This is a genomic window from Sphingomonas sp. BK036 (assembly GCF_004216825.1).
GTDB lineage: Bacteria > Pseudomonadota > Alphaproteobacteria > Sphingomonadales > Sphingomonadaceae > Sphingomonas.
Map to the genome: position 1 here is coordinate 115,343 of NZ_SGXR01000004.1, position 225,132 is coordinate 340,474.

Here is a 225,132-nt window from a genome sequence, read left to right on the forward strand (position 1 = left end):
GCGGCGTCAGCGCCGCGGTGCCCGCCGTGAACTGCGCCGGCGTCGACGCGGCGATCAACCGGGCGGCGAACGGAAGCCACCGCGCCACCATCGACGGCGGCAAAGCGAGCGCACCGCCCGCGCTGAACAGCCGCGCTGGCACCGACCGCAGCGCGGCAGGCGAGGCGAGCGGTTCGACCTGCTCGACCGCGATGTGCCCGGCATTGCCCCAGGATGCGGCGTTGTAATCGGCATCAGGTTCGAACACACTCACGTCATGCCCGCGATCGAGCAGCGCGACCGCACAGCACAAGCCGACCACGCCGCCGCCGACTATACCGATCGCGCGCCTGTTCGCCGTCACGTCATTCTCCTGTTGCACCGCGTTATCCGCTTTCGTATACGGTATATATATTGAAACGCAGGAAGGTCGATACCCAATGTCTGTCGAATGGAAAGGCGTATTTCCGGCCGTAACGACGCAGATCCGCGAGGATATGAGCGTCGATCTTGCCGATACCCAACGCGTCGTCGACGACCTGATCCGCGACGGCGTGACCGGGGTAATCGCGCTCGGCACGGTCGGCGAGAACAACTCGTTCGAGTATGATGAAAAGGTCGCGGTGCTGACCGCGATCGTCGAGGCGGTCGCAGGGCGCGTCCCCGTCATCACCGGCGTCTCCGAATATGATACGCGCCGCGCGGTGCGCTATGCGCAGGCCGCGGAAAAGGTCGGCGCGGACGGCCTGATGCTGTTGCCGCCGATGGTCTATGTGCCCAAGCCTCACGAGCTGGTGGCGCATTTCAAGGGCGTGGCGGAGCAGGTCGGGCTGCCGATCATGCTCTACAACAACCCGCCCGCCTATCGCACGCTGATCGACAACGACGTGCTGGCCGCGCTGGTCGACGTCGCGAACATCGTCGCGGTCAAGGAATCGGCGCCCGACACGCGGCGTTTCACCGACGTGAAGACCGCGTTCGGCGACCGGTACGTGCTGTTCGCCGGGCTCGACGACGTCGCGCTCGAGGGGCTGTATCTGGGCGCGCAAGGGTGGGTCTCGGGGCTCACCAACGCATTCCCGCGCGAGTCGGTCGAGCTGGTCAACGCGTTCGCGCGCGGCGATCATGCCAAGGCGATGGAGATCTATCGCTGGTTCATGCCGCTGCTCCACCTCGATGCCGAGCATGATCTGGTGCAGTCGATCAAGCTCGCCGAGCAGGTCATGGGCCGCGGGTCCGAGCGCGTCCTGCCGCCGCGCTATCCGCTGGTCGGCGCACGCCGTGCCGAGGTGATCGCGATGGTCGAGCACGCAGCCGCGACGCGCCCGGTGCTCTCGAACTGATGCGCCACACCTTCTTCTGCATCGACGGCCACACCGCGGGCAACCCGGTCCGCCTCGTCGCGGGCGGGGCGCCGTTGCTTAAAGGCGCTTCGATGTCGGAGCGGCGGCAGGATTTCCTCGCGCGGTTCGACTGGATCCGCACCGGGCTCTGCTTCGAACCGCGCGGGCACGACATGATGTCGGGCGGGTTCCTCTACCCGCCGACGCGCGACGATACCGATATCGGCATCCTGTTCATCGAGACGAGCGGGTGCCTGCCGATGTGCGGCCACGGCACGATCGGCATGGTGACGTTCGGCCTCGAACACGGGCTGATCCAGCCCGCGCTTCCCGGTCGGTTGCGGATCGAGGTGCCCGCGGGCGTGATCGACGTCGCCTATGAGACCGAGGGCCCGAAGGTGACGGCGGTCCGGATCACCAACGTCCCCGCCTATGTCGCCGCGCGCGATATCCGCGTGGACGTCGAGGGGATCGGGCCGCTCGGCATCGATGTCGCCTATGGCGGCAATTATTACGCGATCGTCGAGCCGCAGGGGCGGTACACCGGGCTCGACGACCTCGGCGCGGCGGAGATCATCGCGCTCAGCGGCCGCGTTCGCGAGGCGGTGCGCGCGCAGTTCGAGCCCGTCCACCCGCTCGATCCGACGATCCGCGGCGTCAGCCACGTGTTGTGGGCCGACGTGGCAAAAAGCGACGGTGCCGATGGCCGCAACGCCGTCTTCTACGGCGACAAGGCGATCGACCGCAGCCCGTGCGGCACCGGCACCTCCGCGCGGCTCGCGCATCTGGCCGACCAGGGCCGGTTGTCGGTCGGCGACCGGTTCGTCCACGAAAGCTATATCGGCAGCCGCTTCATCGGCCGTGTCGAGGCCGAGACCGCGCTCGGCGACACCCCCGCGATCATCCCGTCGATCGAGGGATCGGCGGTCGCAACTGGGTTCAATACGATCTGGATCGACCGCGAGGACCGTTTCTGGGAGGGGTTCCAAGTTTCGTGAACCGTTTTCCATGAATATTGGGCTATGCTGGCGCTGCACTTCTGCCCCCGGAGCCTTCTTCCTATGAGTATCGTCGTCCGCACGCTGTCCGAACAGGTGTTCGAGATCGTCCGCGAACAGATCGTCACGGGCAAGCTCGCGGGTCATACCGCGATCCGCCAGGACGCGCTGGCGACCGAACTCGGGGTCAGCAAGATCCCGCTGCGCGAGGCACTTGCGCGGCTCGAGCAGGAGGGCCTGCTGACCAGCCACGCCAATCGCGGCTATTCGGTCCAGCCGATGTCGGCGGACGAGGCGGACGACATCTTCGCGCTGCGCCTCAGCATCGAGCCGCAGGCGGCGGCTTACGCCTCGACCGTCGCCAACGACTCGGATCGCGCGATCGCCATCCTCGCGTTCGAGGAACTCGACAGCGCGGCGTGCGAACGCCTCGCCGAGGTCGCGATCCGCAACCGCGTGTTCCACACCGCGCTGGTCCGTCCGGGCCGGCGCCTGCTCACGACGCAGATGGTCGAGCGGCTGGCGATCCTCGCCGAGCGCTACGTCGTCGCGCATCTGCGCCCCGCGGGGCGTGAGGATCGCGCGCATCTCGAACATCGGCAGCTGCTCGACGCGTGGCTCGCGCGCGACGACGATCGCATGCTGACTCTGCTGACCAGCCATATTCAATCGACGCTGACCGATCTGCGCGCGCAGTTCGACGCAGTCCGAGACTAGGGAGCATAACCGGGGATGGGCATGTTTGGACCGCGTAAATCGTTCGAAGCGTCTGCCCATGGCCAGGATCACAGCTTGGCGAAAACGCTGAGCTGGCCGCATCTGATCGCGCTCGGGGTGGGGGCGATCGTCGGCACCGGGATCTACACTTTGGTCGGCGTCGGCGCGGAGCGCGCGGGGCCGGGCGTGATCCTCGCCTTCGTGATCTGCGGCGCGATCTGCGCCTGCGCCGCGCTCGCCTATACCGAACTCGCGACGTTGATCCCCGCCGCGGGCAGCGCGTACACCTTCAGCTACACCGCACTCGGCGAGACCGTCGCCTGGGTGGTCGGCTGGAGCCTGATCCTCGAATATTCGCTGGCCTGTTCGACCGTCGCGGTCGGCTGGTCGGGCTATCTGGTCGGCTGGATCGAGGCGGCGGGGGTGCATCTGCCGCACGCGCTGCTGGTCGGGCCGCATGGCGGCGGCCTCGTCAACCTGCCCGCGGTGCTGGTCTCGCTTGGCGTGATGGGGATGCTCATCCTCGGCACGCGGCAGAGCGCGACGCTCAACATCGTGCTCGTACTTATCAAGCTGGTCGCGCTGACGATCTTCGTCGTTTACGCGGCGCCCGCGTTCAAGGCGGACAATCTCCACCCGTTCATGCCCTACGGCTTTGGTTCGACCGAACTCGGCGGGCACAAGCGCGGCGTGATGGCGGCGGCGGCGATCGTGTTCTTCGCCTTTTACGGCTTCGACGCGGTCGCGACGTCGGCGGAGGAAACCAAGAACCCCAAGCGTGACCTGACGATCGGGATCGTCGGCTCGATGCTGGTGTGCACCGTGATCTACATGGCGGTCGCGGTCAGCGCGATCGGTGCGCTGCCGTTCACACAGCTCGCCAACTCGCCCGAGCCGCTCGCGCTGGTGCTGCGCCAGCTGAGCCAGCCATTCGCGGCACAGCTGATCGCGCTCGCCGCGGTGATCGCGTTGCCCTCGGTCATCCTGGTGATGATGTACGGGCAGAGCCGCATCTTCTTTGTGATGGCACGCGACGGCCTGTTGCCCCGCGGTCTCGCCAAGGTCAGCAAGCGGACCGGGTCGCCGACGCTCATCACGCTGCTCACCGGCCTGTCGATCGCCGCGGTCGCGGGGTTCTTCCGCCTCGACGAGATCGCCGAACTCGCCAATGCAGGGACGCTGATCGCGTTCATCTCGGTCGGGATTTGCCTGATGGTCCTGCGCCGCACCGCGCCACACCTGCCCCGACTGTTCCGCTGCCCCGCGGCCTATGTCGTCGGCAGCGTGACCGTCGTCGGCTGCCTGTACCTGCTGGCGAGCCTGCCCTCGTCGACGCTCGCCCGGTTCGTGATCTGGAACGCCGCCGGGCTGGCGCTCTACTTCGCCTATGGCCGGCGCAAGAGCGACGTCGGCAAACCGGTGGCCCGCACGGCGTGACGCGTCACCGTTTCTTGCGGCACGCGTCCGAGCAATAGATCACATTGTCCCAGTCGCGCGCCCATTTCTTGCGCCAGGTAAACGGGCGCTCGCACGCCGGACACACCTTGGTCGGCAGGTTCTGCTTGGCGACACCGTTGGGCATCAGCGGGCCTGCGCGTCAAGGAACGCCGCGACATCGGTGAGGTCGACGGTCTTGTCGAGATAGGTCCCGCCGATCCCGCGCGCGAGCAGGAACGGCAGCGTTCCCGCCGCCATCTTCTTGTCGTGCCGCATATGATCGACGAGCCGGGCGCCGCTCGCGTCGACCCCCGCCGCCGCCAGCCCGTCGGGCAGCCCCGCGTCGCGCCAATGCGCCGCAACGCGCTGCGCGTCTGCTTCCGAACACAGACCCTGCGCCGCCGAAAAGCCGAACGCCAGCGAACAGCCCGCCGCCACGCCCTCACCATGGATAAGCGCCTGCGAGAACCCGGTCTCCGCCTCCAGCGCATGCCCGAACGTGTGGCCGAGGTTGAGCAACGCGCGCGTCCCGTTGGTTTCGTGCTCGTCCGCCGCGACGATCCGCGCCTTCGCCGACACGCTGTGCGCGATCGCATATTCGCGCAAACCCAAATCGCCCGCGAGCAACGCCGCGCCATTGGCCTCGCACCATTCGAAGAACGCGACATCGTCGATCAGCCCGTATTTCACGACCTCGGCATAGCCCGCACGCAACTCGCGGATCGGCAGCGTGTCGAGTACCTTCGGGTCGATCAGCACCATCGCCGGCTGATGGAACGCGCCGATCAGGTTCTTGCCCGCGCGCGTATTGATCGCGGTCTTGCCGCCGACCGAGCTGTCGACCTGCGCGAGCAGGCTCGTCGGGATCTGCACGAACTGGCATCCACGCTTGAGGATCGCGCAGGCGAACCCGACGAGATCGCCGATCACGCCGCCGCCCAGCGCGACGACATGATCGCCACGCTCGATCCCGAGTTCGAGCAGCCGGTCGCACAGCATCTCGAGCGTCGCCCAGCTCTTGCTGCCCTCGCCGGGCGCCAGCACGATCGCCTCGGATTCGAGCCCCGCGGCGCTCAGCGAAGCCTGGAGGGTGGCCAGATGCGTCGCCAGGTTCGCATCGGTGACGATCGCGATGCGCCGGCCCTTTGCCAGCGGCGCGATGAATTCGCCGGCGCGGCCAAGCAGTCCCGCCTCGATATGGATCGGGTAGGTCCGCGCGCCCAGTTCGACGGTAATGGTCTTCATCGGCCTAACGCTCTCAGGATTGCAGCGACGGTCGCTTCGTGCGGCGTCTTGTTGCTGACGATATGGATATGCGCCTGCGCGTAGATCGGGTTGCGGACGCGCGCCAGTTCGGCGAGCACCTTGCCCGGATCCCGGTTGCGCAGCAAAGGGCGGGTGTCACGCCGCCCGACACGCTCGACGAGAATGTCGGGATGCGCGCTCAACCACACCGACACCGCGTCGCGCAGGATCAGCGCGCGCGTGTCGTCGTTGATGAACGCGCCGCCGCCGGTCGCGATGATCTTGGGCGTACCGTCGATCAGCCTGGCGATCACGCGGCGTTCGCCGTCGCGGAAATACTCCTCGCCATATTTGGCGAAGATCTCGGCGACGGTCATGCCCGACGCCGCCTCGATCTCGTGATCGGCATCGACGAACGGCAGGTTCATGCGCAGCGCGAGGCGGCGGCCGACGGTAGTCTTGCCGACGCCCATCAGCCCGACGAGCACGATCGGGCGATCGATCGGGGCAGCGCGGCGACTGCCGGCAGGGCCGCCTGGAGGCCCACCTGAAGGGTTGTGGCTTTGCAACATCGTGAGCCGCGCTATACAGCGGCACCGCGCAAGGGCAAAAGCTCTTGGCGCCTGTTTGTCCACTACAAGGTTACGTCGCATGTCCCGTTTCATCGTCTCGGTCGTCGTCGTTCTTGTGGTCGTGGTCGGCGGCCTGTTCCTGCTGGCGGGCCGCGCGACCGAGCGTCCGCAGAGCCGCGTCGAGAAGGCCGTGACGCTTGCGAACCTCTCTTAAGGCGACACTGGCGGCGGCGGTTGCCGCCGGGGCTCTCGTCGCGCTGGCACCGGCGATCGGGCAGGATCGCCCCGAATCGATCCTGCCGCCCGGGTTCGGCGATCCGACCCCGACGCCCGCGCCGCGGCCTGCGCCACCTGCGGGCACGCCCACGCGGCCGTCCGGCACGCCGCAGCCGACCGCCCCGCAGCCGGCGCCCGCCACGCCGTCACCCGGCGCGATGATTCAGCCGCTGCCGCCGACGACGCCGACCGGCATTCCCCCGGTGGCGCCCGCCGCGACGCCCGCGACCATCGATCCCGCCGTGCTCGCGCGGTACGAGATGCCCGAATCGGCACGGCGCTCGCTAGCGACGGTCGGGCCGGTGGCATCGCGTGAGGGTGGGCTGGAGACCGATGCGTTCGGCGAGGCCGACGGCCATTATGTCGAGACGCTGATGCGCCGGCTGACCGCACCCTTGCCATCGCGCTGGATGTCGATCCTGCTGCGCCGCGCGCTGGTCTCGCGCGTCGATACGCCTGCGCGCATCAACGGCGCGGACTTCGCGGCGGAACGCGCCTGGCTGTTGCTGCGGATGGGCGAATCGGTCGCCGCGCGTGCGGTCACGCAGAGCGTCGACACCGACAACTACACGCCCAAACTGTATCAGGTCGCGATGAACACGGCGCTGGCGACGGGCGATCCCGCGGGCTTCTGCCCGCTCGTCCCCGGCGCGATGCGTCTTGCACCGGCGCGTGGCTGGACGATGGCGCAGGCGATGTGTGCCGGCCTGTCGGGCAACCCCGCACAGGCGACACCGCTGATCGCGACCGCCAAGCGTCGCAACGTCGCGAGCGGAGTCGACATGCTGCTCGCGCAGAAAGTCGTGGGGGCCGGCGCGCAAGGCCGTCAGGCGGTCACGATCGAATGGGACGGCGTCGACCAGCTGACCGCGTGGCGTTTCGGTCTGGCGATGGCGACCGGCGTCGCGGTGCCCGACGCGCTTTATGCAAGCGCAGGGCCGCAGGTGCGCTACTGGCAGGCGCTGTCGCCGTCGGTGCCGCTGGCGGCCCGGCTCGCGCCCGCCGAATCGGCGGCGGGGCAGGGGGTGCTCTCCAGCGCCGCGCTGGTCGATCTCTACGCCGCCGCCTCGACCGACGACGATACGCAGAGCGTCGCGGCTGCGGCCGCCAACGATCTGCGCACCGCCTATGCCGATCGCAGCTTCGAGACGCGGCTGAACGCTCTGCGCCAACTCTGGGGCAGCGCGGAGACACGGCCGTCCTATGCGCGGCTCGTACTCACCGCACGTGCGGCGGCACGAATGAACCCGGCGCTGGCCAAGGCCGAGGCGGATCATCTTGTCGCGTCGATGCTGTCGGCGGGGCTCGACCGCACCGCCGCACGCTGGCTCGGCAGCGTACCCGCGGGCGGCGACGCCTGGGCGATGATCATGCTCAGCGATCCCGACGCCTATCGCCGGCTGAGCTATGCCGATCTCGCCTCCTATTCGGGCGGCGAAGGCGATTCGGCGCTCAAGCAGCGGATGCTGTTTGCGGGGCTCGCCGGGCTCGGGCGGCTCAACACGGGTGATATCGAGCGTGCCGCCCAGTCGCTGGGCGTACCGATCGGCGCGGACAATGCCTGGACGCGCGCGCTCGATCGTGCCGCGCGCGCCGGCCAGTCGAGTACGGTCGTGGTTCTCGCGGCGATCGGCATGCAGGCCGCCGGCTGGAAGGATATCCCGCCCGAGGCGCTGTACCGGATCGTCGGCGCGTTGCGGGCCGTCGGGCTCGACGGCGAAGCACGGATGATCGCCGCCGAGGCGATTGCACGGGCGTGACCCGCGGTACCGACCGTGCGCTGATCGACCGGTTCCTGGAGATGATGGCGGCGGAGGCGGGGGCGGCACCGAACACGCTCGCCGCCTACCGCAGCGATCTGATGCTCGCGTCGCAGGCGCTCGAAGGCAACTTGGTCGACGCGGATGCCGCCGCGCTCGCGACCGTGTCGGGCGGGTGGTCGGCGCTCTCTCGCGCGACCGTCGGCCGAAAGTCCGCCTCGCTCCGCCGCTTCTTCGCGTTCCTCGCCGAAGAGGGCCACCGCGCCGACGATCCCGGCAAGGCGCTGCCAAGGCCCGGCCCTGCCCGCGCGCTCCCCAAGGTGCTGAGCCACGCCGATATCGACCGGTTGTTCGCCGCGATCGCCGAGCGTGCCGCGCGTGACCCGCTCGACCCCAACGACCTGCGGCTCTCCGCGCTGTTCGAACTCCTCTACGGTTCCGGCCTGCGCGCGACCGAACTTGTCAGCCTGCCGCGCAACGCGGTCCACCCCGATCGCCCGTTCCTGATCCTGCGCGGCAAGGGTGGACGCGAGCGCATGGTGCCGATCTCCGACCGCGCGCGCGCCGCGGTGGCGCTCTGGCGCACGCATGTCGCCGCGGACCGTCTCTGGCTGTTCCCCTCGGGCAAGGGCCACCTCTCGCGCATCCGCCTGTACCAGATCGTCAAGGCGCTCGCCGCCGAGGCGGGGATCCCGCCCGACCGGGTCAGCCCGCACGTCCTGCGCCATGCATTCGCGACTCACCTGCTCGCGGGGGGCGCCGATCTGCGCGCGCTGCAATCGATGCTCGGCCACGCCGATATCGCCACCACAGAGATCTATACGCATGTCGATTCGAGCCGCCTGGTCGAGCTGGTCAACACGCGTCATCCGCTGGCGGATATGCCGCCGCGTTGACGCGGACGGCGCCGCACCGTAACCGCCGCGGATGCCAAGCTTCCTCGACTTCGAGAAACCGATCGCCGAGCTCCAGGGCCGGATCGACGAACTCCGCGACACCGCTGCCGAAGGCAGCGTCGACCTGGCCGCGGATATCGCGCGTCTCCAGGCCAAATCCGACAAGCTGCTGAAGGATACCTTCGCGCGGCTGACGCCGTGGCAGAAGGCGCAGGTCGCGCGCCATCCCGAGCGTCCGCACTTCAAGGACTATGTCGCCGCGCTGTTCGACGAGTTCGTGCCGCTCGCCGGCGACCGCGCGTTCGGTGACGACCAGGCGATCCTCGGCGGCTTCGCGACGTTCCGCGGGCGCAAGATCATGGTGCTCGGCCATGAGAAGGGCGACGATACCGCGAGCCGCCTCCGCCACAATTTCGGCATGGGCAAGCCCGAGGGCTATCGCAAGGCGATCCGCCTCGTCGAACTCGCCAACCGATTCGGCCTGCCGATCGTGACCCTGGTCGACACCTCGGGCGCGTTCCCAGGGATTCAGGCCGAGGAGCGCGGTCAGGCCGAGGCGATCGCGCGCTCGACCGAAGCCTGCCTCAACGCGGGCGTCCCGATCGTCGCGGCGATCGTCGGCGAGGGCGGTTCGGGCGGCGCGGTCGCACTCGCTGCGGGGAACCGGGTGCTGATGTTCGAACACGCGATCTATTCGGTGATCAGCCCCGAGGGCTGCGCCTCGATCCTGTGGCGCACCGCCGACAAGGCCCCCGAGGCCGCCGAAGCGATGCGGATCACCGCGCAGGACCTGAAAGCGTTCGGCGTCATCGACGATATCGTCGCCGAACCGCTTGGCGGCGCGCACCGCGACCGCGCGACGGCGATCGAATCGCTTGGCGATGCGCTGGCGTCGGCGCTTGCCGACCTTGCCGCGCTGGCGCCTGCCGATCTGCGCAAGGATCGCCAGGCCAAGTTCCTGAAGATGGGTAGGCTTTAACCGCGCATCGACCCGCGTCGGAGCACAAGAAAAGGGCGGCGGAACCGGAGTTCCGCCGCCCTTCTTCGTAGCGCATCGTGCAGGCGGGAGACTCGTCGCCGAATCGCCCGCCCGCTCTGCGGCTTACGTGGTCGAGCTGTTGAGCTTGGTCGAAACGTTGTTGAACGTCTTGTTCAGGCTGTTGCCCAGGCCCTGCATCGCAGCGATGGCGGCGACGGCGATCAGCGCGGCGATCAGGCCGTACTCGATTGCGGTTGCGCCCTTGTTGTTCTTGAAAAACTTGCGGATCGTCTTCATTCCGGTCTCCATGGTTGGATTGCTTCAGTGTCACCCGGCTGGACCGGACAGGCCGGATCAGCACAGACACGATTAGAAGTGGTGGGTTGAGAAAGGCTTAAGGTCGGCAGTTTTCGTTGAGCGATGTACAAAACCGCCGCGCGCGGTCAGCGTGCCCCGGCGACCTTCGTCTCGACCTTGCCCCACATGCCCGTCGTTGAATCGGCGAGCGCGGTCAGGCCGGCGATCATCGCGATGACGACGAACGCCAGGATCAGGCCATATTCGATCGCGGTCGCGCCGCGGGTGGTGCGCAGGGCACGCAGCAGCGTCCGGCCGGCGATCGTGGCTAGGGAAACGACAGACTTCATAAGCCCCAGTGTACGCAAAGGAAAATTAAGGAATGACCAACGATCGGCCCGTTTCGGGCGTGTCGTCCTTGTTGCCGGTCGTTGCCGCGGCGATGGTCGATCTCGAAGGGCGCGTGCTGCTCCAGCAGCGGCCCGAGGGGAAGTCGCTTGCCGGGCTCTGGGAGTTTCCCGGTGGCAAGGTCGAGCCCGGCGAGACCCCCGAGGCCGCGCTGATCCGGGAGTTGGAAGAGGAACTCGGCATCGCGGTGCCGCACGCCTGCCTCGCCCCCGCGGCCTTCGCCAGCGCGCCGCTCGGCGACCGTCATCTTGTCCTGCTTCTATACATCACCCGAAAATGGACCGGCGTCCCCCGCGCGCTGGAGGCGACGGCACTCCGCTGGGTGCGGCCGAGCGAGATGCACGCGCTGCCGATGCCGCCCGCGGATCGCCCCTTGATCGGTCTGCTCGATGCGCTGATCTGACCGAACCGCGTACAGAAACGGGACGGTTTCCGCTCGGCGCCGCCGCATACTTCGCGTTCGAAAATATGCACTTGATCTGGTGTCGGCGGTGTCGCAAAGCAGCGTTTCCGGCGTGCGTCCCCAAGACCGCACGCAGGCGTTGGACCGCGGCTCGCGCGAGTTATTCCCTTTTCTCGAGCGAGCCGTTTCCGGTCTTGCCGCCGCCCGACGCGCTGCGATCATGTGCGGTCTCTGCCGCCTGAGCGCTGCGCAGTCTTTCGACCGTCGTTCCGATGATGTAGCGATTGGAGGCCCGACCGGGAATCGAACCCGGGTGCGAGGATTTGCAGTCCTCTACGTCACCACTCCGCCATCGGGCCTCGATGCGGACGGCGCAAATGCTTCCTTTTGTCCGCGCGGTCAACCGCGACGTGCAACGCTGCGCGAATTATCCTTGTCCGGCACGTTGCAGGGGAGTCCGGGCGTGCAGCCTGACGCACTCCAAACGGGGTGTCTGGGAGGTGCCAAAAGCCACCCATGTCCCATTTTGGGCGACGCGGCCGGCATTCGCTGCTAGGAATCATCGCAGAGGTAGTGCCGTGGTCTTCCGCATGCGCCCTCGACGTCCCGCCCGCGACATCTTCGGTGTCACACGGGCGGGCGGGGCGTCTACACCGCAAAATCGGTCCATCTCGTACCCGCCGTGCACAACTCCGGCTTGGCGCGGCCGATGCCGCACGATACACATCGTCGCGACAACTAGTGTATTGCATGGCTAAAACAGTTGTGCGACAGGATGGGTTATGACGACGATGAGCCTCGAGACCGAGACCCCTGCTTTGGCCCCCGCCGCGGCATTCGATACGATGCGTCACGCGATGGTCGCGAGCCAGCTTCGCACCAATGCTGTCAGCGACCAGCGCGTCGTCGCGGCGATGGCGCGCGTACCCCGCGAGACGTTCATGCCAGAGGGCGTCCGGTCGATCGCCTATCGCGACGCCGCGATCCCGCTGGGTGGCGGTCGCTACGCCAATCTGCCGATGGCGACCGGCCGGTTGCTGACCGAGGCCTATCTCACCCCAACCGATCGCGTTCTGCTGATCGGTGCCGCGTCGGGTTATACCGCCGCCGTACTTAGCGAGATCGTCGGTTCGGTGGTCGCGGTCGAAAGCGATCCCGCATTGCTCGCCACCGCGCGCGCTGCACTCGCCGGGGTTGGCAACGTCGAGATCGTCGCCGCGCCGCTGCATGAGGGTCACGCTGCCGGCGCGCCCTATGACGTTCTGATCGTCGACGGCGCGATCGAGGCAATTCCCGATGCGCTGATCGCCCAGGTCCGCTCGGGCGGCCGCGTCGTGTCCGGAATCGCCGAGCATGGGCTGACCCGTCTGGCGTCGGGCCGAAAGACCGATGGCGGGTTCGCGCTGGCGGCGTTCGTCGATGTCGAATGCGTCGTGCTCCCAGGTTTCGACACCCCCAAACCCTTCAGGTTCTAAGCCTTATGATCACGCGCACCGCTCGTATCCGCTGCTTGCTCGCAAGTGTTGCGCTGATCTATAACGCTGCACCAGTCGGTGCGGAGACGCTGCGCGAGGCGCTAGCCAAGGCGTACACGACCAATCCGATCATCACCGGCCAGCGCGCGACGCTGCGCGCGACCGACGAGAATGTTCCGATCGCGCGCGCCTCGGGGCTGCCCTCGGCCAATGCGACGGGCGATTATACCGAGTTCGTCGTGACTGCGGCGAACAGCTTCATCGCCCTGCCGCGCCAGGCGGTGGCGCGCGCCAACGTGTCGGTGCCGCTCTATCAGGGCGGGCAGGTGCGCAATTCGGTCGCTGCGGCGAAGACCCGGGTCGAGGCTGGCCGCGCGACGCTGCGCGGGACCGAGGCGGATTTGTTCACCAACGTCGTCGCCGCCTATATGGATGTGATCCGCGACGAGGCGATCGTCGGCCTGAACACGCAGAACGTCCGCGTGCTCGACGTCAATCTGCAGGCGAGCCGCGACCGGTTCCAGGTCGGCGATCTGACCCGCACCGACGTCGCCCAGTCGGAGGCACGCCTCGCGCTCGCCCGCGCGCAGCTCCAGTCCGCAGAGGCGCAGCTGATCTCGAGCCGGGAAAACTATATCCGCTATGTCGGCACGCCCGCCGGCACGCTCGAAACGCCCCCGACGCTCCCGCATCTTCCCGACAGCCCCGCCTCGGCGGTGACCGTCGCGATCGAGAACAACCCGGTCCTCATCGCCGCGGCCAAGGAGCGCGATGCGACCCGCTACGATGTCGGGGTCGCCCGCGCGAGCCGCCTGCCGCAGGTCAGCGCGACCGGTTCGGCCAGCTATACCAACTATCTCGGTTCGGCGTCGACGACGGACGGCAGCGTCAACACGTTTCCCAACGCCAACAAGGCGGTGCAGGCGGGCCTCTCGCTGACCCTGCCGCTGTTCCAGGGCGGTCGCCCCGCCGCGCAGGTCCGCCAGGCCGAAGCCTTTCAGAGCCGCGCGATCGAGAACGTCACCGCGACCGAACGCAACGTGATCTCGCAAGCGCGCTCCGCCTTCGCCGTCTGGCAGTCGTCGGAGCAGGTGATCCAGTCGTCCGAAACCGCGGTCAATGCCAACAAGCTGAGCCTCGAAGGCGTCCGTGCCGAGAACAGCGTCGGCACGCGAACCATCCTCGACATCCTCAATGCTGAGCAGGAACTGCTGAACAGTCAGGTGACGCTCGTTACCGCGCGGCGCGATGCGTATGTCGCCGGCTTCGCGTTGCTCGCGGCGATGGGGCAGGCCGAGGCGCGCGATCTGGGGCTCGATGGCGGGGTGCTCTACGATCCGGTCGCCAATTATCAGCGCGTCCACCACAAGATCTGGGATTTCGGCGGCGATGGCGAGCCGGTGCCGGTCGGCACGCGGACCGTGCAATCGCCCGCGCAGGATGCGCATGTCCAGCCGCAACGCGACCCGTTGCTCGATACGCCGGTTGACAGGAACCCCGCCTTAACCACAGGTAAGGACGCGCCGAGCCGCCAATAGGGGTGTTGCGCGGCTACGGGGTTTGGGATGGTCCGGATGGGGGACGTGAACGGCGAGCCGTCGATGGAGGAGATTCTGTCGTCGATCAAACGCATCATCGCGGAGGAGGGCGACACGCCCGGCCGGTCGCGGCGTCCCGCGCGGACGAACACGGCGCCCGCCGATCGCGATTCGGCCTATCATGAGCCCGCCTATCGCGACGCCGCCTATCTCGACGACGAGATCGACGACGATGAAGTTCTCGAATTGAGCGATCCCATGCCGATGGTCGACCGTACGCCCCGCCCGCCAAAATCCCCGGTCCTGACATCGGTCGATGCCGCGCCCGAACCGCGCCAGGCAGCGCCCAAGCCGCAGCCCCAGTCGCACGCGCAGCACCCGCCGCATGCTGCGCCGGAGCCCACGTCCGAATCGATCGTCTCGCGTGAGACCGCCGCGGCAACGCGCGCGCCACTCGAGGCGTTGACTCGGATGATGATCAAGCCCGACACCAACAGCGACGGCACGCTCGAGGGGCTCGTGCGCGAAATGTTGCGACCGATGCTGCGCGAATGGATCGACGCGAACCTGCCCAACATGGTCGAGGACATGGTCGCGCGCGAGATCGCCAAGATCATGAACCAGCAGCCTTAATTTCGAGCGTAACCCCGGCGGAACCAGCACGGTTCCGCCGGGGTTACGCTCTCCATGTCTGATCCGAGCGCGCAGCAACCAGTGGCCGGGATGGACCCGGCTAAAGCCCCCATACAGGGCGAGGAATGGCGCGGCTCGAACGAGGCCATCGTCCCGGCTAAGGCGGGCAGCGATATCTTCTTTGCGGCGGTGAAAACCACGCGGATGCCGATGGTCGTCACCGACCCGCATCGCCCTGACAACCCGATCATCTTCTGCAACGAGGCGTTCTCGTTCATGACGGGCTACTCGCAGGACGAGATTCTCGGCTATAATTGCCGCTTCCTGCAAGGCCCCGAGACCGACCAGACCGCGATCGACGAGGTTCGCGCCGCCATCGCGAAGCGCGAGGAAGTCGCCGTCGAGGTCCTCAACTATCGCAAGAACGGTTCGACCTTCTGGAACGCGCTGTTCGTGTCGCCCGTGTTCGGCGACGATGGCGAGCTCCGCTATTTCTTCGCCAGCCAGCTCGATATTTCCCGCCGTCGCGAAGCCGAGGAAGCGCTGCACGAGGCGCAGCGCATGGAAGCGGTCGGCAAGCTGACCGGCGGCATCGCGCATGATTTCAACAATCTGCTGCAAGTCATCCAGGGCTATGCCGACATTCTCGACGCACGGATCGGCCCCGACGACCGGTCGGCGCGACGCGCGGTCGATGCCATCTCCACCTCCGCGGCGCGCGCGGCGACGCTGACGCAGCAACTGCTCGCGTTCGCGCGCAAGCAGGAGTTGCGCGACCGGCTGATGAACCTGAACCAGCTGGTCGGCGATTTCCGGCCGATCCTCGAACGCAGTGTCGGCGCCGGGATCACGCTGAAACGCGACCTCGCATCCGATCTGTGGAATTGCCGCGTCGACCCCGTCCAGACCGAGATGGCGCTGCTCAACATCATTGCCAACGCGCGCGATGCGACCGGCGGTGCGGGCACCGTCACGATCACCACGCGCAACGCGGTGCTGCCCGAGGATGCCAGCGTCGCCAAGCTCGAGCCCGGCGAATATGTCGTCGCCACGATACGCGACGATGGCCCGGGGATCGATCCGACGGTCGCCGACAAGATCTTCGAACCCTTCTACACGACCAAGGAGATGGGGAAGGGCGCCGGGCTCGGCCTCGCAATGGTCTATGGCTTCATGCGCCAGTCGGGTGGGATCGCCACCGTTCAGAACGTACCCGGCGGCGGTGCTGCGTTCTCGCTCTATTTCCCGCGCGCGAGCGGCGCGGTCGAGCGCAAGCCCACAGGCCCGGTCGCACCGCGCGCAGGCGGTGCCGAACGCGTGCTCATGGTCGAGGACCAGATCGAGGTCGGCGAGCTCGGCAAGACCATCCTCGAGGATCTCGGCTACGAAGTCGTGCTGGTCGACAGCGCGCGCGCCGCGCTCGACACGCTGCACGGTGATTCGGATTTCCGGCTGTTGTTTACCGACATACTGATGCCCGGCGGCATGAACGGCGTCGCGCTCGCGCAGGCCGTGCGGCGCGACTATCCGCACACCGCGGTGCTGCTGACCACCGGGTTCGCGGACGAGGCGATCGACGCGGGCAGCCGCTCGTTCGAGCTGATCCGCAAGCCCTATCGCCGCAACGAACTCAACGAACGGATCCGTGCGGTGCTCGACAAGCCCGGCGCGCGGACGTGACGCTGGCCTAGCCCGGACACGCTCGCTAAGGCTTCCGCCATGAGCGAGCTTCCCAAAACCTTCGACCCGGCCTCCATCGAATCGCGCTGGTATGCGCATTGGGAGGCCAGCGGCCAGTTCCGCCCCGACCGCCCGAATGCGGAGCCGTGGACGATCGTCAACCCGCCGCCCAACGTCACGGGCAGCCTGCATATCGGCCATGCGCTCGACAACACGCTGCAGGACATCCTGACGCGTCACGCGCGGCTGAAGGGCAAGGACGCGTTGTGGGTGGTCGGCACCGATCACGCTGGCATCGCGACGCAGATGGTGGTCGAGCGCCAGATGAGCGCGCTGTCCCCGCCGCAGAAGCGCACCGACCTCTCGCGCGAGGACTTCATCGCCAAGGTCTGGGCGTGGAAGGAAGAGAGCGGCGGCGAGATCACGCAGCAGCTCCGCCGGCTCGGCTGCTCGATGGACTGGGCGAACGAGCGCTTCACGATGGACGAGGGCTTTTCGAAGGCCGTCCTCAAAGTGTTCGTCGACCTGCACAAGCAGGGGCTGCTCTATCGCGACAAGCGGCTGGTGAACTGGGATCCGGGCCTCGGCACCGCGATCAGCGACCTCGAGGTCGAGACGCGCGAGATCAAGGGCAGCTTCTGGCACCTGCGCTATCCACTCGAGGACGGATCGGGCTTTATCGAGGTCGCGACAACGCGCCCCGAGACGATGCTCGCCGATATGGCGGTGGCGGTCAACGGCGCGGACGAACGCTACACCGCGCTGATCGGCAAGCAGGTGAAGCTGCCGATCACCGGCCGGCTGATCCCGATCATCGCCGACGACCATGCCGATCCCGAGTTGGGATCCGGTGCTGTCAAAATCACGCCGGGGCATGACTTCAACGATTTCGAGGTCGGCAAGCGGGCAGGGATGGCCGCGGGCACGATGCTCAACATGCTCGATGCCAAGGCGCGCGTCGTGCAGGTGTCCGACGGGCTGATCCCCGCCGACCTGCTCGGCCTGACGACCGCGGAGGCGCGGAAAGCCGTTGTCGCGCAGCTGAAGGCCGAGGGCTTCCTGATCGCGCATGTCGACAAGGACGGCGTCGAGCACGACGCCGAGCCGCGCACGATCCAGACGCCGTACGGCGATCGCTCGGGCGTAGTGATCGAGCCGTGGCTGACCGACCAATGGTATGTCGACGCCAAGACGCTCGCGCAGCCCGCGATCGAAGCGGTGCGCGTCGGCGCGATCGATATCGTGCCCAAGACCTGGGAGAAGACGTTCTTCAACTGGATGGAGAACATCCAGCCCTGGTGCGTGTCGCGCCAGCTGTGGTGGGGGCATCAGATCCCGGCCTGGTTCGGGCCGGATGGCACGCCGTACGTCGCCGAGACGGAGGCCGAAGCGCAGGCACTGGCCGGCGCTGGGGTGATGTTGGTGCGCGATCCCGACGTGCTCGACACGTGGTTCTCGTCTGCGCTCTGGCCGTTTGCGACCATGGGCTGGCCCGAGGAGTCCGACCCGACGCTCAACGGGCGCTATCCCAACGACGTGCTCATCTCCGGCTTCGACATCCTGTTTTTCTGGAACGCGCGGATGATGATGCAGGGGCTACACTTCATGAAGGACGTGCCGTTCCGCACGCTCTACCTGCACGGCCTCGTCCGCGCCGCCGATGGCGCGAAGATGTCCAAGTCGAAGGGCAATGTCGTCAACCCGCTCGGGCTGATCGACCAGTACGGCGCCGATGCGCTGCGCTTCTTCATGGCGGCGATGGAGAGCCAGGGCCGCGACATCAAGATGGATGAGAAGCGCGTCGAGGGCTATCGCAACTTCGCGACCAAGCTGTGGAACGCGGCGCGGTTCGCGCAGGCCAACGGCATCGTCGCGAGCACCATGCTCGAAGCCCCGCGTGCCGAGCTCGCGGTCAACAAGTGGATCATCGCCGAGACGATCGCGACCGTGCACTCGGTCGACCTCGCGCTCGCCGACTACCGCTTCGACGGCGCCGCCAACGCGATCTACCAGTTCGCGTGGAGCCGGTTCTGCGACTGGTATCTCGAACTCATTAAGCCGCAGATGGTCGGTGACGAGCGCGGCCAGATCGACGATGAGTCGAAGGCGGTCGCGGGCTGGGTGCTCGACCAGATCCTGGTGCTGCTCCATCCGTTCATGCCGTTCATCACCGAAGAGCTCTGGCATGCGATGGGCCCGCGCGATCACGACCTGATCGTCGCGCAGTGGCCGATGGCGGATGCGCGCTCGATGGATCCCGAGGCGAGCAGGGAGGTCGACTGGCTGATCCGGCTGGTGCAGGAAATCCGCACCGCGCGCAACGAGCTGAACGTGCCGCCGGGAGCGCGTCTGCCGCTCCACGTCCGTGACGCCAACGCGGCGACCTTGGCGCGGCTCGAACGCCAGGCCCCCGCGCTCGCCCGTCTCGCGCGCGTCACGCATGCCGAGGGCGAAGCCACCGGCGGCGCCGCGCAGGTCGTCGTCGACGAGGCGACCTTCGTCCTGCCGCTCGAAGGCGTGATCGATCTCGATTCGGAACGCACGCGCCTGACCAAGGCGATCGCGGCGGCGGAAAAGGAGCGCGACGCGCTGTCCGGCCGCCTGGGCAATGCGAGCTTCGTCGAACGCGCCAAGCCCGAAGCGGTGGAGAAGGCAAAGGCCGACCACGCCGACAAAGCCGCCGAAGCCACGCGGTTGCAGGCGGCGCTGGGCCGCCTCGGATGACCTGCTCCCCTCCCGCGTGCGGGAGGGGTCGGGGGAGGGGCGTGCCTCAAAAGCCGGACGCCGGTACGTACGTCGCACCCTCCCCTGACCCCTCCCGCGAGCGGGAGGGGAGGGCGGCGTTGGAAACCCCTGCGCTCTGATAATATCCCCCCCGGCGAAGGCCGGGGCCCAATTGGGCAACGTCGCGAACTTCGGCGGCGCTCCGTTACTAAGACCTTTCCAATTGGACCCCGGCCTCCGCCGGGGGGGGCTTAGGTGTTCGGAGCAGCGGACCTACCAGCTTGTCCGCACGTTCATTCCGCGGCTAGGCTGGCCCAACACGGCGCCCGACCATCCGCCGGTCGATACCGGAAAACCGGTCTGACGGAGTAAGTGTGTGAGCGACCTGCAATCCGACCTGCGCCCGGGGCGCGACAGCGACGGCGCCACCCCCAGACCCAAACCCGGCGGCAAACCCGGCCAGCGCGACCTGACCACGGGCCATATCGGCCGCACGCTGCTCGCCTTCGCGCTCCCGACATTGGGTTCGAACATCCTGCAATCGCTCAACGGCTCGATCAACGCGATCTGGGTCGGGCGCTATCTCGGCGAGGGCGCGCTGGCCGCGACCTCGAACGCCAACATCATCATGTTCCTGACGTTCGGCGCGGTGTTCGGGTTCGGGATGGCGGCGACGATCCTCGTCGGCCAGAGCTTCGGCCGCCACGATATCGATGGTGCGCGCCGCGCATTCGGGTCGGCAGTGGGGCTGGTGCTCGGCGGGGCGATCGTCATCGCCGCGCTCGGCTGGGTGTTCGCGCCCGAGATCCTGCAGCTGCTCGCGACGCCCGGCGACGCGATGCCGCTCGCGCTCGCCTATCTGCGCGTGATCTTTCTCGGGCTGCCAGCCTCGATGATGATGGTGCTGCTGATGATGGGCCTGCGCGGCACGGGCGATTCGATGACGCCGCTCTGGTTCATGCTCCTCAGCGCGATCCTCGACAGCGGGTTCAACCCGCTGCTGATCGCCGGGATCGGCCCGTTCCCGCAGATGGGGATCGCCGGGTCGGCGATGGCGACGCTGATCGCCAGCCATGTCTCGCTGCTCGGGCTGGTGCTCTATATCTACCGGCGCGACCTGCCGCTGCGGCTGCGTGGGCCTGAGCTGCGCTACCTGATCCCCGAGCGCGCGTTGACCGGCACGATCGTGCGCAAGGGCCTGCCGATGGGTGCGCAGATGCTCGTCATGTCGACCGCGGGGCTCGCGATGGTCGGGCTGGTCAACCGGCTCGGCGTCGATACCGCGGCGGCCTATGCGGTGTCGCAGCAGCTCTGGACCTATATCCAGATGCCCGCGCTCGCGATCGGCGCGGCGGTCAGTTCGATGGCGGCGCAGAATATCGGCGCAGGGCGGTGGGACCGGGTTGGCGACATCACCAAATACGGCCTGCTCTTCAACATCGCGCTGACCGGCGCGATGGTCGGCGTGGTGATCCTGTTCGATCGGCCGGTGATGACGCTGTTCATCGGCGGCGACAGCCCGGCCTTGCCGATCGCGCGGCATATCCAGCTGATCGCGAGCTGGAATTTCATCCTGTTCGGCATGACGATGGTGCTGTTCTCGACGGTGCGCGCGAACGGCGCGGTGATCGCGCCGCTGATCGCGCTGATCATCGCGTTGTATCCGGTTCGGATCGGCTTTGCGCTGCTGGCGAAGCCGTGGCTTGGGCCGGACGCGCTGTGGTGGAGCTTCCCGCTGGGTTCGGCGGCGACGCTGGCGATCGCGATCGGCTATTACCGCTACGGAAATTGGCGGAAAGGCGCGCTGGTCGTGCGAGAGGATTGCGAGGAGGGCGCCCACGCGATGACCGAGCCGGGTGGACGGTTGCAGCCTACGGGGTGAGGTACCACCCCGGCGAAGGCCGGGGCCCAATTGGGAAGGCCGCAGTAACGAAGCGCCGCTCTTCGTCATCGACGTCCCCCAATTGGGCCCCGGCCTCCGCCGGGGTGGGGCATTGCTGTTGGAGTGTCGGAGTACCTACCGCAGCCGCTTCACGAACGACCGGCCACCTTCACGGCGCTCGTGCTGGAAGTTCGGGATCGTCTCGATCAAATCGGACAGCCGGTTGAACCCGTAATTCCGCGCATCGAAGCTCGATCGGTTGCCCGCCAGCTGGCCGAGCTCCGCGACGCTCGCATAGCCCTTCTCGTCGCGCTTCACCGCGTTGTACGCGTCGATCAGCAGCTTGATCACCTGTTCGTCGATCGGTTGCGCGGTCTTGGGGCGGGGGGCCGGGGCAGGCGCCGCCGCCTTCTCGCCCGCGACGGGCGCTGGGGCGGGCGCGGGCATCGGCTGCGACGTCTCGTTCAGCGCGCCTACGTCGATGAACCGCGTGCAGGCCTGGCGGAAACCCTCGGGCGTGCGGCTCGTGCCGAAGCCGTAGACGGGGATGCCGTCCTGCCGGATGCGCGTCGCCAGCGGCATGAAATCGCTGTCCGACGACATGATCCCGAACCCGTCGATCCGCCCGCGGAACAGCAGGTCCATCGCGTCGATCGTCATCTTCATGTCGGTGGCGTTCTTGCCCTTGGTCAGGTCGAACTGCTGCTGCGGCTCGATGCCGTGCTTGATCGACATGTCGCTCCACGCCTTGAGCGCGGGCTTGGACCAGTTGCCATAGACGCGCCGGACGTTGACCGTGCCGAGCTCGGCAAGGACGGTCAGCACCGGGTCTAGCGTGGCGGCGGACGCGTTGTCCGCGTCGATCAGGAGGGCGACGTTGCGCGTTGTGGTATCGATCATGCGCGCAGGATTAGACGCGCCCGCGCCCCGCGTCCACGCTCCACGCGCCGCCGCCCGCCGCGGCGAGGTACAGGAACACGAAGCAGTACAGCACCGCCGCCTCGCCGCCATTGGCGATCGGGAAGGGGCCCTGCGGCATATGCGCCATGAAATAGGCGACCGCGGACATCCCCGACAGCACGAACGCCACCGGCCGCGTGAACAGCCCGACGATCAGCAGCCCGCCGCCGACGACCTCGAGCACGCCCGCGGCGGTCAGCAGCGGGGTCATCGGCATCGGGAACGGCGGTAGGCCGAAGAACTTCGAGATGCCGTGGCTGAAGAACACGAGCGCGACGACGACCCGCATGGCGCTGAGCAGGCGGGCGGACCAGGTGGCGGGTATCGGCATGGGGGGTTTCCTCGAGTGTCGTTGCGAGCCCGAAATGTCTCACGCGGCACGCCCGGTCAATTTACGTAAATCGAAACCTATCGTCGACGAAGGCCCCAATCCTCGCCCTGGCGGGGGAGGATTCAGGGATAGGCGATCGCGATCACCTCATATTCGCGCTCGCCCGCGGGGAGGTCCACGCGCCGCACATCGCCGATCGCCGCCCCGCGCAGCGCTCGCGCGAACGGCGAGTTCCAGCCGATGCGGCCGTTGCTCGCGTCGGTCTCGTCGTCGCCGACCAGCGTCAGAATGCGCTCAACATCATCCTCGTCCGCGACCGTCACGCACGCCCCGAACCACACGCGCGTGCGATCCTCTTGCGCGGCGGGATCGACGACCTTGGCCGCCTTCATCCGCTTAGACAGCCAGCCAAGCCGCCGGTCGATCTCGCGCAACCGCTTTCGCCCGTAGATGTAATCCCCATTCTCGGACCGGTCGCCATTACCCGCCGCCCAAGAGATCGTCTCGACGAGCTTGGGCCGCTCGCCGACGAGGAGGTGTTCATATTCCTCGCGCAGCACGGTGTAGCCGGCGGGGGTGATGTAGTTCGGGCGATCCATGTGCGTTCGTATCATACTCTGCGCGACCGTCATCCTGACGAAAGTTAGGATCCAGAGCCACGAAGGACCATCGTGCGTTACCCTGGATCCTGACTTTCGTCAGGATGACGCAAGGGCCTCACCCCGGCCGGTTCTTCCCCAGATACCACGACAACCGCGCCGCGCCCCGGCTCTTCGCCCGCGCGGGGTTCATCAGGTCGTACACCACCGCATTCTCCAGCACGCGCTGCACATAGTTGCGCGTCTCCTGGTACGGGATCGCCTCGACCCAATCGACCATGTCGACCGCCCCCGTGCGCGGATCGCCGTTCGCGCGGAGCCATTTGTTCACGTTGCCGCCGCCCGCATTATACGCCGCTACTGCAAGCGGATAGCTGCCGTAATTGGCGTAGACGCGCTGGAAATAGCTCGATCCCAGCATGATCGACATGTTCGGATCGGTCGTCAGTGCGGCCTGGTTGTACGCCAGCCCGATCTTCCCCGACTGTTCGCGCGCGGTGGCGGGCATCAGCTGCATCAGTCCGCGCGCGCCGGCGTGGCTGACCGCGGCGCGGTCGAACTGGCTTTCCTGGCGCGAGATCGCGTGGATGATCGTCCAATTGTCCTCATAGCCCGCGGGCACCGCGACCATCGGGAAGCCGACCGCGGAATAATCGCTGAGCCCGTTCGCCAGCGCGCTGCGCCCGACCATCACGCCGAGATCGGGGCGGTTGATGCTCTTCGACAGCTCGGCGGCGAGCAGGTGATCGGAGTCGGTCGTCGCGTCAGCGGCGATCTGGCGGACGAATGCGGTCTGGTCCTGCCAGTCGCCGATCTGACCAAGGAACTTCACCGCGCGCACCGTCTCGCGCCGGTCGAACGCGGCGCGTGTCGCCGGATCGATCGCGACCGACGCGACCGACGGCGGCGCGACCAGCGCCCGCCCGGTGCGCTCGTTCGCGAGCTGCCCGTAATATTGATCGCGGTACCCGGCCGCCTGACCGTAGAAGGCCGCCGCCTGCGGTGCGAGCCCGGCAGCCTCCGCCGCACGCCCCGCCCAGTAATAGCCCTTCGACCGCACCTGCGGCGAGCGCGAGCCGCGCGCATAGCGGTCGAACAGAGTCATCGCATCGGCCGGGCGGCCGAGCTGCTTCATCGCCACGCGTCCGCCGAGCCAGGCGAGATTGGTATATTCGTCGCGCTCGGCATAGGATTTGGTCGAGACGTCGGCGCCATAGGGATAGGCGTCGTCGATCTGCCGCGCGATGTCATAGGCGAGCTGATACTGGCTGTCGTTCGCCGCGCCGTTCGCGTTGGTGACCAGCACCTCATACCATTCCGCCGCATTCCCCGGCCGCGTCGTCAGCGACCGCGGCTGTGCCAGCCACGCGCGCGCCGAGGGGCTCGCGCCCGAATTGCGCAACCACTGCGCCCGGTCCGCGACATAGCCAGCGTCGTTGGCATACAAGGTCTGCGTCGACGCCGAGATGTCCGACGCATTTGGCGCATTCGTCCGGAACGCGAGCCGCGCCGCGAACACCGGCCGCCGCGCCGCGCTGGTCCACACCAGTTGCCGCTGTGCCGCGCCGGTCTGGCCCGCCCACAACAGCGCATCCATCCGCGCGTCCTGGTCGTCCGGCGTCAGCGCACCCGGAAAGCCCGACAGCACCATCGCCTCGTCGGTCGGCGTCAGCCCGCTGCTCCGCCACGCGGTCCGCACCGCGGCATAGGCTTGATCGCGCGCGCCCGTCGCCATCAGAGCCCGCGCATAAGCGACACCGCCCGACGCCGACTGCGGCGGATAGCGGCGGAAGAACGCGGCGACGCTGGCGGGAGACCCGGTGGCGGCCTTGCGCTCGGCCGCACGCCGGTTGGCTGCCTCGTTCGGCCAGCCCGGATGCGCCATCAGGAAGCCCGCATAGCTGTCGAACGGCAGCGCGTCGGTCTGCTGCAACGCGCGCCACTGCGCGATCGTCGCGGCGATCGCGCCGTCGCTCATCGCCGGCGACGCCATCGGCTGCGCGTTCGGCCCCATATTGGCAAGTTGCGTGCTGTAGCGATCCAGCGTCTGCTGCCCGCCTCCGGACGCGGCGACCGTCCCCGCCACGACTGCAAGAAGAAGGCTCGTTTTCAACATCGATGCTACCATGTGGACAGCATACGCCTCGAACCCGTATCTGTCCTGAACGAAATCCGGATTCCACCCGGTATTTGGCGCAACAGGCCAGACTTTTCTTCTCGCAGGGACGCAAGGCTACCGCATGTTTTCAGGATCGATTCCGGCACTCGTCACGCCGTTCGCCGCCGATGGCAGCTTCGACGAACCCGCCTATCGCGACTTCATCGAGTGGCAGATCGCGGAGGGCTCGTCGGGTCTCGTCGCGTGCGGCACCACCGGCGAAGCGGCGACCTTGTCGTATGACGAGCATTTTCACGTCGTCCGCGTCTGCGTCGACCAGGCGAAGGGCCGCGTCCCCGTGATCGCCGGCGCGGGCTCGAACGATACGCGCGTCGCCTCCGCCAATTTGCGCGCCGCGAAGGACGCCGGTGCCGACGCCGCGCTGATGGTCCCGCCCTATTACAACCGGCCGGGGCAGGAGGGTATCTTCCGCCATTTCGAGGCGCTCGCCGCGACGACGCCGCTGCCGATCATCCTCTACAACGTGCCCGCACGCACCGTGACCGACATCCAGCCGGCGACGCTCGCGCGGATCGTCACCGCGTTCCCCGACGTATTCGTCGGCGTGAAGGACGCCAGCGGCGTGCTCGCCCGCGTGTCGCAGCACCGCGCGGCGTGCGGCCCCGATTTCTGCCAGTTGTCCGGCAATGACGACCTTGCGCTCGCGTTCAACGTCATGGGCGGCACCGGCTGCATCTCGGTGACGGCGAACGTCGCGCCCAAGCTCTGCGCCGAGTTCCAGGCGGCGTGCCAGTCAGGCGATTTCGTCAAGGCGCTGGCCTATCAGGACACGCTCTATCCGCTCCACGAAGCACTCTTCACCGACGCCTCGCCGGGCCCGGTAAAATACGCGATGACCAAGGTCCGCGCAGGCTTCCCCGAAACCCTGCGCCTGCCGATGACCCCCGCCGGCGAGCCGTCGCGCGCCGCGGTCGACGCCGCCCTGGCGCACGCTGGTCTCGCCTGATCCCACGCCGTCATCCTGACGAAAGTCAGGATCCAGAGCCAAGCAGCGAGACGCACCGTAACTCTGGGTCCTGACTTTCGTCAGGATGACGCGCGGTGGGGGAATAAACGCACACCTGCGCCCCGCCACCGCTTCCCCTAAGCCCCGCGACCTCCTACATCGCGCGTCCCATGGCACGTCCCAAACCCCCCACCTTCGAGAAGACCAAGATCGTCGCCGAGAACCGGCGCGCGCGGTATGATTATTATATCGAGCAGGTGTTCGAGGCGGGCATCGCGTTGACCGGCACCGAGGTGAAGGCATTGCGCGGCGGCGAGGGTTCGATCGCCGAGGCCTATGCCGAGGTGAAGGGCAAGAACGTCGTCCTGGTGAATTCGAACATCCCCGAATTCAGCCACGGCAACCGCTTCAACCATGAGCCAAAGCGGCCGCGCAAGCTGTTGCTGCACGAGCGCGAGATCAACAAGATGTTCGGCGCGGTCGCGCGCCAGGGCATGACGCTCGTGCCGCTGATGATCTACTTCAATTCGAAGGGCCGCGCGAAGATCGAGCTGGCGCTCGCCAAGGGCAAGCAGAACCACGACAAGCGCGATTCGGTGAAGGAACAGGACTGGAAGCGCGAGCAGGGCCGGATCATGCGGGATCGCGGATAGCCTGTGTCCAAGGCGCCGGGCAGTATATTCTCGCGTCTCGCGGCGTGGTCGCATCGTAACCTGCCGACCCGCGAATCGATGGAGAAGAACCGTCTTCTCCGCCCCGTCGCGCACCGCGTGCTCGCGCCCGAACTCTGGCGCTTCACCCGCCGATCGGTCCCGCGCGGCGTCGCGCTCGGGATGGTCGCGGGCATCCTGATCCCGGTCGCGCAGACGCCCGTTGCCGCGGTCTTCGCGCTGCCGTTCCGCGCCAACGTGCCGACCGCGGCGCTGACCACGTTCATCACCAACCCGCTGACGACGCCGCCGCTGTGGATCGCAGCCTATTGGATCGGCTCGTCGCTGCTGCGGCTCGACGAGCATGTGCCGGGCCAGCCCGTCGCCGAGGCCGCCGCGCGGACCGAATGGATCCCGTGGCTGATGCAGGCGGGGCCCGCCACCGCGCTGGGCCTGCTCGTCATCACGATCGTCTGCTCGATCGGCGGCTATGCGCTCAGCGCGCTGGGCTGGCGGTTGTGGATCGCGCGCAAATGGCGGAACCGGCACGATAATCGCGGCGGCAACGTTTCGTAACATTTGACACCGGTTGGAATTGACGGACCGTCTTATCGGCGTAGAACACAGCGTATCCAGACGGTCTTTTTTCCGAGGTTCTTGATGCGCAAGTCGATTGTTACCGTGATCCTGCTCGCGTCCGCCGCATCGGCGATCGCGCAAACCGCGCCGCGCGCCGCGACCCCAGCGTCCTCCACGCCTGCGCCCGCGACCAAGGACGCGAACAAGCCGCAGATCGGCGATTTCGGGTTCGACATGGCGGGCCGGGATACCAGCGTGACGCCGGGCACGGACTTTTTCGACTACACCAATGGCGGCTGGGTGAAAGCGACGCCGATCCCCGCCGATCGCTCGTCCTACGGCATGTTCCACGTCCTACAGGACCTGTCGCTCGCGCGCACCCGCACGATCCTCGATGCCGCCGCCACCAAGCCCGGCGACAAGGTCGGCGATTTCTACACCAGCTTCATGGACGAGGCCGCGGTCAACGCGAAGGGCGCCGCGCCCGTCAAACCGATGCTCGCCGCGCTGCGCGCCACCAAGGACAAGACCGCGCTCGTCACCGAGATCGCCAGGCTCCAGCGTCAGGGCGTCGGCGGCCTTGTCGGCGTCGGCGTGCAGCAGGACGACAAGGACCCGACCACCTATGTCGTCGGCCTCGGCCAGAGCGGCCTCGGGCTGCCCGATCGCGATTACTACCTCAAGGACGACGCGAAGCTCGCGACTATCCGCACGGCCTACCAGGCGTATCTCACGCGGATGCTGACGCTGGCGGGCGAGCCCAACGCCGCCGCGCGCGCCGCCGCCGTGTTCAACATGGAGAAGGGCCTCGCCACCGCGCACTGGACGCGGATCGAGAGCCGCGACGCGGACAAGACCTACAACAAATGGACCGCCGCCGACTTCGCGGCAAAGGCGCCGGGCTTCCCCTGGGCGCAGTACATGACCGCGATGGGCGTCGCGGGCCGTCCGTTCTACCTCGTCGCACAGCCGACCGCGTTCACCGGCGAGGCCAAGGTGTTCGCGGACACGCCGCTGGCCGTGGTGCAGGACTATGCGATGCTCAAGGTGCTGCGCGCCTACGCGCCGTATCTCTCGAGCGATTTCGACAAGACGAACTTTGGCTTCTACGGCACCACGCTGTCGGGCACACCCGAGCAGCAGGTCCGCTGGAAGCGCGGCGTCTCGACCGTATCGGGCGCGATGGGCGAGGCGATCGGCCAGCAGTACGTCGCGAAATACTTCCCGCCCGCGTCGAAGGCGGCGGCGGACGATCTCGTCAAGAACGTGATCGCGGCAATGGGCGAGCGGCTCAAGAACCTCGAATGGATGGCGCCCGAGACCAAGACCAAGGCGCTCGCCAAACTGGCCGCGTTCACCCCCAAGATCGGCTATCCGGACAAATGGCGCGATTATTCCGCGCTCCAGATCCAGCGGGGCGATCTCGTCGGCAATGTCTCACGCGCCAATGCGTTCGAATATGACCGCGATCTCAAGAAGCTGGGCCAGCCGATCGACCGGGCCGAGTGGTTCATGACGCCAATGACGATCAACGCGTACGCCAACCCGACGATGAACGAGGTCGTCTTCCCCGCCGCGATCCTCCAGCCGCCCTTCTTCGATCCGAAGGCGGACCCTGCGGTCAACTACGGCGGCATCGGCGCGGTGATCGGTCACGAGATCAGCCATCACTTCGATGACCAGGGCCGCAAATACGATCTCAACGGCAAGCTCACCGACTGGTGGACGGCGCAGGACGTCGCGCGCTTCAAGGTGTTCACCGATGCGCTGGTGAAGCAGTATGACGCGTATGAGCCGCTGCCCGGCCAGCACATCCAGGGCGGTCTGACGCTCGGCGAGAACATCGCCGATCTGGCAGGGCTGACGGTGGCGTACGACGCATATCACAAGTCGCTCGGCGGCAAGCCGGCGCCGATCATCGACGGCACGACCGGCGACCAGCGCTTCTACTACGGCTGGGCGGGCGTGTGGCGCACCAAGTTCCGCGACGCGGCGCTCCAGCAGGCGCTGCTCTCGGATCCGCATTCGCCCGGCCATCAGCGCGTGCTGACCGTCCGCAACCTCGATCCCTGGTACGCAGCGTTCGGCGCCAAGCCCGGCGAGGCAAGCTACCTCGCCCCCGCCAACCGCGTCCGTATCTGGTAACCCGAATCGCCACAAAGAGCCCCGTCATCCTGGGCTCGACCCAGGATCCAGAGCCACACGCGCAGACGGCCGTGGCTCTGGATCCTGACTTTCGTCAGGATGACGCAGTTTGGAGAGAAACATGAAGTCCTTCCTCGTCGCCGGCCTGCTCGCGGCCACCGCCATCACCGGCGTCACCGCCGCCATCTCGCAAACGGCTGAGCCGACCCCGCCAGCGCAAGCCTCGACCGGCGCTCAATACGGCAGTTTCGGTTTCGACGAGAAGGGCATGGACAAGACCGTCCAGCCCGGCGACGACTTCTACACCTTCGCCAACGGCAACTGGTCGAAGGCCAACCCGATCCCCGCCGACAAGTCGAATTACGGCTCGTTCAACCTCCTGTCCGACCTGTCCGAGACGCGCACCCGCGGCATCCTCGACACCGCCGCGAAGGACAAGGGCTCGAAGATCGGCCGCGCCTATGCGACCTTCCTCGACACCGGCACGATCGAGGGCAAGGGCCTCGCGCCGATCAAGCCTTGGCTCGGCAAGATCGCCGCGCTGAAGGACCGCGCGGGCTACCCGGCACTGCTCGCCGAAGCCGACCGCGCCGGCATTGGCGGCCCGTTCGGGGGCGGCGTCGGGCAAGACGACAAGCTGCCTGAGCAATATGCGCTCTCGCTCGGCCAGTCCGGTCTCGGCCTCCCCGACCGCGATTATTACCTCTCGGCCGACGCGAAGCTGGTCGAGGCACGCACCGCCTACCGCGCGCACATCGCCAAGATGCTGACGCTCGCGGGCGAACCCAATGCCGAGGCGCGCGCCGCCGCGCTGCTCGCGTTCGAGACCGAGATCGCCAAGGTCAGCTGGACCCGCGTCGACAGCCGCGACGCCACCAAGACCTATAACAAGATGACCGTCGCCGAGCTCGCCAAGCGCGCGCCCGGCTTCGACTTCGCAGGCTATTTCAAGGGCATCGGCACGCCCGTCGCGACCGTCATCGTTGCCCAGCCCTCGGCGATCACCGGCATCGCCAAGCTCGTCTCGACCGCGCCGCTCGGCGTGCTCAAGGACCAGCTGATGCTGCGTTCGCTCGACGGCTATGCGGACGTACTGCCCAAGGCGTTCGACGCCGAGCAGTTCGCGTTCTACGGCACCGTCCTCGGCGGCACGCCTGAGCAGGAGGCCCGCTGGAAGCGCGGCGTGCAGTTCACGAGCGGCGCGCTCGATGACGAGGTCAGCAAGCTTTACGTCGCGCAATATTTCCCGCCCGAGACGAAGGCTGCGGCTGACAAGCTCGTCAAGAACGTCCTCGCCGCGATGGGCCGCCGGATCGACAAGCTCGAATGGATGGCGCCCGAGACGAAGGTCAAGGCACACGCCAAGCTCGCCGCGTTCACGCCCAAGATCGGCTATCCCAGCCAGTGGAAGGATTTCTCCGCGCTGACGATCACCTCGGGCGACGCGTTCGGCAACGAATGGCGCGCCAACGAATGGCAGCACCAGGACAATATTTCGAAGCTCGGCAAGCCTTTGCAGCGCTGGGAATGGGGCATGACGCCGATGACGGTGAACGCCTATGCCAATTTCGGCATGGTCGAGATCGTCTTCCCCGCCGCAATCCTGCAGCCCCCGTTCTTCGATCCCAAGGCCGACGATGCGGTCAATTACGGCGGCATCGGCGCAGTGATCGGCCACGAGCTGAGCCATCATTTCGACGACCAGGGCTCGAAATACGATGCCAAGGGTCAGCTCACCGACTGGTGGACGCCCAAGGACATCGCCGGCTTCAACGCGCTCACCGGCAAGCTCGGCGCGCAATATGACGCGTACGAGCCGCTGCCCGGCATGCACGTGAAGGGCCAGCTGACGATGGGCGAGAACATCGCCGATCTCGCCGGGCTCACGGTCGCCTACGATGCGTACCACACCGCACTCGGCGGCAAGGCCGCGCCGGTGCTCGACGGCTTCACCGGCGACCAGCGCTTCTATCTCGGCTGGGCGCAGGTCTGGCGGCGCAACTACCGCGAAGCAAATCTGCGCAACCGCCTGCTGACCGATCCGCACTCGCCGTCGCAGCAGCGCGCCTGGGTCGTCCGCAACCTCGACCCCTGGTACGCGGCGTACAAGCCGACCGCGGGGCAGAAGCTGTACCTGACGCCCGAGCAGCGCGTCCGGATCTGGTAAGCGGCGCCCCGCCTCCGCGGGGAACGGTTTCTGAGGCTCCGACGGCGGGCAGGAGCCACACCGCCCGTCGCGGATCGCACCCGAGTTAACGTCACCCCAGCGAAAGCTGGGGTCTCCCCCGGGGCATGCGACGCGCGCCAATCAGGAAGATCCCAGCTTTCGCTGGGATGACGTGTGGTGTGAAGCTGACGGGTCCTACCGGAAGGACGACCTTTGCCGAGGTGACGCGTCTGGCGCATGGCGCCGTGCGCGCTCTTCCCCCGGAAACCCACCAACGCGCTTGACGCCTAACCCCGCTCCGGCGGAAGACCGTCCCGATGGCATCGATCGCTTTACCCACTCCCGTCCGCAACGCAGCGCTCGTCGCCGCCGCCTCGGGCATCGCTGCCGCCGCGATCATATTGCTGCTGGTCGGCAGCTGGATCGTCGCCGCCGGTTTCTTCGCCGCCGCGATCATCGTCATCGGCGCGCTGATCGCCTGGCGCCTGCTCAATCCGGTCACGAACGACGCGTCGCGCCCGGTCGACTGGGACCTGACCCGGACGGTCGCCGAAGCCGGCACCGACGCGCTCGCGATCACCGACCGCGCCGGACGGCTCGTCTGCGCGAACGACGCGTATGAAGCGCTGTTCGCAGGCTTTCCGACACCCCCCGGCCTCCCGCTCGACGACGCCGGCACCGCGGCGCTCGCTGATGCCGGCCGCGCCGCCTGGCGCGACGGCAGCGCGCATGTCGACCGGCTCGCCGCGCGCGACATCGCCCTGTCCGCGCAGATCGCGCGCGCCGGCGACGATGCGGACATGCTCGTCTGGCGCTTCGTCACCGCGCAGGAGCACGACCTCGCGGAAACGCTCGCCGCCTTGCTCGCGGGCCCGACCGGAGACCGGCTCGGCGGCAGCGGCATCATGGCCGCCTTGCTCTCGCCCGACGGCCGGGTCCGCACCGCCAACCGCGTGCTCAGGGCGCGAGCGTGCGGCGACGAATATGACGCGATCGAAGGCCGCGACTTCGCCCGCTTCCTCATCACCGACAGCCGCGGCCTCGTCCGCTTCGAACGCGAAGGGCTCGAGGGCACCCCGCTCCGCGTCCTCCAGATCCCGTTCCTCGACGGCGACGACGCGCCCGTGCTGGTCGCATTGCTCGACGACGAGGAGGACGCACCCGCGCTCGGCGCCAGTGCCTCCGCGCATGTCCGCAGCCTGGTCAGCATGATGCCGTTCGGCATGGCGCTGGTCGATCGCGACGGCCGATTCCTCCAGATGAACGACTCGTTCCTGCGTGCGGCCGGCGTCAATGCGGTCGCACCGCCGCTCTACCCCGGCGATCTCGTCGTCCGTGAGGACAAGGCCGCGGTCGCCGACGCGATCCGCAAATTCGCCGGCGGCGCGACGCACTCGACCGACATGGCGGTCCGTCTCAAGGATCACCCCGACGAGCCGGTCGCACTCACCATCGCCGGCGCGCGTGGCCTTGGCGATGCGGCGGTGCTGCTCAGCCTCAAGGACAATAGCGAGGAAAGCCGTCTCAAGCGCGAAGTCGCCCAGGCCACCAAGATGCAGGCGGTCGGCCAGCTCGCGGGCGGCGTCGCACATGATTTCAACAACATCCTCACCGCGATCATCGGGCATTGCGACCTGATGCTGATGCGCCATTCGCCCGGCGACAGCGATTATGACGACATCCAGCAGGTCCGCACCAACTCGAACCGCGCCGCCAGCCTGACACGCCAGCTGCTCGCCTTCTCGCGCCAGCAGACGCTGCGCCCACAAATCCTCCAGCTCCCCGACGTCGTCTCCGAAGTCTCGAACCTGTTGAAGCGCCTGATGGGCGAGACCGTCCGCCTCGACATGACTCACGGCCGCAACCTCGGCCCCGTCCGCGCCGATCCCGGCCAGCTCGAACAGGTCGTCGTCAACCTCGCAGTCAACGCACGCGACGCGATCGTTTCGGCGAATGCGCGGGGCGGCGGCGTGCTCACCATCACCACGCGCGCGGTGGCCGCGTCCGAAGTGCGCGAGATGGCGTCGGATATCCTGCCGGTCGCCGATTATACCGCGCTGATCGTCCAGGACACCGGCACCGGCATCCCGCCCGACGTGCTGCCCAAGATCTTCGAACCGTTCTTCACCACCAAGGAATTCGGCAAGGGCACCGGGCTCGGCCTCTCGACCGTCTACGGCATCGTCAAACAGTCCGGCGGTTACATCTTCGCCGAGAGCAAGCCGGGGCAGGGCGCGACCTTCTCGATGTACCTGCCGGTGCACTCCGCGCCTGCCGCCACGCGCCCGGCGGTTCTCAAGCCGACACCCAAGCCCGTCGATCTGTGGGGCACCGGCACGATCCTGCTGGTCGAGGACGAGGACATGGTCCGCGCGGTCGCCGAACGCGCGCTGGTGCGGCAGGGCTATACCGTGCTCACCGCCGAGAATGGCGAAGTCGCGCTCGAGGTGCTCGCCAAGCACGGCCGTCCCGACCTGCTGATCAGCGACGTCGTCATGCCGCAGATGGATGGCCCGACGATGGTGCGGCATGCGCGCGAGAGCTATCCCGACCTGCCGATCCTGTTCATGTCGGGTTATGCGGAGGAGCAATTGCGCCGCTCGATCGATCTCGACAACGTCGCATTCCTGCCCAAGCCCTTCTCGGTGCAGGAACTCGCCGAAGCGGCACGAGACGTGCTCGCGACGCGCCGACACGAACAAGATGTTGGCAAGTCGTAACAATCCCGACTATGGCAGGGGATGACCGTTTCCCAGCAGATCCTCATCGTCGAGGACGAACCGTTGATCGCCATGATGCTTGAGGATTTCCTGGAGGTGCTCGACAAGGGCGTCGCCGGGTCCGTCGACACCGTCGCGGACGCGCTCAAGCGGATCGAGGAAGGCGGCGTCGACGGCGCGATCCTCGACGTGAACCTGCGCGGCGGCGAAAAGAGCACCGCAGTCGCCGAGGCCCTCGCGGCCAAGGGCGTCCCCTTCGTGTTCGCCACCGGCGGCGGCGACGACGGCGTCGCCCCCGAATTCCGCGATCGCCCGCGGCTGCAAAAGCCCTTCACGATGGACGGCGTGGCAAAGGCGCTCGAGGCGCTCTGACCGCCGTCTCGCGCCGGGAGTAAGCGGGGCCTCGCTCCGCCGCGGTGGGACAAGGGCGGACGATAAATCCGGTCCGTCATCCTGACGAACGTCGAGATCACAATCCCAGTCCGTCGTCCTGACGCAGTCAGGATCGCAAACCGAGCCCGTCATCCTGACGAAAGTCAGGATCCAGGGTAACGCACGGTGCGCTGCTTGGCTCTGGATCCTGACTTTCGTCAGGATGACAGACGATTGGCTATCCGCGCGAGGACGGAGCCTCTGCGGACTTTTTCCAGCTACCAGACCTGCGCGCACCACGAGCTAACCGACAGACGCGTTCGTGAGCATGGCCCGCAACACCAGACGCAAAAATCGACGCAACTCTCTTGCGCAAATACCCCCTCCCGCGACATAGGCGGTCGCCATGACCCGCACATTCGATAAATCACGCCTGCCGAGCCGCCATGTCTCCGTCGGTCCAGAACGCGCCCCGCACCGCAGCTATTACTACGCGATGGGCCTCGATGAGGAGCAGATCGCGCGCCCGTTCGTCGCGCTCGCCTCCGCGGGCAACAACTCCGCACCCTGCAACACCACGCTCGACGCGCAGGCCGATGCCGCGCAGGCGGGCGTCATCCAGGGCGGCGGCATGCCGCGCCGGTTCAACACGATCACCGTCACCGACGGCATCGCGATGGGCCATCAGGGGATGAAGGCATCCCTGGTCAGCCGTGAAGTCATCGCCGATTCGGTCGAACTCTCGGTCCGCGGCCATTGCTATGATGCGCTCGTCGGCTTTGCCGGCTGCGACAAGTCGCTGCCGGGGATGATGATGGCGATGCTCCGCCTCAACATCCCGTCGGTGTTCGTCTATGGCGGCTCGATCCTGCCCGGCCGCTATCAGGAGCGTGATGTCACCGTCGTCGACGTCTTCGAGATCGTGGGTAAATATGCCGCGGGTGCGTGCCCGCTGTCCGAGGTCCACGCGATCGAGAAAGTCGCGTGCCCCGGCCACGGCGCGTGCGGTGGCCAGTACACCGCCAATACGATGGCCTGCGTCGCCGAGGCGATCGGTTTGTCGATCCCGAACAGCAACATGGTGCCCGCACCGTACACGACGCGCGAACAGATCGCGGTTGCGGCCGGCGCGCAGGTGATGGATTGCCTCGCCGACAATATCCGCCCGCGCGACATCTGCACGCGCGAGGCGTTCATCAACGCCGCGCGCGTCGTCGCCGCGACCGGTGGCTCGACCAACGCCGCGCTGCATCTCCCCGCGATGGCGTCCGAAGCCGGCATCGAGTTCGACCTGTTCGACGTCGCCGAGATCTTCAAGACGACCCCGTATATCGCCGACCTGAAGCCCGGCGGGAAATATGTCGCCAAGGACATGTACGAGGCCGGCGGCGTCTACATGCTGATGAAGACGATGCTCGCGGGCGGCTTCCTCGACGGCAGCTGCATGACCGTCACCGGCAAGACGCTGGGCGAGAACATCGACCAGGTGACGTGGAATCCCGACCAGAAGGTCATTTACGACATCAAGACCCCGCTGACGCCCACCGGCGGCGTCGTCGGCCTGCGCGGCAGCCTCGCGCCCGACGGCGCGATCGTGAAGGTCGCGGGCATGCACCGCCTCCAGTTTTCCGGGCCGGCGCGCGTGTTCGACTGTGAGGAGGACACCTTCGCCGCGGTCGAAAATCGCGAGATCAACGAAGGCGAAGTCATCGTCATCCGCTACGAAGGGCCCAAGGGCGGCCCCGGCATGCGCGAGATGCTGTCGACCACCGCCGCGCTCTACGGCCTCGGCATGGGCGAGAGCGTCGCGTTGATCACCGACGGGCGCTTCTCGGGCGGCACGCGCGGCTTCTGCATCGGCCATGTCGGCCCCGAAGCTGCGGACGGCGGCCCGATCGCGCTCGTCGAGAATGGCGACATCATCCACATCGACGCCGAGGCCGGCACGATCGATCTCGACGTGCCCGAGGACGTCATGGCGGCGCGCCGTGCGGCCTGGGTGCCGCGCACCAACGATTACGGCTCGGGTGCACTCTGGCGCTATGCGAAGACCGTCGGCCCCGCGTACAAGGGCGCGGTCACGCACCCAGGAGCCGCAGCCGAAACCCATGTTTACGCGGATATCTAAGCCGATACTCGGCCTCGCACTGCTCTCGCTCGCGCTTTCGGGATGCGGGCGAGCGCCGTCCAGCGCGGATGTCGCGGCGAAGCAGCAGGCCGAGATCGCCGGCGACCGCCGGATCCCTTGCGCGCACGGGAGCGCGGCGCTGGCGCCGACCTGCACCGTCGAACAGGCGCTGGGCAAGGACGGCCTGATCCTGACCGTGCGCCACGCCGATGGCGCGTTTCGCCGTCTGCTCGTCACGCAGGATGGTCGCGGCGTGATCGCGGCGGATGGCGCGGAGGTCGCTACCGTTACCGTCGTGGGGCGCGACGGTATCGATGTCGCGCTCGGCAATGATCGCTACCGCTTGCCCGCCACGGTCCGAGGCGTGACGTCGCCGTCATGATCGGGATCGAAGGCCAGCCGATCCTGACCGCCGCCGAAATGCGCGCGGCGGAAGCGGCGGTGATAGCGACCGGCGTCTCGGTCGAAACGCTGATGGAGCGTGCGGGGACCGCGATCGCGGGCGCCGTCCGCCGGTTGGCGGGATCGAACGACGTGCTGATCCTCTGCGGCCCCGGGAACAACGGCGGCGACGGCTATGTCGCCGCGCGGGTGCTGGCGGAGATGGGGGTGGCGGTGCGCGTCGCGGCGTTGTCCGAGCCCAGGGCGGAGGCGGCGAAGGCGGCGAGAGCAAGGTGGCGCGGCCCGGTGGATCCGCTCGCGGACGTAAAGCCCGCGCCCATCCTTGTCGATGCGCTGTTCGGCACCGGCCTGACGCGTGCCCTTGGTGTAATCGAGACCCAAACCCCAAGCTCCCCCCCGGCGGAGGCCGGGGCCCAATTGGGCAACGCCATCGATGAACCGCCCGGTTCGCCCAATTGGACCCCGGCCTCCGCCGGGGGGGGATTCGTGGTGGAGAAGCTCCACACCCTCGCCACCGCCGCCCACCTCACCATCGCGATCGACCTCCCCAGCGGCCTCGCCACCGACTCCGGGCAAGCCCTCAGCACACCCCCCGTCTTCGACCTCACGCTAGCCCTCGGCGCGGTGAAGCCCGCGCATCTTCTCCAACCCGCGGCGCGCTACTGCGGCCAGATCCGCCTGCTCGACATCGGCGTCCCCGCCACCAGCCAGGCCGAAGTCCTGACAGCCCCAATCCTCCCAACCCCCGGCCCCGACTCGCACAAATACACCCGAGGCATGGTCGCCATCGTCGCCGGCACCATGTCAGGCGCCGCCGACCTCGCAGCCCTCGCCGCGATGCGCGCAGGCGCGGGCTACATCACGCTGCTCGGCGACAGCCACGGCCCGCCGCACGCACTCGTCCGCGCGCCGTTCTCCGAGCACGCGCTCGCCAACGACCGGATCGGCGCGCTCGTCATCGGCCCCGGCCTCGGTCGCGACGACACCGCCAGGACCCGCCTCGACGCCGCACTAAGCGCGGGTCACCCGATGATCATCGACGGCGACGCGCTCCGCCTGATCGATCCCGAGCGGATCAAGGCGCTGAAGGTCTCCGTCATCCTCACCCCGCACGCAGGCGAGTTCGACGCACTCTTCGGCAAGTCCGATGCCGACAAGATCACCCGCGCCCGCGACGCCGCCGCCCGCGCGAACGCGGTCGTCGTCTTCAAGGGCGCCGACACCGTCATCGCCGCGCCCGACGGCCGCGTCCGCATCGCGCAGGGCGCCAGCGACTGGCTCTCCACTGCGGGCACCGGCGACGTGCTCGCCGGTGCGATCGGCGCCATGTTAGCGTTGGGGCTCGATCCGCTCGCCGCCGCCGGCGCCGGCGTGTGGTTCCACGGTGACGCCGCCCGCCGATTGGGCGCAGCATTTATCGCCGACGACTTGGCGGACGCGCTGCGGTACGCCAGAGCGGCGCTATGACTTCTGAATCCACGATCGACACCATCATCCGCATCGCGGCGCGCGGCGACGGGATCACCGCCGACGGACGCCACGCGCCGCTCTCGGCGCCCGGCGACACGCTCGCCGCAGACGGCACCGTCACCCCCGGGCCCCACCACCAGACGCCGCCCTGCGTCCATTTCCCGACCTGCGGCGGCTGCCAGCTCCAGCATCTCGACGACGAGAGCTATGCCGCGTTCGTCACCGACCGGATCGCCTCCGCGCTCGACGGGCAGGACCTGTCCGCACCGATCCGCACCCCGCACATCTCGCCCGTTCGCAGCCGCCGCCGCGCGACGCTCCATGCCGAGGGCAAGGGTGGCAAGATCTCGCTCGGCTTCACCGCCGAGAAGGCGCACACGATCGTCGACATCAAGGAATGCTGGATTCTCGATCCGCGGCTGTTCGCGCTCGTCCAGCCCTTGCGCCAGCTGCTCCGGCGCCTGAACTTCCGCCGCCGCGCCGACATCCACCTGACGCTCGCGGATCAGGGCGCGGACATCCTGATCACTGGTTTCGCCCCCGAAGGCCTCCCCGCCGCCGAAGCGCTCACCAAATTCTGCGAAGACCACAAGATCGCGCGCGTCGCGTTCGACGACGGTCTCGGCCCCGAGACTCGCTGGGAGCCCGACGCGGTCACGATCACGCTTGGCGGCGTCCCCGTGCCGCTGCCCCCCGCCTCGTTCCTGCAGGCCACGCCCGACGGCGAGGCGGCGCTGACCGCCGCGGTGCTCGAAGCGATCGGCAAGGCCACCACCGTGGCCGACCTGTTCGCCGGGCTCGGCACCTTCACGATGGCGATCCCCGCCAAGGTCTACGCCGCCGAAGGGGCGCGCGACGCGCTCGCCTCGCTGAAGGCCGCCGCGCACCGCACGCAGCGCCCCGTCTACCCAGAGCACCGCGACCTGTATCGCCGCCCGCTGACGGCGACCGAACTCGATCGCTTCGACGCGGTCGTGATCGATCCACCGCGCTCGGGCGCGCGCGAGCAGGCGACGGCGCTGGCGGACTGCAAGACGCCCGTGATCGCCTATGTCTCGTGCAATCCGGCCACCTTCGCGCGCGATGCGAAGGAGCTGTGCGACGCGGGGTGGCGGATCGACTGGGTCCAGCCGGTCGGCCAGTTCCGCTGGTCGACGCATGTCGAGCTGGCGGCGAAATTTACGCGCCCCGCACCCCCATCGGCATCCTGACGAAAGTCAGGACCCAGAGCCACGAACGCTGCGTCGCGTAACCCTGGGTCCCGGATCAAGTCCGGGATGACGGGGGCGGGTACACGGCACTCACGAAGAACAACCCATCGGGCGGTGCATTCAGCCCCAGCATCGCCCGATCCTTCGCCGCCAGCGCGTCCGCGACATCGCCGACCGCCCAACGCCCCATCCCGACCAACGCCAGGCACCCGACCATCGACCGCACCTGGTGATGCAGGAACGATCGCGCCGCCGCGTAGATGAACAGACGCTCCCCCTCGCGCACGACATCAAGCCGGTCGAGAGTCCGCACCGGACTGTCCGCCTGGCAATGCGCCGACCGAAACGTCGTGAAATCATGCCGCCCGACCAGCGCCTGCGCCGCTTCCGCCATCGCGCCCGCATCGAGCGGCTGCGGCACCTGCCAGGCCAGCCCCGCCTCGAAACTCAGCGGAGCCCGCCGGTTGACGATTCTGTACTCATACGACCGTCCGACACACGAAAACCGCGCATGCCAATCGTCGTCGACCGCCTCGCACGCCAGCACCGAAACCGGCGCCGGCTTAACCAGAGCGTTCAGTCCCTCCATCAACCGGAACGCCGCGAGCGGCTTCTCGATATCGACATGCGCGCGCATCGCGATCCCGTGCACGCCCGCATCGGTCCGCCCCGCCGCCTGCACCGATGCCGTCTCGCCGGTCATCTTCAGCACAGCCGCCTCGAGCGCCGCCTGCACGCTCGGCCCATGCTTCTGCCGCTGCCAGCCCATGAACGGCCGGCCATCGAATTCCACCGTCAACGCGAACCGCGTCAAAGCTGCGTCCCCGAGCGGATCGCAAACCCGCGCAGCAGCTCCTCCGCCGACGTTACGCCGCGCCCCGCCCGCTGCACCAGAGTCGGCCGGATCGCACCGTCGCAACACCCGATCGTCAGCGCGTCGTTGACCGTCAGCCCCTCGCACCCCAGAAAACTGAACGGCAATACGTCCGCCGCCAGCACTTTCACGCGCTCGCCGGCGACCTCGAACCACGCGCCGGGCGCCGGGTTCATCGCGCGCACCAGCCGCTCGACCTCGACCGCCGAGCGCTCGAAGTCGATCCGCGCCTCCGCCTTGTCGATCTTGGCGGCATAGGTGACGCCCTCTTCGGGCTGCGGTCGGGCAGGGTAAGCGTCGAGATCGCCCAGCACCTGGACCATCAACTGCGCGCCCATCGCCGACAGCTCGGCGGTAAGATCGCCCGCCGTCTTCCCCGCAACGTCGGTCCGCCCCTCGAGCCGAACCGCCCCGGTATCCAGCCCGGCCTCCATCTGCATGATCCCGACGCCGGTCTCGGCATCGCCGGCCAGGATCGCGCGCTGCACCGGCGCCGCCCCGCGCCACCGCGGCAACAAAGACCCATGCACGTTGAGACACCCGAACCGCGGCGCATCGAGAACCGCACGCGGCAGGATCAGGCCATACGCCGCGACGACCGCGACATCCGCCCCCAAGGCCGCAAACGCCTCCCGAGCCGCAACCCCCTCGGGCAGCGACGCCTTGAACGACACCGGCGTCCGCACCTCGATCCCCAGCGCCTCCGCCCGCATCTGCACCGGCGAGGGCACCAGCTCGCGCCCGCGCCGCCCGCCCGGTCGCGCCGGCTGGCAATACGCCGCCACCAATTCATGCCCCGCCGCGACGAGGGCTTCCAGCACCGGCACGGCGAAGTCCGGCGTTCCCATGAAGATGATCCGCATACCCCTCTCGAACACGCTGGCGGGGAGCCGCGCAACCCCCTATCTGTTCCAGATGGCATCCCCCGAGATCGAGGCGCTGACGCAGGCGCTGGCCCGGCTCCCCGGCCTCGGCCCCCGGTCCGCACGTCGCGCCGTGCTGCATCTGCTCAAGAAGCGCGACGCCGCGCTGGGCCCCTTGCGCGAGGCGCTGACCGCGGTCGACGAGCGGCTCGAGAATTGCACCACCTGCGGCAACGTCGACACCACCAACCCGTGCGCGATCTGCGCCGACCCGCGCCGCGACCAGCGATCGCTGTGCGTGGTCGAGGAAGTGGCCGATCTCTGGGCGCTCGATCGCTCGCGGCTGTTCCCCGGTCGCTTCCACGTGCTGGGCGGCCGGCTGTCCGCGCTCGAAGGCATCCGCCCCGAGGATCTCAGCATCGACAGCCTCGTCCGCCGGATCGAGGCGGGGGGCATCGACGAGGTCGTGCTCGCGATGAACGCCACGCTCGAGGGGCAGACGACCGCGCATTACATCGCCGAGCGGATCGAACGCTTCCCGGTCCGCGTCACGCAGCTCGCGCACGGCCTGCCAGTCGGCGGCGAACTCGACTATCTCGACGAGGGGACGCTCGCGCAGGCGTTGCGCGCGCGCCGCCCCATGGCGTGATCTTGTCGACTTGACCCAAATGCTTGACGGCCCCCCGCGCGGAACCTAGCTGCGCGGTATGACCGTAATGACCGTTCTCGAAGTCCCCGATCCCCGCCTGCGCCTCGTCGCCGAGCCGGTGGACACGGTCGACGACTCCATCCGCACGCTCGTCGCCGACATGATCGAGACGATGTACGACTTCAACGGCATCGGCCTGGCCGCGACTCAGGTCGGCGTGCAGAAGCGTGTCCTCGTCATCGACCTTCAGGAAGAGAAGGACGAGGAGGACAAGCCGATCAAGGCACCCAAGGCGTATATCAACGCCGAGATCCTGTCGGTCAGCGACGAGATGTCGACGTACAACGAAGGCTGCCTCTCGATCCCCGAGCAATATGCCGAGGTCGCCCGCCCGTCGCGCTGCGTCGTCAAGTGGCTCGACGAGACCGGCGCGGCGTTCGAGGAAGAACTCGACGGCCTGCTCTCGACCTGCATGCAGCACGAGATCGACCATCTCGACGGCGTGCTGTTCATTGACCACATCAGCCGGTTGAAGCGCGACATGGTGCTGAAGAAGCTGGCAAAGGCCCGCAAGCTGGGGTGAGGGACTGAGCACACGCACGACGGTGACTGCTTGGGTATGGCCGCAGGTGTAAGCCCGCGCATGTGATCGCTTAATAGGCGCGTCCGCTTACCCAACACGCCACCACCCCGGCGAAGGCCGGGGCCCAGTTGGAAAGGTCGCAGTAACGACGCGATGCGCCAAGTTGGCGACGTCCCCCAACTGGACCCCGGCCTCCGCCGGGGTGGTACCCATATACTGCGGCGAGTACCCCACCCCCCCTAGTTCTCCCGCGAAGGCGGGAGCCCAGAACCACAAACGCCACCGCTCGCGACCTAAGCCTCCCGCCTCCGCTCGACAGCACGATATTCACACTGTCCTACCCCACGCGTTCGACGTATGTTCCACGCATGACGTCCCCACACCCCTCCCAAACCCGCTCGACACCCCTCGCATCTTCGCCCGAAACGATGCTGCACGTGCGTCTATACTTCCTATACTTCACTCCGGTCTCGGCCGCGCAAAATGGCTGAGTTCGCCATCATCGCCGTCCTCGCGCTCGCCGCGGGCGTCCTCCTGGGCTGGCTGCTGGCCTCCCGCCGCGCCACGACCCTGGCCAGCGACCTCGCCGTTGCCAGGACCAAGGCCGCCGACGCCGACCTCCTCCGCACTGCGCGCGACGCGGTCGAACGCGAGCGCAACGACGCGCAGCGCGATCTCGCCCGCCTCCAGGCGCAGAGCGAGGAGCGCCAGGCCGCGCACCTCGTCACTTTGCGCCAGTTGAAGGACGCCAACGACGCGATGACCGCGCAGTTCGGCGCCGCCGCCGCCAAGGCGCTCGAGGCCGCGCAGGTGCAATTCCTCGACCGCGCCGACGCGCGCTTCCGCCAGTCCGAGGAAACTGCGGGTCAGAATCTCAAGTCGATGCTCCAGCCGGTCAGCGATCGTCTGCAACGCTATGAAGAGGGCGTCGCCAAGGTCGAGGCCGAGCGCCGCGACGCATTCGGCGACCTCAAGGGCCAGATCGAGCAGATGCGGCTCGGCCAGGAAAAGGTATCGACCGAGGCCGCCAAGCTGGTCAATTCCTTGCGCAATGCCCCCAAGTCGCGCGGCCGCTGGGGCGAGCAGCAGCTCAAGAACGTCCTCGAAACCTGCGGCCTCAGCGAACACACCGACTTCCAGACCGAAGTTAGCGTCGCGGTAGGCGATGACGGCGCCAGGTTGCGCCCAGATGCGATCATCCGAGTCCCCGGCGGCCGCGCACTGGTCATAGACGCGAAGGTGTCGCTCAACGCCTATCAGGACGCGTTCGGCGCGGTCGACGATGCCGAGCGGCTGATCGGTCTCGCGGCGCATGCGGCGTCGATGCGCGCGCACGTCAACGGCCTCGGCAACAAGGCCTATTGGAGCCAGTTCGCCGACACGCCCGACTATGTGATCATGTTCGTCCCCGGCGAGCATTTCCTCTCGGCGGCACTCGAGCACGACCCGACGCTGTGGGATTTCGCGTTCGAAAAGCGCGTGTTGCTCGCAACGCCGACCAACCTGATCGCGATCGCGCGCACGGTGGCCGCGGTCTGGCGGCAGGAAAAGCTCGCCAACGAAGCGCGCAAGATTGGCGAGCTCGGCAAGGAGATGCACGACCGCCTCGCCAAGGTCGCGGACGACCTGCGCAAGGTCGGCGTCGGTCTCAACAGCGCGGTGAAGAATTTCAACGGCTTCACCAACTCGTTCAACGGCCGCCTGATGGTAACCGGCCGCAAGTTCCGCGACCTCAATATCGAGACGGGCGCCCGCGATCTGGAGGACGTGTCCTCGGTCGATGCACTCGCGCTAGGCGAGGGGCCTGCGTTGATCGAGAAGCCTGAAGACGCGCAAACCTGACACGACGAACCACCCCGGCGAAGGCCGGGGCCCAATTGGGGGACGCGAATGATGGACGCTGCGCCCCGTTACCCCGGCCTTGCCAACTGGGCCCAGCCTCCGCCGGGGTGGTGGAAAAGTAATCCTGTTCTCGACCAGAAAACCGATCGGTACAAAATTCGTTCACCTCCCGGAAACCTTTATCGAAGCCACGCATTATCCCGGCAACACCCCTCAGAGTGACCCTGCCATGAAGCATCTCGTCCCCATCTTCTGCGCGCTCATCCCCTTCGCCGCCGTGATCGGCGCCTGCGTAACCTGCCCCTGATCCGCATCTCGAATGCGCAAAGAAAAAGGCCCGCCCGGATCGCTCCGGGCGGGCCTTTTCGTAGCGGCCGGATAAGGCGAGGGGGTTAGCCCTGCGCCTCGTCCTCCTGGTCGCGCGGTGCTTCGGCGGTGGCGCCGGGCTCTGCGTTCGGATCGTAATCCTCGACGAAGCCAGCCTCGTCACGCTCGAACATCGACGACATCACGTCGACGCCCGAAGCCTGCATCTCGGCCTCTTCCGGCGAGCGGGCGACGTTGACCTTGACGGCCACCGACACCTCGGGGTGGAGTGCAACCTTGACGGTGTACACGCCGATCGCCTTGATCGGCTTGTCGAGCACGATCGCCGACTTGGCGACCTTGTGACCATCGGCCACCAGCGCGTCGACCAGATCGCGAACCGCGACCGAACCGTAGAGCTGACCGGTGTTCGACGCCTGACGGATCAGGGTGATGGTCGTGTCGTTGAAGGTCTTCGCTTCGGTCTCGGCATCGCTGCGACGCGATGCGTTGTCCGATTCGATCCGCGCACGGTTCGCTTCGAACACCTTGCGGTTGGCTTCGTTCGAACGAAGCGCCTTCTTGTTCGGGAGAAGGAAGTTACGGGCGTAGCCGTCCTTTACCTTCACCACGTCGCCGATGGCGCCGAGCTTTTCGACGCGCTCAAGCAGAATGACGTCCATGTGGGCGCTCCTTACTTAACGATGTAGGGCAGCAGGCCCAGATGACGCGCACGCTTGATGGCCTGGGCCAGTTCGCGCTGCTTCTTTGCGGCCACCGAAGTGATACGCGACGGGACGATCTTGCCACGCTCGGACACGAAGCCCTGCAGCAACCGGACGTCCTTATAGTCAATCCGGGGAGCGTCTTTGGCGGAGAACGGGCAGCTCTTGCGGCGGCGGAAGAATGGACGTGCCATGATTATTCAGCTCCCTCTTCGCGGTCACGACGGGGACCACGGTCCGGACGATCGCCGCGGTCAGGACGGCCACCCTCGCGGCCACCTTCGCGGTCGCCACGACGCTCACGGTCGCGGTCCGACTTGCGCATCATCACGGTCGGGCCCTCTTCGAGCGTGTCGACCTTGACCGTCATGTAACGGATGATGTCTTCGTTGATCTGCGTCTGGCGCTCCAGCTCTGCGATCACGCTGCCCGGGGCATCGATCTCGAGCATCACATAGTGCGCCTTGCGGTTCTTGGCGATCTTGTATGCCAGCGAACGCAAGCCCCAGTTCTCGGTCTTTACGACCCGACCTTCGTTGTCGTTCACGATCTTGGTGGCGATTTCCGCCAGAGCGTCCACCTGCGCTTGTGCCAGATCCTGGCGCGCAAGGAACACGTGCTCGTAAAGAGCCATGTCTTGTCCTTCGTCTTGGCCGATCGCTGATACACGCCCCATGCGTGCACCCCTCCGGCTGTCGTCTAGAATGCAAACAGGGGCGAGAGACGCGAATCTCTCACCCCGGTTGCAAAGGCCCTTACCCGATTATCGGGGAAAGGCAAGGTGGGCGACAACCTTACCGGAACGCGCCGCCACGCACCTGGACCACGTTGCCGCGGCCGTTGATCAGGATCGCATCATTGCCCGACCGGACCCACTGGCTGCCACGCGGCGGGGCGGCGAGGCGATAGTTGCGGTAGGTCGTGATCACGCGATAGTTCTGCGCCTGGCGACGATCGAAGCGCTGGCCGGCGCGCCAGTTGCGCTGCTGCGGTGCGCGGACGACCGTCTTCTTGGTGACGACGGTGCGGCCGTTGTCGTTGTGGCGCACGGTGGTCACTTCGCGGCGCTGCTGCGCGTCGGCCGGGGCGGCGGCGAGCAGCGGGCTCGCGACGAGGGTGGCGGCAAGCGCGCTGAGGATGAACTTCTTCATGGTAATCTCCCGTTGAAACACGGCGCCGTTGCTGCGGCGTCCTCCATAATCTGGGGGCCGGTTGTCGCAGGTGCTTGTCGCAAGGGGAGCGAAATGGTCGCAGTTTGTCGCAAACCCGGCGGGCTCGTTCAGGTTCGCGCGGTTGCAACTCGGCCCGCACCTTTCTAGTCCGCCCGCTTCAAAGAGGAGAGGTCATGCGCGCGTTCATCTTCCCCGGCCAGGGGAGCCAGTCTGTCGGCATGGGCAAGGCACTCGCCGACGCCAGCGCCACCGCCCGCGAGGTCTTTGCGGAAGTCGACGAGGCGCTCGGGCAGCACCTGTTCCGGCTGATGAGCGAAGGTCCGGCGGACGACCTGCTCCTCACCGAGAATGCGCAGCCCGCGATCATGGCGAACGCGATCGCCACGTTGCGCGTCGCCGAGAAGGAGGGCGGTCTCCGCCTTGCCGACAAGGCCGACTATGTCGCCGGGCACAGCCTCGGCGAATATACAGCCTTGTGTGCCGCGGGCGCGCTCGACCTGTCGACCACCGCGCGGCTGCTCAAGCTGCGTGGCCGGGCGATGCAGGCGGCGGTACCGGTCGGCGAGGGGGCGATGGCGGCGTTGCTCGGCGCCGATCTGGAAAAGGCGCAGCTGATCGCGGGCGCCGCGGTCGATTCGATCCTGGCCGAGGGCGGGCCCGAGCTCGTGTGCACGGTCGCCAACGACAATGATCCGTCGCAGGTGGTCATCTCGGGCCACCGCCTCGCGATCGAGAAGGCGATCACGCTCGCCAAGGACCTGGGCGCCAAGCGCGCGGTCCTGCTCCCCGTTTCCGCGCCGTTCCACTGCCCGCTGATGCAGCCCGCCGCCGACGCGATGGAGGCGGCGTTGCTCGAGGCGGACCTGCGCGCGCCGCTGGTCCCCGTCTTCGCCAATGTCGACGCGGTCGCCGTCGCAGAGCCGGGCGCGATCCGGCATCTGCTGGTGCAGCAGGTGACCGGCATGGTCCGCTGGCGCGAATCGGTGCTGGCAATGCACGCGGCGGGTGTTGGCCAGTTCGTCGAATTCGGCGGCAAGGTGCTCGGCCCGATGGTCAAGCGCATCGCCCCCGACGCCGAGACGCTCAGCGTCATCACGATGGACGACATCGAGGCATTGGTTAAGGTGCTTTAGATTTCGCGCAGAGGCGCAGAGGACGCAGAGGTTATGAAAGATATCGATGCGGTCAGTGGCGACGTCCTCGATGTCGCACTGCGCCTGCATCGGGATCTGGGGCCGGGGCTTCTCGAAAGCGTCTACGAAGCGGTTCTTGCCGGTCGGTTGGTGGCGATGGGCTACAGCGTTGCGCGACAACGGGCGATCGATATCGAGTTTGAAGGCTTACGCTTCGAGGCGGCTTTCCGGATCGATCTGCTGGTTGACGACCGATTGGTCGTCGAGATCAAGTCGGTCGAGCGCCTTCTGCCGGTCCACGCGAAGCAACTGTTGACCTATCTCAGATTGACCAAACAGCCCGTCGGTTTGCTCATCAACTTCGGCGGGGACACACTGAAAGAGGGTGTCCGTCGTCTCGTCAACAACTACCGCCCCTCTGCGTCCTCCGCGCCTCTGCGCGAACAAATTTCTTGAATCTGGAGATTAGAATGTTCGACCTCACAGGCATGACTGCCCTCGTCACCGGCGCATCGGGCGGGATCGGGTCCGAGATCGCCAAGGCGCTCGCAGCGCAAGGCGCGCGGCTGGCGGTATCCGGGTCCAACGCCGATAAACTGGAGGCGTTTCGCGCCAGCCTTGGTGGCGATCACGTCGCACTGCCATGCAACCTGTCCGATGGCGCCGCGGTCGATGCACTCGTGCCGCAGGCGGTCGAGGCGCTCGGGAAGATCGACATCCTCGTCAACAATGCCGGCGTCACGCGCGACAATCTCGCGATGCGGATGAAGGACGAGGAGTGGGACAGCGTCATTCGCGTCAATCTCGAAGCCGCGTTCCGCCTCATGCGCGCCGCCGCCAAGCCGATGATGAAGGCGCGCTTCGGCCGCATGATCTCGGTCACGTCGATCGTCGGCGTCACCGGCAATCCGGGGCAGGCGAACTATGCCGCGTCGAAGGCGGGGCTGATCGGTATGTCGAAATCGATGGCGCAGGAACTCGCCAGCCGCGGCATCACCGTCAATTGCGTCGCGCCCGGTTTCATCACCTCGCCGATGACCGACGCGCTGCCCGAGGCGCAGAAGACCGCGCTGACGACGAAGATTCCGGCGGGTCGCCTCGGTGAAGGCGCAGACATCGGCGCCGCCGTCGTGTATCTCGCAAGCCGCGAAGCCGGCTACGTCACGGGACAAACCGTGCACGTGAACGGCGGGATGGCGATGATCTGAACTTGCGCGCTGAACTGCCGCGTTCTAGGTGCGTTCAGGAAATACCGAAAACCCCCAGATTTGAAGAGGGAACTACCATGAGCGAGACCGCTGACCGCGTGAAGAAAATCGTCGTCGAGCATCTCGGCGTCGAAGCCGACAAGGTGACCGAGGACGCGAGCTTCATCGACGACCTGGGCGCAGACAGCCTCGACATCGTCGAACTCGTCATGGCGTTCGAGGAAGAATTCGGCGTCGAGATCCCCGATGATGCCGCTGAGAAGATTGCGACCGTCAAGGATGCGATCACGTATATCGACGAGCACAAGGCCTGATCAGGGTTTAAGGTCCATCACCTTGGACCTGCCCCGATGGGTATGATTTGAACGGCTCCCCGTCCTTGGGCAAAGAGGGCGGGGAGCCGTTTCGTTTTGAGAGCAGACGGAGTTTGAGGTCATGCGGCGTGTCGTCGTAACCGGGCTAGGCCTGGTCACCCCCCTGGGGGCCGATGTTGAAACGGCTTGGGCGAATATCCTCGCCGGCAAGTCGGGTGCGGGCCCGATCACGCGCTTCGACGCGTCCGATCAGGTATGCCGCATCGCCTGTGAGGTGAAACCGGCCGACCATGAGTATGGCTTCGATCCCGGCAAGCGGGTGGATCACAAGGTCCAGCGCCAGGTCGATCCGTTCATCATTTACGGCATCGACGCGGCTGGCCAGGCTCTGGAAGACGCCGGGCTGACCGAGATGACGCTCGAAGAGAGCTGGCGTGCCGGCGTCTCGATCGGCTCGGGCATCGGTGGCCTGCCGGGCATCGAGAGCGAATCGATCGTTCTGCACACCAAGGGCCCGCGCCGGGTGTCGCCGCACTTCGTGCATGGTCGGCTGATCAACCTGATTTCCGGTCAGGTCTCGATTAAATACGGCCTGCGCGGCCCGAATCATGCGGTCGTCACCGCCTGCTCGACCGGTGCGCATGCGATCGGCGACGCCGCGCGGATGATCGCGATGGACGACGCCGACGTGATGCTCGCGGGCGGCGCGGAGGGCACCGTCTGCCCGCTCGGCATCGCCGGGTTCGCGCAGGCACGTGCGCTGTCGACCAACTTCAACGATTCGCCCGAAAAGGCCTCGCGTCCGTACGACAAGGACCGCGACGGCTTCGTGATGGGCGAGGGCGCCGGCGTGCTGGTCCTCGAGGAATATGAACACGCCAAGGCACGCGGCGCGAAGATGTATGCCGAAGTCATCGGCTATGGTCTGTCGGGCGACGCGTATCACGTCACCGCGCCGCATCCTGAAGGCGACGGCGCGTTCCGCTCGATGCAGATGGCAATCAAGAAGTCGGGCCTGAAGCTCGAGGACATCGATTACATCAACGCGCACGGCACCTCGACGCCTCTGGGTGACGAGCTCGAGCTCGGCGCGGTGCGTCGTCTGTTCGGCGATGCGATCGCGGGTCTGTCGATGTCGTCGACCAAGTCGGCGATCGGGCATCTGCTCGGCGGTGCCGGTGCGGTCGAGAGCATCTTCTGCATCCTCGCGCTGCGCGACCAGATCGTCCCGCCGACGCTGAATCTCGACAATCCGAGCGACAGCTGTGTGGGTGTCGACCTCGTCCCGCACGTCGCCAAGAAGCGCGAAGTCCGCGCGGTGCTGAACAACTCGTTCGGCTTCGGTGGTACGAATGCGTCGTTGGTGATGACGAAGGTTTAGTAATCCTGTTCCCCGGCGAACGCCGGGGTCCAGTTGGGTAAGTGGTGCGATTTATCGGAGGGCCTGCCCAACTGGGCCCCGGCCTCCGCCGGGGAACTATAGTGCGCAAGGTCGGCTGTTTCGGACTCGTCTTAGGCCTCGCAGCGGTAGTAGCGCTGTTCCTGGTCGTGCAAGGCTGGGGCGGCGCCGGCCCGGCCTCCCGCACGCTGACCGTGCAGATCGGCGAAGGCAGCACGCTCGCCGGTGCTGCCACCGAACTCGAAAAGGCCGGTGCGATACCCTCGGCCCGGCGCTTCCGCCTGTATGCGCGCGTGTTCGGATCAGGCGACCCGATCAAGGCCGGCGAATACCGCATTGCGCCGCACGCAAGCCAGTCCGACATCCTCAAGCTGATGCAGGGCGGCAAGGTCGTCCAGCGGCTGGTGGCGGTTCCCGAGGGCTATCCCTCGGTCCTCGTCCACGATGCGCTGATGAAGGCGGACGGCCTCACCGGTGACGTGCCGGTCCCCGCGGAAGGTTCGATCCTGCCCGACAGCTATGCGTTCCAGGCGGGCGATACGCGCGCGTCGGTCGTCACGCGCATGCAGTCGGCGATGAAGACCTACCTCGCCAAGGCATGGGCCGCACGCAAACCGGGCATTGCCGTGACGACCCCCGAACAGGCGATCATCCTCGCCTCGATCGTCGAGAAGGAAACCGGCAAGCCGTCCGAGCGCGGCACCGTCGCCGCGGTCTATGGCAATCGCCTGCGCAACGGCATGCCGCTCCAGGCCGATCCGACGGTGATCTATCCGATCACCAAGGGCCGTCCGCTCGGCCGCCGCATCCTGCGGTCGGAGCTGCACGCCAAGAACGGCTACAACACCTATGCGAGCGCCGGGCTGCCGGTCGGGCCGATCGCCAACCCCGGCCGTGCGTCGATCGATGCGGTGCTCGACCCGGCGCAGACCCAGGCGCTGTATTTCGTCGCGGATGGCACTGGCGGCCATGTGTTCGCGGACACGCTGGCCGAGCACAACGCCAACGTGAAGAAATGGTACGCCATCCGCAAAGCCCGCGGCGAGATGTGATCCTCCCCGGAACGGGGAGGGGGACCATCCGCAGGATGGTGGAGGGGGCTCACCGCGAGCGTACCAGCATTGGCGACTACGGCAGGCGGTACGCTCGTGGCGCTCCCCCCTCCACCCCGCCGCTGCGCGTCGCGGTCCCCCTCCCCGTGCCGGGGAGGATTTACCCCCGGAGTGCGTTTGCAGCGCGCGCCTTGATCTCGATCTCCGCCATCGTGCCGCCGGTCACCCAGCTACCACCAACGCAGAGCACCGGCTTGAACGCGAGCCACTCAGGCGCGCTCGCCTCGGTGATGCCGCCGGTCGGGCAGAAGCTGCACTGATAGAACGGCGCGGCCAGAGCCTTCAGCGCCTTCAACCCGCCATTCGCTTCAGCCGGGAAGAATTTGAAGTGAGTCAGACCAAGGTCGAGCCCGGTCATGATGTCCGCCGCATTGGCGATCCCCGGCAGGAACGGGATCCCGCTCTCGATGATCGGCATCGCGAGCCGTTCAGTCAGCCCCGGCGAGACGATGAACTCGGCGCCTGCATCGCGGACCTGCGCGAATTGCTGCGTGTTGACGACGGTGCCGGCACCGACGATCGCGCCCGGCACCTTCTTCATCTCGGCGATCGCCTCGAGCGCCGCACCGGTGCGCAACGTCACCTCGAGCACGCGCAGACCGCCGGCGACGAGCGCCTCGGCGAGCGGGCGCGCGAGCGCTGCATCCTCGATCACCAGCACCGGGATGACGGCGCTCGTCTGCATGATGTCTGCGATAGTCACGGTCATTGGGTGTGTTCCTGTGCGAAGGCGGCCGCGGCGCCGAACAGGCCGGGCTGGGGATGAGTGATGAGCTTGACGGGCATTGCCGCCATCATGCCCTGGAAGCGACCCTTGGCGACGAAGCGCTGGTCGAAGCCCGAGCGAATCAGGCGATCCTTGATCCGGAAGCCCAGCCCGCCGGCGATCACGACCGCTTTTGCGCCCTGCGCGAGCGCGAGGTCGCCAGAGACCGCGCCGAGTGCGAGGCAGAAGCGGTCGAGCGCGGCGAGCGCGATCGAATCGGTGCCGTCGATCGCCTCGGTCCAGATCGTCTTGTCGTCATGGCTGGGGACCGCGCGACCTTCGAGCGCGGCGAGCGTCTCGTAGATCGCGACGATTCCGGGGCCGGCGACGACGCGTTCAGCCGAGACGCGTGTGAACGTCTTGCGCAGGCGCTTGAGCAACGCATCCTCGATGCCGTCGAGCGGCGCGAAATCCATGTGGCCGCCCTCGGTTTCGAGGACCTGATAGCCGGTCTTGCGCCGCAGCAGTTGCGCGACGCCGAGCCCGGTACCGGGACCGCAGATCGTCGTGATGCCCTCGGATGGCAGCGGCGTGTCGGGGCCGCAAAGGTGGATGAAGTCGCTGCTCGGCACCTGCGCGACCGCGTGGCCGACCGCGCCGAAATCGTTGACGACCACCCACTGGTCTGCCTTCAGCCGCTCGGTGATCAGCGACTTGCGGATGATCCACGGGTTGTTGGTGAGGCGGATGACGTCGTTCGCCACGGGCGAGGCGACCGCGATTGCCAGCGCGCGGGGCAGGGGGCGACCAAGGCCTGCCTCGAACGCCTGGTAGGCGGTCTGCAGCGACGCGTGATCCGCGGTCTTCATCGTCGCCGGCTCGCCGAGCGCGACGACGCGGCCATTCTCGACCTCGGCGATCGCGAACCGCGCGTGCGTTCCGCCGATATCTGCCGCTACGATTTCCATCTCGTCTCTCCTGATTCTTGCCGTTCGTCCCGAGTAGCCATCGAGCTTGTCGAGATGGCATATCGACGGACAGGCCGCGGGGGGTGTCCGTCGATACGGGCTCTCGGCTTCGCTCGATCCCTACTCGGGACGAACGGATTTATTAAAGCCCGGCGCCTGCCAGCATCGCCGACGCGCCCTTCTCGGCTTCGTCGGCGAGCCCACGAAACATCCCGAACAGTTCGCGGCCCATGCCGCTGACCGGCGGCGGTGTCGCGACCATCTCGCGCGTTGCCCAGACGTCCGCGTCGACCAGTGCCTCCAGCGTGCCGTTCACCGCATCGACGCGAATCATGTCGCCGTCGCGGATCAGGCCGATTGCGCCGTCGAGCAGCGCCTCGGGCGAGCAATGGATCGCGCACGGCACCTTGCCGCTCGCACCCGACATCCGGCCATCGGTGACGAGCGCCACCTTGAACCCGCGGTTCTGCAGCACGCCGAGCGGCGGGGTCAGCTTGTGCAACTCGGGCATGCCGTTCGCGCGCGGCCCCTGGAAACGGACGACAACCACGACGTCCTTCTCCAACTCGCCGCGCTTGAACGCTTCGATGACGTCGAGCTGGTCGTCGAACACCATCGCGGGCGCCTCGACGATCCAGCGCTCACGCTCGACCGCGGAGACCTTGATGCACGCGCGGCCGATATTGCCCGCGAGGATCCGCATCCCACCATCGGCGGAGAAGGGCGCAGTCGCGGGACGGAGGATCGTCTCGTCGCCGCTGTCGGGGGTGTCGCGCCATTCAAGCGTGCCGTCCTCGACGACCGAGGTCTTCGCATAGGCCGACAGATCCTGCCCGCCGATCGTCATGATGTCGCAGTGGAGCAGGCCTTCGCTCAGTAGTTCGCGAATCACATAGGGCATCCCGCCCGCCGCCTCGAACGCGTTCACGTCGGCCGAGCCGTTGGGATAGACGCGCGCGATCAGCGGCACCGCAGCGGACAGGCGGTCGAAATCCTCCCAGTCGATGATGATCCCCGCCGCGCGCGCGATCGCGGGGACGTGGAGCAGGTGGTTGGTCGACCCGCCGGTCGCGAGCAGGCCGACGGCCGCATTGACGATCGCCTTCTCGTCGACGCAGTGGCCGAGCGGCCGGTAATCGTCGCCGCGCGCGCCGATCTTCGCGAGTCGGTGGACGGCTGCGCGTGTGAGTTCCTGTCGTAGTTTCGTGCCCGGATTGACGAACGCCGCACCCGGCATGTGGAGGCCCATGACCTCCATCATCATCTGGTTGGTGTTGGCGGTGCCGTAGAAGGTGCAGGTGCCCTTCGAATGATAGGCGCCGATCTCGGCCTCGAGCAGTTCCTCACGGCCGACGAGACCCTCGGCGAACTTCTCGCGCACCGCGGCCTTCGCCTTGTTGGGCAGGCCCGTCGGCATCGGCCCACCCGGGATCAGCACCATCGGCAGATGGCCGAAGCGCAGCGCGCCCATCAGCAGCCCCGGCACGATCTTGTCGCAGATACCGAGCAGCGCCGCGCCCTCGAAGGTGCCGTGGCTCAGCGCGATCGCGGTGCTCAGCGCGATCGTGTCGCGGCTGAACAGCGACAGCTCCATCCCCGGATACCCTTGCGTCACGCCGTCGCACATCGCCGGCACGCCGCCCGCGACCTGCGCGGTGGCACCGGCCTCGCGTGCCCAGACCTTCATCAGCTCGGGGTAGCGGTAATAGACCGCGTGCGCCGACAGCATGTCGTTATACGCCGTCACGATGCCGATGTTCATGCCGGCATCGGCCTTCATCGCATCGCGATCCTCCTCGGTCCCGGCATAGGCGTGCGCGAGGTTCGCGCAGCCGAGACCCGGACGCCGGACCTGCGAGGCCGCCTCGCGCTCGATCAGCGCGAGATACGCGGCGCGGCTGTCGCGCGAGCGGTCCATGATCCGGTCGGTGACCGCGGCGACGACGGCGTTCAGCATGGTCAGGCGGCCCAGTGGACGTCTACGGGCAGCTCGACCTCGGCCAGCACGCGGCCGATCGGGTAGGACGAGGATGGACCCTGCTCGATCGCCTGTTCGAGGACCTTCTTCTTCTCGTCGCCGGTGATCATGATCATCAGCGCCTTCGACGAGGCAATCGCCGCCGCCGACAGCGTCACGCGCGCCAGCGGCGCCTCGGGCGGCAGCGGATCGGGCATCACGCCGAGCGCGCGGCGTTCCTTGGGACCGCTCAGCGCCTCGTCATAATCGGGGCCGGGGAAGATCGACGCGGTATGCCCGTCGCCGCCCATGCCGAGCAGGCAGAAGTCGAGCGGCCAGTGCAGGTCCTGCATCAGCGCATCTGCCGAACGGCCCGCCGCCTTGTAATCGGACATCGCCTCGGGGACGATCGGCTTCACGCGCGCGCCCTTGGGCAGGAAGATCTTCGCCAGTGCGGTGACGTTCGACAGCGGATCGCCGAGCTTCACGATACGCTCGTCGCCAGGGATGATCGTGACCTTCTTCCAGTCGAGCTTGGCCTGGGCGAGCTTTTCATACGCGGCCATCGGCGTCTTGCCGCCGGCCAGCGCGATCACCGCCGAGCCGCGCGCGTCGAGCGCGCTCTCGATGACGAACTGGATGTCACCCGCGACGGCGTTGGCGAGCTCGTCCGCGTCCTCGTAATCCCACCATTCGATCTCGGTCATATGCTCAAACTCACTCAGAAAATTGCTGTCAAAAATGCCGTTCGTGCCGAGTAGGGATCGAGCGAAGCCGAGAGCCCGTATCGAGGTACAATGCCACAATCGGGCCTATCCCTCGATACGCCTTCTCGACTTCGCTCGAAGGCTACTCGGGACGAACGGAAAGAAACAAACTCAGTCGTCCTGCCAGGTCACCCCGTCGCGCTCGGTGAGCGCGATCGCGGCGGAGGGCCCCCAGCTACCCGATGCATAGCTTTTGGGCTTCATCGCGTTCGCCTTCCACCCCTCGCGGATCGCATCGATCCAGGTCCACTGCGCCTCGACCTCGTCGCGGCGCACGAACAACGTCTGGTCGCCCTCGATAAGGTCAAGCAGCAGGCGTTCATAGGCGATGCGGCGCCGCGAGCCGGCAAACTCGGCATCGAGGCTGAGGTTCAGCGGCACCTCGCGCAGGCGGACGCCTTCGCGGTCGAGCCCCGGCTCCTTCGCCATCACGAGCAACTGGACATACTCCTCCGGCTGAAGGCGGATGATCAGCATGTTGGGCTGCAACAGCCCGCCACGGCCCGCGAACATCGAATGCGGCACGGCCTTGAACTGGATCGCGATCTCGCTCTGGCGAGTCGCCATGCGCTTGCCGGTGCGCAGGTAGAACGGCACGCCCTGCCAGCGCCAATTGTCGACATGCGCCTTGATCGCGACGAACGTCTCGGTCGTCGAGGGCTTGCCGAGTTCGTCGGAATAGCTCTTGACGATCTTCCCATTCACCGCGCCTTCGCCATATTGGCCGGTCACCGTGACATGCGGCGCCTCCTCTGGCTTGATCATTCGCAACGAGCGGAACACCTTCGACTTCTCGTCGCGAACGTCGGTGCCTTCGAACCGCGCAGGCGGCTCCATCGCGATCAGCGCGAGCAGCTGGAGCATGTGGTTCGCGACCATGTCACGCAGCGCACCCGCCGTCTCGTAATAGCCCGCACGCTCCTCGAGCCCGACCGTCTCGGAGATCGTGATCTGGACGTTGTCGATCCCCTGCGCATTCCAGACGGGCTCGAAGAACGAGTTGCCGAAGCGCAGCGCGAGGATGTTCTGGACGGTTTCCTTGCCGAGATAATGATCGATCCGATAGGTCCGGTCCTCGGGGAAGGCCTTCGCGACCGCGTCGTTGATCTCGCGGCTGGTTGCCAGATCGTACCCGAGCGGCTTTTCGAGGCCGACGCGTACGGTCTCGCCAGCGAGGCCGACCTTGCCAAGCCCCTCGATCGCGGACTCGAACAGCGACGGCGCAGTCGACAGGTAGATGGCCAGGCCGCCCGAAATGTCGCCGATCTTGTCCGCGAGCGGCTGGAAGCTCGCCGGATCGGACAGGTCGGTCGGCTGGTAATGGATCCGGTCGAGAAACGATCCGATCGCGGCCTCGTCCTTGCGATCGTCCGACAGGAACTCGTCGAGCGCCTTCTTGGCGAACGCCCGATACTGCGTGTCGTCATAGTCGTGACGCGCCGCGCCCGTGATCGTCAGTTCGTAGGGCAGCAAACCGTCGGCGTGCAGGCCATAAAGCGACGGCAGCAGCATGCGCTGTGCGAGATCGCCGGTCGCGCCGAACAGGAGCAGCTTGGCTACGGGGTTACGGTGCATGAAAGCTCCTGGAACTAGACGGTTTTGACGCCGGTCTTAGAAAACGAGGCCGGCTACGGGATCGACCCCGGCCATGATGTTGAGGTTCTGGACCGCAGCGCCGCCGGCGCCCTTGCCCAGATTGTCCAGCGTGGCGACCAGCCGTGCATGGCCGACGGCGTCGTTGCCGCACACCCGCAGTGTCAGACGGTCGGTGCCGGCATTCTCCTCGATATCGATCGCGCCGATATCGCCAGCCGCGACCGAGACGAGCGTCGAGCCGTCGAACGCTGCGCGCAAGGCGTCCTCGATCGCTGCCAGACTTGGGCGGCCGGGCAGCGCGTGAAGATGCAGCGGTACTTCGACGACCATGCCGCGATAGGCGTTGGCCACCGCCGGCGCGAAGATCGGCGCGTGGACGAGGCCTGCATGCTGGGTCATCTCGGCAATATGCTTGTGCGCAAGGCCCAGCGCGTAGGCGCGGAACACCGTCGCCGTGCTGCCAGCTTCGAACTCGGCGATCATCGCCTTGCCGCCGCCGGAATAGCCCGACGTCGCATTGACGCTGAGCGGCAGGTCGGCGGGAAGGAGCTTGGCGGCAACGAGTGGCGCGACGAGCGCGAGGAAGCCGGTCGGATAGCAGCCGGGGTTTGCGACGCGCATCGCGGTCGCGACGATCTCGGCCTGGCCCGGCAGCTCGGGAAAGCCGTAGGTCCAGCCTGCCGCGACACGGTGCGCGCTGGAGGCGTCGATCACGCGGGTGCGGGGATTGTCGATCAGCGCGACCGCTTCGCGCGCGGCGTCGTCGGGCAGGCAGAGGATGACGAAGTCGGCATCGTTCAGCGCTTCGCGCCGAGCGGCGGGATCCTTGCGCAGGTCTTCGGCGAGCAGCGCGATCGAAATGTCATCGCGCCCGGCGAGCCGTTCGCGGATTTCGAGACCGGTGGTGCCGACCGCGCCATCGATGAAGACGCTGGTCATGCGGAGGCGTCCGGCGCCAGATCGAGCGCTTCGGCCTCGACATAACCGACAAGGCCGCTGGGACGTGCGACGCCCCAGGCGGAAACGCCAGCAATCTCTAACACTTCGAAACTGTCGCCGGGATTGAGGTCGACCATCGTATCGCTCGCTTCATCTCGTCCGCTGCGCAACAAAGCTGTGCGCGCGACGGGCCGTATCATCGGCACAGCATAGTGTGGAGCGAATACGTATTCGGCGAGGCGAATGTCGGCGATATCGCGGCGAACCGCGTGCGTGCGCGGGTCGAGCTGGACCGAACGGCCCGTCAGCGCGAAGCTGGCACGGGCCTTGTCGTCGAACGGCTCAAGCGTGAGCGGCGGTGTGGCCGTTTGCGCCGGCTGGGGCGGGGCCGTCGCCGATGAATTGCCCGAACTCTTCAAGAAAATCTGCCCCTTCGGTCGTGCGCGCGACGAAGATATTGCGCTTGTCGCTGTCGTCGCGTTGCCGGCGCAGATAGCCGAGGGCACCCAATCTGTTCAAGGCGCGCGTGACGACCGGCTTCGATACATTGAGCGCACGGGCCAGCCCGCGCACAGTATGTGGCCCCGGTTTGAGGTAGACGAGCAGAAGCAGGGCCATCTGACGATTGGTCAGATCGGGTTCGCCCGAGCGGACATAATCCACCAGAGCGGTCATCCAGGTCGATAAGGTATTGGCTGCCATTGATGCCACAGCGTTGATCCGCCATCTGAATTTATATGCACGATACCCAGTCATGAGCGTCATTACGGGTTCATAACGCCCGCCTGCGCGGCTTGTTTCCGTAGTTTTGAGGGGCGCATGCGATATGCGGTGTCCGGGTTGCGGTTGATCGTAGCCGCAGCCTCGACTATGTGCGCGCCTTCGCAAAAGTTCCGGGGTTTTCCGCGCAATGTTCGCCTTCCTGCTCGTCATCCACGCGATCATCGCGGCCGCCCTCGTCACGGTGATCCTCATGCAGCGGTCGGAAGGCGGCGGTCTGGGCATGGGCGGCAGCCCGTCCGGCCTTATGTCGGCCCGCGGTGCCGCCGATTTCCTGACCCGCGCGACCGGCGTTCTTGCAACGATGTTCGTGCTGTTCTCGATCCTGCTCGCCGTCCTCGCAGCGAATCACCGCACCACGACGATCGACACCTCGCTCGCCCGTACCCCGGCAGCGGCCGCGACGACCGTCCCGACCGCACAGCCCAAGGGTGATGCGGCACCGTTCGCCGGTGGCGCAGAAAACGCCGGCGCTCCGGCGGCGGCAACGGCACCTGCCGACAACGGCGCGGTCCCACTCGCCCGATAAACACTCCATTCGCCGATAATTAGCCCCTGCGTGAACCGCGGGGCTCTTGTCGTTCGTCCCCAACACACGCTACGAGACTCTTCCCATGGCTCGGTACATTTTCATCACCGGGGGCGTGGTTTCGTCGCTCGGTAAAGGTCTCATGGCGGCATCGCTTGCCGCTCTCCTCCAGGCACGCGGCTACAGCGTCAGGATCCGGAAGTTCGATCCGTATCTGAACGTCGATCCCGGCACGATGTCGCCCTATCAGCATGGCGAGGTCTACGTCACTGACGACGGCGCGGAGACGGATCTCGATCTCGGCCATTACGAGCGCTTCACCGGCGTTCCGTCGCGTCAGTCGGACAACGTCACCTCGGGGCGCATCTATCAGCAGATCATCGCCCGCGAGCGCCGCGGCGACTATCTCGGCGCGACCGTGCAGGTCATCCCGCACGTCACCGACGCGATCAAGGCGTTCGCGCGCGCCGAGACCGACGATCTCGATTTCGTGCTGTGCGAGATCGGCGGCACCGTCGGCGATATCGAATCGCTGCCGTTCATCGAGGCGATTCGCCAGCTGAAGAACGAGGAAGGTCGCGGCAAGGCGATCAGCATCCACGTGACCCTGGTCCCCTACATCGCCGCCGCTGGCGAGCTGAAGACCAAGCCGACCCAGCATTCGGTCCGCGAGCTCGCAGCACTCGGCGTCCAGCCAGACGTGCTGGTCTGCCGTTGCGAGCACCCGCTGCCGCCGTCGGAGCGCGCCAAGATCGCGCTGTTCTGCAACGTGCCCGCCAGCGCGGTCATCCCCGCGCTCGACGCTAAGAGCATCTATGCGGTTCCACTCCAGTATCACGGCGAAGGCCTCGACATTGAAGTGCTGCGCGCGTTCGGGATTGAACCCGCCGAGGCGCCCGATCTGTCGCGCTGGACCGAGATCATGGACCGGCTCACCAATCCGCAGGGCGAGGTCACGATCGGCGTGGTCGGCAAATATGTCGGCCTGCAGGACGCGTACAAGTCGCTCAACGAGGCGCTGGTGCATGGTGGCATCGCCAACCGCGTGAAGGTCAACGTGCGCTGGATCGACGCCGAGCTGTTCGAGAATGCCGAAAGCGACATCGCCGGCCAGCTTGAGCCGTGCGACGCGATCCTCGTGCCGGGCGCGTTCGGCGAGCGTGGCGCAGAGGGCAAGATCGCATCGGTCAAGTTCGCGCGCGAGCGGAAAATTCCGTATTTCGGGATCTGCTTCGGGATGCAGATGGCGTGCGTCGAGGGCGCGCGTCATCTCGGCGGCGTCGCCGATGCCTCGTCGACCGAGTTCGGCCCGACCGAGCAGCCGGTGGTCGGCATGATCACCGAGTGGATGGGCCGCGAAGGCCTCGAAACACGCGCGGCCGAGGGCGACATGGGCGGCACGATGCGACTCGGTGCGTATGACGCGACGCTCGACGGCAACAGCGTCGTCGCGTCGATCTATGGCGGGACCGATATTTCGGAGCGTCATCGTCACCGCTACGAAGTGAACACCGGGTACAAGGAAGCGCTCGAACAGGGCGGCCTCGTCTTCTCGGGCATGTCGCCCGACGGCACGCTGCCCGAGATCGTCGAGCGTCCCGATCATCCCTGGTTCGTCGGCGTCCAGTTCCACCCGGAGCTGAAGTCGAAACCGTTCGATCCGCACCCGCTGTTCGCCAGCTTCATCGAGGCTGCAGTCAAGCAGAGCCGCCTGGTCTGATTTCCCTCTCCCGGCGGGAGAGGGGGCGTAGACGATTGCTCGCAATCGTTATTCCCGCGGAGGCGGGAACTCATAATGGCTGACCTTTGCGTCTTTGGATCCCCGCCTCCGCGGGGATGACGGACCACCGGTCAAGGCAGCCGGCGTTCGAGTCGACGAAGCCGAGAAGTCCGGCTTTGCCGGACCCAAGACAACGCCACATTGAATCCCCCCTGAATTACTGGACATTACGCGCCAGGGTTCAGGGGAAATACTCGATGTCGCTTACGCTCGCGCTGCTGTTGGCCGGTCAGGCCGCCACCGTTCCATCGCCCGCTACTCCGCCTACTGCGCAGCAAGCCCCTGTCGACGAGCAGGCGCGCGGGCGGCTCGGCAACCAGCAGCAGGGTGGGGGCGATGTCGTCGTCACCGCGCGCCGTCGCGCCGAAACGATCCAGACGGTGCCGATCGCGATGTCGGTGATCGGCGGCACCGCGCTCGCGGAGACGGGGGCGTACAATGTCAGCCGGCTCACGCAGCTTCAGCCGACGCTGCAATTCTATTCCACCAATCCGCGCAACTCGGCCGCGAACATCCGCGGGCTCGGCGCGCCGTTCGGCCTGACCAATGACGGGATCGAGCAGGGCGTCGGCATCTATGTCGACCAGGTCTATTACAGCCGCATCGCCTCAGCGACGTTCGACTTCACCGATACCGAGCGGATCGAAGTGTTGCGCGGCCCCCAGGGAACGCTGTACGGCAAGAACACCACCGCGGGCGCGATCAACATCACCACGCGCAAACCCAGCTTCACCCCCGAGGCGCGGATCGAACTGACCGGGGGCAATTATGATTTCTTTCAGGGTAAGGCGTCGGTGTCGGGCCCGCTGGTCGACGACAAGGTCGCGATCCGGCTGTCGACGTCGATCACGACTCGGCGCGGGACGATCTACAACGTCCGCACCGGCGAGCATCTCAACAGCCAGGACAATCTCGGTTTCCGGGGCTCAATGCTGTGGCAGGCGGCCCCCAATCTCGATCTGACGTTGTACGCCGATTACAGCCGCCAGAATCCCGATTGCTGCGTCCAATATTACGTCCGCACGGGCGCGACGCAGCGGCCGACCAACCGGCAATATGCCGCACTCGCCGCCGCACAGGGCTATGTCGTCCCGTCGACCAACGCGTTCGACCGCGTGACCGACGTCGACACCCCGCTTCAGGCCAAGCAGGAGTTGGGCGGCCTGTCGCTGCTCGCCAATTGGGATATCGGCGCGTCGACGATCACGTCGGTCAGCGCGTTCCGGTTCTGGCATTGGGATCCCTCGAACGATCGCGACTTTACCGGGCTGCCGATCACCACCGTGTCCGCCAATCCGTCGCAGCAGAGCCAGTATAGCCAGGAGCTGCGGATCGCCTCGAACGGGAAGCACACGCTCGATTACGTGCTCGGCGCGTTTTATTTCTACCAGACGATCGATACGCAGGGCCTGCAGGTCCAGGGGTCGGCCGCGAGCGCGTTCCTGCTCAACCCGACCAGCGCGGGCGGGCGTAATCCGGCGACGTTGAACGGGCTGACCGCGCGCAACACGATCGGCTTCACCAACACGAGCGCCGCGCTGTTCGGCAAGCTGACTTGGAACGTCAGCGACCGGCTCCAGATCGTGCCGGGGCTGCGGTTGAACTACGACAAGAAGAAGGGCGATTACGTCTCGGTCGTCACCAACGGGACCGGCACTGCGCTGACCGCGGATCAGCGCGGCGTGCTGGCGCCGCAGAGCTATCAGCCCGATTTCGACAACTGGAACCTGTCGGGCGATGTCACCGCGGCCTACACGGTGACCTCCGACGTCCACGCCTATGCGACCTATGCGCGCAACTACAAATCGGGCGGGATCAACCTGTCGGGCCTACCGCTCGACGGCGCCAGTAACCCGATCCTGTCCGCGGCGACCGTGAAGCCCGAAACGGTCAATCATTACGAGCTGGGCCTGAAGACGCAGCTCGCCGACCGTCGCATCACGCTCAATCTCGCGGCGTTCTGGACCGAGATCAGTGATTACCAGGCGACCGTCACCAACGGCCAGCTCGGCGTGTTGCGCGGCTATCTCGCCAATGCCGGCAAGGTCCGGACGCGCGGGCTCGAATTCGATTCGGCCTTCCGCCCGTCGTCGCGCTTCACCGTCTATGCCAACGGCGCCTATACCGATGCGAAATACGTCAAGTTCATCGACGCGCCATGCCCGCCAGAGCTGTCCGGCGGCACCACCGCGACCGCCAGCCAGACGCCCAGCGCGCCCGGTACTGCCGGCGGGATCAGCCCGCAGAACTGCGACATTTCCGGGCAGCGCCTGCCCGGCGTGTCGAAATGGGCGTTTTCCTATGGCGCAGAATATGATCTCCCCGCGCGGATCGCCGGGCTAGAGGGGCAGGTCTATCTCGGCTATGACGGCAGCTACCGGTCGACCTTCTCGTCCAATCCGTCGCGCTCGGCCTATACCGATATCAACGGCTATGCGCTCAGCAACTTCCGCCTCGGGTTCAAGGCGAAGGACAGCTGGAACGTGTTCGGCTGGCTGCGCAACGCGTTCGACGAGCATTATTACGAGGTGCTCGCGCTCCAGTCCGGCAGCACCGGGCTCGTCGTCGGCCAGCCGGGTGATCCGCGGACCTATGGCCTGACCGTCTCGCGATCATTCTGATCGTCACGACGTATTCAGGTTTGACGGTCTATAAAGCAGGATACGGCCCGGAGAGGCATCGCAGTCGGAAGCTCCCGATGTCTCTCCGGTTCGCGTCGCGCGAAGGCCGCAAGATGCCTCCCAAGCCATCCCCTTGCGCGCACCCGCTGCGAAGCGCAGTCTGCTGATCCAAGGCAAACACGCCGGGACAGCAGGGGTGGCCGCATGTTCTTCGTACGACAGGGGCCCTTGTGGTTTCGGTTGACCACCGGCGTCCTCGTCGCCTGGGGTCTTATCGGCTGCTTCATGTGCCTCCAGCCGGTCCGGCTCGGTGCCGACGCGATGGGCCATGCGACCAGCTACGACCGTGCGCTCTACGCCGCGCTGCCGGGCTGGTATGATCCGCTGTTCGCGGTTGTGGTCCTGACCGGCCTGATCGGCGCGGTCCTGTTGTTCTTGCGCCGTGCCAGCGCCCGCCCTTTTTTGATCGCATCGCTGGTCGCGATGATCGTGCAGTTCGGCTGGCTGTTCGCCTCGACCGACATCGTCGCGCACAAGGGCGCCAGCGAGACGCTCGTCTTCCCGATCGTGATCATCGGTATCGCCGCCTTTACGCTGTGGCTCGTTGGCCACGCCCGGCAAAAGGGCTGGGCGGTTTGATCCGCGTTAGACTGAACCGGGTTAGGCTGGGCGAGACGCGGCACTGGCGCTACTAGCGGTCGCATGTCCACGACCTACACCCTCGACACCGCGACGAGTCGCGCGAACCCGACGCCGGCGCCTCTCAAGCGCCTGACGATCCCCGCGATCCGACGGCAGAAGGGCAAGACGCCGCTCGTCATGCTCACCGCCTACACCGTGCGGACCGCGCAGCTGCTCGATCCGCACTGCGACATGCTGCTCGTCGGCGACAGCCTGGGCCAGGTGGTCTACGGCCTGCCGTCGACCGTCCCCGTCACGCTCGAGATGATGGCCGCGCACGGCGCGGCGGTGGTGCGCGGCAGCTATCACGCGGTGGTCGTCATCGACATGCCGTTCGGCAGCTACGAGGCGTCGCCCGAAAAGGCGTTCGAGAGCGCGGCGTGGCTGCTGAAACAGACCGGCGCGGCGGCGGTAAAGCTCGAGGGCGGCACCGCGATGGCGCCGACCGTCAAGTTCCTCACCGAGCGCGGAATTCCGGTGATGGGGCATGTCGGTCTCACCCCGCAGGCGGTGAACGTGCTCGGCGGCTACGGCGCGCGTGGTCGCACGCCCGAGGAAGCGGCCAAGATCGTCGCCGACGCGCAGAGCATCGCCGAAGCCGGCGCCTTCGCGCTGGTGATCGAGGGCGTGGTCGAGCCGATCGCGATCGAGATCACCACCACGATCGCCTGCCCGACGATTGGCATCGGTGCGTCGGCGCAGTGCGACGGGCAGGTGCTCGTTGCCGAAGACATGCTCGGGATGTTCGAGCGTACCGCCAAGTTCGTGAAGCGCTTTGCCGATATCGCCGACACGATCGCGTCGGCGGCGCAGACCTATGCCGAGGACGTCCGCACCCGCGCATTTCCGGGGCCTGAGCAGGTCTACGCCCCCAAGGATTGATCCGCTTCCGTTTCGGTCCCGGCGCGGCTAAGGTCCGCGCCGTCCATCCCCCAATATTCCGGAGCTGTCCTTGGCCCTCCCGCCGAAAACCGATGAAGCATTCCTGCGCGAGGTCGACGAAGAACTCCGTCGCGACAAACTCGCCGGATTCTGGACGAACTGGGGTATCTGGGTCGCGATCGGCGTCGTCGCCGCGCTCGCCGCACTTGCCGGCTTCCTGTATTGGCAGCATCACAATGGCGAGGCCGCTGGCGTTGAGGGTGAACAGCTCCAGGCTGCCTACGACTCGCTCGGCGCGAACAACGCCGCTGCCGCGTCCAAGCCGCTCGCCGAGCTCGCGAAGTCGAACCGCGACGGCTACCGCGCGCTCGCGATGTTCACGCAAGCCGACATCCTTCTCCAGAAGGACGATCTGAAGGGCGCCGCCGCCAAGCTCGGTGCGATCGCGGCGGACAGCTCGCTCGCCAAGCCGTTCCGCGATCTCGCGCTCGTCCGCCAGACGTCGGCCGAGTTCGATACTCTGAAGCCGCAAGTCATCGTCGAGCGCCTCCGTCCGCTTGCGGTCCCCGGCGGTCCGTGGCTCGGCAGCGCAGGCGAGATGGTCGCGATCTCCTATCTTCGCATGAACCAGCGTCAGCAGGCGGGCACGCTGTTCGGCCAGATCGCGCGCGATACCGGCGTGCCGGAGACGATTCGTCAACGTGCCGTTCAGATGGCGGGCGTACTGGGCGTGGACGCTGTTGCCAGTACCGGGCCTACCGCCGGGACACCGACCCCGGTCGCATCAAACGAGGATACCAAGGCGCAATGATGAAGACATATCGGGTGACGGTCGCCGTCGCCGCGCTGATGGCGCTCAGCGGTTGTGGGATCTTCAAGGGCGGCGTGAAAAAGACGCCGACGGTCGGCGACCGCGTCTCGATCCTGGTCTCGGAGAATGAGGTCGAGGCCGACAAGACGATCGCCGACGTCCAGGTCCTGTTGCCGGCCCCCGCGGTCAACGACGCCTGGGCACAGCCCGGCGGCAACCCCGCCAAGTCGATGGGTCAGCTCGCGCTCGGCGACCAGCCCAAGCGCGCATGGCAGGCGTCGATCGACGGCGGCTCCAACCGCGAGCGTCTCGGCGCCGCACCGGTGGTTGCCGACAACAAGCTGTTCGTGACCGACGTCACCGCGACCATCCACGCTTTTGCCGCCGACACCGGCGCGGCGCTGTGGAGCGCGGGAATCACCGAGGGCAAGCTCAACAAGGCCGCTCGGTTCGGTGGCGGCGTCAGCTATGACGACGGCAAGCTCTATGCGACCGATGGCGTCGGCGACGTCGTTGCGATGAACGCCGCCGACGGCGCGATCCTGTGGCGCGCCAAGCCCGGTGCGCCGCTGCGTGGATCGCCGACGGTCGCCAATGGCGCGGTCTATGTCCTGACGCAGGACAACCAGGTCTTCTCGCTCAACCAGACCGACGGCAAGGTCCAGTGGGTTCAGTCGGGGACTCTCGAAACGCAGGGCGTGTTCGGCGTCGCGGCACCCGCGGTCAGCCAGGGCACCGTCGTGGCGGGCTTCTCGAGCGGCGAGCTCAGCGCCTATCGCTACGAGAATGGCCGTATCCTGTGGCAGGACGCACTGTCGCGCACGTCGGTGACCACCTCGGTTTCCAGCCTGTCGGACATCGATGCCGCACCGGTGATCGATGGCGGCCGCGTCTACGCGGTCGGGCAGGGTGGCCGCATGGTCGCGCTCGAACTGTCGACCGGGCAGCGTCTTTGGGAGCAGAATTTCGCCGGGATCTCGACCCCGTGGATTGCGGGCGAATGGCTGTTCGTCGTCACCGACGATGCCCGCCTGGTCTGTCTGTCGCGCTCGAACGGCAAGGCCCGTTGGATCGCGCAGCTGAAGCGGTTCCAGAACGAGAAGAAGCGCAGCAACGCGATCACCTGGTTCGGCCCGATCCTGGCCGGCAACCGCCTCGTCCTGACCAACTCGCGTGGTGAGATCAACTTCGTCTCACCGACCGATGGCACGGTCAGCTCGACGATCGAGACGAAGACGCCGTTCTCGCTGCCGCCGATCGTCGCCAACTCGACGCTCTATACGCTCGACCAGAAGGGGAAGGTCACCGCGTACCGCTGACCCAAATGCCCTCTCCCCACCGGGGAGAGGGAAGGGGCCCGCACGGCAAAGCCGGGTGGGAAGGGTGAGGGGAATGAGGCACGCATCGCCCGCTGCAACGTCTCCTTGCCCGACATCCCCCTCGCTCTCCCATAAGCGGAGAGGGACTAGGTGACCTTTGCCGCGACACGCGCTAAGGGCCTGACATGTCCAAACTCCCCGTGGTCGCGATCGTCGGCCGCCCAAATGTCGGCAAGTCGACCCTGTTCAACCGCCTCGTCGGCAAGAAGCTCGCGCTGGTCGACGACCGGCCTGGCGTCACGCGTGATCGGCGCGAGGGCGATGCGTCGCTGATCGGGCTCGAATTCCGCATCATCGACACCGCCGGTTACGAAGACCATGACGCGCAGACGCTGCCCGGCCGCATGCGCCAGCAGACCGAGGCCGCGGTCGAGCAGGCCGATGTCGCGCTGTTCCTGTTCGACGCACGCGCCGGGATCGTGCCGCTCGACGAAGAGATTGCGCGCTGGCTCCGCACCGCCGACGTCCCCGTCATCCTCGTCGCGAACAAGGCCGAGGGTCGCGCGGGTGAAGACGGCATCCTCGAGTCGCTCGCACTCGGCTTCGGCGATCCCGTCCAGCTGTCGGCCGAGCACGGCGAAGGCCTGGGCGACCTGTTCGAAGGCCTGCTCCCGCTGCTCGAAGACAAGGAAGAGGTTCCCGAGGAACAACCTGACAACGAATATGAGGGGCCGCTGAAGCTCGCGATCGTCGGCCGCCCGAATGCGGGCAAGTCGACGCTCGTCAATCGCATCCTCGGCGAGGACCGCATGATCACCGGCCCCGAGGCTGGCATTACGCGCGATTCGATCAGCGTTGACTACGACTGGCACCCGACCGGCGGCGAAGCGCGCAAGGTGCGGCTGATCGACACCGCGGGCATGCGCAAGCGTGCCAAGGTGCAGGACAAGCTCGAGAAGATGTCGGTCGAGGACGCGCTCCACGCGGTCGACTTCGCCGAGGTCGTCGTGCTGCTGCTCGATGCCACGCTCGGGCTCGAGGCGCAGGATCTGCGCATCGCCGACAAGGTGCTGCAGGAGGGCCGCGCGCTCGTCATCGCACTCAACAAATGGGATATCGCCGAGAGCGCGTCGTCGCTGTTCAACGGCGTCAAGCGCGCGCTTGAGGACGGCCTGAGCCAGGTCAAGGGCGTCACCGTGATGACGGTGTCGGGCGCGACCGGCAAGGGCATCGACCAATTGCTGCAAGCCTGTTTCGATACGCGCGATGCTTGGTCGAAGCGCGTCGGCACCGGCGAACTCAACCGCTGGTTCGAGCGTGCGATCGAGGCGACCCCGCCGCCGGCCCCGGGCGGCAAGCGGATCAAGATGCGCTACGTCACGCAGGTCAAGACTCGTCCGCCGAGCTTCGTGATCTTCGGCACGCGCGTCGATCAGCTGCCGGCGAGCTATGAGCGCTATCTGGTCAATTCGATGCGCAAGGACCTCGGCTTCGGCGCGGTCCCGGTTCGTCTCATGTTCCGCGCGCCGAAGAACCCCTATGACGACAACGGCAAGGGCGGCGGCGGCAGCTAGGCGCTAGTGTCCGGGGTGGTCCGCATCGACGCCCGGGGGATGCGCTGCCCTTGGCCGGCCGTGCGACTGTCGCGCGCGTTGCGTGACGGTGCGCGCAGCGTCGAGGTGCTCGCGGACGACCCCCAGGCTCCGGCCGAGCTGGCGGCAGTCGCCAAGGCGTCGAATGCCACGCTAGAGATCATTTTGGACGATTTTTACCGGATGTTTGTCGTAACTTGTCGGTAGTATGACAACATTGTATTTACACGAACCGGATAGGATGCGGTTCTGAGTTTCGTGGCGCTATTGCTTAACGGGAGAAGGCGACAGTGTCGTTCGAAGGAAGCACCTTGGTCGACTGGCCGGCATTCTCGCAGGCGCGGGCTGAGCTGGGTGCGGGGTTTGTCCGGATCCTCGGCTATTTCCGCGAGGACGGCGTGAAGTCGGTCGCGTTGATCGAGGCGGCGATGCGGTCGCTCAACGCGGCGGCGATGGTGATCCCGGCGCATACGCTCAAGGGCGAAGCGCGGCAGTTTGGTGCCGAGCCGCTGGCTGATCTTGCCGAGGCGATCGAGACGATCGCGCGCGACTGTCTTGAAATGCAGGATACCCCCGAAGAGGCGCTGGAGCATATCGTCAATTTGCGGCCGCTGTTCGACCAGACTCTGACGTTGCTCGAGCGTGAGGCCAACCCGATCATCGCGCGCAAGCCCGCGGCGGGTGGCTTCGGCCGTCGCGCCGTGCCGACGGGCTTCGGCGAAGACTAGGATCGGGACGGGCTGCATCTCCCCCCGGCTGGCGGAGGATGCAGCCCGTTAGGGTCCGGCGATACCCGGGAGGGCATCGCCTGGCGATTACCCCTTCAGATACGGTGCCGCGCCAGCCTTGGGCGAATCATGCTCGGAGATCGAGTTCAGCTGGATGTAGTTGTGGATGCCCATCCGCGCGATCATCTCGAACTGGCGCTCGAGCGTGTCGACATGCTCTTCCTCGCTGGCGAGGATGCGCGCGAACAGGTCGCGGCTGATGTAATCCTTGACCTCTTCGCAGTAAGAGATCGCACCCTTGAGCTGGACGGTCGCCTCGACCTCGAGCGCGAGATCCGACTTCAGGACTTCCTCGACGGTCTCGCCGATGCGCAGCCGGCCGAGCAGCTGAAAGTTTGGCAGGCCGTCGAGAAACAGGATGCGCTCCGACAACCAGTCGGCATGCTTCATCTCGTCGATCGATTCCATCCGCTCATATTGGGCGAGTTTGTAGACGCCCCAATGCTCGAGCATCCGGTAATGGAGCCAATATTGGTTGACCGCGGTCAGCTCGTTCTTGAGCGCCTCGTTCAGATAGTCGATTACTTGGGGGTCGCCGCGCATGGCCATATCTCCGTCACCTCTGCGCAGTATGTAGCGGGCTAACCTGGATCACGGCAACCCCGAAAACTCGAGGATTTCTGCGGGTTTCAGCGCTTGCGAGCGCTACGCAGCAGCGCGTTCCTCGTTGATAATCGCACGCGCTACCGATGTGCACTGGCCGCATTTGGGCTGGCGACCGAGCGAGCGGAACGCCTGGCACGGCGTGGTGCACCCGCCGCGCGCACAGCTGCGGACATCGGATTCTCGTATGGCATTGCAAACGCAGACGACCATGGAAGCTCCTTCGTGTTGGAGCCCAGATACGTATAATGCGAACCAGTCGCAAGCTGTTTTGCGTCTTATTCGCAACAACCCGAACGACTCGCCGCGCTTGGGGAACCGCGCATCGGTTGCCATGCGAATCGCGACAGGCTCCGCCACAGCCATTCGAGCGGACCGTATCGGAACCGATCGAGCCACGGCTTCGACCAGGCGAGCATCAGCAGCCAGATCGGAACGACGACGAGGTACAGTTGCGCGCGGGAAAGCTCGCCGTACAGACCGAGCCCGTAGCCGTAGAATATGGTGGTGCAGATCACGGTCGTGCCGAGATAGTTGGAGAACGCCATGCGCCCCGCCGCCGACACGCGCGTCGTCAGCCAGCCGCCGGGACGCGCCAGCATGATGATTGCCGCGGCATAGCCCATGATCGTGATCGGCCTGAGCGGCGTGGCGAGCGCGAGCCACGACAGCGCGACATAGCGGGCGTCGAACCCGTGGCCGATGTCGAAGGCGACGATCCCCGCATAGCCGACCCACCCGATCGCGATCCCTGTGACGGCGACGATAATGTAGCGTCGCCGCGGCCAGTCGCCGGTGAGGAACCCCGAGCGCAGGCCTGCCATGCCGAGCAGCATGAAGCCGAGCGTTTCGGGGCCCCCGACCGTCAGGAACGTGATCGGCCCGACCGCGTGCGTCCAGCGCCACCCGACCAGATCGCTCCACGTGCCGCGCCCGATCGCGAGTTCGCGTGCCACGGCGGCTGGGGAGGGCTGGCCGAACTGATCCGCCAGCGACTGCCAGTTCGCGATCGTGCGTGCCGTCGCGCCGGCCCGGTGCGCGGCCGCGTGCAGGTCGAACGCGTAGGCGGTCAGCGTGCCGAGTTCGAGCGTCTGTACCGCGATACAGGCAAGGCCGAGCCCGACCAGCCAGCGGACCGGTAGCCTTGCGAACATATAGGCGATCGCCCCGACCAGCGCGTAATGCGCGAGGATGTCGCCCCACCACAGCAGGTAGAGATGCGCGACGCCGAACACGAACAGCCACGCCATCCGGTGCAGGTGGATGGTTGCGGGGTCTTCGCCGTTCGCTGCCGCGCGGTCGAGGACCAGCAGCATCGACGCGCCGAACAGGAACGAGAACAGCCCGCGCATCTTGCCGTCGATGACGATGAACGTGGCGGTCCATGCGATCAGGTCGGGCGTGCTCGGCGAGCCCATCGAGGCGGGCGTCATATAGGCGAATTCGGGAAAGCCGAATGCGGCGATGTTGGCGGCAAGGATGCCCATGACGGCGACACCACGGATGACATCCAGGGTGGCGATTCTGGTGGGGGCGGGGGTCATGCCGGCCGAGTGAAGTATAGGAAGTAGAGACGCTCGCGCGTGTCTCGATGACGGACCGGTGTGGCGTCGTGCGACGGGGTTGGAGTGGGTGAGGAGAGCGGCGGTGGCATTCCGAACTGCTCGCATAGGCGAACCGCGTAGGACAGCGCGATTTTGGATTGCAGGGGCGTGCGGTCGCTGTGCGCACAGTTAGGACGGGTTCTGGGGCTACGGTCTTCTTGTTCTCCCGCGAAGGCGGGAGCCAAGTCTGGGCCCCCGCCTTCGCGGGGGAACATTGCGCCGTTTCAGCCGGCCGCCTCGCCCCAACTAGTCCACCACCCCGGCGAAGGCCGGGGTCCAGTTGGGAAAGCAGCGGTAAAGGATCGCCGCCGCTCGCAATCGCCGTCCCCCAACTGGACCCCGGCCTTCGCCGGGGTGGTGTGGTTTAAAGCCAGATTGGCCTGTTCGGCAGGATCATCACGCCAGCGCGGCGTCGACGCCCATCAGCTTGGGAAAGAAGCCTTCGTGTGCGGTGCGGAGCGTTTCCAGCGCGATGACGTCGTCGCGGTCGGGGCGTTCGAAGATCAGGCGCTTGCCGCCGGTGCGACCGAGCGGCTCGGCCTCGACGTCCGCGGCGTGTGCCGCACCCAGGAAGTCGAGCAGCGCATGGTCCTCGACGGTGACGATGTAGACGCCCTGATCCTCCGCGAAGAACGCGCGTGCGCAGTCGAACGGCTGCTTGCGGTCGATCATCGCGCCGATGTCGCCCGCGAGCGCCATCTCGGCGAGCGTCACCGCGATGCCGCCGTCGGAGACGTCATGGACCGCGGTCAGCTGGCCGAGGCTGATCGCTTCACGGATCAGGTCGCCGACGCGGCGTTCGGCGGCGAGATCGACCGGCGGCGGCGGGCCGGCGTCCAGCTGTTCGCGGCCATGACATTCGCGCAGCCAGAGCGACTGGCCGAGATGCCCGCCGCGCGTGCCGACCGCGAGGATGATGTCGCCCGAGCCCTTGAACGCGATCGTCGCGTTCTTCTGCCAGTCGGCGAGCAGTCCGATCGCGCCGATCGCGGGCGTCGGCAGGATCGCCGAGCCGCCGCCGGTAGCCTTCGATTCATTGTAGAGCGAGACGTTGCCCGAGACGATCGGGAAGTCGAGCGCGATGCACGCGTCGCTCATCCCCTCGAGGCAGCCGACGATTTGGCCCATGATCTCGGGCCGCTGCGGGTTGGCGAAGTTGAGGCAGTTCGTCACCGCCAGCGGCAGCGCGCCGACCGCGGTGAGGTTACGCCATGCTTCGGCGACCGCCTGCTTGCCGCCCTCGACGGGGTCTGCAAAGCAGTAGCGCGGCGTGCAGTCGGTGGTCATCGCCAGCGCCTTCTGCGTGCCGTGGACGCGCACCACCGCGGCGTCGCCACCGGGACGCTGGACGGTGTCGGCGCCGACCATGTGGTCGTACTGCTCCCAGATCCAGCGGCGTGAGGCGATGTCGGGCGAGCCCATCAGCGTCACCAGATCGGCTGCGATGTCGTTGCTGTGCGGCGCGTTCGCGAGCGGCGCGGGCTTGGGCGTCGGCACGTGCGGGCGATCGTAGAGCGGCGCTTCGTCGGCAAGGGGCCCGAGCGGGATGTCGCAGACCGTCTCGCCCTTGAACGTCAGCACCATGCGGCCGGTGTCGGTCACGCGGCCGATGACGGCGAAATCGAGCTCCCACTTCCTGAAGATCGCCTCGGCCTCGGCCTCGCGGCCGGGCTTCAGGACCATGAGCATGCGCTCCTGCGATTCCGAGAGCATCATCTCGTACGGCGTCATGCCGGTTTCGCGCTGCGGCACGTCGTCCATCGTCAGTTCGATGCCGACGCCGCCCTTCGACGCCATTTCGACCGCCGACGACGTGAGGCCGGCGGCGCCCATGTCCTGGATCGCGACGATGACGTCGGTCGCCATGAGTTCGAGGCAGGCCTCGATCAGCAGCTTCTCGGTGAAGGGATCGCCGACCTGGACGGTCGGGCGCTTGGCATCCGAATCCTCGCCGAAGTCCGCGCTCGCCATCGTCGCGCCGTGGATGCCGTCGCGGCCGGTCTTGGAGCCGACATAGACGATCGGATTGCCGATGCCCGAGGCTGCCGAATAGAAGATCTTGTCCTGATCGGCGATCCCGACGGTCATCGCGTTGACCAGGATGTTGCCGTCATAGGCCGAGTGGAAGTTCACTTCGCCGCCGACGGTCGGGACGCCGACGCAATTGCCGTAGCCGCCGATGCCGTGGACGACGCCCGAGATCAGGTGGCGCATCTTGGGGTGATCGGGCCGGCCGAAGCGCAGCGCGTTCAGATTGGCGATCGGCCGCGCGCCCATCGTGAAGACGTCGCGCAGGATGCCGCCGACGCCGGTCGCCGCGCCCTGATACGGCTCGATATAGGACGGGTGGTTGTGGCTCTCCATCTTGAAGATCGCCGCCTGGTTGTCGCCGATATCGACGACGCCGGCATTCTCACCCGGACCGCAGATGACGCGGGGGCCCTTGGTGGGCAGCTTCATCAGGTGGATCTTGCTCGACTTGTAGCTGCAATGCTCGGACCACATCACCGAGAAGATGCCGAGCTCGACGAGATTGGGCTCGCGGCCGATCGCGTGCAGGACGCGCTCATATTCTTCGGGGGACAGGCCGTGGTCGGCGACGATCTGGGGCGTGATCTCGGTCATGGGGCGGGCTTTAGCGGGGTAGGGGCCGCCCGTCACCTGTGCGCACCCCGACAAATTGCGCGCGGGGGGTATTTATCGTGGCTGTGGCGGCTCTCCAAAACCCCGTCATCCTGACGAAAGTCAGGATCCAGGGTAACTGGGTGCGGCGCTCTGGGCTCTGGATCCTGACTTTCGTCAGGATGACGGGGGGGGGGGCGATTGCCCGCACCCCCGGCCTAATCACCCGTACGGCGGCTGCGTGTAGCCCTTGGGGCTCAGCGTGAAGATCTCGCAGCCGCTCTCGGTGATGCCGATCGAATGCTCGAACTGCGCCGACAGCGAGCGGTCGCGCGTGACCGCCGTCCAGCCGTCGTCGAGCAGCTTCACGTCGGGCCGGCCGATGTTGATCATCGGTTCGATCGTGAAGATCATGCCGGGGCGCAACTCGGGGCCAGTGCCGGGCTTGCCGACATGGACGACCTCGGGGGCGTCGTGGAACAGCCGGCCGACGCCGTGGCCGCAGAAATCGCGGACCACGCCGTAGCGGTGCTTCTCGGCATGGCGCTGGATCGCGTTGGCGACGTCGCCCATGCGGTTGCCGGGCTTGGCCTGCTCGATGCCGAGCATCAGGCATTCATAGGTCACCTCGACGAGGCGGCGCGCCTTGATCGGCACGTCGCCAATCAGGTACATCCGGCTCGTGTCACCGTGCCAGCCGTCGAGAAGCGGGGTGACGTCGACATTGACGATATCGCCCGATTTCAGCGTCTTCTCGCTGGGGATGCCGTGGCAGACGACATGGTTGATCGAGATGCAGACGCTGTGCGTATAGCCACGATAGCCGAGCGTCGCGGGCACGCCGCCGCCGGCGATGATGAAGTCGTAGATCAGCCGGTCGATCTCGGCGGTAGTGACGCCGGGCACCATGTGGGGCACGATCATGTCGAGCGTCTCGGCGGCGAGCCGGCCAGCCTTCATCATGCCTTCGAACGCGGCGGGGCCGTGCAGCTTGATCGCGCCGGTACGCGCGTCGGGCTGGTCGGAGGTGACGGTTACATATTCGGTCATGCCGCGCGATATAGCGTAGCGACGGGTCTTTTGCGAGGCTATGCGGGGGCATGGCACAAGAACGCATCTGGACCGCCGCGCTGACGATCATCGGCGACGAAATCCTGTCGGGCCGCACGCAGGACAAGAACGTCGCGCAGATCGCGGCCTGGCTCAACGTGCAGGGCATCCGCCTCGCCGAAGTGCGCGTCGTCGCCGACAGGACCGAGGCGATCGTCGAGGCGGTCAATACGCTGCGCGCGCGGAACGATTACCTGTTCACGACCGGCGGGATCGGGCCGACTCACGACGACATCACGGTGGATGCGATCGCCGAGGCGCTGGGCGTCGCGGTCGAGCATCATCCGCGCGCGATGGCGGTGCTGGAGGCCTATTACGCGACTCGTGGCGGGCTGACCGAGACGCGGGCGAGGATGGCGCGCGTGCCGGTCGGCGCGGACCTGATCGACAACAAGGTGTCGGGCGCGCCGGGGATCCGGATCGGCAATATCTTCATCATGGCGGGGGTGCCGCACATCACCGCGGGGATGCTCGACGCGCTGACGGGGACGCTCGAGGGCGGGCGCCCGGTGGTGTCGAAGACGATCGGCTGCTGGGTCGCGGAGAGCGAGGTCGCCGACCTGCTGCGCGATGCCGAGAAGACGCATGAAGGCGTGGCGATCGGCAGCTATCCGTTCTTTCGCGACGGGCGGACGGGCGCGAACTTCGTCGTGCGGAGTTCGGACGAGGCGCTGGTCGATCGCTGCCTGGCGGACCTGACCCGCGATCTCGAGGCGACCGGTCGGGTCGTCACCGCGCAGGGCATCTAGCGCGGCGCGCGGATCAGGCTCCCCATTCGGGTCCTTCAGGATCGGGATAGAAGGCATCCGGATCGAAGGTCGCGGTGCGGTTGGGCGCGGGTGTTTCCGCGTAGCCCGGATCGGGCAGGGTCGGCGTGCCGCCGCCGAAGCGGATGCGGACATAGCCCATGCTCCCGGTCAGCGCCTGGAACACCGCGAGATGCTCCTCCTGCTGCATCCGCCGGCCGATCAGCAACGCGCGCTCGGCGGGGAGATACCCCATCTGCACGCCGCGGCCGCTGAAGACCGCCACGGCATTGGCATCATGCGGGTTCTTCGGCTCGCGCCGGAGCTCGACCGGTTCGCCCGGCGCGCAGAGCATCAGCTCCATCCGCCGGTTGCTCTTGCTCTTGTCCGCGTTGGGAAAGTCGATTCCGACGACGGCGAGGGTCAGTTCGTCCATGCCGTGTCCTTCGATCCCACCGCAGCGTCTGGCACTGCGATGCAGCGACGATAATGCGCTCCGCATCATGCACGCTTCGCTCTGCAAAGCCCATGCGGCGCTGCCAGCGAGCGACGGACGATAGACAAAAAAATAGCGGCCCGAAGACCGCTATTTCCTTCAACCAAGTCGTTAGACTTAGTTGCTGTCCGAGTTGTCGTCGTTGTCTGCAACGATGACGATCCCGGCTACGACTGCTGCCGCTGCCAGAACGGCAACGATGATGCCGCCGCCAGCAAGCTCGTTCTTCTTTGCCGAAGCCGAGCCGGTGCGAACCGACTTCGAAACCGACAGGTTGGCTGCTGGATTTGCTGCCATGGCCGGAGCAACTGCCATCGTGGCTGCTGCTGCGGTCAGGATGTACTTCCCAAGACGCATGTTGAACTCCCTTTGTGCTCGTCGCCACGCAATTGGCACGAAACCAGTCGCAAGGCAACCGAGGTAACGGGTACGGAACGGAAGCGTTCCGTACTGTTGCGGCAGTGCAACACGCATCTGCCTCGACGGCGTATAGCGTTTGGCAGGCATCGGAGAAGGGGCGTATCGCCGTCCCGAGATATATTCCTGCCAAAAAACTGTAGGCGATTTACCGGGTGTTAGGCCGCCGGGCCAGAATCAGGCGACCCGGTGGTCTGCACCTGCCAGACATCGCTGCCTTCCAGCCCCAGCGCGGTCAGCTTGCCAGACGCATAGGCCCCGGTATCTACACCGATCCGATGACCGCGGTGCTCGACCTCGTCCGTCATCGTATGGCCATGGACGATCGTCTTATCGAGCTTGGCGCGATGATCGAGGAACGGATCGCGGATCCAGCGGAGATCCGAAGACCGTTGCCGATCGAGCGGAACGTCGGGGCGAACCCCTGCATGGACGAACGCATAGTCGCCGATCACGATCATGTCCTCGAACGCACTCACGAACGCGCGGTGTTCGTCAGGGACGAGTTCGGCGAGACGGTGGACGAGTTCCTCGTAGTCGAGGCGCTCATATTCGGCGGCTTCCATACCATAGCTCAGGACGGTCTCACGCCCGCCGATCCGGCAGAACAGACGCAGCGCCTTGGGTTCACCGTCGAGCGCGCCCAGGAAGATCTCCTCGTGATTGCCGAGCAGAAACCGGACCGATCCTCGGGTCGCGGCCAGATCACGCAGTCGCTCGATCACTGCTGCGGAGGCCGGTCCGCGATCGACGATGTCGCCGAGAAAGATCAGCGTCGTTTCGGCGGGGCCGCGTTGCGCGTCGTCCGCATCGATCAGCGCGATCAATTCGTTGAGTAGGGCGACGCATCCATGGATGTCGCCGACGGCATAGACCCGTTGACCCTCCGGCACGACCGATGTTGCGGTCCTGGCGGCCGTACGCGACTTAAAAAGCTTGGAAATCATGATACTGACAATGTGTGGAGGCCGGTGGCGAACGGCAATAGCGGGAAAGCGGTGCGCATACGGCGTATTTCGGCCAGTCGCAATCCAATCACGGCGACGCGTTTCGGTCGCCGATTCGGGCCTCCGTTTGACGGGCGGCTAACCCGCGGTGCGCACCAGAGGCATGACGCGCGCGCCGAACAGGGCTAATGCGCGGTCATGACTTTCATCGCCCGGCTGATGCCGCTTCTCCTGCTGACCGCGGCGGCGCCTGCCAAGGACGCCGCACCCGCCCCGGCATTTTTCGAGGCGCTGCGGGCAGCGGACCTGCGGCTCGCGACGATCGCGTATCGCCTGACGACCGCCAATGCGCCGTTGTGCGACGTGCTCCAGCCACAGATTGGCATGCCGATCCATGCGCTGACCCAATATGGGCCCGCGGCACGCGCATCGGCGGCAGCGGTCTTCGGGTTCGAATCGCTGATCGGCGTTGAGGCGGTGGTAGCCGGCGCGCCGGCACAGCGTGCGGGGATCGCCGCGAACGATTCGCTGGTGGCGATCGGGGACGTCGCGTTGCCGGGCGCGCCGCCTGCGAACGCGCCCGAAAACGCCGCGAGCCGGGATAGCGCGGAGGCGGCGATCGCGGCTGCCCCGCTCCGCCAGCCGCTGCGCCTGACCGTGCTGCGCAAGGGCCAGCGGCAGTCGGTCGCGGTGACCCCGGTTACAGGCTGCCGGTCGCGGTTCGAGATCCTGCTCGGCAGCGGTCTCGATGCCAGCGCGGACGGATCGGTGGTGCAGATCGGCGAGCGGTTCTTCGAAGGCTATACCGACGCCGAGATCGCGGTCGTCGTCTCGCACGAACTCGCGCACAACATCCTGCGCCACCGCGCGCGACTCGATGCGGCGAAGATCAACCGCGGGCTGTTGGCGGAACTCGGGCGCAACGGCCGGTTGATTCGCGAGACCGAGGACCAGGCCGATCTGCTTGGTATCTATCTGCTGGCGAATGCCGGGTACGACCCGATGTCAGCGCCGAAATTCTGGCGGAACAAGGGCGGCGCGGTCGATGGCGGACTCTTCCGCAGCCGGACGCACGCCTCGTCCAAGGCGCGCGCCGACACGCTCGAGGCCGCCGCGCGATCGATCGCGGCCAACCCGGCGCGGCCGATCATCCCGGCTGTCGTGGCGACTAGGACCGTGCCGTTGCGCTGATCACCGGCCTCGGCTGGTCGGGCCAGATCCCGCGCGTGTCGAGCACCGCCTTGTCGGCGCGCTCCTCGAGCGGGATCGATTTGAAGACGTCGTGATCGACCAGCACGACCATGATCGGGCAGGTCTCGATCGCGGTATCGACGTCGACCAGCGTGGCGCCGGTCTCGGCAAGCGCGGCGGGCAGGGTCCTGGCATAGGGCTCGACGATCCGGACCCGGTCGCCGAACGCCTGCGCGACGGCCTGCGCGACCTTGAGCGCGGGGCTTTCGCGGAAATCGTCGATGTTCGCCTTGAACGCGAGGCCGAGGCACGCGACCGGCGCGCCCGGCATCGATTCGACGAGGGCCGCCACCTGCGCGATGACATGATCGGTCTTGCCGTCGTTCACCTCGCGCGCGGTCCGGATCAGCGGCGTTTGGTCGGGCGCGGCATGCACCAGGAACCACGGATCGACCGCGATGCAATGCCCGCCGACGCCGGGGCCGGGCTGCAGGATGTTCACGCGCGGATGGCGGTTGGCGAGCCGGATCACCTCCCACACATCGACGCCCATCGTGTCGGCGATCAGCGACAGTTCATTGGCGAACGCGATGTTGACGTCGCGAAACGCGTTCTCGGTCAGCTTGGTCATTTCCGCCGCGCGCGCCGTCGTCGTGACGCAGGCGCCGCGGACGAAACGCCGGTAGAAGGTGAGCGCCTTGCGCGCGCATCGCGGCGTGATCCCGCCGATGACCCGGTCATTGTCGATCAGTTCGACCAGGATCCGGCCGGGCAGGACTCGTTCGGGGCAATAGGCGATCGCGATGTCCGCCTGCTCGCCCGCACGGCCGGGGACCCTGATGTCGGGGCGCAGCTTTGCCAGCAGATCGCGGACCTGCTCGGTCGTGCCGACCGGCGAGGTCGATTCGAGGATGATCGTATCGCCGGGCTTCAGCACGGGGGCGATCGTCGTCGCGGCGTTCAGGACATAGCCGATGTCGGGCGCATGATCGTCGTCGAACGGCGTGGGCACCGCGATGACGAACACGTCCGCGGGCTCAATCGTCATCGACGCGCGCAACGTACCCCGCGCGACGACGCCCGAGACGAGCCCGTCGAGATCGACCTCCTCGATATGCACGCGCCCCGAATTGATCGTCTCCACCACCGACTCGGTCACGTCGACGCCGAGCACGCGCGCGCCGGTGCGCGCGATCACCGCGGCGGTCGGCAGGCCGATATAGCCGAGGCCCATGACGACGACGGTGAGTTCAGTCTCGGTCAGCATGTACGGCATTTCCTGTGGAATTCATGGAGGCGGCTTCCGGGCTGATCCCGGGAGCCAGAAAGTCGGTGACGATGGCGGCAATGCGCGCCGCCGCATTGCCGTCGCCAAACGGGTTGTGCGCGCGCGCCATAGCCGAATAGACCGCCTCGTCATCGAGCAGCGCGAAGATTTCGGCAACGATTCGGTCCTCGTCGGTGCCGATCAGGCGCGCGGTGCCTGCCGCGACGCCTTCGGGCCGCTCGGTCGTCTCGCGCATCACCAGCACCGGTTTGCCGAGTGCGGGCGCCTCCTCCTGGACGCCGCCCGAATCGGTCAGCACGATATCGGCCATGCCGAGCGCGCGGACGAAATGCGGGTAATCGAGCGGTGCGATCCGGGCGACGTTGCCGCGATCGCCGAGGATCGCGTCCATGACCGAGACGACGTTGGGATTGGGGTGGACGGGGAACACCACCGCGACGTCGTCACGCGCGGCGATGCGGCCGATCGCGCGCGCGATCGCCGCCATCCCGTCGCCGAAATTCTCGCGTCGGTGCGTGGTGACCAGCACGATGCGCTTGCCGGCGAAGCGCGCGGCGATCGAGTCGAGCCCTGCGGCTAGTGCCGGATCTTCGGCAACCTTGGCGCTGGTCCAGTGCAGCGCGTCGATCACGGTGTTGCCGGTCACGTGGATCGTGTCGGCAGCGATCGTCTCGCGACGCAGCGCCTCTGCCGACGTCTCGGTCGGCGCGAGGTGCAGCGCGGCGATCGGCGCGACGATCCGGCGGTTCACCTCTTCGGGCCAGGGATGATAGATATCGCCCGATCGCAGGCCCGCCTCGACATGCGCGACCGGGACCTTGCGGTAATAAGCGGCGAGCGCGCCGGTCATCGCGGTCGCGGTATCGCCCTGGACGATGACCAGATCGGGCCTTTCGGCATCCATCACGTCGCCCAGGCCGGTCAGCAGCCGCGCGGTCAGCCGGTCGAGCGTCTGCCCCGGCTCCATCAGATCGAGATCGATGTCGGGCGCAAGATCGGCGATCGCCAGCACCTGATCGAGCAGCCCGCGATGCTGCGCGGTGACGCAGGTGCGCACGGTCAGACCGGGAACCCCGGCCAGCGCGCGGATGACGGGGAAGAGTTTGATCGCTTCGGGACGCGTGCCGAATATGATGAGGATCTTGGACATGGAACCTCTGTAGCCCAACGCGTTTAATGACGCGCTAACCGGCTGCGACGTTTCGTCGATCGGGCGGCCCGATTTGCACGGACCCGTAACGACCGGTAAATACGGCATCGAAATTGACGACCTTACGACAACATTTGGAGTTCGAATGACCATCAAGCCACTGCGCAAAGCCGTGTTCCCGGTCGCTGGACTCGGCACTCGCTTCCTCCCCGCCACCAAGGCGATGCCGAAGGAGATGCTGACCGTCGTCGACAAGCCCCTGATCCAATATGCCGTCGAGGAAGCGCTCGAGGCGGGCATCGAACAGATCATCTTCGTGACCGGGCGCGGCAAGGGCGCGCTCGAGGATCATTTCGATATTTCCTACGAGCTCGAGGATACGATGCGCGCGCGCGGCAAGTCGCTCGACGCGATCAGCCAGATCCGGATGAAGCCGGGCTCGCCGGTCTATGTCCGCCAGCAGGAACCGCTGGGCCTTGGCCATGCGGTATGGTGCGCGCGCGAGATCGTCGGCGACGAGCCTTTCGCGGTGCTGCTGCCCGACGAACTGATGGTCGGCCAGCCCGGCTTCATGAAGCAGATGGTCGAGGCGTATAACAAGGTCGGCGGGAACGTCATCGGTGCGCTCGAGGTCGCGGATTCGGAGACGGACAAATACGGCATCATATCGCCGGGCGCGATCGACGGGCGCCTGACCGAGGTCACCGCGCTGATCGAAAAGCCCGCGCGTGGCACCGCGCCGTCGAACCTGATGATCCCGGGGCGCTACATCCTGCAGCCCGAGGTGATGCGGATCCTGGAAACGCAGGAAAAGGGCGCGGGCGGCGAGATCCAGCTGACCGACGCGATGGCGCAGCTGATCGGCAACCAGCCGTTCCACGGCTTCACCTTTGATGGCCAGCGTTATGATTGCGGTGACAAGGCCGGCTATATCCAGGCGAACCTGGCGATCGCCCTGTCGCGCGCCGATATCGGTCCGGGCGTCCGCGCCTTTGCCGAGCGAGCTCTGGCGAACTGATCTGATCCTCCCCCACGGGGGTGAAGGTAAAACGCGGAAAGGGGGCACTCGTGTTTCGAGTTCTCCCTTTCCGTCGTCTTTTCTTGGGCTAGGCAAGCGTGCTCGGCTATCGACGCGCGGGGCGAGACCCCCAAGGGGCTGCCCCGCCGCGCGACGCGTCATTTCTGTGCGATCGTGGCGACCGGCGCGACCGTCGCGACCGTCGCGACTGTCGCGATCGGAATGCTCGGGTCGGCGATCCGTGGCTTCGGCATGTCGAGCCCGGCAGCGCTCCACTGCGCCGAGGTCTTGCACGTCTGGTGCTGGAGGTGACTGCCGGTGACGGCAGGATCGATCATGCAGTATTTCTGCATCTTCGCATTGTATTTGAGCTTCGTCGTCGGTTGCGATGCGCCGGCGGCGAGGACCGGCGTGGCGGATACGAGCAGCGAGGCGGCGATGAGGCTGTTCAGGAAGAGCGAGCGCATGATGGCGTCCTTCGGATCGTTGGTGTCGCAACCCGATCGGGCTGCATGACGAGCAATGCACCGAGTGTGCCAGTTTAGTAATACAGCGATACACCGGCGCAACGCGTTCAGATTACGGGAAAATTTCCCGAAGCTTGGCCGGGGCAAGCGAACGCGCGTCCCGTACGTCCCGCCATCATCTGGCGTGACGTACGGGACATTGGCATTTTTAGCGCTCGAGCAGTCGCGGCATCAGTTCGACGAAATTGCAGGGGCGGTGGCGGCTGTCGAGCTGGTCGCGCAGGATGCCGTCCCACCCGTCCTTCACCGCACCGGTCGAGCCGGGGAGCGCGAAGATATAGGTGCCGTGCGACACACAGGCGCAGGCGCGCGACTGGACGGTCGAGGTGCCGATCGTCTGGTAGCTCAGCATGCGGAAGAGTTCGCCGAAGCCGGGGATCATCTTCTCGGCGACCTGCTCGATCGCCTCGGGGGTCACGTCGCGACCCGTCACGCCGGTGCCGCCGGTGGTGATGATGCAGTCGACCGCGGGATCGCCGATCCAGGCATGGAGCCGCGAGACGATCGTCTCGACATCGTCCTTCTCGATCCGGCGGTCGGCGAGGATGTGCCCCGCCTCGGTCAGCCGCGCGACCAGCGTATCGCCCGAGCGATCCTCGGCAAGCCCGCGAGTGTCCGACACCGTCAGCACGGCGATCCGTACAGGCAGGAACGTCCTGCTTTCATCGATCGGCATGGCGATCAGTCCGCGCGCGTGAGGGTGGCGGACTGCGGGCTGACGCTGGCGTTGACCGCGACCGTCGTGTGCACGGGCGACGCGCTGGCGCTCGCACGCGCGTTCGGCGTCGCGTTCATCCGGACCGCGGTCGCACCCGGCAGGCCGGGGAAGCGCGGCCACATGCCCTGCGCGAGCGCGTTGCGGCTGGTCGATGCCTTCTTGCCGCCCTGCGCCTCGTACATCCAGTAGTTGCGCAGCACGGTGGTGACGTAGCCGCGCGTCTCCCAATAGGGGATGCTTTCGATATATAGCAGCGGATCGCCATTATCGTGGACGATCGCGTTCCAGTCGCCGACCGGGCGTGGACCCGCATTATACGCCGCGATCACCTTGGGCAGCAGGCCGCCGGTGACGCCCGCCATGTCGCGCAGCCGTTCGAGGTGGCGCTGGCCGATATCCATGTTGGTCGACGGCTTGGTCAGCGCCTTCATGTCGATCGCGGTGCCGCGTTCGCGCGCGAAGTCGGTCGCGGCGGCGGGCATGATCTGCATGAGGCCATAGGCACCCGCCGGGCTCTTCACGGTGTTGCGGAACCGCGATTCCTCGAGCGTGTGCGCATAGACCAGCGCCTTGTCGATGTGCCAGCCGCTGTCCGGCGTCCAGTTCGGCGTCGGATAGCGCGCCTCGGCGGTCGAGGTAACGCCCTGAGGGCAGTTATGCGCGAGCCACACGGTCGTCGCCGGCAGGCTCAGTGCCTCGGCGACCCGGACCAGGTTGCCGAATTCGCGCGGGTCGCCGATCTTGGCCTGCTGGCGGATGACGGTATCGGCGAGGTCGGTCTCGCCGACCTCGACCAGGGCTGCCGCGACGCGGACGTTGGGACGCTTGCCGACGACCTTCCAGTCGCTTGCGACCAGCCCGCCGACCGCGGTGCCCTTGTCCTTCATCGCGAGCTGCTGGCGCGCGAGCTGGCCGTAGAAGCTCTCGCCGAACTGCGCCGCGGCCTTCAGGCGACCCTCGATCTTGTCGGGGCGCGAGCACACCATGTCCGCGCGCGACGCCCAGTAGAGTGCGGCGGCGCGCAGGTCGACGTCGCCGGCGCGTGCGGCGACGCCCTCGAACCCGGCCTCGGCATTCGCACAGTCATTCTGGCGCCATGCGGACAGCGCGCCGACCCAGCGACCCTGCACCGCCCAGTCGCCGACTCCGTCCTGCGCCTTGGCGGCCATGACGCGCGCGTTCGCATCGTCGCCCTGGAGGAAATAGATCCACGCGATCTTCTGCTGCCACTCGGTCAGCGCCTCGGGGGTCAGCCCCGGCGTGCTCTCGAGCAGCGACTGCGCCTCGCGGCCCATGTCCGCCTTGACGTAAGGCTGCATCTTGAGCGCGAGATCGGCGGCGATCAGGTCGCCCTGCAGGCTCTTGGCGCGGACTCGACGCGGTGCGCCGTCCTGCCAGATCAGGCGCTGTGCGGCGGGCAGGGGGGGCAGGTCGACCGCGCCGCGAGTCATCGCCAGGCGAGAGATCTGCGCGGCCTCGGGCAGTTCGGGCGCTTCGTTGAGCAGCGCGACCAGCGGCTCCATTTCGACGCGGGGCGAGCCCTTGGCCGTGTACATCTCGGCGCGCGCGATCGCGTGCAGCGGGCCGGGCTTCATCGTGTCGAGCCCGATCTGCGCATCGGTCCACTTGCCGTCGCGGATCGCGGCGAAGACGGTCTTGTACGCCTCGCGCTGTCCGGCATCGAGCTGGTCCGGAATCTGTTCCAGCGTCGGCGCGCCGACCAGCTGCGGCGAGCCGAGTCGGGAATCGCCCGAGGGCTCGCCTGCCAGCGTCGTAGCGAAGGCCGGGAGGGGAAGGGCGCTCAGCCCCAGCACGAGCGCTGCCCGCGAGATAGACCGGGTCCGGATCATCGTACGCCCTTTTGCGATATCTGTTCGCCCATCAGCATCTGCAAATCCTTCCAGGCCTCAGCCTTGGCCGCGGGCTTCTCGATCAGAAACCGCGGATGATAGCTCGCGACCACCGTCGTGATATCCGACGCGTCACCAGTCCCCGTTTGTGCGGTCTTATGGTTAAACCGGTGTAAACGCCCGCGCGCCGCCTGTAATTCCGTCCCGAGGATCGCACGGCTCGCCGCATTGCCGAGCAGCAGTAACTGCCGCGGTGCGACCAAGCCGATGTGATGTTTGGCGATTTCGGCGAGCCGATCCTCGACCTCACTCTGGATCCGCCCCGCCGTCGGCCGCTTCGCACACACCGCCGCAACGTGCACGGCGTCGCGCGCAAGGCCGATCGCCGCGAGCATCCGGTCGAGCAATCGACCCGAGCCGCCGCTCAGCAACGCACCGGCATCGCCGTCATCCCGGTCGGGACAATCGACAAGCACCATGACCGTAGCGTCAGCCGGCCCACTCGCGGCCAGCGAAATGCCGCTCCAGCTCGCCTCGGGAACCTCTGCCCCGCCCCGCCAGTTGAGGAAGTCAGCCAGCACAAGCGGCATTGCGGATGGTAATACGGCCGGCGCAACAGGTGCCGCGGGTGCGACGACAAGCGGCTCCGGCGCCGCGAACCAGTCGCGGGGGACATCGTCGACCAACGTGTCGACGCCAGCCTCGTGCCACCATTCGAGCGCGCTCGCCGCGGCATTTCGCCAGTCGATGGTTTGGTCCGCCCCCACAGGGTAACCTATGCTGCACGGTTGACGTGGCGGTCAACTCGCGCAATCGCCATATTGGACAAGACGGTGCCAGCCCGAGCCCGAACGAGGGGGCGGTCCGTAAAGCTGGGCAAAGAGGGGATATCCCCGGGAGACGATGATGACGACACGTGAATCGATGCCCTATGATGTGGTGATCGTCGGCGCAGGCCCGGCCGGTCTTTCGGCAGCGATCCGTCTCAAACAAATGGCGGCGGAGAAGGACGCTGAGATCAGTGTCTGTGTGCTCGAAAAGGGCTCGGAGGTCGGCGCGCACATCCTGTCGGGCGCGGTCATCGACCCCAAAAGCCTCGACGAATTGCTGCCCAACTGGCGCGAGGATGGCTGCCCGCTCGCCGAGGTGCCGGTGACCGAGAACCATCACTGGATCCTCAGCAAGACGAAGAAGAGCGAAATGCCGCACTTCGTTACGCCGTCGTTCATGCACAACAAGGGCACCTATACCGGCAGCCTCGGCAATCTGTGCCGCTGGCTTGCGGGCAAGGCGGAGGAACTCGGCGTTGAGATCTTCCCCGGCTTTGCCGCCGCCGAAATCCTGTTCAACGACGATGGCTCGGTCAAGGGCGTCGCGACCGGCGACATGGGCGTCGCGCGCGACGGTACGCACAAGGGCGATTATACCCCCGGCCTCGAACTCCACGCCAAATACACTTTCTTCTCCGAAGGCTGCCGCGGTCACCTGACCAAGCAGTTGATCGGCAAGTTCGATCTCGCCAAGGACAGCGATCCGCAGGTGTATGGCCTCGGTATCAAGGAGCTGTGGGACATCGATCCCGCGCTCCATTCGCCCGGCCGCGTCATCCACACGCAGGGCTGGCCGCTGACCGAGACAGACGGCTCGAACGGCGGCGGCTGGATCTATCACCAGGCGAACGGGCAGGTGTCGATCGGGTTCGTGACGTGGCTCAACTACACCAACCCGCATCTTTCGCCGTTCCACGAGATGCAGCGCTGGAAGACGCATCCCGAGATCGCCGCGCTGCTCAAGGGCGCCAAGCGCGTGAGCTACGGCGCGCGCGCGATCAGCGACGGCGGGCTGCAGTCGATCCCCAAGCTCGTGATGCCCGGCGCCGCGCTGATCGGCGACAGCGCGGGCTTCCTCAACGTGCCGCGGATCAAGGGCACGCACACCGCGATGAAGTCGGGCATGATGGCCGCCGAGGCCGCGGTCGAGGCGATCGTCTCGCAGCGCGGCCATGACGAACTCGCCGCCTATCCCGAAGCGTTCGAGACGTCGTGGGTCAAGAAGGAGCTGTCGGTCGTCCGCAACGTCGTGCCGCTGGTCAAGAAGTTCGGCGACCTGGTCGGGTCGGGGCTTGCCGGCGTGACGATGTGGCTCGAGCATCTCGGGATCAAGGTGCCCTTCACGATGCACCATCATCCCGATCACGAAAGCCTGTGGCGCAAGGATCTGGTCAAGCCGATCGACTATCCCAAGGCCGACGGCGTCCTCACCTTCGATCGCCTGTCGTCGGTGTTCATCTCGAACACCAACCACGAGGAGGACCAGCCGGTCCACCTGACGCTCAAGGATCCGGCGGTACCGATTACCTACAACCTGCCGATGTACGACGAACCCGCGCAACGCTATTGCCCGGCCGGCGTTTACGAGGTCGTCGGCGTCGAAGAGGGCGATCCGAAATTCGTCATCAACGCGCAGAACTGCGTCCACTGCAAGACCTGCGACATCAAGGACCCGACCCAGAACATCAACTGGGTCGTACCCGAGGGCGGCGGAGGCCCCAATTATCCCAACATGTAAGACCCTGCGTCTGCCTCTCCTCCTCCTGCTCGGTCTCGCCGTGGCGGCACCCGCCGCGGCCGAGACGGGGGATCTCTCCGCCTATCTGAAAGCGCGCGCTGCCGATGCCGCGGGCCGGCCCGATCTCGCCGCCGCCAGCTATGCCAGGGTGCTGGCGGCATCGCCCGACGATCCCGTCGTCGCGATCCGCGCGTACCGCGAGGCGCTCGAGGCAGGCGACATGCCGCTCGCCTCCCGCGCCGCCACCGTCCTCAACAGGGCGGGCGTAGCCCCTGCGGATGCCGCGCTCCTGCCTCTGGCAGACGCCGCGCGGGCGGGGGACGCCAAGGCCGCCAACGCCGCGATCGCGACGCTCGCCACCGGGCCGCTCGTCGTTCTCGCGCCCTCGCTCTACGCCTGGGTCGCGCATGCCGAGGGGCGCGATCCGGAACCGTCGCTCGCCACCGCCGCCAAGGACCCCGTCGCCAACCGCTTCGCCACCGAAGCACGCACGCTGATCGCCGCCGCACCGCGCCGCCAGCCGCTCGCGATCGGCGTCTCGCGGCTGCTCGCCCGGCTCGCTAGCGATCTTGCGGCGGGCGAGCCCTCGCCCCTGTCGATCGCGCTGACGCAGGCGGCGTTGCGCGCGGCCCCCCGCTACGACAGCGCGAGAATCCTGCTCGCCGACGCGCTCGCCCGTAACAGGATCGTCGATCGCGCGCTCGCCGTCCTCGACGAGGTCGATCCGAAGGGGCCGTCCGCCACCGCCGCCGCCGCCGAGCGGGTCGAGATCCTCGCCAATGCCGACCGCGACGGCGAGGCGCTGGCCGCTGCGAAGAACCGGGTCGACCAGGCGGACGCCGAACCCGCCGACTGGCAACGCTATGCCGACCTGCTGCTGACCACCGGCAACCCTGCCGAAGCCGCGACCTGGTATCGCCGTATCATCTCGGCCGACGGGGCGAATGGCGGCAGCTGGGGCTCATGGCTGCAATATGGCGGTGCGCTCGACCAGGCGGGGCGCTGGCCCGAGGCGCGCGACGCTCTCGAAAAGGCGGTCGCGCGGGGTCCCGCACAACCGCTTGCGCTCAATTATCTCGGCTTCGCGCAGGTCGAGCATGGCGACGACATCCCAGCCTCCATCCGGCTGCTGGAGCGCGCCAGCCGGCTCGATCCGGCCAACGCGTCGATCATCGATTCGCTGGGCTGGGCCTATCATCTTTCCGGAGACACCACGCGCGCGCTCCCGCTTCTCGAACGCGCGGGGCAGGGCGATCCCGCCAATGCCGAGATCAGCGATCACCTCGGCGATGCCTATTGGACGATCGGTCGCCAATATGAGGCGCGCTACGCCTGGCGCGCCGCGCTGCTGACTGCCGAACCGAGCGACACCGCCCGCCTGACCGCCAAGATCGCCAACGGCCTCCCGCCAAAAGCTCGTCGCTGATTCGTTTTCCCACGGGGGGGAGCGGGCTCACACGGCTTCTGTGGGGAGGGCGATGCAGACGGCGGCAATGAGCGTAACGCAGCGCGCACCTGGCCCGCACAGGGCGAAGCGTGCGCAACGCCCCCTCCGTCATCCTGACGAAAGTCAGGATCCAGAGTAACGACCGATCCCCTGCCTGGCTCTGGATCCTGACTTTCGTCAGGATGACGGATGTTGGAGGCTACGTCGCAGACCGTTGCCAGCCTATCTCCGTCCGCTAAGCCGGAGCCCAACCCGTCAAACTCGAGACCCACGATGCCCGCCACGACCGAACCCGCCCCGGCAAAGATCAACCTGGCGCTCCACGTCCGCCGCCGCCGCCCCGACGGCTATCACGACCTCGAAACGCTGTTCGCCTTCGCCACCGACGGCGACATCGTTACGGTCGAAGCGGCCGACGCCAACAGCTTCACCATCACCGGCCCCTTCGCAGATGCACTGCTCCCCGCCCCAGAACACACCACCAGCCCGGACTCCGCCGGGGTGGCGGCATGGAGTGGCAACCTCGTCACCGCCGCCGCCGACGCCTTCACCGCCGCATTCGCCCCGAACGCCCGTCACGCGATAACCCTCGAAAAGCATCTCCCGATCGCCTCGGGCATCGGCGGAGGCTCGGCTGATGCCGCCGCCACGCTGCGCGCGCTCGCCCGCCTTCACGGTATCGCCGCGACCGAGCCCCGCCTCAACGCGATCGCCGCCCAACTCGGCGCGGACGTCCCCGCGTGCCTTGCCAACCGCACCACGCTTGGCACCGGCAAGGGCGACACGCTCACAAACCTCGAAGGCCTGTCCGGCACGCCGCTCCTCCTCGTAAACCCCGGCGTCGCGGTCGCCACCGCCGCCGTCTTCAAGACCTGGGACGGCCAGGATCGCGGCCCCATCCCCGAAGGCGACCTTCTCACGCGCGCAACCGCCGGTCGCAACGATCTGGAGCCCCCCGCCCTGGCATTGGCCCCCGTCATCGCCGAGGTCCGCACGCTGCTCGACGCGGCGCACGACGTGCTGCTATCCAGAATGTGCGGTTCCGGCGCCACCTGCTTCGCCCTCTTCGGGACCGCCGAAGCCCGAGATGTCGCCGCCGCCGCCGCGCACGCCCGCGGCTGGTGGACGCTCGCAACGACACTCGCCTGAACGACTGTCCGTCATCCTGACGAAAGTCACGACCCGGAACCAGAAACGAATGCGCCGGCCCTACCAAGCGCGCGCCTGAACGACCCGACCCATTCTCGACCAGACTCTGCCTTTTTCGCCCAAACTCGATGTTCCGCACTTGTTCCATGAGAACAAAGGGAATACATGGCGTTTGACGCGTTGAATGGCACGCGCGCTTGCTTTAGCGATGGAGCTTATCAATGGCCGCTAATCTGAAAGTGATCGACACCGGCATGGCAACCGCAACCAACGACCGGCAAAAGGCGCTGGACGCCGCGCTCGCGCAGATCGACCGCGCGTTCGGCAAGGGCTCGGCGATGCGCCTGGGCTCCAAGGAAACGATGCAGGTCGAGGTCATCTCGACCGGCTCGCTCGGGCTCGACATCGCGCTCGGCGTCGGCGGCCTGCCGCGCGGCCGCGTGATCGAGATTTACGGCCCGGAGAGCTCGGGAAAGACCACGCTCGCGCTCCACGTGATCGCCGAAGCGCAGAAGGGCGGCGGCACCGCGGCGTTCGTCGATGCCGAGCATGCGCTCGACCCGGTCTACGCCAGAAAGCTTGGCGTCAACATCGACGAGCTGATCGTGTCGCAGCCCGACACCGGCGAGCAGGCGCTCGAGATCGTCGACACGCTGGTCCGCTCGAACGCGATCGACGTGCTCGTGGTCGACTCGGTCGCGGCGCTCGTGCCGCGCGCGGAAATCGAGGGCGAGATGGGCGACAGCCATGTCGGCCTCCAGGCGCGCCTGATGTCGCAGTCGCTGCGCAAGCTCACCGGCTCGATCAGCCGCTCGCGCTGCATGGTCATCTTCATCAACCAGCTCCGCATGAAGATCGGCGTGATGTACGGCAATCCGGAGACGACGACGGGCGGCAACGCGCTGAAGTTCTACGCCTCGGTCCGTCTCGACATCCGCCGCATCGGCGCGGTCAAGGCCGGCGAAGAGGTGACGGGCAACCAGACGCGCGTGAAGGTCGTCAAGAACAAGGTCGCGCCGCCGTTCAAGCAGGTCGAGTTCGACATCATGTACGGGCAGGGCGTCTCGAAGCTCGGCGAGATCCTCGATCTCGGCGTGAAGGCTGGGCTCGTCGAGAAGTCGGGTGCCTGGTTCAGCTACGACAGCGTCCGTCTCGGCCAGGGTCGCGAGAATTCGAAGACCTTCCTCAAGGACAACCCCGAAACCGCCGATCGCCTCGAAAAGCAGATCCGCGCGCGCACCGACAAGGTCGCCGAGGAAATGATGGTAGGCCCCGGCGCCGAAGACGACGCATAACCCGAACGCTCCCCCGTCAAGCTAGAGCCGGACTGCTTGACCCTCTCCCCTCGGGGAGAGGGAGGGGCCCATTGCCCTTGCAATGGGAGGGTGAGGGCACGCGAGGAAACGCGTCGCCCCCAAGCCCACACCACCCCGGCGACCGCCGCGGCCAGTTGGGAAGGCCGCTCATGTCGATTGCCACGACGACGCAAGCCCGCACCACCCCGGCGAAGGCCGGGGCCCAGTTGGGAAGGGCTCACAAACCGAGCGCCCGGACAACCCAAAGCCATACCATCCCGGCGAACGCCGGAGCCAGTTGGGAAGGCCGCTCATGTCGAGTGCCACGACAACCCAAACCCACGCCACCCCGGCGAAGGCCGGGGCACAATTGGGATGTCTTCTCAATTCAGGTGCTACGACGCGCCCGCCCCAATGGTCTCCCGCGAAGGCGGCAGCCCAGGCTGGATCCCCGCCTTCGCGGGGAATACGGATACGCAATCTACCGCCGCCGCGAAAAATCCCTCGATGCAGACCCCGCGCGAGCGTCTATACTTCCTATACTTCACTCCCCCGAACGCCCCCGAACCCCAAGCATGAAGCGCCCCGCTGATGACCACAGGCTTTGACTGGACCGGCAGGATTGGCGACGTCTGGGCCGAGGAATGGCGCCGCACCGACCGCAGCTTCGCGAACCTCACGCCGCACCTGAACGCCGCGATCCTCGCCGCCGCGTCTCCGCAAACCGCCAAGGTCATCGACATCGGCTGCGGCGCGGGCGCGACCACGCTGACCACCGCGCAGGCGCTCCCGAACGCGAACGTCACTGGTATCGATCTCTCCCCCACGCTGATCGAGACCGCCCGGCAGCGCGCGGCGGACCACGCCAACGCGCAGTTCGAATGCGCCGACATCACCGCCGCCGCCGCGCAGCACGCCCCGGTCGATCTTTACGTCTCGCGCCACGGCGTCATGTTCTTCACCGACCCCGTTGCCGCCTTCGCCACGCTTGCCGCCGCCGCCGCGCGGAACGCGACGGTCGTCTTCTCCTGTTTCGCCGAACGCGCCGCCAATCGCTGGGCCACCGAAACCATCGCCGCCACCGGCGGCGACGCGGACGCACCAGCGACGACCGCACCCGGCCCGTTCGCGTTCGCCGACCCCGGCCATGTCGCCGCCATCCTCGCCGACGCCGGCTGGCACCCGGCACCGCCCAGCCGCATCGACTTCGCCTATCGCGCCGGCGGCGGACCCGACCCCGTCACCGACGCGGTCGACTATTTCCGCCGCATCGGCCCCGCCGCCTCGGCGATCCGCAACGCCGCGCCCGCGGAACGCGCGCGCCACATCGCGCGTCTCACCCAGGTCTGCGACCGTCACCGCGTCGGCGACACGGTGGAATTTCCCGCCGTCGCCTGGATCTGGACGGCGCGCACCGCGGCCCGATAAGCGTGTCGGCGGGATAGAAGAGCAGGGGAGCCAGCATGATCATCGTCCACCACCTCGAAAACTCGCGATCGCAGCGGATCCTGTGGATGCTCGAGGAACTCGGCCTCCCCTACGAAATCAAGCGCTACGAGCGGAACCCCGAGACCATGCTCGCCCCGCCCGAACTCAAGAAGGTGCACCCGCTCGGCAAGTCGCCGGTGATCGAGGATGAGGATCAGATCATCGCCGAGACCGGCGCGATCGTCGAATATCTCGTCGACAAGGCGGACGGCAAACTCGGTGCACCCGCCAACCGCGGCGATGCGCTGCGCTACCGCTTCTGGCTGCATTACGCCGAAGGCTCGATGATGCCGCCGCTGCTGCTGAAGCTCGTCCTCGCGCGCATCCCGATCATGGGCAAGGTCGCGGTCAAGAAGATCCAGCCGATGATCGATGTCCATCTCGACTATGTCGAATCGGAACTCTCGCAGCGCCCCTGGTTCGCCGGCGACCAGATGACCGCCGCCGACATCATGATGAGCTTCCCGCTCGAGGCTGCGCGCAGCCGAGGCGGTCTGAACGAATCCCGCCCCGCAACGATCGCGTGGCTCGCCAAGGTGCACGCCCGGCCTGCCTATCAGGCCGGGCTCAAAAAGGGCGGCCCCTACGCCTACGCGTGAGCAGTTGAGTCACGCCGCCGCCGCCTTTCCGTCATCCTGGGCTCGACCCAGGATCCAGAGCCACGAGCGCGCCGATGGTTGCTCTGGATCCCAGCCTTCGCTGGGATGACGGAGTGAATACGAGGTCGTCGCCTCAACCCTGACCCGGCCCGATCTTGTCGAAGCTGTCGACATTCGTCTTCGGCCCATGCCCCGACGGTGCATGCGGAAAGTCCCGGTCCGCCGGCTCGCGCTCGTCGAGCCCGCCCTCCCACTTCGCGACCACCGTCGCCGCGACCGCATTGCCGATCACGTTGGTCGCCGAGCGTCCCATGTCGAGGAAATGGTCGACCGCCAGGATCAGCAGGATGCCCGCCTCAGGGATCTTGAACATCGACAGCGTGCCCGCGATCACCACCAGCGACGCACGCGGCACGCCCGCAATCCCCTTCGACGTCACCATCAGCACCAGCAGCATCGCGATCTGCTGCCCGATCGGCATGTGGATGCCGTAGGCCTGCGCGATGAACAGCGACGCGAACGTCATGTACATCATCGACCCGTCGAGGTTGAACGAATAGCCGAGCGGCAGCACGAAGCTGGCGATCCGCGGCGGCACGCCGAACCGGTCGAGCGCCTCCAGCGTCCGCGGATACGCCGCCTCGGACGACGCCGCCGAGAAGGCGAGGATCAGCGGATCGCGGATATAGCGCACCAGCAGCCGCGTCCGCGGGCCGATCAGCACGAACGCGATCCCGATCAGCAGCGCCCACAGCAGCGCGAGCCCCAGATAGAAGCACAGCATGAAATAGCCGAGATCGCCGAGAATGCTCGGGCCGCGCTCGGCAAGCGTCGCGGTCACCGCGGCGAACACTGCGAACGGCGCGAACCGCATCACGTAATTGGTGATCTGGAGCATGACGGCAACCAGCGCCTCGATCGCCTTGACCAGCGGCGCGGCCTTCTCGCCGACCGCGGTGATCGCCACGCCGACGAAGACCGAGAAGACGACGATCTGGAGAATCTCGTTGCTCGCCATCGCCGCGATCATCGAATCGGGGACGATGTGCGAGATGAATTTGGCGAGGTCGAACGCCGCGGGATCGACCCCGCTAGACGCGGTCGCGGGCGGGATCGCCAATTCGAGGCCGACGCCCGGCTGCAACACGTTGACCAGGATCATGCCCAGCGTCAGCGACAACAGCGACGCGCAGATGAACCAGCCGAGGCTGCGCAAGCCCACCCGGCCCAGCGCGCCCGTGTCGCCCATATGCGCGATGCCGACGACCAGCGTCGAGAAGACCAGCGGCGCGATGATCATCTTGATCAGCCGCAGGAACAGCGACGTCACGATCGAGAAATAGCCCGCAATGTCCTTCAGCCGCGCGGCGGACGCGGCGGTACCGTCGTCGATCGACGCGTTGAGGATCCAGCCGACGACCAGACCCGCGACCAGCCCCAGCAAGATGTAATAGGTTAGCCGCTTGGCCATTAATCGCTCCCGAAATACGTGCGTAAGGGAAGGGGATTGCGGCGCTCGGGTCAAGCACCCTATCGTCCGGCGATGTCGATGCCCACCTTTACGCCCGCCTTTAAACCCTCACGCCGCACGCTGCTCGGCCTCGCCGCCGCGGCGCCTTTGCTGTCCGTTAGCACCCTCCTGCGCGCCGCCGAACCAGACCTGTCCGCGCTGTCCGATATCACCGGCGGGGCAAAACCGATTGACGCCGCCGAGCGCGCCGCGCGGCTCGTCCGCGCGCAGTCGCTGATGAAGGCGGCGGGGATCGGCGCGGCGCTGATCGAGCCCGGATCGTCGATGATCTACTTCACCGGCGTCCGCTGGCACACCAGCGAGCGGCTGACGCTGGCGGTGATTCCGGTCGAGGGGACACCGTGCATCGTCACGCCTTTCTTCGAGGAGCCCTCGGTGCGCGAGACGCTCGCCGTCCCCGCCGACGTCCGCGTGTGGCAGGAGGACGAGGATCCGCTGCGCGTCGTGGCCGGGTTCCTGCGCGATCGCAAACTCGCCGCGCGGCCGATCGGGCTGGAGGCGGACGTCCGCTATTTCGCCTATGCGGGCCTCGCGCGCGTGCTGCCCGATGCGAAGATCGTGTCGGCCGATCCGGTCGTTCGCGCCAGCCGGATGATCAAGACCCCCGCCGAGATCGCGCTGATGCAGACGGCGACCGACGTCACGCTCGCCGCCTATCGCTGGACCAAGGCGCGCGTCGAGACCGGCATGACCGGCCCGCAGATCGGCGCGCTGATGACCGCCGCGACGAAGGCGCTGGGAGGCGCGCCCGAATTCTCGATGGCGCTGGTCGGCGAGGCGTCGGCCTATCCGCATGGCAGCCGCGAGATCCACCGCGTCGCCGACGGGCAAGTCGTGCTGATGGACTGCGGCTGCACCGTGCAGGGCTATCAGTCCGACGTCTCGCGGACCTGGGTCTACGGCTCAGCGACCGCCGACCAGCGCAAGACCTGGGATCAGGTCGCGCGTGGCCAGCAGGTCGCCTTCGCCGCCGCGAAGATCGGCGCGACCGCGGGGAGTGTCGACGATGCGGTCCGGCGCTATTACGAAACGCTCGGCTATGGTCCGGGCTACACGCTCCCCGGCCTGTCGCATCGGACGGGGCACGGGATCGGCATGGACGGCCACGAACCCGTCAACTTCGTCCGCGGCGAGATGACGCGGCTGGCGGCGGGGATGTGCTTCTCTGACGAACCGGGGCTTTATACGCCGGGCAGATACGGCGTCCGGATCGAGGACTGCTTCCACATGACCGACGTCGGGCCGACATGGTTCAGCCAACCGCCGAGGTCGATCGACGCACCGCTAGGGTAGGCATGCCGCCGCCCGACGCGACCACCCCGGCGAAGGCCGGGGCCCAGTTGGAAAGGTGGTAATAACGGAGCGCGATCTTTCGTTACTGCCGTCCCCCAACTGGCCCCCGGCCTTCGCCGGGGTGGTGGCTGTGACTAGCGACACCCTGCACCTCCTTGTTCCCCCGCGAAGGCGGGAGCCCAGGCTGGGTCCCCGCCTTCGCGGGGACACATACTACTCTGGTTATGCCGCCACGCCCCACACGCCTCTACTTGAGCGAACCGCCGCGCTCGCCTAAGTCCCCCGGCATGACATCGACGAACGACATCCGCCGCGGCTTCCTCGACTATTTCGGTTCGCAGGGGCACCAGATCGTGCCCTCCGCGCCGCTCGTGCCGCAGAACGACCCGACGCTGATGTTCGTCAATGCCGGGATGGTGCCGTTCAAGAACGTCTTCACCGGTCTCGAATCGCGCCCCTACACCACAGCCACCTCGTCGCAGAAGTGCGTCCGCGCGGGCGGCAAGCACAATGATCTCGACAATGTCGGCTACACCGCACGCCACCACACCTTCTTCGAAATGCTCGGCAATTTCTCGTTCGGCGATTATTTCAAGGAACAGGCGATCACGCACGCGTGGACGCTGCTGACGAAGGAGTGGGGCCTGTCGCCCGACCGGCTGACCGCGACCGTCTACCACACCGACGACGAGGCGTTCGATCTCTGGAAGAAGATCGCGGGCCTCCCTGAGCACCGCATCATCCGCATCCCGACCAAGGACAATTTCTGGTCGATGGGAGACAACGGGCCGTGCGGGCCGTGCTCGGAGATCTTCTACGATCACGGCGACCACATTCCCGGTGGCCCTCCCGGCAGCCCCGACGAGGACGGCGATCGCTTCGTCGAGATCTGGAACCTCGTGTTCATGCAATATGAGCAGGAAAATGCCGAGATCGTCGGCAATTTGCCGAAACCCTCGATCGACACCGGCATGGGGCTCGAGCGGATCGCCGCGGTGATGCAGGGCGTCACCGACAATTACGACACCGACACGTTCAAGGCGCTGATCGCAGCGTCGGGCGCGCTGACGCATACCGCCACTGACGGCGCCAACACCGCCAGCCACCGCGTGATCGCCGATCACCTGCGCACCGCGGGCTTCCTCGTCGCGGACGGCGTGCTGCCCGCCAACGAAGGCCGCGGCTACGTGCTGCGCCGGATCATGCGCCGCGCGATGCGTCACGCGCATATCCTCGGCGCGAAGGAGCCGTTGATGCACCGGCTGGTGCCTGCGCTCGTCACTGAGATGGGCGCCGCCTATCCCGAACTGTCGCGCGCGCGCCCGCTGATCGAGGCGACGTTGCAGCAGGAGGAGACGCGCTTCCGCCAGACGCTCGACAAGGGGCTGAAGCTGCTCGACGAGGCGACCGCGGAGATGACCGAGGGTACGCTCGCGGGCGACGTCGCGTTCAAGCTCTACGACACCTATGGCTTCCCGTACGACCTGACCGAGGACGCGCTGCGCGAACGCGGGCTCGCGGTCGACCGCGAAGGCTTCGACACCGCGATGGCCGAGCAGAAGCGCGCCGCGCGCGCGGCCTGGAAGGGCTCGGGCGCGAAGGCCTCGGACGATATCTGGTTCGACATCGTCGAGCAGAGCGGCGGCACCGAATTCCTCGGCTATGCGTCGGACACCGGCGAGGGCGAGGTCGTCGCCTTGGTCAAGGACGGCGCGCGCGTCGACCATGCGACGACGGGCGATACGGTGTCGATCGTCGTCAACCAGACGCCGTTCTACGGCGAGAGCGGCGGGCAGGTCGGCGATGCCGGGCACATCTCGACCGACACCGGGCTGCGCGCGACCGTCACCGATACGTCGAAGCAGCTCGGCCGCGTGTTCGTCCACCACGCGATCGTCGATGCGGGCGGCATCAAGGTCGGCGAGTCCGTCAAGCTCCAGATCGACGTCGCGCGTCGTGCGCAGATCCGTGCCAACCACTCCGCGACGCATCTGCTGCACGAGGCCTTGCGCGAGCGGCTCGGCACCCACGTCGCGCAGAAGGGCAGCCTGGTCGCGCCCGATCGCCTGCGCTTCGACTTCTCGCAGCCGGTCGCGATGACGCCCGCCGATATCGCGCAGGTCGAGGCCGACGTGAACGCGCAGGTCCGCGGCAATGGTGCGGTCACCACGCTGCTGATGACCCCCGACGACGCGATCGCGATGGGCGCGATGGCGCTGTTCGGCGAGAAATATGGCGACGAGGTCCGCGTCGTGTCGATGGGGTCGACGGACGAGGGCACCTATTCGATCGAACTGTGCGGCGGCACGCATGTCACCGCGCTCGGCGATATCGGGCTGTTCAAGGTGGTCGGCGAAGGCGCGGTGTCGAGCGGCGTGCGTCGCGTCGAGGCGCTGACCGGCGAGGCGGCGCGCGCCTATCTGACCGGCCGCGACGATCGCCTGCGCGAGGCGGCGGCGGCGCTGAAATCGACTCCCGACGAAGTGCCCGCGCGTGTCGCGGCGCTGATCGAGGATCGCCGCCGTCTCGAGCGCGAGCTGGCCGATGCGAAGAAGGCGCTGGCGCTCGGCGGCGGCAGCGGCGGTGAGGCTGCTGGCCCCGAAGAGGTCGGCGGTGTGGCGTTCATCGGGCAGGTGCTCAACGACTTCGAGGCGAAGGGCCTGCGCGGCGCGGTCGACGAGGCCAAGCAGCGGCTGGGGTCGGGGATCGCGATGCTCGTCGCGATCAACGACGGCCGCGCCTCGGTCGCGGTCGGCGTGACCGCGGATCTGGTCGCGAGCCGCAACGCGGTCGACCTGCTGAAGATCGCGGTCGCGGCGCTCGGCGGGCAGGGCGGTGGCGGCCGTCCCGACATGGCGCAGGGCGGTGGGCCCGATGGTGACAAGGCGGCGGATGCGGTGGCGGCGGTGCGGGCCGCGCTGGCGGGCTGACGGGCTTACGGGTTTCTGCTCCATGCCGTTCCCCCGCGGGCGCGGGGGCCCAGCTAAGTACCGATAGCCCCCGCTACCCTGTGTCCCCGCCTTCGCGGGGGAACAGTGAGGGTGAATGGCTGCACCAGCATCGCCACCACCCCGGCGGAGGCCGGGGCCCAGGTGGGAGGGCCGATGTAACGGAGGACTGTGCGCCGTTACCGCCGCCCCCCAACTGGGCCCCGGCCTTCGCCGGGGTGGGGCCTGGGAGATGGTGGCGTCGTAAGCGAACGCGGGTCACGCTGCTCGCGCACCTTCGCCAGCGTCGCTCGCGACAACGGACGGTTCCCCCGCGGACGCGGGGGCCCAGCTAAGTACCGACAGCGCCCGGTAGCCTGGGCCCCCGCCCTCGCGGGGGAACAGTGATGGTGAATGGCGGCACCAGCATCAGCACCACCCCGGCGAAGGCCGGGGCCCAATTGGGAAGGTCGGTGTAACGGAGGGCCGCCCGCCGTTACCGCTGTCCCCCAATTGGGCCCCGGCCTTCGCCGGAGGGGAGGGTGGGGTGGGTTGGTGGCGTCATCGCCACCTAAGGATCACGCCGCCCCGCGAACCTTCGCCAGCGTCGTGCCCGCAGTAATCGCCTCGATATCCGTCACCAGGTGCAGCAGCCGCACGCCCGACTGCCCCATCGCCCGGTCCAGCGCAGCGACGAAATCGCTCGTCTGCGTCACCGTCTCCGCCCAGCACCCATAAGCGCGCCCGAGCGCAGCAAAGTCCGGATTGCGCAGCGCCGTCCCCGACACCCGCCCCGGATACTCCCGCTCCTGGTGCATCCGGATCGTCCCGTACCCGCCATTGTCGACGACCAGCACCAGCATGTCCGCGCCGTGCGCCACCGCGGTCGCGAGTTCCTGCCCGTTCATCAGGAAACACCCGTCGCCCGCGAGCGCGACGACCGTCCGCTCGGGATGCCGCAGCGATGCGGCGACCGCCGCGGGCACGCCATACCCCATTGCCCCGGCGGTCGGCGCAAGCTGCGTCCCCGGCCCGGCATATGGCCAGTAGCGATGCCACCAGCCCGAATAATTCCCCGCGCCGTTGCAGATGATCGCATCCGCGGGCAGCCGCTCGCGCATCGCGGTCACGCACGGCCCCAGATCCATCGCCAGATCGCGCGGGCGCGGCGTCGACCAGTCGCGCCATTCAGCATGCGCCTCCTGCCCGGCGGTGCGCGGCGGCAGGTCAAGCAGCAGCACCGCCTCGGCGAACTCCGCCATCCCCGCGCACACCGCGACGTCGGCGCGGTAGGCACGGTTGAGCTCGTCGGGGTCGGGGTGGACGTGGATCAGCCGCTGCCCCGGATGATCGGGCGTGATCAGCGCATAGCCGTCGGTCGTCGCCTCGCCCAAGCGTGGGCCGACGATCAGCAGCAGGTCCGCCGCCTTGACCCGTTCGATCAGCTTGGGGTTGGGGCCATAGCCCAGATTGCCCGCCCAGACCGGGCAGTCGTTCGGGATCGCATCCTGCCGCCGGAACGCCGCGGCGACCGGAATGCCGTTGCGATCCGCCCAGGTCGAGAACGCGCCCGACGCCGCCACGTCCCAACCCGCCCCGCCGACGATCGCGACTGGCCGCTCGGCGGTGGTCAGCAAATCGGCGAGCAGATCCATCGTATCGGTGTCGCAGCCTTGCGCCACGCGCTCGACCCGCGGCCGATCCACCGCCTCCACGACGTCGAGCAGCATGTCCTCGGGCAGCGCTAGCACCACCGGCCCCGGCCGCCCCGAAAGCGCGGTCGCATAAGCGCGCGCGACATATTCCGGGATCCTTCGCGCATCGTCGATCCGCGCCGCCCATTTGGCGACGGCTCCGAACATCGCCTGGAAATCGATCTCCTGGAACGCCTCGCGGTCGCGCGTGCCGCGGTCGATATCGCCGACGAACAGGATCATCGGCTGCGAATCCTGCATCGCGACATGCACGCCGATCGACGCGTTGGTCGCGCCGGGCCCGCGCGTCACGAACGCCACGCCGGGCCGATGCGTCAGCGTGCCGTCCGCGCACGCCATGAACGCGACGCCGCCCTCCTGCCGGCAGACCACCAGATCGATCGCCGGCGTATCGTGCAGCGCATCGAGGACGGCGAGGAAGCTCTCTCCCGGTACGGTGAAGATCCGGTCGCAGCCCTGTGCGACGAGTTGGTCGACCAGGATGCGGCCGCCGGTGCGTGTGGTGCTCATCGCGGCATCCTGCCGTCCGTTTCACGCGAAGTCGAGAAACGTCGTGCGCCCGCGGCGTTCTCGCTTAGTCTTGCCGCATTCGCGAAGCCGGGGCCGAACCCGACTCGCGCCAGGAGAGGATCATGACCGAATTCACCACCGTCGCCAGCGGCTTGCGCTTTCCGGAGGGCCCTGTCGCGATGCCCGATGGCAGCATCCTCCTCGTCGAGATCGAGGCCGGCCGCATCACGCGGATCGCAGCCGATGGCACCAGGGCGACGGTCGCCGAACCCGGCGGCGGCCCCAACGGGCTCGCAATCGGTCCCGACGGCAAGCTCTATTGCTGCAACAATGGCGGCTTCGCCTGGCGCGAGGCGAACGGCTTCCTCACCCCGCACGGCCAGCCGCATGACTATTCGGGCGGGCGCATCGAGCGGATCGATATCGCCACCGGCGCGGTCGAGACGCTCTACCGCGACGGCGACTTCGGCTGCACGCTGAGCGGCCCGAACGACATCGTCTTCGATTCGCATGGCGGCTTCTGGTTCACCGATCACGGCAAATCGCGCGATCGGGCCCGCGACATCACCGGCATCTTCTACGCCAAGGCCGACGGCAGCCACCTTGAGGAAGTGATCTTCCCCAGCGAAAATCCCAACGGCATCGGCCTCGCGCCCGACGGGAGGCGGTTGTACGCAGCGGAAACCTTCACCTGCCGGCTGATGGTGTTCGACATCGTCGCGCCGGGCAAGGTTGTCAGCGCCGCGGGGACGCCGCTCTACCGTCCCGCCGGGTACAAGTTCTTCGATTCGCTCGGCGTCGAGGCGGGCGGCAACATCTGCGTCGCGACGATCGGCGAATGCGGGATCAGCGTGATCTCGCCGGCGGGCGAACTGGTCGAGTTCGTCGCGACCGACGACGTCTTCACCACCAACATCTGCTGGGGCGGCGCGGACGGGATGGACGCCTATATCACCTGCTCGGGCAGCGGCCGGCTTGTGAAGACGCGGTGGAAACGCCCCGGCCTCGTGCTCGCTTACTAAGTTGCCGAGCGCCGGACGGCGTCTTATGCGAGGCCAAAGACTAGAGGAGGATGCATGGCGAACAAGCGCTACACCGATGCGACAACGGCACTCGAGGGCGTGCTGTTCGACGGCATGACGATCTGCGCGGGCGGGTTCGGGTTGTGCGGCATCCCCGAGCGGCTGATCGACGCGATCGAGGCGTCGGGGGTCAAGGATCTGACGATCGCGAGCAACAATGCCGGGATCGACGGGCAGGGCCTCGGCAAGCTGCTCCGCTCGCGCCAGGTGAAGAAGATGATCTCCTCCTATGTCGGCGAGAACAAGGAGTTCGAGCGGCAATATCTGAGCGGCGAACTCGAGGTCGAGTTCTGCCCGCAGGGGACGCTCGCCGAACGCTGCCGGGCCGGCGGCGCGGGCATCCCCGGCTTCTATACCAAGACCGGCGTCGGCACGCTGGTGGCGGAGGGCAAGGAGGTGAAGAGCTTCGACGGGCAGGACTATATCCTCGAACGCGGCATCCGCGCGGACCTGAGCATCATCAAGGGCTGGAAGGCGGACGAGAGCGGCAACCTGATCTTCCGCAAGACCGCGCGCAACTTCAACCAGCCGATGGCCACCGCGGGGAAAATCTGCGTCGCCGAGGTCGAGGAGATCGTGCCGGTTGGCAGCCTCGATCCCGACACGATCCACCTGCCGGGAATCTATGTGAAGCGGATGATCGTCGGCGCGCCCTACGACAAGCAGATCGAATTCCGCACCGTCCGCGAGCGGGTTTTCGCGTGAAATCGGCGCTGTTTTCCGGCGAACGCAGGAGCCCAGTGTCGCGGGCGGTAACCTGGGCCCCTGCGCTCGTAGGCGCACTGGCCTTGCAGGGCTGCGTCAGCGTGTCCGCGCCGACGTCGATCGCCGCGACGCCCAGCGCCGCGGTGCCGGTGACGGTCGACGGCGTGCCTGCGGGGATGCAGTATCTCTACGCCTCGGGCGAGGCCGCCGCGGTCAGCATCCAGGCGTGGAACGCGCTCGTCGGCTATGTCCGCGCGCAGCGCGCGCCGGTATCGGTCGTCCTCGCGCCCGGCGCGACGCTTGCCGCGCCCAGCTGGACCGCGTGCGGCACCAAGCCGAAAGCGGCCGTGTTCGACGTCGACGAGACGGTGCTGCTCAATCTCGGCTTCGAATATGACGCGGCGTCGGGCCAGCCCTGGTCCGATTCGCGCTGGCAGGCGTGGGAGCGCACCGGCATCAAGCAGGTCGCGCCCGTCCCCGGCGCGCTGGCGGCGCTGACGCAACTCCGCGCGATGGGTGTGACCGTCGTTTTCAATACCAACCGCTCCGCCGCCAACGCCGCGCAGACGCAAGCCGCGATCGAGGGGGCAGGGCTCGGCCCCGCGCGCCACGGCGAGACCTTGTTCCTGTTGGGCGACGATGCCACCGGCTCGAAGAAGGACGGCCGCCGCGCGACGATCTCCGCGAAATACTGCGTCGTCGCGATGGGTGGCGACCAGCTCGGCGATTTCAGCGACCTGTTCAACGCAGGGCAAACCCCCGCCGCGCGTCGCGCCGTGGTGCAGTCGCCCGCGATCGCCGCGAAATGGGGGGCAGGGTGGTTCATGCTGCCCAACCCCGTCTACGGCACCGCGCTGAAAGGCGCGCGTGACGACGTATTCCCGCCCAACGTCCAATGGGCTCCGACTGGAGACATGCGCTGATGGCCGATCATCCCGCCGATCACCCCAATGCGATCAAACTTGATGCAGGCGCCGCGCTGACCGACGAATCGGTCGAGGTTGCGCGCATCTGGATCACCAACAATGCCGGCAGCAACGTGCTGATCGACGCGGGCGTGCTCGAGGATCCGACGGTGTTCGGCTATCTGCTCGCCGACACGATCCGCCACGCCGCGCGCGCCTATGCGGCCACTTGGGGCCTCGCCGAGCATGCCGCGTTGCAGGCCATCGTCGAGGGCGTCAGCGCCGAACTGCGCGACCAGGTCACGACCATCTCGACCATCCAGGAAGGAACGCTCAACTGATGCCATGGGATCGCAACCAGATGGCCGCGCGCGCCGCCAGGGAACTGAAGGACGGCTATTACGTTAATCTCGGCATCGGCATCCCGACGCTGGTCGCCAACAACATCCCCGAGGGGATGACCGTCACGCTCCAGTCGGAAAACGGAATGCTCGGGATCGGTCCGTTCCCTTTCGCGGGCGAAGAGGATGCCGACCTGATCAACGCGGGCAAGCAGACGATCAGCGAACTGCCCTCGTCGGTGTATTTCAGCTCGTCGGACAGCTTTGCGATGATCCGCGGCGGGCATATCGACCTGACGGTGCTCGGCGCGATGGAGGTGAGCGAAGACGGCGACATCGCCAACTGGATGATCCCGGGCAAGATGATCAAGGGCATGGGCGGCGCGATGGATCTCGTTGCGGGCGTCAAGCAGATCATCGTCGTGATGGACCACACCGCCAAGGACGGCACGCCGAAGTTTATCCCGACCTGCTCGCTGCCGTTGACGGGGAAGAACGTCGTTGACATGATCGTCACCGATCTGGCGGTGTTCCAGCGGCCTGATCACGACAGCCCGTTCAAGCTGATCGAACTCGCCCCCGGCGTCACCGCGGACGAGGTCGCGGCGAAGACCACGGCGCGCTACACCGCTTGATGAAGCGCGCTGCCGTCGTCCTGGCGCTGATCGTGATCCTGATCGCGGGCGCGGCATTCACCGCGGGGCCGGGCACGCTCAGCGTACTCGACGGCGTGATGGGCGGTGGCCGCGGGACCGCGCGGGTACGCGAGGGGGTGCCGTTCGGCACGCACGGCCAGACGCTCGATGTCTGGCGTCCGTCCGGTGGCGCCAAGACCGGGCTGCCGGTGCTGATCTTCTGGTATGGCGGCGGCTGGGTCCACGGCTCCCGTGGTGCCTATGCGTTCGCGGCGCGCGCCTATGCGAAGGCGGGCTACGTCGTCGTCATGCCCGATTACCGCAAGGTCCCCGACGTGCGCTTCCCCGCCTTCCTTCAGGACGGCGCCGAAGCGGTGAAATGGACCCGCGACCATATTGCGCAGTCGGGCGGCGACCCCAACCGGATCGCGGTCGCGGGACATTCCGCGGGCGCCTACACCGTCGCGATGCTGACGCTCGACCAGCGCTGGCTGAAGGCGGAGGGCGTTGATCCGCGCATCATCAGGGCCGCGGTCGGGCTGTGCGGGCCGTACGACTTCTACCCCTTCACCGCGAAACGCGCGATCGACGCGATGCAGGGCGCCGCCGACCCGGTGATGACGCAGCCGATCCACTTTGCGCGCGCGGATGCGCCGCCGATGCTGCTGATCACTGCGGGCGACGACACGCAGGTCAAGCCGCACAATGCGATCAACCTGACCGCACGGCTCAAGGCGCTTGGCGCGCCGGTGACGCACATCGATTATCCCGGCTTGAGCCACGAGAACGTCGCGATGGCGCTGTCGAAACCGTTTCGCGGGAAAGCGCCCGTGCTGGCCGACAGCGTCGCGTTCCTCAATGCAGCGATGCCTGCTCCCCCACCGTCATCCTGACTTTTGTCAGGATGACGGATGAAGGCCGATGCGCGCCGCGCCGCCGTATTCCTGCGACCGAAAATTACATCAAACCTTGGCGTCGCAGCCCTTTTCGGTTACCGCGCGCCCCATCATGGCTATTCCACTAACGCTGTACGAAAAGATCTGGGCGGCGCACGTCGTCGAACGCCGCGACGATGGCACCTGCCTGATCTATATCGACCGTCACCTCGTCCACGAGGTCACCAGCCCACAGGCGTTCGAAGGCCTCCGCGTCGCCGGGCGGAAAGTCCGTCGTCCCGACCTGACGCTTGCCGTCCCCGATCACAACCTGCCGACGACGCCGCGCAAGGACGCGGCCGGACGCGTCCTGCCGATCGCCGATCCCGAAAGCGCGCAGCAGCTCGACGCGCTGCGCCGCAATACGACCGAGTTCGGGATCGACTATATCGATGCGACCGCGGCGGAGCAGGGCATCGTCCACGTCGTCGGCCCGGAGCAGGGCTTTACACTCCCCGGCACGACTTTGGTCTGCGGCGACAGCCACACCTCCGCGCACGGGGCGCTCGGCGCGCTCGCGTTCGGGATCGGCACCAGCGAGGTCGAGCACGTCCTCGCCACGCAGACGCTGCTGCTGTCGCAGGCCAAGACGATGGAAGTTCGCGTCGATGGCGAACTCGGCTTCGGCGTCAGCCCGAAGGACGTCATCCTCGCGATCATCGGCAAGATCGGTGCAGCGGGCGGCACCGGCCACGTCATCGAATTCACCGGCAGCGTGATCCGCGCGATGTCGATCGAGGGCCGTCTGACGATCGCCAACATGTCGATCGAGGCGGGCGCACGCGCCGGTCTGATCGCGCCCGACGACACGACCTTCGCCTATCTCAAGGGCCGGCCGATGGCACCGACCGGCGAGAATTGGGACAAGGCCGTCTCGTGGTGGCGCAGCCTCGCGACCGATCCCGGCGCGCGCTACGACAAGTCCGTCGTGCTCGATGCCGCCGACATCGCCCCCGGCCTCACCTGGGGCACCAGCCCCGAGGACGTCGTCCCGATCACCGGATTCGTCCCCGAGCCGACGAGCTTCGCCGATCCCGCCAAGCAGGCGGCGGCGCAGAAGTCGCTCGACTATATGGGGCTGACCGCGGGCACCGCGATGCGCGACGTCACGATTCAGCACGTCTTCATCGGCAGTTGCACCAACAGCCGCATCGAGGACCTGCGCGCCGCCGCGGCGATCGCCGACGGGCGCCATGTCGCCGACGGTGTGCGCGCGCTGGTCGTCCCCGGCTCGGGCCTCGTCAAGCGGCAGGCGGAAGCCGAGGGGCTCGACCGGATCTTCATCACGGCGGGGTTCGAATGGCGCGAGCCGGGCTGTTCGATGTGTCTGGCGATGAACCCGGACAAAGTCCCTGCGGGGGAGCGTTGCGCTTCCACGTCGAACCGTAATTTCGTCGGCCGACAGGGTCCCGGAGCGCGCACGCATCTGGTATCACCCGCGATGGCGGCGGCGGCGGCGGTAACGGGCAAGCTGAGCGACGTCAGAGAGTTAATGGGGGCAAGCGCATGAAGAAGGTTTTCGTATTGCTGGCGGCGGGCGCAATGCTCAGCGGCGTCGCGGCCTATGTCGCGTCGGCGCGTGTCGTCCCGGAGCGCACGGAACAGCGATGACTCCCGTCACCACCGTCTCGGGCCGCGCCTATCCGTGGGGCGCGAAGAACATCGATACTGATGTCATCATTCCGGCGCATTGGCTCAAGACGATCACGCGCACCGGCCTCGGTCGCGGCGCATTCGAGACGGTGCGCGCGCAACCCGGCAACATCTTCGACGACCCGCGCTATGCCGGCGCGCCGATCCTGATCGCGGGCGACAATTTCGGCTGCGGCTCCAGTCGCGAGCATGCCGCCTGGGCGCTCGCCGACATGGGCATCACCGCGGTGATCGCGCCGAGCTTCTCCGACATCTTCTCGGGCAACGCGTTCAAGAACGGCATCGTCCCCGTCGTCCTCCAGCAGGCGGCGATCGACCGCCTGCTGGAGGTCGCGCAGGACCAGATCGTCACCGTCGATCTCGAGACGATGACCGTCACCACCCCGTTCCAGGATCGCTTCACCTTCGATCTCGACGCATTCCGTCGTCAGTGCCTCATGGAAGGGCTGGACGAAGTCGGCCTGACGCTGGCAAGGGATACCCAGATTTCGAAATTCGAGGAGGCGGTCGCATCGAACCGCCCCTGGACGACGGTGGAGAGCGGGTATGCAAGCATTGGTGTCGAAGGCGATCGGCGGACCTGAAACTCTGGAAATGGTCGAGCTGCCCGATCTGGTGGCCGGCCCCGGACAGGTGGTCGTCGCGGTCAAGGCTTGCGCGATCAACTTTCCCGACGTCCTGATCATCGAGGACAAATACCAGTTCAAGCCCGCGCGCCCGTTCGCACCGGGCGGCGAGATCGCCGGCACGATCGATTCGATCGGCGAGGGCGTTACCGGTTGGGCGCTCGGCGACCGAGTCATAGCGATGCTCGGCCATGGCGGCCTTTGCGAGAAGGTGATCGCCGACCCCGCCAAGCTCTATCGCCTCCCCGAAGGCCGCAGCTTTGCCGAGGGCGCGTCGCTGATCCTCACCTACGGCACGACGATCCACGCATTGCTCGACCGCGGGCATATCCAGGCGGGACAGACCCTGCTGGTGCTGGGCGCGGCTGGCGGCGTTGGCCTGGCCGCGATCGAGCTGGGCAAGGCGTTCGGCGCCAAGGTCGTCGCTGCGGTCTCGTCCGCGGAGAAGGCCGCCGCGGCGAAATCCGCGGGTGCCGACGACACGTTGATCTATGCCCGGGCGCCGTTCGACAAGGCGCAGTCGAAGGCGCTCGCCGAACAGTTCAAGGCGGCGGTCGGTCGTGATGGCGCGGACGTGATCTACGATCCGGTCGGCGGCGATTATGCCGAGCCCGCGCTCCGCTCGATCGCTTGGGAGGGGCGGTACCTCGTGGTCGGCTTCCCCGCCGGCATTCCCAAGCTGCCGCTCAACCTGACGCTGCTGAAAAGCTGCGACGTCTGCGGTGTCTTCTGGGGCGCGTTCGCGGCGCGCGATCCGAAGGCCAACCAGGCGCATATCGAAACGCTGTTCGATCTTTGGGCAGAGGGGAAGATCGCGCCGCGGGTCACCGAAGTCTTCGCATTCGAAGACGGTGGCAAGGCAATCGCGAAGATGGCCGCGCGCGGGGCGATCGGCAAGCTGGTGGTCGAGATCGGCTAACAGCATCGTACCGGCGGTCGACAAGTCGATCCCGGCTGGCGCGGCATTGTTGCGCATGCGCCGTGCGCGACCTATCTCGGGGCCGTATGAGACTGCACCGGGGACCCGCGCTATGACCACATTCGACGATCGCGAACGCGCCAGCGAGGCGCATTTCGTGCGCGAGGATGAAATGGCATTCCGGATCACCGCGCGGCGCAATCGCCTGCTCGGTGTATGGGCGGCGCATGAGATGAACCTGACGCCCGAGGAAACCGACGCCTATGCCACCGCGCTCGTCCATGCCGATATGGAAGGCGGCGGCGATGACGACGTCGTTCGCAAGCTGGTCGGCGACATGACGGCCGCCGGGCTCGATCATGACGAGGCGACCGTCCGCCGCGCGCTTGCGCAGCAGATGATCGAGGCGCGTCGCCAGCTGATGGAGGCGCGCTGATATGCCGATGGCTGCCGACGATATTGCCACCATGATCCGCGACGCGATCCCCGATGCGCAGGTCGAGATTACCGATCTTGCCGGCGACGGCGATCATTATGCCGCGAAGGTCGTTGCCGCGAGCTTTGCCGGCATGAGCCGCGTGAAGCAGCATCAGGCCGTTTACGCCGCGCTTGGCGGCCGCATGGGCGGCGTCCTGCACGCGCTCCAGTTGACTACAGCTATTTCCTGAGGACGAAGACATGACCGACGACACAAACGCCCGCATCGACGCCGTGGTGAAGGCCAGCCCGGTAGTATTGTTCATGAAGGGCAGCCCGCTGTTCCCGCAATGCGGCTTTTCCAGCCGCGCTATCGCGATCCTCAACCATCTCGAGGTCGAGTTCGAGAGCGTCGACGTGTTGCAGGACCAGGGCATCCGCCAGGGTATCAAGGCGTACTCTGATTGGCCGACGATCCCGCAGCTCTATGTCGACGGCGAGTTCGTCGGCGGTTCGGACATCATGATGGAGATGTACGAGAGCGGCGAACTCGCGCAGCTGTTCGAGAAGCAGAAGACGGTCTGAAGTTGCGGTGGGGTAGGGCGGAGTATCCCGCGGATTACCGCGGTTGGCATGCCTCACCTCACCTCTGTCATCCTGACGAACGTCAGGATGACAAAGCCACGAACAGCTGCCCCTCGTCATCCTGGATCCTGGCTCGAGTCAGGATGACAAGGGCGATGCGTATGTATCTTGAGGTGGCACCGGGGAGGGTGGATCGACGCGAGACCGGAAGGAAGCGGTCGATCCACCCTGCATGAACGCAGATGCGTTCGGTGACATTCCCAACCTTGCACCCTGCGTGCCAACTTCCGGCGGCCGCCATCTGGCGCGGCATACGATAGTTAATACCCACTTTCCGCGGTGGCGACTTGTAAAGATCGCCGACATTTGACCGAAACGCTTGGGTCTTGCCATCACCGCGCGAAGCCGCCATTTCGATCTCATGGCTGAGCATCCGACCGGTATCCCGATCCAGCTCGAGCCGCTCGTTATCCGCGTGCTCGCGCCCAATCCATCGCCCTTCACGCACACGGGTACGCAGACGCACATCGTCGGCCGTACCGACGTGGCGGTGATCGATCCCGGGCCCGACGATCCCGCGCATATCGCTGCCTTGCTGCGCGTCATCGACGGCCGCCCCGTAACCGCGATCGTCGTCACGCACCACCACCGCGATCACAGCCCTGCGACACGACCGCTACAGGCGCTCACGGGCGCGCCGATCGTCGGCGCCGCGCCGTTCGATCTGGACGATGCCGGCGCGCGCGCGGATGCGTCGTTCGACAGCGCCTATGCGCCCGACCGCGTGATGGTCGAGGGGGATAGGATCGAGGGCAATGGCTGGACGCTGGAGGCGATTGCGACACCGGGCCATACCTCGAACCACCTCGCCTTCGCGCTGCCCGAGACGGGGGCGCTGTTCTCCGGCGATCACGTGATGGGCTGGTCGACGACGATCGTGTCGCCCCCCGACGGCAACATGACCTCGTACATGGCGAGCCTCGAAAAGCTGATGGGCCGCGATGACCGCGTCTATTATCCCGGGCACGGCGAGGCGATCGAGAAGCCACAGCGGCTCGTCCGCGGCATGCTCGGCCATCGCAAGCAGCGCGAGGGGCAGATCCTGCGCCTGCTCCGCGAGGCCGCGCGGTCGATCCCCGCGATGGTCGAGCGTATGTATGCAGGGCTAGACCCGCGGCTCGTGCCCGCGGCCGAGCGATCGGTGCTCGCGCATCTCTACGATTTGCAAACCCGCGGACTGGTGATCGAGGAAGGCGAAGCATGGCAGACGACAACCTGACTCCCGCGCGCGGCGGCGGCATCGGCGGCTTCCTGGCCAAGGCGGTCGGGGTGGTCGTCATCCTCGTCCTCGCCGGCTTGCTCGCGTTGTGGGGCGTGCAGCGCTATGTCAGCGATCGCCTGACCCCCGATCCCACCACGATAGCCAGCGCCAGCCTCCAGGGCTTGCGCGAACAGAACCGCTTGTCCGCCTTCGCCGCGCGCTATGTCGCGGTCGTCACCTCGAAACAGTCGCAGCTCGGATTTACCACCGAGAAGACGCTGATCATGCCCGGCATGGTGCGCTACGAGGTCGACATGGCCAAGCTCACCCAGGCCGACGTCGCCTGGGACGGTGCGAGCAAGACGCTGTCCGTGCGCCTGCCCGCGGTCGAGGCCGATGGCCCGCAGGTCGACCTGAATGCGGTCCGCGAATATGGCTCGGGCGGTGTGCTGACGACGTTCACCGACGCCGAAAAGCGTCTCGACGCCGCCAACCGCCGTGCCGGCCAGATCGAGCTGATCCGCCAGGCGCGCGAACCCGCGATGATCACGCTCGCTCGCGACGCCACGCGCCGGGCGGTCGAGCGTAGTTTCGCGATGCCGTTACGCGCGGCCGGGATCGACGCGACCGTCGCAGTGCGCTTCGCCGACGAGCCGGTCGCGAGCACCGAGCGCTGGGACACCTCGCGCTCGTTGCAGGACGTGCTAGGGAACAGGCCTTAAAAGACGGGCAGCACTCGGGATACGATCATGGAATTGAACCAGAACTTCGCCGGCATCGACATTCGCGCCGAGATCGAGCGGCTCCGCAAGGAGAAGAACGCGGTCATCCTCGCGCATTATTACCAGAAGCCCGAGCTTCAGGATCTGGCGGATTTCGTCGGCGACAGCCTCGATCTGTCGCGCAAGGCCGCCGCCACCGACGCCGACGTGATCGCGTTCTGCGGCGTGCGGTTCATGGCCGAGACCGCCAAGATCCTGTCGCCCGACAAGATCGTCGTGCTGCCCGACATGGACGCCGGCTGCAGCCTCGAGGACAGCTGCCCGCCCGAGCAGTTCGCCGCGTTCCGCGCCAAGCATCCCGATCACATTGCGCTAACCTACATCAACTGCTCGACCGAGGTGAAGGCGCTCTCCGACATCATCGTCACGTCGTCGTCGGCGGACACGATCCTCGCGCAGATCCCGCCCGAGCAGAAGATCATCTTTGGCCCCGACCGCAATCTCGGCGGCTATCTCGCGCGCAAGACGGGTCGCGACATGCTGCTCTGGCCAGGCGTGTGCATCGTCCACGAGGCGTTCAGCGAGACCGAGTTGATGAAGCTCAAGGCGCAGCATCCCGGCGCGCCCGTCGTCGCGCATCCCGAATGCCCGCCGATCATCCTCGATCACGCCGATTATGTCGGCTCGACCCGCGGGATCCTCGATTATGCGCTGGCAATGCCGGGCGACACGCTGATCGTCGCGACCGAGCCGCACATCATCCACCAGATGGAAAAGGCATTGCCGAACAAGCGCTTCATCGGTGCTCCGGGCGCGGACGGCAACTGCAACTGCAACATCTGCCCATACATGGCGCTCAACACGCTCGAGAAGCTGTACGTGGCGCTGCGCGATCTCTCGCCGCGCATCGAGATCGAGGAGGGGCTGCGGCTTCAGGCCAAGAAGAGCCTGGATCGGATGCTGGAAATGGCGTCAAATACGGTCGGCAAGGGCGATTTGGGCCCCAAATAAGGCGGGCAACGGTCGGGGAGGCGAGTCTGCCTCTCCCGACCGTAAACCGGTCGTCAGGCGGTGGGCTCGTCTCCGCCGAGTTCAGCCAGCGCCTGGTCGATATGGATCGCCGCCAGCGGCATCTGCAACGCGTCCGCCAGCGCGAGAGCCTCATGGAGCAAGGCGCTCAAACGTGCTGTGTCGGTCGTCGTGGTATGCATAGCTAGATCCTTGGATAACGTTCGCGAAACCCGCGAACTGCTTATTCGTTCCGGTCCTTGTAAAATATTATACGGGCTGCTCGCCGGCGTAAATCCGCTGTTCCGGAGCAGCGATTTTTGGCACCGGAACTGGCATCGCCGACCGGTGATATTTGGGAGACCCTTGGTGAACGCAACATTGCCCGACTCGTTCGATATTGCCGCGTTCGTCGCCGCGACGCTGGCGGAGGATCTCGGGACGATCGGCGACATCACCTCGGTCGCCGTCATCCCCGCGGACGCGCGGTTTACCGGCGTGATGGACAGCCGCGATCCGATCGTTGTGGCTGGACTGGCGCTTGCCGAAGCCTTTTTCCGCACGCTCGACTCCGATGTCCGGATCGAACGGCTGGTACAGGACGGCGACTCGGTGGCCGCCGACACCGACTTGCTTCGGCTGGAGGGAGCAGGGCGCGCCTTGCTGACGGCGGAGCGTTCGGCGCTCAACACCGTCCAGCATCTGTCGGGCATCGCGACGATGACGCGTCAATACGTCGACGCGATGGCGGGGACAGGGGCGATCCTGCTCGACACGCGCAAGACGATTCCCGGGCTGCGCGTGCTTGAGAAATACGCGACGCGGGTGGGCGGTGCGCAGAACCACCGGATGGGGCTGTGGGACGCGGCGATGATCAAGGACAACCATGTCGCGGTCGCCGGCGGCGTCAGTGAGGCGGTGCGCCGGGCCAAGGCCGCGGGGATCGCGCATATCATCGTCGAGGTCGACCGGATCGACCAGATCGAACCCGCGCTCGCGGCGGGCGCGACGCACCTGTTGCTCGACAACATGCCGCCGCCGACCCTGCGCAGCGCGGTCGCGCTCGTCGCCGGACGCGTGCCGACCGAGGCGTCGGGCGGCGTCAACCTGGAGACGATCCGGGCGATCGCCGAAACCGGCGTCACCTATGTCTCGGTTGGCCGCTTGACGCAGTCCGCACCCGCGGCGGATATAGGGCTGGATTTTACGACCGCTTGATCGCCGTTGCAGTGCGGTGTGGCGTCCGTGACGCACTACCGCGCAAAGGGCCGAGACTATGAACAGACCGCCATCCATACGCTGGTACGAACGGCTGTACCTTACGTCGTTCGTGCTGGGGCTCGTCGCTTCCGCGGTCAGCTGGTCGCAGCGTTCCGCGGTCCTGCATGCCAATCCGATCCTGGCCAAGGCGGAGTGGATCCTGCCGACGACGCAGGCGATGAGCATCGCGATCGCGCTGCTGCTCTGGTACTTCACCGCACGCCGCCCGAGCATCGTCGCCAAATGGGTCGTCGTGGTGTTCGCAGTGATCGGCGCGCTCAGCATCCTTTTGTCGCTGGGGACGCTGGCGATGGCTCGCGCGGTAAACGGCACGACGTTGTCGCTGTCGGTGCTGGCCAACGCGCTCTACATCGCCGCGGCGGTGATGCTCTTCAAATTCGACGCGCAACTATGGTTTGGCGAGACGCCCGAGATGGACGACGAGGGTGACGACTATGTCAGCGACAGGGATGTGCCGCATGTCGGTTAAGATGACACTCGCCGCCGTCGCGGTGTTGGCGGTACCGGTTGCGGCGCACGCGCAGGCCTATCAATGCTCGGCACCGTCTTCGGTCGAGCGAGTCCACCAGGACCTGCCGTCCGAGAGCCAGCCTAAGCGCGTGATCCCGATCGGCAGCTATACGCTCGCGATCACCTGGGCCCCGCAATATTGCCGCGACAATGGTGATCGCCCGGGGTCGGCGTTCCAGTGCGGGGCGGAAAACCGGTTCGGTTTCACGCTGCACGGGCTCTGGCCCGACGGTGTCGGCAAGGACTGGCCGCAATATTGTCGCGAGGCCGAATTCGTCCCGCCGCCGGTGATCCGGGCGCATCTGTGCACGACGCCGTCGGCGCAGTTGCTGCAGCACGAATGGGCTAAGCACGGCACCTGCATGCCCGGCTATCGTCCGGCGCAGTATTTCGCACAGTCTGCTGCGTTGTACGGCAAGCTCCGATTTCCCGACATGGACGCAGCATCGCGCACGTCGCTGACCGCGGCGCGGTTCGCGGCGCTGATGGCCGGCGCCAATCCCGGGCTCAAGCCCGACATGATGCGCGTGACCGCCACGAAGCAGGGCTGGCTCGACGAGATCTGGATCTGCCTCGATCGTCGGTTCCGCTACCGCCGATGCCCGGTTCACCAGGGCGGGCTTGCCCCCGCCGCGCCGCTCAAGATCTGGCGCGGCGCGCGCTAGTCGCCCCCGCCGCCTCGACCGTCACGCACTCAGAGGTCGAGCGTGGCGGTCGAGGGGTGATGTTTGTCGAGATGCCGCTTGATGATGCGCAGGTTGCGCGTGTTCGAGCGGAAGAAAAAATCGGGGATCGCGCCGACGAACGGGATCATCCCCAGCGCCCAGTCGACGCCGACATTGCCGAACATCCGCGCCATCTGGACCTTCGACATGCCGAGGTTGCGCGCTTCCCACGCCATCCAGCCGCCGACCGCCGCGGCGATCGTGCTGCCGGCAAAGGGGATGATGTCGAGTATCACGTCGAGACCGACCTTGCGGTTCGTTCCGGGGATCACGAACAACCCCTCCATGACCCGCTCCATCGCCTCGACCCGGCGGCGGACCGACAAGGCGTCGCGTCCCATCGGTAGCGTGTCGAGGATCGATCCGGGCGCTAGGCGTGTCGGGCGTTGTGTCATGGATATCAGTTGGTGTCGGCGCGCAACCGGTTCAACGGGTGCCAGGCGCGGACATTGGGCTGCCACTGCCGTAACCGCGTGGACACGAGCGACCATCGGAGCGGCCGCGCGAGGGGGATGAAGGCGACGTCTGCGTTCATCGCGGCATCCGCTTCGGCGATCCGTCGGGCGCGGTCGGCAAGGGTCGGTGCCTCGCGCGCGGCGGTTATCGCTGCCTGCGCAGCGTCTCCGCACAGGACGCATGCGGTGGCGAGGTACCAGCGCGCGCTGTCATAGGGCGCGACCGCGTCGACCAGCATCAGCTCGGCTTCGGCATCCTGTGCGACGCGCTCAGGCGTGATCCCGACGGCGATCAGCGAGGCTGCGACCTGCGCATAGAGCAACGTCGCACCGGGGCCGCTCGGGAGCGCGATCCGGAGCGTTACCGGTCCGCCCGACCATGCGGCCACCCGCTGTCGCGCCGCGATCCGGCGCTCGTCCTGCGTCAGTAGCGTCCAGCCCGGAACCTGCGGCAGCGCGGCGGAATCAAGGATATCGGGCAGGATACGATCCGCTGCATCCCAGTTCGGCGCGATCGCGGTCGTCAGCGCGGTGCGGTCGATCGCCTCCGCCACCGCCTCGCGGTTCGCGGCATCGGCGAGGAATCCATCGCGGCGCACGATCGCGAGTCCGAACAGTCCGGCGGCAGGATCGACACGGAGGTTGGCCGGGGACACTTCGGCGGTCGCCAGCAAGGGCCAGTCGACGAAGCTGCCACCGCTGACCAGATCCGAATCATGATGCGCGAATCGTGCGATCGCGCGCGCTGCCCGTTCACCGATCAGCCGGACATCCTCCTCGGGCCTGGTCGCGCGCTGGTCTTCGGGATCGGCCTGGTTGGGATCGAAGGCGGGGCGCAGCAGCGGCGACCGCCCGCGCGAGGCGACTCGAAACGGTCCGCTTCCGCCGGCGGGCGTCACGCGGAGAAGTGCCAGCTCGGGCTGCGCGAACAGCTTGAGCAGGTCGGGGCGCGGGCGGCCCAGCCGGACTTCGATCACCTGCGGGGTCATCACGACGATCTCGTCGATCGCGGTGAGAAACGGTGCAAGCGGATTGCCCGAGCCGGATACGATCTGGCGGTTGAGGATCGCAACGACCTGATCGGCGGTGACGGGCGTACCGTCGCCCCAATCGCCTTCGCGCAGGCGGAAGATATAGCTCATGCCGCCGTCGATCACGATCCAGCGCTCGGCCAGGCCGGGCTCGATCTGGCCTGCGGCGTCGAACCGGACCAGGCCTTGCGCGGTCGAGTCGATGAGCAAGCGGCTCGGCGTGTCGATCGGCTGGCGGCGGGGATCGGCGAGACGGGGCGGGGCGCCGATGGCGCTGACGATGACGGGGCCGGTATCGGGACGCCGTTGATCGCATCCGCTCAATATTGTGCCAAGCCCAAAGCAGAGGCTTACGAAAAGAGCCGCTTTGGTGCGGACGGCGGGACTCGAACCCGCACTCCTAGGGAGGGAGATTTTAAGTCTCCTGCGTCTACCGGTTTCGCCACGTCCGCACACACCCCCAACAAGACGACGCCGTCCGTCGGGTCAACCCATCAAGGGTATAAACTCGACCGAACGGCGCCGGATCCTGGAAATTGGTGCGCGTCACACGTTCAGGCGTGCACGCATTTCCTTGCCAGGCTTGAAATAGGGAACGCGTTTTGCGTCGACCGCGACGACTTCGCCGGTGCGTGGGTTGCGGCCGGTGCGCGCATCGCGTGCCCGTGTGGAGAAGGCGCCGAAGCCACGCAGCTCGACCCGGCCGTCAGCCGCCAGGCGCTTCGAGATTTCGTCGAAAAACGTGCTGACGATCAACTCGACTTCGTTCGGTTGCAGGTCCGGATGCGCCTCGGCGATCTTGAGGACCAGTTCAGATCGAATCATTCGTTTTCCCGCTCGTTTGGCAGTTCCGCTTGTTGACGTAAGTCAACTTGCGAAGCGTTAGCACTAAATCGAGCGTAATGAAAAACCAAAATGGAATAGGCAATAAAAAGCCCGGCATGTTTGGGACATGCCGGGCCAATTTATCGGTAAGGCGTTAACCTTACTTCTTTTCGGCTTCCGTGCGAGCCTTCAAGGCTTCGCCCAAGATGTTGCCCAGAGTCGCGCCGGAATCCGACGAACCATACTGTGCGACAGCCTGCTTCTCTTCCGAGATCTGCATTGCCTTGATCGAGAAGGTCGGCTTCTTCGAACGATCGAAGCCCGTCACCATCGCGTCGAACTTCTGGCCAACCTGGAAACGCTCCGGACGCTGCTCGTCGCGATCGCGACCCAGATCCGTGCGCTTGATGAAGCCGGTCGCGCCATCGTCGCCCTGCTGTACTTCGAGGCCCGCGTCGCGGACTTCGAGAACGGTGACCGTGACGATCGCGTTCTTGTTCAGCTTGTCGCCCGCTGCTGCGATGCCGCCAGCCGAAGGCCCGCCACGCTCGAGCTGCTTCATGCCGAGCGAGATACGCTCCTTCTCGGCGTCGATGTCGAGCACGACGGCCTCGACGGTCTCACCCTTGCGATGCAGGTTGAGCGCGTCCTCGCCCGAAACGCCCCAGGCGATGTCGGACATGTGGACCATGCCGTCGACGTCGTTGTCGAGGCCGATGAACAGACCGAACTCAGTCGCGTTCTTGACTTCGCCCTCAACGGTCGAGCCGATCGGATGCGCGGCGGCGAAGGCCTCCCACGGATTGGCCTGAGCCTGCTTGAGGCCGAGCGAGATGCGACGCTTCTCGGAATCGACTTCGAGGACCATGACGTCGACTTCCTGCGACGTGCTGACGATCTTGCCCGGATGGACGTTCTTCTTGGTCCAGGACATTTCCGACACGTGGACGAGGCCTTCGATGCCCGCTTCCAGCTCGACGAACGCACCATATTCGGTGATGTTCGTGACGCGGCCGGTGAGCTTTGCGCCAACCGGATACTTGACCATCGCGCCATCCCAGGGATCGCTCTCCAGCTGCTTCATGCCGAGGCTGATGCGCTGGGTGTCCTTGTTGATGCGGATGATCTGCACCTTGACGGTGTCGCCGATGTTCAGGACTTCGCTCGGGTGACCGACGCGCTTGTAGCTGAGATCGGTGACGTGCAGCAGGCCGTCGATGCCGCCGAGGTCAACGAACGCACCGTAATCGGTGATGTTCTTGACGACGCCGTCGATGATCTGGCCCTCGGCGAGGCTCAGGATCAGGCCCGAACGCTGCTCTGCGCGCGTCTCTTCGAGAACGGCGCGACGCGACACGACGATGTTGCCGCGCTTGCGGTCCATCTTCAGGATCTGGAAGGGCTGGGGGATGTCCATCAGCGGGGTGACATCGCGCACGGGGCGGATGTCGACCTGCGAGCCTGGCAGGAACGCGACGGCGCCGTTCAGGTCGACGGTGAAGCCACCCTTCACGCGGCCGAAGATCACGCCCTCGACGCGGGTCGTCTTCGAGAATTCGGTTTCCAGCTTGTCCCATGCGGCTTCGCGGCGGGCGCGATCGCGGCTGAGCATTGCTTCGCCGTGCACGTTCTCGACGCGGTCGACATAGACTTCGACTTCGTCACCGATCTTGAGATCGGCCTTCTGGCCCGGCGCTGCGAATTCGCGAAGCGGCACGCGGCCTTCCGACTTCAGACCGACGTCGATGACGGCCATGTCGTTCTCGATGCCGGTCACGGTGCCATGCACCACGCGGCCCTCGAAGCTGTCGGCGTCGCCGAGCGTTTCGTTCAGCATCGCCGCGAAATCGTCGCGGGTCGGCATTACCTGGGTTGCCATAGAATTCAGTAATCCTAGTCTGTTTCCGGCCAAGCGGTTGGGTCCGCTGGTCTTGGCCTTCGTTGCCGCGACGACCGAACGTCGAACGCGGCATCCGGACGGCACGAGGCGCAGAGGACGTAGACGCTGAATGCGAAAACGGCGCGTGAGACTCACAGGTCTCCGCGCCTTCCTCCACGAGCATCGCTCGCCGGACGCTTCCGTGTAGCGGAAACCACGTCTCGGAGCAAGTTCGCCGCTGCGGCGTTAGGGGCTGCTCACAACAGGAGCGAAGATTTGAGCGAACGCGGCATTCTCGTGCTGGGCTGGATCGCCACGGCGACGGCTATCGTGATGTATCTGTCGTATATCGACCAGATCATGCTGAACCTTGGCGGGCAGAAGGGTTCGATCATTCAGCCGTTCGCGACGATGGTCAATTGCGGGCTCTGGGTGGCGTATGGCGTGCTGAAGAAGAAGCGCGACTGGCCGATCGCGGTGGCGAATTTTCCGGGCGTTGTGCTGGGGGCGATTACGCTGGCGACTGCGCTTTAAGGGGGCGCTGGCTCTCCACCAACTTGTTCTCCCGCAGAGGCGGGAGCCCAGTCTGGGTTCCCGCCTTTGCGGGGAAACAGTGTTGGTTTACGGTTTCCCTAACCCAACAGAGGTACCACCCCGGCGAAGGCCGGGGCCCAATTGGGGAACGGTACTGGTTCAGGACAGAGCGTCTTTACCGCGACCTTACCAATTGGGCCCCGGCCTCCGCCGGGGTGGAGTTAGTCGCCTGGTGGGGAGAGGCTTAAACCGCCGCCTTCTTCGCCCGCTGCGCCTCGACCAGCGCCACCGCCCGCTGCACCGACGCCTCGATCGACAGGAAACTCGTATCGAGCAGCGCCGCATCCGCCGCCATCACCAGCGGCGCAGTCGAGCGGCCGCTGTCGCGGGCGTCGCGGGCGCGGATGTCCGCCAGTACGCGATCCTTGCTCGCCGTCCCGCCGCGCGCCTGCAACTCGGCATGCCGCCGCTGCGCGCGGATGTTCGGGGTCGCCTTCACGAACAGCTTGGCGTCCGCATCCGGCGCGATCACCGTGCCGATGTCCCGACCGTCGAGAATCGCGCCGCCCTCCTGCGCCGCGAACCGCTTCTGCCGCTGCATCAGCGCCGCGCGGACCAGCGGGTGCGCCGACACGATCGAGGCCAGCGCCCCGATATCGTCGTCGCGCAACGCCGGATCGGTCATCATCGCATCGTCGAAATCGCAGGCCGCGACCGAGTCGGCTTCGTTCTCGGGATCGAGCCCCATCCGCGCCACGTTCAACGCGACTGCGCGGTACAGCAGCCCGGTGTCGAGATAGGGAAGCTTGTAATGCTTGGCCAAGGCGCGCGCGATCGTGCCCTTGCCCGATGCCGCCGGGCCGTCGACTGCGATGATCATCTTAATTCCCCTGGCCGGTAAGCGCGTCGAGCGACCGGAAGAACACGGGGTAGCTCGTCGCCACCGGCGATACATCATCGATCGTGACGGGCTCGTCGCTCCCAAGTCCAGCCACCACCATGCTCATTGCGATGCGATGATCGAGTTTCGAGGCCACCCGAGCGCCACCGCGAATCGCCGCGCCGCCCGAACCTGTGATCGCCATGCCGTCCTCAAATTCCTCGCAGGCCACGCCGCACGCCTCCAGCGCGATCCGCATCGTCGTGATCCGGTCCGATTCCTTGACGCGCAGCTCGTGCGCACCGCGGGCGACCGTCGTGCCGGTCGCGAACGCCGCAGCGACGAACAGCACCGGATATTCGTCGATCATGCTCGGCGCCAGATCGGCCGGCACCTCGATCGCGGTCAGGGGTGCGTGCCGGACCCGCAGGTCGGCAACCGGCTCGCCACCGACGGTGCGCGGGTCGAGCTCGGTGATATCCGCGCCCATCATGCGCAGCGCGGTGACGATGCCGATCCGAGTCGGGTTCAGCCCGACATTGCGCACGATGATATCGGACCCCGGCACGATCGACGCCGCGACCAGCCAGAAGGCCGAGGACGACGGATCGCCCGGCACGACGATATCCTGCGGCGCAAGCTCCGCTTCGCCGGTGATCGAGATCACGCGGCCCGCCTCGGTTTCCTCGACGGTCAGCTTCGCGCCGAACCCGGTCAGCATCCGCTCGCTGTGATCGCGCGTCGCGACCGGCTCGATGACCGTGGTGATGCCGGGCGTGTTGAGTCCCGCCAGCAAGATGGCCGACTTCACCTGCGCCGAGGCGACCGGCAGCGTGTAGCTGATCGGCACTGCGGGGCAGATCCCGCGGACCATCAGCGGCAGCTTGCCGCCGGGGGACGCGGTGATGTCCGCGCCCATCTGCGACAGCGGCTCGATCACGCGGCCCATCGGCCGGCCTGACAGCGAGGCGTCGCCGGTAAAGGTGCAGGTGATCGGATGGCTGGAGACGAGCCCCATCAGCAGCCGCGTCGAGGTGCCCGAATTCCCCATCTCCAGCGCGGTCTCGGGCTGGAGCAGTCCGCCGACGCCGACGCCGTCGACGACCCAGATGCCGTCGTCCTGCCGCTCGATCGTCGCGCCCATCGCGCGCATCGCCGCCGCGGTGGCGAGCACGTCCTCACCCTCCAGCAGCCCGGTGATCCGGCTGGTGCCGACCGCGAGGCTGGCGAACATCAGCGCGCGGTGGCTGATCGACTTGTCGCCGGGAACCGCGATCGAACCGGTCAGGGGACCGCGCGCGACCACGTCGAGCGGCTGGGGGAGGGGGTGTGTCATGGGCCCGGGCTTTTGACAGTGGCCTTGCGCTATGGCAAGGCGCGCCCACTTTGCGAGGGTATCCCCCCGCAATCCATTCATCCGAAAGGTTCTATCGGCATGATCAAGCCGGAATGGGGCACGAAGCGTTCGTGCCCGAAATGCGCGACGCGTTTCTACGACCTCGAAAAAGCCGACCCCGTGACCTGCATCGAATGCGGCTATGCGTGGGAGCCCGAGCCTATCCTGAAGTCGAAGCAGCCGCTGCCGTTCGAGGTCGCCAAGCCCGACACCAAGAAGCCCGACGCGGATCTCGAGGGTGACGAGGAAGAGGATATTGCCTCGATCACCGGCGAGGACGAAGAGCCGTCCGCGGACGACGAAGTCGATCTGGGCGGCGACGACGACCTCGGCGTCGAGACGCCGCAGGACGAACACGAGCGGTAATTCGAATAAATTTGGCAAGCGGTGTTTAACGCCGCTTGCCAACCCGGGCGGCTCCGGTTAGTGAGCCGCCTCCCAACGGGAATGGGGCCGTAGCTCAGCTGGGAGAGCGTTCGCATGGCATGCGAAAGGTCAGGGGTTCGATCCCCCTCGGCTCCACCATTTCCGTTGATGATCGGTCCAAAGGATCGGTGTCCCAGATAGCATCGGTTAGGCCATTGGCCAGCGCGGGCACTGTCCGGGATGCAGACTTTCCACATCCCGAACCAGCATCATCTCTAGAACGCGGCCGATAGCCCGGCGAACGCCGTCACGCTGTCGCGATCGTCGCGTAGCGCGTACCCTGCGACACCCGCGCGAAGCGACAATTGTCCGGCGACGGTGCCGTCGACGCCCATCGCATAGCTCATATAGTTGCGATCGGCGCGCTCCACCGTGCTCGTGAAGCTGATTGGCGCGCCGGTCGGCGTCATCGTCAGCGTCCGCGGGTCGTCGTCGAACTCGCGCTCATAGCCGGCGCGCGCGAAGAAGCGCACCGGGGAGCCCGGTACCGTGCGAATCACCGCGCCGAAACGGCCGGTAAGGCTCTTGATCTCCTGCTTCCCGAACGTTGCCGCGGTCGAGAGGCCGCCGGTCTCTGCATAGCCCGCAATACGGACGCGGTCATATTGTGCGGCGAGGTCGGGGCCGAACGCTACGCCACCACGCGTGATCAGGTCGAACGCGGCGGTGACCCGTCCGGCGACATAGGTGCCGTCGGTTTCGCCCTCATGCGTGCGCAGGGCAGGTCCGAGCTGAACGCTGCGGCGGATATGGCGATAGTCGATCTCGCCATAGGTCCCGTCCGCGAGCAGGCGTACCGGGCCGAGCTCGCCGCGTGCGTAGCCGCTGATCGACCAGGCGCGCGGCTTGTAGGTGCCGGCGCCGGTCTTGAAATCGCCCGTGCCGTCCGAATAGCCGCCGGCTACGCCGACTCCGGACGCATCGCCGATCGCGAGGTCGGCGCCTGCGGTGCCGCTGAAGCCGCGCTCAGTGACGCCGACTCGCTGCGCCGAATTGCCGCTCGCATAATAATGATAGCCGGCACTGCCGAACACCGACAGCGCCTGGCCGTCGCGTTGCGCGCCGCCACGCTCTGCCGCTTCGATCAGGTCGCGCTGGCCGCGGAACATCGCCTGCGCGGCATAGCCGAGCCCGGCGATCTGGTCGGGGGCCTGGACGAGGCTGGCGATCGCCTGGCCCTGAATCCGCTGCGTCTTGCCCGACGGGTGGACGCTGTCGGCGAGAATATACGTCTCGTTGGCGTCGGGCGAGACGAGCGTCGCGCGGGTGCAGGCCAGCGAGGAGGGCACCGTGCACGCGACGCCGGTGATATTCGTGTAGCCATAGGTCGCGGGGCTCGCGACGAGCTCGCCGAACAGCCGGTCGGTATCGAAATACAGCGCGTTGACGTTCGCCGCCGCCAGCGCCGCGCCATAGGTCCGGTTGAACAGCTGCAGCCCGGCCGCACCGCCCGACTGGACCGCGAGCGTCACGATCCGGCTCGCACCCGCGGCCTGGAGCCGGCTGACCTGCGCCGCGAGCTGAGTCGCTGCGGTCGTCAGGATCGCGGTATTGGTGCTGCCCCCCGCCTGGAACGCGAAATAGTCGTTCCCGCCGCCCTGGATATAGACGAGATCGTGTGCGCCGAAGGTGCCGCCTGCGGCGAGGAAATTGGTGATCTGCGTCGTGACCGGGATCGACAGCGCGTTGGCGGCGGTGACGCGCGCGCCGCCGACCGCATAGTTGGTCCCGCCCTTGCCATAGACCGGATCCAGCGGGAGTCCGAGTCGCGCGGCGAGCACTTCGGGCGCGACCGGATCGGGGTTGGTCGTGAAGCTGCCCGCGTCGCGCGCCAGGCGCGGGTCGAGCGTCAGGTAATAGCCGCCGTCGGCGAGGCTGTCGCCGAACACCACCATGCGGTTATAGGGTTCGCTGCCCGACGCGCTGGTTGCGTTGGTCGTTGTACTGGCGGTCTGTGCGTGGCCCGGACTCGCGATGCTCAGCGCGGTCCCCAACAGCAACGCCGTATAGGTCGTCTTCATGATACCCTCTCCCTGGCGGCGAAGGATCACTGTCCTTCGCTCGCCGGGGAGTGTCGTAGGGCTTTACGATTGCGTCAATAGACTGAGTTTGGGGGTCAAACCGTTCAGACGAACAGTCCGACCAGCAGATACGTCCCCGCGCCGATCAGCCCGGCCGCGGGCAGCGTCAGCGTCCAGGCGACGACGATGTTGCTGGCGATGTTCCAGCGGACGGCGGACAGGCGCCGCGCGGCGCCGACGCCGACGATCGAGCCGGTGATGGTATGGGTCGACGATACCGGGATGCCCCAGAAGGTCGCGGCGAACAGCGTGATCGCACCGCCGGTCTCTGCACAGAAGCCCTGTGCCGGGGTGAGCCGCGTGATCTTCGAGCCCATCGTGTGGACGATCCGCCAGCCACCTGACAGCGTGCCGAGCGCCATCGCGGCCTGGCACGACAGCACCACCCAGAGCGGCACGTGGAAGGTGCCACCGAGCAGCCCCTGCGAATAGAGCAGCACCGCGATGATCCCCATCGTCTTTTGCGCGTCGTTGCCGCCGTGGCCGAGCGAGTAGAGCGCGGCCGAGATCAGCTGGAGCTTGCGGAAACGCTTGTCGACGCCGAGCGGGGTGAGCCTCAGGCTGGTCCAGGCGACGAGCAGCACCAGCACGAGGGCGAGCATCAGGCCGATCGCGGGCGAGGCGAAGATCGCGACGACGGTCTTGATGACGCCGCTCCACACGATCGCGCCGAAGCCGATCTTGGCGATGCCGGCCCCCAGCAGGCCACCAATCAGTGCGTGGCTGCTGCTCGACGGGATGCCCAGTACCCAGGTGATGACGTTCCACGCGATCGCGCCCATCAGCGCGGCGAAGATCACCTGCGCATCGATGACATGCGCCTGGACGATCCCGGTGCCGACGGTCTGCGCGACGTGCAGGCCGAAGACCGCGAACGCGATGAAGTTGAAAAAGGCGGCCCAAAGGACGGCGTATTGCGGCTTGAGGACGCGCGTGGAGACGACGGTGGCGATCGAGTTCGCCGCATCGTGCAGGCCGTTCAGGAAGTCGAACAGCAGCGCTATGCCGATGAGGCCGATGAGGAGGGGAAGGGAGAGGATCATGCGGCTGCTGCCCTATCCGTTACCATGCCACCCCCCCGGCGAAGGTTGGGGTCCAATTGGCAAGGTCGCAGTAACGCAACGCCGCCATACGTTATGGCCGTCCCCCAATTGGGCCCCGGCCTTCGCCGGGGGGGAGCTCCATGGGAGGTCGCGGACTCAAGCGACGGTTCAAGCATGGTCGATGACCAGCCCCTGGATCTCGTTCGCGACGTCTTCGAAGCGGTCGACGATCTTTTCCAGGCTGCTGTAGATTTCGCGGTTGATGATGAACGTCATCGGGTCCGCGCTGATCTTCGAGGCCTGGAACAGCGCGCGCAGGCCGGTGTCGTGGATGTCGTCGGCATGCCCCTCGATCTGGATCAGCCGCGCGGTCAGGTCGTGCAACCGGCCGGCATTGGTGCCCAGCGAGCGGAGCAGCGGGATCGCCTCGGCGGTGATCCGTGCGGCCTCGACGATGATGCCCGCCATGTCGCGCATCTGGGCCGAGAACTCGGTCACCTCGTACAGCGCGATCGCGTTGGCGGTGCCGTTCATCTGGTCGATCGCGTCGTCCATCACGCCGATCAGGTCGGTGATCGCGCTGCGGTCGAACGGCGTCACGAACACGCGGCGGACGTCCTGCAACACCTCGCGCGTGATATCGTCGGCCTCGTGCTCGCGCTTGACGATCTCGGCGATCTGCCCCTCGATCGAGCCTTCGCCGTGCAGCAGCCGTGCGAGCGCATCGGCACCGGCGACCAGCGTCGCGGCATGCGCGTCGAACAGTTCGAAGAACCGTCCCTGCTTCGGCATCAGCGACTGGAACCAGCCCAGCATCGGAATTCTCCTTTTCGCACTCGTGCGTACGACGGGTAAGATACGTTGCGCGAGCGTCGCCGGGATCGGCGGCTCGCGGAAGGCAGCGATAAGCGCCTTCAGGCCGGGCTCATTGACAGCCTCCGCCGCACGATCAAGCGTAAACCAGCGCGTGTCGCGTTGATGCCGCTCGGGCCAGTCGTCGAGTTGCTCGACAAAGGCGAGCGGAAACACCGTCACGATCATGTCGCGGTACCGGCCGGTGCGACGCCGTTTGCGGTAGCCGAACTCGCCGACCGCGGTGGGGCAGGGGATGCCGCGAATCCCCGCTTCCTCATACGCTTCCTGCGCGGCAGCCTCGTGGCTGGCGAGCCCGACGATGGGATTGCCCTTGGGGATCACCCAGCGACCGGTATCGCGTGAGGTGATCAGCATCACGCGGGCATGGCCGTCGCTGTCGATGATGTAGGGAAGTGCCGCAATCTGCTGGATAAATCTGATCCTTTGCCCCGCAGAGTCGCGGCGATTCGCGCGAGCTTATACGGCAGGGCGGGTCCGGAACAGGGGGCGGCGGACGGCTTTGGTGCGGCGTCCGGCGCGGCGATTCCGTCCCATTCCCGGACGGCGCGGGCTTAACCATTTTTGGCGCTGGTCGATTTAGTAAACGCGGCGTTAACGTTTGCATCATGACCAGACGCCTAGTCCTCACCAACGAAGCCGCCCGCCATCCGCTGCGCCGCGCATTGCCGCCGCCTGTAGCCGCGAAGTCCAGCGACGACGATCATGACATCAAGCTGTTTCTGCTAAGCTTCGCCGCGTTCTTTACCTGCTTCTACAGCTTCTTTCTGTGAGCGCAGACGGTCTGTCGGCCGCCTCACGTCGCAATCCGCCTAGTGGTGAAGCCCTGGCAGGCATCCGCTCGCGTCATCGTCGCAGGCAAGGTGCAGCTTCTGCGCCAGCCACGCCGAGACGAGGCACATCGCAGCGACCAGGAACAGCATGTTCTCCGGCGTCACGCCCAGCGCGGTGATGCCGATGACCAGGATCGAACCGATCGTCATCGCGCCCGAATTGACCACGTTGTTCGCCGCCACCGTCCGCGCGGTTTGGTCGCGTTCGACCGTCGTCGTCAGGAACGCGTAGAGCGGCACGACGAACATCCCGCCGGTGATCGCGATGGCCAGCAGCGTCGCCAGCACGGGTATCGCGCCTGGCTGGCGGATGAACCCCGCCCAGTCGTAGAACTGCCCCGGCGGCGCAGGTGTCCAGTTCCGCGCGAGGAACGAGAACAGCACGACGAAGCCGCCCATCGCGATCACCGACGCGGGTGAGAACTTCGCCGAGATGCGCCCGCGGAGCATCGAGTTGATGACCACCGACCCGATCGCGACCCCGACCGAGAAGACCGCGATCACGAAGCTCGCGACGCGCTCGTCGGCGGTCAGCACGTTCTTCACCAGCGGCGGGAAGACGATGATCAGCACCGCGCCGATCGTCCAGAAGAAGCTGATCGCGATGATTGCGAGGAACAGCCGCGGAATGTGCAGCGTCGCGCTGATCAACCGCCACGACGCGGTGAACGGGTTGTAGTCGAGTTTGAGCGGTGGCCCCTCGCGCGGGGCGGGCGGGACCTGGCGGCCGGAGAACCAGCCGATCACCGCGACGATCAGGACGCTGGCGGCGGCGCCCTCGATCGGGATCCAACCCGCGGTCACGGTACCCAGCAGGATCGCGAGATAGGTGCCTGCCTCGACCAGTCCGGTGCCGCCGAGCACGTCGCCTGGGGCCAGATGCTGCGGCAGGATCGCGTATTTGATCGGGCCGAAAAAGGTCGAATGGACGCCGAGACACAGTACCGCGCCGAGCATCAGCCCGATCCCGAGGCTCGGGTGGCCAGCGCGCGCGACCATCAGGCCGGTCGCGCCGAGCAGCATGATGCCGATCTCGACCGTCTTCACGATCCGGATGATTCGCGCCTTGTCGTGGCTGTCCGCCAATTGCCCCGCGAGCGCGGACAGCAGGAAGAATGGCAGGATGCCGAGCCCTGTCGCCAACGCGTTGAAATTGGCCTCCATCTTCGGATCGTTGAAGACGGCATAGGTGGCGAACAGGACCATCGAGGTCTTGAACAGGTTATCGTTGAACGCACCGAGAAACTGCGTCGTGAACAGGGGCAGGAAGCGACGTTGCTTCAGCAACCCAAGGGCATTGAGCATGACGAGAAATAGCCCTGATCGTTGCGAAAATACGCGAAACCCTTAGCCTAGCGTCATCGTCGCGCCAACGCTTAAACCGGTTTCGCCCCGCGACCGACCGGTATAGAGGTGGTGGGTGCTAAGCTTGCCTAACCTCCTGACATTGTCGCGGATCGTCGCGGTGCCCCTGCTGGTCTGGTTCCTGTGGTGGCCCGACTGGGAGGCGGGCTATGGCATCGCCTTCGTGCTCTACTGCCTGATGGGCATCACCGACTATTTCGACGGCTATCTCGCGCGGTCGAGCGGTGCGGTGTCGCGGCTCGGGATTTTCCTCGATCCGATTGCGGACAAAATCATGGTCGCCGCGGTGATCCTGATTCTGGTGGGCACGCGCGACATTCCCGGCGTCCACGTGATCGCCGCGCTGGTGATCCTGCTGCGTGAGATCGCGGTGTCGGGTTTGCGCGAGTTCCTGGCGCAGGTGCAGGTGTCGGTGCCCGTCTCGCAATTGGCGAAGTGGAAGACGACGCTGCAACTCGTGTCGCTTGGCGGAATCATTCTCGGCGGTGCGGTGCCCGATATGGCCTGGGTGCATAATGTCGGCATCGTCGCGCTCTGGGGCGCGGCCGTCCTTACCGTGCTGACCGGATGGGATTATCTCCGCGTCGGCCTGAAGCACATGGACTGAGCATGACGATACGGATGGTGTATTTCGCCTGGGTCCGCGAGCGGATCGGCACGGGCGAGGAAACGATCGACCCGCCCGCGAGCGTCGTGACGGTGGCCGACCTGATCGACTGGCTCGCCGATACCAGCGCGCCGCACGCCGAAGCATTCGAAAACCGCGCGCGGTTGCGCGCCGCGATCGACCAGGACTTCGTCGCGCTCGATACGCCGATCGGTGCGGCGCGAGAGATCGCGATCTTCCCCCCGGTGACGGGCGGATGATCCATATCTCTGTCCAGCAGTCCGCGATCGACATCGCAGCGGAAATGACCCGCGCCGAGGCGGCGGGCGCAGGCGCAGTCGCGACCTTTACCGGTCTGGTGCGCGCGGACGATGGCGTCGGTACGCTTGAGCTCGAACATTATCCCGGCGCGACCGAGGCGGCTTTACTCAAGGTTGCGGAGGGGGCGGTCGCACGCTGGAGCCTGTCCGCGGCGATCATCGTGCACCGGGTCGGGCCGATGCATCCGGGTGAGCGGATCGTCTTCGTCGCGGCGACTGCGGCGCATCGCGGCGCTGCCCTGGAGGCATGTGCATATCTGATCGATCGGCTGAAGACCGACGCGCCATTCTGGAAGCGCGAAACTCGCGGGGCTGCGTCCAGCTGGGTCGAGGCGCGGGATAACGATCACGCCGCAGCGGCACGCTGGGAATAAGCCGCACGGTTCATTAGAGATTATCTTCCCGCAACGGCGGGAGTCCAAATGCGGATCCCGCCCTCGCGGAAAAACAGCAAGATGCGGGCCGCGCTCTCCGTAGAGGTCGCGGCCCGCGATCGTGTTAGCCGAGCTTCGGAACGCTCATGCCATTGGTCAGGTGGACGACGCCGTTCGTCTCCTTGATGTCGGCCGTATCGACGTACGCCTTGATCCCGGCGGTATCGGTCAGTTCAATGTTGCCGTTCGGACCGACCGACGCGATCAGCGGCTGGCCAGCGAGCGTGGTCAGCGTGGCCTTGCCACCGCCCGCGGTGATCTGCGCCTTCAGTTGCTCGGACGTGATGGCACCGGCGACGACGTGATACTTAATGATCGTCGCCAACGTCGGCGCCGACTCAGGCTTCAGCAACGTGTCGAGCGCGCCGGCGGGCAGACGCGTGAACGCCTCGTCGCTGGGGGCGAACACGGTGTAGGGGCCGGGGCCTGCGAGCGTGGTCTGCAGCTTCGCCGCGGTCACCAGCTTGGTCAGCGTCGCGCGGTTCGGAAGCGTCGGCAGTGCGGCGGCGATCGTCGTCGTCGGCGCGGCGGTCGGCGCTGCTGGGGCGGCGGCTGCGGGAGCAGCGGGGGCCGCCTGCGCGGTCCGTGCTGCGGTCGTCTCGACGGGGGCCGTCTGTGCGATCGCGCCGGTGGCAAAAACCATGCCCGATGCGGCGGCAATCATAAGGTTCGCCTTAAAAGTCATCTGTGACTCCAAATATAATGGATGGGACAGTTGGAAACTCAGTGCAAAAGCTAGGAGCAGGGTAGGCGCGCCTTCAATGTTTTGGCGGACCAGCCGCAGCATCGATGCGATGAACCGAGCCTGGAGGCCTTTGAATCAGCTCAGTTTCGGAACGATTACACCGTTGACGACGTGAACGACGCCGTTCGACTGGCGAACGTCTGCGGTCTCGACATAGCTCTTGTTGCCGTTGACGTCGGTCAGCGTGATGACCGCGCCGACCAAAGTCGCGGTGATCGGATCGCCCTCGACCGTGGTCAGCATCGCGGTGCCGCCTCCGGCCGCGATCCGCTGGCGCAGATCGTCCGCGGTGATGACACCCGGCACGACGTGATAGGTCAGCACCTTGGTCAGCGAGGCCTTGTTCTCCGGCTTCAGCAGCGTGTCGACCATGCCGGGGGCAAGCCGTCCAAACGCGTCGTTGGTCGGTGCGAACACCGTGAAGGGGCCCGGACCGGACAGCGTCCCGACCAGATCCGCCGCCTTTACCGCAGCAACCAGCGTCGACAGGTTGGGTGCAGCCGAGGCGTTATCGACGATCGTCCGCGTGGCCATCATCGGCACGCCGCCGACCGTCGGGTTGGCAACCGCGGGCGGGCCGTTCGGTACGGCAAGCGCGGGATTGGTCGACGGACTGGCCACGTCGTCCTTCGATTTGCCGCTGCATGCGGCGAGCGCCAGCGCACTCGTCATCACCAGTAGCGGAAGCGTCTTCGACATCATCGGATCTCCAGCGGAAAGTGCGGAAGATACGATCGAACGTCGAGATGGTTGCGCATCCGTCCCGATCGGACGTCGGGCGATCGATCGGGCGGGGCATGGTCGAGACGGCCGCCCGGCCCCCGATGGTCGCGCGCACGTGGAGAGCGGCAGGCGCGTTATTGAATATCGGCGAGCGCCTTTGCCAACAATTCAAAGTCCTTTTCGCGCGGGCTGGCGCGGCGCCACACCAGTGCGATCTTGCGCACCGCGTTGATCTCGTCGAGCGGCCGTGCGGTAATGTTGGTATTGTCCAGGATACCGGCCTTCAATGCCATTTCGGGCAGCATCGTGATGCCGAGCCCGTTGTCGACCATCTGCACGATCGTGTGCAACGACGTCCCCAGCATCGTCGCCTCCGCGCGCAGTTCGGGGCGATTGCACGCCCCGAGCGCGTGGTCCTTCAGGCAATGCCCGTCCTCGAGCAGCAGCAGCCGGGTCTCGTCGATCGCCGATGCGGGGATCGCGGGCAGCGCTGAGGGGACCTCGCCCGATGGGTAAGCGACGAACAGCCGATCCTCGAACAGCGTCTCGGCGGTCACTTCGCCGCAAGCATAGGGGAGTGCCAGCAGCACGCAGTCGGTGCGCCCGTTATGCAGTCCCTCGCAGGCCGCGCCGCTCGGCTCCTCGCGCAGGAACAGCTTCAGATCGGGATAATCCTTTCGCAACCGCGGCAGGATGCGCGGCAGCATGAACGGCGCGATCGTCGGGATTACGCTCATCCGCATGTCGCCCGACAGCGGCTGGCCGGCGGCGCGCGCCATGTCGCCCAGTTCCTCCGCCTCGCGCAGCACGCGCCGCGCCTTGTCGGCAATCGAATCACCCAGCGGCGTGAACCGCACGACGCGGCGCGTACGCTCGACCAGCACCACGCCGATGAGTGTTTCGAGCTCGCGCAGGCCCGCGGACAGCGTCGATTGCGTCACGAAACAGGCTTCGGCGGCACGGCCGAAATGTCCGTGGTCTTTCAACGCCACCAAATATTGCAGCTGTTTCAACGTGGGTAGGTAAGTCGCAGCCATTAATCGCCTCTGTCGATCATCAGATGATAAATAGAGCGTTTGATCGATTACACCAGTCCCCATATACCGCATTGCACAACGAACGAGCGGGCCAACCGCCGCCAGTGAGGATGCCTGGAGCAAAGATTTTTCCCAGGAGGCTTCCATCATGTTGACCATCGGCGACCAGTTCCCCTCGATGACCATCCCCGTCCAGCAGGGCACCGCAGCGCTGCCCGCCGGCGAGACGCTCGACCTGACGACGGCCTATCCCGGCAAGTGGAAGGTGCTGTTCTACTGGCCGAAGGACTTCACCTTCGTCTGCCCGACCGAGATCGTCGGCTACAGCGACATCCGCAGCGACTTCGAGGACCGCGACGCCGTCCTGATCGGCGCGTCGACCGACACCGCGCACGTCCACCTCGCCTGGCGCAAGTCGGATGCGGACCTTGCCGCCGCGGACTTTCCGTGGCTGGCGGATAACGGCGCCAAGCTCGCCGACGCGCTCGGTATCGTCGACAAGAACGAGCATGTCGCGTTCCGTGCGACGTTCATCATCGATCCGGACAACGTCATCCAGGCGGTCCAGGTCAACGGCCTGAACGTTGGCCGCAACCCGGCCGAGACGCTCCGCGTGCTCGACGCGCTGCAGACCGACGAGCTCTGCCCGTGCAACTGGAACAAGGGCGACGACGTCCTCCAGCTTGCTGCGTAAACAGTAACTCCCCTCCCGTGCGCGGGAGGGAGTTTCGGGTCGATCGTCCCCCGGACGATCTGAAACGCCCGGGGGGCGTTTCACCCGGAACTGAGAGGGCGTGTCCACACGGGCCGCCCTCTCTTTTTGTCTCCAGTCCCTCCCCCGACCCCTCGCGCGAGCGGAAGGGGAGCAGAAGGAAGAAGATCATGTCGCTCAAGGAATTCGCCGGGCAGCTGCCCGATTACGCCAAGGACATCCGTCTCAACGTCGGCTCGCTGTTGAACGAGACGCATCTTACCGATCAGCGGAAGTACGGCCTGCTGCTGACCTGCGCACACGGCTCAGGCTACAAGCCGCTCGTCGAGGCGGCCGAAGCCGAATGCGCGTCCAAGCTCAGCCCCGAGGCGGCCTATGCGGCACGCGCGGCGGCGGCGGTGATGGCGATGAACAACGTCTACTACCGGTTCACGCATCTCGCCGGGAACCAGGAATATCGCAACATGCCCGCCAAGCTGCGCATGAACGTGATCGGCCAGCCGGGTATCGACAAGGTCGATTTCGAGCTGTTCAGCCTGGCCGTGTCGGCGATGAACGGCTGCGGCATGTGCATCGACAGCCACGAGCAGATCCTGAAGAAGGCGGGCGTGACGGCCGAGGCGATTCAGACCTCGGTCCGGATCGGCGCGGTGATGGCCGCCGTCGCGACAGTCCACGCGACGCTGTAACCGCTGTTCCCCTTCCGCGTGCGGGAGGGGTTAGGGGAGGGGCTGGCTGCGACTTTGTGTCGTCATCTGGCTGCGCCCCATATCCTCCGTCATCCTGACGAAAGTCAGGATCCAGAGCCATAAAGGATCGCGTCCCGTTACTCTGGATCCTGGCCTTCGCCAGGATGACAGAAAGTCGGGCGGCGAGGCTCTAGTGCCAGATTGCGCGGTAGAGGCCGAACAGGCTGGTGATCGTCAGGATCACGCCGACCATGATCATGAGCGTCTTGGCCGGCACGCGCTTGGCGAGCATCGCCCCGAACGGCGCCGCGAGCACGCCGCCGATCAGCAGCCCCACCGTGGCCTGCGTGAACGCCGCCCAGCCGAGTTGCGTGATGAACGTCGCCGAGATCGTCGCGGTCAGGAAGAACTCCGCGGTGTTCACCGTGCCGATCGTCGTGCGGGGTGACGCCCCCTGGACCAGCAGGTTCGACGTCACCACCGGCCCCCAGCCGCCACCGCCCGCCGCATCGAGAAACCCGCCGATCAGCCCCAGCGGCTCGACGATCTTCGGCTCCTTCTGCTTGGGCGGGAAGCGCAGTCCGCGGTAGAGCAGGTACACGCCGATCGACGTCAGATAGGCGAGGATGAACGGCTTGGCGGTGCTCGCATCGATGTTCGACAGCACATAGGCGCCGAGAATACCGCCGATCACGCCCGGGATCATCAACCGCAGGAACAGCCGCCAATTGACGTTCTTGTGCAGCACATGGCTGATCCCCGACACTGCGGTGGTGAACGTCTCGACCGTATGCACGCCTGCCGACGCCGCGGCCGGCGGCACGCCGACCCAGAGTAGCAGCGTGTTCGAGATCACCCCGAACGCCATCCCCAGCGCGCCATCGACGACCTGCGCGGCAAACCCGACCAGAATGAACGGTATCAGCGTCTCGAAGCTCACGGTCGTCAGATCGAACATCGGCATCCCCTCAAAATCGCGGCCAACCTGCAACGTGCGGGCTTATCCCACAACAAAGATAGGCTTTACCCCGATCCCGGCGATCCGCGCCCGCACCCCGGCACGAGGCAAGGCACGGCGGATGCGGTTCTGGAAATCGGCGGTTCGATATCCTAGATACGCACATCGCGAAGGGGACTTTCGATGTCGAGCGGATTACTGACTTATCTGGATTCGATCCGCGCGCGTGATCCTGCTCCGCATTCGCGCGCCGAGATCATGCTGTACCCCGGCGTCTGGGCGCTCGGCTATCACCGCATCGCACATCGTCTGTATAAGGCGAAATTCTATTTCCTCGCGCGGTGCGTCAACCACTGGTCGCGCTTCACGACCGCGATCGATATCCATCCGGGCGCGACGATTGGCCGCAACTTCTTCATCGACCATGGCTTCGTCGTGATCGGCGAGACTGCGGAGATCGGCGACGACGTCACGATCTATCAGTGCGTCACGCTCGGCGGCACCAGCCCCGACAATGGCGTGCAGGGCAAGCGTCATCCCACCATCTCCGACGGCGCGATCATCGGGTCGGGCGCGCAGGTGCTGGGGCCGATCACACTCGGCAGGCGATCGCGCGTCGGCGCCAATGCGGTCGTCACGCGCGACGTGGCGGAGGGGACGACCGTCGTCGGCATCCCCGCGCGCACGACCACGATCGAGGGCGGCAACGCGCCCGAGATGCCGCGCTTCGTCCCCTATGGCACGCCGTGCACCGAGCTGTTCGACCCCGCGACGCAGAAGATGGAGATCATGCGCTGCGAACTCGAGACGATGCGCAAGCGCCTCGACGCGCTGCTTGCGGACGGGCAGGGCGAGGACCGCCTAGAGGATCGTCGCGACCGCGCATGATGGAAAAGCGCGACTGATGGGTATCGTCACCCCGTTCCCGACCCCGTCCAAGGCGACCCAGATCGGCTTCGATCGGCTCGAACTGATGCGGATCCTCGATCTTTACGGCCGGATGGTCGCAGCCGGCCATTGGCGCGACTATGCAATCGATCTCGGCAAGGACGCCGCGGTCTTCGCCGCCTTCCGCCGCGCCGCCGAACGCCCCGAGTTCCGGATCGAGAAACGCCCTGCGCTGCGCAACAAACAGGGCATGTGGGCGCTGATCGGCGAAGGCGGCGCGGTGGTGAAGCGCGGGCACGAGCTGGGCCCGGTGCTCGCGCCGGTAGAGCGGCGCTTCATGAAGCTCGTCGAAAACTGAGGGGCTTCGTCGTCCTGATGACAATCAGGATCGAGAGTAACGCGCGATATCCGTTGTGACTCTGGGTCTGACCTTCGTCAGGATGACGAAAGGGGGTGGCGGCCTGCCCGCTTAGGCTGACCGCCACCTCGATCGACTAGAGCCCCCAGGACAGGCGGATATAGCCGAACTGGCCCGGCACGTCGTAGGTCGTCGGATCGTAGTTCGGCCCCGTGCAGGTGAAGCAGGCAGGCGGATCCTGGTTGAAGACGTTGTTCACGCCGATCGTCAACCCAAGCCGGTTCTCCAGCCAGCCCGGCGCCAGCGTCAGCTGGACATCGCCGTAGAAGGTGTTGTCGAGCCGCTTGCCATCGGCTTCCTTCACGCTCTTGATATAGCGCCCCGTGAACGAGGCGCGCATCAGGCCGATGTCCCAATCCACGACCGCGTTGCCCTTGAACTTCGGATAGGATTGTTCGGGCGAGCCGCGGGTGGTGCCTTGGTAGTTGGTCGTGGTGAAGCCGACCGTCGCGGGGAAGCTCTCGGCATATTTCAGCAGGATGTTGCCGTTGAGCAAAAGCCCGAACGTGCCCGCCGAGGTCCGGGGCGAACGATAGACCGCGGTGACGTCGACGCCGCGGGTGCGGATGCCGCCGATATTCTGCAACTGCGCGTTGATCCGCGAGATCAGGCCGTTGGGCGTGCGCGTGATGGCGGCGCAGCTCAGCGCGTCCGCCGCCTCCGCACAGCGGCTCAGCGTCAGCGTGGCATCGGTCGCCGCGATCGCGTCGTCGACCTTGATGTCGTAGTAATTCCCCTCGATGCTTAGCTGGCTGGCGATGCCGCTCGTCCGTGCCCAGCTCGGGGCATAGACCGCACCGAACAGCCAGGTCCGCGACGTCTCGGGCTTCAACGCCTTGTTACCGCCGGTCAGGACGCCGAGCTGGCCGCCATTCGGCTCCTGGTAGCTGCCATTGGCAGGGACACCGTTGGCGATGCAGTTCGTGCGCACGGTCGGTGACGTTTGGAACGGCGAACCCGCGACGTTGGTGCAGGGGTCGTCGATCGACGCGTCCGATCGCGATTCCGCGCCGAACAGCTCGCCAATGCTCGGCGCGCGGAAGCCTTGCGCGTAGGAGGCGCGCAGCAGCAGGTCGCTGAACGGCTTCCACAGACCGCTGCCGGTATAGGTCGTGTTGCTGCCGCTGATCGAATAGTTCGAATGCCGCACCGCGCCGCCCACTTCGAGCGACTTGATGAGTGGCGTGTCGTGGATCAGCGGTACGCGCAGCTCGGCATAGACTTCGTCGGAGTTGAAATGGCCGCGCGCTGGCTGCGCGGGAATATCCGCGCCGAGCCCGGCGGTGATCAAGGGATCGGGCGTGAAGCTGCCATATTGCACGCGGTGCTCATAGCCTGCCGCAATCCCGACCGGCCCGGCGGGCAGGTCGAACAGGTCGCCCGAGATGTTGGCGGTATAGTCCTCGAGGCTCTGCGAGCTGCGCGCACGCTCGTCGAACGCGATATAGCCGAGCATCTCGGGCGTGACGGACCCGACGCCGCCGAAGATATTGAACGGGACGCACGCCCCGGTGCAGTTCGCGACAGGCCCGAGCGCGCGCGCCAGATTGGCCGCGTTGATGTTGCCCGTGAACAGCTGCTTGGCATCGTTGAAGCCGAGGACCGCGTTGACGTCCCAATAGAATTTGCGCTCGCCGACACTGAACGATCCATCCAGCGTCGCGGTCGCCGACATCGTGTCGACGGTCTGCGAATAGGTGCGCTGCCCCGCCTCGACCAGGCGGCGCCGGACCGTCGAATAATTTGCCGGGCCATTGCCCGCGCCGCCCGCCGACAGCGTATAGCCGAACGGGTTATACGGGTTGGTCGCGTCGATCGAGATCGTGTCGAGCAGGTTGCCATTGCCCGCGTCGGGGCCGAGCACCAGCGGCAGGAACGCCGCCTGGTTCTGCGAATTGCGGCGCGTATAGTTCAGCTTCACGCGCAGGTTCACCGCGTCCGTCAGTTCCTGCTTGGCGCTGACGAAGAAGCCATAGCGTTCGGACGGCGTCAGGAAATAATTGAACGGCGCAAAGTTGAAGCGGTCGGCCGACGTGAATGCCTTGAAGTCGCTGTTCGGCCCGGTCGGGTTGGCCGCATCATAACGCGGCCGCCCGGCGATCGGTCCGGATTTCAGGGTCAGGTTTTGCCCGCCGACTTGGAAGAATCCATTGGGCGTCGCACCCGAACAGCCGCCGATAACGTCGGAGCAGCTGGTCTGGCCGGGGTTCGGGAATTGCGAGATCGAGCGATCGCCGGTCCGCACCGCCTCCTGCTTCACATAGCTGCCGCCGAACACCACGCTCGTGCGTGGCGCCTGGATGCCGTAGCTGACGTTATAGTCCTGCGTATGCCCGTCGCCCTGCCGGAACGTGCCGAACTGCGCGGACGCCTTCAGCCCCTTTTGCTGCGACTTGGTGATGATGTTGACGACGCCCGCCAGCGCGTCCGACCCGTAGAGCGGCGACTGCCCTGACTGGAGGATTTCGATCCGCTCGATCGAGCCGACCTGGATCGTGTTGAGATCGACCGTCGAGGGAATGCCGCTGGCCGATGCGCCGTTGACGAAGCGCAGCCCGTCGACCAGCACCAGAGTCCGCTTGGCGGTGAGATAGCGCAGGTCGATCTCGGCCGACCCGGCACCGACGCCGCCGCCGTCGGGCGGATTGCCGATGTTGCCCGAATTGTTGACCTTCGAATTCAGCCCGCCCGCCGCGCTGGGCAGCCGCTGGAGCACGTCGGCGACCGACGAAAGCCCGGTCCGCTGGATCGATTCCGCATCGACCGTGACGACCGGCGATGGCTGATCGAGCGGGTTGCGGCGGATGCGCGATCCGGTGACGACGATGTCTTCACCGGCCGCCGCCTCTGCGGTTTGCGCAGTGTCTGCGGCGGGCGTGGTCACCGCTTGCGCCGATGCCGACGTTCCGGCGAGCATCGTCGCCAAGGCCAGCCCACCGGCGCCGGCATACATCCAGGTCTTCAATACGCGCATCAAAAAGTCCCCCTGTTCGCGCCCGTCGCGACATCCCCGTCATTATCTTGTGACAGGATGATGGCTCAGGATCGGTACGAAGCAAGACGGGATCGGTGAATGGAGTAATTTTGTTACAGAATGCGCCGATTATGTTGCGCATCGGCAACGATCGGTTTGCCGGGTCGAATTACACCAAAACCGGGGTCACGGCCCGGTCGGCTTCGCCGAAGACGCGGAGATAGCGCGCGATTTCCGCCGGTTCGCCGGTCGCCTTGGCCGGATTGTCCGACAGTTTGACCGCAGGGCGGCCGTTTGCCTCGATCACCTTGCAGACCAGCGAAATCGGCTCGAGCGCCGCCGCGCCATCGGGATCGCAACCGCGAAAATCGTTGGTGAGGTTGGTCCCCCAGCCGAAACTCATCCGCACGCGGCCGTGGAAATGGCGATAGGTCTGCTCGATCGTGTCGATATCCATCCCGTCGGAAAAGATCAGCAGCTTGGTCCTCGGATCGACGCCCTGTTCCTCCCACCAGCGGATGATCTGCTCGCCGCCCGCGATCGGCGGCGCGCTGTCGGGGCGAAAGCCGGTCCACTCGGCCAGCCAGTGCGGCGCATTGCGCAGGAACGCGGTCGTCCCGAACGCATCGGGCAGCGCAATCAGCAGGTTGCCGTTATAATGTTGCCGCCAATGCTCAAGCACCCGGTAAGGCGCCTGCGCCAGCTCCGCGTCGCTCTCCGCGAGTGCTGCGGTCACCATCGGCAATTCGTGCGCATTGGTGCCGATCGCCTCGAGGTCCGCGTCCATCGCCAGCAGCACGTTCGAGGTGCCGATGAACCGGTCGCCAAGCCCTTCCTTCAGCGCCTCGACGCACCAGCGCTGCCACAGGAACCCGTGGCGCCGCCGCGTGCCGAAATCCGACAGCACCAAGTCTGGCATTTCGCGTAGGCGCTCGACCTTCTCCCACAACTTCGCCTTGGCGCGCGCGTAGACGATATCGAGCGCGAACCGGCCGCGGTTGCGCAGCGCCGCGCGTGATTTGAGTTCGTTGATGATCGTGAGTGCCGGGATCTCCCACATCGTCGTGTGCGTCCACGGACCCTCGAAGTGGAGCTCATATTGTCCGTCGACCTTGCGCAGGTCGTAGGCGGGCAGGCGGAAGTCCGCGAGCCAGGCGAGGAACTCGGGCCCGAACATCTTCTGCTTGCCGTAGAAGCTGTTGCCCGCAAGCCAGATCAGCTCCTTCTTGGCAAAGCCGAGCGTGCGCGCATGATCGAGCTGCGCGCGCAGCTCGTCCTCGTCTACGATCTCGGCCAGCCGCACGGTCTTGGTCCGGTTGATCAGCGCGAAGGTCGCGGTGACGTCCGGATAGACCTGGCGGATCATCTGCAACATCAGCAGCTTGTAGAAATCGGTGTCGAGCAGGCTGCGCACGATCGGGTCGAGCCGGAAATTGTGATTGTATGTCCGGGTGGCGATATCGGTCACGGCCATGCGCGTGGGCTCCTGCTTCATTCGGCCTGCGGGTGTCCGAGAAGACGCGAGTGTGTCAAGCAGCGGCCTAGAGGAGACGGGCGATGTCGCGGTTCGTGGTCGTAGTGGATACGCAGTGGGATTTCATGGCGGGCGAGGGCGCGCTGAGCGTCGCGGGCGCGGCGGCGCTGGTGGGGCCGATGCAGGCGTGGCTGTCGGCGTTGAAGCCTGCGGAGGTCGCCGGCGTTCTGTTCACCTTCGATACGCATTTCCGCGAAACCTACGCCGCGTCGCCCGAAGCCAAGATGTTCCCGATCCACTGCGTTCGCGAAACGCCGGGCTGGGCGAACATGCTCGACATAACGCTGCTCGATCCGGCGATCCCGGCATGGCGGATCGAGAAGGGGGTGTTCGACATGTGGGCCGAGCCCGGGCTGGCGATCGAGGACGCGCGTGATCCGGTCGCGCCGTCGATCCCGCGCGAGGCGTTCTTCAGCTCCCTGGCTGCGCAACAAACGACGGACGTCACTGTGATCGGCGTCGCTGCGGACTATTGCGTCCGCTGGGCGGTCGAGGGTCTCGTCGAGCGGGGTTTCGCCGTAACCGTTCCAGCCGGTCTGACGCGCGGGATCGAGCGGCAGATCGACACCGTCGCCGCGGATGATTTCGCGGGCAGGCGCCTCACCATCTCCACCAGCCCGGCCTGATCCCCGCCGGCAACGGCCCGGCACGTCGATGAAATACTGCGGACAAGAATGCCGCGCATGCCGCGTCCGGGGATCTCGGAAGGGCAGAGTCATGCGCAGAGTCGTGCAGCGTCAGTTGGTACCATCGCCCGAATGCGCGACCGGGCGTCATGCGCCGCGTTCGCGCCACCGGGATGTTCTGGGCGAGCCGATCCAGCGATCCGCGTGTCGCCGGTGCGGCGCCACGATCGTCAAATCCGCGGTCAGCCGGCGTTGGATCGTTTCCGGGCTGCTCGGCTGAGACCCGCATCATCATCGACAAGGGGAAAGACATGACATCGAAGATCGTACCGGTGCTCGCATTGCTGCTGGCAGTGCCGGTTGCCGCGAGCGCGCAGATGCACCGCGCAGGGCCACCGAGGATCGATTTCGCCAAGGTGCAACAGCGCGAGGCCGACGACATGGCGTTGCTGCTGCGCTTGCGCCCGGCGCAGCGCCCCGCGCTCACGGCGTTCCTGCAGTCCTTTGCGCCGCCTGCGCCGTCACAGCGTGGGGAAGAGCTGCGGGGGCCGATGCCGGACGACGGCTTTGCCCGCCAGTTCGAGCGGATGACGGAGATGACGGCACGCCGCGCAGCAGAAGAGACCCGCCGGATTGGGGCAGCCCGCAGCTTCTACGACAGCCTGGATGCGACGCAGCAGGCTGCGTTCGAGGCGCTGATACGTCTGCGCCATGGCATCCCGATGATGGGGCCGCGTCCGATGGGGCCAATGGGTCCGATGCCGGGCGGTCCTATGGATCACGGCCCTCCCGGTGGTGGCCCGTTCCCCGGCGGGCCGGGGCATGACGCCCCTCCGTATCCGGGTCCTCAGTTGCCGCCGAGTTCGCCCAACGGCGCGGATGGTGATCGGTAGCGAAGACTCGGGTGACGGGGGGCGGGAAGGGCTGCGTCGTCAGCGCTGTCCCGGTTCCCCGTCGCGATCGGGCTCGGCGGGGGCATCGGATCCGTTGCGCCATGTCTCCGCCCCGCTACGCGGCAGTTCCCCACGCGTAATCGCACCGTCATGGTTGCGGTCGAGCGCGGCGAAGCGGATCGTTGCCGCGCTCGCAAACTCCGCGGCATCGACGCCGCGGTTGCCGTTGCTGTCGGCGGTAATCACCGGTTCGGGGAAGTCGAAGAATCCGAACCGCGCTGCGCCCAGGCGTTCGCGCGGTGCCGCGGTCTTGCTGCCGCCGCCGTTGCCGAAATGCATGCCATCGCTGCCGCCTCTGCCGCCAGCACGGCCACCCGGTTCGGGCGAGCGGCGGCCGCCGACGACGCGGATCTCGGGCACGAGGACGTTTTCGTAGAATGCGAGATCGTCCGGATCGACCTCGCCGTCCTTGCCGCGATCGAGCACCGCGAAGAACCGCATCGCGTCCTGCCGGAACTCGGCGAGCGTCACGCGGCCGTCGCCATCGGTATCGGTGCCCGCGAACCACAGGCCTTGGGCAGCACCGGGGCGCAGGATCGTGCGGAAGGGTTCGCCCATCGGGCTGACGAACAACTGGCCGCGGCCGCGTTCGGGCGGACCGCCGGGCCGCGGGACGGTGGCGGCACAACCCGCCAACGCGCCGGCCAGCCCGATCAGGATTACGCGTCGCATGGTGGTTCCTTGCGTATCGATACGGAAAATCGGTCAGCCCGGCAGCGTGATGCGCGCGCGCAACCCGCCTTCGGGCCGGGTTTCGAGCGTTGCGTCGCCGCCATGCGCGCGCGCGACCGCGCGGACGCTGGCGAGACCAAGCCCGATCCCCCCGGTATCGCGGCTGCGCGATTGTTCGGCACGGAAGAAGGGTTCGAACGCGCGGATCAGGTCGTCGGGTTTCATGCCCGGACCGCGATCCTGAACCTCGATGACGACCGTGTCGCGGTCGCGGTACAGCAGCACCTCGGCATGGCCGGCATATTTGATCGCGTTGCCGACCAGATTGCCGATCAGGGCCTTGAGCGACGGCGCGTCGCCCTCGATCGTCAGCGGGTCGCCGGCCTGGAGCACGACGTCGTCGCCTCGGTCCGCGAACTCGTCGGTGACGCTCTCCGCCAGCGATCGCAGGTCGAGTCGCTGGCGACGGACGTTGCGCGTCATGTCGCGGACAAAGGCCATCGCCGCGCCGATGCGGTGGCTCATCTCCTGAATGTCGTCCTCGGTGGCGATACGAAGCTCTTCCGGTGCCTTTTCGAGGCGCAGTGACAGCCGCATCAACGGCGTGCGAAGGTCATGCGCCACCGCGGCGATCAAGGTCGTCCGATCCTCGACATAGCGATTGAGCCGTTCCTGCATCACGTTGAACGCGCTGGCCGCCTCGGCGATCTCGGGTGGGCCGGTGAGCGTCAGCGGTTCCGCGCGCGGGTCGCGGCCCAGCCGCTCGACCGCCGCGGTGAATTGGCCGATCGGCTTGACCACGCGTCGCGCGAGCAGCCAGGCGATCGGCGCGACGACGGCCAGCGCGACGAGGAACCACAGGATGATCCTGATCCGCCACGGGCCCATGATCGCGCTGTTGGGGCGGATCACGCGCCACCGCCCGCCGCCGGTATCGATCGAGACGACGAACGGCCCGAACAGCGCATTCTCCAGCGCGGCGAAATTGCGATGCCGGCGGGGCCCCAGCGGCGGCCCCATCGGGATCGGTGGGCGCAGCGCATCGGCGAACATCGGTCGCCCGGATCGCTCCGCCTCGACGACGACCGCGCTCGCGGGCAGCCCGAGATCGGTGGCGATGATCGCGCCGAGCCGGCGATCGCGCGGACTGTCGGTCGGGTCGGGGCGGCGTGTCGAGATCTCGGTCTTGAGCAGCCTGGCGGGATCGACGCCGGTCCGTGCGAACGCCGCGATCCGGGTGGTGGAGAAGATGATTGGCGTCGGCGGCGGCATCAACAGCAGCGTGGCGAAGTTCAGTACCTGCACCAGCAGCACGGTGATCAGCATCAACGCGAAGATCCGCAGGAACAGCGGCCAGGATTGCGGCAGGCGGCGCACCCGCCCGTCATCCGAACCCGTGTCTCTGGAACTCGCCGCGGCGGCCGTGCTCACAGCCGCACGACCCGTGGCACGAAGAAATACCCTTCGTTGCGGATCGTCCGGATGATGTCGTCGCCACGCGAGCGCAGCTTGCGGCGCAGGCGGCTGACCTGGACGTCGATCGCGCGGTCGAAGGCATCGGTATCGGGGCCGCGGGCGGCCTCCAGCAGCGCATCGCGCGCGAGCACCCGGCGCGGGCGCTCGACGAACGCGCGCAGCACCGCGAACTCGCCATCGGTGAGGTCGATCAGCGTATTGTCGGCATCGAACAATTCATGCGCAGCGAAATCAACCCGCCAGCCGAGGAAGCCGTAGGATCGTCCCTCGCTGGCGTCCTGGATCTCGCGCGCGCGCAACGCGGCGCGGACGGTCGCCAGGATCTCACGCGGGCTGCACGGCTTAGTGAGATAGTGGCTCGCGCCGATTTCCAGCCCCAGGATCCGGTCGGGCTCTGCGCCCAGCGCGCTCAGCATCACTACTGGCGGGCCGGCGGTGCGTGCGAGGCGGCGGCATACCGACAGTCCGTCTTCGCCGGGCATCATCACGTCGAGAAGGATCAGCGACACCGACTGGCGTGCGAGCACCGAGTCCATCTCCTGCGCGCTCATCGCGGTCTCGACGTTGTAGCCGTGCATGCCCAAGCTTTGTGCCAGCAGCGTGCGGATCATGTGGTCGTCGTCGACGACCAGCAACGTCGGTTTCGGCACCACGCCGCCGGTGGTCGGGCTGAACGATTCGGGGACGGGATTCGACATCATGCGGCGATCCTAGCGGGCGCGTGTGTTCGTGATGTTTCCGCATGCGCCAAAGCGCGTCGTCTTACAGCGATTCGTTGCCCCGCTGCCCGCCGGGGTTTCCGCACCACGCCTCTGTGTCACGTCGGGGCAGGGGATGTCGCATCGGGAAACATCCCGGACAAACACTGGGTGCAGGGGGGAGGACATGGCTCACCGTCTCCCTCTCCTCGAAAGTCGCCGGCGATGAACGTTTCCCAGCATTACGACTCCGCAATCCCTCGTCCGCCGATCGTCACGACATGGCAGGACGATGCGACACAGGATCTCGCGGACGACACCGGCTATCAGTCTGCCCGCGTGATCATCGTCGATGACGACCCAGGTCTTCGCGAGCTTCTCACCGAATTCCTCGTCGACAACGGCCTCGGCGTCGAGGCGGTGTCGAGCGGCGCGGCGTTGCGCGCGCGCCTCGTCCAGCGGCCGTGCGATCTCGTCATCCTCGACATGATGATGCCCGGCGAGGACGGCTTGTCCGTCCTGCGCGGGCTCGCCCAGTCGGACGATCCCCCCGGCGTGATCATGCTGTCCGCGCTGTCGAGCGAAGTCGACCGGGTCGTCGCGCTGGAAATGGGCGCGGACGATTATGTCACGAAACCGTCGACCCCGCGCGAGATCCTCGCCCGGATCCGCTCGGTGCTGCGGCGGCGCAACCGGACGGCCGCGACCGCAGCGGACAGCGCCGGCACGATCGAGCAGGGTGAGGCGCAGCGCTTCCATACCACCTATCGATTTGCGGGATGGACGCTCAATTGCCGGATGCGATCGCTCCAGTCGCCCGGTGGCGAACTCGTGTCGCTGACCGAGGGGGAGTTCCAGATGATGGACGCGTTCGTCACGCATCCGCATGCGGTCCACACGCGCGAAGACATGATCGCGTTGTCGGGGCGCGCGGATACCTCGTCGAAGGATCGCACGATCGACGTCAACATCAGCCGCCTTCGCCGCAAGCTCGCCGCGTTCGATCGGACCGAGATCATCCGGACGGTCCGCGGCAAGGGCTATCTGTTCATCGCCGACGTGATCGGCGCTTGACCCGAGTCCGCCCCGTCAGGCGGCGGCACGCGGGGTACGCGCCGGATCGCCCGGATGCGCGATGGACCAGGCGCGGAATGCCGCCGCCGGCATCGGTCGCGCGAACAGGAACCCCTGGGCTTCGTCGCAGTCCATCGTCGCGAGGCACGCTGCGACGCCCTCGGTCTCGACGCCTTCCGCTACGACCCGGTAGCCCAGTTCGTGCGACAACCGGATCATCGTGCGGACGAGCGTCTGTTCGTCGCCGCCGTTGGTGGTCGAATCGAGGTCGCGCATGAAGCTCTGGTCGATCTTGACGACGTCGACGGGCAGCTGCTGGAGATAGGCGAGGCTGCTGTAGCCCGTGCCGAAATCATCGATGGCGAGCCGGATCCCGGCGGCGCGCAACGCGGCAAGCTGTTCGCGCGCCTGCGCGACGTTGCGCATGATCGCGCTTTCGGTGACTTCGAGTTCGATCCGGTCGGCGCGGACGCGGTGCTTGAGCAGCAGCAACTGGACCCGCGCGGCGAAATCGGGTTCCTCGAGGTTGTTGGCCGACAGGTTGATCGACAAATTGCCGTCAAATCCGTCGGCGATCCAGCCGGTCAGCTGTTCCAGTGCGCGGTCGATGACCCAGTGCGTCAGCGGCTTGGCGTGCGAAGTCTGTTCGATCAGCGGGATGAACTCGGCAGGCGACACCTCGCCCAGCACCGGATGGGTCCAGCGCAGCAGCACTTCCGCACCCAGGCACCGACGGTCCGCCAGGTCGACTCGGGGCTGGTACACCAGGCTCAACTGGTCGTCGCTCTCCAGCGCGGGCTCGAAGTCGCGCAACAGCTCGTAGCGGCGGCGATGCGCGGTGTCGTTCGCGGACGAGAAGAAGCAGACGGTCGCCTCCTGCGTCCGCGCGTCCTGTGCTGCACCGTGCGCGAACCGCAGGAGGTCGGTCGGCTCGACCCGGCCGAGCACGACCGGCACGACGCCGACCGCGATGGTGGTGGCGAATCGCATCGACGATTTGATGCTGCACTCGGCGATCTTGTCCGTCAGCACCCTGACATAGGCGGCGTCCTCGATATCGGGCTCTGCGAAGAACACGAACTGGGTCGCCGCGACATGATAGGCGCGCCGGGTCTGCGACAGGGCGTCGCGCAGTTGCAGCGCCGCGAGCCTGACCATCTCGACGACGTGCTCGGAGCCCAGCACGCGAGTCATGTTGTCGATCTGGTCGGTCCTCGCCAGGTCGAGCATCACCAGCAGGCGACGCTCGCCGCCGTGATCGCGCGTGAAATCGTCGAGATCGTCGAGGAATTGCTGGCGGTTCGGCAATCCGCTGATCGGATCGATCCGGCCAAACGCATGTTGCAGCTCGATCTGCGCCATCGCCATCGCGGCCAGATCGCGCAGCGCCGCCATCTCGTCGCCCGTCGCGGTGCGCGGTTCTTTACCCAGCACGCACAACGCGCCCAGGCCATAGCCGTCGCGAGTCGTCAGCGGTGCGCCGGCGTAAAATCGCGTGCCCGAACGTGCTAGCTGGCTCGACGCGTAGAAGGGATCGTCGAGCAGATCGGGGATCACCAGCGGCGCGGTCTTCTCTGCGACTTCGGCACAGGGCGCACGGGTTCGGCCGAGTTCGGTATGGTCGAATCCGACGCGGGACTTGAACCATTGGCGATCCTCGTCCGTCAACGAGATCGCGGCGACCGGCAGGCCGAAGATCTGGCTCGCCATCCGGGTGATCCGGTCAAAGCTCTCGCTGGGTGGGCTGTCGAGGATATCGAGCTGTTTGAGAGCGTCGAGCCGCGCTGCTTCGTACACCGGTTTAGTCATAGTAACACTCTGGCAAATATGACTTAAGTGAGTGTGAATACTCACCAGAATGATCATAACCTAAGTTAAGCGGCGCGTATAGGGTGCGTCTGTCGGGTGCGCTTGGCGGCGTAGAGCGCCGCATCGGCACGCGCCCATGCTGCGGCGAAGCTCTGCACTGCGGGCGTGGTACGCGACCCCTGCATGAGCGCGGCGCCGACGCTGCCGCCGACCGGCAGCGTGATACCGTTGCTGACCAACCGCTCGCACAAGGCGCGCTCGATTCGATCGGCGACGACCGCCAGCCGGACGTCGTCGGCGTCGGGCAACAATACGGCGAACTCGTCGCCGCCCAGCCGCGCAAGATGATCGCCGGCACGTACGACTCCGCGCAATCGCCGGGCGACCTCGACCAGCACGGTATCGCCGACGCTATGGCCGAACCGGTCGTTGATCGCCTTGAAACGGTCGAGATCGATCGCGACGATGCCGACGGACACACCGTCATCGGTCTGCGCGAGGCGCTGGTCGAGCCCGCGACGATTGAGCAGCCCCGTCAGCGGATCGGTCTCCGCGGCGACCATGGCGCGCAACTGGCGTTCGCGATCTTCGGAGATGTCGATCGTGACGCCGACGATCCGCAACGGGCTCCCGTCCGAGGCGCGCAGCAACTTGCGGTCACATCGCATCCAGCGGGGGCCGTTGACCGTCGCCAGTTCATATTCGACCGAGGCGTTGTCGATCTCGCCGTCGAGCAGCGTCTGGACCGAGGCGGCATCGCGGTTCGCCGGCGCGATATATTCGCCATAGGTATCGAGGTCGATCGGCCCCGATCCGCCCGGCCCGCGCACGAACCGCGAAAAGCTCGGCGAGGTTTCGAACCGCCTGGATTCGACATCGATATGCCAGAAGCCGCCGCGCACGGCTTCCATCGCCAGCGTCATCCGCGCATTGATCTCCTGGAGCGCACGATCCGCGCGTCGCCGCTCGGTAATGTCCTGGACATGCGCGATCATCCGGATGAGCGTCCCGTCGGGCGCGCGAACCGCCGACACCGCGAGCGAGGCATGGACCGGTTCGCCGCTCGGATGAAGATAGCGCTTCTCCAGCGTATACGCGTCGCGTTCGCCCGCCACGATCTCATCGAACAACGTCACGTCGGCATCCTGATCATCGGGATGCGTGATCCTCCGAAAATCGAGACCCGCCACGTGATCGATCGACAGCCCGAGCATCGCGGCGAACGCCGCGTTGACGCGCTCCATCCGTCCGTCGGCGCCGGTGACGACCATGCCGACGGGAGCGTGCTCGAACGCGTCGTTGAACATGATCTCGTTCTCGGCGATCCGCGCCTCGAGATCGCGTCGCACGCTGATATCGGTGACCAGCACGACGACACCGCGGACGAGGCCGTCGGCGTCGATATCGGGAACATAGCTGCCCTGCACGCGACGCGAATCGCCGCCATCGAACAGCGAATATTCATAGGTGACTCGCGTACCGCTGAGCGCCTCGGTCAGGCGCGGCAGCACGGTCGGGAAATTGGCCTCGCCGACGATGTCGCGGCAATGACGTCCGATGATCTGGTCGGGGCCGATCCCGCGCCATGCGGCATAGGTCGCGTTGGCGAACCGATAGATCAGGTCCCGGTCGAAATACGCGACCAGCCCCGGCAACATGTCGAGCACGGCGAGCGCGGAGGGCAAGCCGTCCGGCGAACGACCGGCCCCGCTCAAAATAGATCCATTTTGAAGTCTATCTGGCGCGGGGGTAGGGCGGTGGGTCATGACGCTCCATACGACCGGCATGGTTAAGTGATCGTTCGCACTGCCGTATACTATCGTATCCCCGTCGGCCAAAGCACTGGGGAGTCAACCAATTGCGCGGTGACGCCGGTGAAGATGTCACCGCGGCACGCGCGCAATTGTACAAAGCTCATCAATCCCGGCGGCTCGACGAATACTCCGTCATTAGCCGTTCCGTGCGACTTGGAATCCGGCGAACGACTGGCTCACCGGCATGATCTCGAGCCGGTTGATGTTCAGGTGTGGCGGCAGTTGGGCGATCCACAACAGCGTTTCTGCGAGGTCGCCCCCCGTCATCGGATCGGCACCGCTGTACAGCGTATCCGACGCGGCTTGATCGCCCGCGGTACGGACCAGTGTGAACTCCGTTTCAATCATCCCCGGCTCGATCGACGTCACGCGGACGCCCTTGCCGTGCAGGTCCGATCGCAACCCCAGCGAGAATTGCTCGACGAACGCCTTGGTGCCGCCATACACGTTGCCACCGGTATAAGGGTAGGTCGCGGCCACCGACGAGATATTGATGATCGCCCCCTTGCGCGCGATCAGCCCCGGCAACAGCCTGTGCGTCATCGACACCAGCGCGGTGACGTTGGTCGCGATCATCGTCTTCCACTGGTCGACGTTCGCCTGGTCCGCGGGCTTCGTCCCCAGCGCCAGCCCGGCATTGTTGATCAGCAGGTCGATATCGGCAAATTCCGCTGGCAATTCGGCAAGGGCGGCATCGCGCGCAGCCTCGTCGCAAATGTCGAAGACCAGCGGATGAACCGAGTCCGCACCCAGCGCGGCGACCAGAGCATCGAGCCGTTCGGCCCGGCGTCCGGTCGCGATCACGCGCCAGCCCGCGCCCGCAAAGGCGTGCGCGGCGGCCTCGCCGATTCCGGAGGTGGCGCCGGTGATGAGGACGGTTCTGGTCATGATGCTTCCTAGCCGATGTCCACCGCGTATCGGTGGCAGGCGCTATGTAGGCGCGATCCCCGCGGTGGCAAACGACGCGCCCGCGTGAACGCCTAGAGCGCGCGCACCGCGGCCAGGATCATCCGGCCCGTCAATCGCGCCGTCTCGCCTTCGGACAGTTGCGGTCGCGACAGTGTGCGATGGCCGAGCCCGAACATGAATGCCAGGATCAGTTCCTCCGCGCCTTCGAGATCGTTGTCCGACAGGTCGGGATTGGCGACGCAGGCGAGCTCGCGAATCATCCGTCGGAAATCGCGGCACAGGTCGGCGATCGTGTCCGCGACGTCGGCATTGCGGTGCGCCTCGGCCATGATCTCGAACGACAGCGCCTCGTCGCCCTTGGACAGGGAACGCTGCGCCAGCGCGACGAACCCTTCCTCGATCGAGAACTCGCCGGACTTCACCGACGCGTTCATCGCCTGAAGTTCGGTCATTTTTGCCGCCGTATCCTCCATGACGATCGCCTGGATCACCGCGTTCTTGCCCGTGAACACCCGATAGATCTGGCCGACCGATACGCCCGCCGCGACGGCGAGTTCGGACATCGGAGTCTGATGAAACCCTTGGGTCGCGAACAGATGACGGGCGGCGGCAACGATACGCTCGCGGCTCCCGATCTCATGTTGCACTGCACGCAAAACCATATCCTCAACGCGTTTTTTGGTTGACCCGCCGCTCGCACAATCCTAGCGGGCAGGCAAGCGGAATGAACGTTCATTCCGGTAAAACCTATCTGCACGGACGTCGGGATGCTCAACATGCAGCGATTGAATCTCAAGGGAACGGTGGCTTTCGCCGCGCTGGCACTCATGACCGCGTGCAGCAAGGAGGAGGCGCCCCCGCCGCCGCCCACGCCGACCGTCGGTGTCGTCAACGTTGCCGAGGAATCGGTCGTGCTCACCTCGGAGCTGCCCGGCCGGATCGCTGCGGTGGAGACGTCGGAAGTGCGTCCGCAGGTCAGCGGCGTCGTCCGCGACCGGCTGTTCACCGAGGGCGCGATGGTCAGCAAGGGCCAGGTTCTCTACGCGATCGAGGATGCCCCCTATCGCGCGGCACTCGCCAGCGCGCAGGGGCAGCTCGGCGCAGCGCAATCGCAGATCAACGCGACCCGACTCCAGGCGCAGCGCTACGGCCAGCTCGTCGCGCTGAACGCGGTCAGCAAGCAGGAGGCGGACAACGCCACCGCGTCCGCACAGCAGGCGCGCGCCAATGTTGCAGCGCAGCAGGCGTCGGTCCAGTCGGCGCGCGTCAATCTGGGCTTCACGCGGATCAAGGCGCCGATCTCGGGCCGTATCGGCCGGTCGCTCGTGACCGTCGGCGCGCTGGTCCAGACCGGCCAGACCGATCCGCTCGCGACGATCCAGCGGACCAACACCGTCTATGTCGACGTCGTACAGTCCGCCGCGCAGCTGCTCGATCTCAAGCAGGCGATGGCGACCGGCGGCGTGACTCGCGGCGACGGCAGCGCACGCGTCCAGCTCATCCTGCCGAACGGCCAGACCTACCCGATCGAGGGGCGTCTCCAGTTCGCCGAAGTCACCGTCGACCAGACCACCGGTGCGGTCACGCTGCGCGCGAGCTTCCCCAACCCCAACGGCCTGTTGCTGCCAGGCATGTATGTCCGCGCGAAGCTGGTCGAGGGCACGCGTCGCCAGGCGATCATGGCGCCCACCGCGGGCATCACGCGCGATCCGCGCGGCGGTGCGACCGCGCTGGTCGTCAACGCGCAGAACAAGGTCGAGCAGCGCACCGTCACCACCGACCGCGTGATCGGCGACAAGTGGATCGTCACCAGCGGTCTGAAGCCCGGCGACAAGCTGATCGTCGAGGGCCTGCTGAACCTGCGCCCCGGCGCGACCGTCAAGCCCGCTGCCCCGCAGCAGGTCGGCAAGCCCGCCGGCGCGCCGGGGGCTGCACCCGGAGGCGGCGACGCGTCCGATGCGACCAGCAACAGTTCCGCGCAGGCCGGGAAGTAACCGCCCATGTCACGCTATTTCATCGATCGACCCATCTTCGCATGGGTCATAGCGATCATCCTGATGCTGGCCGGCATCCTGGCGATCCGCTCGCTGCCGATCGCGCAGTTCCCTGAGATCGCCGCACCCAAGGTAACGGTCGCGACGTCCTATCCGGGTGCCGACGCACAGACGCTCGAGAACACGACGACGCAGATCATCGAGCAGCAGATGAAGGGGATCGACAACCTTCGCTACTTCGCCTCGACGTCTGACGGCTCGGGCAACCTCGCGATCACGCTCACCTTCGAGCAGGGGACCGATCCCGACATCGCGCAGGTCCAGGTGCAGAACAAGCTGCAACAGGCGACTCCGCTCCTGCCGCAGGAAGTGCAGCAGGCGGGTCTCCGCGTGACCAAGGCGACCGCCAACTTCCTGCTCGTTATCGCCGCCTATTCCGAGAATGGCGCGCATGACCAGGTCGATCTTGGCGATCTGATCGCGTCGAAGCTCCAGGATCCGCTCAGCCGCATCAAGGGCGTCGGTGACACGCAGGTGTTCGGCGCGCAATATTCGATGCGGATTTGGGTCGATCCGTTCAAGATGTCGAACCTCGGCGTCACCGTCACCGACATCACCTCGGCGCTGACCGCACAGAACGCCCAGGTTTCGGCGGGCCAGGTCGGCAGCCTTCCCGCGGTGAAGGGCCAGTCGCTCAACGCGACCGTCACCGCACAGACGCGTCTCCAGACGCCCGAGCAGTTCCGCGCGATCATCGTCCGCTCGGCGACCAGCGGCGCCACCGTGCGTCTGTCGGATGTCGCCCGCGTCGAGATGGGCTCGGAAAACTACAGCTTCCAGGCGCGCTACAACGGCAAACAGGCGGCAGGCTTCGGCGTGAAGCTGGCACCGGGCGCCAACGCGCTCGATACCGTCACGCTGGTCAAGGCCGAGGTAGAACGCGTCGCCAAGCAGTTCCCGGCAGACGTCAAGATCGCCTATCCGGTCGACAATTCGACGTTCGTGAAGCTGTCAGTCGAACAGGTCGTGCACACGCTGATCGAGGCGATCATCCTCGTCTTCCTCGTGATGTTCCTGTTTCTCCAGAACTTCCGTGCCACGCTGATCCCGACGATCGCCGTCCCCGTCGTGCTGCTCGGCTCGCTCGCCGTGCTGTATGTGGCGGGGTTCACGATCAACACGCTGACCTTGTTCGGCATGGTGCTGGCGATCGGCCTGCTCGTCGATGACGCGATCGTCGTGGTCGAGAACGTCGAACGCCTGATCCAGGAGGAGGGGCTTAGTCCCAAGGAAGCCGCCAAGAAATCGATGGACGAGATCAGCGGCGCGCTGGTCGGCATCGGCCTGGTACTGTCCGCGGTGTTCCTGCCAATGGCGTTCTTCAGCGGCTCGACCGGCGTGATCTTCCGCCAGTTCTCGATCACGATCGTGTCGTCGATGGTGCTCTCGGTGCTGGTCGCGTTGATCCTGACGCCGGCGCTCTGCGCGACGATCCTCAAGCCGTCGAAGCAGGATCACGGCGAGAAGAAGGGCTTTTTCGGCTGGTTCAACCGCACCTTCGACAAGGGCGTCGGCAAATATGGCAACGGCCTGCGCCGCGTCGAGAAGGGCTGGCTGCGGACGATGCTGGTCTATGCCGTGATCGTCGTTGCGATGGCCTTCATCTTCCTGCGTTTGCCGTCGGGCTTCCTGCCCGAGGAGGATCAGGGCCTGATGTTCGCGCAGGTCTCGATGCCTACCGGCACGCCGATGGAGGAAACCGCGCGGACGATGGACAAGCTGCGCGATCACTTCCTGATCGACGAGAAGAAGAACATCTCGGGGATCTTCACGATCAGCGGGTTCGGCTTTGTCGGCCAGGGACAGAATGTCGGTCTCGCCTTCATCCAGCTGAAGCCGTGGGAGGATCGCAGCGGCGCCGAAAACACCGTCGCCGCGGTCGCTGGCCGCGCCAACCAGGCGCTCGCCGGGATCCGCGCGGGCATGGTGATCGGCTTCGTACCGCCCGCCGTGCAGGAACTCGGCAACGCCAACGGCTTCGACTTCATGCTGAAGGACAATGCCGGCGTCGGTCACGAAAAGTTGCTCGAGGCGCGCAACATGCTGCTCGGCATGGCCAGCCAGGACAAGCGCCTGATGCAGGTCCGCCCGAACGGCCTTGAGGATGCGCCACAGCTGAAACTGAACGTCGACCAGGCCCAGGCGGGTGCGCTTGGCCTCAGCCAGTCGGACATCAACACCACCGTGAGCACCGCATTCGGTGGCGCCTATATCAACGACTTCATCGACCGCGGTCGCGTGAAGAAGGTGTATGTGCAGGCCGACGCACCGTTCCGCACCTCGCCCGCCGATCTCGGCAACTTCTACGTCCGCGGCACGACCAGCAACGCGATGGCGCCGTTCTCGGCTTTCTCGACGACGAACTGGCAGTACGGCCCGTCGCGCCTCGAGCGTTACAACGGCGTGGCCTCGTTCGAGATCATGGGCTCGCCGGCGCCGGGCGTCAGCAGCGGCACCGCGATCAAGGCGATGGAGGAGATGGCGGCCAAGCTGCCACCCGGCATCGGCTATGAGTGGACCGGCCTCAGCTATGAGGAAAACCTGTCCTCCGGCCAGTCGACCACGGTCTATGCACTGTCGCTGCTGATCGTGTTCCTCTGCCTCGCGGCGCTCTACGAGAGTTGGTCGATCCCGATCGCTGTCCTGCTGGTGGTGCCGCTCGGCGTCCTCGGCGCGGTCGGCGCGGCGATGATCTTCGGGCTGAACAACGACATCTACCTCCAGGTCGGGCTGATCACGACGATCGGCGTGGCGGCGAAGAACGCGATCCTGATCGTCGAGTTCGCCGAGGAGAAGATGGGCGACGGGATGAACGCGGCCGATGCCGCGGTCGAGGCGGCGAAGCTTCGCCTTCGCCCGATCCTGATGACGTCGTTCGCGTTCATCTTCGGCGTGTTGCCGCTCGCGCTGTCGAGCGGTGCGGGTGCCGGCGGTCAGAACGCGATCGGCTGGGCGGTGGTCGGCGGCATGCTGTCCGCGACCGTCCTCGCGATCTTCTTCGTGCCGCTGTTTTTCCTGCTCGTGAAGCGCGTCTTCAAGCAGGACAAGGCCGGCGCGGGGCAGGACCGCGATCAGGTACGCAATGACGACGACACCCGTGACGGTGATCCCACGCCCCCCCACGACCAGCGGCCGCAGGAGGCCTGATCCAGATGTTCGCCCCTATGATCTCGCGCAAGACCGCGCTCCTGTTCGCCGCCGGGCTCACGCTCGCCGGATGTAATCTTGCCCCGAAATATGTCCGGCCCGAATTGTCGGTGCCGGCAACGACGCCGACTGGTCCCGCTTATGCGCCGACCGATGCGGCGGGGGCGATCATGCCCGCGGATACGTCGTGGGAGGTGTTCTTCACCGACGACCGCCTGCGCCGCGTCATCCGCACCGCGCTGGAGAACAACCGCGACCTGCGCGTCTCGGTCGCCAACGTCGCGCAGGCGCGCGCGCAATACCGCGTCCAGCGCGCCGACCTGTTCCCGACGCTCGCCGCCAGCGGCAGCGCGACCTACCAGAAATCGCCGTTCGGCGTGGTCGGTGGCGGCACCGGCGGCGGTACTGGAGGAACCGGCGGTACTGGTGGAACCGGCGGCACGGGGGGCGGCACCGGCGGGGGGACCGGCGGTGCCGTGTCGAGCGGCCGCGCCGACATCTATTCGGCCAATGTCGGCGTCTCGTCGTGGGAAATCGACCTGTTCGGCCGGGTCCGCAACCTGACGCAGGCGCAGCAGGAACAATATTTCGCCGCGGAGGAGAATCGCAACGCCGCGCAGGTGTCGCTGATCGCCGAGATCGCGACTCAATGGCTGACGATGGCGGCCGACCAGGATCGCCTCAAGATCGCTCGCGATACGGAGAAGGCGTATGGCCAGACCGTCAAGCTGACGCAGGACCGGTTCCGGATCGGCATCGCATCCGAGCTCGAAGTGCGCCAGGCGAGCACCAGCTACGACCAGGCACGTTCGGACATCGCCGAGGCGACCACGCTGATCGCGCAGGACCAGAATGCGCTGAACCTGCTCGCGGGGACCACGCTGACCGCCGACATGCTGCCGGCGCGGCTTGAGGAAACCAGCCCGACGCTGGAGAATCTGCCGTCCAACCTGCCGTCGGCGGTGCTGTTGCGCCGCCCGGACATCGCCTCGGCCGAGCATCAGCTGATCGCCGCCAACGCTAATATCGGCGCGGCACGCGCGGCGTTCTTCCCGAACATCTCGCTGACCGCGGCGTTTGGGACGATCAGCCTCGGCCTGTCGAACCTGTTCGGCAGCGGAACGCAGAACTGGTCGGTCGCGCCGTCGGTCAGCCAGACGCTGTTCGATTTTGGCAGGAACAAGGGCAATCTGCGCTACGCACAAGCGACGCGCGACGCCGCAGTCGCAACGTATGAGAAGAGCATCCAGACCGGCTTCCGGGAGGTCGCCGATGCGCTCGCGCGGCGTGGCACGATCGGTGCGCAGTTGCAGGCGCAGACGTCGCTGCGCGACAATGCGGCGGGCGCGTTCCGGCTGTCGGAACTGCGTTTCCGTGCGGGCATCGACACGTTCCTCAACACGCTCGATTCGCAGCGCTCGCTCTACACCGCGCAACAGACGCTGCTGGCCGCGCGGCTGACGCGTGACAGCAACTCGGTCGAGCTGTTCCGCGCACTCGGCGGCGGCGTCACGATCGTCCCCGCCACCGCCGACACGCGCCGGCCCTAACGCATACGCACGAATCCTCCCCCGCAAGGGGGAGGTGGCAGGCGATAGCCTGACGGAGGGGGAGGTAAGGGGGAGCTGCCGTTCCGTGTCCTCCCCCTCCGTCGCTTCGCGCCATCTCCCCCTGACGGGGGAGGATGATCGTTCGTGTGACGTCACGGTATTGTCCAAACACGCGCCCTGCATCGGCGGCGACGCGGCGGGGCGTTCAGCCACTCGCCGGGCCCATTGCGCGGCGCCGACCGTTGCGCATGCGTGCAGATATTTGAAAGTCTCGACGCGATCCTGCTGACCGCGCTGGTCCTGCTGGTCCTCGCGCGTAAGCTCAACATGCCGTATCCTACCTTGCTGGCGGTTGCCGGGCTGGGCTTTGCGGCATTGCCGTTCGCGCCGCGGATCACGGTCGAGCCGCATCTGGCCCTCGCACTGTTCATCGCGCCGGCGTTGCTCCACGCCGCCTATCACACCAGCCCGCGCGCGCTGCGGCGCCACTGGTTCCCGCTGCTGTCGCTCGCCGTGTTCGCGGTGCTCATCACCACCGCGACCGTCGCGCTGGTTGGCGTGACGCTGGGCGGACTGCCGCTCGCCGCCGCGTTCGCGCTCGGGGCGATCGTAGCGCCGCCAGATGCCGCCGCCTCGGAAGCGGTCCTCGGCGAAGTCGGCATTCCACGGCGCGGCCTCCTACTGCTCCAGGGCGAGAGCCTGCTCAACGACGCCACCGCACTGCTGCTGTTCGGGCTCGCCGTCGCGTTCGCCACGCATGCCGACACGCCGGTCACGCCGCTCGCGCTCGCCGCCGCGGTGCCGGGCGGGATCGTGTTCGGGGCGATCGCCGCCTGGGCCTATCTTCGGATCGTACCGCTGTTCGCGGGCACGCTGGGCGCAGGCCTTGCCGATTTCGCGGTGACGTTCGCGATCTGGCTGGTCGCCGAGCGACTGCATATCTCGCCGGTGCTGGGGATCGTCACGTTCGGCATGATCGTGTCGCAACGCCGCCCGATCGACCAACCCGCGCGCGACCGGTTGCAGGGCGCTGCAGTCTGGTCGGCGGCGGTGCTCGTCCTCAACGTCATCGCGTTCGCGCTGATGGGGCTGCAGTCGCGCGACGTGCTGGTCGGCCTGCCGCCCGAGCAGCGCTGGCCCGCGATCGGTTTTGCGGCGGTGGTGCTCGCGACCGTGTTGGTCACGCGCGTGGCGTGGGTGTTCCTCGTCCGCTTTATCGAGGGCGCGATCGCCAGACGCTATGTGCCGTCCTGGCTGCCTAAGCCGCCACCGTGGAACGCGTCGATGATCCTGTCTTGGTCGGGCATGCGCGGGTTGCTGACGCTGGCGACGGCCTTCGCACTGCCGAAGTCGGTGCCGGGGCGCGACCTGATCGTGCTGGCCGCGTTCGGCGTCGTGATCGGCACGCTGGTGCTGCAAGGTCTCACGCTAGGCCCGCTGATCCGCCGCCTCGATCTCGGCGCGGACACCGGGCTGGCTGACGAGATCGCGCCTGCTCGCAAGCGGCTGATCGATGCTGGCCTTGCGGTGCTGCCGGCGCGCGCGGGCGAGGCGGCGGACGCACTGCGCTTCCGCTACGGTGCCGCGGGCAAGGTCACCGCCGAGGCCGAGGATCCACAGGCGACTTCCGAATTCGACGTGCTCCACCTCGAGATGATCGCCTGCCAGCGTGTCACGCTGCACGCGATGCGCGACAAGGGCGAGGTTGCCGAGGACGTCTATCGCCGACTTCAGGAGGAGCTCGACTGGGCGGAGGTCGATGCGCGCGCGTTCGGCGACAACATCCTGACTGCCACCTGAGGCACGCGCGGGGCCGAGGTCGGGAACATCGGCACCGGCTACGCTGTTTGGGGAGACCATAACCGAAAGGGTCGATCCATGTCCGAGGCGTCTTCGTGAGCAAATCCGTCAAGCCCGCACCGCCGACGACTCTCGTGATCTTCGGGGCGTTCGGGGACCTGACCCGCCGCCTGCTGATGCCTGCGCTGATCAACATGACCCGGCTGGGGCTGGTCGATGACGATTTTCACGTGCTCGGTGTCGGCATCGACGAGGGGAACGACCAGTTGCTACGCGATGCGCTCGGGACGTTCGATGCGAAGGGGGGCGAGGGGGCCGGCGAAAAGGGCGATGCCTGGGCACGGCTCAAGGACCGCGTCGGCTATCTCCAGGGCGATTTCACGAAGGACGACGTCTACGCGCAACTCAAGGCGCGAGTGAGCGGCAACGTCGCCTTCTATCTTGCGGTGCCTGCCAAGTTCTTCGGCGAGATCGTCGACAAGCTCGCTGACCATGGCCTGATGCGCGAAGCCGCAAACGCGTTCCGCCGGATCGCGATCGAGAAGCCGTTTGGCCATGATCTCGCCTCCGCCCGCGCGCTCAATGCGCGCATCCTCGCCAAGGTGTCGGAGGCGCAGGTCTACCGGATCGATCATTTCCTCGGCAAGGAGACCGTCCAGAACATCATGACCGCGCGGTTCGCCAACATGATGATCGAGCGCGTCTGGAATGCCGATTGTATCGCGCATGTCCAGATCACCGCCGCCGAGACGGTCGATGTCGGCACGCGCGGCAAGTTTTACGATGCGACCGGCGCGTTGCGCGACATGGTGCCCAACCACCTGTTCCAGCTGCTCGCGATGGTCGCGATGGAGCCGCCGGCCAGCTTCGATGCCGAGGCGATCCGGAACGAGAAGGGCAAGGTCCTCAAGGCGGTCCGCGTTTATTCGCTCGCCAAGGCGAAACGCAACGGCGTGCGCGGGACGTACACCGCGGGGAAGGTGAAGGGCATCGACGTACCCGCCTACACCGCCAGCGCCGACGTCGCGCCCGACAGCCGGACGGAGACCTATGTCGCGCTGAAGCTGATGGTCGATACGTGGCGCTGGGCAGGGGTGCCGTTCTACCTGCGCACGGGCAAGGCGATGACCTGCCGCGACACCGAGATCGCGATCACCTTCAAGCCCGTACCGTTCGCCTCGTTCCCCGGCGCCCCGGCCGACATGTTGCCGCCCAACCGGCTGATCATCCAGATCCAGCCCGACGAGGGGCTGAGCATGGACATCAACATCAAGCGCCCAGGCCTGGAGGTCGCGACCGCGCCGATCGCGCTCGATTTCCGCTACGCCGACGCGTTCGATATCGGCCACCTGACGGGGTATGAATCGCTGATCTACGATCTGTTCGTCGGCGACCAGACGCTGTTCCAGCGTGCCGATGCGATCGAGGCGGGATGGGCCGCGGTGCAGCCGTTCCTCGATCTCTGGGCGAGCGATACGAGCACGCCCGAGCCTTATGAGGCGGGTTCGATGGGCCCCGCCGCGGCGGATGCGCTGCTCGCGCATGACGACCATAGCTGGCACGAGCTCGCCCCGGCAGGCCAAACGGTACCGTAACCTGCCCTCCGTTCCCCCGCCTCCGCGGGGGAACAGGGCCGCAGGCGACAGATCAGACGCGCTCGGTCAGTTCGATCTCGCCTTCGACTTCCATTTCGTCCTCGTCGCCCATCTCGTCCATGTCGGGCATCGTGAAGTCGGCCTTCCAGTCATACACCTTCTCGACGCCGCCCTGCACCCAGACGCGGACCGCGCCCTCGGTGATCTCGCCGCCCATTGCGCCGACGAAATCGGCGACCAGCGAATCCGCGGCATCCTCGTGATCGGTCGCGCCGGGGATCGTCGCAGGCGTCATCTCCTCGTCGAGTTCGATGATCTGCGCCCAATATTGCTTTGCCATGTTCAGCTCCTGAGAAATGCCGCCGTCAGCCGGCGGTGATGATGGGGTGATCCTCGCGCAGCCGGTCCGCCAGCCGCTCGACCGCGTCGACCTCGCTCGCGCTGCCCGACGGCGTCACCGCCCAGTTGCAATGCGCGTGCGTCGCGCGGCTGTAGACGCGGACGTCGCCGACGATCAGCCGCCACCGCCTGCGATCGCCGCTATTGTACCGGACGAGGTTGGTCACGAACAGGCTCTGGAGATCCGATGCGGTCATCTGCGCCCCATAGCGACAAGTGGCCATCCGCCGCCACCGCAAACGGGCCGGCTTTGCGGTCAGGGTTTGACCGCGACCGTCGCCGTCACCGCCGGATCGTCGCGCAACCGCAGGAACAGCGTGCCGCCGGCCGGCTGCGGCACTGCCAGAGTCGCGCCGGTATAGCCCTCGGGCACCCGAACGGCACCCGCAAATCCGCTGCTGGCCGCGACCGAGTCGATCAGGAACAGGTCGCTTCCCGCCAGCGTGCAGACCGGGTTGCAGGTCACTCCCGCCAGTCCGGGCACGCGGACGAGCGTCGTCAGCGGCACCCAGTCGCCCGCGACGTCGCCCTGGACCAGCCGCCAGACGAGCGGCCCATGTGCCGACACGCCAAGCGCCTTGCCCGGCTCGACCGACGCCACTGCGATCCGGTCGTCCTGCACGGTCAATCCGCGTCCGGATGTCAGGCTGGTCGTCATCGCGCCATCCGCCGTCGCGATCTCGATGCTGTCGCTTGGTGAAAAGCGCGTTCCCTCGGCGCGGACGGAGAATGTCAGCCGGGCATCCTGCGCGATCGCCGTATCCCCGGCGAGCACCACCGGCAGGCCGGACGCGGGTGGCGACACCGCGCTCTTGGCGATCAGCGTCGCCTTGGGCCGCGCGGCGGCGACCGCGAACTTCACCGAACGCTTGCGCCCATCGCTCAACGTGACGAGCGCAGTCTTCGCCTGGCCCGCGGCGAACGCCGGCGGCGTGTCCGCCACCAGCGCCAATCGGTCGGTCTTGTCCGCGCGCACCACGTCGCCCGGTTTGAACGTCACCCCGTCGACGCTCATCGACGCCACCAGATCAAGGCGAGTGCCCGCCAGCGTGCCCGACGCATCGCCCGCATGCACCGTGAACCCATCGATCCGCCCCGCCTCGGCAAGCGCGGTCAATGCGATCCGCTCGGGCGCCTCGACTCCATATTGCTTCACGAGCAGCGCCAGTTTCCCCGGCGCCGCCTTTGCCAGCGGCAAGGTCAGCCCGATCCGATCGCCGGTCGACGTCCACGCCAGCGGCACGTCGCCCGCCGCGCCGACCAACGTCACCGACTCGACGCAGCTCGGCGTCGGCCCGCTCAGCGCCACCGCGTTGTCGCGCCCGACGACCAGGCTCTCGGGATCGGTATCCACCATCTGCCACCCGCCGGCGCGCGGCACCTGCAAGCGGAAGCGCGGCCCGTCGAACGGCGTGAAGCCCCAGCGCCCGTGCAGCGTCGCATCGGTCACGCTGCCGAGCCCTGTGGTCCGCATCCCGACCTGGTCGAGCACATAACCACCGCGCTCGGCATCGGCCTCCACGGGCAATTCGACCACGCCACCCTGCCGCGTCGTGACCCTCAGCATCATGTCGTGCGCGAACTGCGTCGCATAGATCAGCGGCGCGCCCTCGACCGGCAGGACGAGATCTGGCTTGGCCGCGCAGACCAGCCGGTCCGCCTCAGCGCGCCGCATCGTCGGGGTCTGGGCTGCCCCGGTCTCGATCACCGGCATCGCCACGACCATCACCGATTTTGGGCTCGCGAACGACGGCGCGGCGTTCAGCAGCAGCGCCAGCCGGTCGTCACGCGCGCGCGCAAGCGCCGGAATATAGCGGAACTGAGTCGACTGGAACGCGCCGAAGATCTTCGCCAGATCGCGCACCACGCCGATGTACGGGCTGTAATAGCCAAGCCCGCCCTCCGGCGTCGCGCTCAGCTGTAACGCCAGATCGGTCGGTGCGCCGACCAGCGTGTCCGCCAGTGTCGAGCTCTGCCCGTCCGCGAGGACCAGCGAATCACGGCTCTGCGTCAGGCACGATGCCTGGAGGTCGGCCGCGAGATCGAGGCATTCGGCCTTGAGCTTGATCGCCAGGCTGCGCGACAGCAGCGGCGACACCGCCTCAATCCGCTCCGGACGGGTACGCTCCAGCGCATGGATGCCGTCGAGAAACGCGTCGAGCCGCGCCCGGTCGAGCGATGCCTGATCGAGATCTTGCACCGCGCGCACGAACGCCCCCGGCTGTTTGCGCACCGCATTGATCACCGCATCGAACCCGCCGCTTTCGGGCACCAGGAACACCACCAGCTGCCGCGCGCCCTCGGGCACCGTCAGTGCGAGCGCGTTCTTCTTGGCCTTCCACGTGTCCGCCTTGAAGAACCACGACTTGGGCGGCGGCTCGGTGGCACCGCGTAGGAAGGCGGCGACCAGCAGATAGCGCGTGCCATCGTCCTTCTTTCCCGTCGGCAGGTCCGCCGCGACCGAGACGCGGTCGCCGGTCGCGAGCTTGGGGACCTGCGCGATCGGCAAAGTCGTCGTCCCGTGGGTCACACCGACGCGCAAGGTCGGCCCGGTCAGGTCGAACGGCGCGGGGTCGGCCTGCGCCGCCATCGGCACGAGCAGGGTGGCGATCAGGCAGGAGGGGAAGAGTCGGAGCTTCATCGTGGCGCGATCTCGGATTGTCGACGACAGGGTGTGTCTCACAGGCGGTGTGCGCCCAGGCGGTGTCGATTTTGAGGCACGCGGGGTGCCGATCTGGCCGCCGCGAGCCCTGCTTAAAAAAGGTAATGATAACCGCAATTTAATGTTCGGCTGCGATTCAACCAAAATGAACGGAACCGGGTCCGATCCGGTTCGAGGGGGATGGATGCTACAGGGCAAGACACGAGCCAGCGGCCCGCGAGGGTCGCTCGGCGGCGCATTACGGCGCCTGCGCAGTAACCGCAGGGGATCGGCGATCGCCATGATGGCGGCCGGGCTTATCCCTGCAATCGCGGCGCTGGGCTCGGCGATCGACGCCGGGCGGATCTACATCGTGAAGTCGCAATTGCAGACCGGCGTCGACGCGGCGGCGCTCGCCGGCGCGCGCGCCTTCTCGGTATCGGGCACCGCCAGCAACTCGCGCGAGAGCCAGGTCGCGGCCTATTTTAGCGGCAATTTTCCCGATACCTATATGGGCGTCACGAACCTGAAGGTGGCGCCCGCGTTCACCGTGATCAAGGACATCAACACCACCACGGTCGTCGCCACCGCGACGTTGCCGATGTCGTTCATGCGGCTGTTCGGATTCATGCAGCAACCCGTGCGTGCGACCGCGCGGGCGGCGATCAACCCGCACCCGCTCGAAGTCATGATGGTGCTCGACAATACCGGTTCGCTGAAGGCCAACCTGCCGCGCGATTCGAACGGTGTCGTCAAGACCCGCATCACCGCGCTGAAGGACGCGGCTAAAAGCTTCAACGAGATCCTGTTCCAGGGCAGCGACACGCGCAAGGATCTGGCGATGGGGTATGTCATGTACGACATCACCGTAAATGTCGGCAAGTTGCTGACCGACTGGCGATCGTCGTCCGTCCGCCAGATGTTCGGGTTCAACGACGTGGTCGCCAACACCTATGGCGGCACATGGCCCAGCAACAAGCTCGGGTGGAAGGGCTGTGTGTTCGGGGACGATACGGTCAAGGATCTGACCGCGACGCTGACGTACCGGGATCCGAATGCGTGGGATATCGATCGCACGCTGCCGGGCGAAGGCGCACATCCGCCGGTAAAACCCTATTTCATCCCGCCGATGTACGTCCCGCAGATGCCCGGTAACGCGATCGCGACCGGCGCCAAGGCGAACCCGTCGAGCGCCTATTACAGCGTCGCCAATGTCGAGCCGAACAACAATCTCTACAAGTTGCACCCCAGCTATTACGACCAGATGCTCAACCTGGATTTCTACGGCAACCAGTTCGCGAACAACCCGTACCGCGAGGCCTTTTACGACGCCTATATCGACCTGAACGACAACGCAGCCAAAGCCGACAACGACGTGATCGTCCGGGCGGACAATGGCGGCTTCTACGATCCGTCGAGCAACCCTTGGAATTTCACGACGCGCACCGGCACGCAGTTCCGCGTGCGCTACGACAGGATTCCCCAGTTCAACAACTGGAAGGACGCCACCGAATATACCGTCAACCCGCTCGGCGGCAGCGTCGATGACGGCGCACGGAACAAGACCGAATTCCCGTCGCCCAACTGGCAATGCCCGGAGGCAGCGACCAAGGTCGATTACGGCCGGTCGCGCAGCTTCTACGACGACGTCATCGATCGCCAGAATGCAGCAATCTATCCCGCGAACGGGACGTTGCACCATGCCGGGCTGCTTTGGGGCTATCGGTTGCTGGTGCGCGACGACGTCTTCAAGCGCACGCCGCCGCGCGGGCAGGAGGAACCCAAGCGGGCACTGGTGTTCATGACCGATGGCGAGACCGCGCTGGGCACCAGCCAGAACGGCTATGACGACCGGACCTGGACCTTCTACGGCAATTATGCGGACTCGCCGATCTCGTCGAGCAAGGGGGGGCTGATCGGCCAGTCCGAACGGCGGTTCGCCAAGACCTGTGCCGCGCTCCAGGCGGAGGACAATGCGCCCAAGGTCTACATCGTCGCGCTGACGACGACCGACCGGAACACGTTGGCGATGTTCGAACAGTGCGCGCCGGGGCACGTCTATCAGACGTCCGACACCGCGACGCTGAAGGCCGCGTTCGACGATATCGCGTCCGAACTCGTCGACCTCCACCTCGTCCAGTGACGGGGGCCGCCAGGCTGCGTACCGACGTGCGCGGCGTCACCATCGTCGAGTTCGCGATCATCCTGCCGGCGATGCTGTCGCTGATCTGCGGCGCGATCGAGTTCGGCCACATGCTGTTCGCGCGGGTCGTGCTGGAGGGCGCGGTGACCGAAGCCGCGCGCACTGCGACCGCCACGCTCGAGACCAAGGAATCGGAGCGCACCGCGATCATGCGCGCGAGCATCGCCAAGTCGATGAGCGATTTCGGCACCGCGCCCGGCAAGTCGATCGAGATCGTCACCACCGTTTACCGCGATTTCAGCACCGCATTCCCCGAAACCTACACCGACGCGAACGGCAACAAGCAATATGACAAGGGCGAACCCTATGTCGATCGCAACCGGAATGGCATGTGGGACAATGCGACCCCGGTCGCCGGCAATACGCTGGGCGGGCCCGGCGACGTCGTGAGCTACACCGTGAAATTCCCCAAGCGGGTCCTGTTCGGGTTCGTGGGGAGCGCAATCGGCTATGGCACGGGCGTGATCCCGTTGTCGGCCGCGACGGTGGTCCGCAACGAAGCCGTCGTGACGAGCCCGTCGTGAGGCGCACCCCGCTGTTGCCTGCGCTGCTGCCCGCGCTCCTGCGCACGCGGCGCGCGGTCGCGATGCTCGAATTCGCGCTGGCGCTTCCGCTGTTCCTGGGGTTCGTGCTGACCGCGATCGAGTTCGGTAACTACGTCATGGCCAATAACCGCGTGCAGCGGCTTGCGGCGATGAGCGCGGATCTCGTCGCGCAGAGCGGTACCGGCGATATCGGCATCGGCGAGGCGCAGATCTACGACCTGTTCAGCGCACTCGACCTGACCGCGCGACCCTATGATCTGCGCAACGACGGGCGGATCGTCATCACCGGCGTGCGCGGTACCGACACCGACAATAACGGCACGACCGAGAACCAGATCCTGTGGCAACGCTTCGACGGCGGCTATGTCATCGCGCCGCAGGTGGGCTGCAACAAGACCGTCACCACCGCGTCGCTGCCCGCTGGTCGGCGGTTGCCGCTGGGCGAGATCCTGTTCCACGTCCAGGTCAGCTATCGCTATCGGCCGATCCTGACGGATATTCCGTTCCGCATGCTCTCGCTGCCGGTCGATTTCACGCGCATCGCGATGTTCCGCGCGCGCAACAAGGATTTCCAGTCGCCGACGCCCGACGACCGGTTTCCGCCCAAGGACAAATGCACGTCCGCGAGCGGGCTATGAGCGATCGCCCGGCCGCTGCGCGTGCCGGGCAGGCGGGCGGGTAGGGGACCGGTCTGAAGCTCCCGCGCCGTCATCACGTTTCACCGCTACCCCGGCGCGGCTCGTCGCATCGCGGGTTGCCGTCGGGCGTCGTTCAGCCTCCCCCGCCCACAACGCCGCGACGACCGCGCGCAGGGGATTTTTCGACGATGACGACCGATCGCGGGGCGCTGGCCGCCCTGCTCGCCACCATGACCGTGCTGACGTCGGCGATCCCGGCGATGGCGCAAACCGAACAGACGGCGCCCGTCCGCGGGCTGGAGGGGCTTGCCAATCCCGCCCCGCAGACCACGACGATCCCGATTCCCGACACGCCCAAGATCGCGCTGCCGACCGAGACGCCTGCGCCCCGCCGCGCGGCCCGTCCGCGCGCGAAGGACGAGTCCGCCCCGGAAAAGACCACCGCCGACCGTCCCGCCGCACGCGACGAGCAGCAGACCCGGCAAACCCGCCCCTCGACGACGGTCACCCGCTTGCCTGCCACCGAGCCTAAGCCAGCGACGACGCGGACGCCCGAGACGGCATCGCCGCCACCCGCGCAGGACGTGGCTCCGACCGACACGCAGCCTGCCGCTCCCCAGACGGCCCCGTCCCCGCAACCCGCTGTCGAGCAACCCGTACCGGCTCCGGCTCCTGTCACGCCGGCCGAATCGACGGTCTCCGCGCCGGAGACGGGCAGGGCGATGCCGCTCTGGCTCTCGCTCGCGGCGATCGTCGTGGTGCTGGGCGCGCTCTGGGCGCTCCGCCGCACGCCACGCGGACGCAGGCAGGACCGGATCGAGGCCGAACCCGTCGTCGAACCGATCGCGGAGCCGGCCCCGGAGCCTGTTGCAGCCGCTCCCGTCGTCGCGCCGGTCGAGCCGGTGACGGCTCCGGTCACTCCTGCCGCGGCACTCCCGGCTGTCGCGGTCGCAGGACCGCAATTCCTCGAACCCCGTGCAAAGACGCCGGCGGCTGCACCGCGTGCGCGCCTGACGTGCGATCTCCGCCCGTTGCGCGCAGGGCTCAACATGCTCAGCGCAACCGTCGAGTGCGAGCTTGTCGTCACCAACACCGGGACCGTGCCCGCCACCGCGATCCGCACCGGCGTCGCGCTCCTGACCGCGCACGCAGGCCAGGACACCGATCTCGCCCAGTTCAACGCAAGCCCGGTCAGCCGCCCGGCCGCGCCGCCATTCGTGCTTGCGCCCGGCGAGACGCGCACGATCCGTACGGTCGTCGCGATCGCGCGCGAGGCGATCCAGACGATGACCGCCGCCAACCGGCCGATGTTCGTCCCTGTCGTCGCCACCAACATCCTCTACGCTACCGCGGGCGACGACGCGCAGACCGCGCGCGCTTGGGTGATCGGCATCGAACGCGTCGATTCCGCCAAGCTCGCGCCGTTCTGGCTGGATGGTCCCGCCAAGATGCATACGAGCGTTGCGGCACGGCCCCACGCGGCGACGTTCGACCGCTAGGGGTTTAGGGCCGCGCTCTTCGGATCGCGGCGGAGCGAGGGTACACCGTTAGGCCGCACCAGCATATAGGTTCAAAGGGTCGGTCGGCGCTCCTGCGGACCCCGCCGGGATCGCCTTACGTGTCAGCCGCCCATTCACGCTGAGAGTACGACACATACGAAAAAGGGCGACCCCATCGCTGGGGCCGCCCTTTTTTGTAGCTGCGGCCAGCAGGGGCAAAGCCCCTGCTTCGTCGGTCGGCATGAATGCCGCCGGCCGGCCTTGCGGGGAGTGCGCTTTAGCGTGGCTAAAGCGTCTCTCCCGCTGCGGCTTACTTGACCTCGACGGTCGCGCCAGCTGCTTCGAGCTGTGCCTTGATCTTGGCGGCTTCGTCCTTCGACACGCCTTCCTTGACGGCCTTGGGAGCCGACTCGACCAGCGTCTTTGCTTCGGTCAGGCCGAGCGACGTGATCGCGCGGACTTCCTTGATGACGTTGATCTTCTTGCCACCGTCGCCGGTCAGGATGACGTCGAATTCGGTCTGCTCTTCTGCTGCAGGAGCAGCTGCGCCGCCGCCTGCTGCCGGTGCTGCAACCGCTGCTGCGGCCGAAACGCCCCACTTCTCTTCGAGCAGCTTCGAAAGCTCGGCTGCTTCGAGAACGGTCAGTTCGCTCAGGCTCTCAACGAGTGCGTTCAGGTCTGCCATGATAAATCTCCATCTCGGGGCACATGCCCCATCAGTTCAAAAAGTAACGAAAGAGCCTGCAAGATCAGGCGGCTTCCTTCTCCGCGTAGGCGGAAAGCACGCGCGCGAGCTGCGCTGCCGGAGCCTGCGTGATCGTTGCCAGCTTCGTGGCGGGTGCCACGATGAGGCCAACGATCTTGGCACGCAGTTCGTCCAGCGAGGGCAGCGTTGCGAGCGCCTTCACACCGTCGACGTCGAGGGTCGTCGCGCCCATCGCCCCACCCACGATTTCGAACTTGTCGTTCGTCTTCGCGAATTCCACGACCACCTTGGCGGCCGCGACGGGATCGATGGAGCTGGCCAGACCGACCGGACCCGTGAGCATGTCGCCCAGCGAGCTGTAGTCGGTGCCGTCCATGGCGATCTTGGCAAGCTTGTTCTTCGAGACCTTGTAGGTCGCGCCGGCGTCGCGCATCTTGTTCCGCAGCACAGTGGACTGTGCGACGGTCAGGCCGAGGTTGCGCGTCACAACGACGACGCCGACCTCGGAGAAGGTGCGGTTCAGCTCGGCTACGGCCGCGGTCTTTTGATCACGATCCATGCCATTCTCCACGTTTTCAGGTTCACCATTTGCATGGTGGACCCGGTTACTAACCGGAGGCGCAGACAAGCCCGCGTCTCCGGGTGTCTCGTCGATGGGGCATGGGAGAGGGGCGGCACGCAGATGGGCCGACAAAATCTCATTCCCCGTCTAGGTGGGAGATTAAGCACCGGCAAACCCGGCGCACCCACTGTCTCGGACGGAGTTCGACGAGCAAGCCCGCCGAACGAAGCCGCGCCTTAGCGGAATTGACGGGGGAGTCAAGGCCGCGCGGAGTCTACTCGGCTAGTCGGGCGGGCTCGGATCCGCAGCCGCGGCAACCCGGATCCTTGGGCAGCCTGATCGTCCGGAACCGCAGCGCCAGCAGATCGATCAGCAGCAGCTTGCCCGCCTGATCGTCGCCGAACCGCGCGATCGCCCGCAGCACTTCGAGCGCGGCGAGACTGCCGAGCACGCCCGTGACCGGCCCGAGGACGCCATCCTCGGCACAACTCGTCTCCGCGCGCTCCGGGTCGTCGCCGACGAAACACCGGTAACACGGCTTGTCGGCTTCCCATCCGCGATAGGTGGCGAGCTGCCCTTCGAACTGGCCGACCGCGGCGGACACCAGCGGGATGTGCAGCGCGTGCGCCGCGTCCGCCACGCAGAACCGGGTCGCGAAATTGTCGCAGCCGTCGAGCACGACATCGGCGCCCTCCAGCAGTGCGGCGGCATTGGCGGGATCGATCCGGACGCGGTGAGTCGTGACGGCGACGTGCGGGTTGATCCGCCGCGCGGCATCGGCCGCCGCCGCGACCTTCGCCGCGCCGGTATCGGCGGTCGTGAAGATCGTCTGCCGCTGAAGGTTCGAGGGCTCGACGGTGTCGTCGTCGATCAGGATCAGCCGACCAATGCCGGCGGCCGCGAGATACTGGATCGCGGGCGAGCCGATGCCACCCGCGCCGACCACGGCGACCGTCGCGGCCTTGAGCTGGGTCTGCCCGGTGCCGCCGAATTCCTTCAGGACGATATGGCGGGCATACCGGGTCAGCTCGTCGTCGGACAAAGTCATGCCGGTCAATTGTCCGTCCACGCGAAGGTCATGCTGGTGCGGTACCAGGTATCGCCCTGCGGATCGCCGAGGTCGAGCGAATCGCGCGGCGTCCCGACAAGCACGCCGGCGGCATATTGCTCCACGGTCGGGCAATTGATCGCGCGCGGCGTCACTCGTCGCAGCCGGCCCTGCGGCGTCGCGAGCACCGCCAGATCCAGCGTCAGCGTCCAGCCGCTATCGGTCCGGACCGCCTTGTCGCATCGTCCGGCAAGCACCTCGCTATGGACATAGGTCGACGTATTCGCCTGCGTCGTTGCGGACCGGCGCATACGCAGGACGGGAAGCCCGCTCCAGTCCTGCGGGGCCAGCGGGACGCCGGTCGAGGGGCCGCCAGAGGACGAAAGGCTCGGGACCGTCGGCGGTGCGGGGATGGGCGGGGTCGTCTGGGCGGGCGTCGCGACGACCTGGAGCAAGGCGAGCAGCGTGGCGATCATCGGCCGGTCGATCCGAAGCCGCCTGCGCCGCGTACCGTGTCGTCGAGCGCGTCGACTTCACCGACCGACGCGCGCAGTACGATCGCGGGGACGAGTTGCGCGATACGGTCGCCGCGCGCGATCGCGAACGGATCCTGGCCCAAATTGGCGAGGATCACCTTCACTTCGCCGCGATAGTCGCTGTCGATCGTGCCGGGGGTGTTGAGGCAGGTGACGCCGTGCTTGAGCGCTAGGCCGGAGCGGGGGCGGACCTGGACTTCGTGGCCGGCAGGGATTGCGATCGCAAAGCCGGTCGCGACCGCAGCGCGCGCGCCGGGGGCAAGCGTCAGCGCTTCGGCGGAAACGACGTCCATGCCCGCGGCGCCCTCGGTGGCATAGGCAGGCAAAGGCAGGCCTTCGCCATGCGGCAGGCGTTTGAGTTCGATATAAATCATGGCGCCGCTTCTAGCGCATCGGCGATGCGCTCCGCCAGTCGGGCAGCGACCGCGTCCTTGGGCAGCCGCTCCCAGCTTTCGACGCCGGTTTCGGTCACAAGGTGGACGCTGTTGTCCGCGCCGCCCATCACGTCGCCCGACACGTCATTGGCGACGATCCAGTCGGCGGTCTTGCGCACACGCTTGGCGAGCGCGTGTTCGATGACCCGCTCGGTCTCGGCGGCGAAGCCGATCAGCAGGCGCGGACGGTGTGGGCTGCGCGCCAATGTCGCGAGAATATCGGGATTTTCCGCCAGCGTCAGTGTGGGCGTCGCCTCGCCTTTCTTGATCTTCTGCGGCACCGATTCGACGTGCCAGTCCGCAACCGCCGCCACCATGACCGCGGCGTCGGCGGGTAGCGCCTGGTCCACCGCGGCGGCCATCTCGCGCGCGGTCTCCACGTCGATCCGGTCGACCGCGGGCGGGGTCGGCAGAGTCACGGGGCCCGCGACCAGCGTCACGCGTGCGCCGAGCCGTGCCAGCGCTGCGGCGATCGCGAAGCCCTGTTTGCCCGACGAGCGGTTGGCGATGTAGCGGACCGGGTCGATCGGCTCGTGCGTCGGTCCTGCGGTGACGAGCACGTGGCGACCCGCCAGTCGGTTTGGCGGGGTAGGGGCGAGCATCGCGTCGATCGCGGCGACGATCGCGGGCGGCTCGGGCAGGCGACCTGGGCCGTATTCACCGCAAGCCATCATCCCCTCGTCGGGCTGCATCACCGTCACGCCGTCGGCGCGCAGCTGCGCGACGTTGCGGACCGTCGCGGCATGGCTCCACATCCGCACGTTCATCGCCGGCGCGACGAGGACAGGCTTGTCGGTCGCGAGCAGCAGCGTCGTAGCCAGATCGTCGGCAAGCCCGGCCACCATGCGCGCCATCAGGTCCGCGGTCGCGGGCGCGACGACGATCAGGTCGGCCTGCCGGCTGAGCTGGATATGCCCCATCTCGGCCTCGTCCTTGAGATCCCATAGCGTCGTGTAGACCTTGTCCTCGCTGAGCGCGGCAAGCGTCATGGGCGTGACGAAATGGTGCGCGGACTCGGTCATCACGCAGCGCACGGCGTGGCCGCGGGTCTTGAGCAGGCGGATGAGTTCGGCCGCCTTGTACGCGGCGATGCCGCCGCCGACGATGAGGAGGATACGCGTCATGCGATGCGTCTAGCGGATTACGCGCGTCACCGTAATGCGCCGCGTATCGCGCGCGGCCCCGATCATGTCGCGCAGGCCGTCGACCGCGAACACGACCCCGACCAACAGCACCGGCGTCGTCATCAGCGCCCAATAGAAATTGTCGCTGCGCGCGAGCAGCGCGATCAGTGCGGCATAGCCGGCGAACATCGCGAGCGCACGGCTCGCCGTGGCATCGCGCCACGCAAGCCAGCCAAACAGCGACGTTCCCAGCACCAGCGACGCGAGCCACTGCGGCAGGAGGTCGAGACCGGACGAGATTGTCGCGAGCGTCACGTAGAAGCCAAAGCCCTCGCGCCCGCTCCAGCCGGGCGACACGCGGTCAAGCGGGCCGGTGACCAGCGCGACGGCATGGGCGTGGACCGCCAGCACCCCCGCGAAGATCACGATCGCACCCAGCCAGGCCAGTGTCTCGCGGCGCGCGCCATCCTTCCAAGCAAAGACAGCCATGATCGCCACGTACAACAAAGCAGTTTCGCGGATCAGCATCGCCGACAATCCGAACGCGACCGCGGACAGCCAGTGACCCGGACGGCGCAACGCGAGCGACAGCGCGATCAGTGGCCCGGCCCAGACTTCGTGGAACACCACAAAACTGGGATCGAGGTTCACGTAGAGCCCGCCGACCACCAGCAGGCCAGCGATACCGAGTGCGACCAATCCGGTCGTCTCGGGGCGGAGCCGCGTCACCCAGGCGAGGATCGTGGCGACGCACAAGAGCAGGAGCAGCAGGTTCACGATCGTCTGCGGCAACGCGGCCTGTATCACCGCCAGTGTCGGCAGGCGGACGGCGAAGAAGGGCTTCAGCGGATAATGCCCCATCCGCTGCGATTCGGCAGCGACGGTGTAGTAGTTTGCGCCGCTACCGACCCCGGATACGATTGTCTGGTACAGGAGCAGGTCGGTTTGCCCCGGCGGTGGGCCGTCGGCTGTAGCGACAGTGGGGGCCGCGTCCGACCCTGCACTGGGCCGTGGCCCCGGCGAGCCGAGCGCGGTTAGGCAGGCGGCGAGCAGCATAACGAACAGAACGAGGCCTATCCTCGCCTGCGTGCGTGGCATTCCAGCGAACCGGCTCGGGCTGAGCAGCCATATCGGAGCAGCCCGACGTGTCCTCATGGCGTCAGTTGAAGAGCTGCGTCGCCGCGACGCCCGCCACCCCGGCGAGGACCGCGACGAGGCCGTAGCGCCAGCCGCCGCCGATCCGGATCACTTCGATCTCGCGCAGCGGCATCGTCGGCGGGGCGCCACCGGGGGCGGGGTAATGCGCCTCGATCCGGCGGACCAGTTCGGGAAGCCGGGTCAGCGTCTGGAAATCGGCGATCAGCCGGTCGGCGATCATCGCCTCGGGGCCGAGTTCGCCGCGGATCCAGTCGCGCACGAACGGCTCGGCCGCCTCCCACAGATTGATGTCGGGGTCGAGGCTGGTCGCGACACCTTCGACCATCACCATCGTCTTCTGGAGCAGCAGCAGATGTGGCTGAGTCACCATGTCGAAATCGCGCGTGATCGAGAACAGGCTGTCGAGCATCATCCCGATCGACATGTCCTTGACCGGCAGCCCGCGCATCGGCTCGCCGACAGCCCTGAGCGCGGTGGCGAATTCGGCGACGTCGTGATGCGCGGGCACATAGCCCGCCTCGAAATGGATCTCGGCGACGCGCTTATAATTGCCGGTGATCAGGCCGTAGAGGATCTCGGCGAGCCAGACGCGCGCGCGCCGGTCGATCCGGCCCATGATCCCGAAGTCGATCGCGGCGATGCGGTTGCCGGGCAGCGCGAACAGGTTTCCCTGGTGCATGTCGGCGTGGAAGAACCCGTCGGCAATCGCCTGGCGCAGGAACGCGCGAACCAGCGTCTGCGCAAGACCCGGCAGGTCGTAGCCGGCCTCGACGAGCGCCGGCCGGTTCGACAATTTGATGCCGTCGATCCATTCGATCGTCATCACCTTGGCGGTCGAGCGCGCCCAGTCGATCGCGGGGATGACGAAATCGGGCTCGGCGGTCATGCCCTCGGCGAGCTCGGACGCGGAGGCGGCTTCGCGGCGGAAGTTGAGTTCGCGCAGCGTCCAGCGCTTGAACGTCTCGATCGTGAGGCGCGGGCGAAGACGCATTGCCTCGGGGCTTAGCGCCTCGAGCTGTGCCGCCGCCCAGCTATAGGTGTCGATCGCGCGCGCGAAATCGTCCTCGACGCCGGGGCGGAGGACCTTGACCGCGACCTGGCGGCCGTCGGTGGTTACCGCGCGGTGAACCTGCGCAATCGACGCCGCGCCGACCGGGACCTGCTCGATGCGCGAGAACAACGTCTCGAGTGGCTTGCCGAAGCTTGCCAGCATCGCCGCTTCGATCGTCGCGTAGGGGACGGGGGAGAGTTGGTCCTGCAACCGGAGCAGGTCCTGCGCCGCTGCCTCGCCGACGAGATCGGGGCGTGTCGCGAGCGTCTGGCCGAGCTTGATCGCGGCGGGGCCGATCGCCTGGAACGCATCGGCATAGCGCGGCACCGCCGGCACGCGCGCGCCGAACCGGGCGATCCGCGCGAGCCGACGGACGGGCGCCGGCGTGTTGGGATCGCGCTCGATCCCGCGCAGCGCGCCGTGACGGGCTAGGATGCGGCCCCATTTGAGGAGACGCCAGATATGGGTGGTCGACGCGGTCACAGGCTGGGCGCACCGGAGAAAGAGCTTGGTTCACGCGAAGGCGCGAAGCCTGTCCTGAGCTGCGCCGACGGGGCGCGAAGAGAAGTTAGAATGGGTTCGCGCGGAGGCGCGGAGGCGCGGAGGGGGTGCGCCTCGCCGCGTCTGCGGCTTTTCATCACCGGCGATGAGGGAGCAATGCGCTGTTGCGCGGGAGCGGCGCTTACTCTCCGCGTCTCCGCGTCTCCACGTGAACCCCTCTTCGCGTCTTCGCGCCTTCGCGTGATCACTAAATCTTCCAACCCGAATGGATCGCGACCAGGCCGCCGAGCAAGGGCTCAACCTTGGTCTGCACGAAGCCCGCATCCGCGATCATGCCCTTGAACTTGGGCATGTCCGGGAACCGGCGGATCGACTCGATCAGATAGCGATAGCTGTCCGCATCCTGCGCGAGCAACTGCCCGAGCTTCGGGACCATCTTGTGCGAATAGGCGTCGTACACCTCGGCGAAACCGGGCCACACCGTCGTCGAGAATTCGAGGCAGTAGAACCGCCCGCCACGCCGCAGGACGCGGTGCGCCTCACGCAGCGCCTTGGGGATGTCGGTCACGTTCCGGATCCCGAACGCGATCGTGTAGGCGTCGAAGAACCGGTCGGGGAAGTTCAGCGTCTCGGCATTCGCTTCGGTCCACACCAAGCCGTCGAGACCGCGCTTCTGCGCACGCTCCATGCCGACTTCGAGCATCTGCGGGTTGATATCGGCAACCGTGATCGACGCGCCCGACGGTTCCATGCGGAACGCGATGTCGCCCGTGCCGCCCGCCATGTCGAGAATCTGCTCGCCCTCGCGCGGTTTCACGCGGCGCACGAAGCGATCCTTCCACAGCCGATGCATGCCACCCGACATCGCATCGTTCATCAGATCATATTTGCCCGCAACGTTCGAGAAAACGCCACCGACGCGGGCGGTCTTCTCGGTGGCGGGAATATCCTCATAGCCGAAGGAGACGGTTTGGGGCGCGGGCACAATATCGTTCATAGCCTGCGCTCTAGCCGCGCCTTGTGGCGCGAGCAAACGCAACCTAGCTGCAAAGCGTGCCAGAGTTACCAGAAGTCGAAACCACCGTGCGCGGGTTGGAGCCCGTGCTGAAGGGCCAGCGCCTGACCTCGGTCGAGCCGCGCCGCGCCGACCTGCGCAAGGCGATCCCCGTCGACCTGCGCCAGCGGATGACGGGGGCGACCGTCACCGCGCTCGGTCGCCGTGCGAAATACGGGCTGATCGATACCGATCGCGGGGATACCCTGGTGTTCCATCTCGGCATGTCGGGGCGCTGGCGAGTCGATCCAAGCGAGCTGCTCGCGCATGATCACCTGCTGATCGGAACCGAGGCGGGTCGAGTCGCCGCGCTCAACGATCCGCGGCGATTCGGCTTTCTCGATCTCTGGGCGACCGATGACATTGCTCATTATCCCCCGTTCCTCAGCATGGGCCCCGAGCCGCTCGGCCCCGATCTGACCGCGGCGTATCTACTGGCGGCGCTCGAAGGGCGCGGCGCGTCGATCAAGGCGATGTTGCTCGATCAGCGAATCGTCGCAGGGCTCGGCAATATCTATGTGTGCGAGGCGCTTCACATGGCGAGGATCGCGCCGACCCGGGCGGCGGGGCGAATCTCGGTGGTTCGACTCGAACGTCTGGTCGAAGCGATTCGCACGGTGTTGACCGCCGCGATCCTGGCGGGCGGCTCGTCACTGCGCGATTATGTCAGGCCCGACGGCGAACTCGGCTATTTTTCCAAGCAGTGGCGAGTCTATGGTCGCGAGGGCGAACCGTGCGAATGCGGCGCGATTGTCAGGCGGCGGACCGAAGGCGGACGGTCGACCTTCTGGTGTCCGACGTGCCAACGCGGTTGACGATCTGACGCAAAGTGGCTAGGGCCGCGGCTTCGAGAGGGCGTAGGAGCAATCCGGCGCCCCTTTTTATTCATTCGAACATCCAGAGGGCTTCATGGCGAACACGCCGCAGGCGAAAAAGCGTATCCGTCGCAACGACCGTCGCGCGGAAGTGAACGGCAACCGCGTCGGCCGTATCCGTACCTTCATCAAGAAGGTCGAAGCAGCACTTGCTTCGGGCGACAAGGGCGCAGCGACCACCGCACTGGCCGCGGCACAGCCTGAGCTCCAGCGCGGCGTCGCCAAGGGCGTGCTGCACAAGAACACCGCGAGCCGCAAGTTCGCGCGTCTGACCAAGGCCGTGACCGGGCTCGCCTAAGCGATCCACCATCGCTGCGTGGATCACCCGCCGGGGTCTCTCCGGCGGGTTTTTTGCGTCTGCGAACAGAACATAGGATAAGTTCGCAGAACCCGAGGATTCCCCACGATTCGAGTGGTGCACGATTACGTCATGGCAAGTCTAAATTCGCAAAAAATGCGTAAAGACAGCCACTTATAAAAATATCGACGCATTTCCGCGGCTTGATCAAGTCAACCCGCTTTATTTCGAAAATGTGACGCGTCGGGGCCTTGCTCGGATCGCCGATCGCTTCATAACGGATCCCACAGCGACGGTGGTTTCCACCGCTGCAGCAACAATCGGGGCGAAGATGCCGGGTGACCCTTTGGGTCGTCGGGGCACCATTTTCTGTCGGGACTATATCACCTGCGCGCGTGTCGCGCGGGGTCGGAGAAGTGTGCGCGTGACGAAGTGGCAAGGAACGATGACCCACGCGACCGAGGCCGAAAAGGCCTGGGCTCGTGTGCGTACGTCCCTGCGGGAGTCGGCGGGGGCGCGCTTGTTTGAGCAGTGGCTCAAGCCGATCGAGCTGATTCCGGGCGAGGATCGCGACACGATCCGCCTGGCGCTGCCCTCGGCGTTCATGACGAACTGGGTCCGCAACCATTACGCCGATCGACTCGTGCTCGAGTTCAAGCAGATCCTGCCCAACGTGCGTACCGTGCAGATCGAGACTCGCGCTGCCGCGCGCGCGCCGGTCGTGCTGGCGATCGAGCCTGCGCCCGTCGCGGCGCCGGTCGTCGAACCCGAGCTCCTCAAGCCCAAGCCATCCGAGCCGGTCGCCGAGCCCATTCAGGTCGTGATGAAGTTCGGGGTCGATCCCTCGCTCAAGCCCGCGCCTGCGGTGCCCGTCGCCGCGCCGGTGGTGATGGCCGCGCCTGCCGAGCGCCCGCCGCTCGACCCGCGCTACACTTTTGCGCGATTCGTCGTCGATCCGTCGAACAAGGTCGCGTTCAACGCGGCCAAGGTGCTTGCCGAGCCCGGCCCCGTCCGGTTCAGCCCGCTGTTCCTCCACAGCGGCACGGGGCAGGGCAAGACCCACCTCATGCACGCGATCGGCCACGCGTTCCTCGAGCATAACCCGCATGCGATCGTGCTGTGCATGTCCGCCGAGCGCTTCATGTACGACTTCGTCGCGTCGATGCGCGCGCGCGACACGCATGCGTTCAAGCAGCGGTTGCGCGGCGCCGACCTGCTGCTGATCGACGATCTCCAGTTCATCGCTGGCAAGGACGCGACGCAGGAAGAATTCTTCCACACGGTCAACGAGATCATGGCGGCGGGCAAGCGGCTGGTGATCTCCGCGGATCGCTGCCCGCAGGCATTGGAAGGCGTCGAGGCGCGGATCGTCAGCCGCATGTCGGTGGGGCTCGTCGCGGACATCAAGGCGCCCGACCTCGTGCTGCGCCGGACGATCCTCGACCGCAAGCTGGTCGACCTGCCCGACATGCGCGTGCCGACCGACGTGCTCGACCTGCTTGCCAGCCGTATCCATGCGAACATCCGCGAGCTCGAAGGCGCGCTCAACCGAGTCGTCGCCTATGCGCAGCTGACCGGCGACACGATCGATCTCGACTTCGCGGTCGCCACGCTCGGCGAGGTTTTGCGCGGGGCGCAGAAGCGCGTGACGATCGACGAGATCCAGAAGCTGGTCTCGGCGCATTTCGAGCTGAAGCCGCTCGATCTGATTTCGGCCCGGCGCGCACGGGCTGTCGCGCGGCCGCGGCAGATCGCGATGTATCTGGCCAAGCGGCTGACGACTCGCTCGCTGCCCGAGATCGGGCGGAAATTCGGCGGGCGCGATCACTCGACCGTGATCCACGCGGTGCGCAAGATCGAGGAACTGCGCGATTCGGACCGCGATATCGACGCCGCGGTGCGCGTGCTGATGCGCGAGCTGGAAGGCTAAGGCTCTTCCCCGTCATCCTGACGAAAGTCAGGATCCAGAGCCACAAACCGCAACGATCGTAACCCTGGATCCTGACTTTCGTCAGGATGACGGGACGTGGGGGCGGCGCTTATTCGTGCCGCCCGTTAGCGTTAGGGCACGCGCCCGGTCTCAGCTCAGACCTGCAATCCCATCGCGTCCTGCGTCTGCTTGAGCACCGGCGCCGCCAGCGCGCGCGCCTTCTCGGCGCCTGCCTGCAACACCGCAGTCACCGCGCTGCGATCGTCGAGCAGCCGCACCATCTCGTCCCGGATCGGCCCGAGCTTGGCGACCGCCAGATCGGCGAGCGCCGGCTTGAACGCACCGAACCCCTTGCCGCCATATTCGGCCAGCACGCTCGCCACGTCGGTATCCGCCAGCGCGGCATAGATCGTCAGCAGGTTGCGTGCCTCGGCGCGGTCGCCGAGCTCGTCCGCGGTCGCGGGCAACAGGTCGGGATCGGTCTTCGCCTTGCGGAACTTGTCGGCGATGGTGTCGTCGCTGTCGATCAGCTTGACCACCGACTGCTCGGACGGGTTCGACTTCGACATCTTTGCCGATGCATCGCGCAACGACATGATCCGCGGCGCGGCCTTGCTGATCAGCGGCGCGGGGAGCGTGAACAGGTCGACGCCGTAATCGCCATTGAACTTTGTCGCGATGTCGCGCGCGAGTTCGAGATGCTGCTTCTGATCCTCGCCGACGGGCACATGAGTCGCGCTGTAGAGCAGCACGTCGGCGGCCATCAGCACCGGGTAATCGTACAGCCCGACGCTTGCGCCCTCGCGGTTCTTGCCCGCCTTGTCCTTGAACTGCGTCATGCGGTTCAGCCAACCGACGCGCGCGACGGTGTTGAGCAGCCACGCCATCTCGCTGTGCGCGGGCACGCGCGCCTGGTTGAACAGGATCGACTTGGCCGGATCGATGCCCGCCGCGATCATCGTCGCGGCGACCTCGATCGTGTGCGACGACAACTCCGCCGGGGCGATCCATTCGGTCGGCGCGTGCAGGTCGGCGATGAAGAACATCGACTCCCCGCCCTGCGCCGCGATGTCGTCCTGCAGCGCCACCCACTGCTTCACCGCCCCCAGGTAATTGCCGAGATGGAGATTACCGGTGGGCTTGATGCCGGAGACGACGCGCATAGTGAAACCTATCTAGAACGACGCAGAAGCGTGGAAATGTCGCCCAGCCGGAACGCGCCGGTGAGCAATGTCGCGATCGCATAGACGACGCCGCCGGTTGCGACCAGCACCAGCATCGCCCCCCAGCGCTCGACGCTGGTGCCCGTCACGAACGGCTGGAACAGGTCGTTGAGGAAATACATCACGCCGCCCATGATGAGCGCTGCGACCACCAGCCGCCATGTCCGCCGGACCAGCCGCGCGTCGGGCGTGAAATGGCCGCGCCGGACGAGCGTGCGATACAGCATCGCGACGTTGACCGTGCTCGCGATCGCGGTGGCGAGCGGCGGGCCCATATGGCCCAACGGCTTGATGAAGGCGAGGTTGAGGACGAGGTTCACGACCATCGACATCGTTGCGTAGCGCACCGGCGTCTTCGTGTCGGAGCGCGCATAATAGCCCGGCGTCAGCACCTTGACGAGAATGTACGACGGCAGCCCGATCGAGAAGGCGGCGAGCGCCTGTGCGGTCAGCACGCTGTCGTCGAGCGCGAACTTGCCATGCTGGAACAGCGCGCCGACGATCGGCACGCCGCAGACGATCAGCGCGACCGTAGCGGGCAGCGTCAGGAACAGTGCGAGCTCCATGCCGCGATTCTGCGTCGCCATCGCCTCCGCCTCCTCGCCACGGCCGAGCTGGCGCGAGATGGTGGGGAGCAGGACAGTGCCGAGACCGATCCCGATCAGCCCGAGCGGCAACTGGTTCAGCCGGTCGGCGAAATAAATGTACGACACCGAGCCCGCAGGGAGGAGTGCGGCGGCGAGTGCGGTCGAGACGACGAGGTTGATCTGCACCGCGCCTGCGCCGGCGGCGGCGGGCCAGATCAGCGACATCAGCTTCTTCACGTCGGGGTTGAGCTGCGGGCGCTTGAGGCGGAGCGAGACGCCCGACTTACGGCAGGCCCAGATCAACCAGCCAAGCTGTAGCGCGCCTGACACCGTCACCGCGATAGCCTGGTTGCGCGCGGTCAGCAGCGGCTGGTGATCGTGGAACAGCAGCAGCGCGGCGATCAGCGTCGCGTTCAGCAGGATCGGCGCCGCGGCGTTGATCCAGAATTTGTGCAGCGAATTGAGGATGCCGCCAAGCAGCGAGACAAGGCTGATCAGCAGCAGATAGGGCAGGGTGATCCGCGACAGGTGGACGACATAGTCGAACCGCTCTGCGCTTGCCCCGTTGAACCCGAAGGTCAGCAGCCAGGTGACGGGCCATGCCGCGATCTCGAGCAGCACCGTCATGCCGATCAGCACCGGCAGCAGTACCGACAACGCGTCCTCGGCAAAGGCGATGCCGTCGGTCAGGCCACGGCCATTCTTGTCGCCGACTTTCCGGTTGAACATCGGAATGAACGCGGCGGCAAACGCGCCCTCGGCGAAGAGGGCGCGGAACATGTTGGGGAGGCGGAATGCGATCAGGAACGCGTCCGACGCGAACCCGGCACCGACGAACCGCGCGAACAGTGAATCGCGTACCAACCCCAGGACACGGCTGGCGAGCGTCAGCCCGCCGACCGATCCCAGCGCCTTGGTCAGGTTCATCTAGAGTGTGCTCCGCCCCCGGTCGATCAGGCTTGGCCGAAATCGCCGACGTTGGGCTGGATGCCCTGCTGCTCCGACTGGGTCAGGTACAGCTGGCCGAAATCGATCGGCTCGAGCAGCAGCGGCGGGAAGCCACCGTCACGCACCGCATCCGACAGCACGCGGCGGGCGAACGGGAACAGCAGGCGTGGCGCCTCGCCCAGCAGGAACGGCTGGACATGCTCGGCGGGAATGTTACGCAGCCCGAACAGCCCCGCGTACGACAGGTCGACGATGAACGCGACCTGGCCCTCGGTCTCGGCGCGGACGTCGATCTTCAGCACGACCTCGTGCACCTCGTCGCCGACCTGCGCCGCGCCGATGTTGAACTGCACGTCGATCGCCGGCGGGGTCTGGTTCTGGTAGACCGCAGGTGCGTTCGGGTTCTCGAACGACAGATCCTTGACATATTGCGAGATCAGTCCGGCGGCGGGGATCGTGTCCTCGCCGTTCGCGAGCGGCTGGTCACCCATCTGGTCGGGCGCGGTCACGCCATTGTCCTGATCATCCATTCGTCGTGTCCTTGCGAAGAAGCGTGAAATAGGGACCGAAGCGGCACGCTTGCGCGTTCATATCGGTCAGGGGGCTGCGAGTAGCAGTGCCGACCGGGCGTTTCAACGGGCCCGGGTTTGAATAAGCGCAGCTTTGGCCTATGTTAGCCCGAAGATCGGAGGCACGGTTGTTTTACGTAGTTCTTCTCGCGATGGTTGCAGGCTTCTTGGCGATGCGACTGTATAGCGTGCTCGGCAAGCGGACAGGGCATGAACAGCCCTTGCCACGCACGGCCGAGGACCGTCCCGCGATCGCCGCCGTTCCGCGAACGGTCGATGCGACGCCCGAGCCACGCGAGGTCGTCAGCCGCAATATCGAGCCGCGCGCCGAAGCTGGCCTGCGCGCGATCGTCGCCGCCGAATCCGGGTTCGACGTCAACCAGTTTCTCGAGGGCGCGCAAGGCGCTTATCGCATGGTGCTCGAGGCGTTCTGGAAGGGTGACGAGGACGAACTCGGCTATCTCGCTGAGGACGACGTTCGCGCCGCCTTTGCCGAGGCGATTGCGGCACGCGTCGCCGCAGGCGAAGTGCTCGACAATCGTCTTGTCTCGATCGAGCGCGCGGTGATCTCGGATGCGAGCGTTTCGGGTCGCGACGCGCGGATCACGGTACGCTTCGATGCTGATATCGCGGCTGTCACGCGCGACGGGGAGGGCAATGTCCTGGCCGGATCGCTGACCGACGCGGTCGAGACGCACGACGTCTGGACCTTCGCACGGACGCTCAAGAGCAGCGATCCGAACTGGAAGCTCGCCGACACCGACGAGGCGTGATCGTGCAGTTCAGGGGGCGCGCGCTCGGGGGCCTGGGTCTCTCGCTGCTGGTCAGCGCATGCGTCGGCGGCGTCGAGCCGCCACGCTCGGGACCTGCGCCCGTTGATCGCGGCGGCCCAGTAGCGAGCGACGCGCCGCGAGAGCCGGTACGTGTTCATCCCTCGCGCGATACTGGTGCATCGCCCAACATCCGTGGAATCCAGATACCCGCGCGGATCGTCGGCGCGGTGCCTATGCTCCCTGTTCCGGTGATTGCGCCGACTGCGCCGGTCAACGCTGCCGCTGCGGGCGTGGTCGCAGGCCCATCGATCGCAAGCCTGCCGATCGACGAGACGCAGGCGCAGTCGGCGCTGTCTGCCTTCGTGACCAGTTGCCCGTCGCTGGTCCGGCGTACCGATACGTCCGGTCTCACGCGTGGCGCCGATTGGCAGCCCGCCTGTACCGCGGCGGCTTCGGTCCCCCGCGGCGGCGCGCGCGTCTTCTTCAACCAGTGGTTCGAGGCGGCGCAGGTCGGCGACGGCAAGGCGTTCGCGACCGGCTATTACGAACCCGAGATCGCAGGGTCGCTCGAGCGTCGGGACGGCTATGCGCCGATCTACGGCCGGCCGAACGACCTGATCGATGTCGATCTCGGCGCATTCTCGACCAGCTTGAAGGGCAAAAAGGTCCGCGGTCGAGTCGATCGTAGCAATCTGGTGCCCTATTATGATCGAACCGCGATCGAGCAGGGCGCGATAGACGGCCGTGCGCCGATCCTCGCCTGGGCGCGCGATCCGGTCGAGCTGTTCTTCCTCCAGATTCAGGGATCGGGGCGGCTGCGTCTGCCCGACGGCGAGATCCTGCGGATCGGTTATGCGACGCAGAACGGCCGCGATTATACCGGCATCGGCGCGCTGATGAAGTCGCGCGGGTTGCTGCAGCCCGGGCAGACCTCGATGCAGGGGATCGTCGCGTGGTTGCACGCGCATCCCGCCGAAGGGCAGGCGATCATGCGCGAGAATAAGAGCTTCGTGTTTTTCCGCGAGTTGGAGGGCGCACCGCTGGGCGCGCTCGGCCTGCCCGTGACGGGTCAGGTGAGCGCTGCGGCCGACGTCAAGTTCGTGCCGCTCGGCGCGCCCGTCTACCTGTCGCTCGACCGGCAGGACGCAAGCGGGATGTGGGTCGCGCAGGATACCGGCGGCGCGATCAAGGGCAGCAACCGCTTCGATACGTTCTGGGGTGCAGGTCCTGCGGCGGAGTCCACCGCAGGCGGCATGGCGGGGCGCGGCACCGCGTTGCTGCTGCTGCCGATCGGCACGGTGCAGCGGCTCAACGGCCAGCGGTTCAACGGTCTAGCGAATGGGGCGCAAGATGGCGGGCCGACCCCTCAACCCTGACGAGGCGCAGCTTTGGGCGCGCGTGATGGCGAGCGTCCGGCCGATGCGCGCCGTTGCGGTTCGTATCCCCGAGCGCGCGCCGCCATTGCCGCCACCGCCAAAGCCTCTGATCGGGCCCAACGGGAAAATCATCCCGCCGCCGCCCGCGCCGATGGGCCGGGTCAAGCCGCTCGTCAGGACCGTCGTGAAGACGTTCGCCAGCCGACCCGGTGCGAAGCCGGTTGTCGCGTCGCGACCGGTCGCGAGGCCGATCACCGCGAACACGCTCGACGGCGGCTGGGACAAGAAGCTGACACGCGGTGCGGTGATCCCCGACAGTTCGATCGATCTGCACGGGCATACGCTGGCGTCGGCGCATGCGATGCTCGATGTCGGGCTCGGCCGGGCGATCGCGCGCGGTGATCGCGTGCTGCTGCTGGTGACGGGCAAGCCGCCGCGACCCGAGAGCGAACGCCCGCATGCCCGCGGGGCGATCCGCTCGGCGGTGACGGACTGGCTCGCGGGATCGCGTCACGCGGATTCGATCGCGGCCGTCCGCGGCGCGCATCCGCGGCATGGCGGGCAGGGGGCCTTGTACATCGTCCTGCGCCGCGGGCGGGAATAGCGCGCGGCCAAACGACGCTAGCGCAGCGCCTTGGCGATCACGTTCGCATAGATGTCCGTCAGCGTCCGCAGATCCTCGACAGCGACCGCTTCGTCGACTTTGTGCATCGTTGCGTTGATCAGTCCGAACTCGACCACCGGGCATAGCTTCGACAGGAACCGCGCGTCGGAGGTGCCACCGGTGGTCGAGAGCGCCGGCGTGATCCCGGTCGCCGCGAGGATTGCCTCCGACAGCAATGTCGAAAACGCGCCCGGCTCGGTCAGGAACGCCTCGCCCGAGACCTTGCCCCTGACCACCGCACCCGGCGCTAGCCGTTCGGCGATCGCGCGGATCCGCGCGATCAGGTCGCCGCCGCGATGGCGATCGTTGAACCGGATGCTGAGCCTCGCCGACGCCTGCGCCGGTATGACGTTGTGCGCGGGGTTGCCGACCGTGATGTCGGTAACCTCGATATTCGACGGCTGGAACCAGTCGGTCCCTTCGTCGAGCACGACGGTCTCGATCTCGGCGAGGATCGCGATCAGTCGCGGGATCGGGTTGTCCGTCAGATGCGGGTAGGCTACATGCCCCTGCCGCCCCGGCACGTCGATCCAGATGTTGACCGAGCCGCGCCGCCCGATCTTCACCATGTCGCCGAGCCGTTCGGTCGAGGTCGGTTCGCCGACAAGGCACAGCTCGGGGACGATCCCGCGCGCCGCCATCCGCTCCATCAACGCGACGGTACCGTAGGTCGCCGGGCCCTCCTCGTCGCCGGTGATGATCAGCGAGAGCGTGCCCTTGTCGGCATCGCTCCGGCTGGCGGCGGCGACGAAGGCTGCGACCGCGCCCTTCATGTCGACCGCACCGCGTCCATACAACAATCCGCCGCGGATCTCGCCGGACCAGGGCGATCCGGTCCAGCCCTCGCCGGGCGGCACGACGTCGACATGCCCGGCAAATGCGAGGTGGCGTGGGCCGTCACCGCGTGTGGCGAGCAGATTCTCGACCGGGCCGTCCGGTGCCTCGCCGACCACGAACCGGTCGACCGCGAAGCCGATCGGTACAAGCGCGGCTTCAAGCACGTCGAACACCGTGCCGCGCGCGGGCGTGACGCTGTCCGCGCGCAACAGCGCCTGGGTCAGGTGGACGGGGTTGATCACGCGGCGGTCTCGATCAAGCGGGTGTCGCTACCGGCTGCTCATACTGCTCGAGCACCCATTCCTCTTCCTGTGCGGACGCGATCCAGTCCTGCATGAAGGGATGTTCGAACATCGCCTGCATATAGCCCGCGGCAAAGCGCGCGATCGGCAGCTGATAGGTGACGATCCGCGTGACGACCGGCGCGAACATGATGTCTGCGGCACCGAATTGTCCGAACAAGAAATCACCGCCGCCGCCAAAGCGCGCGCGCGCCTGTGCCCATAATTCCATGATTCGCTGCAATTCCACGAGCACGTCGTCGTCGGGCGTGCTGGCCTGGAACACCTGGCGCACGTTCATGCTGTGCTTGCGGCGCAGCGCCTGGAAGCTCGAATGCATCTCCGCCGCCATCGACCGCGCCATTGCGCGCGCGGCATTGTCCTCTGGCCAGAAGCGATCGCGCCCGACCTTGTCGGCGAGGTAGTCGACGATCGCAAGGCTGTCCCACACGACCGCGTCGTCGTCCCACAGGATCGGCACCTTGCCCGACGACGGCGCGAACTCGTCGCCCGACCGGCGCTTTTCCCAGTCGGCGTCGTACATCGGCACGACCACCTCCTCGAACGGCAGCCCCGACTGCTTGCACGCGAGCCAGCCGCGCAGCGACCAGGAGGAATAGGCCTTGTTGCCGATGATCAGTTTCATGCGCGCGGTGCTAGGCGAGCGGGCGACAAGAGGCAATCGCCCCGCTCATATCTCCGCTGCACGGCGTGCACGGGTCAGAACAGACCCGGCACGTCGCGCTGCGCGGTGCCCGGACGATCCGGGATCAGCAGGTCCTGCCGCGCGGTCGACGTGCGTAGCGAACGCGCGCTCGCATCGCCCGTGATCGGCGTGCAGCTTCGCCCGGCCAGGAAGTTGAGCGCCTGTCGTGTCGACGATTCGAGCGGATCGCCAAGCTGGTAGGCGATCTCGTCCGATGCCTGGCACGACGCCTCGACGGTGCTCGCCAGCCCGTCATAGTAATTGCCGTTGCGCGCCGCATTCTGCGTCGCCAGCGCCACCACGCGCAGGCGATCGTCGCATGCTTCCTTGTCGAGCGCGATCTGGCCGACGGGCTTGCCATAGGTGTTGGTGCCGATCAGCCCGGCATTGGTGTGCAGGTACGGCGTGAACGCGTTGATCACGAGTTCGCTCGCCGATGCGGTGCCGCCGGTGCCGATGAACGCGATACGCGTTGGCGCGATCGATTCGGCCTTTGGCGCGAAGAACCGGGTCGTGTTGTTCGACGCCTTTTCGGTGCGGAACGTCACATAGTCGAAGACTTCGGAGGTCGATCGCGCCCCGCCGAGCAGGTCGCCCAGATATTCCGCGGTCTCGATCAGACCGCCGCCATTGTAGCGCAGATCGATGATGACCCGCGTCACGCCCTTCGCGCGGAAATCGGCAAAGGCGGTTTTCAGCGCGGGTTCGGCGGTCCTGATGAACGTCCGCAGGTTGATGTAACCGACGCTCTGCCCGCCATCCTGGATGATCTTGGCGCCGTAGCGCGTCGATACGGGCAGCAGCGAGAAATCGGCCTTGGTCACGGTGACGGTCCGCGTGCCTGCCGCGTCGCTGACCTGCATCACACGCGCAGTGCCGACCGTATCGGGGCCGAGCGCATTGGTCAGTCCGGCCGTCCCCTCGGCGGCGATGATCGCGCTGACGGTGCGCAGGTTGGTCGACGTCGTGCCGATCGCGACAATCTCCGTACCGCGATCGATCCCGGCAGCAAGCCCGGGCGCGCCTTCGAACGCCTCCGCCGCGAACAGCCGGCGGCCGCTCTGGTCGAGCGCGAACCGCAGCCCGAAGCCCGCGCTCGAGCCGGAAGCATAATAGGCGTCTTCTGCCTTGATCGAGGTCAGATAGGTGAAGAACCGGTCCTTGCGCTGCGATCGCGCGGTGGCGGTCAACGCGTCGATATAGTCGTCGACCGTCGAGTAGGCGGCGGGGCTGAGCGTGGCGGGCAACGTATCGGGGAACAGATACCATTCACGCAACTGCGATGCGGCCCAGTCCTGACGCTCACGCAGCGAACAGCGCGTCGACGCAGTCGGAGTCGGCGACGGCGTGCTGCCGCCCGTCGAGATATTGCCGCTGTCGCTGCCCCCGCAGCCCGACAGCATGGCGGCCATCGCCAGAATCGCCCCTGTACGCTTACGCATTACTCACTCCCCTTTTGCGGGAAGCTACGAAGTTTGACGGACCGTGTCAGGTGCTAAAAACAGGTCGAACCGATCTCGTTGCAATTGGTGCGAGTGCCGTCTCAGCTGACCGCTTCGACCACTGCGGCGCGCAGTTCGGGGATACCCATGCCGTATTCGCTCGACGTGACGAGGATGTCGGGATGCGCGGCCGGGCGCTTGCGGGCCTCGAGCGCGGTACGCTCGGTGACCTCGACCAGCTCGGACGCCTTGATCTTGTCCGCCTTGGTCAGGACCATGCGATAGCTGACCGCGGCCTTGTCGAGCATTTCGAGGATTTCGCGGTCGACATCCTTGATGCCGTGGCGCGAATCGATCAGCACAAGCGCGCGCTTCAACACGTCACGCCCGCGCAGGAAGTCGTTGATCAGGAAGCGCCATTTCTTGACGACATCCTTCGGCGCCTTGGCAAAGCCATAGCCGGGCATGTCGACGAGGCGGAACGCGAGCGGCGCGCCGACGTCGAAGAAGTTCAGCTCCTGCGTACGCCCCGGCGTGTTCGACGTACGCGCCATCGAGTTGCGGCCCGTCAGCGCGTTGAGCAGCGACGACTTGCCGACGTTCGAGCGGCCGGCAAACGCCACCTCCGGCACCGTCGCGTCGGGCAGGAATTCGAGCGTCGGCGCCGACTTCAGGAAGCCGACATGCCCAGCAAACAGCTTGCGCGCATGTTCGAGCTGCTCTGCGGTAAACGGCGCGTCCGTCTGCTCCAGATCCGGGCCGAGATTGGGAACGTCGTTCACTTGGTCACCGGAACTTTCAGGCCCGGATGCCGGGCGTAGAGCAATTTCTGCTGGAGGATGGTCAGGCAGTTCGACGTGATCCAGTAAACCTGGAGGCCGACCGCGAACGGCGCCATCACGAACATCAGCACCCATGGCAGCAGCGCAAAGACCTGCTTCTGCGTGTCGTCCATCGGCGTCGGGTTCAGCTTGAACTGGAAGTACATGCTGATGCCCAGAATGATCGGCACGACACCGATTGCGATGAAGTGCGGCGGCGTGAAGGCGAGGAGGCCGAACAGGTTGAGCGGCGTCAGCGGATCGGGCGCGGACAGATCCTTGATCCACGCGACGAACGGCTGGTGACGCATCTCGATCGTCAGCATCAGCACCTTGTACAGCGCGTACATGATCGGGATCTGGAGCAGCGTCGGGGCGCAGCCGGCGAGCGGATTGACGCCCTCGGCCTTGTACAGCGCCATCGTCTCCTGCTGCAGGCGGACCTTGTCGTCCTTGTGCTTGGCCTGGAGCGCCTTCATCTTCGGCTGGACGGCGCGCATCGCCGCCATCGACTTGAACTGGCGCTGCGCGATCGGGAACAGCAGCCCGCGGATCGTCACCGTCAGCAGGATGATCGCAACGCCGAAGTTGCCGATCATGCGGAACAGCCAGTCGAGATAATAGAAGATCGGCTTCTCGACGATCCGGAACCAGCCCCAGTCGATCGCATAGTCGAGCTTCGCCACGCCCTGCTGGTCGGTGTAGCGATCGAGCAGGCGGACTTCCTTGGCGCCCGCGAAGAAGCGCGAGACCTGCGTGATCGCCTGGCCCGGTGCGATCTGCTTGGGCTGGAGCGCGTAATCGGCCTGGTATGCCTTGTTCGCGCCGGCGCGGAACTGGCCGTCGAACGTCTGGCCTTGGTCGGGGATGATCGCGGTCAGCCAGTATTTGTCGGTAAAGCCGAGCCAGCCACCGGTCGTCGTGAACTTCTGCGCGGCCTCGTCGATGTCCTTGTAGTTTGGACGGTAATGCGCGCCGCCATTGTCGACCGACATCGGCCCGACATGGATCGTCATCGACGACGGATCCTTCGAGATACCGACCCGGTTGACCAAGCCATAGGTCGCGACGGGAACGGGCGCGGTGCCTGCGTTCAGGACGGTCTGGCGGACCGTGAACATGTAATCGCCATCGACCGCAATCTGGATACGGAAGCGCTGACCGGTGGCGTTGGTCGCGTCGAGCGTGACCGGCGTCGTTGGCGTCAGCGTGGTGGCGCCAGTGGGTGTCCAGACGGCGTCGGCGGCGGGCGGGGTCAGGCCCTGCGCACGCCAGCCGAAGCTCGCGAAATAGGCGTCGGGTGCGCCCGCGGGCGACAGCAGCCGGATCGGCGGCGAGTTCTTCGCGACCGTCTCGTCATAACCCTTGAGCACGAGATCGTCGATCCGCGCACCCTTCAGGTTGATCGAACCCGACACGCGTGGCGTCTCGATACGCAGGCGCGGCGTCTCGGCGATCACCGCGGCGCGATTGCGCACGGCAGCGGCGCCATCGGCGGCCGGATCGGCGGCGGGGTTCGCGACCGGCTTGGACTTGCCGTCCTCGATCCGGGTGACCGGCGGATTCGCGGTCGGGAAGAACTTGCCCTGGATCAGCGGCCATCCGAACAGGATCAGCGCCGCGATCACCGCGAACAGCACGAAATTCTGCTTGTCGTCTTTCACAGGGCGGCGTCTTTCAATTTCTCAGGCTTCAGCTCTGGGACTGGGTCGGGTCCATACCCGCCCCACGGATGGCAGCGTGCGATACGCTTTGCCGCCAACCAGCCCCCCTTGAGCGCGCCATAGCGCCCAACGGCCTCGATTGCATAGGCGGAACACGAAGGATCGTAGCGACAGCTCGACGGCAGGACGAGCGAAGGGCCAAGTTGCCAGCCGCGCGCGAGCAGGATGAGGAGGCGGGCTAGCATGTCAGCGCGGGCGTTCGTGCCCCCCATTGTGTCCCCGCGAAGGCGGGGATCCAGACTGGGCTCCCGCCTTCGCGGGAGAACAAGACGCGGGGGGAGGTGGCCCCGTGGGCACCACGCCGCTCATACCCTAGCACCACCCCGGCGGAGGCCAGGGTCCAGTTGGGAGACGTTGCTAACGGACGGCAGCGCGTCATTACGACCGCTTTTCCACCTGGGCCCCGGCCTTCGCCGGGGTGGTGTCGGGGGCGGCTTGCGGCGTTACCTTCCGGAATGCCTTGCCCAGCTCGGTCCGCAACAGCGCGTAATCGCGCTCGACCCCGCCGCTGCGCCCGATCAGCACATGATCAGCCCCCGCAACGCCGCGTTCCGCCAACAGCTCACGCGCCAGCGCCCGCAACCGCCGTTTCATGCGGTTCCGGACGACGGCGTTGCCGATCTTCTTGGTGACGGTGAAGCCGATTCGCATCGTGTCGTCACCGTCATCGCGGGGGCGCATGAGCAGGACGAATCCCGGCATCGGTGCACGCTTCCCCGCATTCGCCGCGAGAAAATCGCGGCGTTTGTCGAGTATGGTTAGGCCGACAGCTTCTTGCGACCGCGCGCGCGGCGTGCATGGATCACTGCCCGGCCGCCGACCGTCGCCATCCGTGCGCGGAAGCCGTGACGGCGTGCGCGTACCAGGTTGCTCGGCTGAAAGGTCCGCTTCATTGGTCATTCCCTAGGTCATCAAATAGAAAACGGCCGCCACGGGGACGGCCTTGATGGTGGGGCGCTTACGGAAACGGGGCGGGTAAGTCAATTCGCACCGGCCTTGGCCATGGCGCTTTTCGAGGCCTTGGCCCGCTCATGCCGCCGCATCGCGCTTTGTCGCCGCATCATGCGATCGACGAAATGCCCGGCGCGCGGCCAACGCCGCTTCAGCCGCGCCCATTTCAACCGCGCCCAGCGCGAATTGCGCAGGATCAGCACCATTCCGCCCGCGAACAGGAATATCCCCGCAGGTCCCGGCAGCGGCGCGAGAATTGGTGCGCTGAGGATCAGGAGCATGCCCAGCACCAACTGGCCGATACGCAGGATGGGAGAGCGGACGACGTTCACGGGAGGCATGTGGGTCCGGTGTATTAGGTTGGCAAGACGGTGTTTGGCCGCTGGTCCTTGCAGACAAGGCAAATCGGGTATGAATAAGGCGTGACGTCATAGTCGCGGGGGAGCGGGCATGGCGGCGATCGTAGCGACGGTGGCGTATCTCGGGCTGGAGGCCCGCGCGGTCGAGGTGCAAGTTCAACTGATTCCAGGACTTCCTGCGTTCAACGTGGTCGGGCTGGCGGACAAGGCGGTCGGCGAAAGCCGCGAGCGCGTGCGCGGCGCGATCGCCGGCATGGGGTTGTCGCTGCCGCCCAAGCGCATCGCGGTGAACCTGTCGCCCGCCGATCTTCCGAAAGAAGGATCGCATTTCGATCTTCCGATCGCGCTCGCGCTGCTGGCCGCGATGGGCGTTGTCGATGCCGAGGCGCTGGCCGATTACGTGATCGTCGGCGAACTCGGGCTCGACGCGCGGATCACCGCCTCGCCCGGCGTGTTGCTTGCCGCCCTGCACGCGTCCGAAGTGGGGAAGGGGCTAGTCTGTCCCGCCGCGCAAGGCTCGGAAGCGGCCTGGGCCGGCGAGATCGAGGTGATCGCCGCGCCCGACCTGCTGTCGTTGCTGAACCACTTCAAGGGACACGGTTTGCTCAGCCCGCCCAAGCCGGGGATTGCCGAGCATGCCGATCACGGCCCAGACCTGCGCCAGGTCAAAGGGCAGGAGACGGCCAAGCGCGCGCTCGAAATCGCCGCAGCGGGCGCGCACAACCTGCTGATGGTGGGTCCCCCGGGATCGGGCAAGTCGCTGATGGCATCGTGCCTCCCCGGTATCCTGCCCTCGCTCGACCCCGCCGAGGCGCTCGAAGTGTCCATGGTCCAGTCGGTCGCCGGCACGCTGACCGGCGGACGCCTGACGCGGACGCGGCCTTTCCGCGCCCCGCACCACTCCGCATCGATGGCGGCGCTCACCGGCGGCGGGCTCAAGGTGAAACCGGGTGAAGTCAGTCTCGCGCATCTCGGCGTGCTTTTCCTCGACGAACTCCCCGAGTTCCAGCGCGCCGTCCTCGATTCGCTTCGCCAGCCGCTCGAGACCGGCACCGTCAGCGTCGCCCGCGCCAACGCGCACGTCACCTTCCCGGCACGCGTCCAGCTGATCGCCGCGATGAACCCGTGTCGGTGCGGTCATCTCGGCGATGCGAGCCTGGCCTGCGCGAGAGCGCCCAAATGTGCGGCGGACTATCAGGCGAAGGTGTCGGGACCGTTGCTCGACCGGATCGACCTCCACATCGACGTCCAGGCGGTCAGCGCCGCCGACCTGATCCTCCCGCCACCCGGCGAAGGCTCGGCAGAGGTCGCCGTCCGCGTTGCCGCCGCCCGCGCGATCCAGTCCGACCGCTACCGCGACCACCCGGTTCGCACGAATGCGGAGGCGGATGGCGCCTTACTCGATGCCGTCGCCACGCCGGACGAAGCGGGTCGTCGACTGCTCGCGCAAGCCGCCGAAGCGATGCACCTGACTGCGCGCGGCTATACGCGCATCCTCCGCGTCGGCCGCACCATCGCCGACCTGGCTGGCAGCGAAACCGTCGCCCGACTCCACATCGCCGAAGCGCTCAGCTATCGTCGCCAGCCGCCGAGGAACTGAACCGACACGTTTTCCGATCAAGACCGCTTGCGGCGGACGAATGCTTCGTCTAGCCAACCCGCCGCTGCCCCTGTGGCGAAATTGGTAGACGCGACCGACTCAAAATCGGTTGCCGCAAGGCATGCTGGTTCGATTCCGGCCAGGGGCACCAACCGTTTATTGCGCGCAGCGGCGTATCGCAAATGCGAGCCGGTCTCTTACGCCACCTGACGTAAGCTCAGCCTCGTCATTTTCGCGTCCACAAATCGAGCCGGTACGACTCCGTCCGCTCCGCATGCTCGACCGTGACCGCATCACCCAGCGCGGCAAACATCGTGTCTACGGCGGCGTCGCCGGTTTGCGGATAGTCGGTTTCGCGTATCCAGTGGACCAGCAGGATCCGCCCGCCCGGCGAAACGCGAGTCTGCAACCACGCACCGGCGGCAGCGATATCGGCATCGCTCCAGTAATAGACGACCTCGGACATCAGGACGAGATCGAATGGCCCGGTCGCCGGCGTCTGTCTGGGAAAGGCGAGCCGCTCGAACCGGACCTGTGGCCGGTCTTTACACCGCGGGCGCGCATATCCGATCGCGCCTTCGGCAATATCGATCGCCAGCAGATCCGCGCACAACGGTGCCAGCCGATGCGTCAACACGCCATGCGCGCAGCCGATCTCGAGCGCGGCGGCGTAGCGGCGATCGTCGAGCACCGCGATCGTACGCGCGAACTTGCCCGCTTCATACGCGCTGCTGGCGAGCGACCAGGGGTCATCGTCCCCGGCAAAGATATCCTCGAAATAGCCGACGGCGAGGCTGGCGCCGTCTCGGGTGTCGTCAGCGGGCATCGGCAATTCCGGTCAGGTGGAGAATGTTATCGCCCGGCATCCGCCAGGCATCGCGCGCGAGGCGGAAGCCGGGTCCATAGGCATCCCCCGTCTGGCTGCGATGCGCCATGAGCGCATGACGACGCTGGCCGACCGGCATCGCCTGCGTGCGGAACGTCGTCCGGGCAGGCGGTACCGCCGGATCCGTCCAGACCCGGTAGTCGAACAGCGTAACGCTACGCCGGGCGGCACGGATCGCAGCGATGGCAACCGTCCGGCACGCCGTATGATCGCAATGCGGCTCGTCCGCACCCGTGACCGCGATCGCATCGACGCGGCGCGAGCGGATCAGCGCCGCGAGCCGGCGCATCGTCGCGTGCCACGCCGCGCTGCCGGGCTGATGCGGATGTGCATCGGGCCAGTCGAGGAACAGCGGTGGCGACGCATCGCAACCTGCCAGCCTTCGCACTGCCAGCGCCGCCTCGCGCCGTCGCACCCGCGCCAGCCACGCGCCACCCGCATCGTGCGATCCCGCGCCATCGGTAAGATAGACGACCCCAGCAAGCCGCTGCGCCGCCGCCGCCTGCGCGACCAGCGCACCCGCGCCCAGCGTCTCGTCATCGGCATGCGGCGCCAGCACCAGCCAGCGCACGCGCGCGAACCGGCTCGTCGCGAGCGGGCGGGGGATGGCTACCACAGCCGATCCTCGCCCCAGCAATCATGATCGATCCAGTCGCGCACCGCGGTATCGCGGACCTGGTCGGGGCCCGCCTGACGAAGATACAGGCTGAGATCGCGGATGATCTTGTCGACGCGCTGCCCCTCGAAGGTGCTGCGCGTGCCGATCAGCCGGGCGGCGTGTTCCATGACGTCCAGCCCTGCACGTTCGACCACCCCGCGCGTCATGCGGGCGAAGGCGGCGGCATCGGCATCCTCGCGCGCCGCGCGCATCGCCGCCTCGCGCACCCACAGCCCGGCGGTGCGCGTCGCGACGATCGCATGCCCGAACGCCGCGCGCGCGAACGGGTCGGACTGCGCCGCGCCCGACAGCGCGGCCCGCGTTTCGGCGAGCAACGCCTCGATCCCGCCGAGCTGGACCGCGGTGAACCGCCACGCGCCGGCAGTGAAGCGCGGCTCGCGATCATAATCGCCGGGCGCCCCGAGCAGCGCCTCGTCGTCGATCGGATAGCCGGTCAGGTCATAGGCGCCGCTCATGCTCGCGCGCATGCCGCGGACCCGCCACCCGCTGGCGTCGGTCCGCGACAGGTCATCGGCACCGACGATCGCCAGCCGGCGGTCGCCGCTCTCGGGCTGGACCGTGACGATCGCATAGCCGATCCCGCCCGCGCCGCTGGCAAAGCTCTTCGCGCCGTCGAGTGCGCGTCCGGCCGGCGTGTCGACCAGGGCAACGCCCGGTGCCGGTTCGGTCGCCCACACGCCAAACGCCGCGCCGCGATCGAGCGCGCCACGCAGCCAGTCCTTCTGCCGCGCGGTCGCATACCAGCCAAACAGCGCCATCGCGTTGACATGCCCCTCGAACAGGCGGCCGACGCTCAGGTCGCCGCGACCGACCCGGCGCAGCGCGTCGAACATCGCATGGTGACGGTCAGCGGCATCGGCAAACGCCTCGCCCCCCGACTCCACCGGCGCGAACCGGTGCAACAGCCCGGCCTCCACGAGCAGCGCGATGCTGTCGGCGGGGTGCGCGCGCTCGCGGTCATAGCGTTCACCGAGCCGGGCAAGCGCGCCGACCAGCGGATCTTCGAGTATCGTCGTCATCGTGTCGCTCATCCGCGCTCTCCATCGGCCAGGGCCAGCACATGCACGGCAAGGCGGGCTGCGCCGTCCGGATCGTCGAGCGCCGCCTGCGCCGCAGGATCGCGCCGTTCTACAAGCGCGAGCAGGCTTGGCCAGTCCGCCGTCCCGGCATCCTCGCACACCAATGCCGCGCCCGTTGCGGCGAGCTGTCGAGCCTTAGATCGCTGCTCGTCGAACGGCCGATCCTCGGGCAGGCAGACGAACGGCCGGCGTGCTGCGAGCACCGCGCCGACCACGCCGTCGCCAGCGCTGCCGACGACGATGCCCGCGCCTGCCATCTGCGCCGCCGCGTCGTCGACCCAGCCGAGCACCTCGAGATTGGGCGGTGCGTCCGGAAGCGGCGCGCAGTCGCCGATGATCCGCCACGTCCGGTCAGGCGTCGCGCGCGCCGCACGGGCCCAGGCCGCACCCTCGATCGCTGCGCCGCCCCGGCCGCCGACGACCAGCACCGATGCTGGATCGACCGTGGCGGCGTTGCTCCGGTGGACCAGTCCGGGGGCGTAAAAAGTCTTTCGGCGAGCCCAGTCCGGCGTCGCGGGATCGTCGAGCGTTTCGGCAAAAGGTGCGATCAGCGCGGTCGCAGCGCGAAACGCCTCGACATGCGGCGTGTCGTCGCGGCGGCCTCCGAGCCGCACGCAGATCGTCGGGACCGATGCGAGCCGCGCGAGCATGGCGATCTCGCACGATACGTCGACGATCATCAGTGCAGGGCGATGTTCTGCGATCCAGTCCGTGATCGCGGCGACCCTGTGCCGGATCCCGTCATGATCGAGCGGTGCGTAATGCAGCGCCGTTGGCCGCTCCGCCGCGCCGTCGCGGCCATCGAACCCGGGAGCGAGCCGATCGTCGGGAAGATCGAGATAGGGACGCACGCCGGTCCGCCCGGCGATGTTCGTCCCGATCAGCGTGATGCGCCCGTCGGCATGATCCGCGATCGCCGACGCACGCGCGGCGTGTCCGGCACCTTGGTGATGGACGTAATAGCCGATCGGACGCCGGGTCATGACGGGGTGGGCGCTGCTACCCGCAGGCGCGAGACGTCATGCTCTGGCGGGGACGCGGGCAGCGGCATGTCGGCAGGCATTGGCGGCAGAACCGCTTCTCGTGCCAGCATCTCCGCCAAGCCGTACGCGGTCCGTGTCGCGTGCCGCCAGAGCGCCCGAGCACGCCAATGTTCGAAAGCCGGCACGTAGGGATCGACACCGCGATCAACCGTCGCAGCAAGCTCGGCCATCGCGATCGCCATGCCCCCGGCAGCCCGGCCTTCGGTCCGCGCAGAGACCCGCGTCCATACCGACGGTGGGTGAACGAGCCGTCCGCCCGCCGCGACCGCGTTGATCACCATCGATCGGTCCTCGCCCGAGGCAATCGACGGAACCCCGCCGATCGCGCCATACAAGCCGGCGTCGATCGCGATGCTGGCGCCGGTATGGTCGCCGTGACGCGGCGGCGGGTCGTGCGGCGCGGGATCGCTCGCGTCCTCGATCGCGCGCACCGCAGCCCAGTAGAGATCGAACCGGTCGCGCATCCGTGCGATCGCCGGATCGATCGGTTCGGCATCGTCCAGGATGATCCGTCCCCCGACGATATCGGCCCCCGTACCGATCGCGGCGAGGTTGGCGGCGATCCACTCGGCGGGGGGACGGCAATCCGCGTCGGTCGAGATCAGTACGCCGTTACCACCTGCCGCGCTGCTGACGTGGCGATACCCCATCTCCATCGCTCGGCCGCGTGCGCCGCCGGCATGCGCCAAGGGTGGGGGGAGGGTGCAAGCGTCCACCAAGATGTCCAGTCGCGCGGCATGGCGGCGTGCAACCTGCGCCAAGACCGCAACGCTGTCGTCGTCGCTGTTGTTGATGCATACGGCGACTGAGATGCGCCCGTCGATCGTCTGCGCGGCGAGCGCGTCGAGCAGGACCGGCAGGCGCGCACTCTCGTTGCGTGCCGGCACGCAGACGCAGAACGGCACCCCGTTCACAGCGATCGTGCGCTGCGCGGCGCGGATCTGCCCGCGGCCAGTGCTGGCCACATCGGCGTAGCGAGGTTCACGCCAGCGTCGTGCGCGCACATCTCTTCGTACAGCGTCTCATAGCCGTCGATCATCGTTTCAGCGTCGCAGATCGCCACCGCGCGTGCGCGACTGTCCGATCGGTCGAGCAGCAGCGCGCGCCGCGCGGCATCGGCCAGCGAGTCGACGTCGTCGGGAGTCGCCAGCACGCCGCTGCGCGCATCTAGCAGGCTGGGGATCGCACCACGCGCAAAGGCCGCGACCGGCGTCCCGCACGCCAGCGCCTCGGCAACGACCAGCCCATACGGCTCGTCCCAGCACGGTGTGCACAGGAACGCCCGTGCACCGCCGATCAGCAACGACAACGCGCCATGATCGAGATGGCCGACATACCGCACCGCCTCGCCCAGATGCGGTGCGACCTGCGCGGCGTAATAGGCCGGATCGGAGATCGGACCCGCGATCCGCAGCGGAAGCCCGACGCGCTGCGCCGCCGCGATCGCGAGATGAAGTCCCTTTTCTGGGACGATGCGCCCATACCAGACCAGATACCGGTCGGCGTCGGGCACGGCACGATAGGGAAACCGGTCGAGATCGATGCCGTTGCCGACGACGCGGTCGATGGGGACGATCGGCGACCACATCGCGCGGATCGCTTCCGATACCGCGACGAACCGGGTCGCCTCAGCCCGGCACAGCCGGATGCCGCTCTCCAGCCAGCAGAAGGGCGGGGTGTGCAGTGTCGTGACCATCGGCATCGGCAGCGTATCCGCCATCGCGACGGGCAGGTAATGCAGGGAGTTGTTGTGGACGATATCGAACCCACCGCGGCGCAGTTCGGACATCAGCCGCAGATAGGCGTGGTGTTCGCGGAAGAACGCGATGTCGGTCGCCTCCGCAACACCGGTCGCCATCAGCGCGGTCTCGTCGCAGATTGCGGTCAATCCAGTGGCGGGATCCGAGCGCGTCGACGCGAACAGGACGACGTCATGCCCGCGTGCGCGCAGTCTCGTGGCGAGAAGATGCGTGTGCATCTCGAGCCCTCCCGCAAACGGCTCGACGATCGCGTGCTTGAGATGAGAGATAATCGCGATACGCATGATCGAGCCCGGAACATCCGTAAAATGGTTCAGGGGTCGTAACGACCCTGCGCCCGTATAGGGTCCATCTAGAGTTCGTGAATCGCGCTGATGAGGATCAATAGATCGCCTATACTATAGCTTGTACCTCGGTGTGGCGCGAATTGCGCGCGGTGTTCTGCGGACCGCAGCCCTTGTCTACGCTACGAGCGCCGCGAACGCTCAGCAATGCGGGGCGTCGGGTCGATCGGTCAGCGCCGTGCCATCGAGGCCGCCGAGCCCGTCATCGCCTTCGGCGAGTTCGATCGCATGCTGAAGATGGCAGGCCGCAAGCTCCACACGATCGCGGTCGAGCAGCGCAAGCGCCATCTTCATCAATACAACGGCAGTGTCCGAACGAATTGGCATAATCTATGTTAAGATAGGCAATGTGTCGAAGCAAGCGAAAGTCGAAGGCTAAGTCAATAACTTTGCTACAAAAACAACCGCCATCCGTTAGATAATCACGCTAGGCCTACACTCCTCGCCGGACGCGATCAGAACCAGCCCCTGATCCCCACCGCAACCGCCAGGCCGCCGGTATCGCGATCCCCGGAACGCTCACGCCTTGCCCGCGAATAGCGCGCAGTGGCGGTGTTCGCATGCGTGTAGGACAGCCCGACATAGGGCGCGAATTCCCGCGCAAACTCATAGCGCAGGCGCAGGCCGAGTTCGGTGCTCGACAGGCCCGCACCGATCCGGCTGGCGGGCACGTCCTGCGCGGCGAGGTTGAGTTCGACGCGGGGCTGGAGAACGAGGCGCTGCGTGATGCGCTGGTCGTACCAGGCCTCGGCGCGCGCGAGCACGTCGCCTGTGTTCGAGAGGAAGACGCTGCCCTCGACGTCGAACCAATAGGGGGCGAGCCCCTCGACGCCGACGACCGCATAGGTGCGTTTGGCGCCCGACCCCAGATCCTGGCGGACGCCGGCCTGGAGGTTCCAATAGGGGTCTATCGCTTTGGCATACAAAGCCTGCACCTCTGCGGACTCGATGCTGCGGCCAAAATCGCCTTCGCCCTCGCTCTTGACGACGAGGCGGTGGATGTCGCCGCCGAACCAGCCCTCGCCGTCCCAGCGATAGCCGTCGCGGCCGTTGCGCACCTGAACCTCGGCGAGGTTGAACAGGATCTGGCTGAACCGCATGCCGCCATGCTCGTCGCGCATCGCCCGGTTCGCGGCGGCCATCGTCGCAGGGTCGTAGAAGCGCGCCGCCGCGAGTGTCGTCGGCGGCGCGGGCGGCGGCGCGTTGCCCGCCGGCTGATCGGTTCCAACGGGCGTCGTCGGATCCTGGCCGGGCGCCGGCGAGAGGGTGCAATGGCCCATCGCCGCGTGTTCCGAGGGACACGCGGCCGCGCTGGGCATCGTCATCCCGGGTTCCATACCGGGCATCGCCATACCGGGCATCGCAGCGTGGGACTCCTGCATGACCGGTTGCTCGGGCGACGACGCGCGCTTGGTCGGGGCTGCGACGGCCGGTGGTTTGCGGGTCGGCCTTCGCACGGCGCGCGACTTGGCCCTGGCAGGCTTCTTGGCAGCAGGCTTTTTCGCGGCGGGCGTGGCAGGCATAGCCATGCCGGGCATGTGCATGCCGTGCATGTCGTGCATCTGCGCCGCAGCGGGATCGGCGACGAACACCGCGCCGCCGGTCATCAGCACGGCGAGCGCCCGGGTCGCGCGGATCATGCCTCGGCTCCCGTCTCGCCGGCAGGACGGACGGTGACGACCTGCATCATCCCCGCATGCATGTGGTAGAGCATGTGGCAGTGGAACGCCCAGTCGCCGACCGCATCCGCAGTGAGATCGAACGTCGCGGTGCCGCCGGGGGCGACGTTGATCGTATGCTTGCGCGGCGCGTGATCGCGATGCCCGGTCACGAGTTCGAAGAAATGCCCGTGGAGATGGATCGGGTGCGCCATCATCGTATCGTTGACCAGCGTCACGCGGACTCGCTCGCCCTGTCGAAACGGGATCGGCGCCGTGACCTCGTTCAGCTTCACCCCGTCGAACGCCCACATATAGCGCTCCATGTTGCCCGTGAGGTGGATCCGCATCTGCCGCGACGGCGCCCGCAGATCGGGATTGCGATCGAGCGCGACGAGATCGCGATAGACCAGCACCTTGTACCCCGCCTCCTGGCCGATATCGGCGAGCCCCTGGGGCGGCTCGCCCGTCCGATCCGTCGGCATCGGCGAGACGGTCTGCACCGTCGGGGTTTTGGGCAGCTCGGGCGCGTTGGCGAAGTCGCGCATCGAGTGACTCATGGCCTTCCCGTCGTGAGTCATCCCGGCGCCACCGTGATCGATACCGGGCATGTCATGCTGCATCCCCGCCATGTCGCCGGACGAGGCGGCAGGCTTGCAATGTCCCATCGCGGCATGCTCGGGCGGGCAGGCGGCGGACGCTGCAGGCATGTCATGGCCCATGCCGCTCATGCCCCCCATACCCATGTCCTTTATCGTCGCCAGCGGGCGTTTGCGCAGCGCAGGCAACGGCGCGACCATGCCCGCGGAGGGCGCAAGCGTCGCGCGGGCCATCCCCGATCGGTCCCACGCCTCTGCGACCAGGCTGTAGGCGCGCGCGTCGGGTTCGACGATCACGTCATAGGTTTCGGCGACCGCGATCTGGAACTCGTCGACCGCGACCGGCCGGACATTCAGCCCGTCCGCCTGGACGATCGTCAGCTTCAGCCCGGGGATGCGGACGTTGAAGGTCGTCATCGCCGATGCGTTGACGATCCGCAGCCGCACGCGTTCGCGCGGCTGGAACAGCGCGGTCCAGTTGTCCCCAGGCCCGTGGCCGTTGACGAGATAGGTGTAGGTCGATCCGGTCACGTCGGACACGTCGGTCGGGTCCATCCGCATCCCGCCCCACATCAGCCGATCGCCGAGCGGCTGATCCTTGCCCGATACGAGCCCGGCCAGCGTCTGTTTCTGATAGTTGAAATAGCCGCCCTGCTGCTTCAGCTTCTGGAAGATCCGGTGCGGGTGCATCGGGCTATGGTCCGACAGCACGACGACATGCTCGCGGTCCGAGGCGATTGGATCGACGCCCGCCGGATCGATCACGATCGGGCCGTAATGCCCCATCTGCTCCTGCAGGCCCGAATGGCTGTGATACCAATAGGTCCCCGCCTGGATCACCGGAAATTCATAGGTGAAGGTCGATCGTGCGGCGATGCCGGGAAAGCTGATCCCCGGCACGCCATCCATCTGGAACGGCACCAGCAGGCCGTGCCAATGGATCGACGTATCTTCGTCGAGATCGTTGGTCACCGACAGCCGCGCGGTCTGGCCCTGTCTGAGCCGGATCAGCGGCGCCGGCGTCGTGCCGTTGATGCCGATCGCATGGCTGGGCTTGCCGTCGATCATCATCATCCGGTGTGCGACGCGCAGCGCGATGTCGGGCCCCGACACGGTCGGCAGCGGCGCCACAATCCCCGCCGACACCGGTTGCGCCCAAGCGGGCAGCCACGGGATCGTCGCGGCGCTCCCGACAAGGCCGCCGGTAAGGCCGACATCGCGCAGGAAATGGCGGCGGGTCATTCGGGTCATGCATATCCTCGGGGCCGAAACGCGCAGGCGCGCTATCGTCCATACGCACGACGCTACGGGATCCCTCGGCTTCAGTCGTTATTTTCGAGCATCGCGCCCAGCGCGTGGCGGGCACGGCGCACGCGCGTCTCGATCGTCTTCACGCTGACCCCCAGCGCCTCGGCCGCCTCGGCCTGGCTGAGCGCATCGATCGTACACAGCAGCAGCGGTTCGCGCAGCGCTGCAGGCAGTCGCGCGATCGCGGCAAGCGTCTGCGTCAGCGCATCGCGGTCGACTGCCTGCGTCTCCACGCTGGCGGCGGGATCGGCGACCTGGTCTCGCGTTTCGTTCGGCAGCACCCAGGCCAGCGCCCGGCGAACGCGGCGGCGGCGGTGCCAGTCGCGGCATTTGTTGATCGCGATCCGCGCGAGCCAGGCGCGCAGTGAGCGATCGACGTCGAACCGTGCCAGCGCCGCGTGCGCCGCCACGAACGTCTCCTGCAGCAGATCGAACGCGTCCTCCGCATCGCCGGTCTGCGAGATGATCAGCCGATAGAGCGGCTGTTTGTGCCGGCGCATCAGCGCGGCGAACGCGGCCTGTCCGCCGGAACGGTGGAGCGCGACCAGATCGGCATCGGTGCGGTCGTCGAGCGGCGCGCTCACGATGCCGGGGTCAGCGCCCGTACGACGAGCCGGTCGAACGCCGCAGTCTGATCGGGACGAAGCAGCCGCCGCATCGCGAAGACGTGCGCGAGCGTCGCCTTTTGCAGCGCGCCCATCGTCCGATGCGCGCGATCGACCGCGGCGGCGACGGCCGGGCCATCGTCATGCTCGCGCGCGATCGCCGCGGCAAGCGCGGCATTGTCGCTGCGCATATGCGCCTCGAGCGTCGCCCGCTCGACCGCGAACTGCGTCTCGAGCGAATCGAGCTGCGCTTCCTGCCGGGGATCGAGCGCGATCTCACGGTGAAGCAGCGCGTGGAGCTCGGTGCCGTGCGGTGCGCGCGGCATCATGATCCACGCACCGAGCAGGACTCCCGCGGTTCCGGCGAGAAACGCCAGCGCGATGGTCCAGAGCGTGCGCCGCCGGGTCGACATCATCGGCCGAGCAGCAATGTGGAGGGGGCGAGCGGCGTATCGATGCCGAAGGGGCCCGCCGCTTGTGCCGCGGCGTGCGCGGGGGCGGTGCTGCCTGCCAGCGTCGCGCCGCCGACGACGCCGGTCGCCAGCGCCACGCCGACTGACCAGATGCTGATCGCGCGGCCTGTGGCACGGTTGCGGGCGTTCTCGGCGATCGTCGCAAAGACCTCGGCCTCCAGCGTCGCGAGATCGGGTATCGGGCGCTGCGCCAGCCGGCCTAGTTGATCGTCGACATCATGTGCCATTGCACGCCCTTTCCTGCTGCACAGCCACCATACGCACGCGACCGACCATACCCTCATCGATTTTTGCGGGGAGGGGGGGGCGATCAGCCCAGCATGCCGGCATAGGTCTGCGGCGGAAGCGGGAGTATCGCGCGCGCTGCCACGCCGCCTGCTACCACCAGCAGCAGCGCGGCGATGCCGGCGCGGGCGACGCGCCGGGGCGCGGGACGATCGGACAGCAGGACGCTTGCCACCGCGGTCGCGATCATCGGCCACAGGTGATAGCGCAGGTCTGACGCGATGCTCAGGACCGCGAAACTGGCCTCCAGCGCGAGCGCGGAGACCAGCAGTGCGGTGGCGATGTCGCGCGCTGGCCCGCGTGGCCGCGACAGTGCGGCGGCCAGCGCGGCGATCGCAACGACGATCCAGGCGATCGGCCAGCCCAACGGCGTCTCGACGATCGCGGCGGTGAGGCTTTCCCAGGCGCGCGCGGCCGCGTTGGGGTTGGCGAGGCCGAGCGTATTGGGTTCGGACGCGGCCGACGGCGCGGCGCTGGGCCAGCGGAACGGGACGAGCCAGCGATCGGTCGAATTGAGATGCGCCATGCGGTGCCCGGCATAGGCGATCGGATGATGCAGCGCCGCGGACGCGAGCGTGACGTACAGCGTCGCGGTGGGCAGTGCCCTCAGCCGTGCCATCGTCGTGCCGCAATGCGCGTCGTCGCCGAGCGGATCCCAGAAGAACGGCGTCGCGCAACGGCGTGAACGCACGGTCGCCGCCTCCGGGCCGGTCAGGCCGGTGGTGTCGCTGTCGGGTGCACGCGCGGCGATCCCGGCGAGATCGTAGAGCGCCTGTGTCGCCTCCACCCCGCTGCGCTGCGCGTGGAGCAGCTGGTGGTTGACGATCGGCGCGATGCCCAGGACTAAGACGATTCCGGCAAGCGCGCTCGCGAGCTTGGCGAGCGGATGCGCGGGGCGGGGCGCGAGGGTAACGACGAGCGGCACGACGATGAACACCGCGTTCGCGCGGACGAGCACCGCATACCCAAGCAGCAGCGTCACCGGAATCCACATCGCGCGGGGGAGCGGCCGGCCCGGGAGGCGCCACCAGCCGATAATCCCGACCGCCGCGAGCAGCGCGCCGGCGAGTTGCGCGTCCTTGAGGACCACGCCCTGCCAGCCGAGGAAGGGCGGGAGCAGGCCGATGACGAGGATCGCGGCGGCGCTCCGCTGTCGCCCGACGCGCGCGAGCGCGGTGGCGAGAAGCCCGAGGCCGAGCCAGTAGGTGACGAGTTGCAGGACGAGCATCGGCGTCGCACCGGGGCCGAACGGTGCCAGCAACGCCCAGACTCGCGCCATCGCCGGCGGATGCCAGTCGTCGTACACGCCCGTCAGCACCTGTTGGTATTGCGTGACGGTGTCGTACATCGCGGTGCCCGGCCAGAAGAGCGCGAGCGAGGCGAGGCACAGCGCGGCGGCGGCGATGAAAGTTAAGCGGGCCAAGGCGCGCGGTGGAGGGTCGATCGACATTCGCAGGTCTCGCACCGGTGACTTACAGGCCGCGAGACTCCGAGCACCGGACCCCGCGGCAGGTGCGACCCTTTGAAGAGCGATGCGCCGGGGTCAAGGGCGATAGGGCCGAAACGGGATGGTTCGTCCGGTCAGGTCGGCCGGTTGCGGGCGAAGTGACGGATGCCGACCCTCCCCCTCGCGGGGGAGGATCGTGCGATCAGTAGTGGATCGAACGGCCGTACGCGCCGAGCACGCTCTCGTGCATCATCTCGCTGAGTGTTGGGTGCGCGAACACCGTCTCCATCAGTTCGGCCTCGGTCGTCTCGAGCTGGCGCGCGACGACATAGCCCTGGATCAGCTCGGTGACTTCCGCGCCGACCATGTGCGCGCCGAGCAGCTCGCCGGTCTTCGCGTCGAACACCGTCTTCACGAAACCCTCGGCCTCGCCGAGCGCGATCGCCTTGCCGTTGCCGATGAACGGGAACTTGCCGACCTTCAGCTCATACCCGGCTTCCTTGGCCTTCGCCTCGGTCATGCCGACACTCGCGACCTGCGGGCGCGAATAGGTGCAGCCGGGAATGTTGGCCTTGTCCATCTGGTGCGGCGACCCGCCCGCGATCTTCTCGACCGCGATGATGCCCTCATGGCTGGCCTTGTGCGCGAGCCACGGTGCGCCGGTGACGTCGCCGATCGCCCAGATGCCATCGACATTGGTGCGGCCATAGCCGTCGGTCTTGATGTGACCGCGGTCGGTCTCGACGCCGAGCGCCTCCAGCCCAATATTCTCGGTGTTGGGGACGATGCCGATCGCGACGATCGCGTGGCTGAACGTCTCTTCCGTGACCTTGCCGTCCTTGTGCTTAATCTTCGCGGTGACGCCGTTGCCCGATGGCGCCAGACCTTCGAGGCCGGTGCCGGTCAGCAGCTTGATGCCCTGCTTGGTCAGCGCCTTGTCCATGAACGCGGAGACTTCCTCGTCCTCGACCGGCAGGATCCGCGGGAGCATTTCGACGATCGTCACGTCGGCGCCCATGTCATTGTAGAAGCTCGCGAATTCGACACCGATCGCGCCCGATCCGATGACCAGCAGCTTAGTCGGCATCTCGGTCGGCACCATCGCGTGACGATAGGTCCAGATCGTCTTGCCGTCAGCCTTGGCGAACGGCAGGTCGCGCGCGCGGGCACCGGTCGCGACGATGATGGTCTTGGCTTCGAGCTCGACGGTCTTGTCGCCCTGCTTGACGCTCAGCTTGCCCTTGGCCGTGACGGTGCCGACGCCCTCGACGACCGTCACCTTGTTCTTCTTCATCAGGCCCTTGACGCCCGCGTTCAGCTGGCCCGCGACCTTGCGCGACCGGTCAACGACCTTGGCGAGATCGAAGCCGATGTTGTCCGCCTTGAGACCATAGCTCTCGGCATTCTGCATATAGTGATAGATTTCCGACGTGCGCAGCAGCGCCTTGGTCGGGATGCAGCCCCAGTTGAGGCAGATGCCGCCCAGGCGCTCGCGCTCGACGATCGCGACCTTCAGGCCGAGTTGCGACGCGCGGATCGCGGCGACGTACCCGCCGGGGCCCGAGCCGAGGATGACGAGATCATAGGTATCAGCCACGGTAGAGTCCTTTGGATTAGTTGGTTTCGGGCGGCACGGGCCGCGGTTTGCGGTCGTCGCCGACCGCCACGAAGATAAAGCGCGCTTGGGTCACCTTGCAGCTGTCGTTGCTGTGACGCGCGCGGCGCCACGCCTCGACCTCGATCGTCATCGACGTTCGGCCGACCGCGATCAGGTGTGCGTAGACCGACACCTCGTCGCCGACGACGACGGGCATGTGGAATTTCATTGCGTCCGCCGCGATCGTGACGGCACGCCCGCCGCTGCGTCGCGACGCGACCGAGCCGGCGGCCAAATCCATCTGCCCCATCAGCCAGCCGCCGAAGATATCGCCATACGGGTTGGCGTCGGCGGGCATCGCGGTGACGCGGATGGTGGGCGCCATTTCAGGCGGGAGTTCGGTCATGCTTCAATCCTGCGGGTCTCGCGGTCGAGACGGCGGGCGCGACGCAGCGGGCGGATTCCCATCGCCAGCGTCGCGACCATCGCCGCAGCACCGCACCACCAGATCACGTCCCATCCGAGCGGATAGGACCATGCCGCCGCCCAGGTGATCCCGACCGCCGCCACGAGCCCCGCAACGATGTGCAGGATCTCGATGGTGGTGCCCGAAAGCGACTTGAACGACGACATCAGGCCCATCTCAGGCGAGCATACCCAGCGGGTTCTCGACGAGATGCTTGAACGCCTTCATGAACTGCGCGCCGTCCGCTCCGTCGATCGCACGGTGATCGAAGCTGCCGGTCGCGGACATCACGGTCGCCACGGTGAGTTCGTCGCCGACGACGTACGGACGCTTCTCGCCCGCGCCGACCGCGAGGATCATCGCCTGGGGCGGGTTTATGACCGCATCAAACTGCGTGATGCCGAACATGCCCATGTTGCTGATCGAGGCGGTGCCGCCCTGATATTCCTCGGGCTTGAGCTTACCGTCGCGCGCGCGGGCGGCGAGGTCCTTCATCTGAGTCGAGATCGACGATAGCGAGGCGGTGTCCGCACCGACGATGATCGGCGTGATCAGCCCCGACGGCGTGCTGACCGCGACCGAGATGTCGGCGCGCTGGAAGCTGATCAGCTGGTCGGGCGTGAACATCACGTTGCAGGTTGGGACCTGCATGAGTGCGACCGCCTGCGCCTTGATCAGCAGATCGTTGACCGACAGCTTCACGCCGCGCGCTTCGAGGCTTGCGTTCAGCTCGCCGCGCAGCTTGAGCAGCGCGTCGAGACGGATGTTCACTGTCAGGTAGATGTGCGGAACGGTCTGCTTCGATTCGGTCAGGCGACGCGCGATCGTCTTCCGTACGTTGCTGAGCTTGGTCGCTTCGTGCGGGATGTCGGGCACGGTCGCAGGCTTGGCGGCAGGCGTGGGGGCTACGGTGGACGCGGTCGGCGCGGCGGCTTCGGTCTGCACAGCAGCCGGCGCGGCACCCGGCTTCGCGTTTTCGACGTCAGCCTTGACGATGCGCCCCTTGGGCCCCGACCCCGACACGGCGCCGAGATCGATGCCCTTGTCGGCGGCGAGCCGACGCGCGAGCGGGCTCGCCTTCACGCGGTCACCCGACGCGGCCGGGCCGGCATCTGCGGGACGACCGTGATCTTCGGCCGACGCCTCGGTGCGGGCTACGGGCTTGGCCTCGCTGCCGGTATCGTTGGGATCCTTCGGATCGGGCTTGGCTTCCGATTCCTTTGCGGCCAGCTCGGGCGTCTCGTTCTTGGTCGGTGCGGACACCGACGAGGCGTCCTCGCCCTCTTCGGCGATGATCGCGATGACTGTGCCGACCTTCACGTTGTCGGTACCCTCGGCGACTAGGATCTTGACGACCGTGCCTTCATCGACGGCTTCGAATTCCATCGTCGCCTTGTCGGTCTCGATCTCGGCCATCAGGTCGCCGGATTTCACGACGTCGCCTTCCTTGATCAACCATTTGGCGAGGGTTCCCTCCTCCATGGTCGGGGACAGCGCAGGCATCTTGATCTCGATCGACATGGATTTCCCCAGGGCGTGACGTAACGGCATGCCTACTCGCGCCCTCGTCCGCTCGGGTCAACCCCGCCGCACTTGCGTATCGACCCGCTGCGGCCCAATTACGGTTAATAACGGGGGCGAAAATGCGCATTTATCTGGTGGTGATCGACGACAGTCCCGAAGCGGGCATCGCGTTGCGCTTTGCCGCGCGGCGTGCCGTGAAGACCGGTGGCGGCGTCGAGATCCTCACCGTGATTCCGCCGCAGGAGTTCATCGCGTTCGGCGGCGTCCAGGCGACGATCGAGGAGGAGGCGAATCTTCACGCGCAGGGTCTGGTCGCGGCGGCGGCGGGCACGTTGCTGGAAGAATCGGGACTGCGTCCGTCGATCACGGTGCGCGAAGGCGAGGGGCCCAGGATCATCCGCGAGATGATCGCGGCGAACCCCGAGATCGCGGCGCTGGTGCTGGGAGCAGCGGCAACGGGCGCGCCGGGGGAACTGATCGCGCATTTCACGGGCGCCGATGCGGGCGCGCTGCCCGTGCCGGTGATGATCATCCCGGGATCACTGACCCGCGAGGCGATTGACCGGTTGAGTTGAGCCTGGCCCGCCGCACCGAATGCCAGGCTTGCTCAGGCGACCGGTAAGGCAAGCCGCTGATCGAGGAGCTGTTCGACCTTTTTCATCCCGCTCTGGGTGAGTTGCAGCGCGTCGATATCGGGCAGGGCCGGCTCGAACAGCGCCTTGGATTGCAGCACGCGCAGCCAGCGTGAGATTGTCGTCGGCGACAGCGCCAGATGTTCGGCGATCGTCGCGGTCGACGCGATCCGGCCCTCGGCTTCGGCGACATAGGTCAGCAAAAGGATCGTCCAGGCATGATCGGCGAACAGATCCGCCCCAAGGATGGCATCGCGCGCGCGCATGACATCGAGAAAGTCGCGCGCGCGGCGCCACATACGATAGGGCGCCATCTCGAGTTCGTCCGTGTCGTCTATCGTCGACAGGGTACCGACCAGATAGCCACCATCACATCCGGCCAATCGCGAGACCTGGACTTCCATCAGGATGATATTGCCCGTGCCACCGATGTAGCGTTTGCGTATTTTCGCCGACTGTCCGTTCGACCGTAACGCGGCAACCTTCGTCAAGTTGACGGCGAGATCATCGGGATGTGTGATCGACATATAGGACATGCCAATCAATTGATCGCGATCGCGCTGCAACATCGTCGCGACCGGTGCATCGATCACCTGGATAACGCCGTCTGCATTCGAGATTGAATGCCCTATCACCATCGACCGTTCCTCCAAGCCAAACATATGTTTAGCAGAGATCATGAAGAAGCTATCACACTTCGATCATGTTCCGATCAATCAGCGTTTTTGTAAGCCTCTTACAATGCGTTCGCTGTGAGGGCGTTACGCATCGCGGGCCCAATCTCGATCAGCGCACTAAGGGCTTGAGCCGCAGCGCCGATCGCGGCACGGTTCGGCGATGCCGATCTTCGCCGTACCGCTGCTTCTCGCAGCCGCCGCCTCTCCCGCTACCCAGCCAACCCGGTTGCCCGCACCGTCGGCCATCCGGTTAAAGGCCGATGTTACGACGATGGTCGGTTTCGGAACGCGACATACCGCGTCGACGACGACCGATCCGAAACGGGGAATCGGCGCGGCGCGGAACTGGGCGGCGGCGCGGTTTACGCAGATCGGCGCCTCGTGCGGCGGGTGCATCGTGGTCGACCGGATCGCGCGCAGGTTCACGGGGCCGCGTGCGCCGACCGGCGTCGTGGTCGAGGATGTACTGGGGATCCAGAAAGGGCGCGATCCAAACCGCGTCGTGATCGTCGGCGCGCATATCGACAGCCGTGTGACCGACGTGATGAACGTCACCTCGGATGCACCCGGCGCCAACGACAACGCGTCGGGTGTTGCGCTGGTGCTGGAGGCGGCGCGGATCCTGTCGCAGCGGCAGTTCGAAGCGACCATCGTCTACGCAGTGTTTTCGGGCGAGGAGCAGGGCCTTTGGGGCGCCGAACTGCTCGCCGACACCGTCAAGGCACGGGGCTGGGACGTCTCGGCAATGCTGAACAACGACATCGTCGGCAACACCGTCGGCCAAGGCGGCGTGCGCGTTGCCGACAAGGTTCGCGTATTCTCCGAAGGTATTCGCGCATCGGAGGATCTGGTCGCACAACAGGGCCGGCGCGCAGAGGGCGGCGAGGACGATGGCCCGAGCCGCGCGCTGGCCAAGGCGATCGACGGGGTAGCGAACGACGTGCCGGGCGGGCTCGACGTGATGCTCGACCGCCGGCCGGACCGGTTCGGCCGCGGTGGCGACCACGAGCCGTTCCTCAAGCTCGGCTATCCGGCGGTCCGTTTCTCGGTCGCGGCGGAGAATTGGGACCGCCAGCACCAGGACCTGCGGACCGAGAACGGCGTGGTCTATGGCGACACGATCGAGGGCATGGACTTCGCCTATCTCACAAAGGTAACCGCGCTCAACGTCGCGACGCTCGCCCGGATCGCGGCCGCGCCCGCCGCGCCCGAGGACGTGTCGATCGAGGGCGCATTGTCGCGCGACACGACGGTCAAGTGGCGCGCGGTCCCGAACGCGACGACGTACCGCGTGCGCTGGCGGCGCAACGACTCGCAGGATTGGACCAACGCGCGCGACGTGCCGGCAACCGGGGCTAACCCGCAAACTGTACTGACGCAGGTTCCGGTAGACGACAGCTTTGTCGGTGTCTCCGCGGTTTCGGCCGATGGTGCGGAGAGTGTGGTGAGCTTTGCAGGGCGCGAACGCCGCCGCTGATCGCGCGCGATCAGGCGGCGACCGCGTCCTTCCACTCGCGGTTGGCGAGCGCGCGGGCGTCTTCGGCGGACATCGGTCGGCCAAAAAAGAAACCCTGCGCATGCGTGCAGCCAAGCTCGTGAAGGACGCCGAGTTCGGCTTTGGTTTCGATGCCCTCTGCGGTCGTGTCCATCCCCAGGCTCGTCGCAAGCGCGATCCCGGCGCGGACGATCGCCACGGCTTCGCGCAGCCCGCCGGCGGCGTCGCGGACGAAGTTGCGGTCGATCTTCAGCGAGGAAAAGCGCGTGCGGCTAAGATAGCCGAGCGACGAATGACCCGAGCCGAAATCGTCGAGGCTGAGGCGCACGCCGAGTTCGGCGACCCGGTCGAGAATCTGGGTCGCGCCGAGGCCTTCGTGCATGAACACGCTTTCGGTCACCTCGAGCTCGAGCCGTTCGGGCGAAACGCCAGTGCTCGCCAGCGCCGACGCGATCGTGGTGACGAAACCGGGATTGCGCAGCTGGTCGGCGGAAACGTTGACCGCGATCCGCATGTCGGATGGCCAACGCGCAGCCTCCTCGCACGCGGTCCGGACCACCCACGCCCCGATCGGCCCGATCAGCCGGGTCTCCTCGGCGAGCGCGATGAACTTGGCCGGTAACACGCTGCCGAATTCGCTGCTGGTCCAGCGCAACAGAGCCTCGAACCCGCAGGGCAGCTGGCTGCCGGTCTCGACGATCGGCTGGTAGACTAGGTGCATCTCGCCATTCTCGATCGCGTCGCGCAACGCCGCCTCGAGCACCCGGCGCTCTTCCGCCTGCACGTGTAGTTCAGGCTCGTACCGGCGAAAGACGCCGCGTCCCGCATCCTTGGCGCGGTAGAGCGCGAGATCGGCCGACCGGACCAGCATCTCGGCGGTGCGCCCATCGCGGGGACCCATCGCCAGCCCGATACTCGCACCGATATGGAGCGTATGCGCGTCGATCTCATAGGGCTGCGACAACGCGGCGATGATTCGTTCGGCAAGCCGCTCGACTGCGGCGGTATCGCTGGCGTCGCGGATCACAACCGCGAATTCGTCGCCGCCGAGCCGCCCGCAAATCTCGTTGACGCCCATCAACTGCTGGACCCGCTCGGAGACGCGCCCCAGCAGTCGATCCCCGATCGGATGGCCGAGCGTGTCGTTGACCGCCTTGAAGCGATCGAGATCGAGCATCATGAACGCATAGCGGCCACCCCAGCGATCCGCGTCCGCCATCGCCTTGACGAGCGTCTCGTTGACCATCAGCCGGTTGGGCAGGCCGGTCAGCGTATCGAAGCGCGCCATCCGGTTGATCTTGTCCGCCAAATTGCGTTGTTGGGTTATGTCGGCGCTGACACCAAGGAAGCCGTAAAATTCGCCGTGGTCGTCGAAGCGGGGCGAGGCGGCCATTTCCCACCAGCGATCCTCGCCGTCGATCCGCACGGGGAGGCGCAGTTCGCGGAAGCTCTCGCGCCGTTTCAGCCGTTCGGCGAGCGTTCGCAGCCCGGAATCAAACTCGCCGGTGTCCCAAGACGGGCCCGCCAGCACCTGCAGCAGCGGCAGGCCGTTGAGGCTGGCGGGATCGACCCCGCAGGCGGAGGCGAACCGCGCGCCGGCCTTGACGATGCGGCGGTTCGAGTCGGTCTCCCAGAGCCAGTGCGCGCGCGTGGCATCGAAATCGCCGAGCAGCAGGCTGACCGTCTCGTTGCGATCGTCGAGCACGAGCTCGCCCGCGCGGATCACGACGAGCGCGCGTGCGCGGTGGAGGCACGCGGCCATCAGCAAGCCGGTGAACAGAAACAGCCCTAGCGCAGCGGCCGAACTGCCCGCAAACGCCAGCTGCACGACCATCGCCGCGCCGAGATAGCCAAGGAACACGAGCGTCGCGAGTGCGAGCGGCGCCATCGCCAGCGCCGCGGTCGCCATCAGCACCGCAAGCGTCAGGCCCAGCCCCGCGGTCGTCCCGGTCGGCGCGTGCGTGCAGAAGAACACCGGCACCGCGGACCAGACGAGCGCGAGGACGAAGCCGTCCCACATCGTGCGGCGCAGATCGCGCAGGCTGGCATAGCCATCGCCGCGAGGATGCGTGGCAAGTCGGCGAAACCCGACCCACACCGCGGCGGTGACGACCAACGGCACCCAGGCCGCGATCTGCCAGTGCGGCACGATGCCGCGGACCAGCCAAGCGATCGCGAGCGTCGCCAGGACGTTGCTGGCGAGCAGGAACAGCGCGACGCGACGGCCTGCAAACAATTGCCCGGCACGAATCCGGCTCCAGAACACCGGATCGCCGCCCTCGCGCATCCCCAACAGCGTGGCGATGTCGACGGCAATGCGGCTCGACGGAAGAGGCGGGGACTTGGTCACGCTGCTGTCATACGGATCGGCTGGTTATCAGAACGTATGTACTGCCCCAATTCGGATCCAACTAACCTCGTTTTGGTCAAATCTAACGGAAACGCCGTCACTTATGGCGCTGTCAGTCCGTCACGCGGCGATATCATAGGGTTTGATGTCGCCGCTGAGATACAGGTTGCGCGCCTTGGCCCGGCTCAGCTTGCCCGACGAGGTGCGCGGCAAGGTGCGCGGCGGGATGAGTTCGATCAGGCAGTTCATCCCCGTGACCGAGCGGACCCGCTCGCGGATCTCATCGCGCAGACGCAGCCGCTCGGACTCGTCCGAGCTGCGGCACTGGACCAGCACAGCAGGGGTCTCCTCGCCGCCGGGCGTGGTGATCGCGAACGCGGCGATATCGCCCGCCTTGAAACCGGGAAGCTGTTCCACCGCCCATTCGATGTCCTGCGGCCAGTGGTTCTTGCCGTTGACGATGATCATGTCCTTGGCGCGGCCGACGATGTAGATATAGCCGTCGGACATATAGCCCATGTCGCCGGTATCGAGCCAACCGTCCGCCATGCACGCGTCAGTCGCGGCATCGTCGCGGAAATAGCCGACCATCACCGACTTGCCGCTGCACCAGACCTTGCCGATCGCACGATCGGGGAGGGGCGTGCCGTCCTCTTCGCGGATCTCGATCCGCATGTCGCGGACGGGCTTGCCGCAATTGACGATCGCGCGGTAGCGCTGCGGGCGGTCATTGCCGCGGCTCCCGCCCGAGAGCTGCGTTTCCTCGACGAGCTCGACGCGGATGCCTTCGCCCGGCGGCATCAGCGAGACGGCGAGCGTCGCCTCGGCAAGGCCGTAGCTCGGGAGGAACGCGGTCGCCTTGAAGCCCGCATCGGCGAACGCATCGACGAACGACTGCATCACGTCGGGGCGGATCATGTCGGCGCCGTTGCCCGCCACGCGCCAGCGCGACAGGTCGAAGCGGTCGCTCGCCTTGGTCTGGCTCGACATGCGGCGCGCGCAGATATCGTAGCCGAAGGTCGGCGAATAGCTGAGCGTCGTGCCCGTGTTGCGGCTGATCAGATCGAGCCAGGCGAGCGGACGCCGCGCAAAATCCTCGGTCTTGAGATAATCGGTCGAGACCTGGTTGGCGATCGGCGACAGGAAGCAGCCGACCAGCCCCATGTCGTGGTACCAGGGCAACCACGATACGCAGCGATCGGTGTCGCACACCGCCATGCCGTGGCTGTGCGCGGCGAGGTTGTTGAGCAACGCCGCGTGCGTGATGACGACGCCGTGCGGGAAGCGCGTCGAACCGCTCGAATATTGCAGATACGCGATGTCGTCGGGCTTCGCCTCGGGCAGGGTCGCGACCGGCGCCTCGCGGGCGACGAACTCGGACCAGTCGATCCCGACGGTGCCCGACAGCCGAGCGGCCTCGCCCGCCATCTGCGCGAGTTCGGGCGGGAAAATCAGCATCTTCGGATCGCAGCTCGCAAGCTGGACGCGGAGCTGTTCGATGTAGGAATCTCGACCGCCGAACGAGGTCGGCAGCGGCAGCGGCACGGGCCATGCGCCGGCATAGACGACACCGAAGAACAATGCGGCGAATTCGGGACCGGTTTCGGCGACCAGCGCGATGCGATCGGCGGGGCCGACGCCCGCGGCGATCAGGCGATCGGCCATCGCGCGCGCATCGGTGCGCAGCTGCGCATAGGGATAAGGCTGCGACAACGTGCCGCGCGCATCATGGAAATTAAGCCCGCGGTTACCGGTCGCGGCGTAATCGAGCGCTTCGCCCAGCGTACCGAAATCGGCGAAACGGCGCGGCAGCACGTCCTCGGTCGGCGTCGCGACGATCGTCGCCGCGGTCTGGCCGTCCTTATGAAGCGTTTCGGTCGTCATCGCAGTTCCTGTCTCTGGCGTCGTGCCCGGCATGGCGGCTGAACGCACCACGCCTATCTCAACTCTAGCCGTTCAACTTCGGGTGTCAGTGTGGCACAATGATGGCGTGTCCGACGATGACGACCCCGATCAGGCGCCTGGGCGTCCCGAAAAGCGCGGCAAAGCGCGCTCAGCCGGGCGTGGTGGAGCCCGTGGCGGCGAGCGCGCGCCCCCCAAACCGCTCGACGCCGCGGCGCTGGAGCGGATGGCGCTGCGCTATGTCGAGCGGTTCGCGACGACGCGAGGGCGGCTGACAGACTATCTGGGGCGCAAGATCCGTGAGCGCGGCTGGGACGATGGCGCGGCGGCGGCACCGGCCGATCCCGCCGAACTCGCGCAGCGCATGGCCGATCTCGGCTATGTCGACGACCGCGCCTTTGCCGAGCAGCGCGCGGCGGCGATGCAGCGACGCGGGCTGGGCGCGCGGCGTGTCGCAGGGGCGTTTCGCGAGGCGGGGATCGACGAGGGCGATGCGGACTCGGTCGCGCCGGCGATCGCGGATCGCGCCGTCGAATCGGCGCTCGCCTTCGCGCGGCGCAAGCGAATCGGGCCCTATGGCAGCGGCGAGGGCGATCGAAAGCTCCATGACAAACAGCTCGGCGCAATGTTGCGGGCGGGGCACCGGTTCGATCTGGCGCGTAAAATTGTTGCGACTCCGCCATCCGATGACCCAGAATCGATCGATTTCGGCTGAGTTATTGCAACGGATTCGTTGCGACCGGGACGAAGCATGCTAGCTAGGGTTCAGGGGTGTAACAATGCGTAGACGCAGCAGGGTGCGGCCATGACGACGCAAACCGGATCGACGATGATCGCGGCAAGTGTCGCGGTCGGGGACGAGGGTAAAACCGCGGTCGGGGGGCCGATTTCGGACATCGTTGCGGGGCAGGCCTTCGTGGCTGCCCCGGACGCCGTCGAGGTGCGCGCGATCGGCGGCGTGATCAAATGGTTCGACGTGACGCGCGGCTTCGGCTTCGCGGTCGCGGACGACGCGACCGTCGGTGACATCCTCGTGCATTTCTCGGTATTGCAACCACATGGCCGCCGCAGCCTGCCCGAGGGCGCGCGAGTCGAGACGCTGTCGGTCCAGCGTGGCCGCGGGTTCCAGGCGCGCGAGATCGTCTCGATCGACATGACCAACGCGGTCGAGGAGCCCGTCCGCGCGCCCGCATCGCCCGACCGGATCGATCCGATCGCGATGATCGATGCCGCCGGACCGTTCGAGCCGGTGTCGGTCAAATGGTTCAACCGGTTGAAGGGCTATGGCTTTCTGGTACGGGGGTCGGATGGCAGCGACATCTTCGTCCATATGGAAACGCTGCGTCGTGCCGGGATCGAGACGGTCGAGCCCGAGCAGCCGCTGCGCGCCCGCGTCGTCGCAGGCCGCAAGGGGCCGCTCGCCGTCGCAGTCGAAGAGGGTCTTGGATGAGTTTGGTTGCGAAGGCCGTACTGGCCGGGGTGCTGGCGCTGGGCGTCGGCGCCGGGGGTGTGGCGTATATGAACCGCGGAGATGAGTCCGAAACGGCGAAGGTCGCGACGCTGAAGCTGACGATCAAGAGCACGAACGGGACGCATGCGTTTACCGTCGAGCGTGCCAAGACGCAGGACGAGCAGTCGCGCGGGCTGATGTTCCGCACCGACCTGAAGCCCGATGGTGGGATGTTGTTCTGGCCCTATCCCTCGACCGGCGGTGCGCCGGTGGATGCAAGCTTCTGGATGAAGAACACGCCGAGCTCGCTGGATATCGTCTATATCCGTGCGGACGGCACGATCGCGCGGATCGCGGAGAACACGGTGCCGTTCTCGGAAACGCCGGTGCCGTCGGGCGAGCCGGTCGGGGCGGTGCTCGAGCTGATGGGGGGCAGGTCGGCCGAACTGGGGATCGCCGAGGGCGACCTGGTGACGTGGGACAAACGCGCGGACTGAGCGGGCGGGCGACGGCGTTTTGTCAGCTCGGCTGCGCTCTCCATCGCGGACTTTGCCGTCCTGCCGCATCATCATGGTTGAAGCCTGCCCCCACTCGGGTTAAGCGCGGCGCATGGGCTTTCTCGCATCGACTTTCACGTGGTGGAACGGCGCCACCCTCGGCACCAAATTCGGCCTGCGCAGCATGGCGAAGATGGGCGAGGACGCGCTCGGCAACGTCTATTACCAGGGCGGCAAGGACACGTCGGGTAATCCGCGCCGCTGGGTGATCTATCAGGGCGCCACCGACGCGAGCCGTGTGCCGCCCGCGTGGTTCAGCTGGCTGCATCACCAGGTCGACGACGTGCCCGAGCGCGCGCTGCCGCCGGTACGTACCTGGCAGAAGCCGGCCGTTCCCAACATGACCGGCACTGCGCTTGCCTATCGGCCGTCGGGCGCGCTCGAAAAGGGTGGCAAGCGGGCTGCCGCGACGGGTGACTATGAAGCCTGGACGCCCGAAGGGTGATCATGCGCTGGCTCGCCGCGGCCGTGTTGGTCGTGGTGCTGGGGGTGGGCGGCTGGTTCGGATACCGCGCGCTCACCACGCCCGTGGCGAAGGTGGCGGCGGTCCAGCAGGAGCTGCCGGGCGTCGACGAGCCGGCCAATTCCTCGATCGAGACGCTTGATACCGGCACGGCGACGATCGCCACCGGCGGTACGCCGATGGCGCAGCGCGTGGCGGTGCTCGGGCTGCTCAACAAGCGTAACGGCGAAACCCGCGAGGTGACGCTCAAGCCCGGCCAGGCGACCCGGATGGGCGATGTCGTGCTGCGGTTGCGCGCGTGCGAACAGACCGCGCCATGGGAGCAGGAGCAGCTGACCGGCGCGTTCGTCCAGGTGCTGGTGCGCGGCGTCGACACGAAATGGCGGCGGAGCTTCTCGGGCTGGCTGTACAAGGAACGCCCCGCGCTGAACGCGGTGCAGCATCCGATCTACGACGTGTGGACCAAGAGCTGCGCGATGACCTTCCCCGCGACCGGGCCCGATACCGCGCCGGCGGCCGAGGCCTTGCCCGCCAAGCGATCGAGCGCGAAGAAATCGCCCGCGGCCGCAGCGCCTGCGACCGACGATGCGGGGCCGAGCGCGCCGTCGAGTGCGGCCCCCAGCAACGCCACGTAATCCGCGCGGTCGATCTCGATCGCGCCGAGCGAGGCGAGGTGCGAGGTCTGGAACTGGCAATCGAGCAGGCTGAACCCGCCTGCGCGCAGGCGCGCGACGAGATGCGCCAGCGCGACCTTCGATGCGTCGGTGGCGCGGCTGACCATGCTCTCGCCGAAGAACGCGCGGCCGAGCGCGAGGCCGTAGAGCCCGCCGACGAGCTTGCCGCCGTCCCAGCATTCGACCGAATGCGCGAACCCCATCGCGTGGAGAGTCTGGAAGACGCGTTCGATGCCGTCGTTGATCCACGTTTCGGGGCGGCCCGCGACGCTTTCGGCGCAGAGCTCGACGACTCGCTCGAACGCGGTGTCGACGGTGATCTGGAACCGGTCGGCCGCGATTGTCTTGCGCAGCGAGCGCGAGAGCTGGAAACCGTCGAGCGGCAGGACGGCGCGGCGGCGCGGCTCGACCCAATAGACGCTGGCGGCGTCGCGGCTGTCGGCCATCGGGAACACGCCGACCGAATAGGCGCCGAGCACGATCTGCGGATCGAGGATGTCGCTCATGCGGCGAGGTTGTGTTCGATCCGGCGCCACAGCTCGGCGAACGCCTGCGCCGCGGCTGACCGGGGCGCGAACACGCCCACGGGCGCGCGCCTGACCGCCATCGACTCGATCCCGCTGGCCATCGGGATCACCGGCCAGTCTGGGTGCCGCGCCAACGCCTCGGCATGGAGCGCGCGGCGCTTGTCGACCATGACGTGGACGGGGAGCAGCGCGGTGCGACCGCCGAGATGCTGGACGACCGCGTCATAGGCGCGCGTCGACAGCGGCGAGGGGATGACGGGGATCACGATCAGGTCGGCGGCGCGCATCACCTGGTCCGCGGTCTCGGTCAGCCCGGGCGGGCAATCGAGGATCACGCGGTCATAGCCGGCAAGCTCGCCCAGCAGCTTGGCGAGGCGCTTCTTCTTGTCGAGATCGTGGAACAGCTGGTCGAGACCGCGCAGCGACGCGTCGGCGGCGATCAGGTCGAGGTGGCGATAGGGAGTCGGCCGCGCCTGCTTGGCAACGGCGACGTCCTTCGAGAACATCGCCTGTGCCTGGTCCGCCTTCCCGGGGCCGCCGAGCACCCAGGTCGAAGCCGCCTGCGGATCGAGATCCCAGAGCAAGGTGCGGCGCGCGGACAGCGTTGCGGCGCACCATGCGAGGTTCACTGATAGC

At 66.8% G+C, this 225,132-nt stretch carries 220 protein-coding genes, 4 tRNA genes and 1 pseudogene (2 of these 225 only partly in view); 112 read left to right on the forward strand and 113 right to left on the reverse strand.

The genetic code is table 11. The annotated features are described in order from the left end of the window. Positions 1 to 343, reverse strand: the beginning of a protein-coding gene (locus tag EV283_RS07550; RefSeq protein WP_242615854.1) for an FAD-dependent oxidoreductase. 905 nt of this gene lie to the left of the window's left edge; the window shows 343 of its 1,248 coding nt (coding positions 1–343); the start codon lies at positions 341 to 343; its stop codon lies off the left edge, out of view. A gap of 76 nt (positions 344 to 419) precedes the next feature. On the opposite strand from EV283_RS07550, the gene EV283_RS07555 reads away from it, so the two are divergent. The 4 genes from EV283_RS07555 (at position 420) to EV283_RS07570 (ending at position 4,474) form a co-directional block, all read left to right on the forward strand. Beyond that, on the forward strand, positions 420 to 1,322 hold the full coding sequence (locus tag EV283_RS07555; RefSeq protein WP_130324174.1) for a dihydrodipicolinate synthase family protein: 903 nt from the start codon (positions 420 to 422) through the stop codon (positions 1,320 to 1,322). After that, positions 1,322 to 2,320: a 4-hydroxyproline epimerase gene (locus EV283_RS07560; protein WP_130324176.1), complete on the forward strand. Its 999-nt coding sequence runs from the start codon at positions 1,322 to 1,324 to the stop codon at positions 2,318 to 2,320. The genes EV283_RS07555 and EV283_RS07560 overlap by 1 nt, the downstream gene beginning before the upstream one ends. A 63-nt stretch (positions 2,321 to 2,383) precedes the next feature. After that, positions 2,384 to 3,037: a GntR family transcriptional regulator gene (locus EV283_RS07565; protein WP_056420250.1), complete on the forward strand. Its 654-nt coding sequence runs from the start codon at positions 2,384 to 2,386 to the stop codon at positions 3,035 to 3,037. A gap of 21 nt (positions 3,038 to 3,058) precedes the next feature. Next, positions 3,059 to 4,474 carry an amino acid permease gene (locus tag EV283_RS07570; RefSeq protein ID WP_242615855.1) on the forward strand — a complete coding sequence of 472 codons (1,416 nt, stop codon included), beginning with the start codon at positions 3,059 to 3,061 and terminating at the stop codon, positions 4,472 to 4,474. 4 nt (positions 4,475 to 4,478) lie between these two features. Here the strand turns inward: EV283_RS07570 and EV283_RS07575 are convergent, their stop codons facing one another. Genes EV283_RS07575 through EV283_RS07585 form a run of 3 tightly spaced genes read right to left on the reverse strand, consistent with a single transcriptional unit; the run spans position 4,479 to position 6,291 of the window. Beyond that, positions 4,479 to 4,619, reverse strand: coding sequence for a DUF2256 domain-containing protein (locus EV283_RS07575; protein WP_130324180.1), 141 nt, complete (start codon positions 4,617 to 4,619; stop codon positions 4,479 to 4,481). After that, on the reverse strand, positions 4,619 to 5,719 hold the full coding sequence (gene aroB / locus EV283_RS07580; RefSeq protein WP_130324182.1) for a 3-dehydroquinate synthase: 1,101 nt from the start codon (positions 5,717 to 5,719) through the stop codon (positions 4,619 to 4,621). Before aroB ends, EV283_RS07575 begins: the two co-directional genes overlap by 1 nt. Continuing rightward, entirely contained in the window at positions 5,716 to 6,291 is a 576-nt protein-coding gene (locus EV283_RS07585) for a shikimate kinase (RefSeq protein WP_082445440.1), read from the reverse strand. Before EV283_RS07585 ends, aroB begins: the two co-directional genes overlap by 4 nt. A gap of 79 nt (positions 6,292 to 6,370) precedes the next feature. Here EV283_RS07585 and EV283_RS19555 point away from each other — a divergent pair, with 79 nt between their 5' ends. The 4 genes from EV283_RS19555 to EV283_RS07600 are packed head-to-tail and all read left to right on the forward strand — an operon-like array spanning position 6,371 to position 10,202. After that, entirely contained in the window at positions 6,371 to 6,505 is a 135-nt protein-coding gene (locus tag EV283_RS19555) for a hypothetical protein (RefSeq protein WP_267904487.1), read from the forward strand. Continuing rightward, the gene (locus tag EV283_RS07590; RefSeq protein WP_347400209.1) at positions 6,489 to 8,327 is read left to right on the forward strand and encodes a hypothetical protein; all 1,839 of its coding nucleotides are present in this window, start codon (positions 6,489 to 6,491) and stop codon (positions 8,325 to 8,327) included. The genes EV283_RS19555 and EV283_RS07590 overlap by 17 nt, the downstream gene beginning before the upstream one ends. Beyond that, a complete protein-coding gene (locus tag EV283_RS07595) occupies positions 8,324 to 9,223 on the forward strand; it encodes a tyrosine-type recombinase/integrase (RefSeq protein ID WP_278044195.1) in 900 nt (299 codons plus the stop codon). The genes EV283_RS07590 and EV283_RS07595 overlap by 4 nt, the downstream gene beginning before the upstream one ends. 31 nt (positions 9,224 to 9,254) lie before the next feature. Beyond that, positions 9,255 to 10,202, forward strand: a complete 948-nt coding sequence (locus EV283_RS07600; RefSeq protein WP_130324184.1) for an acetyl-CoA carboxylase carboxyltransferase subunit alpha — start codon at positions 9,255 to 9,257, stop codon at positions 10,200 to 10,202. 123 nt (positions 10,203 to 10,325) lie between these two features. Here the strand turns inward: EV283_RS07600 and EV283_RS07605 are convergent, their stop codons facing one another. Both EV283_RS07605 and EV283_RS07610 read right to left on the reverse strand, forming a co-directional pair. Continuing rightward, on the reverse strand, positions 10,326 to 10,499 hold the full coding sequence (locus EV283_RS07605; protein WP_056420235.1) for a Flp family type IVb pilin: 174 nt from the start codon (positions 10,497 to 10,499) through the stop codon (positions 10,326 to 10,328). Between the two features lie 146 nt (positions 10,500 to 10,645). Next, positions 10,646 to 10,849, reverse strand: coding sequence for a Flp family type IVb pilin (locus EV283_RS07610; RefSeq protein WP_130324186.1), 204 nt, complete (start codon positions 10,847 to 10,849; stop codon positions 10,646 to 10,648). 32 nt (positions 10,850 to 10,881) lie between these two features. On the opposite strand from EV283_RS07610, the gene EV283_RS07615 reads away from it, so the two are divergent. Next, complete coding sequence (locus EV283_RS07615; protein ID WP_056420229.1) at positions 10,882 to 11,310, forward strand: (deoxy)nucleoside triphosphate pyrophosphohydrolase; 429 nt, start codon at positions 10,882 to 10,884, stop codon at positions 11,308 to 11,310. A gap of 285 nt (positions 11,311 to 11,595) precedes the next feature. Here EV283_RS07615 and EV283_RS07620 read toward each other — a convergent pair. Then, positions 11,596 to 11,669: transfer RNA gene (locus EV283_RS07620), tRNA-Cys, on the reverse strand. A 432-nt stretch (positions 11,670 to 12,101) separates the two neighbouring features. On the opposite strand from EV283_RS07620, the gene EV283_RS07625 reads away from it, so the two are divergent. From EV283_RS07625 to EV283_RS07650, 6 genes are all read left to right on the forward strand, one after another. Next, positions 12,102 to 12,785 (forward strand): protein-L-isoaspartate O-methyltransferase, encoded by a 684-nt coding sequence (locus EV283_RS07625; protein WP_242615896.1) that lies wholly within the window; start codon positions 12,102 to 12,104, stop codon positions 12,783 to 12,785. 5 nt (positions 12,786 to 12,790) lie between these two features. Next, positions 12,791 to 14,323 carry a TolC family outer membrane protein gene (locus tag EV283_RS07630; RefSeq protein WP_130324190.1) on the forward strand — a complete coding sequence of 511 codons (1,533 nt, stop codon included), beginning with the start codon at positions 12,791 to 12,793 and terminating at the stop codon, positions 14,321 to 14,323. A gap of 36 nt (positions 14,324 to 14,359) precedes the next feature. After that, positions 14,360 to 14,956: a DUF2497 domain-containing protein gene (locus EV283_RS07635; protein WP_165391745.1), complete on the forward strand. Its 597-nt coding sequence runs from the start codon at positions 14,360 to 14,362 to the stop codon at positions 14,954 to 14,956. A gap of 54 nt (positions 14,957 to 15,010) precedes the next feature. Further along, on the forward strand, positions 15,011 to 16,636 hold the full coding sequence (locus EV283_RS07640) for a histidine kinase famiy protein (RefSeq protein ID WP_242615856.1): 1,626 nt from the start codon (positions 15,011 to 15,013) through the stop codon (positions 16,634 to 16,636). Positions 16,637 to 16,675: 39 nt separating this feature from the next. Further along, positions 16,676 to 19,360 carry a valine--tRNA ligase gene (locus tag EV283_RS07645; RefSeq protein ID WP_130324192.1) on the forward strand — a complete coding sequence of 895 codons (2,685 nt, stop codon included), beginning with the start codon at positions 16,676 to 16,678 and terminating at the stop codon, positions 19,358 to 19,360. Between the two features lie 469 nt (positions 19,361 to 19,829). Beyond that, positions 19,830 to 21,242: an MATE family efflux transporter gene (locus EV283_RS07650; RefSeq protein WP_242615897.1), complete on the forward strand. Its 1,413-nt coding sequence runs from the start codon at positions 19,830 to 19,832 to the stop codon at positions 21,240 to 21,242. 135 nt (positions 21,243 to 21,377) lie between these two features. On the opposite strand, the gene EV283_RS07655 is transcribed toward EV283_RS07650, so the two are convergent. The 4 genes from EV283_RS07655 to EV283_RS07670 all read right to left on the reverse strand — a co-directional run bounded on the left by EV283_RS07655 (position 21,378) and on the right by EV283_RS07670 (position 25,260). Continuing rightward, positions 21,378 to 22,142, reverse strand: coding sequence for an NYN domain-containing protein (locus tag EV283_RS07655; RefSeq protein ID WP_107957173.1), 765 nt, complete (start codon positions 22,140 to 22,142; stop codon positions 21,378 to 21,380). Positions 22,143 to 22,152: 10 nt separating this feature from the next. Then, complete coding sequence (locus EV283_RS07660) at positions 22,153 to 22,533, reverse strand: DoxX family protein (protein WP_130324194.1); 381 nt, start codon at positions 22,531 to 22,533, stop codon at positions 22,153 to 22,155. 122 nt (positions 22,534 to 22,655) lie between these two features. Beyond that, positions 22,656 to 23,132, reverse strand: coding sequence for a transcription elongation factor GreB (gene greB, locus EV283_RS07665; RefSeq protein WP_130324196.1), 477 nt, complete (start codon positions 23,130 to 23,132; stop codon positions 22,656 to 22,658). Between the two features lie 118 nt (positions 23,133 to 23,250). After that, entirely contained in the window at positions 23,251 to 25,260 is a 2,010-nt protein-coding gene (locus EV283_RS07670; protein ID WP_130324198.1) for a lytic transglycosylase domain-containing protein, read from the reverse strand. Between the two features lie 112 nt (positions 25,261 to 25,372). On the opposite strand from EV283_RS07670, the gene dapA reads away from it, so the two are divergent. The 11 genes from dapA (at position 25,373) to EV283_RS07725 (ending at position 40,101) form a co-directional block, all read left to right on the forward strand. Beyond that, positions 25,373 to 26,257, forward strand: a complete 885-nt coding sequence (gene dapA / locus EV283_RS07675) for a 4-hydroxy-tetrahydrodipicolinate synthase (RefSeq protein ID WP_130324200.1) — start codon at positions 25,373 to 25,375, stop codon at positions 26,255 to 26,257. A 170-nt stretch (positions 26,258 to 26,427) separates the two neighbouring features. Then, the gene (smpB, locus tag EV283_RS07680; RefSeq protein WP_055879372.1) at positions 26,428 to 26,910 is read left to right on the forward strand and encodes an SsrA-binding protein SmpB; all 483 of its coding nucleotides are present in this window, start codon (positions 26,428 to 26,430) and stop codon (positions 26,908 to 26,910) included. Between the two features lie 3 nt (positions 26,911 to 26,913). After that, a complete protein-coding gene (locus EV283_RS07685; protein WP_242615857.1) occupies positions 26,914 to 27,483 on the forward strand; it encodes a DUF2062 domain-containing protein in 570 nt (189 codons plus the stop codon). Positions 27,484 to 27,567: 84 nt separating this feature from the next. Next, positions 27,568 to 29,631, forward strand: coding sequence for a M13-type metalloendopeptidase (locus EV283_RS07690; RefSeq protein ID WP_130324202.1), 2,064 nt, complete (start codon positions 27,568 to 27,570; stop codon positions 29,629 to 29,631). Between the two features lie 121 nt (positions 29,632 to 29,752). Continuing rightward, positions 29,753 to 31,798 (forward strand): M13 family metallopeptidase, encoded by a 2,046-nt coding sequence (locus EV283_RS07695; RefSeq protein WP_130324204.1) that lies wholly within the window; start codon positions 29,753 to 29,755, stop codon positions 31,796 to 31,798. Positions 31,799 to 32,115: 317 nt separating this feature from the next. Continuing rightward, positions 32,116 to 34,518, forward strand: a complete 2,403-nt coding sequence (locus tag EV283_RS07700; protein ID WP_130324206.1) for a response regulator — start codon at positions 32,116 to 32,118, stop codon at positions 34,516 to 34,518. A gap of 21 nt (positions 34,519 to 34,539) precedes the next feature. Then, entirely contained in the window at positions 34,540 to 34,890 is a 351-nt protein-coding gene (locus tag EV283_RS07705) for a response regulator (protein ID WP_055879385.1), read from the forward strand. Between the two features lie 406 nt (positions 34,891 to 35,296). Beyond that, positions 35,297 to 37,018, forward strand: coding sequence for a dihydroxy-acid dehydratase (gene ilvD / locus EV283_RS07710; RefSeq protein ID WP_130324208.1), 1,722 nt, complete (start codon positions 35,297 to 35,299; stop codon positions 37,016 to 37,018). After that, a complete protein-coding gene (locus EV283_RS07715; RefSeq protein WP_130324210.1) occupies positions 36,999 to 37,400 on the forward strand; it encodes a hypothetical protein in 402 nt (133 codons plus the stop codon). The genes ilvD and EV283_RS07715 overlap by 20 nt, the downstream gene beginning before the upstream one ends. After that, positions 37,397 to 38,887, forward strand: a complete 1,491-nt coding sequence (locus EV283_RS07720) for an NAD(P)H-hydrate dehydratase (protein WP_130324212.1) — start codon at positions 37,397 to 37,399, stop codon at positions 38,885 to 38,887. Before EV283_RS07715 ends, EV283_RS07720 begins: the two co-directional genes overlap by 4 nt. Then, complete coding sequence (locus EV283_RS07725) at positions 38,884 to 40,101, forward strand: class I SAM-dependent RNA methyltransferase (RefSeq protein ID WP_130324214.1); 1,218 nt, start codon at positions 38,884 to 38,886, stop codon at positions 40,099 to 40,101. Before EV283_RS07720 ends, EV283_RS07725 begins: the two co-directional genes overlap by 4 nt. Before the next feature lie 55 nt (positions 40,102 to 40,156). Here the strand turns inward: EV283_RS07725 and truA are convergent, their stop codons facing one another. Both truA and fmt read right to left on the reverse strand, forming a co-directional pair. After that, positions 40,157 to 40,915 (reverse strand): tRNA pseudouridine(38-40) synthase TruA, encoded by a 759-nt coding sequence (gene truA / locus EV283_RS07730; RefSeq protein WP_130324216.1) that lies wholly within the window; start codon positions 40,913 to 40,915, stop codon positions 40,157 to 40,159. Next, a complete protein-coding gene (fmt, locus tag EV283_RS07735; RefSeq protein WP_130324218.1) occupies positions 40,912 to 41,838 on the reverse strand; it encodes a methionyl-tRNA formyltransferase in 927 nt (308 codons plus the stop codon). The genes truA and fmt overlap by 4 nt, the downstream gene beginning before the upstream one ends. Before the next feature lie 52 nt (positions 41,839 to 41,890). Between fmt and recR the strand changes: the two genes are divergently transcribed. The 3 genes from recR to rmuC all read left to right on the forward strand — a co-directional run bounded on the left by recR (position 41,891) and on the right by rmuC (position 44,912). Next, positions 41,891 to 42,487, forward strand: a complete 597-nt coding sequence (recR, locus tag EV283_RS07740; RefSeq protein WP_056420182.1) for a recombination mediator RecR — start codon at positions 41,891 to 41,893, stop codon at positions 42,485 to 42,487. A gap of 58 nt (positions 42,488 to 42,545) precedes the next feature. Next, positions 42,546 to 43,070, forward strand: coding sequence for a peptide deformylase (gene def / locus EV283_RS07745; RefSeq protein WP_107957185.1), 525 nt, complete (start codon positions 42,546 to 42,548; stop codon positions 43,068 to 43,070). Between the two features lie 483 nt (positions 43,071 to 43,553). Further along, positions 43,554 to 44,912 carry a DNA recombination protein RmuC gene (rmuC, locus tag EV283_RS07750; protein WP_130324220.1) on the forward strand — a complete coding sequence of 453 codons (1,359 nt, stop codon included), beginning with the start codon at positions 43,554 to 43,556 and terminating at the stop codon, positions 44,910 to 44,912. 392 nt (positions 44,913 to 45,304) lie between these two features. Here rmuC and rplI read toward each other — a convergent pair whose 3' ends face one another. The 4 genes from rplI to EV283_RS07775 all read right to left on the reverse strand — a co-directional run bounded on the left by rplI (position 45,305) and on the right by EV283_RS07775 (position 47,094). Next, complete coding sequence (gene rplI, locus EV283_RS07760; protein WP_130324224.1) at positions 45,305 to 45,901, reverse strand: 50S ribosomal protein L9; 597 nt, start codon at positions 45,899 to 45,901, stop codon at positions 45,305 to 45,307. Positions 45,902 to 45,912: 11 nt separating this feature from the next. Beyond that, positions 45,913 to 46,137 carry a 30S ribosomal protein S18 gene (rpsR, locus tag EV283_RS07765; protein WP_031393978.1) on the reverse strand — a complete coding sequence of 75 codons (225 nt, stop codon included), beginning with the start codon at positions 46,135 to 46,137 and terminating at the stop codon, positions 45,913 to 45,915. A gap of 2 nt (positions 46,138 to 46,139) precedes the next feature. Beyond that, the gene (gene rpsF, locus EV283_RS07770; protein ID WP_130324226.1) at positions 46,140 to 46,577 is read right to left on the reverse strand and encodes a 30S ribosomal protein S6; all 438 of its coding nucleotides are present in this window, start codon (positions 46,575 to 46,577) and stop codon (positions 46,140 to 46,142) included. Positions 46,578 to 46,737: 160 nt separating this feature from the next. Next, positions 46,738 to 47,094, reverse strand: a complete 357-nt coding sequence (locus EV283_RS07775; protein ID WP_130324228.1) for an RcnB family protein — start codon at positions 47,092 to 47,094, stop codon at positions 46,738 to 46,740. Positions 47,095 to 47,288: 194 nt separating this feature from the next. On the opposite strand from EV283_RS07775, the gene fabD reads away from it, so the two are divergent. The 6 genes from fabD to mltG all read left to right on the forward strand — a co-directional run bounded on the left by fabD (position 47,289) and on the right by mltG (position 52,221). Further along, positions 47,289 to 48,248 carry an ACP S-malonyltransferase gene (gene fabD / locus EV283_RS07780; RefSeq protein ID WP_130324230.1) on the forward strand — a complete coding sequence of 320 codons (960 nt, stop codon included), beginning with the start codon at positions 47,289 to 47,291 and terminating at the stop codon, positions 48,246 to 48,248. 33 nt (positions 48,249 to 48,281) lie between these two features. Continuing rightward, entirely contained in the window at positions 48,282 to 48,704 is a 423-nt protein-coding gene (locus tag EV283_RS07785) for a GxxExxY protein (RefSeq protein ID WP_056420164.1), read from the forward strand. Positions 48,705 to 48,718: 14 nt separating this feature from the next. Continuing rightward, entirely contained in the window at positions 48,719 to 49,456 is a 738-nt protein-coding gene (gene fabG / locus EV283_RS07790; RefSeq protein WP_130324232.1) for a 3-oxoacyl-[acyl-carrier-protein] reductase, read from the forward strand. A 77-nt stretch (positions 49,457 to 49,533) separates the two neighbouring features. Then, positions 49,534 to 49,770, forward strand: a complete 237-nt coding sequence (locus EV283_RS07795) for an acyl carrier protein (protein WP_031393971.1) — start codon at positions 49,534 to 49,536, stop codon at positions 49,768 to 49,770. A 121-nt stretch (positions 49,771 to 49,891) separates the two neighbouring features. Next, a complete protein-coding gene (gene fabF, locus EV283_RS07800) occupies positions 49,892 to 51,151 on the forward strand; it encodes a beta-ketoacyl-ACP synthase II (RefSeq protein WP_130324234.1) in 1,260 nt (419 codons plus the stop codon). Between the two features lie 101 nt (positions 51,152 to 51,252). After that, on the forward strand, positions 51,253 to 52,221 hold the full coding sequence (gene mltG / locus EV283_RS07805) for an endolytic transglycosylase MltG (protein WP_130324236.1): 969 nt from the start codon (positions 51,253 to 51,255) through the stop codon (positions 52,219 to 52,221). A 160-nt stretch (positions 52,222 to 52,381) separates the two neighbouring features. On the opposite strand, the gene eda is transcribed toward mltG, so the two are convergent. From eda to EV283_RS07845, 8 genes are all read right to left on the reverse strand, one after another. Next, positions 52,382 to 52,990 carry a bifunctional 4-hydroxy-2-oxoglutarate aldolase/2-dehydro-3-deoxy-phosphogluconate aldolase gene (gene eda / locus EV283_RS07810; protein WP_130324238.1) on the reverse strand — a complete coding sequence of 203 codons (609 nt, stop codon included), beginning with the start codon at positions 52,988 to 52,990 and terminating at the stop codon, positions 52,382 to 52,384. Further along, the gene (gene glk / locus EV283_RS07815) at positions 52,987 to 53,955 is read right to left on the reverse strand and encodes a glucokinase (RefSeq protein ID WP_130324240.1); all 969 of its coding nucleotides are present in this window, start codon (positions 53,953 to 53,955) and stop codon (positions 52,987 to 52,989) included. Before glk ends, eda begins: the two co-directional genes overlap by 4 nt. A gap of 142 nt (positions 53,956 to 54,097) precedes the next feature. Beyond that, on the reverse strand, positions 54,098 to 55,912 hold the full coding sequence (gene edd / locus EV283_RS07820; RefSeq protein WP_130324242.1) for a phosphogluconate dehydratase: 1,815 nt from the start codon (positions 55,910 to 55,912) through the stop codon (positions 54,098 to 54,100). Positions 55,913 to 55,914: 2 nt separating this feature from the next. Beyond that, positions 55,915 to 56,619, reverse strand: a complete 705-nt coding sequence (gene pgl / locus EV283_RS07825; RefSeq protein WP_107957192.1) for a 6-phosphogluconolactonase — start codon at positions 56,617 to 56,619, stop codon at positions 55,915 to 55,917. Between the two features lie 171 nt (positions 56,620 to 56,790). Next, complete coding sequence (zwf, locus tag EV283_RS07830) at positions 56,791 to 58,254, reverse strand: glucose-6-phosphate dehydrogenase (RefSeq protein ID WP_130324244.1); 1,464 nt, start codon at positions 58,252 to 58,254, stop codon at positions 56,791 to 56,793. 36 nt (positions 58,255 to 58,290) lie between these two features. Continuing rightward, positions 58,291 to 59,214, reverse strand: a complete 924-nt coding sequence (argC, locus tag EV283_RS07835) for an N-acetyl-gamma-glutamyl-phosphate reductase (RefSeq protein ID WP_130324246.1) — start codon at positions 59,212 to 59,214, stop codon at positions 58,291 to 58,293. Then, the gene (locus tag EV283_RS07840; protein ID WP_242615858.1) at positions 59,211 to 59,633 is read right to left on the reverse strand and encodes an SH3 domain-containing protein; all 423 of its coding nucleotides are present in this window, start codon (positions 59,631 to 59,633) and stop codon (positions 59,211 to 59,213) included. Before EV283_RS07840 ends, argC begins: the two co-directional genes overlap by 4 nt. Then, positions 59,557 to 59,889, reverse strand: a complete 333-nt coding sequence (locus EV283_RS07845) for a MarR family transcriptional regulator (protein WP_055880475.1) — start codon at positions 59,887 to 59,889, stop codon at positions 59,557 to 59,559. The genes EV283_RS07840 and EV283_RS07845 overlap by 77 nt, the downstream gene beginning before the upstream one ends. A 235-nt stretch (positions 59,890 to 60,124) precedes the next feature. On the opposite strand from EV283_RS07845, the gene secG reads away from it, so the two are divergent. The 10 genes from secG (at position 60,125) to EV283_RS07895 (ending at position 70,937) form a co-directional block, all read left to right on the forward strand. Beyond that, on the forward strand, positions 60,125 to 60,523 hold the full coding sequence (gene secG, locus EV283_RS07850) for a preprotein translocase subunit SecG (protein WP_056420137.1): 399 nt from the start codon (positions 60,125 to 60,127) through the stop codon (positions 60,521 to 60,523). Between the two features lie 85 nt (positions 60,524 to 60,608). Then, entirely contained in the window at positions 60,609 to 62,243 is a 1,635-nt protein-coding gene (locus EV283_RS07855) for a CTP synthase (RefSeq protein WP_130324248.1), read from the forward strand. Positions 62,244 to 62,500: 257 nt separating this feature from the next. Further along, on the forward strand, positions 62,501 to 64,924 hold the full coding sequence (locus EV283_RS07860) for a TonB-dependent receptor (protein ID WP_130324250.1): 2,424 nt from the start codon (positions 62,501 to 62,503) through the stop codon (positions 64,922 to 64,924). 204 nt (positions 64,925 to 65,128) lie between these two features. Further along, positions 65,129 to 65,563: a hypothetical protein gene (locus tag EV283_RS07865; RefSeq protein WP_242615859.1), complete on the forward strand. Its 435-nt coding sequence runs from the start codon at positions 65,129 to 65,131 to the stop codon at positions 65,561 to 65,563. A 63-nt stretch (positions 65,564 to 65,626) separates the two neighbouring features. Next, positions 65,627 to 66,487, forward strand: coding sequence for a 3-methyl-2-oxobutanoate hydroxymethyltransferase (gene panB / locus EV283_RS07870; protein WP_055879481.1), 861 nt, complete (start codon positions 65,627 to 65,629; stop codon positions 66,485 to 66,487). 70 nt (positions 66,488 to 66,557) lie between these two features. After that, positions 66,558 to 67,298, forward strand: coding sequence for a tetratricopeptide repeat protein (locus tag EV283_RS07875; protein ID WP_130324252.1), 741 nt, complete (start codon positions 66,558 to 66,560; stop codon positions 67,296 to 67,298). Then, entirely contained in the window at positions 67,295 to 68,617 is a 1,323-nt protein-coding gene (locus EV283_RS07880) for a PQQ-binding-like beta-propeller repeat protein (RefSeq protein WP_056420119.1), read from the forward strand. Before EV283_RS07875 ends, EV283_RS07880 begins: the two co-directional genes overlap by 4 nt. Before the next feature lie 185 nt (positions 68,618 to 68,802). Continuing rightward, positions 68,803 to 70,191 (forward strand): ribosome biogenesis GTPase Der, encoded by a 1,389-nt coding sequence (gene der / locus EV283_RS07885; RefSeq protein WP_130324254.1) that lies wholly within the window; start codon positions 68,803 to 68,805, stop codon positions 70,189 to 70,191. Between the two features lie 15 nt (positions 70,192 to 70,206). Next, positions 70,207 to 70,416: a sulfurtransferase TusA family protein gene (locus EV283_RS07890; RefSeq protein ID WP_278044198.1), complete on the forward strand. Its 210-nt coding sequence runs from the start codon at positions 70,207 to 70,209 to the stop codon at positions 70,414 to 70,416. An 83-nt stretch (positions 70,417 to 70,499) separates the two neighbouring features. Further along, positions 70,500 to 70,937 carry an Hpt domain-containing protein gene (locus tag EV283_RS07895; protein WP_056420116.1) on the forward strand — a complete coding sequence of 146 codons (438 nt, stop codon included), beginning with the start codon at positions 70,500 to 70,502 and terminating at the stop codon, positions 70,935 to 70,937. Between the two features lie 87 nt (positions 70,938 to 71,024). Here EV283_RS07895 and bfr read toward each other — a convergent pair whose 3' ends face one another. From bfr to map, 5 genes are all read right to left on the reverse strand, one after another. Next, positions 71,025 to 71,540, reverse strand: a complete 516-nt coding sequence (bfr, locus tag EV283_RS07900; RefSeq protein ID WP_055879504.1) for a bacterioferritin — start codon at positions 71,538 to 71,540, stop codon at positions 71,025 to 71,027. A 102-nt stretch (positions 71,541 to 71,642) separates the two neighbouring features. Next, a complete protein-coding gene (locus EV283_RS19410; RefSeq protein WP_037527780.1) occupies positions 71,643 to 71,813 on the reverse strand; it encodes a (2Fe-2S)-binding protein in 171 nt (56 codons plus the stop codon). Positions 71,814 to 71,878: 65 nt separating this feature from the next. After that, the gene (locus EV283_RS07910; RefSeq protein WP_130324256.1) at positions 71,879 to 73,144 is read right to left on the reverse strand and encodes a DUF418 domain-containing protein; all 1,266 of its coding nucleotides are present in this window, start codon (positions 73,142 to 73,144) and stop codon (positions 71,879 to 71,881) included. A gap of 456 nt (positions 73,145 to 73,600) precedes the next feature. Next, a complete protein-coding gene (gene purL, locus EV283_RS07915) occupies positions 73,601 to 75,829 on the reverse strand; it encodes a phosphoribosylformylglycinamidine synthase subunit PurL (RefSeq protein ID WP_130324258.1) in 2,229 nt (742 codons plus the stop codon). A gap of 219 nt (positions 75,830 to 76,048) precedes the next feature. Next, the gene (map, locus tag EV283_RS07920; RefSeq protein WP_130324260.1) at positions 76,049 to 76,876 is read right to left on the reverse strand and encodes a type I methionyl aminopeptidase; all 828 of its coding nucleotides are present in this window, start codon (positions 76,874 to 76,876) and stop codon (positions 76,049 to 76,051) included. Positions 76,877 to 76,926: 50 nt separating this feature from the next. Here map and EV283_RS07925 point away from each other — a divergent pair, with 50 nt between their 5' ends. Next, positions 76,927 to 77,685 (forward strand): molybdopterin-binding protein, encoded by a 759-nt coding sequence (locus EV283_RS07925; RefSeq protein ID WP_130324262.1) that lies wholly within the window; start codon positions 76,927 to 76,929, stop codon positions 77,683 to 77,685. A 13-nt stretch (positions 77,686 to 77,698) separates the two neighbouring features. Here the strand turns inward: EV283_RS07925 and EV283_RS07930 are convergent, their stop codons facing one another. The 3 genes from EV283_RS07930 to EV283_RS07940 all read right to left on the reverse strand — a co-directional run bounded on the left by EV283_RS07930 (position 77,699) and on the right by EV283_RS07940 (position 79,542). Continuing rightward, positions 77,699 to 78,118, reverse strand: coding sequence for an HIRAN domain-containing protein (locus EV283_RS07930; RefSeq protein WP_130324264.1), 420 nt, complete (start codon positions 78,116 to 78,118; stop codon positions 77,699 to 77,701). Positions 78,119 to 78,295: 177 nt separating this feature from the next. Further along, a complete protein-coding gene (locus EV283_RS07935; protein ID WP_207223061.1) occupies positions 78,296 to 78,535 on the reverse strand; it encodes a hypothetical protein in 240 nt (79 codons plus the stop codon). A 218-nt stretch (positions 78,536 to 78,753) separates the two neighbouring features. After that, positions 78,754 to 79,542 carry a metallophosphoesterase family protein gene (locus EV283_RS07940; RefSeq protein WP_130324266.1) on the reverse strand — a complete coding sequence of 263 codons (789 nt, stop codon included), beginning with the start codon at positions 79,540 to 79,542 and terminating at the stop codon, positions 78,754 to 78,756. A gap of 198 nt (positions 79,543 to 79,740) precedes the next feature. Between EV283_RS07940 and EV283_RS07945 the strand changes: the two genes are divergently transcribed. Beyond that, positions 79,741 to 80,733, forward strand: a complete 993-nt coding sequence (locus EV283_RS07945; RefSeq protein WP_130324268.1) for a M48 family metallopeptidase — start codon at positions 79,741 to 79,743, stop codon at positions 80,731 to 80,733. Here EV283_RS07945 and wecC read toward each other — a convergent pair. Next, complete coding sequence (gene wecC, locus EV283_RS07950; protein WP_130324270.1) at positions 80,711 to 82,000, reverse strand: UDP-N-acetyl-D-mannosamine dehydrogenase; 1,290 nt, start codon at positions 81,998 to 82,000, stop codon at positions 80,711 to 80,713. The genes EV283_RS07945 and wecC overlap by 23 nt on opposite strands. After that, positions 81,984 to 83,171, reverse strand: a complete 1,188-nt coding sequence (gene wecB, locus EV283_RS07955; RefSeq protein ID WP_130324272.1) for a UDP-N-acetylglucosamine 2-epimerase (non-hydrolyzing) — start codon at positions 83,169 to 83,171, stop codon at positions 81,984 to 81,986. The genes wecC and wecB overlap by 17 nt, the downstream gene beginning before the upstream one ends. 145 nt (positions 83,172 to 83,316) lie before the next feature. Here wecB and galU point away from each other — a divergent pair, with 145 nt between their 5' ends. Beyond that, positions 83,317 to 84,189 (forward strand): UTP--glucose-1-phosphate uridylyltransferase GalU, encoded by an 873-nt coding sequence (gene galU, locus EV283_RS07960; protein WP_130324274.1) that lies wholly within the window; start codon positions 83,317 to 83,319, stop codon positions 84,187 to 84,189. Positions 84,190 to 84,347: 158 nt separating this feature from the next. Here galU and EV283_RS07965 read toward each other — a convergent pair whose 3' ends face one another. The 4 genes from EV283_RS07965 to EV283_RS07980 form a co-directional block, all read right to left on the reverse strand. Continuing rightward, entirely contained in the window at positions 84,348 to 84,656 is a 309-nt protein-coding gene (locus EV283_RS07965; protein ID WP_130324276.1) for a hypothetical protein, read from the reverse strand. Positions 84,657 to 84,864: 208 nt separating this feature from the next. Beyond that, on the reverse strand, positions 84,865 to 85,392 hold the full coding sequence (moaB, locus tag EV283_RS07970; RefSeq protein WP_130324278.1) for a molybdenum cofactor biosynthesis protein B: 528 nt from the start codon (positions 85,390 to 85,392) through the stop codon (positions 84,865 to 84,867). A gap of 5 nt (positions 85,393 to 85,397) precedes the next feature. Continuing rightward, entirely contained in the window at positions 85,398 to 87,284 is a 1,887-nt protein-coding gene (locus EV283_RS07975; protein ID WP_242615860.1) for a lytic transglycosylase domain-containing protein, read from the reverse strand. Further along, positions 87,281 to 88,051 (reverse strand): uracil-DNA glycosylase, encoded by a 771-nt coding sequence (locus EV283_RS07980; protein ID WP_130324280.1) that lies wholly within the window; start codon positions 88,049 to 88,051, stop codon positions 87,281 to 87,283. The genes EV283_RS07975 and EV283_RS07980 overlap by 4 nt, the downstream gene beginning before the upstream one ends. A gap of 139 nt (positions 88,052 to 88,190) precedes the next feature. Here EV283_RS07980 and EV283_RS07985 point away from each other — a divergent pair, with 139 nt between their 5' ends. The 6 genes from EV283_RS07985 to EV283_RS08010 all read left to right on the forward strand — a co-directional run bounded on the left by EV283_RS07985 (position 88,191) and on the right by EV283_RS08010 (position 95,830). Further along, on the forward strand, positions 88,191 to 89,852 hold the full coding sequence (locus tag EV283_RS07985; RefSeq protein WP_130325027.1) for an electron transfer flavoprotein-ubiquinone oxidoreductase: 1,662 nt from the start codon (positions 88,191 to 88,193) through the stop codon (positions 89,850 to 89,852). A gap of 40 nt (positions 89,853 to 89,892) precedes the next feature. Continuing rightward, entirely contained in the window at positions 89,893 to 91,278 is a 1,386-nt protein-coding gene (locus EV283_RS07990) for a tetratricopeptide repeat protein (protein WP_130324282.1), read from the forward strand. Positions 91,279 to 91,572: 294 nt separating this feature from the next. Then, positions 91,573 to 92,448 (forward strand): 4-(cytidine 5'-diphospho)-2-C-methyl-D-erythritol kinase, encoded by an 876-nt coding sequence (locus tag EV283_RS07995; RefSeq protein WP_130324284.1) that lies wholly within the window; start codon positions 91,573 to 91,575, stop codon positions 92,446 to 92,448. A 221-nt stretch (positions 92,449 to 92,669) separates the two neighbouring features. Continuing rightward, positions 92,670 to 93,743: a recombinase RecA gene (recA, locus tag EV283_RS08000; RefSeq protein WP_130324286.1), complete on the forward strand. Its 1,074-nt coding sequence runs from the start codon at positions 92,670 to 92,672 to the stop codon at positions 93,741 to 93,743. A gap of 591 nt (positions 93,744 to 94,334) precedes the next feature. Further along, entirely contained in the window at positions 94,335 to 95,171 is an 837-nt protein-coding gene (locus EV283_RS08005; RefSeq protein ID WP_130324288.1) for a class I SAM-dependent methyltransferase, read from the forward strand. Positions 95,172 to 95,206: 35 nt separating this feature from the next. After that, positions 95,207 to 95,830, forward strand: coding sequence for a glutathione S-transferase (locus tag EV283_RS08010; RefSeq protein WP_130324290.1), 624 nt, complete (start codon positions 95,207 to 95,209; stop codon positions 95,828 to 95,830). A 133-nt stretch (positions 95,831 to 95,963) separates the two neighbouring features. Here the strand turns inward: EV283_RS08010 and EV283_RS08015 are convergent, their stop codons facing one another. Next, positions 95,964 to 97,301: a dicarboxylate/amino acid:cation symporter gene (locus tag EV283_RS08015; RefSeq protein WP_130324292.1), complete on the reverse strand. Its 1,338-nt coding sequence runs from the start codon at positions 97,299 to 97,301 to the stop codon at positions 95,964 to 95,966. A gap of 78 nt (positions 97,302 to 97,379) precedes the next feature. Between EV283_RS08015 and EV283_RS08020 the strand changes: the two genes are divergently transcribed. Next, positions 97,380 to 98,654, forward strand: a complete 1,275-nt coding sequence (locus EV283_RS08020) for a Xaa-Pro peptidase family protein (protein WP_130325029.1) — start codon at positions 97,380 to 97,382, stop codon at positions 98,652 to 98,654. Between the two features lie 287 nt (positions 98,655 to 98,941). After that, the gene (gene alaS / locus EV283_RS08025) at positions 98,942 to 101,584 is read left to right on the forward strand and encodes an alanine--tRNA ligase (protein ID WP_130324294.1); all 2,643 of its coding nucleotides are present in this window, start codon (positions 98,942 to 98,944) and stop codon (positions 101,582 to 101,584) included. A gap of 575 nt (positions 101,585 to 102,159) precedes the next feature. Here alaS and EV283_RS08030 read toward each other — a convergent pair. Then, positions 102,160 to 103,806: a thiamine pyrophosphate-binding protein gene (locus EV283_RS08030; RefSeq protein WP_130324296.1), complete on the reverse strand. Its 1,647-nt coding sequence runs from the start codon at positions 103,804 to 103,806 to the stop codon at positions 102,160 to 102,162. Between the two features lie 122 nt (positions 103,807 to 103,928). On the opposite strand from EV283_RS08030, the gene EV283_RS08035 reads away from it, so the two are divergent. From EV283_RS08035 to grxD, 12 genes are all read left to right on the forward strand, one after another. Continuing rightward, positions 103,929 to 104,828 carry an SMP-30/gluconolactonase/LRE family protein gene (locus tag EV283_RS08035; RefSeq protein WP_130324298.1) on the forward strand — a complete coding sequence of 300 codons (900 nt, stop codon included), beginning with the start codon at positions 103,929 to 103,931 and terminating at the stop codon, positions 104,826 to 104,828. A 54-nt stretch (positions 104,829 to 104,882) separates the two neighbouring features. Then, positions 104,883 to 105,593 (forward strand): CoA transferase subunit A, encoded by a 711-nt coding sequence (locus tag EV283_RS08040; RefSeq protein WP_130324300.1) that lies wholly within the window; start codon positions 104,883 to 104,885, stop codon positions 105,591 to 105,593. Between the two features lie 35 nt (positions 105,594 to 105,628). After that, positions 105,629 to 106,516, forward strand: a complete 888-nt coding sequence (locus EV283_RS08045) for an HAD family acid phosphatase (protein WP_165391719.1) — start codon at positions 105,629 to 105,631, stop codon at positions 106,514 to 106,516. After that, complete coding sequence (locus EV283_RS08050; RefSeq protein ID WP_165391720.1) at positions 106,516 to 106,839, forward strand: DUF5076 domain-containing protein; 324 nt, start codon at positions 106,516 to 106,518, stop codon at positions 106,837 to 106,839. The genes EV283_RS08045 and EV283_RS08050 overlap by 1 nt, the downstream gene beginning before the upstream one ends. Further along, the gene (locus tag EV283_RS08055; RefSeq protein WP_130324304.1) at positions 106,839 to 107,474 is read left to right on the forward strand and encodes a 3-oxoacid CoA-transferase subunit B; all 636 of its coding nucleotides are present in this window, start codon (positions 106,839 to 106,841) and stop codon (positions 107,472 to 107,474) included. The genes EV283_RS08050 and EV283_RS08055 overlap by 1 nt, the downstream gene beginning before the upstream one ends. Beyond that, positions 107,474 to 108,367: an alpha/beta hydrolase gene (locus EV283_RS08060; protein ID WP_130324306.1), complete on the forward strand. Its 894-nt coding sequence runs from the start codon at positions 107,474 to 107,476 to the stop codon at positions 108,365 to 108,367. Before EV283_RS08055 ends, EV283_RS08060 begins: the two co-directional genes overlap by 1 nt. A gap of 112 nt (positions 108,368 to 108,479) precedes the next feature. After that, positions 108,480 to 109,919 (forward strand): 3-isopropylmalate dehydratase large subunit, encoded by a 1,440-nt coding sequence (gene leuC, locus EV283_RS08065; RefSeq protein ID WP_130325033.1) that lies wholly within the window; start codon positions 108,480 to 108,482, stop codon positions 109,917 to 109,919. Positions 109,920 to 110,016: 97 nt separating this feature from the next. After that, the gene (leuD, locus tag EV283_RS08070) at positions 110,017 to 110,646 is read left to right on the forward strand and encodes a 3-isopropylmalate dehydratase small subunit (protein WP_130324308.1); all 630 of its coding nucleotides are present in this window, start codon (positions 110,017 to 110,019) and stop codon (positions 110,644 to 110,646) included. Beyond that, positions 110,609 to 111,607 (forward strand): NADPH:quinone oxidoreductase family protein, encoded by a 999-nt coding sequence (locus EV283_RS08075; RefSeq protein WP_207223062.1) that lies wholly within the window; start codon positions 110,609 to 110,611, stop codon positions 111,605 to 111,607. The genes leuD and EV283_RS08075 overlap by 38 nt, the downstream gene beginning before the upstream one ends. A 112-nt stretch (positions 111,608 to 111,719) precedes the next feature. Next, positions 111,720 to 112,043, forward strand: a complete 324-nt coding sequence (locus tag EV283_RS08080; protein ID WP_130324310.1) for a DUF1476 domain-containing protein — start codon at positions 111,720 to 111,722, stop codon at positions 112,041 to 112,043. Between the two features lies 1 nt (position 112,044). Next, a complete protein-coding gene (locus EV283_RS08085) occupies positions 112,045 to 112,275 on the forward strand; it encodes a BolA family transcriptional regulator (protein ID WP_130324312.1) in 231 nt (76 codons plus the stop codon). Between the two features lie 10 nt (positions 112,276 to 112,285). After that, complete coding sequence (gene grxD, locus EV283_RS08090) at positions 112,286 to 112,609, forward strand: Grx4 family monothiol glutaredoxin (RefSeq protein WP_107957228.1); 324 nt, start codon at positions 112,286 to 112,288, stop codon at positions 112,607 to 112,609. A gap of 82 nt (positions 112,610 to 112,691) precedes the next feature. Here grxD and EV283_RS08095 read toward each other — a convergent pair whose 3' ends face one another. Then, positions 112,692 to 113,042 (reverse strand): hypothetical protein, encoded by a 351-nt coding sequence (locus EV283_RS08095; RefSeq protein ID WP_130324314.1) that lies wholly within the window; start codon positions 113,040 to 113,042, stop codon positions 112,692 to 112,694. Between EV283_RS08095 and EV283_RS08100 the strand changes: the two genes are divergently transcribed. Genes EV283_RS08100 through nadA form a run of 3 tightly spaced genes read left to right on the forward strand, consistent with a single transcriptional unit; the run spans position 113,031 to position 115,603 of the window. Further along, positions 113,031 to 113,888, forward strand: coding sequence for an MBL fold metallo-hydrolase (locus EV283_RS08100; protein ID WP_130324316.1), 858 nt, complete (start codon positions 113,031 to 113,033; stop codon positions 113,886 to 113,888). The genes EV283_RS08095 and EV283_RS08100 overlap by 12 nt on opposite strands. Further along, a complete protein-coding gene (locus EV283_RS08105; protein WP_130324318.1) occupies positions 113,870 to 114,592 on the forward strand; it encodes a DUF4230 domain-containing protein in 723 nt (240 codons plus the stop codon). Before EV283_RS08100 ends, EV283_RS08105 begins: the two co-directional genes overlap by 19 nt. A 27-nt stretch (positions 114,593 to 114,619) precedes the next feature. Beyond that, the gene (gene nadA, locus EV283_RS08110) at positions 114,620 to 115,603 is read left to right on the forward strand and encodes a quinolinate synthase NadA (RefSeq protein WP_056420006.1); all 984 of its coding nucleotides are present in this window, start codon (positions 114,620 to 114,622) and stop codon (positions 115,601 to 115,603) included. A gap of 53 nt (positions 115,604 to 115,656) precedes the next feature. Here the strand turns inward: nadA and EV283_RS19095 are convergent, their stop codons facing one another. Beyond that, complete coding sequence (locus tag EV283_RS19095) at positions 115,657 to 115,803, reverse strand: hypothetical protein (protein ID WP_156359758.1); 147 nt, start codon at positions 115,801 to 115,803, stop codon at positions 115,657 to 115,659. A gap of 166 nt (positions 115,804 to 115,969) precedes the next feature. On the opposite strand from EV283_RS19095, the gene nadC reads away from it, so the two are divergent. From nadC to EV283_RS08125, 3 genes are read left to right on the forward strand one after another with little or no spacing between them, the layout of a single operon-like run. Continuing rightward, positions 115,970 to 116,818, forward strand: coding sequence for a carboxylating nicotinate-nucleotide diphosphorylase (nadC, locus tag EV283_RS08115; protein WP_130324320.1), 849 nt, complete (start codon positions 115,970 to 115,972; stop codon positions 116,816 to 116,818). 58 nt (positions 116,819 to 116,876) lie between these two features. Continuing rightward, positions 116,877 to 117,350, forward strand: a complete 474-nt coding sequence (locus EV283_RS08120) for a hypothetical protein (protein WP_130324322.1) — start codon at positions 116,877 to 116,879, stop codon at positions 117,348 to 117,350. Then, entirely contained in the window at positions 117,340 to 118,056 is a 717-nt protein-coding gene (locus tag EV283_RS08125) for a ribonuclease T (protein WP_130324324.1), read from the forward strand. The genes EV283_RS08120 and EV283_RS08125 overlap by 11 nt, the downstream gene beginning before the upstream one ends. A 29-nt stretch (positions 118,057 to 118,085) precedes the next feature. Here EV283_RS08125 and EV283_RS08130 read toward each other — a convergent pair whose 3' ends face one another. The 5 genes from EV283_RS08130 to rpsA form a co-directional block, all read right to left on the reverse strand. Further along, complete coding sequence (locus EV283_RS08130) at positions 118,086 to 118,511, reverse strand: DUF4112 domain-containing protein (protein ID WP_130324326.1); 426 nt, start codon at positions 118,509 to 118,511, stop codon at positions 118,086 to 118,088. A gap of 5 nt (positions 118,512 to 118,516) precedes the next feature. Further along, positions 118,517 to 119,926, reverse strand: a complete 1,410-nt coding sequence (locus EV283_RS08135; protein ID WP_242615861.1) for an ABC transporter substrate-binding protein — start codon at positions 119,924 to 119,926, stop codon at positions 118,517 to 118,519. A 44-nt stretch (positions 119,927 to 119,970) separates the two neighbouring features. After that, positions 119,971 to 120,054: transfer RNA gene (locus EV283_RS08140), tRNA-Leu, on the reverse strand. Between the two features lie 94 nt (positions 120,055 to 120,148). After that, a complete protein-coding gene (gene ihfB / locus EV283_RS08145) occupies positions 120,149 to 120,427 on the reverse strand; it encodes an integration host factor subunit beta (protein WP_055879632.1) in 279 nt (92 codons plus the stop codon). A gap of 160 nt (positions 120,428 to 120,587) precedes the next feature. Next, positions 120,588 to 122,306 (reverse strand): 30S ribosomal protein S1, encoded by a 1,719-nt coding sequence (gene rpsA, locus EV283_RS08150; RefSeq protein WP_130324328.1) that lies wholly within the window; start codon positions 122,304 to 122,306, stop codon positions 120,588 to 120,590. Positions 122,307 to 122,582: 276 nt separating this feature from the next. Here rpsA and EV283_RS08155 point away from each other — a divergent pair, with 276 nt between their 5' ends. Further along, positions 122,583 to 122,840: a SemiSWEET family transporter gene (locus EV283_RS08155; protein ID WP_130324330.1), complete on the forward strand. Its 258-nt coding sequence runs from the start codon at positions 122,583 to 122,585 to the stop codon at positions 122,838 to 122,840. A 244-nt stretch (positions 122,841 to 123,084) separates the two neighbouring features. Here EV283_RS08155 and cmk read toward each other — a convergent pair whose 3' ends face one another. Both cmk and aroA read right to left on the reverse strand, forming a co-directional pair. Beyond that, a complete protein-coding gene (cmk, locus tag EV283_RS08160) occupies positions 123,085 to 123,720 on the reverse strand; it encodes a (d)CMP kinase (protein ID WP_130324332.1) in 636 nt (211 codons plus the stop codon). Between the two features lies 1 nt (position 123,721). Beyond that, positions 123,722 to 125,056: a 3-phosphoshikimate 1-carboxyvinyltransferase gene (gene aroA, locus EV283_RS08165; protein WP_130324334.1), complete on the reverse strand. Its 1,335-nt coding sequence runs from the start codon at positions 125,054 to 125,056 to the stop codon at positions 123,722 to 123,724. A 99-nt stretch (positions 125,057 to 125,155) separates the two neighbouring features. Between aroA and EV283_RS08170 the strand changes: the two genes are divergently transcribed. Then, on the forward strand, positions 125,156 to 125,482 hold the full coding sequence (locus tag EV283_RS08170; RefSeq protein ID WP_031395784.1) for a TIGR02300 family protein: 327 nt from the start codon (positions 125,156 to 125,158) through the stop codon (positions 125,480 to 125,482). Between the two features lie 83 nt (positions 125,483 to 125,565). Beyond that, a tRNA-Ala gene (locus EV283_RS08175) sits at positions 125,566 to 125,641 on the forward strand. A gap of 116 nt (positions 125,642 to 125,757) precedes the next feature. On the opposite strand, the gene EV283_RS08180 is transcribed toward EV283_RS08175, so the two are convergent. From EV283_RS08180 to EV283_RS08190, 3 genes are all read right to left on the reverse strand, one after another. After that, positions 125,758 to 127,563 carry an autotransporter domain-containing protein gene (locus tag EV283_RS08180; RefSeq protein ID WP_130324336.1) on the reverse strand — a complete coding sequence of 602 codons (1,806 nt, stop codon included), beginning with the start codon at positions 127,561 to 127,563 and terminating at the stop codon, positions 125,758 to 125,760. Positions 127,564 to 127,667: 104 nt separating this feature from the next. Continuing rightward, positions 127,668 to 128,666 (reverse strand): inorganic phosphate transporter, encoded by a 999-nt coding sequence (locus EV283_RS08185; protein ID WP_056419981.1) that lies wholly within the window; start codon positions 128,664 to 128,666, stop codon positions 127,668 to 127,670. A gap of 168 nt (positions 128,667 to 128,834) precedes the next feature. Then, positions 128,835 to 129,953, reverse strand: coding sequence for a DUF47 family protein (locus EV283_RS08190; RefSeq protein WP_130324338.1), 1,119 nt, complete (start codon positions 129,951 to 129,953; stop codon positions 128,835 to 128,837). A 194-nt stretch (positions 129,954 to 130,147) separates the two neighbouring features. Between EV283_RS08190 and EV283_RS19100 the strand changes: the two genes are divergently transcribed. Continuing rightward, entirely contained in the window at positions 130,148 to 130,312 is a 165-nt protein-coding gene (locus tag EV283_RS19100; protein WP_165391721.1) for a hypothetical protein, read from the forward strand. Positions 130,313 to 130,351: 39 nt separating this feature from the next. On the opposite strand, the gene EV283_RS08195 is transcribed toward EV283_RS19100, so the two are convergent. After that, a complete protein-coding gene (locus EV283_RS08195) occupies positions 130,352 to 131,677 on the reverse strand; it encodes an MFS transporter (RefSeq protein WP_130324340.1) in 1,326 nt (441 codons plus the stop codon). A 115-nt stretch (positions 131,678 to 131,792) separates the two neighbouring features. Here EV283_RS08195 and pgsA point away from each other — a divergent pair, with 115 nt between their 5' ends. Genes pgsA through EV283_RS08210 form a run of 3 tightly spaced genes read left to right on the forward strand, consistent with a single transcriptional unit; the run spans position 131,793 to position 133,038 of the window. Then, complete coding sequence (gene pgsA, locus EV283_RS08200) at positions 131,793 to 132,344, forward strand: CDP-diacylglycerol--glycerol-3-phosphate 3-phosphatidyltransferase (protein ID WP_056419973.1); 552 nt, start codon at positions 131,793 to 131,795, stop codon at positions 132,342 to 132,344. Between the two features lie 2 nt (positions 132,345 to 132,346). Next, a complete protein-coding gene (gene moaD, locus EV283_RS08205) occupies positions 132,347 to 132,604 on the forward strand; it encodes a molybdopterin converting factor subunit 1 (RefSeq protein WP_130324342.1) in 258 nt (85 codons plus the stop codon). Next, on the forward strand, positions 132,601 to 133,038 hold the full coding sequence (locus EV283_RS08210; RefSeq protein WP_130324344.1) for a molybdenum cofactor biosynthesis protein MoaE: 438 nt from the start codon (positions 132,601 to 132,603) through the stop codon (positions 133,036 to 133,038). Before moaD ends, EV283_RS08210 begins: the two co-directional genes overlap by 4 nt. A gap of 124 nt (positions 133,039 to 133,162) precedes the next feature. Here EV283_RS08210 and EV283_RS08215 read toward each other — a convergent pair whose 3' ends face one another. The 3 genes from EV283_RS08215 to EV283_RS08225 all read right to left on the reverse strand — a co-directional run bounded on the left by EV283_RS08215 (position 133,163) and on the right by EV283_RS08225 (position 135,603). Continuing rightward, the gene (locus EV283_RS08215) at positions 133,163 to 133,762 is read right to left on the reverse strand and encodes a fasciclin domain-containing protein (RefSeq protein ID WP_242615862.1); all 600 of its coding nucleotides are present in this window, start codon (positions 133,760 to 133,762) and stop codon (positions 133,163 to 133,165) included. Positions 133,763 to 133,918: 156 nt separating this feature from the next. Then, positions 133,919 to 134,545 carry a fasciclin domain-containing protein gene (locus EV283_RS08220; RefSeq protein ID WP_242615863.1) on the reverse strand — a complete coding sequence of 209 codons (627 nt, stop codon included), beginning with the start codon at positions 134,543 to 134,545 and terminating at the stop codon, positions 133,919 to 133,921. Between the two features lie 155 nt (positions 134,546 to 134,700). Then, positions 134,701 to 135,603, reverse strand: a complete 903-nt coding sequence (locus EV283_RS08225; RefSeq protein ID WP_056419963.1) for a hydrogen peroxide-inducible genes activator — start codon at positions 135,601 to 135,603, stop codon at positions 134,701 to 134,703. A gap of 148 nt (positions 135,604 to 135,751) precedes the next feature. On the opposite strand from EV283_RS08225, the gene EV283_RS08230 reads away from it, so the two are divergent. After that, positions 135,752 to 136,297, forward strand: coding sequence for a peroxiredoxin (locus tag EV283_RS08230; protein ID WP_130324348.1), 546 nt, complete (start codon positions 135,752 to 135,754; stop codon positions 136,295 to 136,297). Between the two features lie 188 nt (positions 136,298 to 136,485). Continuing rightward, positions 136,486 to 137,004: a carboxymuconolactone decarboxylase family protein gene (locus EV283_RS08235; RefSeq protein ID WP_130324350.1), complete on the forward strand. Its 519-nt coding sequence runs from the start codon at positions 136,486 to 136,488 to the stop codon at positions 137,002 to 137,004. A 190-nt stretch (positions 137,005 to 137,194) separates the two neighbouring features. On the opposite strand, the gene EV283_RS08240 is transcribed toward EV283_RS08235, so the two are convergent. Then, a complete protein-coding gene (locus EV283_RS08240) occupies positions 137,195 to 137,968 on the reverse strand; it encodes a sulfite exporter TauE/SafE family protein (protein WP_107957245.1) in 774 nt (257 codons plus the stop codon). A 177-nt stretch (positions 137,969 to 138,145) separates the two neighbouring features. Between EV283_RS08240 and epsC the strand changes: the two genes are divergently transcribed. Together epsC and EV283_RS08250 are read left to right on the forward strand one after the other, a co-directional pair. After that, a complete protein-coding gene (epsC, locus tag EV283_RS08245; RefSeq protein WP_130324352.1) occupies positions 138,146 to 138,850 on the forward strand; it encodes a serine O-acetyltransferase EpsC in 705 nt (234 codons plus the stop codon). A 16-nt stretch (positions 138,851 to 138,866) separates the two neighbouring features. After that, on the forward strand, positions 138,867 to 139,208 hold the full coding sequence (locus EV283_RS08250) for a DUF2794 domain-containing protein (RefSeq protein ID WP_056419954.1): 342 nt from the start codon (positions 138,867 to 138,869) through the stop codon (positions 139,206 to 139,208). Between the two features lie 136 nt (positions 139,209 to 139,344). On the opposite strand, the gene EV283_RS08255 is transcribed toward EV283_RS08250, so the two are convergent. Both EV283_RS08255 and pncB read right to left on the reverse strand, forming a co-directional pair. Further along, complete coding sequence (locus EV283_RS08255) at positions 139,345 to 142,242, reverse strand: TonB-dependent receptor (protein WP_130324354.1); 2,898 nt, start codon at positions 142,240 to 142,242, stop codon at positions 139,345 to 139,347. A 169-nt stretch (positions 142,243 to 142,411) separates the two neighbouring features. Next, complete coding sequence (pncB, locus tag EV283_RS08260; RefSeq protein ID WP_130324356.1) at positions 142,412 to 143,716, reverse strand: nicotinate phosphoribosyltransferase; 1,305 nt, start codon at positions 143,714 to 143,716, stop codon at positions 142,412 to 142,414. Between the two features lie 83 nt (positions 143,717 to 143,799). Between pncB and EV283_RS08265 the strand changes: the two genes are divergently transcribed. Both EV283_RS08265 and EV283_RS08270 read left to right on the forward strand, forming a co-directional pair. Next, on the forward strand, positions 143,800 to 144,402 hold the full coding sequence (locus tag EV283_RS08265) for an isochorismatase family protein (RefSeq protein WP_130324358.1): 603 nt from the start codon (positions 143,800 to 143,802) through the stop codon (positions 144,400 to 144,402). A 311-nt stretch (positions 144,403 to 144,713) separates the two neighbouring features. After that, positions 144,714 to 145,295, forward strand: coding sequence for a Spy/CpxP family protein refolding chaperone (locus EV283_RS08270; RefSeq protein WP_165391722.1), 582 nt, complete (start codon positions 144,714 to 144,716; stop codon positions 145,293 to 145,295). A gap of 39 nt (positions 145,296 to 145,334) precedes the next feature. Here EV283_RS08270 and EV283_RS08275 read toward each other — a convergent pair whose 3' ends face one another. Genes EV283_RS08275 through EV283_RS08285 form a run of 3 tightly spaced genes read right to left on the reverse strand, consistent with a single transcriptional unit; the run spans position 145,335 to position 148,201 of the window. Beyond that, on the reverse strand, positions 145,335 to 146,027 hold the full coding sequence (locus tag EV283_RS08275; protein WP_130324362.1) for an EF-hand domain-containing protein: 693 nt from the start codon (positions 146,025 to 146,027) through the stop codon (positions 145,335 to 145,337). A 33-nt stretch (positions 146,028 to 146,060) separates the two neighbouring features. After that, positions 146,061 to 147,458: a HAMP domain-containing sensor histidine kinase gene (locus EV283_RS08280; RefSeq protein ID WP_242615864.1), complete on the reverse strand. Its 1,398-nt coding sequence runs from the start codon at positions 147,456 to 147,458 to the stop codon at positions 146,061 to 146,063. Next, on the reverse strand, positions 147,455 to 148,201 hold the full coding sequence (locus EV283_RS08285; RefSeq protein ID WP_056420517.1) for a response regulator: 747 nt from the start codon (positions 148,199 to 148,201) through the stop codon (positions 147,455 to 147,457). The genes EV283_RS08280 and EV283_RS08285 overlap by 4 nt, the downstream gene beginning before the upstream one ends. A gap of 225 nt (positions 148,202 to 148,426) precedes the next feature. Between EV283_RS08285 and EV283_RS08290 the strand changes: the two genes are divergently transcribed. Further along, entirely contained in the window at positions 148,427 to 149,275 is an 849-nt protein-coding gene (locus tag EV283_RS08290; protein WP_130324364.1) for a response regulator, read from the forward strand. A 15-nt stretch (positions 149,276 to 149,290) separates the two neighbouring features. Here the strand turns inward: EV283_RS08290 and EV283_RS08295 are convergent, their stop codons facing one another. The 4 genes from EV283_RS08295 to EV283_RS08310 form a co-directional block, all read right to left on the reverse strand. After that, positions 149,291 to 151,084 (reverse strand): sensor domain-containing phosphodiesterase, encoded by a 1,794-nt coding sequence (locus tag EV283_RS08295; RefSeq protein ID WP_130324366.1) that lies wholly within the window; start codon positions 151,082 to 151,084, stop codon positions 149,291 to 149,293. A gap of 65 nt (positions 151,085 to 151,149) precedes the next feature. Continuing rightward, a complete protein-coding gene (locus tag EV283_RS08300) occupies positions 151,150 to 152,799 on the reverse strand; it encodes a GGDEF and EAL domain-containing protein (RefSeq protein ID WP_165391723.1) in 1,650 nt (549 codons plus the stop codon). 234 nt (positions 152,800 to 153,033) lie between these two features. Beyond that, positions 153,034 to 153,786 carry an SDR family NAD(P)-dependent oxidoreductase gene (locus EV283_RS08305; RefSeq protein ID WP_130324370.1) on the reverse strand — a complete coding sequence of 251 codons (753 nt, stop codon included), beginning with the start codon at positions 153,784 to 153,786 and terminating at the stop codon, positions 153,034 to 153,036. 92 nt (positions 153,787 to 153,878) lie between these two features. Next, positions 153,879 to 154,370, reverse strand: a complete 492-nt coding sequence (locus tag EV283_RS08310; protein ID WP_242615865.1) for a TetR family transcriptional regulator — start codon at positions 154,368 to 154,370, stop codon at positions 153,879 to 153,881. 213 nt (positions 154,371 to 154,583) lie between these two features. Here EV283_RS08310 and EV283_RS08315 point away from each other — a divergent pair, with 213 nt between their 5' ends. The 5 genes from EV283_RS08315 to zwf (EV283_RS08335) all read left to right on the forward strand — a co-directional run bounded on the left by EV283_RS08315 (position 154,584) and on the right by zwf (EV283_RS08335) (position 163,953). Next, positions 154,584 to 155,801 carry an efflux RND transporter periplasmic adaptor subunit gene (locus EV283_RS08315; protein ID WP_130324374.1) on the forward strand — a complete coding sequence of 406 codons (1,218 nt, stop codon included), beginning with the start codon at positions 154,584 to 154,586 and terminating at the stop codon, positions 155,799 to 155,801. 6 nt (positions 155,802 to 155,807) lie between these two features. After that, positions 155,808 to 159,008: an efflux RND transporter permease subunit gene (locus EV283_RS08320; RefSeq protein WP_130324376.1), complete on the forward strand. Its 3,201-nt coding sequence runs from the start codon at positions 155,808 to 155,810 to the stop codon at positions 159,006 to 159,008. Between the two features lie 5 nt (positions 159,009 to 159,013). Next, positions 159,014 to 160,558, forward strand: a complete 1,545-nt coding sequence (locus EV283_RS08325; protein ID WP_242615866.1) for an efflux transporter outer membrane subunit — start codon at positions 159,014 to 159,016, stop codon at positions 160,556 to 160,558. A 252-nt stretch (positions 160,559 to 160,810) separates the two neighbouring features. Then, positions 160,811 to 162,358, forward strand: coding sequence for a sodium:proton antiporter (locus EV283_RS08330; RefSeq protein WP_130324378.1), 1,548 nt, complete (start codon positions 160,811 to 160,813; stop codon positions 162,356 to 162,358). A 95-nt stretch (positions 162,359 to 162,453) separates the two neighbouring features. Further along, positions 162,454 to 163,953, forward strand: a complete 1,500-nt coding sequence (gene zwf / locus EV283_RS08335) for a glucose-6-phosphate dehydrogenase (RefSeq protein WP_130324380.1) — start codon at positions 162,454 to 162,456, stop codon at positions 163,951 to 163,953. Positions 163,954 to 164,005: 52 nt separating this feature from the next. Here the strand turns inward: zwf (EV283_RS08335) and EV283_RS08340 are convergent, their stop codons facing one another. Genes EV283_RS08340 through EV283_RS08350 form a run of 3 tightly spaced genes read right to left on the reverse strand, consistent with a single transcriptional unit; the run spans position 164,006 to position 166,993 of the window. Beyond that, positions 164,006 to 164,293 (reverse strand): hypothetical protein, encoded by a 288-nt coding sequence (locus tag EV283_RS08340; RefSeq protein WP_055879746.1) that lies wholly within the window; start codon positions 164,291 to 164,293, stop codon positions 164,006 to 164,008. 25 nt (positions 164,294 to 164,318) lie between these two features. After that, positions 164,319 to 164,549 (reverse strand): hypothetical protein, encoded by a 231-nt coding sequence (locus EV283_RS08345; protein WP_130324382.1) that lies wholly within the window; start codon positions 164,547 to 164,549, stop codon positions 164,319 to 164,321. A 59-nt stretch (positions 164,550 to 164,608) separates the two neighbouring features. Further along, positions 164,609 to 166,993, reverse strand: coding sequence for a hypothetical protein (locus tag EV283_RS08350; RefSeq protein WP_130324384.1), 2,385 nt, complete (start codon positions 166,991 to 166,993; stop codon positions 164,609 to 164,611). Positions 166,994 to 167,198: 205 nt separating this feature from the next. Here EV283_RS08350 and EV283_RS08355 point away from each other — a divergent pair, with 205 nt between their 5' ends. From EV283_RS08355 to EV283_RS08370, 4 genes are all read left to right on the forward strand, one after another. After that, a complete protein-coding gene (locus tag EV283_RS08355) occupies positions 167,199 to 169,136 on the forward strand; it encodes a pilus assembly protein TadG-related protein (RefSeq protein WP_347400212.1) in 1,938 nt (645 codons plus the stop codon). Beyond that, complete coding sequence (locus EV283_RS08360; RefSeq protein WP_242615867.1) at positions 169,133 to 169,720, forward strand: TadE family protein; 588 nt, start codon at positions 169,133 to 169,135, stop codon at positions 169,718 to 169,720. The genes EV283_RS08355 and EV283_RS08360 overlap by 4 nt, the downstream gene beginning before the upstream one ends. After that, the gene (locus tag EV283_RS08365) at positions 169,717 to 170,379 is read left to right on the forward strand and encodes a TadE/TadG family type IV pilus assembly protein (protein ID WP_242615868.1); all 663 of its coding nucleotides are present in this window, start codon (positions 169,717 to 169,719) and stop codon (positions 170,377 to 170,379) included. Before EV283_RS08360 ends, EV283_RS08365 begins: the two co-directional genes overlap by 4 nt. Before the next feature lie 188 nt (positions 170,380 to 170,567). Beyond that, on the forward strand, positions 170,568 to 171,878 hold the full coding sequence (locus tag EV283_RS08370; protein WP_130324388.1) for a hypothetical protein: 1,311 nt from the start codon (positions 170,568 to 170,570) through the stop codon (positions 171,876 to 171,878). A 310-nt stretch (positions 171,879 to 172,188) separates the two neighbouring features. Here the strand turns inward: EV283_RS08370 and rplL are convergent, their stop codons facing one another. The 9 genes from rplL to EV283_RS08415 form a co-directional block, all read right to left on the reverse strand. Then, positions 172,189 to 172,563 carry a 50S ribosomal protein L7/L12 gene (rplL, locus tag EV283_RS08375; RefSeq protein WP_031392842.1) on the reverse strand — a complete coding sequence of 125 codons (375 nt, stop codon included), beginning with the start codon at positions 172,561 to 172,563 and terminating at the stop codon, positions 172,189 to 172,191. Between the two features lie 64 nt (positions 172,564 to 172,627). Beyond that, positions 172,628 to 173,143 carry a 50S ribosomal protein L10 gene (gene rplJ, locus EV283_RS08380; RefSeq protein ID WP_055879768.1) on the reverse strand — a complete coding sequence of 172 codons (516 nt, stop codon included), beginning with the start codon at positions 173,141 to 173,143 and terminating at the stop codon, positions 172,628 to 172,630. Between the two features lie 277 nt (positions 173,144 to 173,420). Then, positions 173,421 to 174,194: a molybdopterin-synthase adenylyltransferase MoeB gene (moeB, locus tag EV283_RS08385; protein ID WP_130325049.1), complete on the reverse strand. Its 774-nt coding sequence runs from the start codon at positions 174,192 to 174,194 to the stop codon at positions 173,421 to 173,423. Between the two features lie 5 nt (positions 174,195 to 174,199). After that, positions 174,200 to 174,670 (reverse strand): hypothetical protein, encoded by a 471-nt coding sequence (locus EV283_RS08390; RefSeq protein WP_130324390.1) that lies wholly within the window; start codon positions 174,668 to 174,670, stop codon positions 174,200 to 174,202. Beyond that, complete coding sequence (gene dut / locus EV283_RS08395; protein WP_130324392.1) at positions 174,667 to 175,104, reverse strand: dUTP diphosphatase; 438 nt, start codon at positions 175,102 to 175,104, stop codon at positions 174,667 to 174,669. The genes EV283_RS08390 and dut overlap by 4 nt, the downstream gene beginning before the upstream one ends. Then, entirely contained in the window at positions 175,101 to 176,288 is a 1,188-nt protein-coding gene (coaBC, locus tag EV283_RS08400; RefSeq protein WP_130324394.1) for a bifunctional phosphopantothenoylcysteine decarboxylase/phosphopantothenate--cysteine ligase CoaBC, read from the reverse strand. Before coaBC ends, dut begins: the two co-directional genes overlap by 4 nt. A gap of 9 nt (positions 176,289 to 176,297) precedes the next feature. Next, positions 176,298 to 177,386: a DUF2079 domain-containing protein gene (locus tag EV283_RS08405; protein ID WP_242615869.1), complete on the reverse strand. Its 1,089-nt coding sequence runs from the start codon at positions 177,384 to 177,386 to the stop codon at positions 176,298 to 176,300. Positions 177,387 to 177,447: 61 nt separating this feature from the next. Further along, positions 177,448 to 178,980, reverse strand: coding sequence for a 2-polyprenylphenol 6-hydroxylase (gene ubiB / locus EV283_RS08410; protein WP_130324398.1), 1,533 nt, complete (start codon positions 178,978 to 178,980; stop codon positions 177,448 to 177,450). 265 nt (positions 178,981 to 179,245) lie between these two features. Continuing rightward, positions 179,246 to 179,995: a class I SAM-dependent methyltransferase gene (locus EV283_RS08415; protein WP_056419881.1), complete on the reverse strand. Its 750-nt coding sequence runs from the start codon at positions 179,993 to 179,995 to the stop codon at positions 179,246 to 179,248. Positions 179,996 to 180,051: 56 nt separating this feature from the next. On the opposite strand from EV283_RS08415, the gene mutM reads away from it, so the two are divergent. The 3 genes from mutM to dnaA all read left to right on the forward strand — a co-directional run bounded on the left by mutM (position 180,052) and on the right by dnaA (position 183,155). Then, positions 180,052 to 180,867, forward strand: coding sequence for a bifunctional DNA-formamidopyrimidine glycosylase/DNA-(apurinic or apyrimidinic site) lyase (gene mutM / locus EV283_RS08420; RefSeq protein WP_130324400.1), 816 nt, complete (start codon positions 180,052 to 180,054; stop codon positions 180,865 to 180,867). A 94-nt stretch (positions 180,868 to 180,961) separates the two neighbouring features. Then, positions 180,962 to 181,225 (forward strand): 30S ribosomal protein S20, encoded by a 264-nt coding sequence (gene rpsT / locus EV283_RS08425; RefSeq protein ID WP_031394736.1) that lies wholly within the window; start codon positions 180,962 to 180,964, stop codon positions 181,223 to 181,225. 445 nt (positions 181,226 to 181,670) lie between these two features. Continuing rightward, positions 181,671 to 183,155, forward strand: coding sequence for a chromosomal replication initiator protein DnaA (gene dnaA / locus EV283_RS08430; RefSeq protein WP_107957589.1), 1,485 nt, complete (start codon positions 181,671 to 181,673; stop codon positions 183,153 to 183,155). 155 nt (positions 183,156 to 183,310) lie between these two features. Here dnaA and trpS read toward each other — a convergent pair whose 3' ends face one another. From trpS to secB, 3 genes are read right to left on the reverse strand one after another with little or no spacing between them, the layout of a single operon-like run. Further along, a complete protein-coding gene (gene trpS / locus EV283_RS08435) occupies positions 183,311 to 184,318 on the reverse strand; it encodes a tryptophan--tRNA ligase (protein WP_130324402.1) in 1,008 nt (335 codons plus the stop codon). Between the two features lie 8 nt (positions 184,319 to 184,326). Next, positions 184,327 to 185,892: a murein biosynthesis integral membrane protein MurJ gene (gene murJ / locus EV283_RS08440; protein WP_130324404.1), complete on the reverse strand. Its 1,566-nt coding sequence runs from the start codon at positions 185,890 to 185,892 to the stop codon at positions 184,327 to 184,329. 26 nt (positions 185,893 to 185,918) lie between these two features. Continuing rightward, a complete protein-coding gene (gene secB, locus EV283_RS08445) occupies positions 185,919 to 186,443 on the reverse strand; it encodes a protein-export chaperone SecB (RefSeq protein ID WP_107957269.1) in 525 nt (174 codons plus the stop codon). A gap of 167 nt (positions 186,444 to 186,610) precedes the next feature. Between secB and EV283_RS08450 the strand changes: the two genes are divergently transcribed. The 3 genes from EV283_RS08450 to EV283_RS08460 all read left to right on the forward strand — a co-directional run bounded on the left by EV283_RS08450 (position 186,611) and on the right by EV283_RS08460 (position 189,235). Further along, positions 186,611 to 187,255 carry a Tim44/TimA family putative adaptor protein gene (locus EV283_RS08450; RefSeq protein WP_130324406.1) on the forward strand — a complete coding sequence of 215 codons (645 nt, stop codon included), beginning with the start codon at positions 186,611 to 186,613 and terminating at the stop codon, positions 187,253 to 187,255. A 233-nt stretch (positions 187,256 to 187,488) separates the two neighbouring features. Further along, positions 187,489 to 188,631 carry a murein transglycosylase A gene (locus EV283_RS08455; RefSeq protein WP_207223089.1) on the forward strand — a complete coding sequence of 381 codons (1,143 nt, stop codon included), beginning with the start codon at positions 187,489 to 187,491 and terminating at the stop codon, positions 188,629 to 188,631. Further along, a complete protein-coding gene (locus EV283_RS08460) occupies positions 188,606 to 189,235 on the forward strand; it encodes a Smr/MutS family protein (protein WP_165391725.1) in 630 nt (209 codons plus the stop codon). The genes EV283_RS08455 and EV283_RS08460 overlap by 26 nt, the downstream gene beginning before the upstream one ends. A gap of 17 nt (positions 189,236 to 189,252) precedes the next feature. Here EV283_RS08460 and dapE read toward each other — a convergent pair whose 3' ends face one another. From dapE to EV283_RS08505, 9 genes are all read right to left on the reverse strand, one after another. After that, positions 189,253 to 190,374, reverse strand: a complete 1,122-nt coding sequence (gene dapE, locus EV283_RS08465) for a succinyl-diaminopimelate desuccinylase (RefSeq protein ID WP_130324408.1) — start codon at positions 190,372 to 190,374, stop codon at positions 189,253 to 189,255. 13 nt (positions 190,375 to 190,387) lie between these two features. Continuing rightward, positions 190,388 to 191,059, reverse strand: coding sequence for a glutathione S-transferase (locus tag EV283_RS08470; protein WP_130324410.1), 672 nt, complete (start codon positions 191,057 to 191,059; stop codon positions 190,388 to 190,390). Positions 191,060 to 191,133: 74 nt separating this feature from the next. Continuing rightward, positions 191,134 to 192,561, reverse strand: a complete 1,428-nt coding sequence (locus tag EV283_RS08475; RefSeq protein WP_242615870.1) for a S41 family peptidase — start codon at positions 192,559 to 192,561, stop codon at positions 191,134 to 191,136. Between the two features lie 101 nt (positions 192,562 to 192,662). Beyond that, the gene (yihA, locus tag EV283_RS08480; RefSeq protein ID WP_130325057.1) at positions 192,663 to 193,313 is read right to left on the reverse strand and encodes a ribosome biogenesis GTP-binding protein YihA/YsxC; all 651 of its coding nucleotides are present in this window, start codon (positions 193,311 to 193,313) and stop codon (positions 192,663 to 192,665) included. Positions 193,314 to 193,339: 26 nt separating this feature from the next. Further along, complete coding sequence (yidC, locus tag EV283_RS08485) at positions 193,340 to 195,046, reverse strand: membrane protein insertase YidC (RefSeq protein WP_130324412.1); 1,707 nt, start codon at positions 195,044 to 195,046, stop codon at positions 193,340 to 193,342. Beyond that, positions 195,043 to 195,291: a membrane protein insertion efficiency factor YidD gene (gene yidD / locus EV283_RS08490; protein WP_093399430.1), complete on the reverse strand. Its 249-nt coding sequence runs from the start codon at positions 195,289 to 195,291 to the stop codon at positions 195,043 to 195,045. Before yidD ends, yidC begins: the two co-directional genes overlap by 4 nt. A gap of 193 nt (positions 195,292 to 195,484) precedes the next feature. Next, positions 195,485 to 195,808 carry a ribonuclease P protein component gene (rnpA, locus tag EV283_RS08495; protein WP_242615871.1) on the reverse strand — a complete coding sequence of 108 codons (324 nt, stop codon included), beginning with the start codon at positions 195,806 to 195,808 and terminating at the stop codon, positions 195,485 to 195,487. Between the two features lie 56 nt (positions 195,809 to 195,864). Further along, a complete protein-coding gene (gene rpmH, locus EV283_RS08500; RefSeq protein ID WP_031393806.1) occupies positions 195,865 to 195,999 on the reverse strand; it encodes a 50S ribosomal protein L34 in 135 nt (44 codons plus the stop codon). A gap of 87 nt (positions 196,000 to 196,086) precedes the next feature. After that, on the reverse strand, positions 196,087 to 196,398 hold the full coding sequence (locus tag EV283_RS08505; RefSeq protein ID WP_130324414.1) for a hypothetical protein: 312 nt from the start codon (positions 196,396 to 196,398) through the stop codon (positions 196,087 to 196,089). Between the two features lie 109 nt (positions 196,399 to 196,507). Between EV283_RS08505 and EV283_RS08510 the strand changes: the two genes are divergently transcribed. Continuing rightward, positions 196,508 to 198,016, forward strand: coding sequence for a YifB family Mg chelatase-like AAA ATPase (locus EV283_RS08510; RefSeq protein ID WP_130324416.1), 1,509 nt, complete (start codon positions 196,508 to 196,510; stop codon positions 198,014 to 198,016). A gap of 66 nt (positions 198,017 to 198,082) precedes the next feature. Then, positions 198,083 to 198,167: transfer RNA gene (locus tag EV283_RS08515), tRNA-Leu, on the forward strand. Positions 198,168 to 198,242: 75 nt separating this feature from the next. Here EV283_RS08515 and EV283_RS08520 read toward each other — a convergent pair. The 17 genes from EV283_RS08520 to EV283_RS08595 form a co-directional block, all read right to left on the reverse strand. After that, a complete protein-coding gene (locus tag EV283_RS08520) occupies positions 198,243 to 198,842 on the reverse strand; it encodes an SAM-dependent methyltransferase (RefSeq protein WP_130324418.1) in 600 nt (199 codons plus the stop codon). Beyond that, the gene (locus EV283_RS08525; protein WP_242615872.1) at positions 198,832 to 199,518 is read right to left on the reverse strand and encodes a PIG-L family deacetylase; all 687 of its coding nucleotides are present in this window, start codon (positions 199,516 to 199,518) and stop codon (positions 198,832 to 198,834) included. Before EV283_RS08525 ends, EV283_RS08520 begins: the two co-directional genes overlap by 11 nt. Continuing rightward, entirely contained in the window at positions 199,512 to 200,612 is a 1,101-nt protein-coding gene (locus EV283_RS08530; RefSeq protein ID WP_130324420.1) for an acyl-CoA dehydrogenase family protein, read from the reverse strand. The genes EV283_RS08525 and EV283_RS08530 overlap by 7 nt, the downstream gene beginning before the upstream one ends. Next, entirely contained in the window at positions 200,609 to 201,643 is a 1,035-nt protein-coding gene (locus EV283_RS08535; protein WP_130324422.1) for a glycosyltransferase, read from the reverse strand. Before EV283_RS08535 ends, EV283_RS08530 begins: the two co-directional genes overlap by 4 nt. Further along, entirely contained in the window at positions 201,640 to 202,668 is a 1,029-nt protein-coding gene (locus tag EV283_RS08540) for a glycosyltransferase family A protein (protein ID WP_242615873.1), read from the reverse strand. Before EV283_RS08540 ends, EV283_RS08535 begins: the two co-directional genes overlap by 4 nt. Then, positions 202,614 to 203,747, reverse strand: a complete 1,134-nt coding sequence (locus EV283_RS08545; protein ID WP_130324424.1) for a glycosyltransferase — start codon at positions 203,745 to 203,747, stop codon at positions 202,614 to 202,616. Before EV283_RS08545 ends, EV283_RS08540 begins: the two co-directional genes overlap by 55 nt. Positions 203,748 to 203,948: 201 nt before the next feature. Next, positions 203,949 to 204,101: a hypothetical protein gene (locus tag EV283_RS19105; protein ID WP_165391726.1), complete on the reverse strand. Its 153-nt coding sequence runs from the start codon at positions 204,099 to 204,101 to the stop codon at positions 203,949 to 203,951. Between the two features lie 161 nt (positions 204,102 to 204,262). Continuing rightward, the gene (locus EV283_RS08550) at positions 204,263 to 205,447 is read right to left on the reverse strand and encodes a copper resistance protein B (RefSeq protein WP_242615874.1); all 1,185 of its coding nucleotides are present in this window, start codon (positions 205,445 to 205,447) and stop codon (positions 204,263 to 204,265) included. Then, entirely contained in the window at positions 205,444 to 207,306 is a 1,863-nt protein-coding gene (locus tag EV283_RS08555; protein WP_130325067.1) for a copper resistance system multicopper oxidase, read from the reverse strand. Before EV283_RS08555 ends, EV283_RS08550 begins: the two co-directional genes overlap by 4 nt. An 80-nt stretch (positions 207,307 to 207,386) precedes the next feature. Further along, positions 207,387 to 207,956, reverse strand: coding sequence for an RNA polymerase sigma factor (locus tag EV283_RS08560; protein WP_130324426.1), 570 nt, complete (start codon positions 207,954 to 207,956; stop codon positions 207,387 to 207,389). Continuing rightward, positions 207,953 to 208,390 carry a periplasmic heavy metal sensor gene (locus tag EV283_RS08565; protein WP_130325069.1) on the reverse strand — a complete coding sequence of 146 codons (438 nt, stop codon included), beginning with the start codon at positions 208,388 to 208,390 and terminating at the stop codon, positions 207,953 to 207,955. Before EV283_RS08565 ends, EV283_RS08560 begins: the two co-directional genes overlap by 4 nt. Then, positions 208,390 to 208,677 (reverse strand): hypothetical protein, encoded by a 288-nt coding sequence (locus EV283_RS08570; protein ID WP_130324428.1) that lies wholly within the window; start codon positions 208,675 to 208,677, stop codon positions 208,390 to 208,392. Before EV283_RS08570 ends, EV283_RS08565 begins: the two co-directional genes overlap by 1 nt. An 83-nt stretch (positions 208,678 to 208,760) precedes the next feature. Then, on the reverse strand, positions 208,761 to 210,158 hold the full coding sequence (locus tag EV283_RS08575) for a hypothetical protein (RefSeq protein ID WP_242615875.1): 1,398 nt from the start codon (positions 210,156 to 210,158) through the stop codon (positions 208,761 to 208,763). A 226-nt stretch (positions 210,159 to 210,384) separates the two neighbouring features. Then, positions 210,385 to 211,779: a dihydrolipoyl dehydrogenase gene (gene lpdA, locus EV283_RS08580; protein WP_130324432.1), complete on the reverse strand. Its 1,395-nt coding sequence runs from the start codon at positions 211,777 to 211,779 to the stop codon at positions 210,385 to 210,387. A gap of 16 nt (positions 211,780 to 211,795) precedes the next feature. Beyond that, positions 211,796 to 212,185 carry an acyl-CoA thioesterase gene (locus EV283_RS08585; RefSeq protein ID WP_130324434.1) on the reverse strand — a complete coding sequence of 130 codons (390 nt, stop codon included), beginning with the start codon at positions 212,183 to 212,185 and terminating at the stop codon, positions 211,796 to 211,798. Then, positions 212,182 to 212,412 carry a hypothetical protein gene (locus EV283_RS08590; protein WP_242615876.1) on the reverse strand — a complete coding sequence of 77 codons (231 nt, stop codon included), beginning with the start codon at positions 212,410 to 212,412 and terminating at the stop codon, positions 212,182 to 212,184. Before EV283_RS08590 ends, EV283_RS08585 begins: the two co-directional genes overlap by 4 nt. A gap of 10 nt (positions 212,413 to 212,422) precedes the next feature. Further along, entirely contained in the window at positions 212,423 to 213,766 is a 1,344-nt protein-coding gene (locus EV283_RS08595) for a pyruvate dehydrogenase complex dihydrolipoamide acetyltransferase (protein ID WP_130324438.1), read from the reverse strand. Positions 213,767 to 213,888: 122 nt separating this feature from the next. Between EV283_RS08595 and EV283_RS08600 the strand changes: the two genes are divergently transcribed. Next, positions 213,889 to 214,344: a universal stress protein gene (locus tag EV283_RS08600; protein ID WP_056417478.1), complete on the forward strand. Its 456-nt coding sequence runs from the start codon at positions 213,889 to 213,891 to the stop codon at positions 214,342 to 214,344. Between the two features lie 32 nt (positions 214,345 to 214,376). On the opposite strand, the gene EV283_RS08605 is transcribed toward EV283_RS08600, so the two are convergent. After that, complete coding sequence (locus tag EV283_RS08605) at positions 214,377 to 215,039, reverse strand: PAS domain-containing protein (RefSeq protein ID WP_165391727.1); 663 nt, start codon at positions 215,037 to 215,039, stop codon at positions 214,377 to 214,379. 199 nt (positions 215,040 to 215,238) lie between these two features. On the opposite strand from EV283_RS08605, the gene EV283_RS08610 reads away from it, so the two are divergent. Beyond that, positions 215,239 to 216,555: a M20/M25/M40 family metallo-hydrolase gene (locus EV283_RS08610; RefSeq protein WP_130324442.1), complete on the forward strand. Its 1,317-nt coding sequence runs from the start codon at positions 215,239 to 215,241 to the stop codon at positions 216,553 to 216,555. Between the two features lie 10 nt (positions 216,556 to 216,565). Here EV283_RS08610 and EV283_RS08615 read toward each other — a convergent pair whose 3' ends face one another. Further along, positions 216,566 to 218,923, reverse strand: coding sequence for a GGDEF and EAL domain-containing protein (locus EV283_RS08615; protein ID WP_242615877.1), 2,358 nt, complete (start codon positions 218,921 to 218,923; stop codon positions 216,566 to 216,568). A gap of 120 nt (positions 218,924 to 219,043) precedes the next feature. Beyond that, positions 219,044 to 220,807, reverse strand: a complete 1,764-nt coding sequence (locus EV283_RS08620; RefSeq protein ID WP_130324444.1) for a fatty acyl-AMP ligase — start codon at positions 220,805 to 220,807, stop codon at positions 219,044 to 219,046. Positions 220,808 to 221,051: 244 nt separating this feature from the next. Between EV283_RS08620 and EV283_RS08625 the strand changes: the two genes are divergently transcribed. The 5 genes and pseudogenes from EV283_RS08625 to EV283_RS19610 all read left to right on the forward strand — a co-directional run. Beyond that, positions 221,052 to 221,540 carry a RecX family transcriptional regulator gene (locus EV283_RS08625; protein ID WP_107957598.1) on the forward strand — a complete coding sequence of 163 codons (489 nt, stop codon included), beginning with the start codon at positions 221,052 to 221,054 and terminating at the stop codon, positions 221,538 to 221,540. A gap of 90 nt (positions 221,541 to 221,630) precedes the next feature. After that, positions 221,631 to 222,275, forward strand: coding sequence for a cold shock domain-containing protein (locus EV283_RS08630; protein WP_242615878.1), 645 nt, complete (start codon positions 221,631 to 221,633; stop codon positions 222,273 to 222,275). Further along, positions 222,272 to 222,772 carry a DUF192 domain-containing protein gene (locus tag EV283_RS08635; RefSeq protein ID WP_130324446.1) on the forward strand — a complete coding sequence of 167 codons (501 nt, stop codon included), beginning with the start codon at positions 222,272 to 222,274 and terminating at the stop codon, positions 222,770 to 222,772. The genes EV283_RS08630 and EV283_RS08635 overlap by 4 nt, the downstream gene beginning before the upstream one ends. Before the next feature lie 112 nt (positions 222,773 to 222,884). Further along, a complete protein-coding gene (locus EV283_RS08640) occupies positions 222,885 to 223,277 on the forward strand; it encodes an NADH:ubiquinone oxidoreductase subunit NDUFA12 (protein WP_056417497.1) in 393 nt (130 codons plus the stop codon). A gap of 197 nt (positions 223,278 to 223,474) precedes the next feature. Continuing rightward, positions 223,475 to 223,708, forward strand: a pseudogene (locus EV283_RS19610) (DUF2155 domain-containing protein); the annotation flags it as partial. A gap of 35 nt (positions 223,709 to 223,743) precedes the next feature. On the opposite strand, the gene aat reads toward EV283_RS19610, so the two are convergent. Further along, complete coding sequence (gene aat, locus EV283_RS08650; protein WP_130324448.1) at positions 223,744 to 224,475, reverse strand: leucyl/phenylalanyl-tRNA--protein transferase; 732 nt, start codon at positions 224,473 to 224,475, stop codon at positions 223,744 to 223,746. Further along, positions 224,472 to 225,132 carry the 3' portion of a ParA family protein gene (locus EV283_RS08655; RefSeq protein ID WP_130324450.1) on the reverse strand. The gene runs 50 nt beyond the window's last position, so only the last 661 of its 711 coding nucleotides appear in the window; its start codon lies beyond the right edge, outside the window; it ends in the stop codon at positions 224,472 to 224,474. Before EV283_RS08655 ends, aat begins: the two co-directional genes overlap by 4 nt.

Bases quoted from the DNA above. Each gene is read 5' to 3' on its own strand.
- EV283_RS08060 (WP_130324306.1), top strand. From the start codon at position 107,474: ATGAAGCGCGCTGCCGTCGTCCTGGCGCTGATCGTGATCCTGATCGCG.
- rpsR (WP_031393978.1), bottom strand. From the start codon at position 46,137: ATGGCACGTCCATTCTTCCGCCGCCGCAAGAGCTGCCCGTTCTCCGCC.
- EV283_RS08530 (WP_130324420.1), bottom strand. From the start codon at position 200,612: ATGAGCGACACGATGACGACGATACTCGAAGATCCGCTGGTCGGCGCG.
- rplJ (WP_055879768.1), bottom strand. From the start codon at position 173,143: ATGGATCGTGATCAAAAGACCGCGGCCGTAGCCGAGCTGAACCGCACC.
- EV283_RS08475 (WP_242615870.1), bottom strand. From the start codon at position 192,561: ATGCGTAAGCGTACAGGGGCGATTCTGGCGATGGCCGCCATGCTGTCG.
- EV283_RS08095 (WP_130324314.1), bottom strand. From the start codon at position 113,042: ATGCTCAGCCATGAGATCGAAATGGCGGCTTCGCGCGGTGATGGCAAG.
- EV283_RS08225 (WP_056419963.1), bottom strand. From the start codon at position 135,603: ATGGCTGCGACTTACCTACCCACGTTGAAACAGCTGCAATATTTGGTG.
- EV283_RS08625 (WP_107957598.1), top strand. From the start codon at position 221,052: ATGGCGCTGCGCTATGTCGAGCGGTTCGCGACGACGCGAGGGCGGCTG.
- grxD (WP_107957228.1), top strand. From the start codon at position 112,286: ATGACCGACGACACAAACGCCCGCATCGACGCCGTGGTGAAGGCCAGC.
- EV283_RS08630 (WP_242615878.1), top strand. From the start codon at position 221,631: ATGACGACGCAAACCGGATCGACGATGATCGCGGCAAGTGTCGCGGTC.
- map (WP_130324260.1), bottom strand. From the start codon at position 76,876: ATGACCGAATATGTAACCGTCACCTCCGACCAGCCCGACGCGCGTACC.
- EV283_RS07695 (WP_130324204.1), top strand. From the start codon at position 29,753: ATGAAGTCCTTCCTCGTCGCCGGCCTGCTCGCGGCCACCGCCATCACC.
- EV283_RS08455 (WP_207223089.1), top strand. From the start codon at position 187,489: ATGCTCCCTGTTCCGGTGATTGCGCCGACTGCGCCGGTCAACGCTGCC.
- EV283_RS08405 (WP_242615869.1), bottom strand. From the start codon at position 177,386: ATGCCACGCACGCAGGCGAGGATAGGCCTCGTTCTGTTCGTTATGCTG.
- EV283_RS08130 (WP_130324326.1), bottom strand. From the start codon at position 118,511: ATGACACAACGCCCGACACGCCTAGCGCCCGGATCGATCCTCGACACG.
- EV283_RS08270 (WP_165391722.1), top strand. From the start codon at position 144,714: ATGACATCGAAGATCGTACCGGTGCTCGCATTGCTGCTGGCAGTGCCG.
- EV283_RS07605 (WP_056420235.1), bottom strand. From the start codon at position 10,499: ATGAAGACGATCCGCAAGTTTTTCAAGAACAACAAGGGCGCAACCGCA.
- EV283_RS08105 (WP_130324318.1), top strand. From the start codon at position 113,870: ATGGCAGACGACAACCTGACTCCCGCGCGCGGCGGCGGCATCGGCGGC.
- EV283_RS08570 (WP_130324428.1), bottom strand. From the start codon at position 208,677: ATGGCACATGATGTCGACGATCAACTAGGCCGGCTGGCGCAGCGCCCG.
- EV283_RS07705 (WP_055879385.1), top strand. From the start codon at position 34,540: ATGACCGTTTCCCAGCAGATCCTCATCGTCGAGGACGAACCGTTGATC.
- EV283_RS08535 (WP_130324422.1), bottom strand. From the start codon at position 201,643: ATGACCCGGCGTCCGATCGGCTATTACGTCCATCACCAAGGTGCCGGA.
- epsC (WP_130324352.1), top strand. From the start codon at position 138,146: ATGTCGAGCGGATTACTGACTTATCTGGATTCGATCCGCGCGCGTGAT.
- EV283_RS07640 (WP_242615856.1), top strand. From the start codon at position 15,011: ATGTCTGATCCGAGCGCGCAGCAACCAGTGGCCGGGATGGACCCGGCT.
- EV283_RS07560 (WP_130324176.1), top strand. From the start codon at position 1,322: ATGCGCCACACCTTCTTCTGCATCGACGGCCACACCGCGGGCAACCCG.
- EV283_RS08125 (WP_130324324.1), top strand. From the start codon at position 117,340: ATGTCGGTTAAGATGACACTCGCCGCCGTCGCGGTGTTGGCGGTACCG.
- EV283_RS08510 (WP_130324416.1), top strand. From the start codon at position 196,508: ATGGCGGCGATCGTAGCGACGGTGGCGTATCTCGGGCTGGAGGCCCGC.
- EV283_RS07670 (WP_130324198.1), bottom strand. From the start codon at position 25,260: ATGGTAGCATCGATGTTGAAAACGAGCCTTCTTCTTGCAGTCGTGGCG.
- EV283_RS08210 (WP_130324344.1), top strand. From the start codon at position 132,601: ATGATCCATATCTCTGTCCAGCAGTCCGCGATCGACATCGCAGCGGAA.
- EV283_RS08355 (WP_347400212.1), top strand. From the start codon at position 167,199: ATGCTACAGGGCAAGACACGAGCCAGCGGCCCGCGAGGGTCGCTCGGC.
- recA (WP_130324286.1), top strand. From the start codon at position 92,670: ATGGCCGCTAATCTGAAAGTGATCGACACCGGCATGGCAACCGCAACC.
- wecB (WP_130324272.1), bottom strand. From the start codon at position 83,171: ATGTCCAAGATCCTCATCATATTCGGCACGCGTCCCGAAGCGATCAAA.
- EV283_RS08305 (WP_130324370.1), bottom strand. From the start codon at position 153,786: ATGACCAGAACCGTCCTCATCACCGGCGCCACCTCCGGAATCGGCGAG.
- EV283_RS08590 (WP_242615876.1), bottom strand. From the start codon at position 212,412: ATGTCGTCGTTCAAGTCGCTTTCGGGCACCACCATCGAGATCCTGCAC.
- EV283_RS07720 (WP_130324212.1), top strand. From the start codon at position 37,397: ATGATCGGGATCGAAGGCCAGCCGATCCTGACCGCCGCCGAAATGCGC.
- recR (WP_056420182.1), top strand. From the start codon at position 41,891: ATGGCATCCCCCGAGATCGAGGCGCTGACGCAGGCGCTGGCCCGGCTC.
- EV283_RS07945 (WP_130324268.1), top strand. From the start codon at position 79,741: ATGACTTTCATCGCCCGGCTGATGCCGCTTCTCCTGCTGACCGCGGCG.
- wecC (WP_130324270.1), bottom strand. From the start codon at position 82,000: ATGCTGACCGAGACTGAACTCACCGTCGTCGTCATGGGCCTCGGCTAT.
- EV283_RS08055 (WP_130324304.1), top strand. From the start codon at position 106,839: ATGCCATGGGATCGCAACCAGATGGCCGCGCGCGCCGCCAGGGAACTG.
- ihfB (WP_055879632.1), bottom strand. From the start codon at position 120,427: ATGATTCGATCTGAACTGGTCCTCAAGATCGCCGAGGCGCATCCGGAC.
- purL (WP_130324258.1), bottom strand. From the start codon at position 75,829: ATGACCGAGATCACGCCCCAGATCGTCGCCGACCACGGCCTGTCCCCC.
- EV283_RS08215 (WP_242615862.1), bottom strand. From the start codon at position 133,762: ATGATTGCCGCCGCATCGGGCATGGTTTTTGCCACCGGCGCGATCGCA.
- EV283_RS08585 (WP_130324434.1), bottom strand. From the start codon at position 212,185: ATGACCGAACTCCCGCCTGAAATGGCGCCCACCATCCGCGTCACCGCG.
- EV283_RS07965 (WP_130324276.1), bottom strand. From the start codon at position 84,656: ATGCGCTCGCTCTTCCTGAACAGCCTCATCGCCGCCTCGCTGCTCGTA.
- EV283_RS07775 (WP_130324228.1), bottom strand. From the start codon at position 47,094: ATGAAGAAGTTCATCCTCAGCGCGCTTGCCGCCACCCTCGTCGCGAGC.
- EV283_RS07565 (WP_056420250.1), top strand. From the start codon at position 2,384: ATGAGTATCGTCGTCCGCACGCTGTCCGAACAGGTGTTCGAGATCGTC.
- EV283_RS08080 (WP_130324310.1), top strand. From the start codon at position 111,720: ATGACCACATTCGACGATCGCGAACGCGCCAGCGAGGCGCATTTCGTG.
- eda (WP_130324238.1), bottom strand. From the start codon at position 52,990: ATGACCGTGACTATCGCAGACATCATGCAGACGAGCGCCGTCATCCCG.
- EV283_RS08010 (WP_130324290.1), top strand. From the start codon at position 95,207: ATGATCATCGTCCACCACCTCGAAAACTCGCGATCGCAGCGGATCCTG.
- EV283_RS08030 (WP_130324296.1), bottom strand. From the start codon at position 103,806: ATGAGCACCACACGCACCGGCGGCCGCATCCTGGTCGACCAACTCGTC.
- EV283_RS07930 (WP_130324264.1), bottom strand. From the start codon at position 78,118: ATGGACGAACTGACCCTCGCCGTCGTCGGAATCGACTTTCCCAACGCG.
- EV283_RS08295 (WP_130324366.1), bottom strand. From the start codon at position 151,084: ATGACTAAACCGGTGTACGAAGCAGCGCGGCTCGACGCTCTCAAACAG.
- EV283_RS08185 (WP_056419981.1), bottom strand. From the start codon at position 128,666: ATGATCCTCTCCCTTCCCCTCCTCATCGGCCTCATCGGCATAGCGCTG.
- EV283_RS07925 (WP_130324262.1), top strand. From the start codon at position 76,927: ATGGCACAAGAACGCATCTGGACCGCCGCGCTGACGATCATCGGCGAC.
- EV283_RS08350 (WP_130324384.1), bottom strand. From the start codon at position 166,993: ATGAAGCTCCGACTCTTCCCCTCCTGCCTGATCGCCACCCTGCTCGTG.
- moaB (WP_130324278.1), bottom strand. From the start codon at position 85,392: ATGCCGATCGATGAAAGCAGGACGTTCCTGCCTGTACGGATCGCCGTG.
- panB (WP_055879481.1), top strand. From the start codon at position 65,627: ATGTCCACGACCTACACCCTCGACACCGCGACGAGTCGCGCGAACCCG.
- EV283_RS07690 (WP_130324202.1), top strand. From the start codon at position 27,568: ATGCGCAAGTCGATTGTTACCGTGATCCTGCTCGCGTCCGCCGCATCG.
- EV283_RS08555 (WP_130325067.1), bottom strand. From the start codon at position 207,306: ATGACCCGCCGCCATTTCCTGCGCGATGTCGGCCTTACCGGCGGCCTT.
- moaD (WP_130324342.1), top strand. From the start codon at position 132,347: ATGACGATACGGATGGTGTATTTCGCCTGGGTCCGCGAGCGGATCGGC.
- EV283_RS19100 (WP_165391721.1), top strand. From the start codon at position 130,148: ATGACCAGACGCCTAGTCCTCACCAACGAAGCCGCCCGCCATCCGCTG.
- EV283_RS19555 (WP_267904487.1), top strand. From the start codon at position 6,371: ATGTCCCGTTTCATCGTCTCGGTCGTCGTCGTTCTTGTGGTCGTGGTC.
- ilvD (WP_130324208.1), top strand. From the start codon at position 35,297: ATGACCCGCACATTCGATAAATCACGCCTGCCGAGCCGCCATGTCTCC.
- EV283_RS07845 (WP_055880475.1), bottom strand. From the start codon at position 59,889: ATGACCGCTCTGGTGGATTATGTCCGCTCGGGCGAACCCGATCTGACC.
- EV283_RS08345 (WP_130324382.1), bottom strand. From the start codon at position 164,549: ATGACCGCATCGGATCTCCAGAGCCTGTTCGTGACCAACCTCGTCCGG.
- EV283_RS07645 (WP_130324192.1), top strand. From the start codon at position 16,676: ATGAGCGAGCTTCCCAAAACCTTCGACCCGGCCTCCATCGAATCGCGC.
- EV283_RS07630 (WP_130324190.1), top strand. From the start codon at position 12,791: ATGATCACGCGCACCGCTCGTATCCGCTGCTTGCTCGCAAGTGTTGCG.
- EV283_RS08390 (WP_130324390.1), bottom strand. From the start codon at position 174,670: ATGATCGCCACGCTGCTCGCCTTGCTCCAGGTCGTCGCGACGCCCGCC.
- EV283_RS08600 (WP_056417478.1), top strand. From the start codon at position 213,889: ATGCGCATTTATCTGGTGGTGATCGACGACAGTCCCGAAGCGGGCATC.
- EV283_RS08605 (WP_165391727.1), bottom strand. From the start codon at position 215,039: ATGGTGATAGGGCATTCAATCTCGAATGCAGACGGCGTTATCCAGGTG.
- EV283_RS07655 (WP_107957173.1), bottom strand. From the start codon at position 22,142: ATGATCGATACCACAACGCGCAACGTCGCCCTCCTGATCGACGCGGAC.
- galU (WP_130324274.1), top strand. From the start codon at position 83,317: ATGACCATCAAGCCACTGCGCAAAGCCGTGTTCCCGGTCGCTGGACTC.
- EV283_RS08550 (WP_242615874.1), bottom strand. From the start codon at position 205,447: ATGATCCGCGCGACCCGGGCGCTCGCCGTGCTGATGACCGGCGGCGCG.
- EV283_RS07615 (WP_056420229.1), top strand. From the start codon at position 10,882: ATGACCAACGATCGGCCCGTTTCGGGCGTGTCGTCCTTGTTGCCGGTC.
- EV283_RS08265 (WP_130324358.1), top strand. From the start codon at position 143,800: ATGTCGCGGTTCGTGGTCGTAGTGGATACGCAGTGGGATTTCATGGCG.
- EV283_RS07975 (WP_242615860.1), bottom strand. From the start codon at position 87,284: ATGATCCGGACCCGGTCTATCTCGCGGGCAGCGCTCGTGCTGGGGCTG.
- trpS (WP_130324402.1), bottom strand. From the start codon at position 184,318: ATGCGCGTCGTCTCCGGCATCAAGCCCACCGGTAATCTCCATCTCGGC.
- EV283_RS07585 (WP_082445440.1), bottom strand. From the start codon at position 6,291: ATGTTGCAAAGCCACAACCCTTCAGGTGGGCCTCCAGGCGGCCCTGCC.
- EV283_RS08230 (WP_130324348.1), top strand. From the start codon at position 135,752: ATGTTGACCATCGGCGACCAGTTCCCCTCGATGACCATCCCCGTCCAG.
- EV283_RS08100 (WP_130324316.1), top strand. From the start codon at position 113,031: ATGGCTGAGCATCCGACCGGTATCCCGATCCAGCTCGAGCCGCTCGTT.
- EV283_RS08370 (WP_130324388.1), top strand. From the start codon at position 170,568: ATGACGACCGATCGCGGGGCGCTGGCCGCCCTGCTCGCCACCATGACC.
- EV283_RS08505 (WP_130324414.1), bottom strand. From the start codon at position 196,398: ATGCCTCCCGTGAACGTCGTCCGCTCTCCCATCCTGCGTATCGGCCAG.
- EV283_RS08195 (WP_130324340.1), bottom strand. From the start codon at position 131,677: ATGCTCAATGCCCTTGGGTTGCTGAAGCAACGTCGCTTCCTGCCCCTG.
- dut (WP_130324392.1), bottom strand. From the start codon at position 175,104: ATGATTTATATCGAACTCAAACGCCTGCCGCATGGCGAAGGCCTGCCT.
- EV283_RS08595 (WP_130324438.1), bottom strand. From the start codon at position 213,766: ATGTCGATCGAGATCAAGATGCCTGCGCTGTCCCCGACCATGGAGGAG.
- fabG (WP_130324232.1), top strand. From the start codon at position 48,719: ATGTTCGACCTCACAGGCATGACTGCCCTCGTCACCGGCGCATCGGGC.
- EV283_RS07865 (WP_242615859.1), top strand. From the start codon at position 65,129: ATGTTCTTCGTACGACAGGGGCCCTTGTGGTTTCGGTTGACCACCGGC.
- pncB (WP_130324356.1), bottom strand. From the start codon at position 143,716: ATGGCCGTGACCGATATCGCCACCCGGACATACAATCACAATTTCCGG.
- EV283_RS08470 (WP_130324410.1), bottom strand. From the start codon at position 191,059: ATGAAACTGATCATCGGCAACAAGGCCTATTCCTCCTGGTCGCTGCGC.
- argC (WP_130324246.1), bottom strand. From the start codon at position 59,214: ATGACCAGCGTCTTCATCGATGGCGCGGTCGGCACCACCGGTCTCGAA.
- pgl (WP_107957192.1), bottom strand. From the start codon at position 56,619: ATGACCGAGATCGAATGGTGGGATTACGAGGACGCGGACGAGCTCGCC.
- aroB (WP_130324182.1), bottom strand. From the start codon at position 5,719: ATGAAGACCATTACCGTCGAACTGGGCGCGCGGACCTACCCGATCCAT.
- EV283_RS08180 (WP_130324336.1), bottom strand. From the start codon at position 127,563: ATGAAGACGACCTATACGGCGTTGCTGTTGGGGACCGCGCTGAGCATC.
- EV283_RS07715 (WP_130324210.1), top strand. From the start codon at position 36,999: ATGTTTACGCGGATATCTAAGCCGATACTCGGCCTCGCACTGCTCTCG.
- EV283_RS08285 (WP_056420517.1), bottom strand. From the start codon at position 148,201: ATGTCGAATCCCGTCCCCGAATCGTTCAGCCCGACCACCGGCGGCGTG.
- EV283_RS07600 (WP_130324184.1), top strand. From the start codon at position 9,255: ATGCCAAGCTTCCTCGACTTCGAGAAACCGATCGCCGAGCTCCAGGGC.
- EV283_RS07855 (WP_130324248.1), top strand. From the start codon at position 60,609: ATGGCTCGGTACATTTTCATCACCGGGGGCGTGGTTTCGTCGCTCGGT.
- rpsF (WP_130324226.1), bottom strand. From the start codon at position 46,577: ATGGCTCTTTACGAGCACGTGTTCCTTGCGCGCCAGGATCTGGCACAA.
- EV283_RS08545 (WP_130324424.1), bottom strand. From the start codon at position 203,747: ATGCGTATCGCGATTATCTCTCATCTCAAGCACGCGATCGTCGAGCCG.
- EV283_RS08520 (WP_130324418.1), bottom strand. From the start codon at position 198,842: ATGCCCGCTGACGACACCCGAGACGGCGCCAGCCTCGCCGTCGGCTAT.
- EV283_RS07785 (WP_056420164.1), top strand. From the start codon at position 48,282: ATGAAAGATATCGATGCGGTCAGTGGCGACGTCCTCGATGTCGCACTG.
- EV283_RS08635 (WP_130324446.1), top strand. From the start codon at position 222,272: ATGAGTTTGGTTGCGAAGGCCGTACTGGCCGGGGTGCTGGCGCTGGGC.
- EV283_RS07660 (WP_130324194.1), bottom strand. From the start codon at position 22,533: ATGCCGATACCCGCCACCTGGTCCGCCCGCCTGCTCAGCGCCATGCGG.
- rpsT (WP_031394736.1), top strand. From the start codon at position 180,962: ATGGCGAACACGCCGCAGGCGAAAAAGCGTATCCGTCGCAACGACCGT.
- EV283_RS08240 (WP_107957245.1), bottom strand. From the start codon at position 137,968: ATGCCGATGTTCGATCTGACGACCGTGAGCTTCGAGACGCTGATACCG.
- dapA (WP_130324200.1), top strand. From the start codon at position 25,373: ATGTTTTCAGGATCGATTCCGGCACTCGTCACGCCGTTCGCCGCCGAT.
- EV283_RS07610 (WP_130324186.1), bottom strand. From the start codon at position 10,849: ATGAAGTCTGTCGTTTCCCTAGCCACGATCGCCGGCCGGACGCTGCTG.
- EV283_RS08325 (WP_242615866.1), top strand. From the start codon at position 159,014: ATGTTCGCCCCTATGATCTCGCGCAAGACCGCGCTCCTGTTCGCCGCC.
- EV283_RS08315 (WP_130324374.1), top strand. From the start codon at position 154,584: ATGCAGCGATTGAATCTCAAGGGAACGGTGGCTTTCGCCGCGCTGGCA.
- EV283_RS08015 (WP_130324292.1), bottom strand. From the start codon at position 97,301: ATGGCCAAGCGGCTAACCTATTACATCTTGCTGGGGCTGGTCGCGGGT.
- moeB (WP_130325049.1), bottom strand. From the start codon at position 174,194: ATGACTTTGTCCGACGACGAGCTGACCCGGTATGCCCGCCATATCGTC.
- EV283_RS08290 (WP_130324364.1), top strand. From the start codon at position 148,427: ATGAACGTTTCCCAGCATTACGACTCCGCAATCCCTCGTCCGCCGATC.
- EV283_RS07625 (WP_242615896.1), top strand. From the start codon at position 12,102: ATGAGCCTCGAGACCGAGACCCCTGCTTTGGCCCCCGCCGCGGCATTC.
- EV283_RS07555 (WP_130324174.1), top strand. From the start codon at position 420: ATGTCTGTCGAATGGAAAGGCGTATTTCCGGCCGTAACGACGCAGATC.
- leuD (WP_130324308.1), top strand. From the start codon at position 110,017: ATGACTCCCGTCACCACCGTCTCGGGCCGCGCCTATCCGTGGGGCGCG.
- rpsA (WP_130324328.1), bottom strand. From the start codon at position 122,306: ATGGCAACCCAGGTAATGCCGACCCGCGACGATTTCGCGGCGATGCTG.
- EV283_RS08565 (WP_130325069.1), bottom strand. From the start codon at position 208,390: ATGTCGACCCGGCGGCGCACGCTCTGGACCATCGCGCTGGCGTTTCTC.
- yidD (WP_093399430.1), bottom strand. From the start codon at position 195,291: ATGCTAGCCCGCCTCCTCATCCTGCTCGCGCGCGGCTGGCAACTTGGC.
- EV283_RS08075 (WP_207223062.1), top strand. From the start codon at position 110,609: ATGCAAGCATTGGTGTCGAAGGCGATCGGCGGACCTGAAACTCTGGAA.
- EV283_RS07575 (WP_130324180.1), bottom strand. From the start codon at position 4,619: ATGCCCAACGGTGTCGCCAAGCAGAACCTGCCGACCAAGGTGTGTCCG.
- EV283_RS08250 (WP_056419954.1), top strand. From the start codon at position 138,867: ATGGGTATCGTCACCCCGTTCCCGACCCCGTCCAAGGCGACCCAGATC.
- EV283_RS19105 (WP_165391726.1), bottom strand. From the start codon at position 204,101: ATGAAGATGGCGCTTGCGCTGCTCGACCGCGATCGTGTGGAGCTTGCG.
- def (WP_107957185.1), top strand. From the start codon at position 42,546: ATGACCGTAATGACCGTTCTCGAAGTCCCCGATCCCCGCCTGCGCCTC.
- greB (WP_130324196.1), bottom strand. From the start codon at position 23,132: ATGGATCGCCCGAACTACATCACCCCCGCCGGCTACACCGTGCTGCGC.
- bfr (WP_055879504.1), bottom strand. From the start codon at position 71,540: ATGCGCGGCGACCCCCAAGTAATCGACTATCTGAACGAGGCGCTCAAG.
- EV283_RS08340 (WP_055879746.1), bottom strand. From the start codon at position 164,293: ATGGCAAAGCAATATTGGGCGCAGATCATCGAACTCGACGAGGAGATG.
- EV283_RS08640 (WP_056417497.1), top strand. From the start codon at position 222,885: ATGGGCTTTCTCGCATCGACTTTCACGTGGTGGAACGGCGCCACCCTC.
- EV283_RS07985 (WP_130325027.1), top strand. From the start codon at position 88,191: ATGACGACACGTGAATCGATGCCCTATGATGTGGTGATCGTCGGCGCA.
- zwf (WP_130324244.1), bottom strand. From the start codon at position 58,254: ATGCACCGTAACCCCGTAGCCAAGCTGCTCCTGTTCGGCGCGACCGGC.
- EV283_RS07860 (WP_130324250.1), top strand. From the start codon at position 62,501: ATGTCGCTTACGCTCGCGCTGCTGTTGGCCGGTCAGGCCGCCACCGTT.
- EV283_RS08255 (WP_130324354.1), bottom strand. From the start codon at position 142,242: ATGCGCGTATTGAAGACCTGGATGTATGCCGGCGCCGGTGGGCTGGCC.
- EV283_RS08035 (WP_130324298.1), top strand. From the start codon at position 103,929: ATGACCGAATTCACCACCGTCGCCAGCGGCTTGCGCTTTCCGGAGGGC.
- alaS (WP_130324294.1), top strand. From the start codon at position 98,942: ATGACATCGACGAACGACATCCGCCGCGGCTTCCTCGACTATTTCGGT.
- EV283_RS07910 (WP_130324256.1), bottom strand. From the start codon at position 73,144: ATGACCCCCGCCCCCACCAGAATCGCCACCCTGGATGTCATCCGTGGT.
- EV283_RS08220 (WP_242615863.1), bottom strand. From the start codon at position 134,545: ATGATGTCGAAGACGCTTCCGCTACTGGTGATGACGAGTGCGCTGGCG.
- cmk (WP_130324332.1), bottom strand. From the start codon at position 123,720: ATGATCATCGCAGTCGACGGCCCGGCGGCATCGGGCAAGGGCACGATC.
- EV283_RS07635 (WP_165391745.1), top strand. From the start codon at position 14,360: ATGGGGGACGTGAACGGCGAGCCGTCGATGGAGGAGATTCTGTCGTCG.
- EV283_RS07935 (WP_207223061.1), bottom strand. From the start codon at position 78,535: ATGCGTCTTGGGAAGTACATCCTGACCGCAGCAGCAGCCACGATGGCA.
- secG (WP_056420137.1), top strand. From the start codon at position 60,125: ATGTTCGCCTTCCTGCTCGTCATCCACGCGATCATCGCGGCCGCCCTC.
- aroA (WP_130324334.1), bottom strand. From the start codon at position 125,056: ATGACACACCCCCTCCCCCAGCCGCTCGACGTGGTCGCGCGCGGTCCC.
- EV283_RS08460 (WP_165391725.1), top strand. From the start codon at position 188,606: ATGGCGGGCCGACCCCTCAACCCTGACGAGGCGCAGCTTTGGGCGCGC.
- EV283_RS19410 (WP_037527780.1), bottom strand. From the start codon at position 71,813: ATGGTCGTCTGCGTTTGCAATGCCATACGAGAATCCGATGTCCGCAGC.
- EV283_RS08310 (WP_242615865.1), bottom strand. From the start codon at position 154,370: ATGTCCGAACTCGCCGTCGCGGCGGGCGTATCGGTCGGCCAGATCTAT.
- rnpA (WP_242615871.1), bottom strand. From the start codon at position 195,808: ATGCCGGGATTCGTCCTGCTCATGCGCCCCCGCGATGACGGTGACGAC.
- secB (WP_107957269.1), bottom strand. From the start codon at position 186,443: ATGGATGATCAGGACAATGGCGTGACCGCGCCCGACCAGATGGGTGAC.
- EV283_RS08040 (WP_130324300.1), top strand. From the start codon at position 104,883: ATGGCGAACAAGCGCTACACCGATGCGACAACGGCACTCGAGGGCGTG.
- rplI (WP_130324224.1), bottom strand. From the start codon at position 45,901: ATGGACGTCATTCTGCTTGAGCGCGTCGAAAAGCTCGGCGCCATCGGC.
- aat (WP_130324448.1), bottom strand. From the start codon at position 224,475: ATGAGCGACATCCTCGATCCGCAGATCGTGCTCGGCGCCTATTCGGTC.
- murJ (WP_130324404.1), bottom strand. From the start codon at position 185,892: ATGAACCTGACCAAGGCGCTGGGATCGGTCGGCGGGCTGACGCTCGCC.
- EV283_RS08415 (WP_056419881.1), bottom strand. From the start codon at position 179,995: ATGAACGATATTGTGCCCGCGCCCCAAACCGTCTCCTTCGGCTATGAG.
- EV283_RS07700 (WP_130324206.1), top strand. From the start codon at position 32,116: ATGGCATCGATCGCTTTACCCACTCCCGTCCGCAACGCAGCGCTCGTC.
- smpB (WP_055879372.1), top strand. From the start codon at position 26,428: ATGGCACGTCCCAAACCCCCCACCTTCGAGAAGACCAAGATCGTCGCC.
- EV283_RS08085 (WP_130324312.1), top strand. From the start codon at position 112,045: ATGCCGATGGCTGCCGACGATATTGCCACCATGATCCGCGACGCGATC.
- EV283_RS19095 (WP_156359758.1), bottom strand. From the start codon at position 115,803: ATGCATACCACGACGACCGACACAGCACGTTTGAGCGCCTTGCTCCAT.
- EV283_RS08050 (WP_165391720.1), top strand. From the start codon at position 106,516: ATGGCCGATCATCCCGCCGATCACCCCAATGCGATCAAACTTGATGCA.
- der (WP_130324254.1), top strand. From the start codon at position 68,803: ATGTCCAAACTCCCCGTGGTCGCGATCGTCGGCCGCCCAAATGTCGGC.
- nadA (WP_056420006.1), top strand. From the start codon at position 114,620: ATGGAATTGAACCAGAACTTCGCCGGCATCGACATTCGCGCCGAGATC.
- EV283_RS08320 (WP_130324376.1), top strand. From the start codon at position 155,808: ATGTCACGCTATTTCATCGATCGACCCATCTTCGCATGGGTCATAGCG.
- EV283_RS07725 (WP_130324214.1), top strand. From the start codon at position 38,884: ATGACTTCTGAATCCACGATCGACACCATCATCCGCATCGCGGCGCGC.
- coaBC (WP_130324394.1), bottom strand. From the start codon at position 176,288: ATGACGCGTATCCTCCTCATCGTCGGCGGCGGCATCGCCGCGTACAAG.
- fabD (WP_130324230.1), top strand. From the start codon at position 47,289: ATGCGCGCGTTCATCTTCCCCGGCCAGGGGAGCCAGTCTGTCGGCATG.
- EV283_RS07795 (WP_031393971.1), top strand. From the start codon at position 49,534: ATGAGCGAGACCGCTGACCGCGTGAAGAAAATCGTCGTCGAGCATCTC.
- EV283_RS08235 (WP_130324350.1), top strand. From the start codon at position 136,486: ATGTCGCTCAAGGAATTCGCCGGGCAGCTGCCCGATTACGCCAAGGAC.
- EV283_RS07995 (WP_130324284.1), top strand. From the start codon at position 91,573: ATGCCCGCCACGACCGAACCCGCCCCGGCAAAGATCAACCTGGCGCTC.
- glk (WP_130324240.1), bottom strand. From the start codon at position 53,955: ATGGAAATCGTAGCGGCAGATATCGGCGGAACGCACGCGCGGTTCGCG.
- rpmH (WP_031393806.1), bottom strand. From the start codon at position 195,999: ATGAAGCGGACCTTTCAGCCGAGCAACCTGGTACGCGCACGCCGTCAC.
- fmt (WP_130324218.1), bottom strand. From the start codon at position 41,838: ATGCGGATCATCTTCATGGGAACGCCGGACTTCGCCGTGCCGGTGCTG.
- dnaA (WP_107957589.1), top strand. From the start codon at position 181,671: ATGACCCACGCGACCGAGGCCGAAAAGGCCTGGGCTCGTGTGCGTACG.
- EV283_RS07880 (WP_056420119.1), top strand. From the start codon at position 67,295: ATGATGAAGACATATCGGGTGACGGTCGCCGTCGCCGCGCTGATGGCG.
- fabF (WP_130324234.1), top strand. From the start codon at position 49,892: ATGCGGCGTGTCGTCGTAACCGGGCTAGGCCTGGTCACCCCCCTGGGG.
- EV283_RS08275 (WP_130324362.1), bottom strand. From the start codon at position 146,027: ATGCGACGCGTAATCCTGATCGGGCTGGCCGGCGCGTTGGCGGGTTGT.
- rplL (WP_031392842.1), bottom strand. From the start codon at position 172,563: ATGGCAGACCTGAACGCACTCGTTGAGAGCCTGAGCGAACTGACCGTT.
- EV283_RS08610 (WP_130324442.1), top strand. From the start codon at position 215,239: ATGCCGATCTTCGCCGTACCGCTGCTTCTCGCAGCCGCCGCCTCTCCC.
- EV283_RS08120 (WP_130324322.1), top strand. From the start codon at position 116,877: ATGAACAGACCGCCATCCATACGCTGGTACGAACGGCTGTACCTTACG.
- EV283_RS08170 (WP_031395784.1), top strand. From the start codon at position 125,156: ATGATCAAGCCGGAATGGGGCACGAAGCGTTCGTGCCCGAAATGCGCG.
- rmuC (WP_130324220.1), top strand. From the start codon at position 43,554: ATGGCTGAGTTCGCCATCATCGCCGTCCTCGCGCTCGCCGCGGGCGTC.
- EV283_RS08005 (WP_130324288.1), top strand. From the start codon at position 94,335: ATGACCACAGGCTTTGACTGGACCGGCAGGATTGGCGACGTCTGGGCC.
- EV283_RS07940 (WP_130324266.1), bottom strand. From the start codon at position 79,542: ATGATTTCCAAGCTTTTTAAGTCGCGTACGGCCGCCAGGACCGCAACA.
- edd (WP_130324242.1), bottom strand. From the start codon at position 55,912: ATGCTGAACGCCGTCGTCGCCGCGGTCACCGACCGGATCATGGACCGC.
- EV283_RS08020 (WP_130325029.1), top strand. From the start codon at position 97,380: ATGCCCACCTTTACGCCCGCCTTTAAACCCTCACGCCGCACGCTGCTC.
- EV283_RS08620 (WP_130324444.1), bottom strand. From the start codon at position 220,807: ATGACGACCGAAACGCTTCATAAGGACGGCCAGACCGCGGCGACGATC.
- EV283_RS07570 (WP_242615855.1), top strand. From the start codon at position 3,059: ATGTTTGGACCGCGTAAATCGTTCGAAGCGTCTGCCCATGGCCAGGAT.